Genomic DNA, 195,641 nt, shown 5'->3' on the forward strand with positions numbered 1-195,641 from the left:
TTGTCGCTACTAAGTCATAGGGAATGACTTTTTCAGTCTTCAAGTTTCAAACCCCTTTCTGTCCTTTTTATTATATAGTTGCACTGGAGGAAAGAAATGTAAAGAGATTTGTATGAAAATTACAAATAAATTGATTATAAGCGTGAAACTTGAAAAAACGAAAAAATACCCTCCTCAATTAAGAGAAGGGTAGGGGTTTTATCTCGGTGAATCATAATCCATTGCTTGTTCACTATCAGAAATACCTTGAGTTGTTGGGTCAACAATGATACCCATTGCAGTTAAAAAAGTTAGAAGTGCATTAAATTTCTCTGTCAAATTGTCACCTAATACCGTCAAGTCATATCCAAAAGCAGAGGCAATTGCTTGTACAAATAAAAGTGTCGCTGAGAAAATTGCAACAAGGAATGTTTTCTTTTTCAGTCTTACTTTCCAGTTAATTTTAGTCATTTAATCGTCTCCTGTTCATTTTTATTTAAGGCCAAAATGTATGAGTAACCATGCACCGATAATAGTTGCAATTACACTTGGCAGCACCTTGAATACAAGGTCTTTTGTAAATTGTGAGGGATCAATTTTACGAGTAGAATCAGAGCGTTCCAATATTTCAACTCGATTGTCTAGTTTTTCATATGATTTGCTTAGATTTTTTAAACTGTTACTCATTTCGTTAAGAGTACTGAACTGTACTCTTGATTGTGCTTGAGAGTCTTTATTAATTTCGACTTGTTGCTCAACAAGCGTAGCTATACGACCGATAACATTTGTTCTTTCTTCAAGAGAGTCAATCTTGTTATTGGTGTGTTTTGCTTTTTCTTCTAGTGCACTTAATCTTGAAATGGTGCTTTGCTCAAAGTTATCCATTTGTCACCAACCTTTAATGAATATAGGAAGGTGACTTTACATCACCTCCTAAATTAAGAGGATATTCGCTGATATGAATAGAGCAGCAAATATCCTCCGAGATTATTGAATATAATTAAATTTTTGAACCGAATTGCCCTGAGATGTATCCACGTTTACCGTTATAAATAACTTCCCAGTAACCTTTTGAATTGTTTTTACCTTTAACTGAACCAGAAATTGAAATAGTGCTTCCAAGCTTAACTGTGCCAATATTTTTAGAACTATTTCGATCAGGTTTGTCCATTACGATTGCTGCGCTTGATACACCGACAATTTTGATTTTTCCCACGGATTTAATAGATGAGGAGCTTGAAGAAGTTGATGTTGTTTTTGGGGTAGAGGAAGAAGTTTTAATTGTTCCTGTAACATCAACATATTTGTCAGAGGCAGTGATGTAATATGTAGCACCTTTAGAGTTCTTAACTTTATATTGATACGCAGATCCGACTTTAACTTTCTCAACAACTGTAGGAAATCCAATGCCTTTATTTACTGTGCCGACAACATCTTTATCTTCCCAAGATGGTTTTGAATAAAAGCGAAGACCGTCAACTTTTGATTTTAGTGAACCACTTGCTGCTGATGAAGAGGAAGGGGAGGAGGTTGTTGGTTTAGTTGGAGAAGCTTTTGAAACAGATTTGCCTGACATTTTTGCCTTTACTCGATTTTTAAAGTCTACAAATTTTTGGCTATTAGATACCCATGGTGCAGGGCAATTCTTATGGGTGATGTCATAATGACGAACAATATCATCAATAGGATCTAAACCAAACTTATTACACAATTCAACGAACACATCCTCAGTTCTTTCAACTGTTTCCGAATGGAATGAACCGTCTTTTTCAAGGCACATCTCAACCCCAATAGATAAGAAGTTAGCGTTAGGTTTCAGTGCAGCTACTCCTCGATAAGGATTTCCGGCACTATCTCTTTGCTGAATATCATTTGCATGGTAAGCTACTTCATTTAACGGAATAATACAAATTGCTTCGGTTTTATCAACGAAAATGTGAGCTGATGCATAAACTTGCGCATTGCTGAAGTATCTTCGGTGATTGTCTGCGCCGGCACCCGGATTGGCTGTATAGTGTAGGACGCATTTTTTCACACCATTTAACTTTAAACCAGGTCGAGTATACTTGTTTACTGGAATGTAATTGTTTGTATAAGCTGACAAATAACATCTCTCCTATAAATTAAATTTGAGCACAAAAAGAGAGAAGGGGACAAAACCCAATCTCTCTTTATCTCACGTATGCTCTTGTTATCTCTGTCTTTCAAGTATGTATTTTGAATAAAATCTATATTTTATCTAGAACATAACCACCTCCTAAAAGGTTGTATTATGAGTTCTTAAGCACTGCTATTTCTTCTGCTTGTTCTTCAACCTTAGCAGAAAGCTCTTGAACTGCTTTTATTAGAGGTGCAATAAATTCAGTGTAGCCAATTGACATTACATCTTCGCCACCATTAACTTCATGGTGTTGGAATCCTCCGAAATCCACTCCTGTTTCCTTAATAAGGCTTTCTACTTCTTGGGCTATTACACCATGATGATAACGATCTTTCTTTTTGGAACCATCTTTTTCAAGCTGGATAACATTATTGTCTTGATCAAAAGTTACATAATCGTCCCGAATATCCCATTTATAATCAACAGGTCTGAGTTTTTTAATAAAATCTAATCCCAATACAGTGTCTCTAATATCAGCTTTATCTCGCAAATCTGACCTGTTTTGAAGCGGATTGAATGAATAAGGAGTTGCGTCGCCATTACCTAGTTGAATTTGATTACTCCCTGATACTCTTGAATTAAATCCGATACCAGTTGAATTTGAAATGTCTTTTAATTCTGCGCCACCTGTCATAAACCTTAAAGCACCGTAGCCTAGAGCTGTATTGTTTGTACCTGTAACATTGCTCGCAAGTGCTAAGTAACCAACTGCAGTATTTCTATCGCCACCATTTTTAGAAAGTGAGAATCCGCCTAATCCTGTATTGAAGTTTCCGCGAGTTGCTTGATACATGCTTTTAATTCCGACTGCAGTATTATCGTAACTTTTAGATACAGATGTAGTTGTACTGTACTCTTTCATTAACAAGGTACCTGTTTCGGGAGTTGAGGCTTTAATATTTGTAGATACTGTGAAGGTGTCTGTGGTAGCGCCAGTTACTGTAAAATATATTGCTTCTCTATCGTTAACTGACAATAAAACTTTGTAACCAGACTTCAGACCATGTTTTGGCATATTTACTGAAATAGTTTGGTCACGCCATTCATAGGTTCCATATAACTCTGAAATAATTCTTTCATTTCCTTCAAAAGAAACACCTTTTTCAAACGACTCCATAGCATAAGCGCCTATAGCAGTATTGCGATCTCCTTTTTTGAGTTCTTTTGCAGCATTTGCGCCAATGGCGGTATTATCATTTCCGTTTGACATCGATAAAGTGTTTAACCCTACGCCAGTTGAACACACAAATGATTGAGGGGTGTTGTTAACAATAGAAGAACCGTCGAGGTCTAGAGGGGCATAGCCAGACATTGAACCAGCGCCTAAAGCTACATTCCATTTACTATGTTCATTTGTCTGTAGGGCATTTCTACCCATGGCAATATTTAAATAACCGTCTTTGTTAAACATTAATGTGTGATCACCAATGGAAACATTTCTTGTGCCAGGAAACTTTTGTCCTTGAACACCATTGGAGGAAGATTGACTTTTCTGTCCTATTGCAATGTTATAAAAACCGTATTCATTAGAACTTAAAGCGTTTAAACCAACTGCAATCGAGTTTTTAGAATTTTGGCTGGCAGCAAGCATTGCATTATCACCGATAGCAATTAAATTATGCCCGGCTACTCCAGTGTATTGATCACCAGGCTGGAAGTTTTTTGCTGCATTGCGCCCAATAATAACATTTGAATTACCTGATTGTATGATAGAAACGTAACCGGAGTAGAATGTTTGGGGGCCTATCTTGAAATAACCATTAACATATTTATTTTTTCTTGGAAAGGAAGAAACAACATAGGTTTTGCCAGCTAAATCAAAAGTTTTATCCTGATAATTTGACTCAATCTCAGAAAAGACAGTTGAATCATCAGTAGCACCGTCACCTTTCGCACCTAACCAGGTAATATTTATCCCTCTGTAGTTAAATTCATTTATAATTTTTTCAGATAAAGAGCTTCCTTCTGCTTTAATACTATCAACATTACCAATCTTATTGTCTGTTGTAATGAACTTTTGATTAATATCATCAGCTGTGTATCTATTATTATTTGATTTTAAGCCAACAGCATCTACAGGTATCCATTGTTCTTTCTCTTCATCGTAATACCCCATTGTATTTACTGGAATTAAATTATTGCTCAATGTATGTGTCCTCCTTTATTCCTTACGAATCCAAATCATGCTACCATCAGGTGTATTCACCGATGTCTTTACTCGTTTTCTTACAGGAGCATTGTTCGTCCTAAGCCATATTGTTCTTATGTTATAGGGTTCAACATAACTGGAAACTACATCGTAACCATCATATTGATCTGAAATACTAATATTAATCCAGTCAAAACCGTCCCAACGATATTCAATACCGGTTTCTCTAACAGTAACAACCCATCCAATTTGAGGATTTGGATAAGTGTCCATTAAATCTTGATATGTATAAACCATCGGCAAATATATTTTTCTAGTGTTCTCAACTACATACTCATAATCAGAAGTTGCTTGTCTACACCAGTTTGTTATTTCGATACATCGTTTTGTTACTCGTTCACACTCGGCGATTCTCTCATTCATCCGTATTATTGCATCTTCAGCATCATCAATAAGTCCTTGCAGAGTCTCTACAACCATGTTACCTTGACGTTTAATCCAAATTCGAGTGGCGGGGAAGAAGGCAGCACCTTCACCACTATAATTAAAGGTGAGTGATTTTCCTTCATTTGAAGCATTAAAAAAGACAACTCCCATAAGGTAATCAACCTTAAAATAATTGTCTTCAAGTTCACCATCTTCAATTTCTCGCCATTCCTTCTCATCTCCAATAACTTCCACGCGAAACTCTCTGTTAGGAATCTCAGTTAGGAGTGCTCTTCCGTTGTATACAGTTAATGTCTCGCTATAAGTCAGATATGGGTCTTCAACAGAACCTACTCTCTTTTTACTTAAAATTGGGTCATTATATAGTTCAGCAAAATCAGCCAGTTAAATCACCTCCATTAATTTTGTTGGTATGCTTCCCAGATATATTTAACGTTTAATTTATTTCCTCTGCAGTTACTATCTGAGCCTGTGAAAAAAAGGTTGTTTCCCAAAGCACCATAACTTAAATCTCCTCCAATAAGGGAAAGTCCAGTTGAAGTAACTTGATAGGCATAGCCCCCCAATTGACTTTCAATTACTAGCTGACTGTCTTCAGGTGAAATCGGGGTTATTTTGACTAGATCTGGAGTAAAGGAGAGGGGGATTTGTTTACTTGGAGTACCGTCTCCTATATAAACACCCTTTGCGAACTTAGGAGGTAGGGGGATATTATCAGCTAATGCATAATCTGATGCTGCTCGTCCACCTAACAACTCTGCATTACCGTCTATTGAACCACTAATAATTCCTAATTCATTGCGCACTGGTATCGAATTTGGTGAGGTGGTTGTAGATGCTTTAAAACCATTCAAGGAGTCTGCTGAACCTGCAGATGAGACAATCCATTCTTCTCCGTTATACAGTTCTTGTTTATTGTTCTGGGGATTGATCCAAATTGTCCCTGTCTCTGGATCTTCTGGCTTAGTTTCTGTGGAGATTGTATAGAGACCATTAACTTTTCCATTAAGACTTCCTTTAACCTCAACCGAATTAGAAGGGAGGTAGGGGTTCTCTGAGGGGAATTGGGGTTGAATAATGTCGGAAAGTATACGTCCGCTGCTATCAATAGACGCTTCAACAGTCCGGTAGGCCTGAATTCCAAACGTATAATATTTATTTGAAACCTGTCCTGTAAGGGTTGCAATTCTCTTATCATAGCTAACTGATAGATATTGTTCAGATGACATCTTTGATCCAAATATATAGGTGTCTGAAGATGTATCTGAGTAACAGTGGACAAGGAATCCGTCAATATTGTACTTTTCCTCTTTAGAATTTGGGAACTGCCATTCAATGGAGATATCAACCGATCCATTATCGTTGACAACATGAGTTATTGCGGTTCCGTTATTAAGAATAGTTGGATTTGCCACAGGAGATGAGATACGATCATTACGTGCATTGTAATTAACAAGAAGTGTATCATAATCAATTTTTTTCTTATTAAATTCAGTGGATGCTTTCTTAGCTGTGTACAAAGTATTAGCAAATTCCTGTTCCAATGATCTGGCTCTTTTCCCGTTTGAAAGTGTAACCTGTATACTCTGTTGATCAAAATCGAAAGTCATCCCTGAAAGGGTTGCTTTGACATCGGTTCTGAAATTCTTATTAACTACCCTGATTATATCTCCGAGATAAATTCTATCCCAAAATGCCTTTTCGCTATTAACATTAAATAGGTTTACGATGTTCGTTCTGATATCGACAGGGGGAGCGTTTCTATTGCTCAGTTCCTCTAACCCTTTTTCATAAAGCTCTGTCTCATCAAAGATACTGTCATTAGCCCAATCATCTTCAAAAATAAAATAAGACAGTTGCCTCTTAAGTTCCTCACCAAGAAACTTGTCCATCGATAAACGGTCTTTTAGTTTTTCTATTTCCTGAGATATGTTTGTGATTTGAGAATTTATTCTAGATATTTCAGCTTTTTTGGCGGTAACCTCTAATAGTTTTGCATCTCTTTGTTTAATAAGATCTTTTGTGTCGTCACCGGCTTTTTTCGCTACGGTTATCTTATCTAAAATTTGCTGTAGCTCAATGTTTTCAAGAGTGAAGAGTTTATTTTCTTGAGTCGTTTTTTGGGTTTCTAAATCCCTTTTTTGGTTTAAAAGGAGGCGGAAAGAAGAGCCTTCTTTATTGACAAGTTCATTATAATCCAAAATCGCATGACATAAATCATCATCCATGTAATCACTGTGTTTTATTACATTTCTGTTTTCATCACGTTTAAAAGGATATAGAAAATAAGAAAAATCGTCCAAGTAACTCTGTCCAGTAGGGTTTACCGAATTAATCACAATTCCGTCTTTACCTGTGATGTTTAAACGTGTTACGACTTCATCAATATCAATGGTATCTTCCATATCAATCATAAATCGTTCAGGGGAGAATTGGACACCTTTGTACTTGGATACTGTTTCTTTCTTATAAAAAGAGACAGTGTTCTTTACAGTGTCGAAGACTGGGACTGCCTCAAAAGTTTCCCATATTGTTTTTAAAAACTCATATCTTGTTGAAGTGACATCAAATGATCGTCTTTTTTCATTAAATGAAGGATCAATATAACCGATATTGAGCCTTGTGCCTTTAAGACAATCAGTGGCCACTTCCTGTAGATTCTTTGAAACTCCTTGATAAGACCTTATTTTGTTTTTATGAAGGATGTATGGTAGTCCTTGACATCTAACTTGTATTGTTTGCTCCTCATTCTCTGATTTTGTTAAACCGGTTATCACAAACCATTCAACTCTGTTTAAGAATTCTGCCTTGATAAGATACCACTCACGCATTAGTTTTGCCACATGGTTGGGCTTCATCAAAAAATTGTACCTGGCTTTGAGTGGAATATTAAAAGATAGATCATTTAAATCAGCAAAGCTTAGATTAAGAGATACATTTGAGAAATCCGAAATATTAGCGATTTTCTTTTTATTTGGTTTTGCTAAAGAAAGGAGGATTTCGCCTGGTTTAAACTTATTTAACAAAATACATCCTCCTATAAATATTTGTATCGGTATTTTAATCGAATATAGCACTCACCATTTATTTTAATTCTGTTTTTACCTCTTGTTAAAATCACATACTCTTCATTTACTTGGTCATAACATTCATAACCCGAAACACTTGAAGTGATCAATTTTTTATTGGAATCAACATGGATAACTTCATGATGTTTTATTCCCGTAAACTTCAGAGGTGTTCTATATAAAGTTAAGTTCTCAACAGTTATGTCACCGTTGCCTATCTTCTTAAATTCAAGCGATAACGGAATGTCGATATCCCCTATGTTTTCAATTTCAATATTTTTAACACCTGAGGTGACATCAAACCAATGAGTTATTGTTTCTTGCCCATATTTATAGGGGAATACCTTCATTGTGAGCTTCACATATCCATCGTTAGAACAGTTATGAACTAAATCTGTAGCGTTTATTGGTAAGGCAAAATAAATTATGTCTAAATTTCTACTAAAAGAAAGTGGTTTATAATCATCTACATTTAACCAACGAGCAACTCTTCGAACATTTTTTTCATCTAGATGGTTTTCTATGTAAAAATTCAAAGGGATCTCATACGGCTCAAGTTTGACATTGTCTACATATGGTTCTGAAGATAGCCTAGTGTATGTTTCATTTACTGTTCTATTTGCAATAAACGACTCCTCTAAAAGTCCTCCTTCTGTATTTACATTTACGGCTCCTAATTCATAAGAAGGGATATTATTGAACATAAAGTATTGACTTTCTCTAATCATGAGTTTCCACCTCAAGTTAAGTTAAATAAAGAGTCTGCAAAAGCAGACTCTTACATGCTACCATTTAGTTTTACAACTTCGTTTTTAATGCTTTCAAACATAGATCTCGCTCCCGATTCTCCTCCCATTAGCTTATCAATGTGGAAAGTATTTGTTAGATTAATTGTTTTATCTCCAGAAGAAGCAATTGTTTTTGAGGGGATATCAATCTTCTTTAAATTCGGAATTAAACTGTTTGATAACATTGATTGATTAACGTTAGGAACTAATGAAGGAATAGAAGTAATTCCTTTTTTAATAAGGTCTGCTAATTTTACTCCTTGACCCCATTTTGGAGAATTGTCCACAGCGGTTTCACGAACAGCTTTTACCGTATCAAGGATGTTGGCTGTGTCAGTTTTATTTAAGATCAGTTCTTTGTCATGTAGGAATGCAAGCTTACCAGCACCTAATCCTGTTCCAGTGTATCCTCCAGAAGCGAAAGAGGATACTTTTTTACCTGTCGTGTTGCCTTTGACAGCAGTATTCAGTGCATTAGATGCTTCTTTGAGCTTATCAATCAGGTTGTTTGAGATACTCTTTCCAATGGACTCCATATTACTATTAATAAACTTAGAGAACTCATTGAGCTGCTTTGCGATATCGGTGATTTTCCCGTTCATAAGCTTATCCTCAAGATTCTTAAAGGCTCGTTCATCATTTACAAGATCATCGTATTTATTGTTGATTGACTCCTCATCTTTTTCGAGCTGATCTTGGAGTGCTTCTTTCCGTTTGTTGCTTTCGCGATCCTTTAGAAAATCATCAAGGTCTAACTGTTCTTTTTGAAGCTGTTCAGTTAGTTCTTTGACTTTTGACTTTCCGAATTCAGAATCATCAAGAGAGTATTGATTAATTTGGTCAGTCAACTTTTGAATACTGTCTTGTCTTTCTTTTAATTCTTTTTGAAATTTAGCCTCGTCATCAGTCTTGTCTATCTCATCAATCAAGTCTTGAGTCGCTTTCTGATGCGCTTCTAACTCAATATCCCGCATTTTTTCGTACATCTCTTTGTAGATGGATACAACTTCATCAGCCAATGATTTATAGATATCCTTGATCGATTTCTTGGTGTTATAAAGCTCAAGGTTAAAATCTTTCTGTTTATCTTTCCAGTTTTCGATTTCTTCAGTGATCTGTTCCTGGATGTCAGGGAAACCTTTCGCAGCTTTCTTTTGCTCTTCAAGCTGTTTGATATATTTTTTGGCTTCCTTTTGTTGTTGCTGAATAAGCTTTATCTGTTTGCTATAGTACTTAACCTTGTCTTCATCTTCTTCAGTCATTGATATTTTATTATCAACATCTTTAATTTTCCCTTGGGTTTTAGAAGATGACTTTTCAATTGACTTGAGTGTCTCATCAACTTTAGATTGGACAAGTTGTTTCTGTAACTCACGAACCTGGTCTTGAACAGAAATTAAATCTAGCTTGGCTTGTTTAAGCTCTTCTTGAAGCTGTGCACGTTGAGCAGAGTTCAATGCTTTATTTGTTTTTATTTCTTTTTGAATCCAATTAACTTTTTGTTGTTGGATTTTAGCTTGCTCTGCCACAGCTTTTTTCTGATCAGAGGTGTATTTTCGGAACTCCTTGCTGTCAGAAGTGTATCGGTTAGCCATTGATTCATCTTTAGCTATCCGAACATCAAAATCCCCAATTCTTTTATCAAACTCATCGAGTTTGGATTGAACTAGTTCATACTGAAGTTCTTGAATCTGATCATTGACTGAATCGATATCTCCTTGAAGGGAGAGAAGATCAGATTTAGCCTGGGCTATCCCTTGTTGCCGTTCTGCCTCAGCTTGTGACGCATCTGAAATAGAAGTTCCAATACCTTGCATGTACTTTTCAGGGTCAATAGTTTTTCCGTTTTGCTCAATTTGTAGATGAAGATGGTTCCCAGTTGAGTTCCCTGTGCTACCAACTTTACCAATAGTTTGACCGGCTTTAACTGATTGACCTGTTTTAACAGAAGGAGTGTTAAGCATGTGCATGTACTTGGCAACTGTTCCATCATCCTGTTTAATAACAACCCAGTTACCTGCAGTTTTACTGTAGCCAGCAATTTGGACTTTACCACTTTGAAGAGATTTAATTGCTGTACCTGCTTTTGCAGCAAAATCAGTTCCTTTATGTGGGGAGGAGCGGAGACCGGATTCCTGTTGTCCATATTTGGAGCTTACCCTAAAAGCGCTATTATTTGTATAATAGCTGGCGATTGAAGAAGTGGCAGAGGAGAGGGATTTGCTGTAGTTGGTCATGATCTTTTTGACGTAATTCTGTGTTTCTTTAAAAGGAGGGATGCCACCATATTTAATTACGTTACCAGGCCCAGCATTATATGCAGCCAATGCTTTTTCAACATTACCGCCAAACTTTTCAAGCTGTTGGGCGAGGTACTTTGTTCCACCCATAACATTTTGATAAGGATCGTAAGCGTTATTTACTCCTAAGCTTTTCGCTGTTGCTGGCATCAGTTGCATTAATCCCATGGCACCTACACCAGATCGTGCTTTAGCATTAAACCCTGATTCTTGCTGAATTACAGCTGCAATAAGGGCAGGGTCAACATTGTATTTACTAGCTGCTGAATTTATGTAGCTTGAATACTTGCCTGAATATGAGCCACCAGTTGAAGTAGAGGTTCCCCCAGATGAAGATGTAGTGGTTACAATACCGTATTGAGCAATGTTACCGGATTTAATTTGATCTTTAAGTAGCTTAGCTTGTTCCTGCATAAGCTTTTTCTTTTGCTGGAGTGCTTTAATTTCTTTCTTAATTGCATCTCGATATTTCTGAGAGTATTTCGGATAATCATTGACCTGCTTGTTGTACTTGTCAATCTCAGCATTAACTTTTTCTAATGCTTCCTTGTATTTATCAACAACATACATCGAAGTCTTGGTTTCTTCATTGGCTTTTTCTTGTTGATCTGTCCAATTCTCTAACGATGTTCCAGCTTCAACAAGTGCCTGCTTATTCATTTCTTGTGTACTGGTGGCTTCTTCAGATGCAGAAATATAAGATTCTAAAGCTGATTTAACGCTTTGCATTGCTTCAATTTGACTATTGGAGTATCCACCAGGTTGAAGCATTTTCTCTTCAAGCTTCTTAAGTTCTTTTTTTGCATCTGCAACATTATTAATTGACTTAACTTCTAGGTCAGAAAGTTCAGCCTCAGAGATATCAAGCTTTCGTTCTTTTCGTAGCTTTTTCAGGCTGTCAATCCGTAAGGTATCAGCGTTTAAAGTTTTGATAGCGTTGTTAACTTCTGTTTTCATCAATTTGTTGCTATAGGTAACCATGTCGTTATAAGCATCAAGTTTAACTTTTCTTTGTTTGATGACTTCATCACGGTTAATTTTCACAACGCCGTTTTCGATGCTAATAGCCTTGGCAAGTTCCTTATCTTTTTGAATAAGGGTATTAGCTTCGTTTGCAGAAATACTTTTACCTTCAGCCATTTTTTCCAGAAGATCATTGAGAGGAGCCACTTGATCTTTGGTGTTATTGAAAATATCCCCATTTAAGGCATCTTGAACGGAATCAAACTGCATAGCATCTGACATTTCTTTAATAGCTGCCTTAATATCATCGACACTATTTGCATCCAGAGCTTCTTTTAGCTTCTTACCAAACTCTTCTGCCTCGTTACCTGCTTCTGCCAGCGTCTCACCCAAATCACCAACTTCAGATTTGACGGAAGATAAGCTCTTATCTCCATCTTTTATGTTCTTCTGTGCTTTGTCGAAGCTCATTTTAAAAACATCAATAGAAGAATCGGATTTGGAGTATGTTTCTAAGAGACTTTGAAGATCTTTTTTTGCATTATCGAAAGCTTTTTCATCACCTGAATCTAAAGCTTTTTGCATTTTTTCTTGAAGCTTTCCTAAAGAAGAGGAGAATTTTTCTAATTCTTCAGGATCTAAATCGTCTTTTAAGTTCAGTTTGTTGACAACATCACTAATACTCGTCTTTAAAGTATTACTGATATCAATTGAACTATAAGCATTTGCAATTGAAAGGACGCTATCTTTAACTTTAGCATTTCCACTCTCAATGTCAGATTGAGCTTTGAGCATACTTTGTTTAGCTTTATCAGCTGCAACCTTATAGTCATCGTCATCTGCAATGAGATCCCATTTAGGTCTACCTTTATCGTTGTATTCAGCTATTTGTTTATACTGCTTTAATTCATCCTTAGACTTTTTAATTTCCTTAGAAGCGTCTTCGAATGTTTTCTTTGCGCTGTCTCTTGTTTCTTGTTTCTTTAAAGCCAAATACTCTTTAGTATTCTCAATTGCTTTTTCAAGTTCTTTATTTGTCTTAAGAATTGCATTTCCTTGAGAATCATAGCCTTTAACTAATGCAGGGAAAGTTTGTGCTAATTGCTGAGTGACTTGAAGGTATTCTTGCTCTTCATCTGAAGTTAAAGATCTTGACTCTTTAACTTTTTGAAGCTCTTTATATTGCTGTATTAGTTTATCAGTAGAGTCTTTATTGGTCGTAATTGCTTCGACATTGGTTTGCTGGCTCTGCTCAAAATCATCTTTAGCTTTTTTAGCTTCTGCAAAAGAAGAAATTAATGATTCTAGCGCCCATCCTAAAGCAGCAAACGCACCGCCAACTAATGTTGAAACAAGCAACCCTCGAAGAGCAGTTTTTAGAACTCTTGAGGCGACTGCTGCACGAGTCATACCAGCTTCTAGCCCAGCAGTTGCTAAAGTTTCTTGCCCCATTGCACGTGTTCCCAAAATTAGGGTGGTGGCTAATGTGCGGGTATTTTTACTGAGCAAAAGGGTTGCAGTGCTTACTGCAGCTAAAAGGGGAGGTAGGAACCCAACTGATTTGATTACTCCTGTTGAAGCGTTAAGCAAAGAACCTGCTGCTTGAGTAAATTCAATTAATCCATCGCTAATAAAAGCATCTGAAGCTGCAATAGCAAATTCAGTAAAGTTATTTTGAAGCTTATTTACCCTAGCTTGTAGACTATCTGCATACTTTTGCTGCTCACTCCAAGCACTTCCTGTTGAATTAGCCGCAGTTTTAGCCGCATTCTGAGCAATAGAGAAGTTGTTCATCATTGCATTAAAACGGGATAATTGATAAATACCAGCTACTCCAATTGAAGTATTTTGTTTCTGAGCATCAGAAAGTGTATCCCACTTACCGGCAACTTCAGTTATTAAATCACTTGCTGATTTAGCTTCTCCACTAGCTGTTTTGACAGAAATACCGATTTCATCTAACGCTTTAATTGAGCTTTGATTATTCCCAATTCGTGCGAAAATTGTCTTTAGAGAGTTGCCGACGATATTCCCTGATTCACGTGTTGTACTAGCGATTGCGGTTGTGTAACCAATAAGATCATTTAACTCGACCCCGAATGTAGAAGCAGTTGAACCTGCTTTACGGATAGAATTCGCTAGATCGAGGGTTGTAACAGCATAGTTATTATCAACCTCATTTAATTTATCTGCAATTGATATTGAATCATTGGCTGCAATATTAAAGTTGAGCATTGCTGCCGTAAGAGTATTAACTGTATCATCGGGAGTTAAATCGGAGACATTTTGAAGAACTTGAGCAGTTTTCGTTAACGTGGAGAGTTCACTTTCATCGAAGCCCATTCTCCCAAAATCGCCTGTCATTTGGAGAATATCTGTTATTTTATTTGAAAGTGTATCACCTAAGTCAATAGATTCTTGGAGAAGTTCATTATATTTATAGTCAGGCTCATTCATAACACGGCGAATATTTGTCATGAGAGTATCAATTTCAACAGCCTGGGATACCATTTCTTTAAGGCCGGAGATAGCTCCATAGAATAAAGAACCGGAGATTAAATAGGTGGACATGCTTTTGAAGGTTTGGGTTAGTTCTGCTCCAAAAGAAGAAGCTTGATTAGCAGCTGCTTGAGCGCTGGAGGCTAATTCTCTAAATTGCATATTCAAGCTTTGAATTTGTGATCTGATATTATTGCTTCCAGTGCTTACATTAAGACTATTTACTGCATTCAAATAATCTTGAACAGCTTGTCTATTATTAGACCCCATTGAACTACCATACCGTGTATTGAGGTTTTGGACATTCACTTGTGCCTGTCGCTGATATAATTCAATGGTTTTCTTTAATTCGTTGTTCTTTGCAACTGCCGCAGATTTATCGTCTAGCATCCTTATCTTATTTTGCAGTGCTTCAATTTGTTGAGCGGATTGAGCTGTGTTTATTTTTCGGCCAAGAGATGAGATGGTCGTATCAGTAACAATCCCTTGCTGTCTAAGCTTCTCTAGATCTTGCTTAAGTTGCTCAATTGCTCTCCTTTGTTGGTCATAATTAGTTGTAGTTTTTGAAGAGGTCGAATTAGTTTTAGGATCAGTTGTATAAACTATATCATCGAATCCGTGGCGATTTTTCTGCACAACCTTTGTTGGTTGTCCTTGCAGATTTCTCTGCTCGGTCTTTTTTTGAACCTGACCTAGTTTCTCAGTGGCCTGTGTAAGCTTGTTAACCTCTTGAGTTTCTTGCTTTAGAGCAGTATTGCGATTATTGATTATTTTTGTTTCACGTTGAAGTATCTCACCATTTTTCTTATACTGCTGGGTGAGCTTTTCAACTGATCCGTCAGCATTCTTAATTACTGTTGAGGTTTCTTTAACTGTTTGATTATAGGATTTTAGGTTTTTTTGATATGTATCGACAGCAGAGGAGAATTCTTGAAGAGCTTTTAAGGTTGTAGAATCAATATTAGTATTGAGCTTGAGGGAATTGAGTTTCTTTTCCAGAGATTTAATTTGCTGATTTAACTGTTCGACAGTTTTGGATGAGGTATCAGCTTGTGGGGTTAGTATAATTTTGAGGTTTTGACTCAAGTAAGAATCACTTCCTTTCAGTAGGGGAGAGGACAAAGAAAAAAGCCACTCAGTTATTGAGCGACTTTGTTTGCTTTCTTAATAATTACATCCATAACACCATGCCAATATTCTGCATTCTTAAGTGCTTGTTGAATGATATTGCTATCTTTCTTATACCCCTGAGTATTATACCCTTCAACTTCTTGTGTGGGGAGAAAATCGATGTAATGGATAGGTTTACTTAGGTCTTCAACAGTAATCTTTAGAGTGACGGATTTGACCATTTCATTTTGTATTGAAGAGGCAGACAACCCTCCAAGTGCAGCCCCAATGCCTCCAGCTAACAGGCCTCCAGCTACGATTCCCGATTTTGATACTTTAGAAATTATTTGATTGTCCAAAGCAATTTCGGATTCAATAATATTAGAAAAAGGGATTGTGTATTCTTCAATATGTTCATCTTTATTAAGATGATATATTTTCACAAGGAATTCTGATTCCTTAAAAGCAATTTTAGTTTGATAAGTATTAAAGAAATTGTCTGGATTAAAACCACCGTCGAAGTGCTTAAGTTTTTGCGCATTTTCTTTTAGTTTATCTATATTTTTTTGGGCTTTAATTTTATAGGGTTCAAGTGCTAATAGGGCTAATCCTGCAATTATTAAGCAAATTCCCATGCCTCTCCAGCTATCCATTAGCAAAAAGAAAAGACAGAATAAAAAATAGCCACCATAAGCCATTAACTTATATCCCATTCAACCACCGCCGGTATCATTTTCCTACATTATATCACTGTTTCCAGTCATGGAGAACTATATAAATGGAAAGTGAAATCATTGGTTCTTTTCTGATTTTATCTGAATGAGCAGTTCTTTAAGATAATCTGCAGTTGTAGCATTTTCTTTATCTTTTAAAATATTACGAAGTGTCCATAAGCAAATTATGATTGTGATTAATACGTAAATTAATGCATTCAATCGGTTTCCCTCAGTAATTTTTGATAGATTCACACCAAATAATACTTGAAATCCTATAAACGATGTTCCCAAAATCAAACTTCCAATTCCCCAAGTTTTAGATGGATCATATTGCGATTTTATTCCTTCCATCCTTGCAATGGCAGATGATAATTCAGACGGGCTTAAAGCTTTTATTATTTGGACTTTCCTTGCATGTGTATGATAATCTTGTCCATTAATAGGGAATTCGTGCTTGATAAACTTTATTAATTCTTTGGGATTCATCTCAACCAGATTGTGTTTTAGTACTTTTTATTTAACATTTTCATCACCTCTCCATATTATCGACGAATATGTAAAGGATTTTAATGGAAATTAGATTTCCAAGGGTACGTTTCTCTAATTCTCGATGCAAAAGTAGATTTGCCTAATAGCTAATTTTAAAATCACTTTGTCTTTATAGGGGGAAAAAGTGATTCTTTGTTTTATACATAAGCAAAATCCCTCAAACGAGGAATCTTGATTCTGAATAAAAGAGGGATTTTAACTAAACAAATATTTGATTCTTTTCTTCTTCAAAATCCCGTAAATCATAGTGCTTGATTGTTGTTGAGACATCTTCATGATGAGCTACATATTTGCTTATCAATTCAATTTTGATTTTCTTAACTTCTAGGAGATAAGTGATGCACGAAGCTTTAAAGAGGTGGGGGTTTATACGTCGACCAAGGATATCTGATAACACATCAGAGCAAAAATAATCAGCCCAAGACTCTGACATCTGTTTAGGCTCTCCGCCATACTGAGTAGTGAAGAGGTATTCATGATCATAGCCACGTTTTTCATGCCATAAACGCAGGTACTCCAGTGCTTCTGTGTTAATCATGTACTCAAGAGGTTTTCCTTCACCTTTACCTTTTCCAAATACCTTATGACTCATCACGTATGACTGACCCTCTGGAATAGGGTAATCTAATATTTCTGTTTTTAACTGTATGAGTTCTGCCCTTCGCCCGCCAACATTAAAGGCAGTAGCAAGCCATGCCATCCCCAAATAATTTTCGTCCTCTTTTAGGGCGTCCATCATCAGTTTATAGTCATCATATGTAACTTTAACTTTTTCATATGTAGTGGTTTTTGGAATAGCTGGCAGCCCACGAGTGAAGTTTCTGAATTTCTCATAATTATGATCATCTTCTGCAACAACATTTTCGATATAATTATTTAACGAGGATACACCGGCTTTTTTTAAAGCAATCCCACTTGAAGACATCCCACGATTCTTTAAGAAACTTTGATACCTAATGAAATCACGCTTTGAGATCTTATAAAGTTTTTTCCCGTTAAGAGAGGTATGTACCCACCAAAAGAATTGGCGAAGGGAGGAGTAATACTGCTTTCGTGTTTTATTTCTAAATGAATGAGCATCTAAAAACTCTTGAGCCAAGCTTCTGTGCTCTTCGTCTACTTGCTCCCACATTGATTCCGTGACCTCGGGGAGTTTTATTGCTCGAGATCTGAGCATATTCTTTTCAATTGATTTGGCCATTAATTCACCGCCATTAGTCTGTTTTAATTCCATCTGCTTTTAAATCTTTTTTTAGCGCTGCAGTTAATCGTCCATCTTTTAGTGTCTCAGAGGTATTCTTCATAAAAGGACGAGGTTTACCGTAGCCATATCCATATGAATCAGGGTATGAATAACCTTGACCGGTTTCAATGACTGTAGCAATGTCTTTTCCATCATCATTTCTAATATTGTCCAATGACACCCCGTTACTTTCGTTGGTGGTTATAAAGGCATCTTTAACTTGTCCTGTGCGTTCATAAAGTAGGGGATCATATGCACCGTAAACATCTTCATCAATGTGCTCTTGTCCTGTTTTCACCATAATTTGTTTCACATTAGAGGAAGACTTATGAATTGATTGAATTGCAGCTTGTTCAACCATAGCTTTGATATCTTTAATTGTTTTCGCCACTAACTTCACCAGAACCAGTCTCTATTTCTTCTACCTTTTCTAGAATAAGTTTGTTGATTTCCTCTTTGCTCATAGTTAACAAGTCATCAGTGATTTTTTCTAAAGCTTTTGTTGCATCTTTAAGCTTCTTCATACTTTCTTTTGGATAACTGTTAATAATCATAGGGAAGAATTCGGAATCCACAAGCTTAAGGTACCATTTAACTTTATTTTTGATGTCATTTGGAATCCCCAAATCTGAAAATTCTTTTACAATTGAAAAGAATACCCATTGAACAGTGTTGATTTTACTAAAATCAATACCTTTATCTTCGGCTTTTTGTTGATCAGAGATCATTTCAGTTAGCATTTTTGTTAACCGAGAAGGGGAAAAGTATGGGTAGATGAATACATGTACATCATCGGTTAACTGGACTTTTTCTTTCTTGTCATACTTATTGACACTTTCCTCAATTAAACTTAAATTCAATTTTTTTGATGCCATTTAATATCCTCCTTTTATATCCTCTATAAAGCACAAGACACCTGCCAGATAAATTCTTATCAAATTACTGTTCTATTGGACTCGAATCAGTAGGAGCGTAGGGCTCTCCAACTATTTCTTCATATTCCTCAACAGTAATAATATTATTTGTTACACCTTCTTGTAGCTCGTCTTTAGATACATCATTATATTCATAGGCTTCTTTTACTTGAGAAACTGTTGCCCAATCTTTACTTAAAGCAATAACCCAAAAATTACTCAAGTTGCTACCCCGCCTTTCAGCGTTTCTATATCAGACTGCATCGTAGTTATAGTTCTAGCTTGTTTTAAAATAGTGATTCTTGCCTCTGTTAGGGATTGACCTAAGATATCAATATCTGAGGGCTTGATATCTGAATTTTTTAGGCTGTCGATGTAATCTTTGTTTGCAGATTCAACCCATGACTGATCCTCAATACTGTATTTAGCTAGATATAGACCAGGTGGAGGGGGCACTTTTGTGCAATTTATTGGCAGTTTATCAGATTCTTCGTATTCGACAGGTTCAAGATATAGGTGCGTTTTTGGATCATATTTATAGCAAACAACTGTTGTCAAGGTGAAATGTCACATCCTAAATGTAGTAGTGTATATTTTCTAGATTTACAATGCCGTTAGCTGTATTCTCACCTGAGTATAGAATTGAAACATAGCCTGAAGTTTGAGAATACGCTTTTGCTACCCCAGCTTCATTCATTAGTCCAGTAGCGAAAACTATATTTGATAAAGAGCGAGAACCTGTAGGCATTGTGAAAGCGGGGATAAAGTTATTAGCAGAAGTGCCAATTGTACCTCCTTGAATAGCGCCTCTAAATACTACATGACTTCCTATAATTGCATATTGAGGAGTTCGATCACTGTATACAGTCCACCCGTTTTGAAGCGTAAGGTTCTTCCATGTTGGAGCCAGTTGATCTTTTGTAATTATTTCTTTCCAACCTGACCAAGTGTTGGCTCCGTTCATCGTTTGTGTAAATTTTTTATTATCAAACCATCTCGTAGCTTCTTGCACTATAACAGTATCTGACATAGCTATTACTACAATTGTATGAAAACTTGCTTCACTTGGAGTGTTTACAAACTCTTTGCCATAATAAATTCCTGTCTTTGTAAGAGTTCTAGTATCTACTCCTGAACCGAGATTTGTTCCATAGCCGGAATCTGTTGTAAGCTTCACTAATTGAGCACCATTCCACTTGTTTCTTTCTGAAGATGAAATATGAACAGTTGAGTTTCCGATGTGAATATCAAATTCAGATTTAGTTGCTTGCTTATCATTTGTAAGGTTTCCTAGACCAACTTGTGCAGCAGTAACAGCATGAGGATTAGCTTTATCAGCAGTATGAATATCTACGTATGATTTTGCATCACTTAATGCTTTATCAGCCTTTATTTGTGCTCCTGAAGTAGTTTCTTTGGAATTCCATGCTTCTCTTTCAGCAGTTGATACATGAAGACTTGTATCTTTGACATGTGAGTCAAACTCTAACTTGGTTGCCTGTTTATCGTCGGTAACATTAGATAACCCAACTTGGTTTTTAGTAACCTGATGCGGATTATCAAAGTCTTCTGTGTGTTTTTTTAGCTCGAAGTTTTGATATTCCATAAAATCATTGACGGTATCAGTAAGCTTTTCCTCGTGATCGACCATGTGTTTTTCAGTTTTTGCAGTGGCTGCTTTTAAATTATTAATTTGAAAGTTGTTTTGTTTCAATTGTCCAGCAAATTTACTGTTGCTCATTTAGCTCACCGCAATTCCTTTAACAGATACATCACCGTTTACTGCTATAACCTCAAACAATACTTTAAATACTCCGCCAATATCGAAGTCCCAGTATTCATTTGTATTTAAAGTACTGGTTGCTAGCTGTAAGTCTGTTTTGTTAGTTCCACTTAAGGGTGTTTTTTCGCCATTTTCATCAACTGCATAAAATTTTATTTCACGTGAAGTTGAGGAACCAGAGATCTTAACAGTAAGTTCCCGAAAATGATCCACTGCAAATTCTTCACCTTCAGACGGGGCAGTTGTTGCTTCATGAAAAGTAAATGAAGTTTTGTCTGGAATTGTGGTTACGACATTTTCAGTCGTTTCTGTCAACAACTCCACCTCCTTAATTTGTATAAAAACTGTCTTTTATCTAGAAAAATAAGAGGGGAGGACTTATTCAAAAAGCCCATCCTCTTGTAGCTTATTCCATATACCTTCCCAAGCTGGGGTAGAAGAAGGGGATGACTGAAGCGAACTTAAAGGTTCGTACTCATTGAAGTCGCCTTCAAAGCGTTGCTTGAAATCATCAACACTGATATAGGAACCATCTGATAGCAATAGGAATTTTTGTTCCAAACCATCAAATTGTTTGAACAGACCACATACTTCATCAAATGTCATTATTCCATCCCCCAAACAACGATTTTTAACCCAGTTAGATCAACTGTACCGGCTGCTTTAACTGTCAGATGTATTTTTGGAGCAGTGAAAGTTAATTGTTTTTGCAAAGGGTAATTCTGAACAAAAGCAATGCTGTTGAATAGAACAGAATTATCGTTACCTGATGTAGTTGCAGAATAAAATGGGATGTTTTTCGGTACGGAATAAATACTTGCTAAAACTTTGCTGTTTGAGCTGTCTGTTTGAGTTGTGTACATAGCAATACCGTAAGTTCTGAAAACACCAAGTGAATCGATTAGATCAACTGTATAAGACTTAGTTGCACCTGTAGCTACAGTATCAGCATCAGTAACAACAAATTCAGAATAGGATTTTTGAACTTGGGTTTTAATTGCTGCAGTGTTTTTAACCAAAACAGGGACAGAAGCCGTATTAGCTATATTTACATCAAGTGATGTATTGGCCACATTAACATTAAGAGGCTGGTCATTATTAAGACCAACCTCCAAAGGGACAGTGGAACGTTCAATTGATACAGCAGTTATGGGATTACCTGTCCCATCATCTTTTGCAGAGGTGTATTTATCACCGTCCTGGTTTAAAAAAGCAATAATAAACGCCTCCTTAATTATTCAGTTGTTCCGCCAAGATCTGAGCTTTGAGTTGAACCTGTTGTATCCTCAACCGGAGCTGCAGTATTTTCATCTCTACTTGCTTCGATTACTACAGCCATTTCGTCTGTATCTGTATCTGCTAATGCTTCAAACTTAATTTCTGGTGCTAGAGCATTTCCATTTTCTAATGACATTTCAAATTCCCCTGAAGGAGAAACGTTAGGGAACTGGATATAGATGTCACTGTAAACTTCTTCTGTATCAGGATTATAGGCAATAGTGCGATATTCAACTTCATATCGTTCTGAGAACTTGCTGGCTTTAATGGCTAAACGTCTACCGACTTTTTCAATTTGATACACAGCTGTTAGTTTGTCTTTAGCAGCTGCAAATGCTGTTGGAATTGTATATGTACCATCAGTTGAAATAGCAATCTTATATGTTAAACCTTTTTTGTTATAGAAAGTTACATCACTTACAGGTTTTCCTTTTAGAGTAACTTTGTTTGTATCATCTACAATCAGTCCATGTTCTCTATCGAAAACCTTTACTTTTGTTTCTTCCTGAATTGTTTCACCCTGTGTCATTGCAAGCCATTCTAAATCAAAGAAAGCATTTTTGACAGTTAGGTTAATTTCCTTCTCAGATTTAAGAATGTAAAGTGGTTTATTTCCGATTCCACCTCTGAGTTTTTCTTCAGAGATTGCTTGGGAGAATGATGCTGTTTGTGCCTCGGCTGTGAATACAAGCTTACCGTCAGATTTTCGTTTGAAATAAACGTCAGCTGTATCTTGAATAACTGTTTTCATCTAATTGTTGCCTCCTTAAATAATAAAAAAGACAGCTATGCGCTGCCTTTACCAAAACCTTTAGTTTGTTTCATGAAACTTTCTCTACTTATGTAATGCTTTTCTTCTTCAAATAAGTCAATATGTTTTCCCCAGCTTTCCATGTGTTTGGCTGCATCAGGTGAAACGGTCGCAAACAGGGTGGAGGTATCGTACTGTTTGAATTGACCTACTCTGTAGTAAGTCATGTATAACTGAAACAGAGTCATTTCATTTATATCTTTGTACAAATATCCGGTGTGAGTAGCAACACTACTTATGATGTCTGCCATATCAACCATATCTGATTCCTGACTTTTCACTCTTTTGCTGCGCTCGTTAGCTCGCTGTATCTCTGGGTTAGAGCTGATTTTTTCCTCTTTTAGACAAGACATTCTCAAGACCAATTCTCTTAGGGCTTCGAAGTTTTCCGGTGTAAGTTTTTCTAAAATTTCAACGCCATTAAAAACTGTGCTAAATATTACTTCATACGCTTCTTTAAAATTCGGAAGGATACTTGTAATTTCAAATAAAGACAGTTTTTTAAGTTCGGCAATAAGACCATCTAATTGGCCAAATTGATTATTTTCCTTTTTGCTGTAAGTATAAATAATCTCTTTCTTAGACATCTTAAACCAGCTGAGGTACGGAGTTAAAAGTGCATATTCCTTAACTTTTATAAATCGACAATCGCCAAATTCAGTAGGGATTGGCTCACCGGTTATAAAGAATTCACTATCAATCATTTCATCGCCCCAAAGGTATAAATTAATTTATATCCGAGGTAACCATCAGGAGGATTAGTGATTAGCATTCTTTTATAAGAGTTTGTCTTACCAATGCCAGCAAAATTCTGATTGAACAAGAGCTTATTAATTCTGTCATTAATCTTAAGATTTCTAAATTCGGTTTCTTCAAAGGTGTTAATATGGGTGAAAACATCAATCATCAAGTCTTGATCAAGAAGCATCGCACTTTGGTTGGATGGTTTTGGTAATGCGTTCCCTAAATAAACACACATTCTACATAATGGTGAATCCGATAGATCATCTGTTTTAGGTGCTCGCTTGAATATGGTATTGATTATAGCGGGAGAGTCATTTGTGGAGTCATAATAATTTTCGAGTGATTGAACATCTGGATGAGAAGGGGAGAGAGGATCAGTTTTGTAATACAAGAGCCGATTCAGTTCAACATCATCCATAACTAATCTGAAGACTTTTGTCATCTGTTCAACAGTCATGCTCATGTCTTTTCACCAACTTTCTTTTTGGCAACCAATTTTATTGTTCCGTGGTCTCCATAAACTTTAGAATAGTCTATATCATCGACTTGATAATCTTCGCCAAAGAAGGAGAGGGTAAGTCCGATTTTTAATTTTTCATGAACAAGATAAGGAATTGTAATGTTTGCTTGACCATCTGGAAGATTTACCGCCAATTCAGTGCCTTTTATTGAAGTTGTCCTTTCGAATATGCAGGGGACTTCAGTTTTTTCACCAGGTACTTTTTCATAAATTGGCTTACCAGTGATTTCGTTAATTTTGCCAGTATCTATTAGCTTGTCTTCTGAAGTAAGAAAAAATGATGTTCCACATATTTTTATCTCAGCCTTTTTGTAAATCTTATTACTGAGAGGGTGGGAGGTGATGAGCCATGTTTCATCATTAAACTTAACAACTCCGCCACGATAAATGTCAGCAATTTCACCTAATATATATCTTGCAGAACCATCGCCACTAGAGTACTTAGAGGTGATCATTACTGTTTTTTCGATTCCATCTATTGTGACTTTTTCAGATTCAAGCCCCTTAAGGCCTTGTTGGAAAATAAGCTTACCATCATGAAGAAGTTTATTATTAATGTTAATCTTGTGGTAATTACTGTAGTCCTTCATTCGAATCACCGTCTGTTACTAAGTTATCCCTAAGTCTGCTTAATTCACCACTTACTGTTAAAATGGTGTCCCTGATTTCTGTGAGTTGAGGATCGCTTAGCAGCTTTTTATTAAGGTATTTCTCCAATTTGAAGAGGACTGAATTGTTTCTCTTACACAGTTTATTGCAAACAATATCTAAGTCCTCAAGCTTTATTTGTCCATCTTTATGTGCCGATTTAACTTTAATTGCACTCATAGATAATCCACCGCAGCGTTCAATATCAAACGTTCAATTTCGTTTTTCTGATCTATTACACTTTGTTTAAGGGAATTGAGTTGTGTACCAAAGTTCTTGATTCCCACGTCATTCGTGAAGGGCTGCCACGTATTCTCAAACAAGGTCTTTTTATTTAACAAAAAGATGTATCTCAAGAAGTGTGCAATAATAAGCAGATCGTCCTCAGATAAATCTCTATTTACAGTTTCTGTTGAATCATCAGCCTTTAAATTGTCTCTGAGCCTGTTATTGAAATGAAGTATTGCATTTCGAATTGATTGATAAATTTGTTCTTCTGTTTGAGGAACATCAAAATCAGATGTCTCGCAGTTGTTTAAAAAGGTTTCCCATATTTGATCATAAGATGTCATAAAAAATCCCCCCTCTTAGTCAAAGAGAAGGGAAGGATCAGCGACTCCCATCCAATCAGCCAAAACTTTCAATTTGCCTGCAGCAATGTCATCGCTAAATTCTGAAGCAACGTCAATAATAAATTGCTTCTCAGAATCCACTGTGATTTTATCGAGCTTATTTTTTAGTTGAGCAATATTTCCCGATTTAATCATCTTTTCAATTTCTTCTTTGGTATGGATGTTATTTTTATAAGCCTCCGACTCAACAATAGAATCTTTAATTTCTTTGGTTGTCTCATTATCTTCAACAATAACTAATTCACCTTTATCGAAACAAACGCTGTTCATTGTGAGCCATTCAACAACTTCTTTTGGAACTTCTTTAATATCAGCCTTCCCATTTTTACTTCCAGCCCAAGTGTATTGTTTATGTCCACCATCGCTGATATACCCAACAAAATAAGATGTACTTCTGTATCGTGCTAACTTAATTTTTTCAGTCAAATTTATATCCTCCTAAAAAATCCTCATATTTTGATTTAGATAGATACTGCAGCTTGTTCTTCAATAATTCCGATTGCTTCTCCAAAAAGAAGGTTAACAGACGCATCTTGAACAATTTTCATTTTGATTCTTTCATCTTCAATGTCTTGTTCTGTCAATTGACGCAGTCCACCATACTCAACAACAGAAAATGGTTTTTGAGAAACGCCGCCGGCAAACATATAGCCTTTGTTGACAGGAAGTTCGACTTTACTATTTGTATCATCTGTAAATGGGTTAGTGAGGTTAACAGCAGTTGTTCTGCCGATTGTAGCTGGATTTAGGGCAGTAAGGAGCTCTCCTTTTACTTCTTCAGTTAAGAAGTTCTTAAACGTGGAGTCTGTTCCTTGTTGGAATGCGAAGTAGTCGATAAGAAGGGTATCAGCTACGAAGATAGGTTTTCCACCATAACGTTGAAGCACAGAAGCTACTTTGTTGTATTGTTGAAGAGTAAGGTTTGAGCCTGTTTGAACATTTTTTGCAGGGATTTTACCAGCTGTAATTGCGCTTGCAGTTAATTGATGGATTTTATCGAGGTACAAACGGACTTTAGCATCTGCTATATCATTCACCAATTTATTGAAGTAAACAATTGAATCTGTTACGAGATCTAGGGGTTCATAATAGAAACCTGTTGACATAGTTTTCGGAACAGCAGGAACTGTTTCTTGTCCTTCAACACGAACTAAATCAACACCAGAGCCTGTAGCAGACCAAATGACTTTTGCCTTATTCTTTTTCGGAATTTTAATTTCTTTAATATTGCCTCGTTTTTCTTGTTGGACATTGGCCAAAAGGGAGAGAAGCTGTGTTACTTTTGGTTTCGCAATTTCATCTGCTTGTTCAACGACAAGGTTATTAAATTGATGGAGCATGGAAGGGTCAGGTGTAGTACCGCCATCACCAAACACTTTCTTAATGTAAGTTTGGATATCAGCTTGGTCTGTACCGTCCATTTTGTTATTTAATACACGGCTAAACAAGCCTTTGATTTTCACAGTATCTAATTTCATTTAAAATACTCCTTTTATTGAAATTTATTTGTTATGTACTAGGCCTCGATTACTTCAAGGCGAACAAGTTTTTGTCCCATTGTGTAAACAAGGTCATCTTCATTATTTACAACGAGGAACTTAGCAGAAGAATCAGCATAATCCTCATGAGGTGAAGCAGGATCACTGAGAATATACTTTTGAGTAGCAATATCAAAGTGAGCTACTTGACCTTGTTTAACCTCAGTCACTGCTGTATTAAATGAAAATGCAGAAACATCAAAACGAGTATAAGCTGGCTCAAGGATAACAATTCGAGCATGTTCTCCTACACCGTTATAGAAGTCTCTCATTGATTCACCAAGATAGCGTGCTTCAGGAGATGCAATTAAATATGCTTTTTTTGTTTTATCTGATAGTTTCGAAGCTGTTCGGTTCCCCTCAGCATCAAAACCAAGTTCAACAAGCATAAAGTTATCAATGTCTGAACCAGTCACTTTTGCACCGTGAGCAACTGTTTTGATTTTTAAAGAATTCAAGTTTCCAGTAGTATGATTACCTACTTCAGTAAGGGCTTTTTGTAATCTTGTAGCCATATTTTATTCCTCCAAGTTTAAAATTTATTGTGAAAAGCGTGATTCAAAAGAGTCATCGTTAGGGATTAAATTTTCCCGTTTACTTGAAAATTCTCTAATGGTTGTATTTGTTTCAGTAGGAACACTAACTAAATCAACTAACATTGTGTTAAGTTGTAATACAGCTTTTTCTCCTTCTTCATCTTGTTTAACCGAAGCATGGATAAGGTTTTGTACTTCTTCTGTACTGAATTTTTCCTCAGCATTTAAAGCTTCAAATTTCGCTTTATAGAATTCATTTTTCTCATTTAGTTTTTGCTCTAATAAAGTTTTCTCGTGTTTTTCTTTATAAGGCTTCAATTGTTCCACTTCAGAATTTAATTGCACAAGCTTTTCACTAGCAGTGTTGAATTGCTGTTCAATATCTGCCTTATTCTTATTGATTTGATTTACTTGTTTCGTTAAATCTTTAATCTGTTCATCTTTTTGGTTAAGTTGTGTTTGAATAGGTTCAGGAACAACTTCCTCCCAGTTACGTGTCATGAACACCTCGGTTTTACTGTCAAAATCAATTGAAACAGTATCGCCTGTTCTTGTGTAATTGAACTTAAAGTATTTGTCGTAGCTATTTTCATCTGACCAGCTATACACGTTTACGATGAAATATGCATCATATACATCTGCAATATAAGATGCTGACTCCTTGTCAAGGGTTGGATCTAATTGGTTATAAAGAAGTGTTCGAACATCAGAATGAGACAATTCAAACACTTTTCTAAACTTATTCATTTTTTCACCTTCCTCATTATTTTGTCTTGTAGCTGCTTGAGCAACTAATCTTTCAAATTGTTGAATTTCATTAAAGCTAAGAAGTTTGGAAGAATCATAAGCGGGGAGGACAATGTCATGCTCTCCTCGTTTCTCTGAATTTAAAATAGCATGACCTTCGAAATAGATAGGGGACTGTAGGTGTTCAATGCCATCTTGCATAGTGTAATTTGAATAAAGGATCTCACAACTTGTATTAATGTTAATACCCCGACCATACCATTCAAGTAAGAGTTCACATGCATCTTTAAATCGGGAGTTCCAAAGTATTGCATCTGCTGCCAATACTTCTTTTTTACCTTCTGGAGTTTCAATTTCAGTTATGTATCCCTCAGATGTAAAGACACCAATTGGAGCAGTATCTCTTTTTACTTCAAGTTCTCCGTGCTTGTCTGTGTCTAGATAAGCTTCATGAGTTCCCATTGCATCTGTAGAAGTATTTAATTCATCAACCTCGTAATATTTTGCAACAATCGGTTTATTAATTATTGTTGAAGCAGCTTCAAGAGCAACATCCTTAGAAATTACTGCGTTATTGTGAGAGACATCGAAATCAAAAATGACAAAGCAACATGACAACTTTGTTGGGTCATCTGATGTTTTAATCTCATTCAATTGAAGTTGGCATAGTTTTTTCTTTTGCTTCTTTGTCAAATAATTTCACCTCCCTTCAAAAGTGAAGTTTTAAATAGGATTGTCATTACCGTTGGATGTGGCGGACTTCACTGTGTTGTCGTTGTTTTTATTTCCTTCATTTGGGCGACCTGATTTATTCCCAGTGAAGGTATATGAAGTTTGATAAGGTCTAATTTTTTCTTGGAGTTTCAGTTCTTCGGTTTCATATAGAGTTTGTTCAAGGTAACTTTCCCAAGACACTCCTGCCAAATTATCAACTACGTGCTTAATAGACCAACCTTTATCGTTTAGTTTAATTAAGATGTCCATTTTTTCTTTAAGAGTGAGCGGCTTGTCTTTATCGTAATTCATATAGTAATTGTCTTTTTGGGCAGCAGGCAAAACAAGGTTGAATAACTTTTGATAAACCTCTTGTTCAATATCCTCCATTAAAACGCCAATACGCTTATAAAATGTATCCAAGTTTAACGACGAAGTTGCATAGTTACCCCCATCACCATTTAAAAGGGAGCCGGATAAGCCGTAAGCAGATTGAATGTCGCTATTGATATGGTCAAACTTTGCTCCATCTAATCCATCTGCTTTAACATCTGGAAAGTTGATGTCAGCAAAGTCAGGGATTGATACTACAGTTACTCCATCTTTTTGGTTCTTCTCTAAAGCTGCTTTAACTCCACCATGAATTTTTTGTTTAACTGCTTTAGGCAGCTTCATGTTTGTGTATTCGCCATTACCTTTATCTGTACCAATGGTTAGAACTGCAACAGCGTTAATAATTTTATTTGCAATCGATCTTTCAACATCTTTAAGTTTCTTTTTATGGAGAACGTCATATAGACCTGGGGTAACCCAAGATGTTCCCAATCCTTGATTTCTTTTTAGCGTCCCTGTGCGTAGTGGAAAAGTTCTTTCTTGTGGCAATTCCTTAAATCGGTATTTCTCTCGATCTTTCATGAAGTTTTCATAATCGCTTTGTTTAATATAAGGGGAGAGGCTTTTTAACAATTCATTTCTGTGATCATCTTTATATTTAGTGAACAGCTCCATGTCAACTACACATACCCAGTCCCCATTTCTCCTAAAAGAGGGGAACACATATTTAATCTCATCAAAGATAAACGGATAAGGACTCTTAGCATCCCCAAGCCATAAACCAACAAGAGTACCAGCTGTAGCTACTTGTTTTAACAGATCCCTAGTAAGTCTTTTATGTTTGACCTTATGTAAGGATTTATTCAGAAGAGAAATGTGCTTATCTGAAGACTTAACTTTATTAAAGGAGTCAATTTTATAGTTGAGGGTAGGAAGGGCTTCTATCAATTCAAACAATTGGTGAATCTCTGCAGTCGAGATATAAAAATACTCAGCAAGATCTTCAATTTCCTCTTGAAATTGATCGGGGTTAGAAAAATAATTCTTTAATTGTTCGGCCTCAATTTCCGTAACAATCCCATTGGAAAACATATTTGAGATAAAGCCGGAAGCAAATGTAGAAGTATAAGTTGAATAGTCATTCAGCATTTGCTTATACTCTTCTGATTCAATATCAACTTTGTTTAAGGTTACCATGTTTCACCTCATTTCTTTAAAAATAGACAAGTTCATCATCTATGTCGTACTCTGACTTTTGAAGGTTTTCACCTTCTAAAACCTTTGCGAGATAGTTGCCATAAGCTAAGGAAGAATACCTATCCTTTCTTTTCCCTGACTTTTCTTTAATTCTGATATAACCGCCCACAATATCATGTTCAAGGTTAACTAATTCGTTAACCAGTAACGTAGTTTGGATGTATGGTGTTTTCATTCGGACTTTATCTTCAATGCTTGCATTTTGATACCCTGATTTATCCGACAAAAAGTCACTGCCTTCAATTTCACTAATGAGTAATTCAATATTAGAACTTTGAAGGTTTACACGTAGAGTTGAAGCGATTTCGTGGTTCAATTTACCGTTGGCCTTAATTGAGAATACAACAGGAAGTGGATTAGGAGTTTTGGCTCTTTGTCTCATTTCCTCATCGTTAAATGAACACCATGCATCATATTCAACATCTCGTTCTTCATCGTAGTTAACTTTAGCCAAGGCATCATAAATCGACATACCGTTGCCATGAGTATCAAGTGCCACATAGCTAGCTTGAAAATCCTCAAATAACTGTTTAATTCTAATTGCTTGATCGTCTGTATGATTACCTTCGATTGTCTCTATGTATGGAACTTTACGTTGATACTTGTCTCCATTGGGTAGGAGTCTAATGCAAGTAATTACGGTATTATCGTTTGCTTCTCCCCCCATAAGCGCAACGTCAACGCTTAAGATTCGCACTTCGCCGTCTTTTAGCTTTTCTTTGCGCTTGTTTTTATGAATAGAGTAATCAATATTCTTTATAGGATAGAAGGGTTTTTTTAGTGTTCTGTTTTTAGTAATATCGTTCAACTTAAATAGGGCGTTGGAGTTTTGCCCATACATTAGGTTTTCATATTCCATCATAAAAGAGACTTCATCAAAATCAGAGCTTTCACGTTCTTTGTTGATCCGTTCTTTAGAAAGAAGACCGTGATAAATAGAGGTTAGATAGTCCAATGAAAATATCATTGTATCTCTACCTTTTAGCATTGCATCCCTTGCTGCTTTCATTGACTTCCACATCCAATGAGACGTGTACCAAGCAGAAGAAATGTATACTTCAATATTCTCTTCGGTTAGATGACGGTATTGTTCTTTCTTTAGGTAAGGAGGTTGTCTGTAAACGTTTAGGAAGGGTTTTAAAACAGTCTTTAAGATGTTTTCATCGATCATGCGGAATTCTTCGAGGATTAGGATATTGCCGCGATAGCCACGTGAATTTTCACTTGAAGTAACAGCTTCAATTGTTGATCCGTTATGAAAAACAACCATTGCTTCATTTGAGGAAGACCTTATTTGTTTAATTTCACGGGCAAAATTAGGATACTGCATTAGTTCTTTCTCAATTTTCTCAGTGATTATCAATTTTGCCTGTTTCTTCACTCCAGATGCAATAACTACTTTGGTGTTTGGATATAAAACACATCTTGCACAAGCAAAAATGGCAATCATAAAAGATTTAGATAAACCCCGAGCAGCGACTAGCATAAAAAATGTATTCAGGTTCATGAAGAAAATAAGAATCTTTTGAAAGAAGAAAAGGTCAATTTCAAAATAATGCTCTACAAAGCGATGCATATTTAATCTATAAAAGGTTGTCCATTTTTTCATCTGATTTCTCAAGCGATCATTTGAGCTTTGCTTTTCTTTAACTTTTGATACATTCGTGGTTTGTTCTAGGTGGTTTTGCCCCTTAGAGGCTTTATTTCTTTTGATTTGAAAGTGTCCCATTAATCATTCACATCGAAATCTTTAGAGATATTAAAGATATTTTTAAAAGGTCGAACAAACCATCTTTGAATATATGTGTTGAACTTATCATAATCCTCGTATTCTTTTTTATGCTCGAATGCTTCACATGGTTCAGTTTGCTCAATGGTCTTAATCCATAATCCATAAGAAGACAAGCCTTTGTCATCATTTGCTCCTGTGGATTGTATCGGCTTAATGTTTCCGTCATTGTGCAACTTAGATGACAACTCTAAAAGATCTTTGTACTGCTTTATACTGCCGTTAGCCAATTCCTTATCTGCCTGCAAATGAACTTTTGCTATATTTCTATAAAGGTTAACTTGCACTGGAGTGTCAGTTGCATAGTTTTCGCTGTAAGAGCGATAAAAATTGTTTAGATAGTCTAAATCTTGTTTAGAGAATCCCTTGCCCCAAATTTTATCTTCATTGACGTTTTTAGGTTCTGATGTATCAACCTCCTGATTCGGATCATTAAATTCGCTATCTGCCCAAGTTTTCGATTTGTAATCTTTCATTCCGATATTTTTCATATAAGTTCCTAACACATTACCAGATGATTTTTTCTTAGACTCTGATTCGTTAACAGCGGAAACCCACAAGTCATAAACAAATGGACGGTCAATCATTCTCAAGATGTTTTGCACATTCTTTAAGTTATCTTTGTCTTTTTGGAATTCATTTTGGAGACAGTTCTTACATACTGACAGCTTGCCGGTTGCAGAATTGAAAGGAGATTCCGAGATATAATATTGATTGGCGTTTTGTTCTTTGCCGCAGCATGAGCATTTTATTTTTTCAGCAGACATATTTCACCTCCATAAAGTTAGTTGATGTAAACACGTTTTATAAAACGCCCAGCAATAGCGCGGAAGGGGAGAACCGCAATCATCACTGGGCGTTCTAAAAAGGTGCTTAAACTAAAGAAGAGAGGATTTCATCGTGATGAAATCCTCCTTTGATCTCAATTCCTAATTTTTTAATTGTTTTGAGTTGATCTTTAGTAACAGTACAATCGATATAAACACCATTCGGAAAATGATTACCTTCTAAATAGTCGGCTGAGAAAATAGTACAACTAATGCCTTTTTCTTTAGCCAAGTCTTTATAAATCTCTTTATGTGCACCTACAAGTAAAGGGATATTATTCTCTTGTGATAACCTAAGAAGAAGAGTTGTTTTGCCTTTACCTCTCTGAGAATCATTTACCAGCAGCATTTTGGGTGCATTTTTATGAAACTTTTCTTGTAGTGATTTATCAACGTCATTAAATACAACTGAGAAATTAACCCAATGACCACTTAATTCGTTAAAAAAATTTTTGTCTTCATTTGATTTTACTCCTTCTTATTAATTCAATATGTAATCGTACTGAATAGTCCGACCTTTACCAGATTCATAAATTGATAAGTTTGCTCCAGCTTTGGCACCTGTCATTAAGCTGTCACTGTATTCATCGGAACCCATTACAGAAGGGAGTTGTATAACTTGGATATTATGAGTGGCTGCTTCACCTACAGTGAGCATGTTTCCGTGGTGGAAGTGGGAGATGTACATGTAATCGTAGAATTTTCGTTTCATCTGTGAGATGTCACGAATGGCATTCTTTTTGTTTTTAATCTGGTGTCCGTGACAAGCAACAATTTCAAATTCAAGTAATTTAAAATCCACAATTCCTTCGTCGTATAAAGGAACTTCAATTCGCTCATTGTCTTTGAGTACGTCATGGATATAAGTAGCGATAATACGCTCTACATCTTCTTTAGGCATTTCCGAGCGATTTGTATTATGTAATCTTAGTTCAGTATGATTTGCAGAAGGGATATGTATGTACTTAATTTTGACGTGCTTAGAAAGCTCTAAAAGCCATTCAGCTTTGTACCTAGAGTATTTAATCACTTGGTCAATAAACCCGTACTGAAGGGCAGTTAATTGCGATACGCGCAATGCCATACCTTCAACACTGTCAGCACCATTTAACACGACCAGCTCATCTAAATTTTCTTTTTGAATGTACTCAACAGTTTCAGAAAGAATCTGATTCATACGCTGCAAATAAATCTGTTCGTTGTATTCATTGTTGTTGCTTTTAAATTGCTTCCCGAAGTGTTCATCTCCAAACCCTAGAACAGCAGCTCTTTTTCTTTCGCTCTTATTTAATGGATAGAAGGAAGGGGGAGGGAGAGTGCCTACTTTCTCAATTGCTTCAGTTACATTTTCATATAGCAGCTCTGTTCGACCTTTGACACGTGTGTTTTTATGTATTTCATGCTTTACAGCTTGAAGCTTTTTTCTCTCTTCCATGATTTCAACCTTTTTCAGTTCCAATTCAATGAGAGAATTATTTGATTCAGCTGACTTTGCTTTTTGGTATTCAACTCCTTCAATGAAGTTGTTGAACCATTTTCTATAAGCTGATTCGCCTTTAGATTCGCCGGTTTCTTTGTTGATTAACTCTTTGATTTCTTCCCAGTTAAGATTATAAATGTCTTTATTAGAGCAGATTCTTATTTTCCATTCTTTAAGGTTTTCATCTGAGTGACGCTTCGTTTGAATAGGATCAATCATTCAGTCACCGCCTTACTCAGCATCTTTCACTGGTAATTCATTTTCTTCTTTTATTGTGATTGAAACATTTTTTCCATTAAACTCGGAAAGAATTTCTTTAAAATCATATGTATATTCATCATCTTTTGTTTGTTCGATAACTTCCATTACGTCCATATCGAAAAAGCCTTTAACATTAATTTGATGTACTTTTTTGCTTGCCATTTAAATTCCTCCAATAATTTTCTATTTACGTACAATAAGCTCCTTCGGAAGCCCGATGATCCGAAGCATCGGTAACCTCCGAGAAGGGGATATAAAGGAGATGAAAGATAAGTCGGATAGGCGTTGGGGAAACGCCCGAAGGAGATTATTGATAACTTTCGTACATATGTATTACAGACCCATTCCAGTTATCAAGAAGCACTTTGTGTGGAAAAATAATCCACAATAGGTATAATGAAGTGTAGATGAAATTTGAAAAAGAGGTGTTTTTTTGTTAGACAAAGTTTTGAATGCCTTTATTATAATAGGTGTTTTGTTGATAGTTGGAGCGGTTACTGTTTTTAAAGATTTTGAATATCATCAATATCTTCGTTTTGGTGGGGCAGCATTGATAGCTTTTGGCTATATGTTTGGTTATGATAAAGTAAAAGCTACAACAAAAAAGAGTAAATGACTTTTAAATACTATTGTTCTAGTTATTTTCTTACCCCCCCCATCTTACCTACAACAGTAACTCGCGTAGGAACGTAAGCCTTCGGATCAACAGGGAAATCTGAAAATAACAAAAGACGTCATTATGACGTCTTCAGGAACTCCTTGTACAGCTTGGCACATGAGTTAAATTATTGGAACAACAGAGAACAGAGTATATTTTTGATTAAAATATCACTAATAAAGGTTTGCGTCCGTAAAATCGTAAATCTCGTAATTCGTAAGCTGTAAAATAATCCGTTTCCAACCTAGGAAATAAATGAGTTTTGGTACTACAGTTTAGATACGCTCTAAACTAAAGCGGCTTTCTACTTCTCTGTTGTCCAAGCTGGGCAGTTTTACACCCAGCTATCAAGATAAAAGTGATTTTACCCTCATAGCTAAGTTAAAACCTTAGCTTTTATAGATACTTATCTGCAGCTTCAAACTCAATTTCATAATTATGATTAGCTTTTTCAATAGAGTTTGAAAGACGATTAGCCATTCTTTCTAACTTTAATCCTTTAGTTTGCATCTTGTCAGGATCAAACAAGGCTTCACGATAACTAATAACATCAGAATAAGAATTTACTCGTTCAGTTTTCTGAGAACGACCGTAACTTTTGAGTTTATTCGCTTCACCTCTAAGTTGCTGTGCTAATTCAAGCGCTTCTGTGATCGATAATTCCTTTTCATCCCACAAAACTTTTGCATCCAGGTTGGCTTTAGCGATTAGTACTACCAATTCACGATAATCTTTTTTAGTCGATTCCAGCTCAGCTGTGATTTGGTCTACAGTTTTTGTTGGTTTTGTATATTTTTCATCTTTATCATGTTCAACATATGCAACACTATCTCGTTCCTGTAACAGTTCCTGAATACGTTTTGAGATTGCATTTCTTAAAGGTAAAGCTTCGAATAAAGCGATTTTTGACATTTATTATCTTCTCCTTTAGACATACATCTTTTATATTCTAATAGATTCTTAAATAAATTGCCAATAAAACAATTTTTATCCTTAGTTTTAATCAAAAGTACGAAAAGGTAAGACCCCTATAACCCTTTTCAGAGACATTCCTGTCTTTTCTTGTCAGGTCACACACCTTATCTACATACAATGCGTGTAGATCGCCAGTCTCTTATTTTGCACAGTTTTCTCTGACCTGTGTAAGGAGGTATGTGCGTGGGAAAATAATGCATAGTCCAAAAAGGGTATCAGGTTAGTTCATTGCTTGGTCAATGTTATTTAAAGTGAATTTGCTTATAAATCCCAAGTTTTTATGTTGCCTGCCAACGCTCAGCGCCCGAAGTCTGAGAATGAATATAATCCTTTTCTGTGAAATGGGAGTGGTGATCAAGCGCTCAAAAACCATTCCACTTATTTTACGAGTATAGAAGACCCGCTCACCCGGAAAAATTTTGTTGACCGCATAATAAGCATCAAAGCTTACAAGGGCATTATTTAAAGGGAAGGGAGACGCATCTACCTTCCCTAAGTGTAAGCCGAAGCAGTACACCGCAATTAATATTCAGGCTACATGTCACCCATAGTAAGACTGTGATGGGATTCACCCTACATAAAAATTTGAGTAGCAAAGGTCTTACCGACATGTTTAGCCCGATAATAGCCATTTACTTGTCTCCTTAAGATACAAACATCCGAGTTAACCTCGCACCCTCATAAATGACTATTATCCGACTAGCTGCAATGACCAGCCGCAGTTTTGTGTCAGAATGATACATAAAATAGGGGAGTAGATATTGTTTAATCGAGAAAAGCTAGTCCACACAGGAGAGGAATCTCCACTAATGTTCATTCAAATTAGTCTGTATCTTCATAAATGAACATTAGTCGAGAACTGATATCCCAAACATCAGTAATCAACTAATTATTGACGGCACCTCCATGCCACCAATAAACAACTCTAATTAATTAACCCGGAGATGAAGATAAGCGAAAAGAGGGGAGGTCGACAATTTCCTCCATAACTTCTAACTCTGCCACTTTTAGGAGCATAAGCTCTTTGTGACAAAGCGTGCAGGTAGCCTTTCCTGTCGTCCTCATTAACTGATTATTTAGCTTTGACTGCGTCTTTAAGTGCTTTTGCCGGCTTAAATGCAGGTGCTTTTGTAGCCGGAATATCAATTTCCTCTCCTGTCTGGGGATTTCTCCCTTTACGAGCTGCACGTTCACGAACTTCAAATGTTCCGAAACCAGGAATACTTACTTTTTCTCCACTTTTTAATGCCTCTGAAATAGTGTCAAAGACTTTTTCGACACTGGGAGCTCCTTCTTTTTTAGATACCCCTTGTTTTTCTGCCACTTTAGCGATTAGTTCTGTTTTATTCATAACCAATTTCCTCCTAAGTAAATTTAAATTTATTCTAAATGAACAATAAAGATTGTCTTTTATATAGACGGGGGGAAACGTACTAGCCCTTTTATGTGGAAATTAGCTTTCTGTCTCCCTTATGACGATTATCTCCAAAAGTGCTCTCAACCCAGCAGCACCAAGGGATAAAGGCACTTTTTTGTTGAAGTTTTTTCGGTAAAATCGCTGTACACCTTGGGGGAGTAAGGCTCAAGGCACTTTCTAACGGTGGTTATTTCTCTTTTTGTTATATTTTTTGTATTTGTCACGTTCTTTTTTCTTTCCACAAGACTGACAGTACTTCGCTTTGTTAGATGTTGGCTTAAAAGCTTTTCCACAAATACAGCATCCTTTAAAGGTCTTTAAATTATGCTTAATATTCTCCAGTACAATATCGCCAAAGCACTCCCATAGTGTCGACTTAAATTTACTTTTTTTCTTATATAGATGTTTTACCAATACATCTGTAATAAATCTGTCATCATTATGTATTTCCAATAGTTTTTGTTTGATAATCTTATAGACATAAAGTTTTTGTCCTGGTTTAATGTCTTCATCATTCATCAGCCATTTCTTGTTCTGGTCTAATCGTTTGTATTCACTAATAATTGCATCGTCCACTTTAATCTCCTTGTTCTTAAGCAGGAAACGATAATCGAACTTTCCTGCAACAGCTGCGAAATTAATTCGGTCGGATGGGATCATTGAGTCTAACTTATTTACTGTACTTTCATTAATGGATTCTACGCTATGTTCTTCTTTATCCTTTGCATTGATGAAGAAGTGGGGCACTTTATTTTTTATGTAATCTTTGATTTTCTCATCAACGTGATCAGGGCGGGTGGGCATGAATAAGGTTTTTGCAAAATCGATAGTAAAGTTATTCTCCATGCATAACCATTTGATAACGTCCAGGTTTATATTGTCACTGTTCCATATCTTAGTGATATTATTACTGTACTCCCCGATATTGATCCCATAAGCAAGAGTTAGTGCTTCATAGATGTTTCTACTATTAATCTCTTGTTTCTGGGCTACTGACATTTCATAATACAAAGGAACGATGTTCTCCATATTACGCTTGGCAATATTGACGATTAGCTCATCAGAAATAATTAAGGCCTTATCCCCGTCGTTATCAAACTGCAGCAGTTTCGATATCGGATCATGAATGCTGGTATAAACACCTGGCGTAATGAACCACTTTTCATATTCCTCATCTTTTTTGTTCCACCTAACACCATGCTCTCTGAATAGATGAGGGGAGCGGAGGATATCAATGTGTCCTTCATCATATAAAGAACAATAAACATTGCTGCCGGTAAGAAGTCCTTTTGGATTCTCAATTCCAAGAAACAGTCTTTCACAAAAAGCATATAGATCTGGGCACAAATACGTATAACGAGCGTCACTGACAAGTAATTTTCCTGATTTGGCGTCCTTAATCATACTCTTCTTCTTATTCTTAATGATTTCTTTGGTATGATCATCATTTAACAGCTCTGGGTATATTAGTAGAGCTTCTTGAAGGCTTGTCTTATGTTTATTTTTCTCGGTAGCACCCAAAACTTTCATCATGGTTTCTTTATCAGTGCCTAATTGAGTAATCTCTCTAACAGTCTTTGAGCTGATTTGTTTCAATTCCTCATCTGTGATATCAGTGAGTGTTTGTAGCATCTGGTAAGTTAGTTTTCCCTCAACAGAAGGATCTTCTTCATTTAACTTAGCTCCGAGACATCCATACTTTTTAAATTTATAGCGATAGTCATCCCATGAATCATAGTACTTCCACATCTTAAACTGGCTTTTCGTAAAAATAATTTGGATATCATCTTTAATAATGTCCCATTCTTTACCGTAGACGTCCTTAACTGTAAACGAACTGTGTTTTTCAGCAAACTTTCTAAAATCAAATGGAACTAGTAGACCCTTAACCCAAGGCAATCTGACCATAAAGCTTTTCTGGCTCAAACTAGGAAGCATCATTCCACAACCATCTGTATGTTCTATAGGAATATCCATAATCTTGCGAGTGATTTCATATGTATCACGGTCAATATAATCAACCAGGCTGGAAACGTTTGTTTCTAAGTCATTTACGACAATTGCTTTATCAATATCAATTTCCCATGGACTACTTGCGCTATTAGATAAGGCCATGTAGCTATTCCATTTGTTTATGCTGCTTCCACCTTGAGCATTGATTTGCTCCACACTAAGGCCACAAGTTAAAGCATTTTGATACTTATCTAAGGTGCTTTGTTTGATAAAACAAGATTTTTTGGTTCGTATTTGACCGGCACTGCTAGTGAAATAAACGTATTTCTCATTGTTATGTATGAATCCTTTATCAATAATGTCCCTTAAAATTTGAAAGTGATAAGTTTGGACAACCATGATCTCTTCAGAGAGAGAGTTTTCTTTGATTCCCAACGTTCGAGTTAAGACTGAATCAAATAATGAAATCACATTATTATCTTTCAGGGAATCTGTTCTAAGTGTCCTTATTTGATTATGATTGTTAAAAGCGTTATAAAGATTTTCTTTTAAAGAAATAATCCTTTGCGTTATGTACTTCTTATGTTTTTTATCAACATGTTCAAGTTTTTTGAGATGATCTCTGTACCTATATGATTTTAAAATCTTGTTATGTAATTTGTTTTCTTGATCATTATAAAAAGCAGAAGTATCAATACTGTAAATATGTACTTGCTTATTTAGACCGTCTTTTTTTCCTTTCAATAAATTCTCCCCTTATTACTTTTATGCATATTTTTTATTTTAATAGTCGCTTTTTAGATACTTATGTACAAGATTTTTGTATGTATAGCTCTGTTTATCGATTGTTCCGAAAAGTTTATAGTCCTCATAAAGAATGTTTTCTTCTTGTAAAGCAGTTCCTTCAATAATAGTAGTCTCTAAAAATCCAATTAAATTACTAAACATGTACGTTACTTTCTTTGAATCCTTTTGCATTATCTCACCTCCTCTTATGAATTTATTATATACATATTATTTGTCTTTGTCCATTATTTTTTCGCTAGTGTGTTAACGGCTCTGGAGATGGAGTGAATATCGTAATCTAAAAACATGCCTATCGTAAAAAATATTATAGAGTTCAAAAAGCCAGTAAACGTAAGGGTATTTGCTGTATCGAAGGGTGATTAGGGGATAAACGATCGTAAAACATAAGTGAGAGTAGGGGGAAGTGGTTGTATTATCTAAATATTGAAGAAATCGAGTAAATTTAAAGAGGGAAAAACGTTGATACAAAAGGTTTTTACGATAGCGATTACGATGTGAAAAAGGGTGATTTTGAGGGGGAATTAGGAAAATGAAAATTTGGATAGGGTGTGGAAATGGAAGTGCTATGGGTACATTTGTTCCCTTTATTTTGCCATTAGATGTAAATATACCCCCATATATTGGTATTGTAATACGTGTATAAGGTACATTATACGTGCATTTCATGACTTGGGTAGGTCTGCAACAGCGCTAACATAATTCCAGGCTAAAAACAAGAATAAATTTTAAAATAATAAATTGATTGGCAATTTAAAAATGAATTTCCATTCATTAAAAATAATCGTATTTATAACGAATCCGAGGGAATCGAAGACATAATTTATTCTTATCCACTTACATTACTATATCATATCTTCATATATAACCCTTGTATTTACTGACCATCTCAGCTTTGAAAGGTAGTCAGCAACTTGTCTTTAACTAAGGTTCTCTTTTTCAAATCAACATCTCCTTTTGTTAACAGTTTGTTTCTACACTGTTAACAATTAAAGAAACCTTTAGTTTCTTCCGATATATTTTATGAAACCTTTTGCTTCTTTTTGTTTACGAAACTATTTGTTTATATAATAATTGTCAAAGTGAGGAACCTACTATGTTTGGAGAACGTTTAAAAAAATGCCGTACCTCCAAAGGATATAGCCAGCAACGGATGGCAGATTTCTTAGGAGTTACGAGACAGGGATATGGAAAATATGAAATTGGTAAGGCTGAACCTGATTTAAAAACCCTTACTAAATTAAGCAATATATTAGGAGTATCTACTGACTTTCTTCTAAAAGGCACACATGCACAATTTGACCTCGATGAGATCTTAAATGATCCAGAGACTTTAATTGCTGGATGTAATGGAATGATCTCGGAAGAGCAAGCTAAAGAGCTACTGTATTATCTTTTAAAAAAAGAGTTCGACGAACATTAGTAGCTATTCTTAATTCTTTAATTCTTCTGGTAAAACATTTGTTAAACATTTATTAAACAAGTGTTTAACAAAGTGTAAAAGTTAAAGTTTTGCATCCCCCAAAAAAATAAATATATCAAGGGTTCATACGGGGTTTATACTATAAAACAAATTGTTTAACATACATTAAGTTAAACGAAAGATAAAGAAAAAATAACTGAGTAAAAAGGGGAGCTAAAATTGTTTAAAAAATTGGGGACTTTACTATTAATCACTTCACTGATATTGCTCGCAGCATGCAAAAATAGTGAAGAGTCTTCTACATCATCAGAAGACACAAACAATGCAACTGATACCAACACATCAGAAAGCCAAGACATCTCTACTAATGGACCTGAAAAAGTTGGGGATGTATATGAAATTGAGAGCGGTACAGCCAAAGTAATGGCCATCAGCAATAAAGAAGCCACTGCGAAAACTGGCCCGATGCAAGTAACTGTAAAAAAAGTAATTGCCGCTGTGGCCAACGAACAAACACCTTATATTGAGGTTCAACTTGAAGCGGAAAATACATCAGATAAAGTAGTTTATTTCGGCCTAGATGATGCAAAATTAGCAACAAGTACTGGGGTACAAATCAATGAGGCATCTACTGTCGAAAATGAAGATTTTCTTGGAGAGTATGTGGGGAAAGTAAACGATAGTGGATCTGTATTTTATATTTTTGAAAACGAAGAGGATATAAAAGATTTAGATTCAATTCGGCTGAGATTCAATCTTCCGGTTGATGAGGACGCACATGCTTTAGATGACGATCTTGATTTAAAAATTAACTTAGAGCATTAAAAAGAAGCCCTATTTTGGGGCTTTTCTTTAGAAATCAAAATCGAACATAGGTTTGCATTTCGTTAGTAGGAGGCTTCACCTTGTATCATTTATCACTTCTTGAAGAAAGAATACGGACAATTTACACCGGTATCGGTATTAGCGATCCGGGCTCATGGGACATAGAACTAATTGCAGATAGGTTAAAAATAATAGTTCATTATAAAAATCAAACTTCAGTAGCAGTAAACCTGCTGGGAATGGCTTGCATTATTCTTGATTCACGAATATCCAAAAAAGCATCTCTTGTTAAATATTCCTAATCCAGTCATCCAGTCATCCAACCTAATCACACTCTCTCAAAATCAATCTAACGCCTCTCTAAGCCTTAATAATCAATTCCCAATCCAATTGCATTACTGTTCACTCAAACAGCACACAAGGCATCTTAATACCATCCATCAACACATAAATAACTTACCGCAAATATAAAAAATATGTATATAAAAATCATGAATTATGTTATAATAGAGTCATAGGAAAGGAGGTGTACATAGTGCTTGAGAAAGTGGGTATCATAGTTGCTTTCCTCATATCTTTAACGGTTCTTACAATCAACAGTCTAACAATAGTTGAGAAGATAAGAAACCTAAAGAATGGGGCAAGCAAAAAGAAAAAGCGTATACACAAGCGGCTCCGACCAAAGAGACAACGCCAACGTATACGCCGATGAGAGCTAAGCTAAAGGGGAATGAACTTCTCCTTTAGTTCCTACCCATATTATAACATGATCAAGCACATTGCAAACATGAAACGATTCTCATTATGGTTTACCCATATCACTTTCATTGGCTTATTCTTAATGTTTCAACTCATTAAGGATTACTTCAGCAGCGAAGCACAAACACTAATCAATACAATCTTTGTAGTCACATGTATCATTGCCATACTGTTATGGATCATCTATTTTGTATTCCTTAAACTAAGAAACAAGTCACGCTAATCATATAGGCCTCATGGTATAATTAAATCATTGAGGTGAGATGATTGGAGAAAAAATTCCTGGATGCTATTCAGCAGTTCACTAAGGAATTGGAAATGCTCAAGAAAGATATTGACTCCATCAAGAAAACAACTGACAGAATTAATTCAGATCTTTTAGAGTACAGAGAAGAGATAAGCAAAGTAAAACAAGATGATTCAGTATTTATCATGCAGCAACATAAGGATAATTAAATATGCGTTATAAATAAGGGAGCGGTAAGGCAATTATCGTTCCTTATTTTTCGATACAAAACTAAAATATAAGGAGACTATATGGGAAAGGTTAAAGTAATTGATTCTATTATGGGTAGCGGTAAAACATCTGCAGCAATTGACATGATGAATAATTCAGGGACAGATGAAAATTTTATTTTCATTACACCGTATTTGGATGAAGTGGATCGTATTAAGAAGAGCATAAACAGTAAACAAATTTATGAGCCTAAAGTAAAGAAGAAAGGTGACAAAACACAATATAAGTTTGAGTCATTTCATGAACTTTTATCTCAGAACAAAAATATTGTTGCTACACATAATCTATTCAAAAATGCTAATGACGAAACAAAGGAGCTGATCCTTTCAGGCAACTATACATTGATATTAGATGAAGTTATGGAAGTAGTTGAACAGTTACGCGTTAAGAAGCATGATCTTACTACACTATTTGAATCAAAGTTAATATACGTTGAAGACGGATTTGTCAAATGGAACGAAGAAAAAAAGGACTATGAAACACGCTATGATGATATACGTGATATGGCTTTAAACAATAATCTGATGTACTTTAAAGACAATATATTGATTTGGAATTTTCCTGCAGATATATTCAAGTTGTTTAAAGAAGTTTACATACTCACTTACATGTTTGATGCTCAAATACAAAGATATTATTATGATATAAACAATATCAAGTATCAAAAATACGTTTCTGAATTTATAGATGGGCAATACAGGTTTACAAAACATAATACTGAATATGAGAGTATTCTAAAGGCTCAATTAAGAAATAAAATAAAAATATATGAAGGTAACTTGAATACAGTTGGCCAATTGGATTATTCATTATCATCTAATTGGTATAAAAATAAATCACCGTATACGATCAAGAAAGTAAAGAACAATGTATTCAATTACTTTAACAACATTGTTAAGTCATCAAGTGATGAAGCTATGTGGACGACTTACTCAGAACATAAAAACAAAATAAAGGGGAATGGATATACAAAAGGGTTTGTATCATGTAATGCTAGAGCTACCAATGATTTTAAGCACAAAAAACACTTGGTGTATACAATAAACAGATACGTTAACACTGTTCTATATAATTATTTTAAAGAGAAATATCAAATATCAATTGATCAAGATGCATTTGCATTATCCGAATTAGTACAATGGATTTGGAGATCTGCAATAAGAGATGGGGAAGAAATAACATTATACATACCCTCATTAAGGATGAGGGAGCTGCTAATTGGATGGTTAAATGGGTAGTTAAAGAGAATAAACCTCTTAAACTCTAAAAAAAACTCAATAATACCAAGGGTTTTCCCGTCTAAGTCTTTAAGAGAGACAAAAATAAATTAAATAATAAAATAAGAGAATGGGGGTGCTGCTAATTGTTCAAAACGGTTCGTTCCTCACCTGAACAATTTTTGCTCACACCACCCCCAAACCCCCTCATGAGCAATTAATATTAACACTATAACAAATACAAAAAATATGTATAAATGTATTGATTATTATAGGTTATCAAGATATAATATAATTAACAAATACAAATAATATGTATAAATATAATCAAAGAGTGGAGAGGTTGAAAATGAAAGCAGATTTTTATGCAGATATAGAGATTTTGGAATCTGGCTATATTTATTTAAATAGCATTAAAGATGAAGAGGATATTATAAACTCATATCAAAACCATGTAGGTTTTGTGAAAAAGATGGGAACGAGAACAGAATGCTTAGAAGGTTTTAAGAAAAAATACATTTATTTAAACGTTAAATTTGATGGAAGAAAAGGCGTTAAAAATGAAGATGTGATGGCGGAGCTTGTAAGAAAAGATCTTGCCTTAGATACAGGAGCCAAATCTATTTTTGGAAATTTTTATAAGCCTACAGAAAATCTGTTGAAACTTTTGGATGAACAGCTTAAGCAAAGAAAGCAATTGGCGGGAGTTGCTTAAGTTTATTCCAAGATAAAATGCATATTTTAAACAGAATGGAGAGGTTAAAATGAAAGACAAAATGAAAATTAACCACACAAAAGCACTAGAAGAATGGATGTTAAATATTAAAAAAGGTAAGGAATTTATTCATTTTTTACAATCCAATAATTTGAGCGAGGATGATGTTACAGTAAACACTGAAGGTGAAGTAGAGGATTCAAACGGCAACATCTTTAAAGATATAAAAGTTATCTCTTATGAAGATTTCCTTTTCCACTTTTGGAATTAGAGAACAAGTTTTTACATTTATTAAAGAATCAATAAAACAACAATCCATAAACAGAATGGAGAGATTGAAATGAAAGAACAAAACAAAAACACTTGGGGACTAGCTTTTTATAAGCTTAATCATGAAAAAAATGAAATTAATCAATTATTAGGATTGAACTTAGGTACAGAGCAGAAAGCAAAAGAAGTATTTGATCGGATAAAGAATGAATTTAAAAAGAATGAAGGTAAGCCAGACTCAATTATTGATTTGATTGATGAAAATTACAATATTATTGAAGATTATCCACTTACCGAAAATCAACTTGTCACTATTGCTTCATTGTTAGGGCATGAGATCAAGCTATAATCCTTGAATAGAATGGAGAGAAAAAGTTATGGAGATTAAGGTAGGACAATATTATGCTCTCGAAAGCACAGAAGAAGGAAGCACAGAAGTAAATATAATTAAAATCTTACCAAACAAACCTAATATGCTAGATGTCTTTGTATGTACGGAAACATTGTATATCAAAGATGGTCAAGTGTGTAATCTTTATACGAATGATTGGGTTAAAGATTTAATTCAGCGTGAAGCTACCGAAGATGAAATTCAACTGTTTAAAAAAACAAGAGAAAAAATGGGTAACCTAAGATCATGGTGGGAACTTGTAAGTTCTAAATAAAACAACAATTTTAATCAGATAGGAGAATATAAAATGACAGAAGAACAGCTTGATTTATTGGTTAATGATTTAAAAAACGATAAAGGCGAATTAAGAAATTATATAACTGAAGCTTTACCGGAAGAAACTGAAGAGCAAATCGAATTATTAGTTGAAGACTTGGACGGCAACCCTATGGAGATTAAGGAATTTATACTTAACACGTTAGAAGGTTAATTTACAAGGTGACAATTTCACCACAGAAAGGGATTTAAATAAAACAGCAGTTTTAATTAGATTTTCTTGAAACGACTCTTTATCATCGTAAATAAAAAATGTAAAATTTACCTATAGGCTTGAATTGTCAATGATATTTTGACATTCACTTGCTTGGGGGGAAGAGATTTGAAAAATAAACTTGAAAAATTGCTGCTTGAAAAAGGTGTATTGGAATCTCATATTAAGGAAATGAAGGAAACTGCAAATATAAGTGAGTATCCATATGAATTGTATTATGATGTAATTGAAGAGAGCGAAAAACTATATAGGGATGTTCCACTAAATAAAATTAAGAGTTTAGGGTTCAGGGGAACCAGTGGTGTATCTTGGTTTGATCACGCATGTTATAACGGTACAGATAATATCGACATCGGCCGGTGTGAAAAAGCTTTTGGATACTTGGAAAAACAAAGTCTAGAAGAATTTCACACCTATTATCAACACTCACCAGTGGAATTGATTCATTATGAAGATGATGACTTTTATGCTGTTTACGGTGATGGAACCCACCGTACAATTTGGGCCAAGATAACAGGATCTCCAACAATTTATGCTCTTGTAACTAGAGCAAGAAAGAATCCTTTCTTATATAAATCATTCTTAAGATTTAAAGAGTTAGAATCGCAGATTAATATCTATTTTGAGGAGAATGACCTTAGTTGGGGAGTTAAAAATAATCAATATTATTCAGAAATCCTTTACAAAGGGGTCACAGTAGCATTTTATTCTATATATCCGCCTTACTCATTTAAACGATCTTCCTACAGTCTCAACGATCAAAAGTTGGATACATGGAATAACCAATTAAATGAATTGAGGATTGAGTTTGAAAAAAGTTTTCGATATAGAAAAATTCTTCATAATATTATGAAGATGATACCCGGAAAATTAGAACACAAACTTTTTTCTTTTATTGAAAAGATAAGTGAAAGTTGGTCTGCAGCTGATGGACAGGTAAGGATTATAAAACAAGGATTCGATATGTATTGTATTGATAAAAAATTAATTTAAGTAAGTTGCTTTAAAATATGTACAATAGCATAAGAAATGGCGAAGGACTTAAGGAGAAGTCATGAAAAAGTTAATAATTATATGTTTAGGTATTATCGGGGTATTTCTTATAGTACAGTGTAGCCAATTTGACAACAATATAAAAGTTTATGTGGATACTCAATTAGAGGAAAATCATGAAGATGAAAATGAAGGAAAAAGTTATTATGACAATGATTCAAGTCAAGAAAGTGAAACACTTAATGACAATTATTTAAGTCAAGAAGAGAATGAGGAATATGACATTTACGCATATGATTTAACAACTAGAGAAATTAAATCACGTAATGGACAAGACGAATATGTTTATGGAGGTAACGTGATCTCCAGTAATCAAGCCGAAAGTTATGGTTATCACACAACACCAATAACTAAGGAGGGAGATAAAACATTTAAATTTTGGAGGAACGATGTGGATTTTATTCCGGAAAAGGGCGAGATAGTTCTGGTAAGATTTCCTAAGGGTAATCATAAAACATATATTGATATCGAGCTTATTTATAAGCCAACAGGAAAACCTAATGGAGAATGGAATTGGTGAATAATTGCATATAAGCATACGGGCTAAGACTTAGTTCCTTTTTATATTTAATTCAAAATCTTAAAACAAAAGTAACCAAATGTGAGGACTATTGATTAAATCAAATTTAAAGCCAATATTAGACGAAAGAAAGATCAGTATCCGAAAGCTATCCAGAGATATTGATCATGAGTATCCGACCGTCAGAAAGCTTTATAAATGACGAAATGGAGCGGTATCCTAGAGAGCTGTTGGATAAGGTATATACATACCTAAACATCGAGCTGCAGGAATTGCTGATATTCGAAAAAGGTCATAACCATATCGATCGCTCAGGATGAAATGGTATACTAAAGTTACAAGCATAGGAAGTAATTACAATTTTTCTAGGTCTAAATAAAATCGTACTTTTATTAGAATAGTGGGGTAATTCATTTTGTTTAATATGAATCTGTCATTTTTAAAGTTTGTTAAACAAAATGTTGATACAAATGAATATGAGATAACTTGTCTCATTAAGAAAATGGAAAAAGAAATTTTGAATTTGCAAAAAGGCATTGAGTATTCCAACAGTATGAATTATTCATCTTATAAGCTTCTGGAAGAACCATTTGTACAGGGTAGTATTGCAATGAAAACCACTGTGAACGGATTGTTCTCAAAGAATGATATAGACATTTCACTCGTTTTCGATAAAGATGAAATCGATAAAAGTCCTGTTAAAGCAAAGAAGGCATTACTTTCAATGCTAAGACCCTTTGTTAATCAATCAGAAACAAATATTGATTACCATACAAATTGTATCAGATGTGTTTATAGAGATGGCTCGCATGCAGATCTTGCTGTTTACAGAAGGTATAAACTGAATTCAGGTGATGCTGATTACATTTATGAACATGGTGGTAGTAAGTGGAGATTTTGGGAACCAAGAAAAATTGTAGAGTGGTTCCATTTAAAAAATGAGGAGTCAGGTGGTCAACTAAGGATTATTGTGAAGTTGCTCAAAATGTTCTGCAAATCCAGAAAGCACTGGAGAATGCCTGGTGGAATAATCTTAACCATTTTGGCAGTTGAAAACTATAGAGCAGTGGATCGAATTGATGAGGCATTTTATATAGTGATGCGAAACATCATAAAGCGTTTAAAGAGAAACAAAGAAATTTCAAATCCTTTAAATCAAGGTCAAAGCTTAATTCGTAAAAAAGAAGAGGAAGTTAAGGTGGAAAATTTGTACAAAAGGTTATTCGTCTATGTGACCAAATTGGACGACCTTTTTAAAGAAGATTGCACTTGCGAATTAGCCAATACCTTATGGGGTGAATTTTTCAACCATCCTTATTGGAATCAAACGCAACATAATAAAATGTTAGCTGCAAAATTTTAAATAAAGTCGTTCTTTTAACTAACGATATACCAAAAGACGGATAAATACCTTCACAAGAGGATTGCTAATAAAACTAATTATAGTAAGGAAAGGGGAATGCAGGATGTATGAAAAGGTAAAGAGACTTGAACCGACCACAGACACTAAAAGGAGGCTATATTTAACGTCTGGAAACCAATGCGCGTTTGAAGGTTGTAAAAAGATGATAATAAGCTCTGATGGAGAATTATTGGGAGAGATCTGCCATATAGAAGCAGCAATGCCGGGAGGCGAAAGATTCAATCCAAAACAAACCAATGAGGAAAGAAGAAATTTTGATAATTTAATGATGTTGTGTCTTGAACATCACAAAATAACTAACAATGTTGATAAATATCCAGTTGAAAAACTTCAAGAAATGAAAAAAAATCATGAGATAAAATTTGCAGATGCCGTATCAAAACTAGAAAGTTCTATAGAGGATCTTACAGAAAAGCAGACTATCAATTATTGTGAATCCCTAGAGGCGGCAAATAACATTTTAGAGTGGGGAAATAATGAAGAAGAATTAAGCGAAATGGTCATTATAGTTAATAACCAAGCAGACACATTAAAGAAATTGGTGCCAGACACACGCAGTGTCTTTTCTATAATGATAGAGAGGTCTGATAGCACCGGGTTTTCAGCCGTGTTTTCAGTCGAAGAAGTTCGACGTGTAGCTGGGCTGTCCCAAGATGAATTATTTCATCACTATAAAATGTTAACTAAATATAATTTAATTGATGAAGTTGAAGAGATGGATGGTGATTATATATCTTCTTTAGAAACAGTTGACGGATGGCCTTTGTGGACAGACATTAAGAATTTTTGTGATTCAGGAAGTAATTCAGTTACGGTTAACGCAATTATCAATGATTTGAATTTTAGTCTTTTAGACTAAAAAGCAATATAGATTGAAAGTGAGAACACTTTAAGCTGTTGATATTCCACAAGGGATCGTAATTAAATCTGTTGCTGAAGGTAAAATCGTTGGAAAGGATCACGATTTTTATTGGATGTTTTATTACTTTTGAAGCAAAGGGGAATAAGCATGACAATAACTATATATAGTCTTTTAGATGACAAACTTCCGTTAATTAAAAATGTTATTAGGATTTCAGAAGAAAGAGAAAAAAGCACCCAAGATTATAAAGAAAAAGAGGTTGAATTATATAGATTATTAGGGCGTATAGATTTTGAGGACTTAAAAACAATTCAAACTATAATGTATATTGGACGAGAACTTAATGGGGACGTTTATAATTCTACACTCGACAGTTTTATGTCAATGAGAAATTCATTAGGTGACAATCCGAATAACAAAGATAATGATGCATATTCTATAGCAACTAAACGTCCCTTACACAAGTATTTAAAAAATGGATTGTTAAGATTAGGATTTTTGGAATTCGAATAAAACTTCAAAAAAGATTAAAGGAGAGTTTATGTGAAGATAAGAAATAATATTAATCAAAAATTAAAGATTAGAATAAATAAATGTATTGATTTACTTGATACTGAATATAAAAATTTGAATTTCACTTTAGACCCGTATTTATCTGCTAACAGGCTAGAGTATGAAAGGAAAAACAAACCTGATTTATCAGAGGAAACCTACGAGCAGATATTAAATGGTAGGGAAGTGGTTAGCGGTATAACTTTAGGTGAAAAAAAGAGGATTAAAATATTCCTGTTCATTTATGAGAATCTCGAAACTGATGCTAATGAGGTGCTAGGGCTCATAGGCAATATATATCATGAAATTCGTCATGGATGGCAGATCGAACATGAGTTGTTTGATGATGAAATTGGTATTACTAAAATTGACGGTAACTTAGAAACTTATTTTGGACAGGTTGCAGAAAAAGATGCGTACACATTTCAATTAGAACAGATGCAAAAGAATGCAAATAAAATACTCGGAATATTCAATATTAATGACCGGGTACAGTACTATACCCTTAAAGAAGAAATAATGGATATTATAAATCAATAAAACTACGATTTTAAAGGGAAATGTGAAACAAACGGAGGTGTTGATTTGACCCTCAATCAAAAAGCGTTAGAAAGTTACGCTTATACATTGGCATTTTCAAGTTTGTCATATGGTCTAATCTTTGGTCTATATATATTTGTTTACTCTGGTTTTATGGCAATTGCGCTAGTTACTATTGGCATCATAGGGTTTTACGCTTTAATCACTTACTTGGTGTTTGCTGTCCCTTTGCAAGTGTGGATAAGAAGAAGGCCCAGAAAATTCAGTTTGAACAATTTTTTAATTTATATTGCAGTAGCCTTTTTAGCTGTGTTTTTGTTCTGGTTTGTTGATTATCCGCCAAATGCTCTTACTGTATTCAGAAGCTTAAATTATTACATTATGAGTATTGTTGCAGCTTTCATTTATTGGTTTTGGGATTCCATCTTCCTCCATTAAATTAAATCATGAATTTAACACCGTTGACAACAAGTAAGAAGACTGCTGTTCCAAACAATAAATATCCAGACAGTTTTTGTTTGCTTAATAGCGCTTCAACACCGACTAATGATAAAAGGGCTGCAACAAATAATTGCGCAACAATCAACAATAATTCATTTTGATTGAACAATGAGTATATGCACAAGACTAATGCAATGCAAGAAACCGAAATTTTTGCAACTTTTAGCAAGGTATCACTCCTTATGCAGTCATGAATTAACCTTAACACGATTACGTGTCTTAATCCGAGAGCATAAAGAATCAAGATAAAAGAAGTGTTTTATTCCAAAAATCATTCCTTTAACGATACAGATAGGGAGAAATTATGATGGAGAAATTAGAAAATAAGATAAACAGGTTGTTGAGTTTAGGGTATGAAGGAGAATACTGGGATTTTAAAGAAAAATGGCATACTGATAATGGGAAATTGGTACATGATATTCTATGTTTTGCAAATACAGTTCACGACAAAGATTGTTTTATAATAGTTGGAGTTTCCGATTCGGGTGAACTTAAAGGTTTGGATGAGCATGAGAGAAAACAACAAGCCAACATTATAGATATGCTTAGAAATTTAAATTTTTCCGGTGATAGACCTAACGTATTTTTAAGATCGTTAAAGTTAAGAGGGAAAACAATTGACGTTTTAATAATACCTAATTCAATTAAAGTGCCTTATTTTTTAAAAAAGGATTACAAAAAAGTAAAATCGGGTTTTATTTACACAAGAACTGGTGACAGTAATACTCCAATTGACCAAAACTCTACAATTTCTGTAATAGAAACTTTATGGAGAAAGAGATTTGGTTTGAATAAAACAGGGTTAGAACGGTTTAATCAACTCTTGAAAGACAAACTTTCTTGGGAATACAATGATTATGGATACTACTATACTTATAGTCCTGAGTATGAATTAAGGTATAAATACACCGATTCTCCAAGAGAGACAATAACAGAGTTCTATTCTTATGCTGTGTATAATGAACATACTACAACTCAACAAGCTGAACTTATAGTGAATGGTACAGTTCTTAAGGAAATACAGTTAGTTACGTTAGATGGGGGCAAATATATGACTCCTTCACCTGAGTGGGAATATATTAAGTTTGGGTTCGATGATATATATGATTTTAAATATTTTATTATAGGAGACCTTTTATACAATTTACATAATTTCTTTATAGATGAACAAAGTGAAGATGGAATGATTGCTTGCAGAAATTTTTTAGAAGTAGTTTTAATATTTAAAAATGAAGAAGAAAAGGAAAAGTTCTTAGAATTTGTGCAGGATAAACAAGATGATTTCAAAAGTAAGTTAAAGCATGCAAATAATAACAATCATAAAATCGATAACAAAGTTCATCAAAGACGCTTTGCCACTGCTAAAGTATTAAAACAAATGTTTAAGGAGTTTAGAGCAAAAGGAAATGAAAGGTTGATTAATGTATGAGAGAAAAAATTGAAGAGTTGTTGAATGAATTTAAAGAGAACGGAAGTGTGCTAGTTAATACATCTGTGCAAAACTTAGAAGATTCTTTTGAAAAAGCCCTGATTTCAATTACCGAACATTATGATAAAGATTACAAAAATGGATACGTGCGTTTCTTTAAATCAAACAGAAGCTTTTTCTTATGATTATAATTTAAACAAAAAGAGCATTAAACTAAATGCTCTTTTTCATACCGCATCGCCGGCATTCCCGCAAGAATATTCCACTCTTCACAGAGCTTTTGAACAAAGTGTAATCACAATTGTCGCAGCGGCCGTATTTTACATCAGGATATTCTTTATAATCAAAAACGATTGAAGTATCATACCCGTTTGTTTCGTATTTCTCTTCCACAAGATCACCTACATAATTTATTCAACATACTCAAGAATACCAAATTACGTTCGATATAGGGAGGGAACAAATGATTGGATTAGCTTATTTTTTAATTATCTGGCTTGGAGTTGGATTATTGACTGGCATTAAGTTTATTTTTGTTGATCAGGTCTATGACGAAGAGTTTAAAGAACTCATGGATAAAGAAACAACAGCGGGCATGGAAAGGAATTTGGCCAGCCTGTTTTTCAAAAATAAACTTAACGTTATTGCTTTTTTCATGTTAATTGGTTTGCTGCCATTAGCAATGAGGATTACAAAATTATTTAAAAGAGGTTGATTTATGTCCTTGCTTGATTATTTTTATGTACTGCAGTTTGAAAACAAGGAATACTTTAAAGCATTTAAATTAGATGAGAGCGGTTATTTGACATCTAGCAACCTCCATGAAGCTTCTAAAATGCATAATATGTTAGAAGTCATTGAAGTAGCAAGTGAGCTTAAAACGAAGTGTAATGTGCAATGTGAGGTAAGGGAAATTCAAGTTGTGACTCGGTAAGGAGTGTTCATGTGTATTGGATAGAGTGGATTGAAGGTGGGGAAAAGAAGAGCATTGTTGCTGAAGGTTGGATTGAATGGGCTGCTATACTTGAAGACTTGTATCAGAAGCGGTTTGAGTGTGTTGAATGGAAGAGGCTTAAATGAAGAAGAATTGCTTCAATAGAAGAATTGCTTGAAACCTTACTAATTTGTTAAACGTATACTGATAAACACGCAAATAACAAAAAAATGAAGTTTATAGGGGGGGGGAACTACAGTGGAAAAAGCTGAAATTCAGGAACTTAAATTGCGTATATTAAAAGACATTGAGATGTTTCAGTATTATTTAAAAGAAGTTCTAGATAATGAATTGATTGAAGATTCAGCTGCGTTAGGGATTGCGAGGCAAATACTTAAGCAAGGGGCTGAGAATCTAACAGAAAAACAATGGTATGTTTTTTTAAAACATGGAGTTGGGGAGGTGAATTACGTTTCACAATGTCGTAGAGACTACGAAAAAATCCCATGGGAAGAGATGCTTGGTGCAGTATATATTTATGAAGATGGTTTATGTTCTTATTGTAGACACAAAGAAGAAAAAGGCGAATAGATTTTTGAAAAAACGGGGGTAATTAAATTGACAAGAGTACAAGAATTAGTAAATGAATTGAATGACAAAGGCCTAAATGATATTGGATTGGCAATCATTTTAATGGAAAAAGCGTTAACTGACCTGGAGCAGGGGAATTATTCAGATGAGGTCAACATTGCAGACTCAAAACGCCTTATGTTAAAAGAAATGATGAAAATGCAAAAAAATCCTCGTTAATTGGTGTAGACTCTTCGGATCACATCCATAATAGCTTAAGTATTTACTACGAGAAATTTGCTAATCGAATTGGAAAGCTATCTGAAAAGAGAGGGGAATAAATTGTGAGCTATATTGTAAATGGGGCTGGAGCTAAAATTTTTAGCGATATTAATAAAAATAAAAAATTAGATATACCAAATTTAAAGAACGATTCTGAAACCGGAAGGGTATATACTGTGTTGTCTGTCGGTTTTATTGGCACACATCCATTGGCTACTATTGAGGATGAAGCAGGTGATCCAACAGCAAGGTTATTACCAGAAGATTTGACTTCTTGGGTGTTATCCACTATAGATTTTAAAAAACGCGGTGTGAATCTTCTTCCTGAAAAAGTTGAATTTGGGAAGATAGATGGGGTTAGCTATGCAGAGATGCTGTAGTCAACAATGCCTTCTCAACTGAGAAGGCAGTTTCAATAAAATAGGAATTTTAAAGAGAATACAAATACAAAAAATATGTACAAAGTAATTGACTCGTAATGTGATCTATAGTATTATTAAGTTAACCAATAAAGACAACAAAAAGAAATGAGGGGAAATAATGGAGTTAATAAGGATAGCTATGAAGAAAGACTTGGAAAATGACAACTCTTTAATGAATAAATGGGCAACAGTAGCTGGCCTTAAAAACCCCAATCCTCTTTATGACTTCTTAAACCATGATGGGAAAACTTTTAATGAATTTTCTTCAATAGTCAACATTGTTAAAAGTCAGTATCCAGACCGTGAATATGAATTAATGAAAGATTACTGTTTAAACCTAGATGTTAAGACAAAGGCAGCAAGAAGTGCATTGGAGTACGCTGATGCAAATATGTTTTTTGAAATAGAAGATGTTTTAATAGATTCAATGATTTCTTGCAGTAATATGAAAAGTAAAGAATATGGAAAAGTGTATAAAATACATAGAGAACTGTCTAACTGTGATATTACTGAATTTGAGGCAGTGAAAAGACTCGGTAAATTAAATATTAAGACACCTGAAATGAATTCTTTCTCAAGACTCTTGCTGCTTTATCATTATTTAAGCACTGGTAACTTTTCTCCGATGGCCCAACTAATAAAACAAATTGACCTAAGTGAGATTTCTGAAAACATGTACATTAGAAATACATATCAAACAAGAGTTCATGTTCTAATGTCTAATATAAAGCTAAATGAAAATTCATTAGAGGAGTGCAGAGAGTACTCTGAAATGGCATTAGAAAGTACAAATATCCAGAGATTTCAGGTTTTCAGCTACTTAACAATTGGTAACTCTCTTTTATTTTCGAATTATGAATTGGCTCAAGAAAACTTTTTAAAAGGGCTAGGCGTTTCTGTTCAAAATGAAAATTACAACATGATTTTCCAGCAGGCTTTGTGCTTCTTAAATAATGTATGGCGCAAAGAAAATAAGTGGATTAATTTTGAATCTGAGTCAATTATAGATTTGCAGGAGCAAGCTCATTGTTTTATCAACTTTAATGAAAATTCCAAAGCAAAAGAAGTTTTGGATAAACTAGATCGTTTACGTCATAACGATAATGAGCTTGCAATGCATCATTATTTGAAAGGGAGGCTCGAACAAAATAAAGCAAGTTTCTATTCTTCAATCGAGTATTTTAAAAAGTCTAATGACAAATTCCTTATTAGGCTGCCGTTGTTAGAACTGCAAAAGATGGGTGAAAATCAAAAACTTTTAGAACTACTTTTACTTTAAAGGAGGTGAGACAATGAAAAAACTTATTATGGCTTTAGTTATCTTGGGCGCACTAGGCACTTCTTACATAAGTGCAGATTCTTCAATCCAACAAGCTTCAGGTGATTATGAGGTTGCTGGAATGCCACGTGGAGCATAAAATCCATTGACACATAAAGTTATTAGTATTATCATTTACTTAATTAAATTAATCAGAGAAAAGGAAGACGTTTGGCTCTTTTGAGCTAAGCGTCTTTTGTAGTTTTAAGGCCATCACTTAAATATTAAGTTTTTATAACATCTAGTGATCAACTTCAAGTACATACACCCTAATTCAAAATGTAATGCATTACAAAGCAGCACATTCGCAAAAAAAATTGCGTAGAATGTGCTATTTGTCGTTAAAAAAATCTTTACTTCCCTTTTGTAATGCATTACAATTGCTATAGATGTAAAAGATAAAAAATATGTATATAGGAGGTTGGTGGTATGTCCGCAATTAGTTACTTGAAAAACAGTATGACAATGCATAAAACCATTTACCAAAAGAAAGTTGAAAGCTTAGTTAAAAATGATTTGTTTTTTCATGAAAAAAGCATTGAAAAGTCAAAAATAATGAAGAATGAAAATGTTCGAAAACAACTAACTAAAGGATACATGAAATTGTTAAGTGAGTACAAGGAGGATTAATAATGCATGTTGTAGAACTTAGGTCTACAAATCATAAAGATATTGATGCCGAATTTGTTTTAAATGCGAAACAAACTTACATAGAGAGTGTACTAAACATAAGGAATATGATTGTTCATGCAAAAACTGAAGATGATCTACATGGTGCAAAAATAGAGATAGCAGCATTATTAAAAGATCTAAATAGAGTATTATTAGGTGGAGATGGATTAAAAAGAAGCATTGAAAATAATCCACATTTTAGATCCCTAATACAATTTGTTAAGAATTTAAAACGACACATTGCAATTGAATTTGAAGAGTTTATTTATCAACCATAACATATACGCACTGCAGTCTATAGTATACATAAAAAATAGGAGGTTGACATGTCAGAGCGAATAAAACAGCTAATGGTCAAACGTGGCATCACAATAGAGGAATTGTCGAGGGAAACAATGATTGATATTCAGACATTAAACAAAATCATTGAAATGTCAGATGAATCAGATGTTACAACCATAAAGCTTATCGCTCTGGTATTGAATTTCTCTATTGATGAGTTATTGGATGAGAAAGGAGGAGAAGATAATGCAAAATAAAGTTAAACAATTAAAAAATTATGCTGTTTACGATGATATCGAAGGCTTTTTAATCAATAAAGATATAAGAAGTAGCTCAGGGAATTCTAACTATATGATGCCTTCATCAACTACAAGAGTGTCTAACACAAGAAAGAATTATGAAGGGGATATTAAGCAGTTCTTTAGTGTGATTAAAGGGAAAGATGTCAAAAGTTTAGTTCCCCATGATTTAGTTGTAACTAAAAGTGAATTAAGCAACTATGTTAAGTATCTTCAGGAAAAGGGATTAGTTAATAATAGTATTAACAGAAAAATGACCTCCCTTAAGATGCTCTATACATATTTGGAGCATGATTATAAGGACTATATTGATTTGTCGGTGTTTAATACTGTCGAAAGGCTTAAAACAGTAACTAAAAACTGGGATAAAACAACCCAGACAGAAGCGGAAAGAATTGCCCAGGATATGTATATAAATGAAAGGCAAAAGCCTTTAATGAAAAAGCTGTTTGTTAAATTCGCCATAAGAACTTCTTTTCGTGTAAGTGCGATTTTGCGCGTAAGATGGAGCGACATACAGCATGATGAAAGTACAGGCCATTATATAGTAACAGTTATTGATAAAGGATCTCAGGTTGTGTCTACAGGCATTAACCAGGTATTTTATGAGGAATTGTTGCAGCTGAAGGAAGAGGATGACAGTGAAACTGAATTGGTTTTTAAGGGGCTTTCGGAACAATCTTTACGACACTCATTGAAAAGGTCGAAAAAAAGGATGGGTATACCTCCTGAAAGAGAATTAGTCTTACACTCATTTAAGGGTGTAGGAATTGACTATGTCTATGAGAATTCTGGTCACGATTTACTTGCAGCAAAAGAACAAGGAAATCATAAAAACACATTAACAACAGAGAGATATATGAGCAGAAAGATTAACATAGCGAACTCTGCTGGTGTAACAATGGATGAAAAAATTGATTTAAATCCACTATATGAAGCAACTAAAGAGGATTTTATTAGTTTTTTTGAAAACACTGATCTTTTTACATTAAAAAAGTTTATAAAGCATGTAAATGAGCGATAATCATTTTTTCGGCATATTACTCAGTTCAAATGATAATTCTTCTTGATTAACCAGATTGCCTTTGGTAACTTTAAATTTAGCAACATGACATGAGGTGAAAGGCTATATGACAGTGATCTTTGATCAGTCTGCAAATGAGAAACTGCTTTCAGAAATGAAAGATGCTATCTCGAAAAATAAACACATAAGATCATTTATTAACGATATTCAATTAGAGATGGCTAAAAATAAAATTGCTCCAGGGACAACACAAAAATTAATTTACGATATAGAAAATCCAGAAGTCGAAATTTCTAAAGAATATATGTACTTTTTAGCCAAGTCACTATACTCAGTTCTTGAAAGTGAAAGGTTTAATCCACGAAATTACTTCACAGAAACGGATATGAGAGAAATTGAAACTTTATGGGAAGGATCTGTGGAGGAAGATATAAAATTTCCGTATACATTCAAACAAGTTGTAAAGTACTCGGATGATAATTATTTCTTCCCAATCACTGCTAAAGAGTTGTTTATGCTATTTGAAAATAAGTTATTGCACTATAATCCTAATGCTCAAAGAACAAACAAAACGAAAAAACTAGAGGGATCAGATATTGAGATACCTGTACCGCAGCTCAATAAACAATCGGTTGAAGAAATAAAGGAACTGTTCTTAGAGGGGAAATTAATTAAATCAGTTTTTACGTTTAATGCACGTGTTGGAAGCGCAAGTGGTGGCGAAGAATTAATATATGATGACGATACTATGTCGCTTACAGTGACTGAAGACACCATTCTAGACGTTTTAGACGGGTATCACCGGCTAATAGGTATTACTATGGCTATAAGACAGCACCCTGAGTTAGATCATTTGTTTGAAGAAACCTTTAAAGTAGACATCTATAACTACACTCAAAAAAGGGCGAGAGAGCATTTTGGGCAACAAAACACAATAAACCCAGTCAAAAAATCTAAAGTTGCCGAGATGAGCCAAAATGTTTATTCAAACAAAATTGTTAAGTTTATTCAGGATAATAGCATAATTGGTGATTATATAAAGACAAATGGAGACTGGATAAATCAAAATCAGAACTTGCTTATAACTTTTTCTGACTTCAAAAAGGCAATTGAAAGAAGCTATTCTAAAAAAGATTTTTCTACTCAGGCAGACATATTAAAAACTGCAAGATACCTTACATCTTTCTTTGATGCTTTAGCTACACAATTTGTAGATGAGTTCTTAGGTGATATAGCAAAAGAACGGAAGAGGAGTTTTGTAAACAACTATTTGTTCTTTAATGGATATGTGGGATTAGCTAAGAAATTGCAATTAGATGGGGTAAGTCTGGAGGATTTGGAAAGTAAGATTACTGATGTTTTAGGCTCTATAGACTTTAGTAAGAAAAATAAGTTGTGGGATGAACTAGGTGTAGTAGACAAGAATGGGAACGCTAAGTCACCACAAAAGATATGGAATTTCTTTAACAATTTAAAAATAGACGAGTAATTACTTAGGAGTTGTTTGCTGCAATGTTCAATAGTGAGATTAAGGAAAAATATATAGATACCTTATCTGAGGGTATGGTTTTGCAGATGAGGCCTATTTTTGCTAAAGCAGAGATTACTGAGACTTTATATAATAAAGACATTTATGATTTCACATCAATGCAAATTTTAGAGCTAATACGATCATTCGATCAAACCACTATCGGTAGTGTTCGGAGAACCTTAGCATTATTGTCATTGTATATTGATTGGGCAATTTCATATAAGTTAAGTAAAGGATTAACCAATTTAGCAAGAACTATTTCAGAAGAAGAGCTTTATGAGTGTCTTGGGGATAAAAAATTATATATTACTTATAGTGAATTAGAAGAAATGGAAAGTCAATTAGTTAATTATCAATCAAAGGCTGTATTAAGGCTGTTGTTTGAAGGGGTTTCAGGTTTAGCTCATTCTGAATTGCTAAGTTTAACGAAAAAGCAAGTTGAGGATGCGATGCTAAACGGTAACGTTTTAACCCTGCATGATTCAAAACACGGTGAACGAAAACTAAAAGTAAGTAGTGAATGTCTTGTTATTGCCTTAAATGCAGCTCAGGAAACTAAATATAAATTAAAGAATGGGAAGGCAAAAGGCCAAACAAAAGAAGTCTTTTTAGTTGAAAATGATTATGTAGTTAAAACAAAAAGAACGTCCAACAAAGGAGACGGCCAAGCAAGCAAATTTGTCATAACTAATCTAATTACTGATATATCTGAGTTCTTTAAAATTAACTTTTTAACACCAAACACTATTGTTAGATCTGGTCATTTGTATAGAGCATATCAGCTTTATAAAGAAAAAGGGGTTATTGATAACTCTGTAAGGTATCAGATTTTAGATGACTTTAATTTAAGAGTGAAATCCAAATATCGAGCAGTTTATTCAATGCAAGATTATATTAATGAGGAAGAAGTTAATAAATATTACGCAGAAGAACTAGGTCTAAAAGAGACGACCATTTAAATAAGAAATCCATTTGACTATTTTGGTTAAATGGATTTTTCTTTTATCTCAAAAATTGTGAAAAAATTCGCATTTCGACAAAAATAGACAAAATAATCACTTTAAATACATGTTTAAATGTAGTAAGATGGTCATGTAAACCATATGGTTTACTAAGGAGGAGACCAAGACCAAAGTCTTAGTCGTTTCAATGCCTTTCAACCTTGAATTCATAGAGGTCTTCGACATTACAATCTAAAGCAGCAGCAATTCTTTTTGCAGTTCTAATAGACATGTCTACTTTAACCAACCGATTATAGTCGCTCAGCTGCTGTTTCTTGATCCCAGTTATCTCTGAAAGTTCATTGATTGTAATGTCTTTCTTTCTACATAGTTCAGGTATCAAGCATTGCCCGATCTCAACTTTAATCATAATCGGACATCCTCCTGCGTTCTGTTATGGAAAGACATAATACATATCATACCATACGAAGCCGATAAATAACCACTAGCATAACACCTACTTTCTATGTATAATGATTATACAAAACAGAACGCACGTTCCCTTGGCGTCTTAAGGGTTTATCACAGAAAATTGAACATAGGAGAATGAGGATGGCAGGTTATTTAAACAATATTGCACTGAGTCTGGAAATTGTACTCAAAAACAAAGCAGATAGTCCAGAAGTCTCTGAAACATTGGTAGCCAGGATTTGTGAAAATTTACTTTTGTCTAAAGAAGTCTCGTTTTTAAAAGCTGACGGATCAGTTGAGAATTTTAAATTAAATGATATGGAATATGAAATAACAAATACAGAAGAATTGCCTGAGTAAAAATAAAAAAAGAAAGACTCCATTAAACATAATGTAATCAGCAGCAAGAGGAGAATGAAGGTATTGTTTTGAATATATTTGTTGATCAAGATAATTACAAAGAGGTTAGTCTAAGACTCACAAAAAAATTGCTGACTTCAGAACATTATCAATTCCTACTTGGCTTCAAGGGAGAGAAATTAGATATTACAATTTCAATTACGCCACAAAGCCTCGTTAAGCTGAGGGATGACATCAATGAATTGATCTTTATGTTCTCAGATTAAAATTAGATTCGGTCACATAAATTGGCCGAATCTAATTGACAGATATTAAATGATGGGTTATAGTTTATTCAAATACAAATAATATGTATATAGGAGATGATAAAGAGAGCTATGTTGCTTGATGAAAAACTCGATAAATTAACAAAAGCGGTTTTGCGATTACAAGCATACAAAGAAGAGAAAAATTTACGAAGGGTTATCGGAGAATTTCACTCAATAATCGATTATGCTTACGAGGGGATGTATATAGCTGAAGATATGTTAAGAGAAGAAGTGAGTAAGAGTAAAGAAGTAGGTACATATTGAACGTTGTAATTGTTCACTCAGATCACAAAATTAAAATTAGTGTATAAAATGTAAGTTTTATTCAGACTTATATTTTAGGAGGGAATAGCTTGAATCTACAAAAAATGTTCGAAATGCAAAAGGCGCTTGATGAACGGATTATCAAAGAGAAGGGGCTGGAAGGTCAGGACTTGCTGCCAAATCTTATTCTCGCTTTACAGGTGGAGCTGGCCGAGTGTGCAAATGAATGGCGCGGCTTTAAGCATTGGAGCAATGACAGAGAACCTAGAATTTGTGTAATAGATAAAAAGGGACAGACTGCAAAAGAATATTATAAAAATCCACTGCTTGAGGAATACGTGGACTGCCTGCATTTTATCTTGAGCATTGGGAACCGAATTGGATATGCACACGAAAATTTAGGGAAGTGGACTGACTTCACTATTGTAAACCAGTTTAACCACTTGTTTGGATATGCTTCGGACTTATATAAAGCAATACATGAAGATTGGTTTGAAGAAAAGTTATTTGATACTTACGATGAGTTTTTTGCGGGTTTTATCGGTCTAGGTAAAATGTTTGGATTAACCCATGAACAAATTGAAGCTGCGTACATGGAGAAAAACGCTGTCAATCATCAGCGGCAGCAGGAGGGGTATTGAAATGAGAAAACCAAAAACAGCAAGACTCAAGAAGAAAAAAGGGTTCAATCGGGAAATCACATTGCAAGAAGCTTTCGATGTTATTGCGGAAGAATTGTGTAGACGAGGACAAGAACATTGCGCTTTTATCGCACTAGAACAATGGACAGGGAAACTCATTCCCGAAAGAAAAATCGAATTAAGTCTGGTTGGCGATGAAGCGGGGGAACACATTTCCGTTGTGAAATCAAGTAAGGCTCCGTCAGAAATAAAGAAAGGTTTGAAATAAGGAGGATGCACAATGAACGAAATTAACCCGATGAAGAAGTGATTTAGGATTTAACTAATGAAGAAGAAATGGTGCTGATCATTGACGAGAGCTTGTTGTGAAAATATAAAAGAGGGAAGATTCCCTCTTTAAAAGTCAGCACTCATACAGGTGTTGAGTACCAACAACGTTCAAATGCACCATACCAAATACCTGAGTAAGTTTTCGCACCTTTTAAGTACCAATTATAGGTACCGTCGTTATAAATAGCCGGTATTGCATTTCTAGAAGAGTATGGGCCAAATATTTCTGAAGTACAATGCTTCCATGTTTCATTAGGGCTAGCAGCTTCTGCTTGAGCAGTAAAAAAAGCAGATGAAGAAACTAGCAAAGCGAGTGATAGAACTGAACTTGCAATTACTTTTTTAATTTGCATGATTGATGCTCCTTTTCGTTAGGGATAATAGTCTTACAAGTTTAATAATACTATATATTCAAATATAATCCATGTAAAAATTTATTTAACTTATATGGGAATTAGTAGCGGAAGAAGATAAGGAGGGCGCGGAGTGAAGGAAAATATTCTTTGACCCATCTGCAGCGAAGGCCAATTGGAACTATGGCATATGGATATTTACGAGTGTGGGACGATGCTACCGAATGAAGTATTGAAGTAAAATAACGATGGACTTTGAGTAATTGAGGTTTCAGTCTAGATAAAAGATGCATTTTATTTAAAAAAGGATGGTGATTGAATGGGAATGTTTGATAGCTTTATTGGTCAAATTAAATGTCCTAATTGTAAAAATCAACAGAAAACAGAAATTCAGTTTAAATGGGGTGAATGCTTACTATTAGATTATGAGTTGGGGGATGTTGTTTCAGGAGCGCCAGAAGGTTTATATGTCGAAGATGATTGGTTTAACGAGCGGTGCTCAAACTGTAAAACAGAATATATGCCGAATGTGGTTTTGAAAAACGGGAAGGTTATTTCATTTATTAGCAAAGAGGAGCTTCAAAAAACAGACCTTGCTCAATTAAAAGATATCCCATTAAAACATGCTAAGACTCAAAGGTATGAAAGAGATAAAATCGTTGCTAAGGGTTTTACTAAAGAATCAGCCGATTTCAATAAGCAACCATTTAAGGAGAACCAGATTATAATGGCCTTTGAGCGTGAATGGAAAGTTTCTAAAGGATGGAGAAAGGACTTTAACTCAGAAAAAGTTAGTGAATTTTTTAAACTTTCCGGATGTGCAACTAGGAAGTCTGATTACTGGTTTGTTTATATAGTTGTAGATGCTACAGGATTGAAACGCTTCGTGGAAGTTTCCGACAGAATTAAACATTGGTCAGACAATGATGATAGGTACGGCAATATGCTATTCAGTGAAACCTATGGATTTAAAGATGAGCACTTTTTATTTAGTGAAATTTTTTGATAGGGAGGAAATGAGGGAATTAGATTAGTAAAGGAGTGGAAAGATGGAAATGTTACAACCAAATCAATATTTTGACATGATTAAATCAAAGAAAAATAAGGTTACAGACAAAGAGCTTCAAAGGTATTACGACAATTGCTTGGTATTACTCAATAAATATAAGCAAACCAATCAAATTAAAGCTGCAAAGAAACTGATATTCCACTTAGAGTCAATTGAAAAAGAAAGGGAGATTGTAAAGCTTGGTATTGATACGTTTGTTTATCGAGATGATATTGAAGAATACATAGATAACATTGCAAAAGATACAGTCAAAATTATTGAGCTTGAAAATTACGAACGTGAAATCCCTGATGATGTCATCATCAAATACAGCAAAGTGAAAGACAAATTGGATCGTTTTTACGTGGTGTTTACAGATTATACGGGGAAGGTTGAAAGGCAAGTCGAAAAAGAACGAAGAGATAAAGATCCAATTCTATTTGGCACTTTTCAAGATGAATCGAGTGGTACTTTGATTGAACGTTTTTATTTCATAGGTGACTGGGAAGATGAATATTGCGATCTCACTTTAGATAAGATGATTTCCGAAGTACAGGAAGCAAAAGAATCCAATATTGCAATGACCATCAATACACCCCAAGATATCGAGCAATTGAAGATACAGTTAAACAACATGGACAAGATAGCAAATGGGTTTAGGATGAATAACCCCGGATTTGCAGTGGTTAACGAAAAGAAAAGTTGGTTTAAAAAGCTGTTCAAAAGGACGAAGTGATGAAAAGAACAGTTGACCTTACTGAAAATAGAGAATTCATGAAGATCGGAAGTAACCAAAGCAAGTCATTATTGCAAAGGTACTTAAAGAAGCGAATATACCCATGGAGTGTACAAGCAGAAGTAAGACAGAACTACCTTTATAGTAACGGCTTATTGTTAACTGGCACCGGCTTTGAAAGGGAAAAACAACAGGAGACAGCAGCCTTTGATAAGACGTGTCATTGTTGTGGTAAGTGGGACTCATTCCATATGACGATAACTAAATCAACTCTGTGTAAAAGTTGCGAAGAAATGCTTGATCACAGTGTTGTGGGCAATGTCCCTTGGAGAAAGCAGTTTGGATAAAAGTAAAATTTTAATGAAAAGAGGAGCTATATGAGAAAGTATCAAACAAGGACACAAGTTGCATTAAATTTCCTGCTTTCGGAGGCCAGAGAAGAGCTTAGATTATGTGAGGACAGAATAGAATATCTTACAAAACATAGGGATTATGTTCACATGAAGATAGAGAAACAAGTAAAAGCAAATTTAAACGAGAAAATTGAAAAAATATCTTCATTAATTGACATGGAAAATGAGTCTTCTTCATATTTACCTTCACTTTTGCAAATTCAAATACTAGATACAAAGGGAGAAACAATAATTCAGGAAGAGCATTTATCTGAAGTGATTGAATAAAATTGAAGTTTTAAAGAAAAAGGAGCTGTTTTAAAGTGAAAGATATCCGTGTGATATATGACAGAAACAAAACTTTGGAAGCGGTCGTTGTCCAGTTTGGAGATTATATGTGTGAGCTAACAGATTCACAAGTAATTGATGAAGAAAATAAAGAATTTGATGTACTTAATGATGAATATCAAGGAGCTTGGAAATATGAAAATGGAGAACACTGCGAAGTTGAAATTTATGATGGTGTAGACAAGTGGGTCTGTCAAGCATTCTTACACTGAATAAAAAGACTGTTTTAACGGAAATGAGAGGTGAAAGTTAATGAAATTAAGGATAATGAAATGTTCAGACGCAAGCTACTGGTACAGGGATAAGATAGGTATGTATTACGATGTATTAAATAAAGGCGGGATAGCTCATAGTGTACAACATGATTCAAACACTCCTTTATCAAAAGCTGCAGTTCTTAAAGAAGATGCCATTATTTTTGAAGATGAAAAGCTTGATAAGGTTCAGCAGTTGTTTAGAAAACTAGATGATCAGCTACAAAAGATTTGTTTATAGGATGGTGAAAATGCATCATGGCGATTGATTTTGCGAAACTGAGGGATCCAGAATGGAAAAAGCAATGGCTTGAAGAGGAAAAAGAACGTGAAAGAATACAAGAAGAACAAGAAACACTGAGAAAGAAGACAGTTTGCTTTACCGGTCACAGACCAAATAAATTGGGTGGCTATGATATGAAAAATCCCACAATGCTCAAACTCAAAGATAAGCTGCTTGAAGTGATTGAGGAGTTAATCATAAAAGAAGAGAAGTCTAGGTTTATAACTGGAGGAGCGTTAGGAACTGATCAGGCTGCTTGCTGGTGTGTACATATTCTAAAGAAGAAATACCCACATATCAAAAACATAATTGCTACACCATTCAAAGAACAAGATAGAGTGTGGTCTGCAGAACAAAAGATGTGGTACAAACGTATGCTTGATGTGTCAGATGAGATTATCAATGTTGAAGAATTAGATAAATATAAAGTTAGTGAAGCTGTACCAGGTGAGTTTTCGCCAGCTAAGATGCAGAAACGAAATGAATACATGATTGATCATAGTGAAGCAATAGTAGCTGTTTATGACGGAAGTAAAAGTGGGACAAGGAACTGTCTGAATTACGCTAGGAAAACATACTTAGGACATCAAATTTGGAGGCTGCATCCAAAATGTGATTTTGAATTAGATGTATCATATACACCTCAATAACCCAGCGGGAGGTAATAAAGCATTGAATTTTTTTAACTACAGATCTGAACAGAGAGGATATGAGCAAGAATACTATGGGGGTTATTGTAATCAAGTGAGAAATCTTGGTTTAAAACCTATCCCATTTCACAGGTTTCAGGACTTTTTAAGGGAAAGCTACAATTCAACAAGAACAAAGAAGGAAAGGATGAGATTTCTAATTAAGATCACAGAATCACAATAAAAGGATTGCTTTATGCAGAATGGAGGACAAAGGGATAGGGTACATCAGATACATAATCGAAACAGCCTGGTTTAACTTAGTTTGGTATAAATGTCACCTTGGAGCGGACATAAGCATATTTGACAGCTGCGAATGGAATACATATAAACGTATAAAGAATAAAAATAAAATAAGTGGAGGTTATTTGAATGATAAAGACGAATCTGCATAGCAACCACGTTGATGAAATTATAGGTGAGTATTACGCTGCTAAAGGATATTCAGTCCAGAGCATTGATCGTCAGGAAAATGGCCAACTAATTGTTGTTGCGCAACGAGAAACAGGGGAAATGAAACCGAAGAAAGTTGATTTAGCATTTGATTTCATACATAAAAGACCGCATAGAAAGAAATATCTTGCTTAAAAGGGGATGAGAAAATGGACAGAATGAAGGAGCTTATTAGGAAGAATCTATGTCTGAAGAAGATGTTAGAAGCCAACGAAAGAGAGATACTTGAGGAGAAACGCAAAATAAGAACTCAAAAATTTTCTCGAAAGTTGATCGAAAGACAGAAAGAAAAAGCATTAGTCTAAAATGAAGTCGACAATGAGTTAGTTATGAAATTGATGAAAGAAAGGAATTAAAGAAAGAAAGGAATTAAAGAAAGAAAGGATTTAAATAATGATTAAAACAAGGCTATTCCAAGATGAATATTGCAACGGAGAATGGGTTGAAATTGATAGATTAATAAATGGCTTCATAAGATCAGAGTCAATTGAGGTAGTTGATATAAAATACAATTCCTTTAATACTGGTCGAACTCATAATACAGCGCTGCTCATCTATAGAGAAGAGATTTAAGGTTATCAGATAGTGATGTTGAAATCGTTAAAGACTGCACAGAAAGAAACGTTTAGCATAAAAAAGGCAAAGAGGAATTAACACTCTTTACCGTTAGATTTCTTTTTTAGACGATCACAGATAAATTTCATTATACTGATAGCTATTGCAACAGATCCAATTATTAATGTAATTTGAAGGATGAATATTACTCCGAAATTTATATTCACATTGTCAAATAGGTCACTGGAAAAGGAAAGAAGCTTATGAATACCCAAGGCAAGTATGAAAAAGGAAAGGCATATTACGACAAGGGATGCTTTAGAATAATCTTTAGCATGGTCAAAATTATAAATTGCTATTGATAAAAATAATAAACCCGTAGCGATCTTGTGGGATAGCGAATCATTCGCCGAAAATGATTGCACTACTATGCTGATGAAAAATCCAGTAATACCGATTGTTTTACTCAAGGGATCACCCACTCTTATGTAAGTTAGGTATGAGTTTACCAATTAAAGGGGATTTCCTCAAGATGGTACACATTAAAGTTAAATTAAAATCGTGATTTTAATTAGATTAGGGGGAAACCAATGAATCAAGATATTCAGTTTTTAAAAGAGTTGCAGAATGAGTTGAGAACTCAAGACATCGACAGTCAAGCTGCGCCGCGGTTTTGGACAGTCGGTGATTATGAATGGGTTGAAGCTCGGGAAGAAAACGCAGAACGCTATTCTGTATACCTGCCATATATTGCAGAATCATATGTTTTTAGATGATTATCTAGAAGAAATAAAAGAAGATAGTACGCTGTCTAAGGAAGCTTTAACAGAGTTGAAAAAGGAAGACTTTGACGATCCTATTGAGTGGATTCAAAAATACATTGATGAAGAAGCAGAATTAATTCCAGAAAGAAAGGTTCACATTGTACGACCGGATACAATGTTTTTGACCAAAGAAGAAGCGAAGAGACACATCAAATTGAATAAGCATCATTACACTTCTGAAGCACATACTTACGCAATGACAGCTTGGAGAGCACCGAAAGTTGAGCGGTTGCTTAACATACTTGAATCGTTTGATTGGAAATCAATAGAGACTTTAAATAAAAGATAGTTTTTAACTAAACATATAAGGATGGATCGTTATCGAAATTATAAACAAATCCGATAACGATCGCAGAAGGGGATGTTAATCTCTATAGCGGCGTCTTTCCTCAAAGTCATCGGGATACTCATTCTGCTTTGACTTGGACTTGAATACATACCATATTACAGCAGCTAGTGAATAATCCATGACTTTATCAAAAGTCCAATTTGTGAAAAGATCCATAAGAAATTTCAATACCTTTCACCTCCGAGACAAAAATGCCCTTTCTCTTTTAGATGGCATGCGTAAGACACGCCTCTATTAATAAAAGAGTGAAAAGTAATATGAAAATCAAAAAAGAATTGAAAAAATATAAAAAATTGAGGTGGAATAAATGATTAAACAAGAACGAGAAGATTATTTAAACAGGCTTGCTGAATACGGATTGACAGAAGAAGAGGATGAGGCAATGACAAGTATTATGGACGATTTAGGGCTGGATTGGTGATCAAATTAAAATCAAAATAAAATATTTATTTTATAGGAAGGAGGCAACCAAAGTGCCAAATCAAGAGCAAATAAAACGCATGAATGATATTAATGACTTGATAAAGCTTATTGCAAGCATTGATCATCGGACATTCTACCGCAAGTCAAAGGATCGTATAGCGTATTTCAGGTTTAAGAAAAAACTGTTCTTCGTTGATGATTACACGGGTGATGACGTTTATCCGTATGAAATGGGATACGGGAGTCCAAACGGCTTTTCCCATGGGGGCAACATGTGGCAACTGGTCAACAGTTTTAGAAAGTTCATTATAACAGGGAAATGCGGCGAACTGAGGGATTATAAAGAAATATGGGCTTACAGCTATGAAGGATGTATGAAAATCCGTCAGAAGGCAAAAGAAATAGGGTTTATAGAGAGTGTTGATTATCCTTATAGCTTCGATGATTGGATGATAACTTATTGATCAATGTACTAAATTTTCACTCGGATTTTAAAAGCTAGGCTCTAAGGAGCTATGTAACGGAGAGATTACACTCTCCAGGATTCGAAGGAAGGAATGCGGAGTTTACCGTGCTTAGTCTTAAATCTGTGCTTAACCTTACATAATATAGGCTCAATAAATACATATTCTTCAGATTCAGACTGTACTTGTTTCATAGAATGAAATTTGCCGCGTTCTGCATGGGGCATGAATTCCATAAACCCAGCTGCAGTGCCGTCAGGATAAGACAGAAGGAATTTTATATCCTTCTTGGTGTAGCCGGTTATGAGAACCTCAGTGTAATCGTAATTGATCACTTTCAACCAATTATGCGAACGTTTATTGATCTCATAAGAGGAGTCAGCTTTCTTGAGTACGATGCCCTCTAAGTTCTTTTCTTTGGCCAGGTTAAAGTAAGCTAGTCCGTTACCTTGAATTCCTTCGATTACAAAGACATTAGGATGATTTAGCTCAAGGGAGTTCAGAACTGTCTTACGCTCTGTGAGCGGCTTAGCTGCAATCGGCTGACCGTCTTTGTAGATAACATCAAAGATACAGTAAACGATCTTATGGGCTGATTTTTTGGACATGAAACGTTCCATTACAGCCTCAAAGTCAGGAGCGCCACCTGGGGCAGCTACAATGACTTCACCATCAAGTACTGTTCCATCTGGGATATCTAAATCCAAGAGTTCAGGAAACTTGCTTGTTACTTCGTTGTTGTGACGAGTGTATAACTTAATCTGGTTATCAAATTTAGAAAGAATGAGTCTGATTCCATCAAATTTGAGCTCAGTGATATAGTCCTCGTCCTCAAATGGTTCTTTTATCGAATGCAATAACATTGGCGATACAAACAAAATATCACCTCCTACTTAGAACATATTAGCTAAGCGAAGGTGATATATAAAGCAAAATAGCACTGGTACTTAATGGGATTCGATTTTGCTGTCATTCTAAAGAGAATAGTTATCTTCAGGCTTGATACACGAAAATCAAAAAGGAGGAATGTGATGCAGCAAACAGTAGAGGCTAAAGAAGTTGAAGTGTTGATCAGGGGAATTTGGAGAAAGAAAAAGTTCACTGATATTCAAAAGGGGCAAACCTTTAAGATTGAGGAGAACGGAAGAGTAAAGAAATACATAGCAAGAACAGATCCTTATTGGGATGACATGTATGAGACTTACATAATTGATTTGTTAGATAAAAACAAAATTAGAAGAAGTAAGTGAACAGAAATCTTGATAAAACAGAGATTTTATAAAGATAAAAATAAAATTAAATGGAGGCTGTACAATGAGGGAAATTAAGTTTCGAGGAATGGGTATCAACGGTGAATGGTATTACGATAATCTATCAATCATTAAACAAAAAATAAAAAGCATGGGCATTGATCCTGGTTCTTATATCTCTAATAAAGCTGGTGTTCCATTTGCCTACAAAGTGAGACCGGAAACAGTCGGGCAATACACCGGATTAAAGGACAAGAACGGTAGGAAGATTTATGAGGGGGATATTCTCCGTGTGTGGGAAGAGAATGAACATGTCCCTAATCGTGATAGCGGTGGAGGCATTATTGACTTTGACATTATCGAAGGATTTTCACAGTTTGGAGTAGTTGACTTTAAGAGTGCTTGGTTTACTTATGAAACTAAAAAGCATCAAAAAGGACGAGAAGAAGATATTTTTGCACCATTAGATTTTACTAATAACTTTGAAGTCGCTGGGAACATCTATGAAGATTCAGAGCTTATAGAATCTAAATAAAAACGATATTTCAACCAGAGTCCAGGGAGGTAATGAAATGAACTTATATGAAATTATGCTAGAGCACTTTGCACCCAAGGGAAGTGAGCGGGGCATCTTTACATATGTGCTTGCTCAATCTGATGAAGAAGTATATGAATGGTTGAAAACTGATCCAAGCCTGTCTGACGGCAGGGCAGTCTATACCCCATATCAAGACAACGAAGCAGATGGTAAAACATATGCAATTTATAATCAGAGCTTTGATATTGTTGGTCATGAAAAATATAAAGATCGAATGATTCGATTAAAAGGTGAGTTGAATGATGAAGTTGAATTAACCGATCTTTATTACGGAATGACCTTAGTCGGGTGGAGTATGGTGAAAGCGGATATTCCAAGTGAACAAATTGAATTGTTAAAAGATACTGGCATCAGTATTGAGTCTGCATAAAAGTAATTTTTTATTCGGAGAAGGGGGTGGTACTAATGTGATTGCTTATAAGATGAAAGTAAAAAATAAAAATAAACCTATTTAAGGAGAGTTGTTGATTGTTAAAGTTTAAAAACAGAATAGTAGAAAAAAGAGTTAAGGGGGCAGAGAAGGCAAGCTTTGGCGGGCCAGTCCTTCTCTACCGCACACTCCGCGGATTCGCGAAGCTATATAAGTATATCACAGACAAGAAGTCTTTTCCAATCCTAGCTACTTCATTGTTTGCGTTATGTAATCCCAGTTCAGTTCTAGCTGCAGATAAGTATAGTAATTTTAAAGAGTTGAAAGAAAATGAGTCACCTTTGAGCTATAACATTCTAACTACCGATGTTGACAGGAGAGTGCTTATTCTGGCTCCCCATGGTGGAGGTATTGAAGGAGGGACTAGTGAGCTTGCAAGAGAATTAAGTAAGTCTTACTCTGCCTATCTATTTGAAGGTTTAAGGATACCAGGAGCTTCTGAGTTGCATATTACAAGTACGAATTTTGATGAACCTCAAGCTTTAGATTTATTGAGTAAGCATGATTTAACAATCTCAATTCATGGGTATGCATCAAGTAAGAAACACACTTTAGTTGGTGGGACAGACAGAGAAAAAGCGGAAAAGATCACATCATTACTTACCGATGCAGGCTTTTCTGCAGAATTGCTGCCTGAAGGGTCCCGTTTAGCCGGTACAAATGAACAGAACATTGCTAATAAAAATAGTACTGGTATGAGTATTCAACTTGAAATAAGCACTGAACAACGAAGAGAAATGTTTAATACTTTTACACTAGCTGGACGGAATGGAACGCAGAATCAAGTTTTTTATGACTATATTGCTGTTCTAACTAAATTCATTAATGAAAATGTGTATTGTATGGCTGGTGTAGCACCATGACATTGTTGAATAAATCCATACGATACTATGTTGACTTTGATCAGTGGGGAATAAATGCATTTAACTCGAATCCAATTGAAACAACTAAAGGATTTAATGAAGCTCTTATATATGCATCAGAGAACAACTTTCCTATTGTTGAAATTCCAAAAGGGAATTTTATTATTGATTCAGTAAATACATTAAATCAACGCAATCCTGAAGTAGGCGGGGGAATTAAAATCCCATCAAATATGGAGCTCCTTTTAGATCCAGAAGCAGTATTTCAAGTAAATCCTAATGGGTATCAAGGCTATTCTTGTTTTTATATTGGGCTTGCAGAGAACGTAATAATTAGAGGAGGTCGTATTATAGGTGATCGATATCAACATGATTATTCTCTAATTGATACCGATAGAAAAACACATGAATGGGGATTCGGAATACATGTTCATGGGAGCAAAAACGTTTTGATTGAAAATGTAAAAATCTCAGATTGTATAGGAGACAACATTTGGATTGCAGCACACGGAATGATGAATTATCCAGGGATGGCTTATACACCTTCCAAAAGTGTGACCGTAAGAAAATGTGAACTGAAAAGAGGGAGACGGAACAATTTAGCTACTAACGGTTGTGAAGGGTTATTGGTTGAAGACTGTGATATAGAGGAAGCTGGAGGAGATACAATTGGCCCTCAACTAGGTATTGATTTAGAGGGCTACGGAGAAAACGGAAGAAAGTATGATCATCCTTATGAGTTAACGATATCGGATTGCAGGTTTAGAAAAAATGGTCGTGGTTCGGTTACTGCTCATACAAGCGGTAAAGTTTCCATCAAAGATAACTACTGTGACAATGTTATTTCATATGGCTACAGTACAGATGTGAGTATTAAGGGTAACAAGGTAATAAATGAAGGGGAGTCTAAAGAGTATGGAATAGACTCTGTAGGCGTTTCGAGCACTGAGACTGGCAACAGAATTCAAATTACTGATAACAATATTCAAGGGTTTAAAATAGGCATGATGATTAGAGGGAAAGGGGTATCGATTGATAATAATACCGTAAAGAACGCTTCAAATTGTGCAATAGCAACACATATGGCCGAAGATGTTACCATTTCAAACAACAGAATACAGGACAGCGATTGTATTCAGATCCAGGTGAGGAATTCATCAGATATTAAAGTAAGCAATAATAAAGGGAAAGGGACAACCTCAGCATATGCGATTAAAGTGATGGATTCTAATGATGTCACCTTTATAAACAATAAGTTCTCCAATCTATATGGAGGTCTATATTGTGAAAGGTCACAGTCCATCAGAATTAAGCAAAATGATTTCTTATTAAGTGGAAAAGGTTACGGAATATATTGGGATAAAGATTCAGAAGTCTTCCTGACAAGAAACGAGATATTTGAACCAAGAAATGTTGCAATTATGGGGGCAGCTGATATGTACAATATCAGAATAAGTGATAACCAGATATATAATTGCAAAGCAATCATTGCAATCCACTTAATAGGTGGTTCTGATCATATGTTAAGAGGAAATGAAATCATGTTTAACAGAGAGTCAGATCAAGGCTATGGAATATATTTGAACGGAACAAATAAGGTACGTTTAATTAGGAATGATGTTCAAGGCATTGGTACAAAAGTACTTTCGCATCCATATGCAACGTTTAATGCTTCCAGTACAACTTTAATACATAATACATACGACAGCGGCACACCTAGATTAGCATTAGATGATACAGTAATCGATTATAAATAAAAAAGCACACATAAGAACACTTGTTCCCTTTTGTGATTTGGTATATAATTTAGCAGTACCAAAAATTACAAAACAGGGGATGAGAGTATGAGTGAACAGAAGCTTAGAATCGGAGAAATACGGTATGAGGTTTTTGATGATTATGATCCATTTACAGAGGAGTATTTAGGAAAAACTCTAGCAAATGCATATTTTATTGCTGAAATTAAAAAGGAAAATGTAGCTCAAGTAGGGAATAGGAAAATTAATTACTCAAGCGATGTTAAAGTTGGTTTTGATGCTTTCGGGGAAGAAACAAAAAAGAAAATCAAAGAGCATCTTCTGGCTGCATATAGTTTAATAGCAGAAGGGGCTAAGAATGATGGTCTGGTGGAATTTTAACTAGAGTCAAGCTGGGCTAGTCTAAGATTAGCCCAGTTATCATACGGACAAAGGGGTTAACTGAATGTCAAACATCATTTCTAAAGAGCAAGATGAAGCAATTAAATACTTTAGAAACAAATTAAATTTATCTGAGAAAGACTTATACATACCGTTGATTAATTTTGAACTACTTAGGGACAAGAACGAACAATATGCTAACATTCTTTACGAATTATATAAAAATGACCCTTATTTGTTTATCAGAGCATTAAAAGAGGGATACGTGGTTAATCAACCAATTGCATTTGATGAGGCCATTGTACGTTTCTTTAATGGAGAAAAACTGGCTATTGTACATAAAACAACCGGCAGAAGATACAATGTAAATGTGAAAATGAAGCAGCTACCCGACGGATTTACAATGCAAACAATGGATGTATGGTTATGGAGTGAAATTGTTTAAATATTATAAATCCATGATATAATTCTCTTTAATCCTAAGGGAGAGTATTAAATAAAATGGTTTTTTGGGGGTTAAAAAAGTGATTAATATTATTGGAGGATGAGCTACTATAGAAGTTAGAGGCGGAGGCTGACCAGCATCAGCTCTAGGAGCTGCCATTAGGTGGCTCTATGACCTTATAACCCAATAAAATGATAATTTTATTCGAATTAGAATGATTGCGAATGAAACACAAAAATAAAAAATATAAAAAGTTTATAAAACACGTAGACAAATATAAAAAATATGTATATAATAAACTCAAGTTAAAGGGAAGGAGGCGAATTACTTGGAGGTACTTGGGATAACAGAGAAAGCATTTAACTATTACAGAGAAAACGTTAAAGACAACAAGACCATTACCCCTGATCAGGCACTGTTAAAGATGATAAGGAATGTCTTACTTGTCAAAGAAACTCATCCTGAGCGAGTTAAAAAACGTTTATTCTACACAGAGTATGCTTACGGAAACATGCTAATCAAAGTTAACAGAAAAAAGCAGGTATTTGAAATTGTAAATAAGTCAGGATGCTTTTCTGACCAAAATGATTGGAAGTTCCCAAAAAGAAGGTACATAGAACTTAGTAAAGAACTTGGAATCAAAGACTGCAAGTTTAGTAAAATTACATATTCAAAGAAAAATCAAAATAGACAAAAATAAAAATAGAGGATGATAATTGTATATGGCATATAAGAAAAAAGATGATATTAAAATTAATAAAAAACACGGGGGGAAAGAATTCACAAACAATTTTAGGTTTGTTGGTTTAGTTAAACCTGTTAGAAAAAAAGATCCAGAAACAGACAGTTGGTATGATGCTGAAATTTTCGAAACAACTGTTACACAAACAAAGAAAAACAGAAGGGTGCTTCAGTTTAATATCGAAACTGCACCTTATAATGAATTAAAAGTAGAGCTTTCTGGCATGGAACGAGATTTAGTTTATGCTTATAGTTCTGTACATAAAAAAACAGTTCCACTTCCATGGGCTGACCGAAACGATAAGACTAAATTACCTGATGAAACATATCATGTCATTACGCCAGAATGGGATGCAACTGAACAATTAGCTAAAATCGTGAAGCCAGGTATGTGGGTAGAAGTTCAAGGCCAGTACGAATTTGATTCTTTTGAAAACAACAACGGAGAAGAAATCAAATTAGTGAAACGAATTATTAAAAGAGTTTATCCATTGAAAAATGGAGAAGTTGAAATTAAAGGTGTGAAAGATGGGGATCAATTTAAAGTGTACGACTCAGAGGAAGATGGAATCTGGCTCGGTAGTGGAAAAGCAAAAGAAGGTGTTGCAAAAGTTAAGGTGGGTTGGTTAAACCCGGATGGTGGAGATTTATTCATCACCAAAATTACTGACGATGGTGAGGGGAAACGTTTTAAAGTAAGTTACACTGATGATGTTGTTGAAACGGATAAGATTAAGGTGTCGAATAACATTCAAAGTGAAGTTAGAGTAGTAGAAGCAGATGGCAAATACAATTATGTACCTTATGTAAGAGACTTTGCTTCTGAAGATTTTAAAGAACATAACAAATTTGAAATGCAGCTAGGGATTAAGAGTACATACCAAGACGAAGAAACAAAGGATACAAAGGTAAATGGTGTTTATCTTGATCATGGAAAAGAAAAAAGTGTTCCAAAAGATGTTGAGCTTATTGTTTATTATAAAGAACCAGAAGAAGGCAAAAAACCTTTTGCAGATGCATTTGTTGGTTTAAAGAGAGGCGATTTTCTGGTTGTTGAAGGGATAGACAATAATAGAGCACAATTTACACAAGTCGAAGTTGCAGAATCAGAGGAAGAGAATCCTTTTGAAGATGTAGGGGAAAAAGTTGCTTCTTTTGAGACAGTCTCAACTGGAACTCGAAAGGGTCTAGAAGTATTGAGATACATTGTCGGTACATGGAAGAGCGAATTCTTATCGGAGGAAGAGATTTCTAATGAGAAAAAACCTATTGAAGATCCTTTCGCTGAAGTAACTGTAGACGACGATGACCTGCCTTTCTAAGATAAGTTGCGACTTAATAATAATTAAATTATAAGGAGAGATTGAATGAGTTTCCGTAAGAAAATTAAAAATAACACGCCAAAGGTTGAACTACAATCGATCATGACACTAGTAGCAGGAGGATATAAGACAGGTAAGACACGTCTTTGGAAAGAGGTAACTGAATTACACTATTCAAACCCCGAAGAAGCTTTATTATTGTCTTTTGAGGACGGGTACGAGACATGGCAGCTAGACAACATCGTTCCTCTCCATGATGAAGGAACAGATAAAAACCTTTGGAAAGTGTGGGATTACTTTAAAAAAACAGTTGTCCCGGAATTAGTTCAAGAGGCAAAGACAGGGAGAATCGTTAAGCTTATTGGAGTAGATACAGCAGATAGAGCGATCGATGCTTGTACAGCTTGGATTCTGTACGATAGAAATAAACGCTATGGGAAAACTTTTGAGTCACTTCAAGATATTTCTGAGTCAACTAACGGCAAAGAAAACGGATGGACAGCTCTTTATGAAGAACTAAAAAAGCCTTTTGACACATTAAAAAATGCAGGCTACGGACTGATGTTTCTGGCCTGGACAAAAGAAAAAGAAACCACCCTATATGATGGAATGAAATATAATTCCGTTCAATTAATGATGCCCAACTCTGGAAGAAAAGTTTTTGAATCACAGGCAAGTCTAATCTGCTGCTTACATAATGAAGTTTCTGTATTAGATAAACAAGGCAATGAACTAGAAGATAACATTAAAGATAAAAAAGGACGTGATAAGGCAAGTAACTTCCATGACACAAAAGTTATGATGTACTTTAGACCATCTGAGTATGTTGAAATTGCAGGCGGACGTTATACTGAACTACCTGAAAAAGTTGAATATAGTGCAGAAAACTTTTTAAAGACATTCGAGAATGCGGTGCTTGGTCAAATCAAAAAGACTAATCGAACTGTACATGAGATAAAAAAAGAGGAAGAACAACTCAGAGAGGAAAAAGTCCAAGAAGCAGCTGAAAAAGCTGCAAATGATCCTCAGACGTATTTAGACGAGATCACGTCTTTAGTGTCTGACCAACCACCTGCAGTGAAACGCCAGCTAGCTGATGCCTATGCAACAAAGTTTGATGGGCAAAAGAATTATAAACAACTTAATTCGGTAGAAGATCTTAAAGAAGCTTTAATAATCACTAAATCTGTACTTAATGCAGTTTAATAAAGGGGAGTTTTTCTCCCCTTAGTTTATAAAAGGAGAGCGGATATGAGGGAAGTTAAATGCCAGTGGTGCGGGTCTAAAGGTGTAAAAAAAGGAATGCTCTGTGAAGCAAAACCAACTGGGAAATACAATAAAAACGGCACTGAAAAGTACATAAGGAAATATTTTCACGATAAGTGTTATGTTCAATATGAGAAGGATAAAGCGTTTAAAGAAAAAGAAGCAAATGAATTTGATGAACTCTACCTATACCTTAAAGATCTACATAGACTAGAGGGATTAAGTAAGAGAATGATTGAAAGGTTACAGGATCTAAGAAATGGAACGGTTAAATATCAAAGTCAAAAAGTTAAAAGATATAAAAAAGGAGTTCCGTTTAGAGACATTTTAGACACCTATAAGTATTCAGAACAGCAATTACATAAAGCAAGGGATTACAAACAGTTCGAATCATCTTGGCACGAATTTGCGTATTTCTTGAGTATTATAGTTAGTAACATAAGTGAAGTAAAAGAAAGGAACAGACGCTTAGCACAGCAAGACTCAATTCGTACAAGCGTTATAAAAAAACAAATTCAACTTCAGGATGAAATTGATCTTGAGGTTAAAAGGAATAAAAGCAAGAAGGATGAATTAGATATTTCAAGTTTATTATAGGGAGTAAGCAATGACAAAACAAAAATATATAGAAGAATTTGTTGAGCCCTCACATATTCATGAAGCTCTATTTGTAGGTTATTTATGGTCAAATCCAATGCTTTATCAAAGATACAGAACCCATAAAGTCTCAAGTGAGACGTTCACAGAGTCCATTTGGTACTTCTATTACACAGTAGGGTCTCAAATGTTTGAAAATGGTATTAGAGACTTTGATGATAAAACAGTATATTCATTTCTAGTATCTAGACCCAAAGAAAAAAATAAAAAAAGTTATATCGACGCTTATAATGACTTTGGTGGTTTTGAATCAATAGAAGAGTTAATGAACGAATGCAAAAAAGACAGCCATAATGAGGAATACCATTTTAATGAAATTCAAAAGTATGAGAGTTTAAGAAAACTGCAGCAGGCCTCACTAATTGATATTACGAACTGCGAGTTAATCTATAAACTGACTACAATGACTTTAAAACAATTACAACTGTATATGCAGTATAAACATAAAGAAACCTTTGCTCACATTAATTCTGGTGATGTAATTGAACATGACCTTGTGGATGGGCTAGATGAAACAATTGAGGATTTAGATTCGGGGGAGTCTATGGGATCACCATTGCATGATTCACCTCGATTAAATAGGAAAATTAAAGGTTGGAAAGACGGTTCTCTTTATTATTTAGTCCTATCCTCCGGTGTTGGGAAAAGTTCAATTGCAATGGAAAAGTTCATTTTAAGTCTTTTTGAAAACCAGGAGAAGGCGATTTTAGCTATAAACGAAGAAAGTGTAAAGAAATGGCGTTCGCTACTACTTGCGACAATTTCATCTAAGGTATTAAAGAAACCAATTAACAGAGAAAAATTATACGAAGGTAATTTTAAACAAGAGATGTTAAATAAATTAAATGCAGCAAAAGACTGGGCATGGGAACGAGGACAAGGATTAATTAAAACACTGGAGTTAAAGAAGTATCGTGTAGAGGATATCCTCAGTCGTGTAGAGTTATATAGACCCAAAGGATACAACAAGCTTATAATCGATACTTTTAAACCTGATAGATCACAAAAAGATATGGCTCGGTGGGAAGCCTTTTCAAATTCAGCACAAGAATTGCACGATTTAATAAAAGAAGATAATCAAAATGTTGGAACGTTAGCTACTGTGCAGCTGAAGTTAGGTAAGGAAACAAGGTTTTTGGATCTGGACTCAACAGGTAAGAGTATGGAAATCAACGAGGTAGCTGCCGTTGTAATGATGGGCAGATTGCTTTTTGCAGATGAATACACTGGTTCTAAAAGTAAATACGAGTTAAAACCGTACAACTATAAAAAAGATGGATTAGGAAACTGGTATGAAGAAGAGTATAAGTTAGATCCTAAGAAAACATACTTAGTTCTTTTTCTAGCAAAGAACCGTTTCGGAAGTGAAGAAGAGCAGATTATATATGAAGTGAATTACAGTATTAACTCGTTCGAAGAAGTTGCATATGTGAAGGTTCCAAGAATAGGAGGATCATTCTAAGAAGGTGGCGATTAATGTCCGATCTACAAACCATTAGGGAAAGAATTTATAAGGAAGAAAAAATACAAGATGTTTTAGAAGCTCTTGGATGTTGGGGAATTAGCACCGAACAAGGAGGTAAGTTGTTTGTTGCTGGACTTCCTGACGGTGATAATGAACGAAGTGTTCAAGTCAAAAACACACCCTCTTTAACTTCAAATATCAGAAGCAAGGGAATATCAGGATCAATATTTGATGTCATATCCTACATACTTTATGAAGCTAAATCTGAAGATGATAAAAAAGCATGCCTTTCAAAGAGCAAATTTTGGTTATGCAATAAACTAAATTATTTAGAGTACATAGATGGATTTTATAAATTAACAAAAGAAAAAGAAAAACCACAACCGAATAGATGGCTGCACAAGCTTCAGAAAAATCGTAATAAGGAAGATGGAATAACCGATGAGAACGAAATATTGCCCGAAAGTGTTTTGGATCAGTACGGAAATATTCCGTATTTAGGATGGTATAATGAAGGATTGTCACTTAGGACACAAAAGCTTTTTGGTGTAGGAATTGATGTAAGATCTGAACGCGTAACTTTTCCGGTACATAATAAGAGTGGTCAATTAATTGGTGTTAAAGGGCGATATATTGGAAATGACCCAGTGGTTAATGATAAATATAAGTATCTCTATATACAGCCCTGTAATAAGTCAATTGAATTTTATAATTTACATAGAGCTCTCCCTCACATTAAGAGACTGAAAGAAGCAATAGTGGTCGAAGGTGGCAAAACCACCTGGTATTTAACTCAATGGGGGGTTAAAAACTGTATTTCGATTGAAGGAGACAGTATGTCTGATGAGCAAATAAGGATACTTAAAAATTTAGGAATTGGGATTAAATTTGTATTTGCATATGACAAAGACAAAGATGCCAAATTCATTGTTAATGAGGTATCCAGGCTTACAGGCAGATTACGTTACGGAATTTATGACAAGGACAACCTTTTATCTGATAAAGATTCGCCTACAGATAAAGGATACGATGTTTGGACTTCCTTATACGAAAACAAATTTAAAATAAATAGATAGGATGGATGCTGTTGATTTATAAACTTATAGGGGAGAATCATTATAAAAATCCTATTTATACAATAATAAAGAATAGAGATATTAATGCTGATACGTTCTTTAATTTAAATTCATCAGTTATAAATCATTATTCCCTATTAAATAATATGGATAAGGGCATTAATTGTTTATTGAAACATATTGAATTAAAGAACAATATATTTATCCAAGTTGATTCTGATTGTGATGGGTATCTATCAAGCGCAATCCTAATTAATTACCTAAATCAAGCCTTTCCTGGTACTAAAGTAAAATGGAGGCTTCATGATAAAAAAGATCATGGGGCCTCATTGGAAACAATACCAGAAGATACGCATTTGTTGATTATTCCAGATGCAGGAAGTAACCAATATGAGTTACACCGAGAGCTAAAAGAGCGGGGAATAGATACGTTAGTACTTGATCACCATGAATGTGAAAAAGAATCAAATGCTGCAATCATTATAAATAATCAGCTCTCAAATGAGTATCAGAACAAAAGACTTTCGGGTGTGGGTATTGTTTATAAATTTTGTAAAGCTTTAGATGACAAACTTGGTTTAGACTTGGCTGACAGCTTCTTAGATTTAGTTGCAATTGGGAATATTGGCGATGTAATTGACTTACGGGAACCAGAAACACGCTATTATGTAAAGAAGGGCTTAAAGCAAATTAAAAACCCGCTGATAAAAGAAATCGTGGGTAGACAATCATTTTTCTTAGAAGGAAATATAAATATACATTTTACGGCATTCTCTATTGTTCCATTCATAAATGCAGCTATACGCTACGCAACAATGGAGGAAAAGACAGATATGATGAAGGCATTATTAGGCAGTCAAGAATCTGTTTATTATCCGAGGAAGAAAATATACGAGCCCATAGTAAAGTCAGTTGCCAGAAGAATTGCAAATACGAAGAATAGGCAGAAAAAATCACTTGAAAAACCAGTTAATGCATTAATTGAGCAGCTTATCAAAGAAAATAAAACGAATGATAAAGTAATAGTTTTAGATGTTTCCGATGAATTAAAATCCTCATTTACAGGGCTTGTAGCTACCCAATTAGCTAAGAAGTTTAAGAGACCAGTATTGTTAGGCAGGAAAACAAAGGAAGGGAAATTTGGAGGGTCTGCAAGGGGATATGAAAAAAGTGGAATTAAAGACTTTAAACAATTACTTACTGAAACAGGCCTTTTTAACTTTTGCGAAGGGCATGCAAATGCATTTGGTTTTGAAATAGAAGCTGAATACTTTGAAAACTTGAGTACTCAATTAAACAGCATTATTGAAGCAGATGTTTTATTAGAAGATGTTTATGAAGTAGACTTCATTATCCCCGCTGCAGACATGGATGCTACTTTAATTAAATCTATACATAAATATAGGGACGACTGGGGATCAACAGTTGAAGAACCCCTAATAGCAATTGAAGGTATACAAATAAATAATACTGATGTAAGAGTATACAAAAACAGAACATCAACGTTTGTTATTAATGTTGGAGAATACAAATTGACTAAACCGTACTATAAAGGCGATTTTGATGAATTGTTTGATAATGGAGACGAAACATTTTATTTAGACGTTGTTGGTAAATGTAAGGTTAATAAATATGAAAATAAATCAGCTCCTGCAGTAGAGATAGTGGATATCGAAGTAACAGATAGCTTCTTATTTTAACGGGATGAGGTGATGCCGTGATTATAAAACCAAAGTTAGAAACGGATATAACAAAACTATACGTAAAACATTGGGTAAATGACTTTGATGAGATAAATACACTATTTCATAAAGATGAGCCGAAACTCTGTGTTCTTGACTCAGAGACTACAGGTTTACATATCATTAAAGACAAACCGTTTATGTGGGTTTTTGGATGGATGCTCCCAAAAGAAAAAAGAACAGATGAAATTAAAGGAAGGGTATTTGCTTTTGACTCTAAAGCCGAAATTCTTTTACAAGTAATTGCCCTAACAAAAAAGTGTGTAATGACTGTTGGTCACAATGTGAAATACGATTTGCACATGTTAATAAACGGCGGTATTTCTGAAAAAGTTGTTTACGGGTTGAAAAATATTACAGATACAATGGGCCTTTGTAGGTTTTCCTTTGACGCTGTATCTGCACGAGATGGTGGAGATGTTTTAGGGCTTAAAAAAGTATCAGAAAAGTATATTGATCCTAAGGCTGGCGAGTTTGAGAAGGAAGTAAAGAAAGAACTACGAAAAATAAATGATGCTAAGCGAAATATATTAAAAGAATTATTAAAGCCCTATAAAGGATGGGGACTTGGAAAAATTAAAGAAGCGTACAAAGTAAAAAAGCGAAACGAAATGGACTACTTTACAAAAGAAAAAAAGCAACGGTGGCTGAAGGTGCCTGAAGAAATTGAAAATGTTTATTTTAAATGGATGGAAGAAAATCCTTTTGCAGATTACTCTGAAGTAGACCGAGATATAATGATGGAATATGTCCATAGTGATGGTATCTATACATTAGAGTTAGTTGAATTTACTTACCCTACAGTATTAAAAAGAAAACAAAAAGCCATTCTTGAACAAGAAAATAAACTGATAATCGAATTATTAAAAATGGAACGTGTTGGTATGAAAGTAGATATGCCTTATCTGCACAGCTGCTTTAAAAAATGTGAGGACGAAATTCAAAAACTGTATGAAGAACTATGGGGAAGTGTTGGAGAATATTTCACCGTTTCTCAAGGGACAGTAATTGCTGATTACTTTGAGAAAAAGCTTGGAGAGAGACCAGAAACAACTGATAAATCTTTTCTTAAAAAACACAAAGATGATCGTGTATCCCAATTAATTACAAGACTTAGACGACTTGAAAAGTGGCAATCGACTTATATCTCAAGGATTATTGAAGTGGCGCAATATGATAATCATTTTTATACTCAGTATGGGCAGTTTAACACTGTGTCTGGAAGGCTGGGATCAGATGCGCAGCAATTCCCTAAAGAAAGAATTCTAACAGAGGAAGGAGAGCTCTTCGAGAAAGAAAATGGAGAAGGTAAGGCACCGATTGAATATGAAATTTTCTCTCCGAGGCGAGCATTTATAGTTGAAGGAGGAAATTACAACAAAATTGCATACTTTGATTTATCACAAATAGAGTTAAGAGCACAGGCAAACTATACAGTTCTGTTGAAGAAGCCTGATTTAAACCTATGCCGAGCATATATGCCTTTTAAATGTACTCATTACATAACTGGTGAAGAGTTTCGTTTTGATACGAAAGAAGAAAGAGCAAGGTGGTATGAAAAGAAAGAAGACGGAACTTCAGTTTGGCTTCTTGAAAACGGAGAGAGCTGGACTCCCACTGATGTCCATAGCGAAACATCACATAATACATTAATGGCATTGGCATTTAAATGTGTAGACAAGTATAAGCAATACGAACATGAAAAAGAATCTTCAGTTGATGAAAAATCTTTTAAAAAGTTCTGGAGATACATAGGAAAGATGTTTAACTTCATGCGAAACTATGGAGGCGGTGCTAAAAAAGCATCGGAAGCACTTGAAGTCTCAATGGAAATTGCTAATGCCCTTGTCTCAGGTTGGTCAAATACCTTTCCAGAGGTATCTTATTATCAGAAACAAGTTGCAGCTAAAGTACAAAAGAATAGCTATGCAACAAATATGTATGGGAGAGTTTATTTCCTTTCAAATACTGATAAAGCATACAAAGTAGGGAACTATCTTGTACAAGGCTCATGCGCAGATATGTTAAAAGGATATGTTATTAGGATTGGGGAATTTTTAAGAGAAAACAATTGTAAAACTCTTCCCTTAGCTAATATTCATGATGAATTGCAGTTTTTAGTGTACAAGGGTGAGGAATGGATTTTTCCTCATATTAAACGAATTATGGAAGACGTTGAGTGGATGCAAGTGCCTGTAGTAGTGGATTTAGAGATTACAGAAACTACATGGGCTGATAAAAAAGAAGTCCAAATTAAAGCAGCGTAAATTGAAATAGCTAGGAGAGATGAAAATTTTCAAAAAACTTATAGACAAACATAAAAAATATGTATATCATAGAATTAATGAAATGACACTTTTTGCTACAATTGGTTTGTTAGGAGTAGGGCTCGTATATAGCGCTAAAAACTTGTATACACATCAAGACAATCAAGTCTCAATAAAAGAGTCATTTTATCTAAATAAAAAAGAGGTGAGGAAAAAACTTATTCATGAAATTGACGTTTCAAGAATCCTTCCCAGGCTAAAGAGTGAGGAAGAAAAGCAGGCTGAAAGTAGAAAAAAGTATCTTAATGCGACGATTACATATCTAACAGAAGAAAATAAAAAAGCAGCAAAACATACAAAAACAAAAAAAGTGCAAAAAACCAATAAAAAGAGAAGTGAAGATAAATCAGCTTCAAAGGCAATGAAGAGTCATGAAGTTGTTGCCACTGCTTACACAGCGTTTTGTTCTACAGGGTGCATAGGGAAAACAAGAACCGGCTATGATGTATCAAACACATCCTATTACAATGGAAAAAGAATAATCGCTGTTGATCCAGAAATAATTCCTTTGTATTCATTAGTTCAAGTTTCATATGAAGGGAATAGCTTTCAAGCATATGCAATAGATACAGGAGGAGATATTAAAAATAATCGTATAGATATTCTGATGGACAGTGAGCAAGAAGCAAATGCATTTGGTCGTAAAAATGTAAGAGTAAGCTGGTAAATCGTTCCAAATGACAGAAAGGTATAAACATTTCAACAATTCGTTCGATGCAATACATAACATGAAATATATCCCAAGGAAAACTATTACATAGAGAGAGTGAAGAGGATGTTCATTTTAGATAAAGAGGCTAGGGTCAAATCAACTGGGGAGTGCGGGGTTATTGAAGCCATCTACCCTGAAACAAAGACAGTGGAACTTTGTTATTATGATGGAACTTATGATGAAAGGAGTTTTGATGATGTTGTTATGGCAACAAGCAGTTAAAATTTCAAGACAAAATTAAAAAATAGGGTGAGATAATTGAAGTGTATTCAAATTGAAATGTCATTCACAGACGAATATGGACAGGTAACCAAATTAAATAAGACTTATAAACCGTCGATTATTGAAGAACATAAAGGGGAAATCCCTGGATTGTTGTTAGATGATTTTAAGAGGTTCTTGTCGTCCCTTGGGTTTAATGAAAAACAGGTTTCTAGAATAGTAACAGAAGATTAAGAGGTTTTTTATTGAGGGGAGGTGGTATTAAATTGCCTAAATACTGGAGTTATCCTGTTGGGCTAGCTGTAGAAATTAACAATAATGCACGATATGGATGCCCACATCATGTGGGGAGAAAAGGAAAGATTATCGAGCATTTACATTCAGCTACATATGACTATGCAGTTAGCGATGAAACAGGTGACATTACTTACTTTAAAGAACATGAATTAACACCACTAAAGGGAGGTTTAACTTATGTTTAAAAAAGGTCAAAAGGTAATTGTTGATTTTACAGATGAGATTGGAGCTGTTGCGAAAATTGATTATCGATACAACCAGATAGAAGTAAAGTATCCAGATGGCACTTACCAGGTTGTTGGATTTCATAAAATAAGAAAGGTGGAGGATTAATGACATTGATTATATTGGAGGGGCCTGATTGCTGCTTTAAATCAACAGTTGCAGCAAAGCTAAGCAAAGAACTGAAGTACCCAATTATCAAAGGTTCAAGCTTTGAGTTGGCCACAAGCGGGAATGAGAAATTATTTGAGCACTTCAACAAATTAGCTGACGAAGACAACGTGATTATTGACAGGTTTGTTTATTCTAACTTGGTATATGCAAAGAAATTCAAAGACTACTCTATCCTTACAGAGCGACAGCTTAGATTTATTGAGGATAAAATTAAAGCAAAAGCGAAGGTTGTATACTTACACGCTGATCCAAGCGTTATTAAGAAAAGGTTGAGTGTACGTGGAGATGAGTATATAGAGGGAAATGATATCAATTCAATTTTAGACTTGTACAGAGAAGTTATGATCAATGCTGGATTACATACATATTCATGGGATACAGGACAATGGAGCAGCGATGAGATCGTAGAGGATTTGATTCAATTATTTGAGTGAACAAAAAGGAAGGAGTGAACTAACACTCCTCAGTAAACTAACGTGCTTCTACTGTAATTTTATAAATAACATAATTGTCGTTTATGTCATAAGCGTAAACCACCGCTGTACCTAATGTTGAATGAGAAGAAACAACACCACTGGAACTAATGCTAATGAGGTTGCTTCCAGATACTATTTCCCATCGGGTGTAACCTTTTAACAGGGAGACATTAGAATTCCTTAGCATATGGTAGTCAACTGTAGCTATAGGATCTCCTTGTTGTACAACTTGGTTAGATTTAATAGGTTCAAGAGCAGAAGCTTGTGATGTGAATGCAGGGAGAGCTAGTGTTGTAAGGGATAAAGCAGAAACAATCAATCCTTTGTAAAGCTTTTTCATAAGAATTACCTCCCAGGTTTTGATTGTGATACAACTATAGTCTAGCATGTTAAATATTTGAAATGTGTGAAGTGTTTGTGAAACTGAGTTAAATAACCTTGGATTAAATCTTATGGATAACAATTACGTATTCATTTTCTAATAGCTCATTCAAGTTTTCTCTTACTTTACTAGGGAACGGATGTACTTCAAGTAGATCAGAGTACTCAATGTAAGAGTTAGATTCGCAAAAGTCTGCCCGGAATAGCAAAAGACTTAAAGCGCTTGTACTAAAGTTTGTTTTGAGCTTATTAACATCATGACAAAAAGTCGCTTCATCATTGTATTCTTTATTGAAAATGGAAGATGGTTCAAGTTTCATTGCCTCACCTTGTTGATTTAAATACCAAATAGCTAGAAGTAGTACAATTTATATGACGATTTATAATTTCACATAAAAAAACGCCTATAAAGGCGCTTTATTACAAACTTACAAACCAACTGCCTTAATACCAACACTTCTGTTAGAAGAATCGTTAGTATATAGTTCAACAATGTAATCACTACTATTAAACAATGGCTTTTTAAGGTTGAAAGTTACCGAATCATTACCAGCAATAGTACCCGATTTCATATCTGTTGAGCCTTTGGTAATCTTATAGTTTACTGATTTAGAGCTGTAATTAGTAAGAAGAAATTTAGTTTCATCATAAACACCATCAATTTTTGCGGAGGCAGAACCTTGGTACCAGCTAGGAACGCTATTATAAATTGTCGTTCTCTTAATACTAAATGGTGCATCTTCACTTACTTTGTTTTCATTTAAAGTTGCTGCACTTGCACCAGTAAATGATGCACTTACCATAGTTATTGCTAAAAGACTAGTGGCTAAAATTTTTGTTTTCATAATTACCGTCTCCCTTGTAAAAATATGTATTACAAATTCAGTATAGAACTGAAGGATAAAAATGTAAATGAGTAGAAATATCTGTAAAATATGCTTTGGAACTATATAAAAGATCAATTTTATTCAGAATAAAAATAAAATATATGGAGTGATTTAGTGAGAGTACTAAGTTTATTTGACGGAATGAGCTGCGGACAAATTGCGCTAAATAAAATTGGCATTACTGATTATAGATATTATGCCAGTGAAATCGAAAAATCGAGCATCACTGTAACACAAAGGAACTATCCTTCCACAGTTCAACTAGGCGATATTTTAGAATTAGACGAACATAAATTAAAAAGATTAAATAAAATTGATCTTTTGTTAGGCGGGAGTCCATGTCAGAACCTCTCTATAACTGTAGCGGATCGTGAAGAGCATTTTACAGGATTGGCAGGGGATAAATCAAAATTGTTCTTTGAGTATGTGAGGGTATTAAAAACAGTTAAGCCTAAGTATTTTCTATATGAAAATGTTGAGAGTATGAAAGAGAAGGACAAAGAAACGATTACTAAAAACTTAGGCGTTGAACCAATAATGATTGACAGTGGACTACTTTCTGCACAGGAAAGAAGAAGATATTACTGGACTAACATTCCAAACGTTAAACAACCTAATGAAAGGCACCAGGTCTTAGCAGATATTCTTGAGGAAAATGTTGATGAAAAATATTATTACAATCTTAATTATGATTTTTATGGGCTACATAAGCGAATAGCTGCAAGGCTTGATTTATACAACTATGATATTTTACAAAGGGTATACAGTCCTCATTTTAAAGCTCCGACCTTAACAGCATGTAGAGGAGGTCATAAGCAAAAGAAAGTTATACATAATGATAGAGTTAGAAAGCTTACTCCTCTTGAATATGAGAGACTGCAAACTGTACCTGAAGGTTATACAGGAGGTGTTGCAGACGGTCATAGATACAACATGCTTGGGGACGGATGGACAGTTGATGTAATAGCTCATATTTTAAGCTATGCTGATTTTACAGAAATAATGGGTGTACATACAGAAGCAGCAATTTAAATAAAATTTGTCTTTTATACAAATGTAAAATAAGAGGAGTGTATCGATTGGAAAGTTACCCAGAGTCCTTAAAAAGAGAGGCAGAGGAGATTAAAGAGCGTGTTAGGAATGGGAATATCAAAGAAGACAGGATTAAAGAAATTGCAGAAACGACAGTTGAGTTTTTGAAATCAGAGGAGAAAAGACATAAATACTTTTCTGAAGTTGCTGCAGCTATGGCTGATAACTTAAGTGAGTTTTTCAAGTCGTATTTAAAAGGAGAGTGAAATATGCTAACTGATCAAGAAAAAATTGACTTGGTAAACGCTCTTGATTTTGTAGTTATTGAACCACATACACAAAGCATTTACGTACATAATGATGAAAAGACCAGTGGAGTATTAGCTAAGGTTTTGCACAATATTTCAGTAGATGAGTATATTGAGAGCTTTAATAAAGGGAGTCTAATTGATATCTTTCCAGCAGCTATGCAAGAAGCCGGTGCGGAAGGATTTAAAGATGGCCAGTTTGTGATTATGCCAAAAAAATTTTATGTTGATCAATGTTATGCGATGAGTAAGGAAATCGAGCGGTTAACTAACCTAATCGATCTACACAATATTAAACCAAATACATATCGAGGCTTGATTCATTAAATTGTTTCAAGAAAAAACGAAAGGATAAAGGGATGTTTATTGAAAAAGTATTATGTAAGGTGTAAAGACAGCAAAGGTGAAAATGCGTCTCTAGTTATTGAGGCGCTATCACCTGAACAAGCAAAAGAACAAGCATACAAAGTACATGAGGTAAGGGATATTTATAATGTAAGTCTGGGAGAAGGAACAGCAAGGAATTATCTAGAGCGAAAATATTCTCCATACATAAAAAATGACAATGGAAAAGCCATAACCATATTTTCATAGGGAGAGGGTATCATTAAGGATATTGTTAGAGATCTTGTAATTGATGATATAGATGCTGCTGAAGGAGTATTGGATAAGCTTTATATTTACTTAGAAAACACTTTAAGGCCTGAAGAAAAGCGTGTTTGGGAGCGGTGTGATAAAGATATAATGTCTGTTTTTGCAAAGCTGAAAAATATTAAAGAAATTATTTAAAAACCGATAGACAAATACAAATAATATGTATATAATTAATTTACATTAAAGGCGAAGGAGAGTGTTAATGAATCATATATGTGACATCTGTAAAGAGTACATAAACGGAAAAACAATTTGTCTTAGAATCAGCGATGATAAAACTTATGTAGACTTCAATTGTTGTGAAGGTTGTGCAAAGGGTTATTCCGAGAAAGTGAAGAAGGAATGCAGCAATTTAAGCGTTAAAAAGACATTAGAATATTTAAGGCTAAACAACAAATACAAAATAAGTGAATAAAATATTCCTTTTATCGAGAATGGAGAGATGATGAGTGAACATGTTCGTAATTGCTGCAAAAAGTGAAGGGAAATATCTTTACGGATATCACCCACATATTTACTCAAACCGTAAACAAGCAGAAAACGCACTGCAGACAATGAGAAAGAACGGAAAGTTAACTGATAGAGACAAGGTATATGGGTTAGACGGGCTGTTGTTAGTGGATCTATAAATAAGGAAATAAACCTGAAAGAATCGGGGTGAATGAAATTTCATTTTTAATACTGGGTCTAATCTTATTCGGTTCAACGTTTTTAGGCAATGGCCTTGCATGTTTAGTTGAGAATAAGAACTTTAAAGAAGGCATGCCATTTTACATCACTGTTTTCCTGATTGGAGCCTGTTCGCTCCTTCTCGGAGTTATTCTTACAGTGATATGAACAAGATGAAGGGAAATAGTCAGAAGGAAATGTTCATAATTTCCCGGGCAAGCGCAGTATACGACAAATCAAAACAAATAATGAGGAGTTGCTAACAGTAAAGTCTAAATAAAATTCAATTTTTATCGTGAAAGGAGTAACTGAAATGAAGGATAAATTAACATCAGCAGTTCACTTTATTGAGGTCAATCGAGATGAAATGGGTGACAAGGAATCACTGAACATGCTTCTAAAAGCATTAAAGAAAATCATCAATGAGGGAAGATAATGAAGTTTCATATTCTTGAAGATAAACAAATGAGGGATATTGGTTTTACGGATCACGTGAAATCAAAGTGGTACTTCATAAAATCAATTCAACCTAACATCACTTTTAATTTAACAATACATAAAAAGAGTCTCAAGGGTGAAATTGACGTATTAGATGAAAGATACTTACAGCCATATGATTATCAATACTATATGAAAGCTTGCACAAAAGAGGAACTTGAATTCGCATACGTTACTAATGATAAAGTGCAAGAAATTATGGCTAATTTTATTGAACAAGGAATCATAACAGAATATGAAATGGGGAGCTACATTTAAGGAGGTGAATAAGTGGGGAGACATCAAGCTAAGTTTGAAGGCAAGATAATCAATAAATCATATGGATTGGACGCACTCGGTCGTTTTTCTGAATATGAGAAAATCGAACTCAACTGTTTCTTCGAAGGAATAATTGACTTAGATCCAATTGAAGTTGGGGGCAAAGTATACATCCCTGGTTTTAATGAATATGTAGTTGTTACTGATAGGCAGCGGAACACCAATAATGAATGGACGTATCAGACTGATAAGATCATTAAAACTATTGAAGACAAAGAGAGTTTTGAAAAGGCGATTCAAGAGCAAGCAAAACTTGAAGAAGAATGGCAACAGCGTGTCAAACTAGAGAATCAATTTGTTAAAGAACAAAGTGACAATCTCAAAACTTCCTGGTGGAAGAGACTAATCACTAAAAATTAAGGGAGAGACTTTTATTGAATAAGGATACAAAAGATATTTGGAACGGTTTCTTTATTGGATCAGGTTCGTTAATTGTAGTTGGATTACTTATTTTTGTTGAAGCGTTGACTATGTCACTAATTGTTTATTACGGATTAAATTACGTGTTAAACCCTTTGCTAATTGATACATACAACATTCAAATTGTCCATGTCACCTTACCTCATGCATTTGTTATCGGTGTTTTACTCAATGTATTTGTCAAAGGTGTGAAACGGTCAGATCAGGAAAAAGATGAGGACATTTTCAAGAAAGCCGGTAAGTCTTTACTTCATTCAGCTTTTGCATTGATTGTTCTGTATGTTAGCACATTGTTTATCTAAGGAGGTACTGAAGATGAGTGATGATAATGCTGCAAAGATTATTTTTAAAAAGAAATCGACTGGTGAAATAGTCGGCGAAATGAAAGTTACAACTTTACCTGCTGACACCATTTTGCAAACCGACAATAAGTCTATATAAAAGTTTTATTTTATAGAAAGAAATAAGGGGTAAGAGAATGCCAATAAATTTAAAGATTAGAAAGAACGAAGCAGATAAGCCGAAGGTGAAAGAGATAGAGGACGGCTATTTTATTAGAATGCATGAGGATGATGTGTATATAGTTAAGGCGCTAGAAAGGGAATATCAAGCTAATACCGATACACAAGAAGTCATGCTTATTAGTCTGAGTACCTTTGGAATAGGACTGTATAAGAACATGCAGGAGCTAAAAAGTCGACTATATGACAGGGGTAGCACGGTTGAAGTTATCAGACCTAAACAAGCAAACGTTAATATCGGTTTTGAGTGGAGAGAAGCCAAATGAAAGAGCTTTTGGAAACTGAATAAAAGGATGATTTTATTGAGAAAGGAGGAAGAAGGAATGGCTTACGATGAGAGCAATGGTAAATTAATTAATCCTAAAATTAGCGATGTTATTGAGGTACTACAAGAACAGCTTGAATTTTATGGGGACACTCCTTTTAAGTGTTGTGTTAATGGAGAAGATACAGAGAATGAAATTCAGGTAGATTTTTATAAGAATGTTTTATTGTTTCATTTAGAGGAAGCTTAAAAGGGGGTGAAGTAAATAGATACATACAATGTAATCGGTTGTCGGTTTAAACATTATAAAGGCGGTCTATATAAGGTTATTGGAGAGGTAATTCATACTGAGACAGAAGAGAAGCTTGTTACATATGAAGACATGGATGGCATTCTGTGGGCAAGGCCTAAAGACATGTTCTTTGGAACAGTTGTTGTTGATGGAAAAGAGGTAATTAGGTTTACAAAAATCAATTAGGAGATGATGTAATAAGATGAAATTCTTTGAGGTGCGTGACCCATATTACGCATTAATAAAAGCAAATACAAAAGAAAAGGCAATAAAGCTATATACAGAAGAAATTGCGGATGATGACGGGAACTTAAGAGATGAGATCAAAGAAGTTGGTATGTTGTACGCAGCTGTAAAACACAGTCGAACAGTAACCGAGGATCAAGAGCTGTCCCCAATATCTGATGTTCTCGAAGAGCTTCAAAGTAATGAAGAAAGAGTTTTGATTATGGACGGAAGTTTACTTTAAAGAATAAAAATAAATTAAGAGGAGTGATGAAATGAAAAGTTGGATTAAAAGCAAATTAATATCTTTCTTAGGTATAGATTCTCTTGAGCAGAAATTACTAGAAGAGAATAAACGGCTAAAGTTTAAGCTGAAAAATTTAGAATCTCTAAACCAAAAAATCATTGAAGAGAATAATTCTATCATGAAACAATTTAATATTTCAGCAGATATAAACCATTATGAACATCATAGTTGGGCAGTAATATCAATTCAAGGTAAACCAGAATATGTGAAATTTGTTAACCTATCGAATCAAGATATGCGAAGCGTACATAGTTTCTTAAAGCAATTTGAAAGAACAAATAGGACAATTGATAGTCCTTTAAAGTTTTTTAAATTTTGATAAAACTTCTATCTTATTCAAACTGAAAAAACAAATAATAAGGAGATGTAAAATGGGAGCAGCTAGACAGTTATACGTAAAGCGTAATGATCTGGTGACTATGGAAGAAGCAAAAGAAAATAAGAAGATACATATGCAAAATGGTGAGTCATTTACAGTATTTAAGGGAGAACTTATTGCAACTGACTTAGAAGGACATCAAATGGTTATCCCGCAAAGCCAAAAGGATAACTATATCCCTGTTGAATTGGAGGAATTATCTCCATATGAGATTCAAATGGCCAAAGGATATGCTGAGATGGGAGCTATTAATAGTGAAATAGCTGAAGCATATTACCATGTTGAAAATGAAGCTGAATGTGCAACTACAAGATTAATTACAGGGGCATATAACGATTAGTGATCATTACATATGAGAGTAAAACTGGCAATGTAAGAAGGTTTGTAAAAGCGTTGCAACAAGAGTTAGACATTGAGGCAATTGAAATAACTGATGATATTATCATCACTCAAGAGTTCATACATATTACATATACGATAGGCTTTGGGGAAGTACCTGAAAGGACTTTGAATTTTATCAAAAAGAATAAAAATAAAATAAGAGGAGTTGCAGTTAGTGGTAACAAGGTTTGGGGTGATAACTATGGTTTAGCTGGAGACAAGATTTCAGCTAAGTTCCACATTCCATTGTTATTAAAGTTTGAACTTAGTGGAACGAAACAAGACTTACAGAAGATCATTCAGGAGGTACAACTTATTGACAAACACAATACCAAAGTGGATCAAGCTCAATAATGAGATCATGATTCAGAAAGATGGGAAGTATCAATTCGAAAAGGATAAGGAGGCCGTACATAGTTACTTTGTTGATTACATTAATCAAAACACAGTCTTTTTCCATGATCTAAAAGAGAAACTTGATTATTTGATTAAAAATGATTATTACGAAGAAGAATTCTTAAGCAAATATACATTTGAACAGATAAAATCAATTTATAAGATTGCTTACAGTTACAAATTCAGATTCCCATCTTTTATGAGTGCGTTTAAGTTCTACAATGACTACGCATTGAAGACAAACGATAAAACAAAGATCCTGGAAAGGTATGAGGATCGTGTCTCAATTGTAGCTCTATATTGTGCTGATGGTGATTACGAGAAAGCAGTTGAGGAAGTACATACTATGATGAAACAAGAGTATCAGCCGGCAACACCTACTTTCCTTAATGCTGGACGTAAGAGAAGAGGCGAAATGGTGAGCTGCTTCTTACTTGAAGTGGATGACAGTTTGAATGCTATCTCTAGAGCCATTGATATCTCCATGCAGCTTTCTAAGCTAGGTGGAGGAGTAGCATTGAATCTAAACAAACTAAGAGCCAAAGGTGAAGCAATTAAAGACGTAGAGAATGCGACTAAAGGTGTCGTAGGTGTTATGAAGCTATTGGATAATGCTTTTAGATATGCAGATCAGATGGGACAAAGACAAGGATCAGGAGCAGTTTATCTAAGTGTATTCCATCCAGACATAACAGACTTCCTGGATGCCAAAAAAATAAGTGCTGATGAAGATGTCAGAGTTAAAACACTGTCTATTGGTGTAGTTGTTCCTGATAAATTTATTGAACTTGCAAGGGAAGACAAGGATTATTACATGTTCTATCCGCATTCAGTATACAAGGAATATGGGCAGTATCTTGATGAGATGGATATTAATGAAATGTATGATGAGCTTGTTGAAAACCCTAGGGTTAGAAAAGCTAAAGGGAATACTCGAAAGCTGTTAGAGCAATTGGCCATTCTAAGAAGCGAATCTGGTTATCCATATATCATGTTTGCTGACAATGTAAATAAAGTGCATCCAAATGAGCATATTTCAAAAGTGAAATTTTCTAATTTGTGTTCTGAAGTCCTCCAATCATCACAAGTATCAGTTTATACGGATTACGATAAAGAGGATGAAATTGGTTTAGATATCTCCTGCAATCTTGGCTCAATGAACATTGTAAATGTAATGAGTAATCAATCAATTGCTTCAACAGTCAGAATAGCAATTGACGCACTGACAACTGTCACAAGGAAAACAAACATTTTAAATGCTCCAGCAGTTGCGAGAGCAAATACTCTAATGAGATCAATTGGTCTAGGGCAGATGAACCTCCATGGATTTCTAGCTCAAAATAATATTGCTTATGAAAGTGAAGAAGCTAAGGATTTTGTTAATACATACTTTATGATGGTTAACTTCTACTCTCTGCAGCGTTCAATGGAAATTGCACGAGAAACAGGAGAGACATACTACAAGTTTGATGGTTCGACTTATAAATCAGGTGAGTATTTCGAAAAGTACGTAACAAATGATTATAGCCCTCAGTATGAAAAGGTTAAAAAGCTATTTGGAGATCAACATATTCCTAATATTGAAGATTGGACGAAGCTTAAAGAGGATGTAATGAAATATGGTCTGTATCATTCGTATAGACTGGCTATTGCACCTACCGGAAGCATTTCTTATGTCCAATCATCTACAGCCGGTGTTATGCCGATTATGGAGCGCATCGAAGAGCGTACGTACGGCAATTCGAAGACGTATTATCCTATGCCGGGGCTATCGCCGCAGAATTGGTTCTTCTACAAAGAAGCGTACGACATGGATATGTTTAAAGTCGTCGATATGATCGCAACGATTCAGCAGCACGTCGACCAAGGCATTTCTTTTACGCTGTTCTTGAAAGATACGATGACGACGCGTGATCTGAACCGGATTGACTTATACGCGCATCACAAAGGCGTCAAGACGTTGTATTATGCGCGAACAAAAGACACAACGCAGGAGGGGTGCTTATCATGCGTTGTTTAAGCGATATGGTATGTAAAACGTGCGGTCGGGATTTAGATTATAACCCGACGTGCGTAATCATTAGCGAAAAAGGAACGTACTGCGATATTGCATGCGAAAATATAGACGATATGGAGGACGAATAATTGACGAACGCAAACGCAATCCACACGGCGGCCGATTGGTCGCGCCACGAAGACGATTTTACGCAAATGTTCTACGCGCAGAACGTTAAGCAATTCTGGCTTCCGGAAGAGATTTCGCTAAACGGCGATCTTCTCACATGGAAGTATCTCGGAAAAAACGAGCAGGACACTTATATGAAGGTACTGGCCGGATTGACTCTTCTTGATACAGAGCAGGGGAATACAGGAATGCCGATCGTGGCTGAACACGTAGACGGCCATCAGCGGAAAGCGGTGCTGAACTTTATGGCAATGATGGAGAACGCTGTCCATGCAAAGTCGTACAGCAACATCTTTCTAACTTTGGCTCCAACCGAGAAGATCAATGAAGTATTCGAATGGGTGAAAAACAATAGATTTCTTCAAAAGAAGGCTAGAACAATTGTTTCAATTTATAAAGCAGTTGAGAATAACGATGAAATTTCCTTATTCAAAGCAATGGTTGCATCTGTATTTCTGGAGAGTTTTCTTTTTTACTCAGGGTTTTATTATCCACTTTACTTTTATGGACAAGGTAAGCTCATGCAGAGTGGGGAGATCATCAACCTGATTATTTAATAGTCCCTTTTGTCGGCAACGGCAAATGTGAACCTCTCTAATTGCTGGAAAATCCTTTTTAGGACAATCAGCAGCGAAGCTATGCGAACCCAAAGGAGGTGAAAGTGATAAGAAAGGAAGTCGAAGAAGCACCATGGTGGATAACCGAAACGGGAATTATCATATCAAAAAAATTAAAGAAACCAAGAAAGACATTTATTACTCCACATGGCTATGAAATGATAGGATACACGCATCCGAAAAAAGGAACACAGAACTTTTTAGTACATAGGTTAGTCGCAAAATATTTTATTCATGAAATACCAAAAGGAATGTTTGTAAACCACATAGATGGAAATAAACTAAACAACCACGTTCGGAACTTAGAAATAGTTACACCTAAAGAAAACACTCTACATGCAATGAAAATTGGATTAATGTCAGGACAACCTGGAGAAAGTAATTCAATGTCAAAGCTCACAAATATGGAGGCAACAAATTTAATCTACGATTTGATTGCTGGAATGAACAATGTTGAAGCTGGTGAAAAATACAGCCTTCATCCTCGTTACGTTAGTCTAATTCGACATAAAAGAAGATGGAAGACTTTATGGGATCGCATAGAACGTTCAACGACTATCGCATAGGCGGCGAAATTCCGCAAAACGAGTAGGGCGCAAGCTATTGGCGTGGGTGAGAACCCCTTAAATCGAAACGGGAGGCATCCTACAGGGATGATGATATAGTCTGCTCCTTACGGTAACGTAAGGCGGTTGCGACAGGGCAACGAACCGATAGTAGCGAACTCGGTTGAACTAAGGGTATTAGAGACGAAGCGATTCACGGAACGTATATTGGATTGTTAGCTCAGGAGATTTATAAGAAGCAAACACCAGAAAAGCAAAAAGAACTGTATGCATGGGCTCTAAGCTTACTGCAGGAGCTTTATGAAAATGAATTAGAGTATACAGAAGATGTCTATGATCAGGTTGGTTTAGCTCCAGATGTAAAGAAATTCATCAGATACAACGCAAATAAAGCTTTAAACAACCTGGGATTCGACCATCTGTTCGAGGAGGAATATGTTAACCCAATTGTTATCAATGGGTTAAGCACTAAGACTAAATCCCATGACTTCTTTTCAACTAAAGGGAATGGGTACAAAAAAGCAACGGTTGAACCATTAAGGGATTCAGATTTCATTTTTACCGAGAAAGGATGTATTCAATGAGATTGATTAAATTAGAGCAGCCTAATTGCAATCCATGTAAAATGGTGTCCAATTACTTAGAACAAGCAGATATTCAATTTGAGACAGTGGACGTTACACAGGAACCAGAAGTAGCAGCTAGATTTGGTGTTATGGGAGTTCCGGCAACCATTCTGCTGAATGATCAAGGAGAAGAAGTAAACCGAAGTGTTGGTTTTAAGCCTAATGAACTTGATGAGTTATTAAAGGAATTACGATAAAAGGGTAATTTTAAACAAACTTAAATTAAAAGGAGCTAATAAATGTATTTCATTGAAACTCAGGAAGGATTAATTGGAAAAGAAGTTGCTTATGTTTGGGCAAATCAGTTTTGTGAGCAAACAACAATTATTACTAAAGATGGAGGCGTGTTTATGGCTTGTCAACAAGCTGGTTGGGATGATGACTATGAGACAAGAATTTTATACGCACATGAAGCAAAGAAGATCTTACACCCTCTGAAAAGAGAATTACATGAAAAAGGTGTGATCGATGAAACAGAGTGGGAAGAGTATGAGAATGAGCTAAAAAAGAAGCAAGATGCTGAAAGAGAAAAGTATCTCAAAGTGAAAGAAGAAAGTGATCGTAAACTATATGAAGAGTTGAGGGCAAAGTTCGAACAATAATGAGCCTGTTTACTAAAGAAGACAGTACAAAATCATACATACATTAAAAACAAAAGGAGAATGATTAAATGGGGAAAATGGATGAAGTAATTGTTGTAGCACCTAGAGATAAAGTATTTGATAATGAAAAACTGGTCTTTCAAGGAATTGAATCTGATCTCGATAAGGTTGATCAAATAATCGAAAATCTCGCTGAAAGCATGGCCGATATGAGGAGAGGAAACGCTGAGGAGAATCAGAACTATAAACAGCCAATACCTTATGCCGTTTTACAAAAAGGAGACCAAGTATTTGCGTACAAGCGCTTAAAAAAAAGCGGAGAAATGAGACTTCACGATCAATTGTCAATTGGTGTTGGAGGACACATGAACGCAATTGAAGGCACAAATTTTTGGGAAGCAGTCGCTGAAAATTTAAGAAGAGAGCTTACAGAAGAATTATTTATCTCTACATCTAATTTGAATTTGGAAATTGTGGGATTGATTAATGACGACCTAAATGAAGTAGGAAAAGTTCACTTAGGCGTATTGCTTGTAGTCAAATTGCCTGAGACTGCAGAGGTATCAGTAAGAGAAACAGATCAATTAGAGGGCTTTTGGCTACATAAGAATGATTTTGATAATCCTGAAGTACTTAACCGACTGGAATCTTGGTCTAAGTATGTTGCTGATATAATTTCTTAGTTGAAACCTTGGCTGTATTCATGCTGTGTGATCTGAACAATGGAGGTTTCAGCCAAGGTAGATATAAATATTATGTTTAAAATGAATATTTTAATACGAAGGATTTAATTAATTTTAAAAAGGGAAGTTTTGAAAAAGTGAAATAGTAATAACTAAAGTCGATAAAGAACCTAAAGATGTCAAAGAAACAATTTTTCTTGTGCTTTGCTTTTTTGAAGGTTTACTTAGTTCATGGATAACTGCACCCCATAAAAGCATGGATGCTAAAATTATAATACTCAAATACATATCAATCCTTCCTTTCTTTGTTTTTACAGTTTTAATAATTGACGTCGATTTTACCACATTTAGGATATAGGTGTCGATGGATTAATCATTTAAATAAAAGAATGCTTTTATCCGAATTTATTAAGGAGGTAAGTGATCATTAATAACCAAGAAGGAGATTTACAAGCAAAATATGACGACATGCTTTATAGGAACGGTCTTTGCTTTGTGTTTCTTCAGTTACGAGGACTTGAAGATGAATTTATTGAGCACATGAGACGAGTTGCTGAGTATGAAAAAGATCTGAGATACAAAAAGGCAGCGTCTAATTTCTTGAAGATGATCGACCATAATTAAAATAGGTGGGTGATTAATTGTTAAAGTATAAAAATAAAATATTAAAGAGTATTGAAAAGATCAACAAACTTGAAGAAGGGTTGTCACTATTTGAAGAAGGTGACGAAGAATATTTAAGTGTATTAGTGAAAATTCAGGGGCTATATGATGAAATCTCAGATACTGCTTTAGAGTGTTTTAAAGAGATGACTGCAAAAATCAGGAAAACTGGTCAGAAACGGATTGTAAAAGGGATTGATCAGTTACCACATGCAATTAAAGAAAGTATTACTGATCAAGTGAATGGTTTAAAAGGGGAGCTATTTGAATAAAAGCAAATATGAATGGTGTTGAATTTGAGGGTGAGTAATAGCTAATCAAACACAAATATAAAATTAGGAGATGTTTATTATAACATATGTAACTTTATTTCTAGCAGCTTATCTAATTGCATTAAACATTAATGAGGTCAGATTGATTGTTCGAGGAGAAGGTAATGCGTATAGAAAAGTAAAGAATGTGGTCGATAATTCATCATTAGAAAATATGAAACGAAATAAGAATTTGATTTACCTGTTTACTTTGCTCAAGGGGATATCTTTCATTGTCCCTTTGGCTTATATCGGATTAATTATGCATGATAACATTCTAATGCTTGCTTGGACAGCAGTTTCACTTATTTATGTTGTCCTTAGTATGTTTAAAGTTTTAGATGTATTAGACGGTGAAAGAATCAAGCAAAACACATATTTTTACTTGTTATTTGTTTGTGGGAATTTTCTTTTTGTTGTATTTTATTTGGCAGATATATTCGTATAAAATATTTAATTAATGCTTTACTTTTTCAAATACTATTTCCAAAAGGACTGAGAATCATGACTCAATTCGATAAACAATACAATTCAATTATAAAGGATATCATCAATAATGGAATCTCAGACGAAGAGTTTGATGTAAGAACCAAGTGGGAATCAGATGGAACACCTGCTCATACACTAAGCGTGATTAGTAAGCAAATGAGATTCGACAACTCAGAGGTTCCGATTTTAACGACAAAAAAAGTTGCCTGGAAAACAGCGATTAAAGAGTTGCTCTGGATTTGGCAGCTGAAATCGAACGATGTTAATGATTTAAACAAGATGGGCGTACATATTTGGGATCAATGGAAACAAGAAGATGGCACCATTGGACATGCATACGGATTCCAGCTGGCCAAGAAAAACAGAAACCTAAATGGAGAAAAAGTGGATCAGGTTGATTATCTTCTACATCAATTGAAGAACAATCCATCTTCACGCAGACACATTACAATGCTGTGGAATCCTGATGAATTAGACTCAATGGCCTTAACACCATGTGTATACGAGACACAATGGTACGTTAAACAAGGGAAACTCCATCTGGAGGTAAGAGCACGGAGCAATGATATGGCGTTGGGAAATCCATTCAATGTATTTCAGTATAATGTGTTGCAGCGCATGATTGCTCAAGTCACAGGTTATGAGCTTGGTGAATATATCTTTAACATTGGGGATTGCCATGTGTACACACGTCATATAGACAATTTGAAAATTCAAATGGAAAGAGGACAGTTTGAAGCACCTGAACTATGGATCAATCCTACCGTTAAAGATTTTTATGATTTTACAATTGATGATTTCAAGTTGCTCAACTATAAGCATGGGGAAAAGCTTTCATTTGAGGTAGCGGTTTAATGCTATCTCTTATTGCTTACTGTGATAGAACTCTGGCCATTGGATATCAAAACAAATTACTGTATCATTTGCCTGCTGACATGAAACACTTCAAAGAAAAAACTGAGGGGAAAATATGTATTCAAGGAAGATCGACATACGAATCAATTATAGGTATGACAGGTAAGCCTCTACAGAATAGAAGGAATATTATACTCACCAGAGATAAGAATTTTAAGCCGGATTATTCGTCCTTTGTTTATCATTCAATTGAGGAGATTTTAAAACTCATTCAAGGGCAAGTTAACCCTGATGAGGAAGTAATGGTGATAGGGGGAAGTATGATTTACAAAGCATTCTTGCCCTACGCTGATAAAGTATATTTGACAATTGTTGACTCAGTCTCAAAAGAAGCAGATTCATATTTTCCTATGTTAAATGACCATTGGAAAGTGACTAATAGACAGCATAATAAAGCCGATGAAAAGAACAAATACAATTATTCTTTTCTAACTTTTGAAAATAATTATAGACAAAAGCAAAAAATATGTATAATATGATAACAGAAGGATAATGAAATAAAAGTTTTTTATTTAAAATACAAAAACAAAAAATATGCATTTTAATAAAACTAATATTTTATTGAAACTTTAAGGAGGTGATTCATTGGGGGCAGGAGACAAAATACATAACGCAAATGAAAAGATAGCAGCCTTGAAGAAAAAGAAATACAAATTTGAAACAATGAAACTTGAAACACAGAGGAAATTGTTAAGACTTGAAACACAGCAGAACAAAGAGAAACTAGAAATTCTATTCGAACTCGGTGAAATTCTAAACCAGTTAGTAAATGAAGAATGGGTAAGCTCGACTATTGCTACTAAAATTATTAAAAGGAATAGAGGAGCATATCGGAATCTATTTGTGTTTAGGGAAAATAAAGCATACATAAATAAGGGAAAATTCAAAGAGCTACATGATCAATTTATTCAGCTGACACAAAAATTAAATGATATCTAAGGAGTTGGCGAATTGGAAAATAAATTGCTTATCGATAATGCGAATACGGTATTTGAAAAGAAAGATGATAAATATTTCGGTTATAAATCTCGTTTTGGAGATATCGTTATTGGTGGAGTATATTCTTATAGATTTGTAGTTCACTACGCAAAAACGAATCAAGACGTTGTTATTATACCTGGCGATGCGAATACGGTAACGACTCCGGTCTGTACAACGCTAGAGGAACGTTTATGGCAGCCGGAGAAAAGCGCACAAATACGCCGTGATGAGATCGTTGAGCAGGCAAAGGAGGACGAATAAATGAAACCAGAAAATTTACGGATTATTAAGGGGCATGGATGGTACAAAAATTTTGTAGGCCATGTTTATGAAATAGTAGAAGAGGATTTTATACAAGAAGCATATTTGGTTAAAACTTGGTACACAACTGAAGACGACATAAGAATGAAATTGTGTGTAGTTTTTAAGGAAGACTGTGAAATTGAAATAAGTGAAAAAGTTGTTCAGTAAAGTGATTATTAAATAAAATCTGTATTTTAAAGAGAAAGGTGATTATATGAAAGAAACTAGTTATATTCCAAACTGTCCGGCTTTGAATTTTAATTCACCTCATCAACTGGGACTAATGTATATGGGAGGAGGATTAGATTATTTTTCTAATTTTTATGAATGCAAACACTGTGGAGCAGAAATCGAAAAAAGAACAACTGGAAATCGATCGACTTATGCTGTAAAAGAGAAAAAGGAGTAGCAGAAGCCACTCCCATACACATTAATGAAATTGACCGCCCATGTTCTGTTGAGCTAAGCGAACTAAACGTTTAGTGATTTCTCCACCAACTGAACCGTTTGCACGAGAAGTAGTCTCAGCGCCTAATTGAACACCAAACTCAGAAGCTATTTCAAGTTTCATTTGTTCAATAGCTGAAGCTGCTTGAGGAACTAATAACTCATTATTGTTGTTTGATCTTGATCTGCTTTGTTGAGCCATCTTATTCATCTCCTAAAGTGTAATGAAAACAAGCTTGTTTGAATCATATTATGGAGAGATTATTTTAATTTATACACGCAAACAAATAAATTTTGTAATGAAGATAGGTGGGGATAAAATGAAAATCGATTATGTATCAGATCTCCATATAAATCATTGGATTCCTTGGAATGTAAATCAGATTAAGTGGGAGAAGCGAACAAGAGAAATCGTTAATAGGTTAATCTCAAACGGTAATGGAGAGGTATTAGTCATTGCCGGTGATTTTACCGAATGGAATCAACAAACATTATGGGTTCTAGATGAGGTAGCAAAGCAATACGAGAAGGTTTACTTTACATATGGAAATCATGATCTTTATTTACTTAGCAAGAGCCAAAAAAGAAAATACTCAGACTCAATAGGCAGGTTGAATGATTTAATCAAAAAGGCTGCTGACATAAAAAATGTAACACCATTAATTAAGACAACTGATACATACAAAGGTAAAGTCTTTGCAGGAGATGTAATGTGGTACCTTCCAAAAGGAATCGAAGGATGGGACTTTTTTAAAGGAGTATCTAATGACTCTAATTACATTTGTATTAATGGTTACAACAAAGTAGATGGGGTAAGAGCGATGTGGAAAGAATCAATGGATTGGTATGAAACGCTTGAAAGTGCACATGTTGATGTATTTGTCTCACATGTTCCACCTGTTCACAATCCTTATTCTCCGTTTGAGCCAAACAGCTGCTATATGGTTGATGTGCCATTCATTAACGCAAAACATTGGATTTGTGGCCATGATCATTTACAAGCTGAGTTTGATAAAGAGGGAACAAATTTTCACATGAACTGTATTGGATATCCGTATGACTATGATAAATATCCGAGTGTCAATGTGATACCTGGTGAAGAAGTAGATTCATATAAAACGTTTGAACTTAAAACATTCGAGATTTAGATTCAATTAAAATTCTAATTTTATTCAAAAAAGAGGTGCAATGGATGAGTTGGGGAATATCTCCAGATGCTACAAATAAAGAGAAATTGAAGGCTGAAATGGCTGATTACTTAAACGGTTTAAACTCAACAGGAGAAATAAGTTGTGCAGTATACAGTGAAGTATTTGATGTCTCTATGAATTTACTTGACCAAATGTATGACTTAGGAAAGTTTGAAAAATAACTTGATAAAATGTTGATTTTATTTAGAGTGTTTGCCTTTATATCATTTTTAGTTGGATGAATATGTACGAAAATAAGAAGGGATTACAAGCTGACTGGCTTAAATTCTATTAAACATTCTGCTAGTATTATTATGTGAATATTGAAAAACAAATGGGAGTTTTAAAACCATGTTTTTAAGCAGATCACTTTAGAGTGGAATGATTATAAAATTTTTTGGAGTGAATTCTAATGAGTAAGACTGAAGAATTTAATTTAGCAGCTTATATAAAGCAGATAAGAATCAATCGGAATATAACACAGAGCAAACTTGCTGAGCTAGCGGATTTAACAGTATCATATATTTCTCAATTAGAAAGTGGCAAGAGGAAAAATCCCTCTCAAAAGACTTTAAAAAAAATAGCCGTGGCACTTTCAATACCAACTATAGATGTTGTGAAGGTATCAAATTTTATTTCGGATGCTAATTCTGATAACAACTTGAAAGTATTCGATGTTAGCGGATTAGAAAGTCAGGATATTCAACACATTGAGTCTCAAATTGAGCTGTTGAAAATAAAGAACAAATATAAAGAAATATGTACAGACGAACGGCAAGATATTTGAGTGAAAAAGATAATTGTTATGAGTTTTAAAGATCACTGGGTGTATTGAAATCTCAGGTATTCAAGACGCCCTCTTAAACTTTTAGAATAAAAATAAAATTAGTGGAGGATGAGCGGTATGGCCGAGGCTTATCATTCAATTCAAACATTATATAACAAGATGGATAGACAAATGAAAACAGTAAAGGAGGCAATTGAAGAAAAAGATTTGCAAAGAGCGCATCGTAACTTAATTAACTTAGCTGACAATAATGAAGAATTAATGCAGGAAATTAGGTGGATCAAATAGGGAACCACCATGTAATTTATTTGATTAAATGTCTGCGCTCTTTAAAGTTCCATACATATAGCTCTTCTATAGAGCAGCCTATGGCATCAGCAATTGTCATTGCTGTTCCAATATTCATGTTTGATTTAAAACCACCTACATAATCATTAATACGTTGTTTTGATAATCCAGTACGTTCAACAAGATCTTCAATTGAAACGCTATATTCATGCATGAGCTCATTGAGTCTTGAATCAACTGGTTTCCATTGTTTTTTCACTATGTACACCTCTTTCAGGAACGATTTTAGCACATACATATTTTACCTTCAATATAGATTAGGAGAGTGATTGATTGGGAGCAAACAATCAAGGAAAAGTTTTTGAAGCGAACATTGAAAAATCTGCAGCAGATCAAAAGTTGTTCTTCTACCGGATTAAAGACGTTAACCCAATGTTTTTGAAAAGGGGAGCAGTGGTATCAAAAAACAAATATGATTGCTTTCTGTTTTTTAAGGGGTATTTGTTCCCCTTTGAGCTTAAGTCGACAAAAAGTAAGTCCATTTCCTTCAGCGAGAAAATCATAAAGCCGCAGCAGATTAAATATTTAAAGGAAGCAACACAGTACCCAAACATAATCCCTGGTTTTCTGTTTCAATTTAGAGAGCCTGTGAACAAGGTTTATTTCGTACATATTGATGATTTCCTTACATATAAGAACATAGCTGAAAAACAGTTGGAACATACATATAAGAATAAAGTAAACAAGTCCAGTATCCCGATTGCGATTTGTGAAGAGATTGGGACTGAAGTGCGCTCGATGAAAAAGAAAGTGAATTATACATATTATTTAAACAAGCTTTGCGGGGAACTAATTAAAAAAGAACAGTCAAGAGACAAACCCTTACATACATATAATACTCCTGTGAAAACGGGGGGGTAGATAAATGCCTTATGAAGAATATGAAGAACTGAAGAAGAAAACAATTAAGGTTATTCAAAGAAAAAACTACTCAATAAGAATTATTGACCAAAAATTTGAGGATGATAACTTAGATCAGTTTTATAAAGAAGTTGCAAGATTACTATTTGAAAGGGCTCTGAAAAGTTCAGAATAGCCCTTTCTTTTTTATCAATTTGTAGTCAGTATCTTTAAAAACAGCTTTATCTGTACTGATATTGATGACATGCTGTACTCCATTGATTAGGGCGGCCTCCACCACATTCTGTCCGCCGATGAGATTGGTCTGGATCGCTTCAAACGGATTGTCTTCGCATGTCGGTACCTGTTTCAGCGCTGCTGCGTGAAAGACGATATCGACACCTGTCATCACCTGATTCACTCTCCGGTGGTCGCGCACATCTCCAAGTACAAATGAAAGCCGCTGATCCTCCGCATACTTTTGACTCATAACATACTGTTTACTGTCGTCTTTGCTGAATACAATGACCTTTTTTGGTGTAAGCAGCAAAAGGCGTTTGACAATTTGACTTCCGATTGAACCCGTTCCGCCAGTGACTAAAACTGTTTTGTTATGGAAAAATGGTTTTAGTTCTGCTGTTTGCTGTTTAGGCATGGCTTATCCTCCAACTCTCGTTTCTCTACCATGCATCATATGTTCAACATTTTAATCGAGTTAATGAAAGCAACCAATAAAACGAAATTTAGGGGAATGATGATGTCACAAAGTGTTCTTTTTTAATAGAAAATGAAGAGATTGGCTTAATCTAACTAAATAAACAGTGTACTAAATTTTCATATTATCTTTTTTCGCTCCATATAAACAGGTCCCATATGATCTTATCACGTCCATATAAAAAGCTCTCTTTTGAATTAGAAACACTACGAAAAAAAAGGTTCGATTGTCTCACTGTTCATTAACTTCATATATTTTACAATAAGAAATGAAGGTTAAAATAAGGAGGCTGTAAAATGAAGTATCCAAAAACTATTCTGTTTAGTGCCGCTGCGGGTTTATTGCTTAGCCTATCTGCAAACTCGGTATCGGCTCATCAGGCTGATGAAGCGAATCATTTCAAAGTGACGGCAAAGGGAGAGACTGACCCGGTTGCTTCAGGAGATGACGCAGCGGATGATCCGTCCATTTGGGTTGATGCAAAGCATCCGGAAAAAAGCAAATTGATAACGACAAACAAGAAGTCCGGGTTAGTCGTGTATGATTTGGACGGCAAACAGATCAATTCTTACGAGTTTGGCAAGCTGAATAATGTCGATCTGCGTTATGATTTTCCGTTCAACGGCAAACAGATTGACATTGCCGCTGCTTCAAACCGGACAGAAGGAAAAAATTCGATCGAAGTTTACGCCATTGATGGGGAAAAAGGTGAATTGAAAAGCATCACAGACCCAAAACATCCTATTTCCACTGATATTTCTGAAGTTTACGGTTTCAGCCTGTATCACAGCCAAAAAACAGGGGCATTTTATGCGTTGGTAACAGGAAAGCAAGGAGAGTTCGAGCAATATGAAATTGCCGACAATGGGAAGGGATATGTAACAGGGAAAAAAGTGCGGCAATTCAAATTACATTCACAAACTGAAGGTCTCGTCGCAGATGACGAGTACGGGAATCTCTATATAGCGGAGGAAGACACAGCGATTTGGAAATTTAATGCTGAACCATCTGGAGGATCGCAGGGCAAAGTCATTGATCATGCTTCTGGAAAGCATTTGACAGCTGATATTGAGGGCTTGACCATTTATTATGCGCCGGACGGAAAAGGTTATCTTATCGCCTCAAGCCAAGGCAATAACAGCTATGCGTTGTATGAAAGACAGGGAGGCAATCGGTATATTGCCAATTTTGAAATTACGGATGGCGAGAAAATAGACGGGACGAGTGATACTGACGGTATTGATGTTCTTGGTTTCGGGCTGGGGCCAAAATATCCGTACGGCATTTTTGTAGCGCAGGACGGAGAAAATATAGAAAATGGACAAGCTGTCAATCAAAATTTCAAAATTGTATCATGGGAACAGATTTCTCAGCATCTAGGCGGAAAACCTGACCTGAATAAACAGGTGAATCCAAGGAAGCTGAAGGACAGATCTGATGAATAAAGAAGCAGCCTATTTTCGGCTGCTTTTTTATGTGCACGAAAAAATCGTTCATATGAAATGAACGATTTTTCAAGAAAGCGCCAGATGAATGGCTTTCAGTTTTGCGGGAAGCTCATCAAATGTATGAGCAGGAACGGTCTCTTTATAATTTAACGCCGCAGCTTTGTTTCGTTCCTCAGGATGATTGATATAGAAAGCGGCTTTTTCCTTAAAGTCGTTGATGCTGTGATAAGAAATAAAGGATGAAAAAGGATGTGCCGCGGGGAGATCCACTAGTTGAAATGCTTCGCATGCAGCGATATCAAAGGTGCGGTTATTAAAGCTTGTATTTTTAATGCGGCTTTTATTTTTGTTGAACATAAAATGATACGGCCGATGCGGATTGATCACGATGTCTGCCCCGTTATAATAATGAACGGCCTGTTCAGGCGGAACCCATGTGCTGACTACATCTATATGCGGCTGTTTGAGTACTTTTTTAGGCAGGTATTTTCTCCATTCCTTTCCGATGACCCGAACGGTGTACGGGAGATATGCCGCTTCTTTCACAAGCTGAACCCGATTAGGGTAAGGATAGCCGATGATAAGCAATTGTGAATGAAAGGAATGTGCGGTGTCCATTTTTTTAAACAGCCGATGATTAACAGGAATCGGAACATAATAGATATGCTGATAACCAAGATCCTGATAATAGAGAGCAGCATTTTGGTCAATTGTTAAAACTGCGTCAGCGTGCTTTATCACCTGAAGACTGATATCAATATAAAATGGGTCTTCTGTCAGCCAAACATATACGGGAATACCCTTACCCTTTAACCAGGTCAGCCAGTCGTGAGGAACGTGAACTCCAACCATCATGAGTGCGAAATCCGGCTGAAACGTTTCAATGCGTGACAGCGATTCGGTGTCTGGTGTATCTGCAGCCATGTATTCTGTCTGAGCGTGCCGAAAGCATTCTTCAGCCCAGCGGTCAAAATAACTGTATATTCCTCCATATCCCGACTGGATATACAAAATTTTCATTAGAGGTTATGAAAAGAATGTAACGCTTTCTACTTTATCTACATCAATCAATGTTGTCGCTTGACCTGGCGGAGTTACAGAGCTTTCCTGTGTGACAAATACGATGCCGTGAACTTGATCAAAAGCAACAAAGACAACCGGACCGATCATGTCACCGGAATCTGTCACAATGCTGATGGTAGTGCCAGGTGTAATTCTGGCAAAAATCCATCTTGCAGGAAGGGAAGGATCTAAAACAGATTCAGCAGTAACCGTTTCGCTTTCGTCAACTTTTTTATCAACAGCAGCTTCAAGTAATTCTTTAAGGTTATTATTCACGTTTTCTCCTCCTTCTGTTGCATTTGTAAATAAAGGGCTTAAAAGGCTTTTAATAATATCCTTTTTTAACTGCGCATTTTCACTGCTCAACACATACACCTCCTATTAATTATTGAACTCACGTTTAATCATATTCTCCTGATTGGCAATTGGTATGAGTCGAACGCCGTACCTGAGCTATTTTTCATATATTTAAGGAAAATGCTGATTTTCTTCTATGGATGGACATTGCCTATACCGCAATTGACAGCATGTTCATATTGTGAAACAGAGGGTAAGGGAGAGAGGGAAGTTTGGATTTAGAAAACAAAGTGAACCAAGAAGAAAATGACGACGAATTGCATTTTATTCTGTTTTTATTCATTCTGCTTATACGTCAAACAGCTTCAGACGGAAATCAATCTGGTCTCAAACGCCAGCTCGTAGTTGCCAAGAGCTTGGTGTCCGATTTCAAGAGTCAATCTGATCAATGGAGATACGCTTCAAAATGTTATCGTAAAAATCCCTGGCTGATTTGGTTATTTTTCAGAACCCGCTAAATCAAACGGGATCAAATGTTGCTATTGTAAGTTGAGGTGCTTTTTACATGTTGACAGAGGCTCTGCTTGCTGCGGAGCCGTTTTCATGTGTGACAATAGGAGGCTTGCAGAGATGGGGGACAAAGTTTCCATTATTTTAACGAGTTATAACAAACCTGATTATCTGCAAATGGCGATTGAGAGTGTCATCAATCAAACTCATAGCAATTGGGAGCTTTTTGTTATGGATGACCATTCAAATGAGAAAACGATTGCGGTGATTCACAAGTACCTTCATGACCAGCGCATTCGTTATAAAAACAGCTTCGTCCATCCTCAAAATCGATTAAAAACAACCCGTTATGCCACATTAATTAATAACGCTCTTCCATTTGCCGCAGGCGACTACATTTCTTATCTCACCGATGATACAGTTTATCATCCTGATCGGCTGAGCCATATGGTGCAGACATTTTTGTGTCATCCTGAAGCACAGGCAGTCTATTCAAAACAAAAAGTTGTTCATGTAAACGAAAGAGGAGAGGAAATTTCCCACTTTTACAGAGATGCCAATGCGGTGCTTGATCAAGCCGCTTTTCAAGTCGATCATTGCTCTGTTATGCATCGCCGTTCGTTGCTTGATCGGATCAAAGATAAATATGGAAGCTATTGGGACGATGATATGATGCATTGGAATCACGGCGACTCAATTTTTTGGATTAGAGTAAACACATTTGCCCCGTTCCTGCCGATAAATGAAGTATTAGATACAACGTATAAGACCCCGAATTCCTTTCAAAACGCTTATCAGTTTCTGCCCGCCGATTTGATTGACGGCACGTTTGTAAAAGGATCTGATCAACATGTGTATTTTCTTGATCAAGGTGTGCGGCATCCTGTGGGGGAGAGATGGAGTTCAGTGTATCTGGATCGGACTGTTGTTATCCCCGATCCGTATTTATTTCAATATCATACGGGGAAATGTTTAAACATTCCGAATTATGTTTTGGTAAAAGAAGCTGACCAGCCTGCAGTATTTTACATTGACGCCGGTAAAAAAAGACGGATAGAAAGTCAGCATGCTTTTCAATTTTATCAATTTAAAAGAAAAGATATTTTGACGATTGAAAAAGAAGTGCTCGAGGATCTGCAGGAAGGGCCGCCTATCACGCGGGACAGATCTGGGGTGATCGCAAATCCGCCTGGACGAAGGCTGTTTTTTATAGAACGCGAGCGGTTTCTATTTCTAAACGGTGTTTTTCATCCAATCAGCGAGCAAGTGGCGAGAAAATTCTTTTTGCAGCAGAAACCAATACCCGCTTCTTTCCGGAATATTCAGCAATTTCCAATTGGAAAGCCGTTTTATCCGGTGTACGATGAGATTATAAAGAAATTAAATATTGCAATCGAGTAAATGTATAGGTCATAAAAAGGAGACATTCATGACAGGACATTATTCAAAAACGGAGCATCAATACCTATCGTTAACGTCTGAATCGAAGTTGTTTGGTCATTACAGTGTATATAAAGATTCCAAGCTGCCGCAAATTTTTTCTCATAATTTTGTGCAGCTTCATGATACATTTCCATTGGAGCGTATACCTGATTTTTTGCCGTCCGTACCGAAGCTGCTTGATGCGAATTATATCCATTTAAAAGCGTCTCCTCAGCATGTTTTTCCGCTCGTTTTGAAGCAGTCGCTTGTGAAAAGCGGTTTTGTGGTTGAAGATGAGCTGTTATACTGCATGAAGCTTGAAGACTGGAAGGGACAGACGGGACATCCTTTCACGGCATGGGGGACGGCAAAGAGTCTTAGTGACGGATCTTCTATCATGAAAATTTATGACTCGCTTTATATAGGAGAGGCAACCGCAGAACAAAAATTAGTGAGAAAATATCCTTTTTACAAAGCGGGTACGATTTTGCTTGTCGTTTGTTACAGCGATTCATCACAGAACATTCCGATTGGCTGCGGAGAACTTTTTATTGATTCGCAAGAGAAAACGGCGAAAATTGAAGAAGTGGCGATTTTGGATCAGTTTCAAAGAAGGGGCTACGGCAGTATTCTTGTGGGTGAGATGCTGTCCATTGCCAAATCTTTAGGAATGGACGATGCTTATTTAGTGGCCTCAAATTCTGATGGCGTTACTCATTTTTATGAAAAGCTCAAATTTAAAAAATTTGAGCGGGTGCACACTGTTTTTCATTATTTCCTTACATAGATGGGCATTTGCACAAACCGTTTGGGACTTGGCCCGCATACAATGCCGTATATCGTGATAAGAAAGGATGAAAAACAATATGCATGGATATTATCATGGATACGGTTACGGAGGATTTGGCTGCGGGACAAATACATTTGTATTGATTGTTGTCTTGTTCATTTTATTAATTATCGTCGGAGCCGCTTTTATTTGCTAGATGAAATAACACAAGAGCCTTTCGAAGTTCGGAAGGGCTCTTTTTTTGTGCGAAAAAAGATTTTATAGGGAACGTCATGCCGCTATTTGGACACTCATACAATGTAGAAAAGGTGTTTTTGAGGTGGAAGCATGAGCAGTTATTTAATTAAGCCAGAACTTAATGCGGAATATCCGATTGTCAGTCATGCAAAGGGCACATATGTGTATGATCAGAACGGAAAAAAATATCTTGATGGCTCATCTGGTGCGGTGACATGCAATATCGGCCATGGGGTTGATGAAGTAACCGAGCAGCTGAAAGAACAGCTTGATAAGGTGTCTTTTGCTTACCGCTCGCAGTTTACGAGTGAGCCGGCCGAGCAATTAGCTGCTTTACTGGCTGAGCAGCTGCCGGGAGACTTGAATTGGTCTTTTTTTGTCAATAGCGGATCAGAGGCCATAGAAACGGCAATGAAAATCGCCATTCAATATTGGCAGGAAAAAAAGCAGACAGAAAAATCCATCTTTCTCTCACGATGGAGCAGTTACCACGGAATAACTTTGGGAGCGCTTTCATTGTCGGGATTTTATGAACGCAGGTACCGGTTCACCCATTTGCTAGAGCGTTATCCCGCTCTCTCAGCCCCGCATATATATCGGCTGAATCAAGAGGCAAAAAAAGATTTTGTTCAAAAGGCTGCGGAGGAGCTGGAAACCGCTATAAAAAGAATCGGAAGTCAGTTTATTGCTGGATTTGTGGCAGAACCTATTATTGGAGCCGCGGGAGCAGCAATCACTCCTCCTTCTGGATATTATGAGAGATTGCAAGCGGTGTGCCGCTCACATGGTGTGCTGTTTATTGCGGATGAAGTGATGACCGGGCTTGGGAGAACTGGGAGGATGCTTGCGACAGAGCATTGGCATACCGTTCCTGATATCGCTGTGCTTGGAAAGGGGCTCGGTGCAGGCTACGCGCCTATTGCAGCTGCAGTTGTGTCTGATACGGTTCTCCAAACGATAAAACAAGGATCAGGTATTATTATGAGCGGTCACACATACAGTGCTCATCCCTTTTCAGCCAAAGCCGCTCTCGAGGTTTTGCGTTATGTTATCAGACACGGCTTGATCAAACAGGCTGAAGAAAAGGGCTTCAAGCTGAAAAAGAAACTTGAAGAGATGATGCACCGAAGCGGCATCATTGGGGATGTCCGCGGCAAAGGACTGCTGTTAGGCGTTGAATTTGTGGCTGATAAAAAGACAAAGCGAGTGTTTCCGCAAGATCGGTCGATGACCCAGCGTATCATCAGCGAAGCAAAAAAACGCGGGCTCATTGTCTATCCTGCCAAGGCTGGAATCGACAGCGGGGAAGGAGATGCCGTAATCATCGCTCCTCCATTCACAATCTCAGACGGAGAGATGGAAGAGCTTATATCAACTTTTTCGGAAACAGTTGCAGAAGTTGAAAAAAACTGAAAAGGGACTGAAATCAATATGGCACCATTTCAAAAAACGATCAGCATTGAATTGGCAATTGCAGATGTGCGTGATGGGTCGGTCCTTATGTTTGGCGGCTTCGGAGGAGTCGGCTCTCCTCCTTCTTTGATTGAAGCCATATTGGACAGCGGTGTGAAAGAATTAACTGTCATTTGCAATGATGCCGGATTCCCGGAGATTGGGATTGGACCGCTTATTGTCAATAAAAGAGTCAAGACACTGATTGCATCGCATATCGGTTCAAATCCCGTAGCCGGAAAACAGATGACAGACGGCACATTAGAGGTTCGATTTTCGCCTCAGGGCACGCTCGCAGAACGGATTCGCGCCGGCGGATCCGGCCTTGGCGGCATTTTGACCGATATCGGCATTGATAATCAAATGGTTTGTGAGAAAAAAGAGATTGTGTCTGTAGCGGGGAAACAATACTTGGTTGAAGAAGCGCTGACGGCTGATTTTGCCTTCATCAATGCCTGCATTGCAGATGAATTCGGCAATTTAACGTATGACAAAACAGCGCGCAACATGAATCCACTTATGGCAATGGCCGCCAAAAGAACCTTTGCCGAGGCTGAGACGATTGTGCCGATGGGTGATATTGCAGAAGAAATGATTGTAACGCCTGGGGTTTTTGTTGAGGGGGTTGTGAGAAGCGAAGGGGTGAGGTGGAAATGGGCTTGGGAGTAACAGAAAGAGAGCAGATCGCCAGACGGGCTGCTTCTGAAATCAAACCAGGCATGATGGTGAATCTCGGTATCGGCATCCCTTCCTTGGTGCCGAACTTTTTGCCGCCTGACATGCAGGTTATGCTGCAGGCGGAAAACGGCGTACTCGGGATTGGCGAAAGTCCTGAAAAAGGGAATGAGGATGAAAATTTATGCAACGCCGCGGGATTCCCTGTCCGTGCTGTAAAGGGGGCATCTTATTTTGATACAACGATGTCTTTTGCCATGATCAGAAGAGGCATGATTGATATTACGATTTTAGGCGCTTTGCAGGTAAGCCAGTCGGGAGACCTTGCGAATTGGCTTGTACCCGGAAAAAAGGTGCCAGGCATGGGCGGTGCGATGGAGCTCGCCCAAAAAGCGAAAAAAGTGGTTGTCGTCATGAGCCATACCGATCAAAAAGGGAGGCCTAAATTAACAGAAGCCTGCACCCTTCCGTTAACAGCAGCAGGCTGTGTAGATATGATCATTACTGAAAAAGCAGTTCTTGCAGTTGGCCGGCATCATTTTATTTTAAAAGAACTGATGAATGGCTCAACAATTGACGAGGTGATCGGGCTGACCGACGCTGAAATAATGGTAGATATGCCTTTTTCTTAAAAGGGGGAGTGATGATGCAGGACATTGAAAGAAAAGTAATCGAATGGCTTGATCAGCATTCAGCCAAAGCCATTCGTCTTTTGAAAAGGCTGGTTGGAGAAAAAAGCACACTTGGCAAGGAATTTAACGCCCAGGCAGTAGTTCTTGAAAAGCTTAGGCAATTTCATATGGACATTGATGTGTGGGAGCCGAGCCTAAAACAATTAAAACAGCATCCCTATTTTATATCAGACCGTTCGGATTTTCATGAGAGCCCGAACATTGTCGCTAAAAAAACGGGAGAGGGCGGAGGACGATCTCTGATTTTAAACGGGCATATCGATGTTGTGCCAGAAGGAAATTTGAAAGAATGGAAGTATGAACCGTTTCAAGCTGCCGAAGTAAATGGTAAAATTTACGGCCGCGGCTCCACTGATATGAAGGGAGGCAATACAGCCCTTCTATTTGCATTAGAAGCTCTGCACGCCTGCGATGTCAAACTGAAAGGTGATGTATTGTTTCAAAGTGTTATAGATGAAGAGTGCGGCGGCGCCGGAACACTTTCTGCCATTATGAGAGGCTATCGTGCGGACGGGGCGCTAATTCCGGAGCCGACGAATATGAAGCTTTTTATTAAACAGCAGGGCTCGATGTGGTTTCGGATCACGGTTAAAGGATTAGCGGCACACGGAGGCACACGGTATGAAGGTGTCAGCGCCATTGAAAAAAGCATGCATGTCATTACAGCCATTCAAGAGCTTGAAAAAGTCCGCAATGCAAGAATTTCTGACCCGCTTTATAATCATATCCCAATCCCGGTTCCAATTAATATTGGCACCATCTCAGGCGGAACATGGCCGTCCTCGGTAGCAGACCGCGTCGTCATAGAAGGAAGGTGCGGAATTGCTCCTCATGAAAAGCCTGAAGCAGTGAAAATGGAATTGGAAAATTGGCTGAAAGATTTACAATACCATGATGAATGGTTTAAACGCCATCCAATTCAAGTGGAATGGTTCGGGGCTCAATGGCTGCCGAATGATTTGCCTGATGGCCATCCTTTACTATCAGTTTTGCAATCAGCCTATCAAAAAATAAAACAAACAGAGCCGATCATCGAAGCGTCGCCTTGGGGGACAGACGGCGGCCTTTTGTATCATGCGGGAGATACTCCTGTTATCGTTTTTGGACCGGGAGAGACGAAAACGGCACATCAGGCAAACGAGTATATTGAGGTTGAAGCCATGTTAGAATCAGCTAAAATTATTGCTCTTTTTGTGATGGATTGGTGCGGGCTTCATACAGACGGGGAGGATGCTGATGATCAAAACGGTAAAGAATAGCGGTGTTACGGCTGTCATAGACAATGACCGCTTTAATAAACGAATTAGAGTCATTCGTTATGAAGGCGCTATTCAGGAAGCCTTGTCTGATATTATGACAGCGGCTGAAGAGGAGGGTGCCGAAAAAATTATTGTGTACACTAAACAGCATGACGAGGCAGAGCTGGCTAAACAATTGTTTACGCCGGAGGGCTTTCTCGAAGGCTACTATCTCGGCCATCGCGCTGCCGTTATGGTCCGTTATCTCACAGAAAAACGAAGACAAACAGATACCTATTTATCCGAGCAGGAAATGATAGAGCTATTATATAAATTGAAGCCTCAGCCACAAATCGAAGACAGGTCTCCTTTTACAATGAGAAAAGCAGAAACAAACGACATGTATCAGTTATCTATGCTGTATAAAAAAGTATTCCGCACGTATCCGACTCCTGTGTTTGATCCCGCCTATATTGAAAAGACGATGAATGAGCATACGCTTTATTATGTCATGCTTGAAGATGACCGTCTGATTAGCGCGGCAAGCGCAGATATCAATCCTGAGCTGGGGCATGCCGAAATGACGGACTGTGCCGTGCTTCCCGATTATCGGGGCCGTTCGCTGACAAGTATTTTAATAGATGCATTAGAAAAAGAAATGAGAGAGCAAGATATCTTTCAAGTATTTTCACTCGCCCGCGCTGCATCTTTTGGCATGAATGCTGTCCTGTATCATTCCGGGTATCAGTATGGCGGAAGGCTGATCAATAATTGTTATATAGGAGAAGGGCTCGAAAATATGAATATCTGGTGCAAGCGCCTGTAAGTCAAAAAGAAATGCACGAGGAGGAATTTCATTTGACAAACAAATGGTATAAACCGAAACGGCATTGGAAGGAGATAGAGTTATGGAAGGATGTTCCGGAAGAAAAATGGAATGATTGGCTGTGGCAGCTGACCCATACTGTAAGAACATTAGATGACTTGAAAAAAGTGATTAACCTGACCGAAGAAGAAGAGGAAGGCGTCAGAATTTCTACTAAAACGATCCCCTTAAATATCACACCCTATTATGCTTCCTTAATGGATCCCGACAACCCCAGATGTCCGATACGGATGCAGTCTGTGCCGCTCTCTGAAGAGATGCACAAAACAAAATACGACCTGGAAGACCCGCTTCATGAGGATGAAGACTCTCCGGTACCCGGTCTGACACACCGTTATCCCGACCGAGTCCTGTTCCTTGTCACGAACCAATGCTCCATGTACTGCCGCTACTGCACAAGGAGGCGTTTTTCTGGTCAAATCGGAATGGGTGTCCCTAAAAAGCAGCTTGATGCCGCGATCGCCTACATTCGGGAGACACCCGAGATCCGGGACTGCCTGATTTCAGGCGGGGACGGGTTACTGATCAATGATCAAATTTTAGAATACATTTTAAAAGAGCTGCGCAGTATACCCCATCTGGAAATTATCAGAATCGGCACAAGAGCGCCTGTCGTTTTCCCTCAGAGAATCACCGATCAACTGTGCGATATTTTAAAGAAATATCATCCGGTCTGGCTGAACACCCATTTCAACACAAGCATCGAAATGACGGAGGAATCCGTTGAGGCTTGCGAAAAGCTGGTGAACGCAGGTGTGCCGGTCGGAAATCAGGCCGTCGTGCTAGCAGGCATTAATGATTCGGTAACAATTATGAAAAAGCTTATGCATGACTTGGTGAAAATCAGAGTCCGTCCCTATTATATATACCAATGTGATCTCTCAGAAGGCATCGGACATTTCAGAGCTCCGGTTTCAAAAGGGCTGGAGATTATTGAAGGGCTGCGAGGCCATACTTCAGGCTACGTGGTACCAACTTTTGTCGTTGACGCACCAGGCGGCGGCGGGAAAATCGCACTGCAGCCAAATTATGTTTTATCGCAAAGTCCTGACAAAATCATCTTGAGAAATTTTGAAGGAGTCATTACCTCTTATCCGGAACCTGAACATTATATCCCTAACCAGGCTGACGCCTATTTTGAGTCTGTTTTTCCTGAAGCTGTCGACAAAAAAGAGCCAATTGGACTGAGTGCCATCCTTGCCGACAAAGAGATTTCTTTCACACCGGAAAACGTGGCCAGAATCAAAAGGAGAGAAGCATATACAGCGAAGCCGGGGCATGAAACCTTAAAGGACCGGCGGGAGAAAAGAGACCAGCTAAAGGAAAAGAAATTTTTAGCCCAGCAGAAAAAAGAAAAAGAGGCAGAAAGCGGGGGGAATTCTTCATGAAAACATGCGAATGGTGCGGTGTGCCTGAGGCGCAGCCTGGCACGAACACGGTTTATTGGGAGCTTCCTGACGGCACACGAGCCATAGAGCTGACAAACACCCCCGCGATGATTTGCTCTTCTTGCGGAATGGCCTACCAAGAGGATTCGACGATAAAGGATATTGAGGATCAGCTGTTTTTAATCAACACAAGAAAACTCCCTGAAAGTCTGACGTATCAACAGCTCATGGAAACGGAAAGGATATTAAAACGCAACTATTTTGATTTTTCCTGAATGATGTTTCGTTATTCTTTTGTTGTAATTTTACACTTGCACTGTATAATAGAACAACAAAAGACAGACACCAGGAGGGGAAACCCATGAAATCCTTTTATCACTATTTATTGAAATACAGACATCCTAAGCCGCAGGACAGCATCAGTGAGTTTGCCAATCAGGCGTATGAGGATCACAGCTTTCCAAAAACATCAACCGATTATCACGAAATCAGTTCATATTTGGAGCTGAATGTTGATTATCTGGACACGATGGCTACGTTTGATGAAGCTTGGGAAAAATACGAGGCCGAGGTGCACGGCAAATAACCGCATGTTTAAATCCGCAGATCCGCTGCGGATTTTTTTGTGCGCATACACATACCATAATTGGATACTTCCAATGGTTTTCATGCCCATGCGAATTGGTGTAACCCAGCATACGATAGCGTATGAGAAATGTTGCGGCGAGGGGGAGACACCGTGAAGCAAAATAAACCGAAATTCCAAGTAGGGGATATCGTAGTCGTCATTATGTATGGGACAGTCGGCACAATCACAAAAGTGCACCAAATCGATAAGCACTATCTTTATGAAGTAAACCACAATGAAGTCTTATATTTTGAATCGTCCATTCAATTATATAAAGATTATGAAGGCGTCATTGTCGATATGGAAAAACTTGATATTGAATATGAATTCCTCATTGGAGATGTCGTTTATGTAAAAGATTATGGAAAAGAACTCTTTCGCATTATCGGCCACAGAACAGAAATTTGGAGATATTTAGAAGATGGCTGGGAAGATATTATTTATGAGCTGACTCGTTTAAAGGATGGAGAGTGGCTTGAAACGGAGGAAGAGGATCTCACGCTGGTACTCAGAAAGTATGAAATGGACCAGTTTGTGCATCAGCTTTTGTTTGTCCACTATGTCGGAGAAACTGCCCATGAGATCGGCGAAGATATTGTACCGTCTGCTCTTCTTCAGTTTGAAGGCGAAGATGAAGATCAAGATACCCTGCGCATCCTGGCTGTATCAATTGTTGATGAGCTTTTGGATATTTACAACGATTACAAAATTCTGTACGAAATGTTTAAAGATGAAGAATATAAAGATATGATGATGTTTGTGCTGGAAAGTTTAAAAGAACACTTCAGTTAGTTTGTGAACAAGCGGATGATCACATATAAAAAGTAAGGCAGACAGCCCCAAATCATGACATGCGTCATACCTTTGAGCGTTTTTTCCATCACCATATCGAATCTTTCTCCGTCCAGTGCTTCCATCATTTTAGCGATCATTTGTCAGCCTCCTATGGCTTGTTTTTTTATTCAATGTATATGAATGAAAGAATTGTTTAGAACACCGGGTATAATTCATCCCGTTTTTTCATAAAACATAAAAAAGGAGGCGGTACGGTTATGAAAGAAATAGATCTTGTGATTGACACGGAAGAAATCGCTGAATTTTTTTACAGAGAGCTTGCAAGACGGGGCTACATACCGAGTGAAGATGAGCTGTTTGAAATCGCCGATATTACCTTTGATTATCTGATAGAAAAATGTATGATAGATGAAGAGCTGGATGAAGATTGTTAAGGCTTGAAACCGGAGCGGCCAGCTCCGGTTTTTTATTCGGCTGATATGAATTTTTGAGAAATAAAGGAGGGAAAATCTTGTACAAGCCAGTCAGTCTGTTTCTTCTCTTTCTTTTTTTAGCCGCGGTTATTCATACAGCTGCTGTTCAATCAGCAGATGAAATGATCAGTAAGGCAGCCGCAGCTATCCGTCAGCCTTGGCTGATCGATGTGGTGATTTGGGTGACACATCTTGGTGCTACTTCCTTTTTACTGCCACTTATCGTAGTCATTTGGGCAGGGCTGTTTTTTTACAAGAGAACCTTGGACGGTCTTTTGATGCTCTTCATATTCGGTGCGGATCGTCTGTTAAACAAAATATTAAAAGAGTGGATCGAACGGGCAAGGCCGGATTTTGAACCGCTCGTTCATGAGTCGTCCTTCAGCTTTCCGAGCGGCCACTCCATGAACGCTGCTTGTGTTTATCCAGTAATCGCCTACTTTTTAGTGAAACACATCCCGTTTTTGTCAAAGCATAAAAAAGCGGTATACATAATCGCCGGTACTGTCGTTATTTTGGTTGGTGCCAGCAGAGTCTACCTCGGCGTGCATTTTTTAACTGACGTTTTAGGAGGCTTCAGTCTCGGCCTGCTGCTGTTTTTCCTCGTGAAAGGTTTTGACGAAAAGTTTCATTCGTTTCGACAAAAGTAGAGAGAGGAAAAAGAGGGCGAAACGCCAATATGTTATAGAAATAAAAGGGAGGGATCTTGATGATGTTATCCGTGTTTAAAAAGAAGTCTTGTTTTTACGATGTGACAATATTTCAAACACCCCGGTTTGGTGAAAAAAAAGGCTACAGAGCCGTCTATCGAACTGAACTGAACGGGAGCAATCATCAAGACGTGCTAAAAAGAGCATTCTCTTTGTTTAATGTATTCGATACTGTTCCAAGTGATTATGATGCGAGATTTATGGCCACAGGGGATGTGATTTTGATTGATGAAGGCAGAAAAGGGAAAACATATTATAAACTGCTTCCCGCCGGATGGAGGAAAATCAATCGTCTGATTGTGCAAACAACATAACGAAAGAAAACTGCGGATATCCGCAGTTTTCTGTTTTTTAAGGTTTTCGTTTGGCCGCGGAATGCTCTTTTTCGTGCGCCTCTTCAGCTGCGATAACGTCTTTAGCAGGTATGTGGTTGTTCTTTTTTTGTCCGGTTATTCGGTTACGCTGTTTTTTACCCATGTTTCATCCCTCCTTTTGCCGTTAGGTTCTCATATAAGCAGCTCAATTATCCCGATTTTCTCTAATGGCGCCTAAAAATACCCCGGATCATTTTCTTTTTTCGGAACATTCCTTTATAATCAATGCTGAAGTTTGTCTCATCATGACATCCGTTGTAAAATGAACGGACTGATCGTTAATTTTGGTTGAGGAGGATATGAGATGAGTGTACATATCGGTGCGGAAAAAGGACAAATTGCGGATACGGTACTATTGCCGGGGGACCCTTTAAGAGCAAAATTTATCGCTGAAACGTATCTTGAAAATGTGGAATGCTATAATGAAGTCAGAGGCATGTATGGATTTACAGGTACATATAAAGGCAAAAAAATCTCTGTGCAGGGCACGGGCATGGGCGTTCCGTCCATTTCAATTTACGTCAATGAATTAATTCAAAGCTATGATGTGCAAAACTTAATAAGAGTAGGCTCTTGCGGCGCCATCCGTAAAGATGTCAAAGTGCGCGACGTCATTTTGGCCATGACTTCTTCTACTGACTCACAAATGAACAGAGTCGCTTTTGGAAGTATCGATTTCGCGCCTAACGCAGATTTCGAGCTTTTGAAAAATGCCTATGACGCCGCTAAGGATAAAGGCGTACCGGTGACGGTAGGCAGTGTATTTACTGCTGACCAGTTCTACAATGACGATTCTCAAATTGAGAAGCTTGCCCAATACGGTGTGCTCGGGGTAGAGATGGAAACAACCGCTTTGTATACATTGGCAGCGAAGCACGGTAGAAAAGCGCTGTCCATCCTGACCGTGAGCGATCACGTATTAACAGGAGAAGAAACAACAGCAGAAGAGCGTCAAACCACTTTTCATGATATGATAGAAGTGGCTTTACATTCTGTATCAAAATAAAATAAATGAAGAGGCGTGCTGGGTGCCGGCAGCCTCTTCTTTATGGATACGGAAACGATTGATAAAAGGAAGGTAATGTGATTATGAAAAAGTCCGGTAAATGGTTCTCGCTGGCCGCCGCTCTGAGTGTGACGGCAATTGTCGGAGCCGGCTGCAGCATGTCAAATGGGGATGCTCAAAAGGATACGAAAACCACTGCAGAATCAAAACAGACAGAAGAAAAAACAGCTGACAGCAAAAAAACAAATACGCAGGACAGTGAGTTCTTATTGGAAAGCAAGTTTTTCAATAACATTAAAAAAGTGGATGGCCTGGAAACCATTCAAAATCCGAAAAATATCCTCGCCCTTGTCAATAAGCAATACGCACTGCCAGGAGACTATGAACCTAGCGATCTAGTTATCCCTGATGTCGAGTTTTCTTTTAAAGAGAAAATACAAAAGCGATACATCAGAAAAGAAGCAGCAGACGCATTAAAAACGATGTTTGATGCTGCGAAAAAGGATGGCTATGAGCTGGCAGCCGTGTCAGGATACCGCTCGTATGACAGACAGCAGGTTATCTTTAAAAATGAAGTAAGCTTAAAAGGGGAAAAGAAAGCAAGAGAAGCTGTCGCATATCCGGGTGAAAGCGAACATCAAACAGGTTTAGCAATGGATATTTCCAGCCGAAGCAACGGTTTTGAGCTAAATGAGGCGTTCGGCAGCACCGAAGACGGAAAATGGGTGCAGAACAATGCATATAAATACGGTTTTATCATTCGCTACCCTAAAAACAAAGAAGACATCACGAAGTACGAATACGAACCATGGCATTTGCGTTATGTAGGCAAAAAGGCTGCAAAGGTTATTCATGAGAATGACTTAACATTAGAAGAATACTTTGAAAAAGTGAAGAAGATATAAAATAAAAACCCGCTTACCATTGGTTAAGCGGGTTTTTCCATTAAAAAAAGAATAAACCGGCGAGCGCCACACCTGTAATCAGCCCAAGGCCAATACCGTATGCGGCTCCATATCCATATCCGTAGCCGCCCCAATATCCATAGCCAAATCCGCCTCTTGGGCCCCCTGAAGTAACTGGAGCAATAAAGACCTTGCTGTTGGTTACCCGTGTAATTCTGCCCACATGGACTCTGCCGTTTCTTTCTGTAATTCTAGCAACTTTTCCTTGGTGCTGGCGGCAGATATGATAGTATTTTTCCAATATAAATCCCTCCTAATCCGTCTTTCTATCAGCTTATGATAGATAAACAAAAAAGGTTGGACGAAAAGAGGGGGTGAAGCGCCGTTTTACTTGTATGCGATAAAGATACAATGACCCATATACTCGCTGTATGCCTGCATGAGGTCATAATGGGACTGAAGCGTTTCATAGTAGATAGGAGCGATTGCTTGCGATACATCCATTTCTGTCGTCGGTTCAAATTCCATATCTTCCGGCAAAAGGGTGATCGTTTCTGTTTTCTGAAATCCATGGGAACGAATCGAGTCTATCCACTCCGATTCGTCATAAAGCTTTGTAAAACCGTAAAAGTCCATCATTTGCTTCTTTTCGCGCGGAGGCATCGGCTGTTTAAGCGCCGCTTCAATACCGATCAGCATTCCACCCGGCTTCAATACTCTATTAATTTCTTGAAGGGAGGATGTCAGATGGGAAAAACTGAGGACGGATTCGGACAGGACGCAGGAAAAGGACGCCGAAGAAAACGGAAGATGTTCCAGCTCTCCAAGATATGCAGGGATGGCCAGCCCTTCATTTGCAAATCTTTTTTTCGCCTTCTCAAGCATGACAGGGTCTTTATCAACGACTGTGACAGGATAAAGCAAATGTCCTAAATAAGCCGCAGTTTGCCCCGTCCCGCATCCGGCATCAAGAATCGGCTGATCAGGCGGAGGTGCCGCTTTTTGCAATACGGCTTTTGAAAAAGCAAGCCCGCCTGGATGTGCACCTGAGACACCGAATAAGGACAGCATTTCTAAATATCGGCTCAAAATGGTATCCTCCTTTTTCGTTATTATATGTCGTGAAAAGACATAGGTTTATGAAACGATAAAGAAGGGCGGATCTCTATATTTTCTGCTCCGAGTTGACGAATAGGAAATCGTCCATGATAATAATGTAAGAAGAAAAGGTGGTGTTTAATTGAAACGGCAATTGAAACTGTTTTTTGTTGTGCTGATCACTGCGGTTGTCGCTTCGGCGCTGACTTTATTTATTACGGGCAATTCAAGCATTCTGGGCCAGAAATCAACAAGCACAGGAGACAGTAAGTTCGATAAATTAAATAAAGCGTATGAGCAAATCAAAAGTGATTATTACAAGGAAACAAACGATGACAAATTAGTAGACGGAGCAATTAAAGGAATGATTGAGTCTCTGGACGATCCTTACTCTACCTATATGGATCAAGAGGAAGGAAAATCATTCGAAGAAAGCATTTCTGCATCCTTTGAAGGAATAGGAGCGCAAGTAGAGGAAAAAGACGGTGAAATCCTTATTGTTGCGCCAATCAAAGGTTCACCTGCTGAAAAAGCCGGAATCAAACCGAAGGATCAAATCCTGAAAGTAAACGGGAAAAGCGTAAAAGGCATGAATGTAAATGAAGCCGTCGCTTTAATCCGCGGCAAAAAGGGCACTAAAGTGAAGCTTGAGCTGAACAGAGCGGGAGTGGGAGAGATTGATCTTTCCATTAAGCGCGATACGATTCCTGTTGAGACCGTCTATTCTGAGGTGAAAGACAATAATATCGGTGAGATCCAAATCACTTCTTTCTCTGAAACAACTGCTAAAGAGCTGACAAATGCGATCGACAGTTTAGAGAAAAAAGGTGCCAAAGGCTATATTTTAGACTTGAGGGGCAATCCGGGCGGCTTAATGGACCAGGCGATTACAATGAGCAATCTGTTTATTGATAAAGGTAAAAATATTATGCAGGTTGAGTACAAAAACGGCTCAAAAGAAGTCATGAAAGCGGAAAAAGAACGAAAAGTCACAAAGCCGACTGTCGTTTTAGTAAATGACGGAACAGCGAGCGCTGCAGAAATCATGGCCGCTGCCCTTCATGAATCGTCAGGCATTCCGTTAATTGGAGAAACCACATTCGGAAAAGGCACAGTGCAAACCGCAAAAGAGTATGAGGATGGCTCAACAGTCAAACTGACAATGGCCAAATGGCTGACTGCTGACGGTGAATGGATTCATAAAAAAGGCATCAAGCCGCAAGTGAAAGCAGAACTTCCTGATTACGCGAAGCTCCCATATTTGGACGCTGATAAAACGTACAAATCAGGTAATACAGGCACTGAAGTCAAAGTCGCTCAGCAAATGCTGAAAGCACTTGGCTATCAGGTGAAGGTAAACAGTACGTATGATCAGGATTTTGTATCAGTCGTCAAACAGTTCCAGAAAAAAGAGAATCTGAAACAAACAGGCGTGCTGACTGGCGATACTACAACAAAACTAATGACAGAACTTCAACAAAAGCTGTCAAATAATGATACGCAAATGAAAAAAGCAATTGAAACGCTGAAAAAAGAAATGTAAAAAAGCCATACGCGGCTACCGCGTATGGCTTTTTTTTAAGCACCCTTCTGATTCGGATTCGGTTCAGTTTTTTTACCAAATAAACTTTCTTTGACTGGATTTGAACCTGCTCTTTTTACAAACAGCGGATTGAGAATGATTACAGCGATGATATTGGCGGACAATCCCCAGAAACCTTCATAAATGCCGTGTGCAGATTGAGTGATATACACAATAAACGTAACCGCAAGGCCGGCTAATAATCCGATCACTGTCGCCTCTCTCGTTTGGTTCTTCCAGAATAAGCTGACGGCAATCGCGGGGAAGATCTGCACCATACCGGAAACGCCTAAAAGCTGAAGTGTTACTAAGGCAGTCGGGAACAGCATTCCAAATAGTAGAGCAAGACCGATCACGACAAACACCATGGAACGTGTAATAAGGGTCAGTTTGCTTTGTGACACATTTGGATGGATCAAGTCACGGTATAAGTTATTGGCAAATAAATTCGATGCTCCGATAGCCATGATCGAACAAGGGATCAATGAAGCTAGGGCGATAGTGGCATATGCAAAACCTTGTGCCACGCCGCCGTAAGACGTCTGAATCAGATGCAGCAGCGCCAGTCTTGGATTTGTATCTTCCGGCAGCACAAGAAAAGCGATAAAACCAAGGAAAATAACTAAGATTAAAACGATGTTATAAAGCGGCAAAAACATGCTGTTTTTTCTAACTGCATCGGCACTTTTCGCCGTAAATACACCTGTAGCGGCATGCGCCCACATAAAAAGTGCCAAGGCGGATACAATAGATGCTGTAATAAACCAAGGGATGCCTTTTGGGCCCTCTGTCGGTATCGTCAGCATTTGCGGCGCTTCCTTCACCAATGTATCAATCATCGGCGTCCAGCCGTTGAAATGAATAAGAGGGAGGGAAACGACCATAAACAGCATAATCACCCATACTAAAATATCTTTAATAATGGCTGTAAAAGTAGGCCCTTTAATCCCGCTGAAAAACGTGTAAAGAGCAACTAGAATAAATGAGATGATGACAACAAACTTTACGTTGATATAGCCGGTTCCCGCCACCTGAAGCGTATCTTGAATTCCGCTAAGCTGAAGACAGATATATGGGATAAGCATCAGGACACCGACAATTGCAACGAGACTTGCCAACAGCTTGCTGTCAAAACGTTCCCGCGCATAATCAGCGAGAGTTGTTAATTTGTGAATTTTCGCAACTTTCCAAAGTTTCGGCAGGAAGAAATAGGCGATAAAATAAGCCAATACGGAGTAAGGAATTGCAAAAAACGCAACACTTCCGCCTGTGTAAGCCGTACTGGTCAGGCCTAAGAAAGTATATGCCGTGTAAAGGTCAGCGCCAACTAAAAACCAAACGAGAAGGCCTCCAAAACGTCTGCCGCCGACAGACCATTCTTCCACCGAGGTTCGCGATGATTTGTCTCTCCCGGCGAGAAATCCGATACAGACAACAGTTAATACGATAATAGCCGTAATCATAAGTGCAGTGAGATTTCCTTGCATCATTCAATTCCTCCATCTTTTTTTTGCACCAGGTAAATGCCAAACGAACATACCGGCGTAATGATAATCCACAGCAGCAGCCAAAAATGGAAAAAAGGAAGGCCGAAAATAATCGGTTCGATTCGATTCACAAACGGCAAAAGTGCAAGCTGAATGAATGGTAAAATGATGAGTATAACAATAAGTGCTTTTTTAACCATTTACTTTCCTCCTGAAAGATGATAATGCTCACTATAATAGCAGTTGTAAGATAAGATCACAAGATAATTATTAGAAAAAAATGATTTTTTCAATTATTTAATTAAGTCACATGGTTTGCATCCTGCACATTATAGGTTTAAAATAATAAATATCTCGAAATCAAGATAATTTAGGAGTGAAAAGATGAAAACAGAAGGATTGCATCATGTCACAGCATTTGCCAGAGATCCGCAAGAAAATTTGCGATTTTATACAGAAGTGCTCGGGCTTCGGCTTGTCAAAAAAACAGTGAATTTCGATGACCCGGGAACATATCATTTTTACTTTGGGAATCAAAATGGAGATCCAGGGACCATTATTACCTTTTTCCCGTTCCAAGGAAGCGGGCAGGGAACGGTAGGGAAAGGCCAAGCCGGCCGAATTTACTTTTCAGTCCCTAAAGGCTCTCTGGCTTTCTGGAAGGAACGCCTTCAAAATAATGGACTGAATGCAGAGGAGAAAATGCTATGCGGGGAACACGCTCTGATCTTTGATGATACAGAAGACCTTCCGTTAGCAATCATGGAAGCCGGCGAAAGCGGAAAAAGCGAGTGGACACCTGACGGTATTTCAGAACATGAAGCCATCACCGGAATGAGAGGCGTGCTGCTGTACTCCTATGATCCGCAAGCAACGATTCAATTGTTAGAGGAAAGCTTCGGATACAGCAAAGTAGCGGAAGAAGATCAGATCGTTAGACTGAAATCCGCAGCGGCTGTCGGAAACGTGATTGACGTTCATTTGCAGCCGGAAAAAAGAGGCGTCGGAGGTTATGGAACAGTTCATCATATAGCGTTTCGGACAACGAGTGAGGAGCAGGCTAAATGGCAGCCGCTTATTGCTGAAAAACATCTCCCTTCATCAGAAATTCTGGACAGGGAGTATTTCACATCAATTTATTTCAGGGAAAAAGGCGGCATTTTATTTGAAATTGCCACAGATGAACCAGGCTTTATGACAGATGAAACGTTTGATGAGCTGGGGACATCCTTAAAGCTGCCTGAATGGCTGGAGCAACACCGCAAACAAATTACAGATATTTTGCCTGAATTGTAGGAGGGGACATGATGAAGCATATTTTTGAAAAAGGGACATCTGATAACGTCTTACTGCTGTTACATGGAACCGGAGGAAATGAGCATGATCTCCTTTCATTGGGCCGTTTTATAGATCCGGATGCTCATTTGCTCGGCGTCAGGGGATCAGTGCTCGAAAATGGAATGCCGCGCTTTTTCAAACGCCTCAGCGAAGGTGTATTTGATGAAAAGGATCTCGTTGAGCGGACAAAAGAATTGAAAGATTTTATCGACGAGGCGGCACAAACGCATCAGTTTGACCGGAGCCGAGTGATTGCAGTCGGCTACTCAAACGGCGCAAATATCGCAGCGAGCCTGCTTTTTCATTATGTGGATGTTTTAAAGGGGGCTATTCTGCATCATCCTATGGTGCCGATACGGGGGCTTGAGCTTCCCAATATGACAGGGCTTCCTGTTTTCATTGGGGCGGGAAAATATGATCCGCTTTGCACAAAGGAAGAATCGGAAGAGCTTCACCGCTGTTTGCTTGACAGCGGGGCATCTGCTTCAGTTTTTTGGCAGGATGGGGGCCATCAGCTCACACAGCATGAAGCTGAACAGGCTCGCCAATGGTACAAAGATACGTTTCAATAAAAAAACCTTAGTCCGTGTTTATCCGGACTAAGGTTTTTCTTAGATTTACAGCCAAGTTGATACTTTTGATAGAGGCAAGCGGTTGCTTTGGTGTGCAGGTTTCACTGCTTTCCCGATAGAAATAAGCATAACCGGAACATAGCGCTCGCTGATATCAAATTCCTTTTGGAACTGCTCCTTATTAAATCCTCCGATTGCGCAGGTGTCATAACCTTTCGCTTTTGCGGCAATCATAAGCTGCATAGCAGCCAATGAAGCATTTAAGAAAGCGGAATCGCGTGCGAACTGTTCACTTTGGTAAGCACCGTTAATTTGGCCAAGAAGCGTTTGTTTGATTTCATCCGTGATGAAACCTTGGTTTGCCAGTTCAGCGTAAACGTCTTCACCGTTTTCATTCGCTTTTAGATCGCCTAAAATGGCAACGACAGCAGAAGATTCAACAATTTGTTTTTGATTATATGCTACAGGCAGAAGAGCCGCTTTTGATTCATCGCTGTGGAAAACTGTAAAATGCCAGTGCTGCAGATTCCATGCAGAAGGCGCTTTAGTGGCGAGCTCCAAAAGATCAGTCAGTTCCTCTTTAGAGATCGGGGCATTCGTATCATATTCCTTAACAGATGCCCGTGCTTGCAAAATGTCCAGAGTATCAGTCATAATGTTTCCTCCTTCGGGTAAACGTGGTATGATAATAGAAAAGTTAGAAGCTTACTAAATGTAACTTGAAAGATAATTTTAATGGATCAGTGAATACTTGTCAAACAATAGATGAAGGGATGAAGACTAGTGGGAAATACAATGTGCCCTAAAATGGAGTCAGCTTTCTCATTGCTGGGAAAACGATGGAACGGTCTGATCATCCATGTACTAATGGATGGGCCGAAACGATTTAAAGAGATAACGGAAACCATACCGATGATCAGCCAAAAAATGCTGGCAGAGCGCCTTAAAGAGCTAGAGCAAAACGAAATTGTTGAACGCCGGGTTCTTCCCGAGACACCGGTAAAAGTGATCTATACGCTGACTGAAAAAGGAACCGCGCTGCAAGCCGTATTTCAAGAAATGCAAGCGTGGGCCGATCAATTTTGTGAGCCTGGTGTTACAGTGTGCGAAGAAGAGAAATAATGGAAAGAAACAGAGCATCCGCAGAAAGGGTTTGTTTCAGTGAGAAAGTCATGTAAGTGGGTCATACCGTTTACATGACTTTTTATTTTAGGAGCCATGTTATGAATCAGCTTTTATTTTACATATATAAAAAGAGATGTTAGGATGATGTCAACATACAAAAATAGGAAAGGGTCCTTCCGTGAAAAAGTTACTAACAGCTATCCTGTTGTTAATGGGAATCATCATTTATCTTGTTGTTCAAATCAGCAAACCGGAACTCTATCTGCCTGAATTTTATATATACGATCAAAACCCTGTCAGCTTTCATTGGAATTACATAGGCATCGAAACTGGTTATAAAAAGGGAGACCCTGATTCTATCCACCAAATCTGGATCACACCGTTATATTTCGTTTTGCTGGCTGTTTTCATTCTGGTTATTTCTGCTTTTTTGAAAAAGAAATAAAAAAGAGAGGTCTTGAATAAGGATCTCTCTTTTATTATTTCATTGACTGGCCATTTGCTAAGTGTAAAGCAGATGAAGAAGTTTCACCATCTTATAACTTACCATTCAAAAATTGTGCCTCGCCGAGCCCGAAACTCCAATCAGCATCACCGTTTTCCGTAATGGAAACCATTAGGTCTTCCGGGGAAATACCGCATTCTGCTTCTAGTTTTTCAGCCAGCAAGGCATATAATTTCTCTTTTTGGCTCTTTGTTCTTGTTTTACTTGTAATGCTGATCACGATCAAATCCTTGCTTCTATGAAATCCTAATCCGGTATCGTGAATCACGAGCTCATTCGCGGGATGCTGGTGCACAATTTGATATCGGTCACTCTCCGGCACGCCAAACGCTTCTACCATTGCTTGATGAGCAGTGTCTAATAGCGATTGTAATGCTTTTTGATCACGGCCTTCTATCAGATCGAAACGTAATAATGGCATTTGAATTCCTCCTTTTGTGACACTGATTTTATCAGCATGTTATCACATTGTTTTGTTATCTGAAGCCAATTGATAGATAAAAACATAACATATAACCAATAATTGATCAATATATAACTACATTGTTATCTGACAGCCTATGAAATCATAAATATTACTGGCAGTAATTGATTAGGAGGTTAGTATGAAAATAATAGTTGATCAAAAGATGACAATTATATCACCACGAAGATCCTATTTCGTTTAAATGAAAGCGTTTTCTAATAACATCCGGAGATATTGTCAAAAACAACATGAAAAAATAGAGGTTAGCCATGCCGATTTTTATCACTGTTGCCGGGGTTTTTATTTTGTTATTTCTGACGGCGTGAGCATGAAGGAAACGTTTCAAACATGGACGCTGCTCACAACGGTCCTCTCGGTACAGGACTGGGCTGTGTTTTATTGGCCGGATTATTTTTGTAATAATGCTTTATCAGTAAAAATCCAATTTAACAATAGCCCAATCGTTTTTCTTCCTGGATGAATATCTTATATATAGGCAGACATAAAGGAGGAAATAATCATGTACCCTCAACACTCATATTATCGCGGGAACCCAGGTCCGGCCGGATACCCGGAACGAAACCCTTTTTTGTTTGGCGCTCCTTTAGTCGGCGGTTTATTAGGCGGTTTTCTTGGGAGTGCTCTTTTTAATTATCCGCGTCCCTATGCGTATCCGCCTGTTCCTTACGGTTACGGAGGTGCGCCATACGGCCCCGGGGGACCGTATGGCGGAGGTTATCCCGGTTTCTATTAGCAAAAACGGCCTGCACAGAAGCAGGCCGTTTTTTATCGCATAATTTCTACCTCGGACATATTGTAGTCCTGCTGTTTATGAAACATGACTTCCAGATGGCCGTCTTTATATACGGCTTTCGTTCCTTTCCGTTTGACAAGACAGGGAAGATTTACTTTTTTAGGATGAGTCAAACCCGGGAAATGTTCAATCAGTAATGTATGTGATGTATGTTTAATTTTGAGCTGTTCCAGCTGGCTTTCGCTTACTGAAACCTTTACAAACACATGGTCTGCTGTTTCGAATATATCTATATCAGGTTCGGTGCGCTTTGTTTTTTCTTTAGTCGGGAGAGGATCGCGAAATGGAAATTGAGCCGCGTAATCACTTCCGAACACACTTTCCATTACACTGTTTACATAATGCTCAACCTCTTTTGGATCGGCCTTTTTTAATGCTTCCTTGGAAAATTGATTTTGGAAAGGAAAGTACTTGTTCCACTCAAACATCTTCGTCACACCTTTCTTCACGGACAAAATAGTATATGCCTGCTCGATCTTTCACGTGATATAATATAAGATGCTCTAAAGAAAGGCAGGGACAAAATATGCATCATTCAGAAACAAAAAAAGGTGTTCTTTACACAGCCGTTTCCTTTACGATGTGGGGGCTGTTTCCGCTCTATTGGAAGCTTCTTGAACAGCTCCCGGCACTTGATATTTTAGCTCACCGTATCATTTGGTCTTTTGTTTTTATGTGTATCGTGCTTTTTTTCTTGCGTCAATGGAAAACGGGGTGGCATGAGCTGCGGTCTTTAAAAAAGAACGGAGGCATACTATCTTTATTTCTCGCTTCAATTCTCATTTCGGTTAACTGGTTTGTATACATATGGGCTGTCAATCATGGATTTCTGCTAGAAGCAAGTCTTGGCTACTACATCAATCCGCTTGTGTCAGTTCTTCTCGGCATTTTGTTTTTAAAGGAAAAGCTGAATCGCCTTCAATTGGTTGCAGTTTCTATTGCGGCAGCCGGCGTTATTATTTCTGCGTTTCAATACGGCTCCATTCCGTACATCGCGCTGCTGCTTGCATTCAGCTTTGGCTTATACGGATTTACCAAAAAAAGAACAAGTCTTTCAAGCGCTATCGGTTTAACGCTGGAGACATTCATGATTATGCCGATTGCATTGGGGTATTTGCTGCTTAGCGGCCATATTCAGCCTGCGGGTGCAGAAAGCGGCGGGGCATGGGTGCTTCTCTTTTTTGCCGGTGTGTTTACCGCGCTGCCGCTCTTATTGTTTGCTGAAGGGGCGAAGCGGCTGCCGCTGTATCAAGTCGGTATATTACAATATATTGCACCGACCATCACCTTGCTGATCGGGCTGTTCATTTACCATGAGCCATTTTCAAGCTCGAAGGCATTTACCTTTGCCTGTATATGGGCTGCATTAGTCTTGTTTACGTTTTCACAAGTGAAATGGAAACGGGCATCAAAAAGCCATTGAGCCTTTGGCTTTTCAGTTTGAGTATATATTATGTATAATCATTTCATGTATGTAAGACATAAAGGAGCAGGACGATGGACAATGATATAGAAATAGTAAAAGCATACGTCTCGCTATGGAACAGCCGCTCTTTCTCAAACGAAGATGCAGAAGCGGTTACAGAGGCAATTGATCTTGAGCTCTTGGATAAGAGAACACATCCGAGACTCCGTAAACCTATGCTGGAAAAATATTATGCCGCTATACAGCGCATTGTGAATTCTCAGCTGGAACCGGCTGTCAAATATCAACTGGTCAAATTACATACAGAACGCGTACAGTATTTAAAAGAAGAAAGAGGGGAGCAATTATGAAAGCAATCATAAAAGAAGATGTGCAAGCATCTTTAGAACGATATGCGGACCGCCCTGTATATATCCATTTAGAAACCACAACCGGTTCTTACTCGGCACATTTAAATGAAAAAAACATGACGGTTGTTGCTTATATACGCAATGCGAAGGTAACCTATCATCAAGCTAAAATCAAAGGGAGCGGGCCTTACCGGGTCGGCTTAAAAACAGAAGAGGGCTGGATTTATGCTGAAGGCCTGACTGAGTACACAGTGGATGAAGAAAACCGCTTATTAATGGCAGGACACTTGCCGGGCGGGAAACTGGCTATTTCACTTCAAATCAGTGAAAAACCGTTCACAGTTTAAAGAAAAGGGTGAAAAAATAATGAAAGAACACGTGCTTGTAATCCTGCCTCACCCTGATGACGAATCATACGGTGTGGCGGGTCTGATTGCTTTAAACAGAAAAAAAGATGTGCCCGTTACATATGCTTGCGCTACGTTAGGCGAAATGGGCAGAAATATGGGAGATCCATTTTTTGCCAATCGGGAAACCTTGCCATTATTAAGAAAACAAGAGCTTATCAACGCCTGCAAAGAAATGGATATCAATGATCTGCGAATGCTCGGACTTCGTGATAAAACGCTTGAGTTTGAAGACGATGAATATTTAGCTGATATCATGGAAGAAATCATAGATGATGTAAAACCAAGCTTAATTGTCACATTTTATCCGGGACATGGCGTGCACCCTGACCATGATGCATGCGGGGAAGCGGTCATCCGGGCATTGTACCGCAAAAAGAAAGAAGACCGTCCGCGCACACTATGCATGGCTATTACACGCAATAGGGAAGAGGTGCTTGGCGAAGCAGACGTCGTACTTGATATCAAAGAAGTGGCAGATATTAAAATGAACGCGTTAAGAGCTCATCGCACCCAGACGGAAGGTATGCTCCGAGAGCTTGAGGAAAAACTGAAAAACAATGAACCTGTTATGGCAACATGGTTTGAAGAAGAAGTGTATTGGACATATCAATGGAATGATTAAAAAAAGGTATAAGGCCCTTGAGGGGACCTTATACCTTTTTTAATTTCAAGTCAGATGCAATCGCTGATGCAAGAGTAGATCTCAGTGAGATGTCCTCAAAAGACAAACCGAGCTGAACCGCGGTTTGCGCAATTTCCGGGCGGATCCCCGACAATGTGGATGAAACGCCGATCAAACGCAGCGCCTCAATCAGACTGAACAGCTGGTGGGCAACCATGGTATCAATTACCGCTACTCCGGACAAGTCAATGTAAAGCTGCGTCACCTTTTTTTTCGCACATTGATTCAATGTATTTTCCATGATCAATTTAGCGCGGACGGTATCAATATCACCGATTAACGGAAGCAGTCCCACACTGTGGAACAGCACGATTACCGGGGCGCTCAATTCAGTGATCATATCCTTTTGGGCTTGAAGCTGAAGGCTTGTGTTTTTGTACATTTCTTCTATAAAAATATGAATCACAAGATCAAACGCCTTAATAAGGGTGTGATACAAATCCTCGGCTTCTTCGCTTTTCACGGTATCCTGATTGATATGAACAAAGTCCTTCACATAGGAAATATACAAGTCTCTCACTCTGACAAACTCACGGATAATATAGTGGATAGGCGTTTTTAAATGCTCTTGATCCTGGGTGACTTCAAATGCCCAGGCTTTTAGAATGGGCAAGTAAACCTCTTCTTCATCTATAAAGATACGGCTGATCTTATAATTGAAAGCAAGATTCTGGCTCTTTAAATTTTTAATGACGGCCGGGTCTGTTGATGCATAGATTGAATTCGGATCAGTTTCCTCGATTGTTTCATACCATGTAGAACTTATTTCTTCTGCATGCTGAGACAGATACTCATATAATTTCTGATTTTGTGCCATGTCATATCACCTCTTTTAAAATTCCTGCTTCAATAAATAACGCTTCTGCAGTTTAACCAGCCTGAAAAACAGCCCGACTGCTCCTGCCGCTAGCCCTGCAATTAACCCGATCCAATAACCGAACGCGCCAAGTTCTGTAAACGTGCCGACCGCATAACCGACAGGAAGGCCGATAACCCAATAAGAAATAAAAGCGGCTGCAAGTGTATAATTGACATCTTTATATCCTCTGAGGGCGCCCTGAATAGGTGCTGCCACAGCATCGGAAAGCTGAAAAAACAGCGCGTAAATTAAAAAGTGCTGCGTTAGCCGGAGGACATCCTGATCAGAGGTGTACATACCTGCGATTTGCTCTCTGAATAAAAGGATACAGGCAGCTGTTAACAAAGAAAAGCCTACTGCCATCATGATGCCGATAAAGCTGTAAGAGCGAGCGTCTTTAAAACGAGCTGCTCCGGCCTCAAACCCGACAACTATCGTTAAAGCCATGGACACGCTGAGCGGCAGCATATATAAAAGTGACGCAAAGTTCATGGCGGCCTGATGGGACGCGATGGTTACTGTATTGAAATGGCTCATCAGCAAAGTGACAGCCGCGAAGATGCTCGTTTCAAAAAACACGGCAAACCCGATGGGCAGTCCGATTTTCAGCATATTTTTGCACGCTTCCCAAGAGAACTTATACATGGTAAGGAAAATGCCATATTCAGAAAACGGCGCTGCTTTGTGAATGATGATAAAACTGATGATACAGATGCACCAATATGTAAGCGCTGATGCAATTCCGGCGCCGACTCCGCCAAGGGCAGGCATGCCGAATTTTCCGAAAATAAATACGTAGTTTAACACAAAATTAATCGGCAGTGAACATAGTGTAATCATCATGGTCACTCGTGTTTTTCCTAATGAGTCAATGAACGATCTCAAAACGGTGTAAACAAATAAAGGAAAAATCCCCAAAGATAAAAACCCTAAAAAGTGCTTAGCAATGTCATATACGTGAGCCTCAAGGTTCAATCGGGACAGAACAGGATCAACTATTCCATATCCAACCGCTAAAACGGCGATGCTTAGAAGCGCGGCCACATATACAGCCTGTAAGACAGTAAAGGGAATTTGTTTGGTTTTATCAGCACCTAATAGCTGTGCGACAATCGGGGTGACAGCCATTAATATACCTGCCAGTCCAGTATAGACAGGCGTCCAAAGACTTGATCCAATGGCCACACCGGCTAAATCGGCGGCGCTGACTTTCCCTGACATCACCGTATCTAAAAAGGTCATGAGAGAAAGCCCCGCCTGAGTGATTAAAATCGGAATTAAAATGTGCAAAAGCTGTTTTATCTTTTGTCCGGCGTTTTTGGTTTCTTTCATACATTGATCCCCGTTTCTTTATCATAACGAGAGAAATTATAACATTTTATGTATAAAAAGCAATGAACGCCTGGCCTATTCTTTTTTTGACGGTTTCGTTTTTCTAAACATTTGGGCATAAATAAAAGAAAGCGAAATAACGCCTAAAAAGGTGCAGATATATTGAATGATTCTTTCCATTTCCATTCTTTACATACCTCCTTTACCAATAGAATGTACATCAATAAGATAAGCATGCGTGCAAAGTTGAAAATATGAAAAGGAGATGAAGGCCCATGCATTACGAACAGATGACAGAAAGTGTATTCACGGCAAAGATACAATCGCATTTAGAACAGATATTAGGGGATGCTTCTCTTATTTTGAAAACGTTACACGAAAAAGATCAATGCCTCCTTTGTGAATTGGATGACTTGGGACGTATTTTTGAGAATATGCACGGCATTGCCTCATCCTTTTATTTGCAATCATACATTGAACAATTTACACCGTCATTTGTGGAACTGGCCAAGGCGATTAAAAATTTATCGGAAAATAAGCATGGCGCGTTAATTGTCATTGAAAGGGCAGACCCGGTTGACGAATTTATTCAAAAAGGAACATCGCTGCATGCAGAAATCAGTGCTTCATTAATTGAAAGCATCTTTTTCCCGGGAAACCCTCTTCATGACGGCGCTTTATTAGTGAGGGATCATACACTCGTCTCAGCCGGAAACGTTCTCCCGCTGACGACACAAGAAGTGGATATTCATCTGGGAACCAGGCACCGGGCGGCTTTGGGGATGTCTGGATATACAGATGCGCTTGTGCTGGTTGTTTCTGAGGAAACAGGCAAGATGTCGTTTGCGAAGGACGGTGTGTTATATCCGCTCATCTCACCGAGAACATAAAAATAAACAAAAGGACCCGAACAGCTTTCGTCTCATGAGACAAAATGACTGGAATAGAACTCTTTTTTAAAAGCATTCATGTCATACTGAATGCTTTTTTTCTTGAAAATAGAAAGTCGGGAAATGTAACCTAGTATAAAAGTTATATTGGATTAATATTAATAAAGTTAAATACTTTACCTGATTTTGTATTTATAGTACTGTATAAAATATTACATAAATTTTAATGGAAGGGTGTGCCGCATGACTAATGTATTAATGGTCGGTTTTCCGGGAGAGGGCCATATTAATCCGTCTATCGGTGTAATGAAGGAGCTGAAATCACGAGGAGAAAACATTACTTACTATGCAGTAAAGGAATATGAAGAAAAAATCACTGCGCTTGATATTGAATTTCGTGAATATAACGATTTTAGAGAAGAATATTTCGGAAAAAACGCAACTGGTAATGAGGAAAGAGATTTTGCCGAAATGATATGCGCCTTTTTGAAAGGGTGTAAGGACATCGCCACCCATATTTATAATGAAGTGAAAAACGAATCATATGATTATGTCATATATGATCACCATTTCCTGGCCGGTAAAATCATTGCCAATCTGCTGAAGCTGCCTAGATTTTCATTATGTACGACCTTTGCGATGAATGAGGATTTTTTAAAGGGAATGATGGACACCTTCAATAGCAGACCATTTGAAGACTCACCTTATTACGAATCCTATCAGCAGCTCGCAGAAACCTTAAATGCCGAGTTTCAAGCGGGAATTACCAAGCCGTTTGACGTTTTTTCGTCCGATGGAGATTTGACGATTGTCTTTACGTCAAGAGAATTTCAGCCAATGGCTGAGCAATTCGGAGAAAATTATGTGTTTGTTGGTCCTTCAATTGCAAAAAGAGCCAAAAGCAATGACTTTCCATTCGATCAGATTGACAATGAAAACGTGCTGTTTATTTCTATGGGAACCATTTTTAATAATCAAAAAGAGTTTTTCAATCAATGTCTCGAGGTGTGCAAAGACTTTGACGGAAAAGTTGTGCTGTCCATTGGGAAACATGTTAAACAAAGTGAGTTAAACAATATTCCTCACAATTTTATTGTCCGCCCGTATGTGCCGCAGCTTGAAATCCTGAAAAGAGCCAGTTTGTTTGTCACCCACGGCGGAATGAACAGCACAAGCGAAGGGTTATATTTTGAAACACCGCTCATTGTCATTCCGATGGGAGCCGATCAATTCGCTGTCGGAAAACAGGTGGAGCAAGTAGGTGCGGGGAAAGTGCTGAAAAAAGAACAGCTGTCTGAAAACCTTCTGAAAGAAACCATTCAAGAAGTGATCAGCAATCCTGTTTATGCTGAGAAAGCAAAAGCAATTGGCCAGTCACTGAAAGCAGCAGGCGGTGCTGAAAAAGCTGCCGACAGCATTCTTGAATATGTTAAACACAATACTCAATCAGCTAACGCATAGTAATACAGCCTGTTCATTTGAAATGGACAGGCTTTTAACTGTTTCGGAAAGCTGGGCAGAGTTGCAGTCAGAAGAAGGGATTTGACACTTTGATAGAGAATTGAAAGAAAAACAGACAGGAAAGGAGGAAAATCTGCTTCTTTCATCAGCATAAACCAATCATTTTACCCCCGCTTAAATAGTTCCTTAGACTTTCGATAAACCTATACAAATTATGTAAAGTATTAGGTGTTTATCTAGAGTTTTAAGGTCGAACGAAGCTGAATTTGCTGCCGGATCTATAAAAATTTGTTTATAACGCTAAAAAAGTGACGATAAAACGTATGTGTGCCATTTTTGGAAACAGAATACTAATTATTTCTGTTTGTCTCATAAAAAGTTTAGGAGGTTAAATGAATGAAAAAGAAGATCGTAGCCGGCTTGGCTGTTTCCGCAGTTGTTGGGTCATCGATGGCAGCAGCACCCGCGGACGCAAAAACGATAAAGGTGAAAAGCGGTGACTCTCTTTGGAAACTTTCGCGCCAGTATCATACGAGTATTTCAGCACTGAAATCCGAAAACAAATTGAAATCGTCAATGCTTTATGTCGGCCAAAGCCTTAAAGTTCCTGAAAGCAGCAAAAAAAGCAAAACATCCTCATCAAACTCAAGCAAAACGTCAACATACACCGTAGCATATGGTGATTCCTTATGGATGATTGCCAAAAATCATAAAATGAGTGTTTCAGAGCTTAAAAGCTTAAACAGCCTGAGCAGTGATTTGATTCGTCCCGGCCAAAAACTGAAAATTAAAGGGACAAGCAGTTCAAATGGTTCGAATGATTCGAATGGGCAGAAAAAAAGCAACGGTTCAAATTCTGCAGGCTCATCAAAAAGTACATATACTGTAAAGCTTGGTGATTCTCTGTGGAAAATCGCAAACAGTCTAAATATGACGGTGGCAGAATTGAAAACCTTAAACGGCTTAACATCAGATACGCTTTACCCTAAGCAAGTATTAAAAATAAAAAAAAGCAGCTCATCCAATAGCGGTAGCGGCGGTTCAAAAAAACCGTCAAACTCAAATTCTTCAAAAACAACTACATACAAAGTGAAATCGGGTGATTCGTTATGGAAGATTGCGAATCAGCTGGGCGTCACTGTGCAAAGTATCCGTGATAAGAACAATTTGTCTAGTGATGTTCTGCGAATCGGACAGGTTCTCACCATTTCAGGAACGACTAAATCAAATAATTCCAATAAGACAGTCCCGAAAGACAAACCAGGATCAAACGTTCAAATAGGAACAAAGATTGACAGAATGATAACGGAGGCAAAAAAATATGTCGGTGTTCCGTATCGCTGGGGCGGAAATACGCCTTCCGGTTTCGATTGCAGCGGCTATATTTATTACCTCATTAATAAAGTATCATCTATTTCAAGGCTGAGCACGGCAGGGTACTGGAATGTGATGCAAAAAGTCAGCCAGCCGTCAGTCGGAGACTTTGTTTTCTTTACGACGTATAAATCCGGACCGTCTCACATGGGGGTTTACTTGGGCGGCGGCAATTTTATTCATGCAAGCTCCGACGGTGTGGGCATTTCCAATCTCAGCAATTCGTATTGGAAACAGCGCTACCTGGGCGCACGAAGCTATTTTTAAACTTTGAGCATCGACATTAGACAGACGGGGCGTTTGGGCAGGACGTCCTGCTGCCCTAATGTAAAAGCCTTTTAAAAGGCTTTTTTTAGTTTATATCGGAATATGATTGACCAGACTGTTAGAAAAAACAAGGGGGGAGACAGCATGAATCGTTTCTTGCTCCTTATCGTGCTGGCGGCACTGGGTCTTGCGGGATGCAGTCAGGAAATACCTCCCGATCATCCGCGGCGGGTACCGGAAAAAAAGGTAATAGAAACCTCAACGTTTCGCCATCAGATTCAGCTGGTCAATAGAGAAGGCAAAAAAGTCGGGTTTATTGAAATAAAAGAGTCAGAAGACGAAGGGCTCGATTTTCACATCTCAGCACACAGCCTGACACCTGGGGCTTCACTCGGTTTTCATATTTATGAAAAAGGATCATGTGTCAGGCCGGATTTTGAATCCGCGGGCGGACCCTTTAATCCGCTGAACAAAGAACACGGCTTCAATAATCCGATGGGACATCATGCCGGAGATCTTCCGAATCTTGAGGTCGGCGCAGACGGGAAAGTAGATGTTATTATGAATGCGCCTGAAACCTCTTTACAAAAAGGAAGCAAATTGAATATTCTCGACCAGGATGGCAGCGCGTTTATTATTCATGAACAGGCTGACGACTATTTGACGAATCCGAGCGGAAATTCAGGAGCGCGAATTGTCTGCGGAGCGCTTTCTGGCAATAACGAGAAACAGTAATATAGCGGGAGCCCTTTTGTATTGAGCATACAGGGGCTTTTTTAGTATACTCGTTAATGGAATACGAATAGGAAAGGAAACCTGTCTATGACATCTCAATTGCAGCACTTAACATTGCCGGAAGATATACAAAATAAGCTTTTATCATATAAAAGCCAGCCGATTTCTCCAGAATTTCAATCGCTTATCGGGACATCAGGCTATGAGGCGGAGGATGAAGCCATTTTATTCGATGCCATTATCGCATTAGCGATGGGGAAAAATATCCTGTTAAAAGGACCTACAGGCTCAGGTAAAACTAAGCTGGCAGAAACATTGTCCAGCTATTTTCATAAACCAATGCACAGTGTCAACTGCTCAGTTGATTTGGATGCTGAAGCGCTGGTCGGCTATAAAACCATTGAAAATCAATCTGGCCAGGCGACGATCGAGTTTGTCTCGGGACCTGTGACAACGGCCATGAATGAAGGCCACTTTCTTTATATAGATGAAATTAATATGGCAAAACCGGAAACCCTGCCAATCTTAAACGGTGTATTGGACTACAGAAAAATGATGACAAATCCGTTTACAGGAGAAGTCGTTAGGGCAAAAGAAGGGTTTGGAGTCATTGCTGCCATCAATGAAGGCTACGTCGGAACCGTTCCGCTGAATGAAGCGCTTAAAAACCGTTTTGTCATCATTGATGTGCCTTATATTAAAGGTGAGCTGCTGAAACAAGTACTCATGTCTCAGTCTGCCCTTCATGATGAGAAATTGATAGACCGGTTTATCACGCTGTCTTCTGATCTGATCGTTCAGGCCAATAACGGGCAGGTGTCTGAAGAAGCGGCATCCATCAGAGCTTTAATTGATACGTGTGATTTAGCCGCTTATATTCCGCCGCTACGCGCCATCGAACGCGGAATTGTAGAGAAGCTTGACGATGACCGTGAAAAGGCGGCGGTCCGAAATATCGCAGAAACTCTGTTTGAATGAGGGATGTGCGATGAAATTTATCAAATTTAATGACAGCACAATTGACTCGTTTTTATTTATGATGCTGACCGATTTGGCCAAAACGCTCACCAAAAGTGAGGCAGTGGAAGTGGAGTATGGCGTTCAGTCCTACTACAACCCATTTGAAAAAAAAATCTACATGAGCCACTTTTGGAAGGACAGAGCAGCTGAAGATATGGAAGCAGGTCTCAAAAGCGATGTCTACCTTCGATCAGTCGGAACAAAATACAGCTCGCTGCAAGAGTTTGCGAGCCTTTTGGATTATATCCAGCACAATCTTACGTACAAAAGCTTTGCCAAACAGCTGTTTATGCTGCTTGAGGACATCAGAATTGAAGAATGTATCAAACACGAGCGTCCTGGTACAAAGCATGTATTTGCAAAACGAAAAGACATGTACAGAAAACATTTCTCCACGCAGCTGACTTTAAATTTAGAACGAAGCATTTTTACGGATGCGCTCTTTTGCGCCATGTATGTCAAGCTGACGGCGGAATCGCCACTGGAAGCCATCCCGTCTATGCGTGATGATATTGATCTGATGCGTCCGTTTATCGAACAGCAGCTCTTGCGTGTGTATGAAGCTGATTCTACACTTCACGTTCTGAAAATTGTCGAAGATATCATGGACGGACTTGAAGAGGTGCTTGATAAAGACATGCTAAATACCTACTTCTTCTTGCCTGAGTTAGATTATGCAAAAGCTGCCGAGCAGCCGTTATTTGAAGAAGAGAAAAAAGCGCCGAAGCTGAGTGATGACATAACGCTTCCGAAAAAGTCAGACGGCGATGAAGATATTCACGATGAAGAAATGCCGACTTGGCACCGTGAAACAGAAGCGCCGTCTAAAAGCTTCCTTCAATTTGATATTGAACACGGCGCAAAATCCGATTTAGGAAAAGATGCTTCTCGTGAAGGGGACGATGGAGACCAGGCCCTCGGCTCTGTTCAAGGTTCAGCCAGACAGACAAAACGAAAAGACTATTCCAAACTGGAAGCGCTGGAGTCCAAAAAAGACCAGCCGAACGGTGCGGGTCTTGCCGACGGAAAGGAAAATAAATTCGCGTTTGCGATTTATAAAGAACCGCAGCCTGCAACACAAGATGAAGAGCTTTCTTATAAACAGCAGGCAAAATCGATCGAATCGTATCAGAAGCGTTTGAAACAGATGATTCAAAAAACGCTTGAACACAAAAAAACGCTGCCAAGGACTGACCTTCACGCGGGCCGTCTGAACAACAAGCTTCTCCGTTATTTTACGGAGCGGAATCCGCGTCTTTTTTACAAAAAACAAGAGCCTTCTTCAGAAATTGATGCTGTTTTTACATTGCTGGTCGACTGTTCAGCAAGCATGTTCGACAAAATGGATGAAACGAAGAGGGGAATCGTATTGTTTCACGAAGCCCTGAAGTCGGTAGCAGTCCCGCATCAAATTGTCGGTTTCTGGGAGGATACAAACGATGCGACCGAAACGAGTCAGCCGAACTATTTTAATACGGTAATTCCATTTCAGTCATCCTTAAGACAGGCGGCGGGACCGGCGATAATGCAGCTTGAACCTGAGGAAGACAACCGTGACGGCTATGCGATCAGGCAAATGACGAAAAAAATGCTGCAGCGGAGCGAGGCGCAAAAATTCTTAATCGTGTTCTCTGACGGAGAGCCGGCCGCATTTGGTTATGAGCAAAATGGAATTGTCGATACAAGTGAAGCGGTTATCGAAGCTCGAAAAAGAGGAATAGAAGTCATAAATGTTTTTCTCTCCAACTCGGAAATTGAAGAATCACAAATGAAAACGATACAGGATATGTACGGGAAGTTCAGTATATTTGTCCCGGATGTCGATCAGCTTCCGGATGTACTGTATCCGCTTCTTAAAAAACTGCTCCATAAAAGCATAGGATAACCCTTTATTCTATGCTTTTTGGCGTTTCTTTTTTTAAATGATTAAATTTTTTGTTTTTTATAAAGGTTTTTTACTATTTTGTGAACAATCAAGGTAGAATCAAATTGCAAACAGTGGTAAAATATCGTTGGAAGCGTTTTTATTACATAATTTTGGACACAGCGTTCGAAAGTTATTTTAAGATAGTGAATAAATCACTTGATTATCTAGGTTGGGGGTAATATTCAAATGTTTCAAAATAATATGAAACAACGAATGAATTGGGAAGATTTTTACGGTCCGAACCTCGGCTATGCGCTGGAGCTTTACGATCAGTACACCCAGGATCCGAACAGCATTGATCCGGATCTGAAGGAAATGTTCGACGAACTCGGAGCTCCTCCAAGCGATATAAAAGAGGCATCGGGAACAAAAGAAAAGGGACGTGTTACAGCCGATCTGATACAAAAGATCGCATCAGCAATCAGACTTGCAGAAGATATACGAACCTATGGCCATTTGAACGCTTCCGTCAATCCGCTCAGAAAGGATGGGAAAAAGAGCGAGCTCTTTCCATTATCCGATTACGGGCTAACAGAAGAGGAAATAAAAGAAATACCTGCGTCGGTCATTTGTAAAGACGCTCCTACAAACATTACGAACGGTTTAGAAGCCATTCAATATTTGCGAAATACGTATAAAAGAACCATCTCATTTGAATTTGATCATGTACACGATTTTAAAGAGCGCGAGTGGCTGACTCAAAAGATTGAATCCGGTGAATTGTTCCAAAAGAACTCAGCCGAAAAGCTGTCAGCTGTGCTGGAGAGACTGATGGAAGTAGAGGGATTCGAGCAATTTTTACACCGGACCTTCGTCGGGCAGAAGCGTTTTTCAATTGAGGGTCTGGACGCTCTCGTTCCAGTGCTTGATGACATAATTGCACAATCTGTCAAATCAGGTACAACGAGCGTCAACATCGGCATGGCGCACAGGGGCCGCCTGAATGTGCTGGCACATGTGCTGGGCAAACCGTATGAAATCATATTCTCAGAATTCCAGCATGCGCCTAACAAAGATCTTGTGCCGTCTGAAGGATCAATCGGCATCAGCTACGGATGGACGGGGGATGTCAAATATCATCTGGGAGCGAACCGTGAGCTTCATGACGCTGAAACGAAGTCAGCGCGCATTACGCTGGCGAATAACCCGAGCCACTTGGAATTTATCAATCCGATTGTTGAAGGCAGCACAAGAGCGGCGCAGGAAACAAGAACACATAGCGGATATCCGGTTCAGGATGAAACAAAATCACTTGCGATTTTAATTCATGGAGACGCTGCGTTCCCGGGGGAAGGAATTGTAGCTGAAACATTGAATTTAAGCTCTTTAAAAGGGTATCAAGTCGGCGGTGCGATTCATATTATCGCCAATAACATGATCGGATTCACAACAGAAAGCGCTGAATCAAGATCAACAAACTATGCCAGTGACCTGGCGAAGGGCTATGAAATTCCGATTGTTCACGTAAATGCGGACGATCCTGAAGCCTGTCTTTCAGCTGTTAAGTTTGCGGTAGAATACCGAAAAACATTCAACAAGGACTTTCTGATTGACTTGATCGGGTACAGACGCTACGGACACAACGAAATGGATGAGCCGTCAACTACTCAGCCGATGCTGTATGACGCTGTAAGAAAGCATCCGACTGTCAAACATATTTTCGCGGAAAAGCTCGTTAAAGAAGGGGTGCTTACCGAGGAAGTTGTTCAAAACATTGAAAAGTCGGTAACGAAACGCATAGAAGACGCTTATCAAAAAGTGCCGGCTAAAAAGGAACATATCGCCAGTGAAATAGAACTTCCGGAACCTGTTTCAAATGGCTTTCCGGATGTAGATACATCTATTGATTTTGATGTGCTCCGCAAGCTGAATGGCGAACTGGTCAATTGGCCGGAGTCGTTTAATGTATTCGGTAAGCTAAAACGCATTTTGGAAAGACGGGCCAAGGCGTTTGATGATGACAGAAAAGTGGAATGGTCATTGGCTGAATCTCTCGCGTTTGCTTCCATTCTGAAAGACGGAACACCGATTCGATTAACAGGACAGGATTCTGAGCGCGGAACGTTTGCTCAAAGAAACCTTGTGCTTCACGACAGTGAGACAGGCAAGGAATTTGTGCCGCTGCACCATTTGTCAGATTGTGACACATCATTTGCGGTTCATAACAGCCCGCTGTCTGAAGGATCTGTACTCGGTTTTGAATACGGCTATAACGTGTATTCACCTGAAACACTTGTCCTTTGGGAAGCGCAGTATGGGGATTTTGCCAATGCTGCTCAAGTGTACTTTGACCAATTTATTTCTGCCGGACGAGCAAAATGGGGCCAAAAATCTGGATTAGTGATGCTGCTGCCGCACGGTTATGAGGGACAGGGCCCTGAGCATTCAAGCGGTAGAATCGAGCGGTTCCTGCAGCTAGCTGCTGAGAATAACTGGACGGTTGCCAACCTGACAAGCGCCGCTCAATATTTTCATATATTAAGAAGACAGGCTAAAATGCTGCTGCGTGAGGAAATTCGTCCGCTCGTCATCATGACGCCGAAGAGCCTTCTGCGCAATCCGAATACCGTTTCTGAAGTGCAGGAGCTCAGTGAAAGCCGCTTCCAGCCTGTTTACGAACAGTCAGGACTTTCTCATGAGTATGAAAAAGTAACGCGGCTCGTATTATCCAGCGGTAAAGTATCTATAGACATCAGCGATCATTTCAACAAGTTAGAAGACGGGAAAGAGTGGCTTCACATTGCGAGAATTGAACAGCTGTATCCATTCCCTGCAAAAGGAGTCAAAGAATTATTTGCAAAGCTTCCGAACCTAAAAGAAATCGTTTGGGTTCAGGAAGAGCCGCAGAACATGGGGGCTTGGAGCTACATCAGCCCTTATTTGACAGAACTTGCACCAGAAGGAGTAAGCGTTCAATATATTGGACGAAGAAGACGATCCAGTCCTGCAGAGGGAGATCCGACAGTTCATAAAAAAGAACAGGAACGTATTGTATCTGATAGCTTGACTCGCAAAAACTAAGGGGGAAATGAAAAAATGGCGGAAATTAAGGTACCTGAATTAGCAGAATCAATCTCAGAAGGAACAATAGCCCAATGGTTAAAGCAGCCCGGTGATTATGTAGAACAGGGTGAATATCTGCTTGAACTTGAAACGGATAAAGTAAATGTTGAATTGACAGCAGAAGAATCGGGTGTTCTTCAAGAGGTATTGAAAGATTCGGGTGATACCGTCCAAGTTGGAGAAATTATCGGTACCATTACAGAAGGCGCGGGTGAAAGTTCTGCCCCTGCTCCTTCAGAGAAGGCTGAAAGCAAAGAAAGTGAAAAAGAAGAAAAGCAAGCTGAACCAGCGGCGCAAGAAGTGAGCCAGGAAGCGCAAACTGAAGCAAAATCAAGAACAATCGCATCTCCTTCTGCACGTAAGCTGGCGAGAGAGAAAGGGATTGACCTGTCTCAGGTTCCGACTGGCGACCCGCTTGGAAGAGTGCGCAAACAGGATGTTGAGGCGTATGAAAAACCGGCTGCGAAACCAGCTCCTCAGCAAAAACAGCAGCCGCAGGCTCAAAAAACACAGCAAAGCTTTGAAAAGCCTGTTGAAGTGCAAAAAATGTCACGCCGCAGACAGACAATCGCAAAACGTCTAGTCGAAGTACAGCAAACATCTGCGATGCTGACTACATTTAATGAAGTTGACATGACGGCTGTTATGAATCTTAGAAAACGCCGCAAAGACCAATTCTTTGAGCAAAATGAAGTGAAGCTCGGCTTTATGTCTTTCTTTACAAAAGCTGTTGTAGCGGCTTTGAAAAAATATCCGCTCTTGAATGCAGAAATTCAAGGCGATGAGCTGATTGTTAAAAAATTCTATGATATCGGAATCGCTGTCGCAGCTGAGGAAGGACTTGTCGTTCCAGTTGTACGTGATGCAGACCGCCTGACATTTGCAGGCATTGAAAAAGAAATCGGCGAGCTTGCGAAAAAAGCGAGAAGCAATAAATTGACCCTTGGTGAGCTGCAAGGAGGCTCATTTACAATTACAAACGGAGGGACTTTCGGTTCACTCATGTCGACACCGATTTTAAACAGCCCTCAAGTTGGTATCCTGGGTATGCATAAGATTCAGCTGCGCCCTGTCGCAATTGATGAAGAACGTTTCGAAAACCGTCCGATGATGTACATTGCATTATCTTATGATCACCGGATCGTAGATGGTAAAGAAGCAGTTGGATTCCTTGTCACAATTAAAAACTTACTAGAAGATCCTGAACAGCTTTTGTTAGAGGGATAAAACAAAAAAGGTACATCACGGATAAACGTGATGTACCTTTTTATATACAATAGAATGTTAAAGAGTCAGTTCTGTGCTGTTTGAATCTTCTTTTGGATTCTTACCTTTTTTAGACCAATATGTAGCGAGCAGGGAGCCCGAAAGGTTGTGCCATACACTGAAAATCGCGCTCGGAACGGCAGATAGCGGTGAAAAATGTGCCGTGGCAAGTGCTGCGCCAAGCCCTGAGTTTTGCATGCCGACTTCAATTGCAATTGCTTTTTGAGACGCATAATCCATTTTTAACAGCTTTGCACATAGAAATCCCAGTAAATATCCAAACCCGTTGTGCAGGATAACTACTGAAAAAATAAGCAAACCTGATTGAAGCAGGTTTTCCCGGTTGCCGCTTACAACAGCTGACACAATGGCAACGATACCGATGACTGAAACAAGCGGCAGGGCATGAACGGCTTTTGCGACCTGTTTTTTGAAAAATATTTTGACGACTAGGCCTGCAATGATTGGAATCAATACAGCCTGCAAAATCGAAATAAATAACGAGCCAGGTGAGACAGGCAGCCATTCCTTGGCAAACAGCATAATCAAAACCGGCGTCAAAACCGGTGCCAACAAGGTGGAAATCGTTGTGACAGCAACAGACAGGGCCGTATTGCCTTTTGCTAAAAATGTCATAACATTAGAGGCAGTTCCACCGGGACAGCAGCCAACGAGAATAACGCCTACCGCGATTTCCGAGGGGAGATGCAGGCCATATGCTAAGCCGAAAGCAACAAGCGGCATAATCGTATATTGGGCAATCACTCCGATAATGACGTACAAAGGTTTTCTGATCAGCTCTTTAAAATCATCGGTTTGCAGTGTTAGCCCCATTCCAAACATAATAATGCCAAGAAAAATCGTAATATAAGAACTGATCCAAGAAAATAATGACGGGAAAGAAAATCCGAGCACGGCAAAAACAATGACCCAGATTCCGAAGGTTTGTCCCGCGAAATGACTTATCTTTCTGATGTTTTCCATAAAAACACTCCTCATACACTGATCAAGAACTCCAGCAGAAATCCTTACAGATTTTTTGGTATTCCCCTATTATAATTAATTTTCTGAATAATTCAATATTGATAGATTGACTGTGATCTGATATATTCATGGAGATAGATGATAAATATATTATGTAAACTAATCAAAATATTCTTGACTATATAGGTAGATATTCTTACAATGAACCTTTAAACTGTTTTGGAAAATAGGAGTGATAGGGTGAAGGAAGCTAATCAATGGTCTTCGAAGCTGGGCTTTATTTTAGCTGCGGCTGGATCGGCTATCGGTCTCGGTGCAATATGGAAATTCCCATATGTAGCAGGCACCAGCGGAGGAGGCGCGTTTTTATTTATTTTTATTTTATTTACAATTTTAATCGGACTGCCATTATTGCTTGGTGAATTCATCATAGGCAGAAAAACACAGCAAGATGCCGTCCAATCCTATAAATCTCTTGCTCCAGGGTCTAAGTGGCATTGGATAGGCTATTTGGGCATGGCGACGTGCTTTATTCTGTTATCATTCTACAGCGTAGTCGGCGGATGGATTTTAAATTACATTTTTAAAGGCTTTACCGGCGGTTTATCGCATACGTCAGGATTTGATACGCTGTTTGCGAATACTATTTCAAATCCTTATTTGGCTGTAGGAGGCCAGCTGCTGTTTATGCTGGTCACAATTTTGGTTGTCGCAAAAGGTGTAAGCAGCGGAATTGAAAAAGCAAGCCAAATTTTAATGCCGGCGCTTTTTATATTATTTATCATTTTAATGGTGCGTTCAGTTACACTTCATGGAGCGATAGAAGGTATTAAGTTTTTCCTGACACCTGATATCTCTGCGATTGACGCCAATACGATATTATATGCGATGGGCCAGTCCTTCTTCTTATTAAGTGTCGGTGTATCTGTAATGGTAACGTATAGTGCTTATCTAGAGAAACAAGAAAATCTGGTGCAGTCTGCTGTATCTGTTACGGTTTTGAATGTCCTTGTCGCCATTATGGCGGGCATCGCGATCTTTCCAGCTGTTTTTTCATTCGGTCTCAAACCGGATCAAGGTCCTGTTCTGTTATTTAATGTGCTGCCGACTGTGTTTAATCAAATGCCGTTCGGAATTGTCTTTTTATTAGCATTTTTAATTCTATTTTTATTTGCGGCACTGACCTCTGCGTTTTCAATGCTTGAAATTTTGGTCGCTGTGCTTTCTAAAGGCGATGTTAGTAAAAGAAAACGATTTGCCTGGATCGGCGGGATTGCTATCTTTCTGGTCGGCGTACCGTCTGCGTTATCATACGGGGTTTTAAGTGATGTTACCATTTTTCACATGTCTATTTTTGACGCAGCTGATTTTCTGGTCAGCAATATTTTAATGCCGTTAGGAGCGTTATTGATTTCTATCTTTGTACCGTTAAAAATACCGAAAGAGGATTTGTTTAACGAGCTGAAAAGCGGCTCAAATCTCAAGCGAAAGTGGTTTGCGGTTTGGCTTCTGCTGATACGTTATCTTTCACCTGTTGCAATCATTATTGTATTTTTACATGTATTAGGTGTTTTTTAAAAAATGAAGCCCCCTGGAAAAGGGGGCTTTTTTAATAGAGTTTCCATACAACTTCTTTTGCCTGTTCAAAACGTTTTTCGGCTTCACGCCAATCGACTACGTTCCACCAATGATCAACATAGCTCCCGCGGTCATTTTTATATTGCAAATAGTAAGCATGTTCCCATACATCAAGCGGCAAAAGAGGGATAACATCCCACTGGCTGAAGTGCTGGTGCTTCTCTGCGGCTAAAATCTCAAGCCGTCCGGAACGAGGGGACCAGACAAGAATGGCCCACCCGACACCCTCCACTTTTTTTGCAGCTTGGGTAAAATGCTCCTTAAAGGCCGAATAGCTTCCAAATGAAAGATCGATCATTTGAAACAATGCTCCAGTAGGACGTCTTTTTCCGTTTGGATGCATAGAAAACCAAAAAATACTGTGCAAATAATGGCCAGCTCCATGAAATGCCAGCTCTCTTTCCCAATGAGTGATCAAGTCATAGTTCTTTGAAGCTCTGGCATTCTTAAGCTCCAATTCTGCTTTATTCAGTCCGTCAACATAGCTTTGATGATGCTTTGTATGATGAAGCACCATAATATCACGCGAAATATAAGGTTCTAAAGCGGAGTACTTGTACGGAAGCTTTGGGAGAACATGTTTTCCTATAGGAACGAAGGCACGTCTTTCACCTGTTTCTTCTGATTGTGTAATATCACGATAGAGTGTGGCGGCCTGCTGATACCACTCTTCTTCTGTCGTCTGGTCATCCTCCAGCGCTTCAATCATCTTTTCGATTTGATCCTCAAATTGATCAAGCTGTCCTCGTTTTTGAATCTGATCTTTTAAGGCTTCACACCAATTGAACATCTCGGTTTGATAAGATTCACGTTTCATTTGCTGTCTCCTTTTCAATAGAATTCAAATACTTGCTGACAGCCAGCAAAGGGAACACATAAGGATAACTATGGTACCGAATATAAAATTGCTTTGGCAGCCCGATTCCCACTGGATAAGTCAAGCTTCTACCGTCATGAGAACTGCTGTCCATGAGGTAGTTCATTCCTTTTACAATTGCTGGATGACTGGGTTTTTCATATTGCAATAAAGCATCTAAAGCCCAGGCAGTTTGTATAATGGTTCCTTCTTTAAGCGGCACATAGGTTTTGACCTCAGCGCTTTTGCAGGATTCACCCCAGCTGCCGTCATCATTTTGTACGGTTTTGAGCCACCGGATTGCCTTTTGTATCGAAGGATGTGTTCGAACAACTCCGCAGGCGTGCATACCGGTCAAGGCAGCCCATGTGCCATAAATGTAGCAAACACCCCATCGTCCGTACCAAGATCCATTACGTTCCTGGTTTTCAAAAAGCCAGTTCACAGCACGCTGAATGTGGTGATGTTTAACTGAAAAGCCAGCTTTTTCACCTAAAAAGTGCAGCACACGCCCGGTAAGGTCGGCGGTTGAGGGATCAACAGCCGCATCCTCGGCGGATTCAAGCGGGAGGTGGCGGATAAGAGGGTGGTTCACATTTTTTTCAAAGGCGGAAAACCCTCCATCATTGTTCTGCATCGATAAAAGCCAAGCCACACCTCGCTCCCAAGAAGAAGGAGAGAAGTTGCGGGGAATTGCTTTTAAGACGGCTGCGGTGTCGTCACAATCAGGATTATTCGTGTTAATATTTGAAAATCCCCAGCCGCCTGGAGATACATTTGGATTTTTGACAGACCAATCTGCTATCTTCGTATGCTGCCGCTTTTGTAAAAAAGAAGCGGCTTTTGTAATTGGACCGTCTGTTTCGGCAACGCCGTTTTGCTGGAGCGCATAGGTGATTAATGCAGTATCCCAAACAGTGGATGTGGAATTTTCTAAGTAAGGAATGCCGCCGCATTCAGTCACCAATGCTTTGATGCCATTTATTGCCCTTCGGATGACCGGTGAATGGCGTGACACACCAAGTGACAGAAGGCTGTATACCATAAATATTGTGGCGCTTGCATAACTGTACAGTGTGCCGTCTTCTTCAATCCGGTCAAGCATATACGTTTTAGCTGTGTGTAAGCCCAGCTCCTGAAGAGCAAAGGGTGCACGAAAAATGCGCTTCCAATGAGTCAGAACAGAAGAGAGGTCTCGCTCCTCGAAAGCATCGGAACGGAGCCAAGTCAAAGGATTTTTTGTCATGTGCGGGTCGAGGTGGCGGAGAGATTGAATTTTGCGGTTTTTTAGTGTGAATCGCTGATTGAGTGTTACGGCCATTGGAGCAAAGTGTATACGGGCATATGTGCTGAACTGATAAAAATGAACCGGGAATGTTGGGGGAATTGCTAAAAGCGACAATGGCAAATATAAAGCGGGCCAAGGGTAAAGGCCATTTGCTGCAAGCATCCATTTTGTCATAAAATGAATATTTCTCAAGCCGCCATGTGATGCAATGAATTGTTCAGCTTTTTTCATGTGCGGATCAGTTCGATGGCAGCATCCTGAAGCCAGCATTCCGACATATCCTTGGACGGTAGCTATTATATTGCCGTCTGTTTCGTCAGGAAAATTGTTAAACGTTCCGTCTGGCTGCTGATTTTCGCGAATGCCGGCTGCAAGCGCCGAAATGAGTTCTTTTTCATTTTCACCTTCATCAAGTGAGGTGAGGAGCTGAATAAAAAAAGAATTCGTCATGATTGGCCCTTCAAAGCAAAATGTCCAAGAACCGTCATCATTTTGCCTATCTTTCAGCTCTGAAATGGTGTTTTGCTGATAGCGCCTCACCTTCTCCTGAAGTGTGCTCATCCCGCTCAACTCCTTCAGAAGATATATATTCACCTGCTTTTGCCGCCATTACTGAAAGAAAAAAACTGCTGGCTGGCAGCAGTTTTTTTGAAAAACCGTTTAGTCCTCAAGATTAATCCATACACTCTTGACTTCTGTGTAGTTATCTAGAGCATAGGAGCCCATTTCTCTTCCGAGTCCGGATTGTTTATAACCGCCGAATGGGGAAGCTGCGTCAAACACATTATAGCAGTTTACCCAGATAGTCCCGGCTTGAAGACGATCTGCGATATAATGGGCTTGTTTTACATTCTCGGTCCATAGTCCGGCAGCAAGTCCGTATTCAGAATGGTTAGCTCGTTCAATGACTTCGTCCACTGTTTCATATGGTATGGCCGTCAGGACTGGTCCGAAAATTTCTTCTTTAGCGATGGTCATATCGTCTTCCACATTCGCAAACACAGTCGGCGCGACAAAGTATCCTTCTTCATAAGGGCAGCTTCCGCCAGTGACAGCTTTAGCTCCTTCATCTTTCCCTTTTTGAATATAAGAAAGAACGCGTTCATGCTGCTCCTTGCTCACGAGCGGGCCGATTTGGGTATCTTTATGAAGTCCGGCTCCTTGGCGGAGTGATTCAGCATAAGACACCATCTCATTGACAACTTCATCATACTGGTCTTTATGAATAAAGACGCGTGAGCCCGCACAGCAGACTTGGCCTTGGTTAAACATGACACCGTTTAAAGCGCCTGGAATGGCTTTTTTCAAATTCGCATCCGGGAGCAGGATATTAGGTGATTTTCCGCCCAGTTCCAGGGTGACCCGCTTAATGCTTTTTGCCGCTGTGCCCATGATTTTCTTTCCGATTTCTGTTGATCCGGTAAAGGCAATTTTATCAACCGCTTCATGGTTGGTAAGTGCTTCTCCCGCATCCTCACCGAATCCCGGAATGATATTGATGACACCGTCGGGGAAACCTGCTTTATCAATTAACTCAGCCAAATAAAGAGCTGAAAGCGAGGTTTGCTCAGCAGGCTTAAGCACAATGGTACAGCCGGTTGCAAGAGCCGCACCCATTTTCCACATCGCCATAAGAAGCGGGAAATTCCATGGGATGATTTGCCCGACGACGCCGACAGGCTCATGGCGTGTGTAATTAAAATAGGAGCCGGAAACAGGGATTGTCTGCCCTGTTATTTTTGTACACCAGCCTGCGTAATAGCGCATATGCTCAATAGCCAGCGGAATATCTCCATTTGTTGTTTCGTTTATTGGTTTTCCGTTATCAAGGGTTTCAAGCTGGGCAAGCTCAGTTTTATGCTCTTCCATTAAATCTGCCAGCTTATACATCAGTCTGCTTCTCGATGCTGGAGACATTGTTCTCCACTCGCCTTGATCAAAGGCTTTGCGGGCAGCTTTAACGGCTTTGTCCACATCCTCTGCCTGGGCTTCATACAGCGTCATTAAGGTTTCGCCTGTCGCCGGGTTGGGCGTGTCAAAGGTTGCCCCTGAGGCACTCGGAACAAACTTTCCATCAATATAAAGCTTCTTTGTTCCCTGTAAAAATGTCTCCAGCCTTTTACTCACTTGCATCGTTAAAGAACTCATTCGTAACAAACCTCCAGTCATTTTTATGGTCTGTTCTGAGATTCTTGGTGATAGTATGGATATTGCTTCATTGAAGAGCAGGAATTAGCTGCGATCGTTACTGTGGAAGTAAGCGTATACAAACATTCTATACTAGAAAACAAGGCAAAATCAATGAATAACCGATATTGCAATTTACAAAAGAAAAAAGCTACAATAGGCTTATAGACAAGTAAAGGAGATTTCATCATGATACATAAAAATTGGCTTGAAAAAGAAACCATTAAAAAAGTAAAGTGTGTTCAGACAAACGCAAAAAAATACATTGTAAATCGCGTATTAACTCCAGGGAAAGAATATGAAGTGAAGAATGAAACAGAGGAATTTCTGTTTGTCGTCGATAATACAAATAAAATCGGCGGTTACTATAAAGAATATTTTGAAGAGGTATAATCACCGATCGAATTCCTGAGGGAGAAGAAACAGAAGATGTCACAATTGAAGATACGGATGGTTATGCAAAGGACCGCAGCTAAGCTGCGGTTCTTCTTTGATTCAAAAAGGGAAAATAAAACAGATACACAAAAGAAACATTAAAAAACTCATTTTTCAAAAAATATTTACGGAAAATGAAACTTTTTTCTCTTTTGGTGCGTACTACATGATGACAACAATTCAAAAGACAAGAAACAAATCAAAAATTTGAAAAATGTAATCTGTTCGTAATGGTTTAAATGTCTTCTATGTCGTATTCTTATATAGGGATAAAGGACTTATTTTATTTAATGTAATCTCGTCATAAGAAAAATAGATAAATGCAGAAAGAGGGGTTCTTCATTGGGTATTTTTTCTGTTAGCAGATCAACTGACGCAAAGAAGCTTGAAGCTTTGCTCGTTGAAGGGGAAAGAATAGAATCGATTTATAAGCTCCGGGTTGACCAAATTTGCTTTACAAACAAACGTATCATTTTCTTTGATAATAAGGTGTTTTCTAAAAAGAAGGTTCGTGTATTTCTTCCATATAAAACGATTGAAAGCTTTGCCATTCAAGAAGCGGGAATGTTTGATCCCGATACTGGACTTTTATTAATGACAAGAAGCAAAACCTTTGAATTAGAATTTGCGAAAGATACCGATTTAAGCGAAGTGCAAGCGGTGCTGACAAAGTATTTATGCAGCTGAATAAAACTGACTGAGGCCAGCCGTCCCAAAGAATGGTTTGGCTTTTTTTGTGCCATAAAAACGCTTTTTTGGTTTGTCAGTATTCAAAACTGGGAACAGAGAAAAAAAAGGAGAGGATACACATGGCACTGACTAAAGAACAAACTCAGCATCTCTACCATAAATTGCTTGATATGCAAAAAGAATTGTCTGGCGAAAAAAAGAAAACACAATCAATGACTGAAGAAGTAGGAGAGCTGTCTAATGGGGTCGATAACCATATGGCTGACCACGGAACGCTTGTAACAGACCGCATGACAGACCAAACGGTAAAAGAAATAGACCGGGAACTTTTGGAGGAGGTTAATCAGGCTTTACAAAAGATAAAAGACGGAACGTACGGCATTTGTGAAAAAACAGGTCAAGACATTCCGTACGAAAGATTGGAAGCTGTTCCGTACGCAAAAATGACAGTGGAAGCCCAAGCTGATGTAGAGGACGATTTGGAAACGGATGCTCCGTCATTCGAAAGGGAGTTTCATGAACAGGTCAAAGATCTATCTAATAAAGAAACAATTGATCAAAAAAGCTCTCAAACGTATGAGATTTTAGACCGTGAGCAGGATTCAAACTGAAAATGGCAAGCAAGTACACCGATATGAAGTGTACTTGCTTTTTTTTATGAAAAAAATCTCATATTCGAAATAAAGTGATTGACTTTGCATAAAAAAGAAAGTAACATACTATTTGTAAGTTAATATAAAAAGTTTACCGGGAGGAATACAAATGTCTACAGTTTTATTTGTAAAATCAAGTGACCGTACAGCTGAAGAAGGTGTTTCAGTTAAACTATACGAAGCATTTCTAACTGCATATAAAGAAAACAACCCTAATGATGAAGTGATTGAATTAGATCTTCATAAAGAAAACCTTCCTTACCTTGGAAGAGATATGATTAATGGAACATTTAAAGCAGGTCAAGGTATGGAAATGACTGAGGAAGAGAAAAAACAAGCTGCAACAGCTGACAAATATCTGAACCAATTTGTAAAAGCTGATAAAGTGGTGTTCGCATTCCCGCTTTGGAACTTCACAGTGCCAGCAGTGCTTCATACTTATGTGGATTACCTGTCTCGCGCAGGCGTTACATTCAAATACACACAAGAAGGACCAGTTGGTTTAATGGGCGGCAAAAAAGTTGCACTTCTTAACGCGCGCGGCGGCGTTTATTCAGAAGGGCCAATGGCTTCACTAGAAATGTCATTAAACTTCATGAAAACAGTTCTTGGTTTCTGGGGTGTTCAAGACTTGCACACAGTTATCATCGAGGGACATAACGCAGCTCCTGATAAAGCACAAGAAATTGTTGAAAAAGGTTTACAAGAAGCGAAAGAGCTTGCTGTTAAATTTTAATGAATGAAGACTCCTATCCGTGAGATAGGAGTTTTTTTGCGTGTACATATTATATAGAAGAAAGTGATGACTTCTTGCCGCCAAAAAACGCCGTTTTTTTATCGTAATATATTTTTTGTTTGTCGAGTTATTAGATATACTAGCGAAAAAAACAGTTTTATGGACGCAAAAAAGTTTTTCTGAACAATTGATCTACCCCTTGATTAAATATGTCCGATGGTGTACTATATAAAAGAAGCTACTTTGTACGTATTGTTAATTAAGTTTTAACCTTTAAGCTGTAATAGGGAGTTTTATATCGAAGCCGGAATGTCATGCCTCCATTGTAGAGGACGACAGGAACGTTTCTGCAAACACCCACTTTGAGGAGTGGTGGTTTAAAACTTTCTTACTTGCATACGGCAAGATGTAGCGAAAGTCATTTCCTTTATGGAAATGGCTTTTTATTTTATCTGAAAAAGGATTTTTATATCGAAAATTCAATTTCCATCCGAGAAGAAATGCAGGGTTATTTTTTGTGATATGATGGGAGAAATTGAAGGAAAAGCGAGGGTTACACGTTATGTTACATAAAGCCCAATCTCTTTTGTCGCATTATTTCGGCTATGAAAAGCTGCGCAGAGGGCAGGAGGAAGCCATCCGTTCGGTGACAGAAGCGAGACAAAACACGGCCTGCATCATGCCGACGGGCGGGGGGAAATCAATTTGCTATCAAATTCCGGCTTTGATATTTGAAGGAACAACTATTGTCATTTCACCGTTAATTTCCTTAATGAAGGATCAGGTTGATGCTCTTGAAGAAGCGGGAATCAAAGCCGCTTACATCAACAGTTCGCAAACCAATCAAGAAATATATGAAAGGCTGAACGGCCTGAAAGAAGGGGCCTATAAGCTTTTTTATATTACACCAGAGCGGTTAACCTCAACAGAATTTATTCGTATTTTGCAAAGCATTGTCGTTCCTTTAGTAGCAATAGATGAAGCGCACTGTATTTCTCAATGGGGCCATGATTTCAGGCCAAGCTACAGAAACATTGAAATTCTGTTTCGTGAGTTAAATGACAAACCCGTCATCATGGCATTAACGGCAACAGCAACACCTGAGGTGCATGATGATATATGCAGCCAGCTGCATATTCAAAAAGAAAACACGGTGTATACCGGTTTCTTCCGTGATAATCTGACTTTAAAAGTTGCAAAAGGGGAAAACAAAGATCGTTTTATTGAAGAGTATGTAAAAAGAAACAAACATGAAGCAGGCATTATCTATACCGCGACAAGAAAAGAAGCAGATCGGATATATGAGCGATTAAAACGAAATCAGGTCAGCGCAGGGCGGTATCACGGGGGCTTACAGGACGAAGTCAGAAAAGAACAGCAGGAAAGGTTTCTGAACGATGAGCTGCAGGTCATGGTTGCCACATCTGCTTTCGGCATGGGCATCGATAAATCAAATATCAGGTTTGTTCTTCATGCACAAATCCCGAAAGATATGGAAAGCTACTATCAGGAGGCAGGACGAGCTGGCCGGGATGGCCTCGACAGTGAATGTGTGCTTTTATTTTCTCCGCAGGATATTATGGTACAGCGCTTTTTAATCGAGCAATCGGAAAATGAAGAGAAGCAAAAGCAGGACTTGAAAAAACTGCGGCAAATGGTTGACTACTGCCATACGGAAGATTGTCTGCAGCGATTTATTCTGATGTATTTCGGAGAAACGCAGCCTGAAGCCTGCGGACAGTGCGGAAACTGCACAGATACAAGAACAGTCCATGACGTGACGAGAGAAGCGCAGATGGTCTTATCGTGTATCATTCGCATGAATGAACGTTTTGGGAAGACGATGGTTGCGCAGGTGCTCGCTGGATCAAAAAATAAAAAAGTACTCGAAAACGGCTTTAGCAGCCTTTCAACATACGGAATATTAAAGCACCGATCAGTCGGTGAAATCAGCGACTTCATTGAATTTCTGATCGCTGACGACTTTATTAGGATGTCAGATGGAACATTTCCGACTCTTTTTGTAAGCGGCAAAGGGAGAAATGTGCTGAGAGGCGAATTATCGGTAGCGAGAAAAGAAGCATTAAAAGCAGAAGCCATTACGGAAAATGACGAGCTATTTGAACGGCTGCGCACCTTACGCAAGCAAATTGCGGCGGAGCAGGGTGTTCCACCTTTTGTCGTTTTTTCTGATCAGACGCTGAAAGATATGTCAGGAAAACAGCCTGTAAATGATGAGGAACTTTTGTCTATAAAAGGAGTCGGAGAACAAAAAAGAGCAAAATATGGCCGGCTTTTTTTAGAAGAAATACAAGCTTATGTACAGGTGACAGACTCAAAAAAAGCATAAATCAACCTTTTTTCTTTGAAAAACACATTTTCTTTTCTTTTTTTTGACCCAAACTTAAAAGACTTGAAAAGCCTATTATATCAAGGGTTCAGTAAGACTTTCCAACGGAGAGAAATCCTTCATGTAAAGGAACTGTAATCTAAATCATATCTTTTTGTTATTGATTTGACATTTACATGTGTTACGATATCACCTGTTAGCCGCCAATAAAAAGCTAACAAGGGAGGATTTACTTATGAAGAAGACGATTATGTCCTTTGTAGCAGTTGCAGCACTTTCAACAACTGCATTCGGAGCTCACGCTTCTGCAAAAGAAATCACGGTGCAAAAGGGTGATACGCTCTGGGGGATCTCTCAGAAAAACGGAGTGAACCTAAAGGACCTAAAAGAATGGAACAAGTTAACTTCTGATACAATCATTGCGGGAGAAAAACTGACCATTTCTTCAGAAGAAACAACCACTTCTGGGCAATATACAATTAAAGCGGGAGATACGCTTTCTAAGATTGCTCAAAAATTCGGTACGACAGTTAACAACCTGAAAGTTTGGAATAACTTAAGCTCTGACATGATCTATGCTGGATCTGCACTTTCAGTAAAAGGTCAGGCAACAGCAACAAACACAGTGACTGAGAATGCGCAAACAAGCGCACCTCAAACTGAAACAAAACAAGAGGCTGTGCAAAAAGAGCAACCAAAACAAGAAGCTGTTCAACAGCAACCAAAACAAGAAACAAAGGCTGCAGCAGAAACTTCTGTTAAAACAGAAGAAAAGGCTGTTGAATCTAATACAAATCAACAAGAAGCGGCAAAAGAACTAACTGTTACTGCTACTGCTTACTCTGCTAACGACGGCGGCATTTCCGGCGTTACAGCAACAGGCATCGACTTAAACAAGAACCCGAATGCTAAAGTTATTGCGGTTGATCCAAACGTGATTCCGCTTGGTTCTAAAGTCTATGTTGAAGGTTATGGAGAAGCAACAGCAGCAGACACTGGCGGCGCAATAAAAGGAAATAAAATTGACGTATTTGTACCAAACAAAAGTGATGCACATAATTGGGGCGTCAGAACAGTAAGTGTAAAAGTGTTAAATTAATAGAATAGATGAAGATAAAGGACATGTAGCTCTAAGCTCGTGTCCTTTTTTTGTTTTTTAGAGACGTAAAACATAATACGCTGATAAAAGAAAAATTGTGCTCCTTCTGATTTCGATGAATAGAAGGTAAACGCTCCTGTCATCTACTGTCTTTGCAGAAGGTGTGCTGGCTTTTACTTTGATTAATGGACAAAGCTACGCGGGCTCTATGACAGCATGTCTTGGGAAGCAAGTGCGCCGCCCGCGTTACTTAAAAACAGGAGTCATGGCGATACCTGATTTTTTGGAGCAGCGATCATAGGTTATGCTGTTTCATTCCAGCAACAGTGCTGTATTCAAGGCTCTTGTCTTCCGCATTACGGAGACGTTTGGCATCAGCACGTTCATGGCGGTTTAGCTGATTTCCTTCATTATTGCGTAACGACTGCTACATTTTTTTGGCGGGCTGATAGCAGCTGCTTTTAGCAGATGTGATATACGGAATTGGTTTAATTTTAGGCGATTTTTTTATTGTGGTTCTCGGTGTTCTTGCAGTCGAAGATGGCAGCTTTGGGAGCAGAATTGCAAGACTGACTGCATTACATAATTGAAAAACCCAATCAATCGATATTCGTAATTCGGCAGATGTATCCCGGCCGACGATTTGAACAGGTTTATTAGTGAATCACCTGTATTATGAACCATGCAATTTGTTCAGCGTGCGTTAGACGCTAAACATTCAGATGAAGGCCAGAAGGGGGCTTTTAAACTGATCGGAGTGTATTATATAGTAGTTCCGGGAGTGACTGCCTTTTCATTTGTATGGCTTCGGAATAGAAATGCTGACAGTGTATACCCTCGATTGATCATCGACTTATCGCCAGCGTCACTTACTGGTGTTTTTGCCGCTATTTTATTCAGGGCGATTTTAAGCTCTTTCAGTGGGGCTTTAAACAGTACAGTTACCTTGTTTACATTAAATATATACAAGCCAATGTTCAAGCCAGATGATGGTAAAGGTGAAATTGTCAAATCAGGGCGCATTTTTGTTGCAGCCTCGGGATTGTATCCATGTCATAGCACCATTTGTTTTATACGCGCCATAGAGCTATACAGCTATCATCAAGAGGTGGACGGTATGTCAATGAACAATGAATGGCGAAAATGACGCCTTGGTTTATCAAAGAAAACACCAGACTATGAAGAAGTGAAGAGGCAAGAAACTAATTAGAGGAGTAGATCATGTGTTTACTCCTCTTTTCTTCTGTCTATAAAAGTTCCGTGTGTTATGCCTTCCAGTATAGAATCTTCAAGAGATGATCAGGTTCTTTAATGTCCCCGTGGCTTCTTTACGAAAAAAGTACCGGCATTTGCTGCGGTTTCAAAATTGAATACAAGCCTGATTATGACCCGCAGGTTGATATTACACCATGGAAGCACGTCAAGCTGGCGTCATGTGATGTGTTATTTTCATTCTTGGAGCGGCAACATATCTCCTGTTTCAGCGTGGGGAGTAGCAGATGAACAAAAGAGGATTTTGGACATATGCCAAGATCCTCTTTTACTTAAACCAGCCTTTTTCCTTTGAGCGCGTAATGGCTTCTATACGGTTTTTCACTTCAAGCTTTTCCAGAATCATAGAGATATAATTTCGCACCGTCCCGCTTTTAATGCTGAGTTCTTGGGCGATTTCTTTTGTGTTTTTTCCGTCAGCCACAAGTTCGAGCACTTCTTTTTCTCTATCTGTGAGAGGGTTGGCCTCGCTATACATATCCTCCATCAGCTCAGGTGCGTAGATACGCTTTCCGTTCATGACGCTTCGGATGGCGCTCGCGAGCTCTTCACTCGGACTGTCCTTCAACAAATAGCCTTTAACACCGGCTTTAATGGCTCTCTGAAAGTAGCCGGGGCGGGCAAAAGTGGTTAAGATAATAATTTTGCAGCCTGTATCCTTTAACTCCTCAGCAGCTTCAAGGCCTGTCTTTCCGGGCATTTCAATGTCCATAATGCATACATCGGGCTGATGTTTTTTTGCGAATTCGACAGCATCCTGTCCGGTTGTTCCTTTGCCGACAACTTTCATATCGTCTTCTAAGTTCAATAGTGATCCTAAAGCGCCCAGCAGCATCTGCTGATCTTCCGCAATAAATATACTAATCATGTAAGCCATCCTTTTTGTTTATTTTGAGTTATTAGGAATCGTCATGGTAAGCTTGGTTCCGTTTTTGGTGTCGATGTGAAGGCTCCCGTTTGCAAATTCAAGACGCTCTCTCATACCGAGTAAGCCATGTCCTTTTGAAAAGCACGTGTCTCTTCCTTGAAATGTTCCATCGTCAGACACTGTAATAACAACTTCCTTCCAGAGCTCCTGAATATCAACTCGGCATGTTTTAGCCTGACTGTGTTTCACAACATTTGTGACAGCTTCCTTTAAGCACATGCTCAAAATATTTTCATTAAGCAATGAGATATTTTCGGGCAATTTCTCAACTTCGTAGATAAATGTAATGTCAGCAGCTTCGAGAATTTGTTTGATATTTATGATTTCATCCTTGAGCCGGATGCCTTTCATAGAGGATACGATTTTTCTTACTTCATTTAAAGAAGTTCTCGCTGTTTGCTGAACGCTTTTCAGCTCACGCGCTGCTTGTTCGGGATCTTTGTATATTAATTTTCTCGCCAAATCGCTTTTTAAACCGATAAGAGAAAGCTTTTGACCAAGCGTATCGTGGAGATCGCGGGCAATCCGCTGCCTTTCTTCTAATTTTACCAAATCGGCAATCCGTTCATTTGCAAATTCAAGTTTTTCTTCCAGCCGTTCGCGCTCCTTGCGGCTTCTGACACTGAACGGCAATAAAATTGCACTGATGAGGGTAATGACTACAAAAGGAATTTGTGTCAGAAAGAATTCTTTTTTTAACACAAGACTGAAATTCGCTGCGACAGCTGCGCTTATTAAATGTACGTAATATAAAATGTGGAAAGGGACACGTTCTTTTATGTTTCCAATAAAATACGCAATAAAAAAAGCAAAATAAATATAACTGAACAGCGTAATGGAGGCGGTTGAAATGCCGATTAGCAGAAACGCCCACAAATAAATGGCCCAGCCTTTTGAGACAAAAGCAAATCGATAAACCGAAAAAAATAAAAGCGTCAAAATAATTCCGACGATAATAACAAATGTAGAAGATGATTTAAATATAAAGTAGAAGGGCAGGATGAAAAATATCGTCCATATATAAGGCGTGATCCCGCTTAGTTTTTGAAATGTAAAATGCTTTTTGATCATGATATAACCTCATTTTCAGCTTTTCATCTTAAATGTAACTTTACCATTGTAAAAGCCAGATTGCACCACCGAACAATAAAAAGGAAGTCTTCTTGTTGTATAAGAAGACCTCCTAATTGTCAGGCGTTCTCCCGCAGCTTTTGTTTTTCTGTTGAATCAGGCGGAAGGCGGAAAGATATTTGTTTGATATCCCGAAATGACACAAATTGTTTTTTGTCTTCATCCCAAAGACGGAATGCGAGTGATTGCAGGCTTGTTTTTAAGGTGATTGTCGGTACGTTTTTTAATGGTTCGTGATGTTCATGAGCAACTTCAAGCTTATAGTTCGGCACCTTTGGGCTCAAATGGTGAACATGGTGGTAACCGATATTGCCTGTCAGCCATTGAAGGAGTTTCGGGAGTTTATAAAATGAACTGCCTTCCACAGCGGCTTGAACGTAGCTCCAGTTTTCATCTGCTTCAAAATAAGAGTCTTCAAATGTATGCTGTACATAAAACAGCCACACGCCGATTGAACCTGAGATCAGAAAGATAGGGCCTTGCACCAGCAAAAACGATTGCCAGCCAAAGATCAGGCAGCAAACAGCAGCCAATGACACAATTGCCAGGTTTGTAAGGTACGTGTTCATACGCTCCTTACGTCTTGCACCTTTTTTGTTAAAACGGTTGGTGATCAGAAAAACATAAATTGGTCCGAGAATAAACATGATAAACGGATTTCTATAAAGTCTGTATGCAAGTTTTGTGCGTCTAGATGCGGCTTTATATTCGTTTACCGTTAACAGCCAGATGTCACCTGTTCCGCGTTTATCCAGATTGCTGCTGGTCGCGTGATGAATCGAATGGCTGTGCTGCCATTGAAGGTAAGGGAATAAAGTCAGAACACCTGTCAGAAAACCGAGAATATGGTTATAGCGCTTTTGTTTGAAAAATGATTGATGGCAGCAGTCATGAAAGATAATGAAAATTCTTGTCAAAAACCCTGAGGCAACCACTGTTAATGCTAAAGTAAGAAGATAGGAGACATTGAGGCTGAAATAAGCAAGAAACCACAGTCCGAAGAAAGGGATAAACGTGTTTAAAAGCTGAATCAGACTGTTTTTTGTTTCGGGCTGAGCAAAAGCAGCGACTTGCTTTGTCAGCAGTTTTTGTTTGTGTTTAAGGGTTGGTTCAGTCATAGTAAAGGATCCTCTCATTGTGTGTCTCGCTTAAGTATACGAAAGAGAAGGATGTCTTTGTAGTAGCACACATCATACATCATATATGACATTTGTCATGTGGACTGAGATGACGTGCAGATGTGAAAACAGCTTGTAAAAAGATTTTACAAGCTGTTTAATGTTTGTCGATCCATATTCGTGATGTACCCGAAACAGCTTCAAGCCTGCATGTTCCCCCAATAGGGAACGTGGCAATTGGAGAGGTATGCCCGGCATTTATGTTTGCGATGACGGGGAGGCCGGATAATTCTTTTTTTGTACCAACTATCGCTTTTACGTGATCTATTGATACGTTTGATGCTTTTTGGAACCTGCCGATCAATATCCCCTTTACATTTGAAAAAGAAGGGAGGTGGATGAGCGATTGTAAATCGCGGTCAAACATGTTTGCGTCCGACATATAATCATCCTCAATCAGTAAAATTGTATTTTCTGTTTCCGGAAAATACTCCGTTCCCTGCAGCAAATTAAGTGTACACAGGTTGCCGCCAATCAATGTGCCTTCAGCATAGCCATCCTGGATCACAATAGGACCGGAATGGTGATAAAAGTGCCTGTTTTCTTGATCTGAAAACCATTGGTCATCACTCCACTCTTGTGATGGCAGGATTTCAAAGGCTTCATCCGAAGCGCAGCAAGCCAGAAAATAATCTTTTATATAGTCCAATCCTTTTTTCATTGCAAACGTAGAAAAGTGGGGGCCTGAATATGTAACGAGACCGGTTTTTTGATAAATGGCATTGGCGAGAGCCGTAATATCGGAATAGCCGCAAAGAATTTTTGGATTCTGTTTGATTTTCTCGTAATCAAGATAACGCAGCAGCTGATTGCTGTTGAATCCGCCGAGTGTTGTTAAAATAGCTTTGACTTCGGGATCAAAAAAGGCGCTGTGCAGATCACTTACTCTTGATTCGATAGAGGATGACTGGAATTCGTTTAACTCCTCTGCGTATTCAGCAATGGTCACCCGAAAACCCAATCGTTCTAATGTCGTTTTTGCGTGCAACTTTGCTTCATTTGTTAATACGGACATGCTGGTGGCGGGAGACACGATTCGAATTTCGTCTCCCGGTTTCAGTTTGGGTGCAAACACTTCAGGTCCTCCTAAACAGTTTTACACCATTACAGCATATCTCGGCATATTCTTCCAGACTTTTTTAGAAATCCGTCCATTTAATGCTTCCTGATTGTGTATCGTAGTCAATGGATACTTCAAATTGATGCTTTTCATAAAAATGAATGAGTCTGTCCACATGATTCCAATCCCGTTTGGCTATGTCGCCGGTAACTTTCGGGATATTGCAGTCTCTGGCAATATCTTTTAAATATTTCATACAAATAGAACCGAAGCCGTAATTCGGAGGCCCTTTAATATCCCCAATATGAATGGCATCGTCCTGATAGGATGCTACAAGTGAAAAGCAGCTTTTCCCTCTATAAGCTGTTTCACAATCTGTGAGCATAATTTTGCATGTTTGGCCATCATCAATCGAGGAAACAATCATCCAATCTTCATCTTTCGATTGATCAATACCAAGCACTCTGGCATCTTTCGATAGATCCTTTATATTTTCCTGCATGCGATAAATTTGAAATTCTAAATGATTCAGCTCTTCTTCAAGCTCTTGGCGGTTTTTTTCCTTAGTGGTAATCAAAATCAAACCCCTTTCAAAAAATAGTTAGAAACACAGTAACCAATTGTAGTAGATAGAAGAGGCGTTTGTAAATGATAAATCCATAATTGCTAGAATTTAGTGCAAGGAAGGTTTGATTGGTTTTAAGAGAGGAAAAAGAAAAGTAACCCGTTGCAAAAGGAGGAATATGAATGCCGATTGATTCATTGATTAAGAAATTGCGTTATGTCCAATTGGAATCCCCGGACAAAATTCTCTCATTATATCTCAACACAGATATGAGGGATCCAGAGCAGCAAGGGGGAGAATGGAAAATTGCCCTTAAGTCAGGGTTCGGCAGATTAAAAGAATATCTGGCAGCAAGTGACCCTGAGGAAGAAAAGTGTCTGAATGCAATCACGGACAAAATCTATCAGCACCTTAACGGAATAGGAAAAAACATGCCGCGCAGCCTCGTGTTTTTTGTTTCGAATAGCGGTATATGGGAAGCGATCAAGCTTCAAATTCCTGTTGAAACAAAATTTTACTGGGAAGAGACAGCTGTACTTGATCAGCTGGAGAATTTGCGCAAAACGTATCCAAGCACGGCTTTTATTTTAACGCAGCAAAATGAAGTGAAAATTATAGAAACCGTTTTAGGCAAAATTGAAGCGGTGGAACATTATGAATATGACGTAATCAATGAATCATGGGAGAGCAGCCAGTCTTCTAAAACCACATCGGCTTCATTAGAAGAGGAACAGCTGAAGAATCATGTAACGGAGAATCAAACGAGACTGTACAAGCGGCTGGCGGCCAACCTCGACCAAAAGGCCGCGGCAAAAAAATGGGAGCGGATGATCATTGCCGGTGATAAAGAAACGGCTGACATCCTCGATCAGCATATGAACAAACCCGTTCATTCGAAAATCCAAAAGAATTTGCTGAATGAAAATGAACATAAGGTTGTTGACCATTTAATGCAAGAGGCATAAACCAAAAGGCTGGTGCTATTAAAGCGCCGGCCTTCTGAAGTGTGTCTAATTTCTGACGAAGCCATCGAAAACGTTGACATCTCCGTTGAATTTGCATACGATTTGGATAGCCAGTACAAATTAGGAGAGGTCACCAAATGAATCAAACAGAAAATAAACCGAAAAATTATACTGGAATTGTCCTAACACTGACAGTTCTGATTAACGGTTTAATCGCAGTGCTGTTTTTTATGCCCAAATTAGATCAGTTCAGCCATGCGAATATTCACATTTTGCCAATGCTGAATGCGATATTCAACAGCTTTACGTTTATCTTCTTGTTGGCGGCACTGATTATGATTAAACAAAAAAACATTAAGGCGCATAAACGCTTTATTTTAGCTGCTTTTACGACAACTTTATTGTTTTTGATTTGCTATGTCACATACCATTCGATTGCGGAGAATACGCTGTATGGCGGAGAAGGTATTATGCGTCCGATTTACTTCTTTATTTTAATTACGCATATCTGCCTTTCTGCAATTATCGTGCCGCTTGCGCTGTTTACGCTGATCAGAGGCTTCAGCATGCAGGTTGAGCGCCATAAAAAAATTGCCAGATGGACAATGCCGCTGTGGCTGTATGTCAGCCTTACAGGCGTTATTGTATATTTGATGATATCACCGTATTATTAAAAGCCATACTTTGTATGGCTTTTTTGAGGTTGGTAAACATAACAAAAGCCCAAATATCGTTTTGGGCTTTGTCAGTAAATTGACAGGCTCCTTTAATGAGCCGTTGATTCCATGGTTTCAAGTGTTGCAACTTGTAAAGATTTTTCAACAGTTTTCGTTTTTTCTTTTACTTTTTCCGCGTACGTGTAATCACCGTAGCAATACGGATAACGGAAATTGTTTTCATTTCCTCCGCAAGTATAAAGCCCGGGATTTTTTTCGACTTGCTGCTCGGAGTATTGTTTTGCCAATTCCTCAGTATGCGTTCCTCCATGTTCAGCTACAAAATCAATATAACCTGCCCCCATGTTGTAGCTTTGAATAATCGTATCCAAATCCACACCTTTTTCTTTACCGGTTTTGTACATGAGGGTAAATTGCTTGATGCCTTGTTTAATACTGAGTTGAGGGTCTGTTATCTCATTACGCTTTAACCCTAGAGATTCAGAGGACTGCATCGGATCATTGCCTTTTCCTTTTGACTCCTGATACATCATGCCGAGTATCAGCGATGTGTAATTGGAGAGTCCCCGATTTTCAAGCTCGTCCTCAACCAGCGGTTTATAATCAGTTAAACGTTCGAGGACAATTGTTTTCGTGTCAATCGGAAGTTTTTTGATTAAATCGCGGTTGAACAAAAGCAGGACCAATAAAAAAGAGGCCATGACAAAGACAGAAATCATCATAAAACCCGCAGCAGCGAAACAGCCTTTTCTCTTTTTCTTCACTGTGTTTCACCCTCAATGTTTGCAGCAGTATGACTTTTTCATTATGACACAGAACGTATACCAGACCAAGTGAAAACCTGATTTGAAACATAAATTTAAACTATGAGATTAAATTGGAACAAGAAGAGACAGGTTTGCATGAAAGGTCATTTGTTATAAGATAAAACTATGAAATAAGAAAGGTGAGACACATGACTGAATTTCGAGAAACGGACCGTGCGAATGAAACGGTGACCGATTTGGACGAAGAAACTTTATTTCTAGTCGCACAAACCTTCAAAGCGCTTTCTGATCCTACGAGAATCAGAATTCTCCATTTGCTTTCTCAGGGTGAACATGCTGTGAACGGGATCGCTGAGAAACTGAATTTACTGCAATCAACAGTATCCCATCAGCTCAGGTTTTTAAAAAATCTACGGCTCGTGAAATCGCGCAGAGAAGGAACATCAATCTACTATTCTCCCGAGGATGAGCATGTTTTAGATGTGCTTCAGCAAATGATCCATCATACAAGACACGATTAAAAAAGACATCCTTGCTGCCGCATGTCGCGATTAAGCAAGGATGTCTTTTTCTTTACTGTGCCCATTTTGTTCCAGCCCGTTTCTGCTGATTTTGATGACAATAGAGGAAAAACCGATATAATAGACGGCGATCAGAAAACAGACGCCAATCGTGAAAGGATCAGTACCGATAGATTGGCTGTAAGATCCCAGGCTGTGTAAATCAGGCGCGGCAAGGTACAGCTCTGTTACACGATAAAGAAATCTAGATAGAAATAGGGTTAGCAGAATAAGCTCTACCCAAATATGAGTCCGAAAATAAATTTTTCCTCTGCGTTTTTCAAAGGAGAGATTTTTCCTGGCGAAAAAAACCAGCAGACATCCGCCGAGAATGCCGATAATGAAATATCCGTATAAAAAAGGATGAATGAGACTGAAGATGGTGAGACCGAATGCAAACATTGAAAAAAGAATCATACGAGTAAAAAGCCAGCGAGGCTTCAGCGGCTGATATCCGATGGATCGCTTGATTTTTTTATACAGAAAAAAGACGATAATCACGACAGGATAAACGCTTTGAAGTGTAAGATGCATGATGTGATATCCCCTCCGTTGAGAAGTGTATGCTTATCCGTTTTGAAATAGTAGTCTAAATAAACAATGCCCATAAAAAAAGAAGGGGAGGCCCCTGTTTTCATAACATATGCACGATGCCTTTAGGCTGCATAATAGATATGCCCAAGCCTCATAAAATGGTATGATAATATTGGAAAATAAAAGCAGGAGACAAGGTGCGAAAAATGAAACTGGAACGTATGTTAGCGATGGTGATGTTATTAATCAGCAAAAAACAAGTGCAGGCTGCTGAGCTAGCTGATTTGTTTGAAGTATCAGTCAGAACGGTTTACCGAGATATTGATACGATCAGCAGAGCGGGCATTCCGATTGTAACCTCACAAGGCGCCGGGGGCGGGATCAGTGTGATGGAAACGTATCGGCTTGAAAGAGAGTGGCTGAAAGAAGAGGAGCTATTTGCTATTGCTTCCGCTTTGCAGAGTGTCTCATCGATGTATGAACCCGCTTCTCACAGCGCGGCTTATCAAAAAATAAAACATCTCATACCTGACCAGGCCGCAGAGGCATTTAAGCGAGAAACGGAAAAATGGTTTATTGACATGACGGCATGGGGACAAACAGAGGACCAAAAAGCGCTTCGAGAAAACATCAGTGATGCAATCGATCGGTCGTCAACCATATCATTTACATATACAAATGCAAACGGGGAAACACTTCTCCGTGAAACAGAGCCTTACACGTTGGTGTGCAAGACAGGCCGCTGGTATTTATACGCCTACTGTCTGGTTAGAAACGATTTCCGTTTTTTTAAATTAAGCCGGATGAAAGATCTGACTGTTTTACATCAATCATTTAAGAGAAAAGACATACAGCTGGAGACTCTGCCTTGGGATGCGAATTGGTATCGAAAGGACCGTTTAACTGAACTGGTCATTCTTGTCCAGCCCGGTGCGCATCAGCGTATAAGTGAATGGTTTGGAAATGATGTCCTTCTATTTAATGATAATGAAGCCTGCCGAGCGGTGATATCTCTGCCTGAGGATCAATGGCTGATCGGTTTCTTGCTGCAATTTGGCAAGGATATTGAGGTCCTGGAACCCCTTCATATCCGGGAAAAGGTAAAAGAAACGATTTTTCATATGCAAAAAATATATGAAACCTGACACAATGCTGTCAGGTTTCTTCTTTTATAATCTAGGTAAAAGGAGGTATCATATGAGCTATTCACATATGACACATTTAGAACAAAAGCGCTTTTCAGGGCTGTCACAAAGAACAAGCAATGCATTGGAAATGACGGAAAAAAGACAAATCCCGCTCTTATGGAATCGATTTTGGCAGCAGGATACGAGCGTGTTACTTCCGCCTAATAAAAAAGATCAGAGCATTATCGCTTTATACTCTCATTACGAACAGCAGGAGAATGGGTTGTACACATTTTCTGTCGGCGCTTTTACCGAGCATAGCGACATGCTTTCGGAACCTTATGAGGATATATATTTACCGGCTTCCGCTTATGCTGTTTTCACTTCAAGAATCGGTCCTATTGAAGACATTGTACTCGACACATGGAAGGAAATCTGGTCTTGGGATAAGCGCCATTTGCGTACGTTTTCAGGAGACTTTGAGCAGTATGATCAAAGTGCGCTTTCACCGCAGCGGGCGCAGGTTAAAATATTTGTCGCCATAAACTTGGTATAACACTCTTGAAAAACTAATGGTATTAGTTAATAATAAAACTAACACCATTAGTTTTTTATTCAGGAGGAGTTATCATATGAGAATGATTCAGAATCAAACTGTGCGGCAGCTGACGTTTTATCCGACATTATTTCCGGTCAATTGTTATCTTGTAGAGGAAGAAAATGAAGTAACCTTAATTGATACTGGTCTTCCGAACAGCTATAAAGGGATTATCCAAGCAGTGAATCAGCTGGGAAAACCGTTACAACACATTTTATTGACTCATGCGCACGGTGATCATGTCGGTTCGCTGGATGCACTGTCCCAAGCCTTTCCTCATGCAAAGGTTGTCATATCCGAGCGTGATTCATTCTTGTTAAAAGGTGATGTTTCTTTGCGGAAAGATGAACCGCAGACGCCTATAAAAGGAGGAATTCCAAAAAATATCAAAACAAAGCCTGACGTTTTGCTGGCGGGTGGCGAAACAATCGGTTCTCTCCTTGCGATTTCAACCCCAGGTCATACCCCGGGAAGCATGTCGTTTCTGGACACAAGAAACGGAATTGTAATAGCTGGGGATGCATTTCAACTACGCGGGGGAATAGCCGTCTCCGGCCAGATGAGATGGACATTTCCTTTTCCTGCCTTCGCCACTTGGAATAAGGAGGCTGCTGTAAGAAGCGCGGAATGGCTTGTTGACAAGGCGCCGAGCTGTCTCGCGGTCGGACATGGGAATTTCCTTGCTTCACCAGAACAGTCGATGAAATTAGCAATTCAAAAAGCAAAGAAGGGGGTCTGACCATGTCACCGAGAGCAGGATTACATCAAAAGATGATTATAGAAGCGGCGGCAGAGATTGCTGATCAGGAAGGAATAAACGGCGTAACACTAGCCGCACTCTCTAAAAAAATGAATGTACGGCCCCCGTCTCTGTATAATCACATAAGCGGGCTGCAGGGAATCAGAACAGAGCTTGCCGTTAGCGGTTTGACAAGGCTTTTTGATACGATGGCTGATTCCGTCAAAGAACAGAAGGGGGAGTCCGCCTTGCTATCTTTAGGCGATGCATATGTTGGGTTTGCAGTTGAAAATCCGGGTTATTATGAAGCGACTTTACTTAAAATTCAAGATGAAAGAGCTGAAAGCCTGTCAAACCAGATTGTCCGTCTTGTCACGAAACTGCTAATTGACAGCGGTTATGCAAACGAACAGACTGTGATCCATGCAACAAGAGGGCTGCGAAGCTTGCTGCACGGATTCGCGACTTTAATCGGAAAAGAAGCGTTTGAATTAAAGGAAGACATTTCAGAAAGCTTAGCATTTTCAATTCGATTATTTCTATCGGGTCTGTCAATAAACAATAAAAGTATTATGTAAACTAAATAATGTATGTCTTATATTTCTGAATATTGTATAATATATCATGCAGTATATATAAGGGAGAGCAAGAGGCGATGCATGATATTTACAAAATTGAGCAATTAGCGGCAGCATCATGGCCGTCTTATATTCAAAAAAGAATGGGGAAATGGCTTCTCAGAGCGAACTTTGGCGTAACCAAACGGGCGAACAGCGTATGGACATCGGCGGACATGCCAGAAGGAGATTACCAAAAAGAGATCGAGCATTTCTATAAAAGTTTAGGTCTGCCCGTTTGTATTCAAATCAGTGACGCATCTCCGGAAGGACTGGATGATGCATTGGCAGACAGCGGATATGAAAAGATTGATGAATGTTTTCAGATGACAGCATCATGCTGCGATATTTTAGATCGTACTTTTGACAACAGCCGATTTACATATAAGTGGGAGCAACAGCCATCGTCTTCATGGATTGATGATTTTATCCGATTAGAAGAATTTTCACCAGAACGGCATTGCGGCTATACAAGCATTTTCAAACGAATACAGCCGTGTAAAACCTTTTTCACTATGTATGACCAAGGCAGCCTGACAGCAGTGGGCACGGCTTCCGTTATCGATGGCTATGGCGGACTCAGCAACGTTGTAGTAGCAAAGGAACATAGAGGAAAAGGGGCAGGGACTCAAGTCATCAGGGCTCTGACTGAATGGTCAATGAACCATGGAGCTAAGTATATGTACTTGCAAGTGATGAAAGAAAACTCAGCCGCCGTTTCTTTGTATGAAAAAATTGGGTTCTTGCCTATATCGGAACACCATTACCGGATCAAAAAGGAGGATGGCTGATGAATTCGCTTCAAGAGATTATCTGTGAAAAACGGACATATACACGCCTTTATTCCTCACATAAGCACACGTACAGCCAATTTCTTTTTCCCCTTGAAGGGAATATCGATCTTGAAACAGAGGATCGGCAGGTCAAATTAAAGCCGGATCAATTTTTATATATTCCGCCAGAGTGCGAGCACCGGTTCCGCTCTATTGGCAGAAATGAATGTCTTGTGCTGGATGTGCCGCTTCAGGCGATGAAAATTGAGGAGCATCATGCAGCCGCAGGGATTGAAGCTGCAATCGATCCTTTTTGGTCTTCGATCAGGCACTTATTAATAGAGGAAGCAAACACACGCTCAGCGCACACGCTCCACCTGCTTGTTCAATACATAAAAGAAAAACTGCAAACCCATACTCATGCGTCAATCGCATACATCCATAGCCATTTGTCTGAGCCGCTGACAATACAAAAGCTGGCGGAAATTGAACATTATCACCCAGCTTACTATTCAAGCTGGTTTAAGAAACAGACCGGTAAGTCCCCTAAAGCCTATATAGCTGACCTCCGTCTTGAGGAAGCGAAACGGATGCTGATTGAGAAAAATGTTACGCTGACTGTCGTGAGTCAAGCGCTCGGCTTTCAAAACCTTTCTTCTTTTACAAGATGGTTTGTAAAAAGTACAGGTGTATCACCCCGAATATACCGGAACACCTTTCATTCGGATAAAAAAATATGAGCTTTTGGTTAAACATTTAGCAGGTGTCTCTTTTAAAATAGTAAGAAAAAGGAGATATAATGATGGCTGTAATTGAAGATTTTGAAAAACTGGATATCAGAACTGGCACCATTATCAAAGCGGAAGAATTCCCTGAAGCAAGAAATCCGTCAATTAAACTGTTCATTGATTTTGGAGAAGATATCGGCATTAAACAATCAAGCGCGCAAATCACAAAGCGCTATTGCCCGGAAGAACTGACCAACACACAAATTATCGCTGTCGTGAACTTCCCGCCGCGCCGAATCGCAGGTTTTAAATCCGAAGTCTTAGTCCTCGGCGGCATTCCCGGCCAAGGTGATGTCGTCCTGCTTCAGCCTGAACAACCATTATCAAACGGAACAAAAATCGGATAACACAAAAAAGACGTTTGCCTAAGAGGCAAACGTCTTTGCGTATTGAGGCGATGCACCACACGCCACATTCGTGTGTGCCGCAAAGGGCATGTACATCGGCTTACACAATTCAGCTCATCGCTATATGAATATAGCATGACGGTTGAGGAAATGCAAGGAGTACTTTGTTATTGTAATTGAAAACGTAATAAAACTTGTCTTATTTTGTATGATGTTGTCGAAAGTAAGCGAAAACACAAAATTCAATCGTAATATTGTTAAATTGTATGACGATATTAAGCTGGTGTTTTATTGTCCAAACTCAGAAAATTGACTTAACTGTGACCCGTACTGTGACCTGATTATGACCTGAAACACCGTTTTGTGGATGTGAATAAATGCTGTTAAATCAATAAAAACGTACTAAATAATAAGGTGAATACAGGGGAGTAATGTGACCTGGATTTTTAATTCAGGTCTTTTTTATGCACAAAAAAATGCCTATTATCTCTAGATAGGCATTAAATATTATTATCAATATCTTCATTTATTTTTTGGCTAAGTTTCTGAACCTTCTTTTTAACATTTGAAACAGCTCTTTTTTGAATTTCATCAAAGTTCTCCTGAATATAGTCCATGATACTTCTTATTAAAACTTCACTTTCATAATTGAATATCTCATTTATTTCTGACTGTTCTTCATCTGTCAGGTGATGGTATTGAAGTTGTTTAGCATTTACTTCAGCAGCTACATCAATCCTCACTTTAGTTGTTCTGGTTGTACAATTTCATATTCACCTTCTGCATACTCTTGCTCCGCATAATGGCCTCCCCATTGACAGAGCTCCTGCAAGATAGGTTTAAGAGATTCTCCAAGTTCAGTGGATGAATATTCAACCTTCGGGGGTACTTGATTATACATCTTTCTGCTCACAAGTCCACTGGCTTCAAGCTCTCTAAGTGTTTGAATCAGCATTTTCTGAGTTATATTTGGGATAATGCGCTTTAATTCACTCGTTCTCTTTGGTCCATTCATTAAAAAGTATAATACAAGGCCTTTCCATTTTCCGCCAATAACTTCCTTTGTCACTTCAAACCCACAGCTAAATTTTTTCATGTCTAAAGCTCTCCATTCCACATTTATTACTTTTTAGTTACTATATCACAAAAAAGTGGGTACTTCCGATAATGTGCTTACTGAAGGATACTATATCTTGTAAGTTGTTCTTCAAGTACTTAAAGGTACTAGACATAAAATAAAATTAATTCTAAAGGAGTGTTAAGTATGGGTAAATTTGAAGGTGAAATAGCGCTTGTAACGGGTGGAACAAGTGGGATTGGTCTTGCTACAGCACAAAAATTTGTAAACGAAGGTGCATATGTTTATATCACGGGACGTAGACAAAACGAACTTGATAAAGCTGTTAACCAAATTGGCAAGAACGTAACCGGTGTTCAAGGTGATATTTCTAAGCTTGAAGACTTAGACAAACTATATGACATTATAAAGCAGGAAAAAGGTAAGTTGGACATTCTTTTTGCTAATGCAGGCACCGGAAACTTCCTTCCATTAGGTGAAATTACTGAAGAGCAGGTTGATAGAACGTTCGACATTAACGTTAAAGGAACCATCTTTACTGTTCAAAAAGCGTTATCACTATTCCCGGACAAAGTAGGTTCTATTATTGTAACGGGCTCTACTGCTGGATCAATTGGCAACCCAGCGTTTAGTGTATATGGAGCATCTAAAGCAGCATTAAGAGCACTAGTTCGCAACTGGATTCTTGACCTAAAAGGTACTGAAATCCGTGTAAATGTGGTTAGTCCAGGAGTTATTCTTACACCTGCATACGATGAGCTTTTTGGTGATGCACTTGAAGGAGCAATGGAAAATACCAGAAATACTGTTCCAACTGGAAAAGTTGGGACACCTGAAGAAGTAGCAAACGCTGTATCTTTCCTTGCTTCAGACGAAAGCAGTTACTTGACGGGTATTGAATTGTTCGTAGATGGCGGGCTAGCACAGGTATAATTTCACTGCGCAGAGAAGGGGTACTTTGGATACTTCTATAATTCACAGGAGGGCTATAAATGACTAATCAATTAGAAGAAAAGGTTGAACTTCTTGAACAAGAAATTGAAGAGCTTAAATGGCAAATCTTAAAGCTTAGTAATGCAAAACTGAATGATCCAAGATACCCTTATTCCAATTGGTTAATTCAACATAATATTTATAGTGAGAAAAGAAGAGAATTGGAATATATCTTATCAGTCTTAAATGATCGTGTTCTAAATAGTCCTCAGCCACCAGAACAGTATCGAAAAGAGGTTGAAGGCATTTCAAGTCAGGAGTTACATAATGAGAAAGTCCCTGACTTTGCAGAAGTGCGTGATATCTTATCTAAAGTTCTTGGAATTAAAGAAAAGAAAGTGATAGCGCTTCTTAATGCTCTAAAAGATGAAGGTAAATTTAAGGATTTAAGCGAGAAACTTTTAGATGAAGTTTATTAAAAACTAGACTCCCTTTAGCTGGGGGTCTTTTTTATGCAGTGTGTTAAAATATGGATGGGTATTCTTGTTATCACAAGGGAAGAGAGGGGCGTTAAAGGGTCGGAACATTCTTCCGAACCTAGTGTGCTGCTGTCCACTCTATATATTGTGTGACTTCTTATAAGCATGTCATTATAATTGTCTTTAGTACGTTTTCCCTTGTGTTCACTTAAAAAGGTGAGCAGAATGACAAAAGTTAAAAAAGATGAAAAATCAGGAACATACTATTTTGTTTATTCAGGTGGAACGCATCCAATAACAAAAAGAGAATTCAGCGTAAAAGAAAAGGGATTAAGACTTATAAAGAAGCTCAAGAGGTACTTAGACAGGTAATTCTTGAGGTTGAAGAAGAAAAGAACTACTTACCTGAGATACCTGAATCATTTGGAACGTATGCTGAATCCTGGTTAGAATCAAAAAGAGTGAAGCTTAGACCAAGTACATTTAACAACTATAGAGAGATACTTCAATACAATGTTCTTTCTTATTTATCGGTATACAAATTCGATGAGATCACAGAGGATGTATTGCAGCAACACATAAATACACTCCACTTTGAACGAAAAGTATCTGCTGACACAGTAAGAAGAGCAGTACAGGTAACCAGGAGCATATTCAAAAAGGCATCACGAAGAAGAAAAATTGATATGGCCATCTTTGATGAATTGAACTTACCAAGAGAAAAGAGCATAGTGGAGACTTGGACTCCTGAAGAAATTAAACGTTTCCTGGATACTTCAAAACTTAAACGCCCATCAAGACATTACATTGCTTATGAAATATCCATTAAGACTGGTTTGAGAATGGGTGAGGTTCTGGGGTTAGAATGGAAGAGTATTAACTGGGAAAAACGGTATATCACAATACGCCAAACACTATGTAGGATAGATGATAAAGGTAACTATGGGTTAGAGCCAGAAGTTAAAACAGTTAACTCATACAGAAATGTTAATATACCTGAGTCACTATGTGAAAGCTTACGGAAACATAAAAGGTTGGTTGAAAGGGACAAGATAGAAGCAGGAGTAAAATACAATGATCTAGATTTAGTGGTATGTACGAAAATGGGGGATTGGTTGCCGCCTTGTAATTGGAGAAGGGGATTTCACTCAATACGCAAACAGCTAAGATTACCAAAGATTAAACCTCATGCACTGAGACACACACATGCTACGTATCTAATCAGTATTGGAGTAAGTCCAAAAATAGTACAAGAGAGGTTAGGTCATTCTGATATTAAACAAAGATTAGGAACATACAGTCACGCTCTTCCATCAATGCAACTAGAAGCAGCAGATAAGATGGATTTATTATTAAAATCGTGACCTCACCTGTGACCTGACAGAATTAAAAAAGCGATGAGCTACGCTGTGTAAGGCTTTGTAGTACCTCTTTGAACACGCCACATTCGTGTGTGCTGCAAAGGGCATGTACATCGGCTTACACAATTCAGCTCATCGCTATATGAATATAGCATGACGGGTGAGGAAATGCAAGGAGTACTTTGTTATTGTATGTTTGAATTTGTTGTGAAAATATGAAATGAAGAGAAATAGGGGAGATTACTGTACAATGATTAGTTTGTATTGGATGATTTGAAACCGGTAAAAGTCATGTTATGACCTGAGTGTGACCCCAACTGTGACCCGAAGTATACATTTAAGAGTTGTCATAAACGTAGTTAAATCAACGAAAACGTACTAAATATCAAAGCGAATAGAAGGAACCAGTATGACCTAGACTTTTTGATCTGGGTCTTTCTTTGTTGCACAAAAAAATGCCTAGGAACTCTCAATAGGCATTAAATGTTAGTATCGATATCTTCATTTTTTTTTGACTTAGTTTCTGAATCTTCTTTTTAACATAAAAGGCCAGGGTGCTACCAACACCCCGGCTCTGTACAAAAAGCTGCCCATCATAGGGCTTGCTCGATATGGTTTCTTGGTAGACCTATCCCTTTAGGTTCTGAGGCTCAAGGGAGGTCTATTTTTTATTTATATACGTCAACAGGGCGATTATAAACGACTCGAATGAAAGACATTAGCATTAATGCCTGGAATATTGACATAGCATCACCCCCTTTCATTAGGGGATGATCAAGACTCCCTTGAGTGAGCAAACTTTATAGGAAATATTTATACATAAATGTCCTTGTCGTTAAACATTCACAATATATTGACAACGTGAAAGGAGCTTGCAAAATGCAGGTTCTTTTTTGTATTCGGTTATAAAACCTTTGATATATTGTCTATAAAAATTCAATTTGAATATGGAAACAATACAAGAATAAAAGTTGGATGTTGCTTTGTTTATTGGTCATTTTTTCTTGTAAATACTTTTCATGTTCTTTCTATAGAATAAAGTTCCGACTTTTTTGTGACTAATGATAGCGGGAAATTAAAAAAGAACCTGTTGAAATAGCCCAGGTTCTTTTTATATTGCACAAAAATAGACACGGTGATATAATCAGACTACGTGTGCTTTCTGTGTAAAAAGTTATAGATATCCATCTTATATTTTTATTATATCATGCTGGAAAGCTCTTTGTCAATTATTATTTTTGAAGGGGAGATGTAGAATGAGTTCTTTGGTTCTTGGTTTTCACGAAATTGAAAAAACACAGCATTTGCTTGTTGGAGGAAAAGGGTTAAATTTAGGGGAATTATCAAAAATTCAAGGTCTGCAAGTACCAGAAGGATTTTGTGTCACAACTATAGGATATCAAAAAGCCGTCGAACAAAACGAAACGTTACAAGTGTTGTTGGATCAATTGGCCATGCTAAAAGTTGAGGATCGAGATCAAATTGGTAAAATCAGCAGAAAGATTCGACAAATCATTATGGAAATAGAAATTCCTTCCGATGTTGTGAAAGCAGTTGCTCACTATCTCTCCCAGTTTGGTGAGGAACATGCCTATGCCGTACGTTCGAGTGCGACTGCTGAAGATTTACCACATGCTTCTTTTGCCGGTCAGCTAGATACCTATTTAAATATTATCGGCAAAGAAGCGATCTTGCTGCATATCAGCAAATGCTGGGCTTCCCTATTTACGGATCGCGCGGTAATCTACCGCATGCAAAATGGATTCGACCATACCCAAGTTTATTTATCCGTTATCATTCAAAGGATGGTTTTCCCACAGACTTCGGGGATTTTATTTACCGCTGATCCAATCACTTCCAACAGAAAGGTGTTATCCATCGATGCCGGTTTTGGACTTGGTGAAGCACTGGTCTCTGGCTTGGTATCTGCCGATTGTTATAAAGTACAGGATGAGCAAATCGTCGATAAGATGATAGCAACCAAAAAATTGGCTAACTATGGACGAAAAGAAGGAGGAACAGAAACACAGCAGATCGAGCCTACTCAGCAAAAGACTCAAACACTGACTGATGAACAAATTTTACAACTGGCACTCATCGGGAGACAGATCGAAGTTCATTTTGGTTGCCCGCAAGATATCGAATGGTGTTTGGTTGACGATACTTTTTATATTGTCCAGAGTCGTCCAATCACAACTTTATACCCTATCCCTGAAGCGAGTGATCAAGAAAATCACGTCTATATCTCTGTTGGTCATCAACAAATGATGACGGATCCCATAAAACCACTGGGATTGTCTTTTTTTCTGTTGACGACTTCTGCACCCATGCATAAAGCTGGTGGAAGGTTATTTGTTGATGTCACACATAATCTGGCATCACCTGACAGCAGAGAATTTTTATTAAATGGCATGGGACAACACGATCCGCTCTTAAAAGACGCACTTATGACAACAATTGAGCGACGGGATTTCATTAAGTCGATACCAAATGATAAAACAGCAACGATTCCCAACCGAAGTAACAATACAGATATGCTGGCACAATTCGAGAACGATCCAACAATCGTTTCTGATTTGATTAAGCGTAGTCAAACATCGATAGAAGAGTTAAAACAAAACATCCAAACGAAATCGGGATCGGATTTGTTTGATTTTATTCTCGAAGATATCCAGCAATTAAAGAAGATCTTATTTGACCCACAAAGTTCGGCTGTGTTTATGGCTGCTATAAATGCTACATCATGGATTAACGAAAAAATGAACGAGTGGTTAGGCGAAAAAAACGCAGCAGATACGCTTTCTCAATCTGTACCTCATAATATTACTTCAGAAATGGGTCTTGCGCTATTGGACGTCGCAGACGTGATACGTCCTTATCCAGAAGTAATTGCTTATTTACAGCATGTAAAAAATGATCACTTTTTGGATGAGCTGGTTGAGTTTGAAAATGGACAGAAAATCCAAGACGCTATCTATGCTTATCTCAACAAATACGGAATGCGGTGTGCCGGAGAAATTGATATTACAAGAACTCGGTGGAGCGAAAAACCAACTACACTTGTCCCAATGATTCTTAATAATATCAAAAACTTTGAGTCTAATGCCAGCCATCGGAAATTTGAACAAGGGCGACAGGAGGCTTTGAAGAAAGAACAAGAGTTATTAGATCGATTGAAGCAATTACCGGATGGTGAACAAAAAGCCAAAGAAACCAAACGAATGATCGACATAATCCGGAATTTCATCGGTTATCGGGAATATCCAAAATACGGCATGGTTAATCGCTACTTCGTTTATAAGCAGGCTTTACTGAAAGAAGCCGAACAACTCGTAAAAGTGGGCGTTATTCATGAAAAAGAAGATATATACTATCTCACTTTTGAAGAACTTCACGAAGTCGTACGCACAAATAAACTGGATTACCAAATCATAAGCAAACGAAAAGACGAGTATAATTTATATGAAAAACTATCTCCACCACGTGTTATCACGTCTGATGGTGAAATCATTACAGGCGAGTACAAACGAGAAAATCTCCCAGCCGGAGCGATTGTAGGTCTACCTGTTTCCTCCGGAGTTATAGAGGGGCGAGCACGTGTCATCTTAAACATGGAAGATGCTGATCTAGAAGCTGGAGATATATTAGTCACTTCCTTTACTGATCCTAGCTGGACACCATTGTTTGTATCCATAAAAGGCCTAGTCACCGAAGTTGGTGGACTGATGACCCATGGAGCAGTTATAGCGCGTGAATATGGCTTACCTGCAGTTGTTGGAGTTGAAAATGCTACCAGACTAATCAAAGACGGGCAACGAATTCGTGTGAATGGAACAGAAGGGTACATTGAAATATTGTAATGGCTTATCAATTAAGATCTTATCATAATGGACGCCTTAAATGGATAAAAGAACGGTTATACTGTTCATTCTTTTATCTTCTTGAGCAGAGATAAGGACACTTAGTGAATGTTGAATATTTGATGGCTTGCTACACACATTGAGGCCTTAGCTATTCTTCGACAAGATTAGAGAATCGATGAAATATAAAAAAATGAAAAAATAATACTCTAACAATAAGTAAAGTCGGATCCCCATAGAGTGGGGATCCGGCTTTTTTATGTAATAATTGCTTAGCGTGGGAAATCTGCATTGCAGAAAAAGAAGATCCTGAAGAAATGGTCAAAGCAATTCAAAGTAGCATGTGGAGAGAATTTGGCCAATGTGCACAGTAGGCATTGGAGATAACATGTTACTCAGTAAGCTTGCGCTTGACCTGGAGAGTAAGAAAACAAAGAGTGGTATTGCACGTTGGAGATATGAAGATGTACCAAATAAACTCTGGAAGGTTCACCCGCTGTCTAAAATGTGGGGAATAGGAGGGAGGATGGAAAGAAATCTGAATCGGATGGGAATATCAACTGTAGGTCAGTTGGCTAAATTTCCTTTAGAGCTGCTTGAAAAGAAGTTTGGAATAATGGGAAACCAGTTGTACTACCTCTCACGGAATTGATTTATCAGAAATAGGTGCTCCGTTGATGCAAGGTCAGATTAGTTTTGGTAAGAGTCAAATTTTAATGAGGGATTACACAAGAAAAGAAGAGATTAAGGCTGTTCTTCTGGAGATTTGTGAGGAAGTCGCAAGAAGGGCACGTGCACATAATAAAGTTGGTCGAACAATTAGCCTAGGAATTGGTTACAGTAAAGATGAGCTTGGCGGTGGTTTTCATCGATCCAAAACAATTGATCTACCCACAAATATCACAATGGACATTTATGAATGTTGCTTGATGCGCTTTTATAAGTTTTACTCGGGTAAAACAGTGAGTAATATCTCAGTCACACTATCAAATATTGAGGGTGATGTTAATCAGCAGGTTAGTTTATTTGAAGTGGATAATAAAAAGAGAAGAAAGCTTGGATTCGTTATGGATGGAATTAGAAGCAAATACGGATCGAAAGCGATTCTGAGAGCAGTTTCTTATACACCTGCAGGGACAGCACTTCACAGAGCTAGGCTAACAGGTGGACATAAGAGTTAAAACCCTTCTCAATGAGAAGGGCTAAACATTAAACAAAAAACTTGGTTGGTTGAATAGAAGTAATGTTCCTTTTAGCTTCATGGAATTCTTGGTCATTCGAGGATGAAAAGCCACTAAACACTGCTAATCCAACGACAACTGACAAGGTGGCTAATGCAAGTTTAAATTTCATATAAACACTCTCCTCTTTGTATTTGGATTCGGGCATCCACCATGACGTCAAAAAAGGTGGTTGAGTTTTCAAATTGCCCTATCTCCTTACAATAATTAGCCGTGTCGAGTGCTAATTCCTCTAAATCTGGATACATAACATTATCTTTAAGTACAGAAAAAGTTCGGAAAACTGTGCGTTTATCTATAGAGTCGATATATAAAGCCTTTAAGTAATTAAACTCAGCAATTAAGACATCGTCATTTATTGCTTTTGCTTTCTCGTTTCCTTTTTTGTAAAGAACCAAGGCTTTTTCAATATCCTTCATTTTAAAGTGAATTTGTGTCAGCGTAAATAACGTGTGAGGGAGGAGATCGCTTTTATCTCTTTCATACAATGAAACTGCTTGTTCAATATATTCAGCAGCTTTGTCATACTCTTTCATCTTATAATAACAGTTTCCCAAATTATATAATGATGCACCAATTAGTTTGTGTTTGTTTATGGCTTTTGAGTCTTTTAGGGCTCTCTGAAGATGGGGAACTGCTTTTTCATGACTTTCCAGATCATCAAAGTTGCCTGCTACAACAAATGCACATTGTATTCGGCGAACAGTATAAGTTTTTTGGTCTTTATAAATGTTAAGGGCTGCTTCAGCATAGTGCATTGATACATGGGTTTGTTTCATGTGATAATACACTTCAGCCATTTTGAAATAAAACTCAGCTCGTTCAATTTCATCTGTTACTAAAGCGAGCTTTTTCTCAGCAATTTTATATGACCTTATTGCATTTATATAATCCTTCTTATCAAATTCATACATTCCTCTAAAGAAATTGCAGTAGTATTCCAGGACACCTTTAAGCTTTGTTTGGCTGCTTTCGATCTTTTCTAATAAGTCTGAAATTTTAGGACGTGCTTCATTCAATGACTTAGGTTCAAGGTAATCCAGCATTAGCTGATGACGAAAACACATTAGAGAATAATACAGCAATAAGTCTTGATCTTCCTTCATATGTTTTATTTCTTCTTCAACCTCTGCTTTTAATATCTCAGCATCTGGAACGGCGAACATCCGTATGTATTTATACCACTCATTGATTTTAACTCCAACCGTGGATGACGGAATTAATTGCTCCATTGAAATCCCTCCCTCTATGTATCCAATAGACTAAATATGTAATATTTTATCATATTTAAGTGTTTAAGGAAGATTAACGTTTTCTTAAAAAGCGAAAAAAATACCCTCCTCGATTAAGAGAAGGGTAGGGGTTTTATCTCGGTGAATCATAATCCATTGCTTGTTCACTATCAGAAATACCTTGAGAGTTGTCGGGTCAACAATGATTCCCATTGCAGTTAAAAAAGTTAGAAGTGCATTAAATTTCTCTGTCAAATTGTCACCTAATACCGTCAAGTCGTATATCGTACACGATCCTAGTACTTATATTACATCTAAGGGTTAATCAGTCGAGATCATTGAGGAATCAAAATATAGCCAAGTGATTGTTATTACTCAGCGCAACAGAAAAGAAGGAACCAGCAAAAGTAGATATTACGGTTGATTTCATACATAAAAGATCACATAGGAAGAAACACCTTGCTTAAAACAAGAAAAAGGAGCTAAAAAGCCCCTTATAAGTTTAAATAACTTTTGTATAAATAGCCTTATAAAACCCTATTGAGTAATCAAAATAATAATTTGTAAGAGTATAAGTATAACCATTGTATTCAAGAGAAGGCTTGAAGTTTGGTATGGGACTAAGCTGATATATGGTATCGTACTCATATTCATCATTTTTCACAACAACTTCAGATGAAACATTCGTTGCCAAGGCAGGAACAGCGGATATTAGCATGCCGAATGTTAAAGCAGAACTCAATAAAATTTTTCGAGGGTTCAATTATATCAACTCCATTTACATATTATGCATTTATTATGCAATATCTGGAGTTTATTTGGAAGTGAATGAAGGATCATAAAAGCCTATTTATTTTCAAAATCGTGGTTTTAAACAAATTAGGGGGAAACGAATGAATCAAGATATTCAGCTTTTGAAAGACCTCCAAACTGAATTGAAAACGCAGGATCATGGCTCTCAAGCTGCACCGCGGTTTGTTTATAGGAGATTATAAATGAATTAGGACTTCAGATGATGATGATGCGGAACGCTGTTCTGTTTACATCCCTGAAGATGGCGAATCTTATGACCTGGAAAGTTATCTAAAGGACATCAAGGAGAATGATGAATTGTCTTCAGAAGCGGTGGAAGATATAGAGTGTGAGGCTTCCGCATTAGATTGGATATATGAATATGTAGACAGTGGCGCTGATCTGATACCAGAAACAGAGGTTCATTACATTTATCAAAATACAATGTTTCTAACTAAAGCAGAGGCAAAAGAGAAAGAAAATGATTCAGAAGTAATCGCAGTTCACCAATCCTTATTCAAAGACAGCCTTCCTTTTGGAGATTTTTATTAGTATCAATTCTGTATAAAACATGTATTTTATTCTAAACAAAGAGAGATGTGAACAATAGTAAATATCTTAACTAATATATTGAAAAGTGACAGATTGGATGAATATCCATTATTTAAAAAGTTCTGCTCTCTCAAAGAAAAAGGGTTACGTAAGGAATCCTTTAAACCATTATCTTCCTTTATTGATGAGGCAAAGACATGGGATCATAATGCACAACAGAATTTTGCTTGTTGGCTATTTGCTTTATTTGAAACATCAGATGATATTCATCATACACTCGTTCATCCTTTGGAAAAGGAACTTTTAAAGCCTTTACTTGAGGTATGGATGAAGAGTAACCCCGAAGATCCAAGACCACATAGGTGGTATGGCGTGTTTTTAAATGCTAAACGTGTCGATTACTTATACAATGCACTTAGACTTGGTGGCAGCAATGAACAATTATCCTTATTAACGCTAATCGATATTAATTTGAACGCCCTTTGGTATTCATTTCATTATATATCCAAGATTTGTATCTTGGCGATATTAAAGAAGATACAGCACTTATTACTAAGTCACGGCAGTTAAACAACAAGGTAGAATGTCAACAAACAAGAAATAACAATAACGAAGCACTTAACTATTATCAAGATCTGTTGAATGACTGGGTGTTGTTTACAGAAAAACAATCAAAGGGATTTATTGAATGGTGTGAAAATAAGGGTAGAAATTATCATTGGGTCAAATCCTATTATTACGAAAAATAACAATAGAGGCAGTTTTTATTTGTTTATTGCTTGTTTTAAATTTACATAAAAACACCATTTGATATAGACATTTTAATCGTGAATTGATCACTTTTGCGATTGTCAGAAAGCTATACAGGTATGAAATGGAGCGGTACCCAAGAGAGCTGTTAGATAACTCTTCACATACCTAAACATTGAGCTGCATGAGTTGTTGCTATTTCAAAAAGATCATAACCATATCGATCACTCAGGATAATAATGGTAAACTAAAGTTATAAGGTTGGGAAAGAATTACAAGTTTTCTAGGACAGTGAGCAAATGTAAATATAACGGCGAATGGGTTACTGATAGTCAAGGTGGAAAAATGATATTGATTTAATGGAGGATGTATGAAAAGGAACATTTAAGTACAACAAACCAGGTGAAAACAGATCCGAACAGAATTTATTATCAAGAGTTCACATAAAGAGACAAAGCTTAAGAGACGTTTGGATAAAGAATTTATGGTTTGAGTTTAATGATATGAATTATTTCGTAACGCGGTGGTTATTTTCAGAGGTTGAATAATGCTCAATCTTTTATACTCTGGATTTATGGCAATCGCATTAGTCACTATTGGCATCATAGGATTTTACGCTTTAATCACTTATTTGGTGTTTGCTGTCCCTTTGCAATTTGCAAGTGCTGCTGAGAAAAAGAGGAAAAAAGTTTAAATTAATCTTTTTATCTACACAGCTATAGCTTTTGTAGCTGCGTTATCGTTCTTTGTTGTGACTAATCCAACAAGTGCTCTTGCTTGCTGTGCTAAAAAGCTTAAATTATTTCATTATGAGCATTGTTGCAGCTTTCATTTATTGGTTCTGGGACTCTATATTCTTACGGAATTAAAATAAGTTTAAATCATGAATTTCACACCGTTTACAACAAGTAAGAAGGCTGCTGTTCCAAACAATAAATATCCAGACAGTTTTTGTTTGCTTAATATCGCTTCAATTCCGACTACTGATAAAAGTGCTGCAACAAACAATTGAACAACCAGCAACAATAATTCATTTTGATTAAACAGTGAGTATACGCACAAGACTAATGCAATGCAAGAAACCGAAATTTTTGCAACTTTTAGCAAGGTATCACTCCTTATGCAGTCATGAATTAACCTTAACACGATTACGTGTCTTAATCCGAGAGCATAAAGAATCAAGATAAAAGAAGTGTTTTATT

The 195,641-nt window shown here is 37.6% G+C and carries 256 protein-coding genes, 1 other RNA gene and 13 pseudogenes (1 of these 270 running past the window's edge); 185 read left to right on the forward strand and 85 right to left on the reverse strand.

The window, feature by feature from the left end; genetic code table 11:
* From KXD37_RS04725 to KXD37_RS04900, 36 genes and pseudogenes are all read right to left on the reverse strand, one after another.
* On the reverse strand, window positions 1-43 hold the beginning of the coding sequence (locus tag KXD37_RS04725) for a tetratricopeptide repeat protein (RefSeq protein ID WP_263463270.1). It extends 1,118 nt beyond the left edge of the window; 43 of the gene's 1,161 nt are visible here — the first part of the coding sequence; it begins with the start codon at window positions 41-43; the stop codon falls past the left edge of the window.
* Window positions 44-198: 155 nt separating this feature from the next.
* Entirely contained in the window at window positions 199-450 is a 252-nt protein-coding gene (locus KXD37_RS04730; protein WP_263463271.1) for a phage holin, read from the reverse strand.
* Between the two features lie 21 nt (window positions 451-471).
* The gene (locus tag KXD37_RS04735) at window positions 472-864 is read right to left on the reverse strand and encodes a hypothetical protein (protein WP_263463272.1); all 393 of its coding nucleotides are present in this window, start codon (window positions 862-864) and stop codon (window positions 472-474) included.
* A 115-nt stretch (window positions 865-979) separates the two neighbouring features.
* The gene (gene blyA / locus KXD37_RS04740; RefSeq protein ID WP_263463273.1) at window positions 980-2,083 is read right to left on the reverse strand and encodes an N-acetylmuramoyl-L-alanine amidase BlyA; all 1,104 of its coding nucleotides are present in this window, start codon (window positions 2,081-2,083) and stop codon (window positions 980-982) included.
* A 166-nt stretch (window positions 2,084-2,249) separates the two neighbouring features.
* Window positions 2,250-4,286: a tail fiber domain-containing protein gene (locus KXD37_RS04745; protein ID WP_263463274.1), complete on the reverse strand. Its 2,037-nt coding sequence runs from the start codon at window positions 4,284-4,286 to the stop codon at window positions 2,250-2,252.
* Between the two features lie 15 nt (window positions 4,287-4,301).
* Window positions 4,302-5,120, reverse strand: coding sequence for a hypothetical protein (locus tag KXD37_RS04750; protein ID WP_263463399.1), 819 nt, complete (start codon window positions 5,118-5,120; stop codon window positions 4,302-4,304).
* 14 nt (window positions 5,121-5,134) lie between these two features.
* Complete coding sequence (locus KXD37_RS04755) at window positions 5,135-7,762, reverse strand: phage tail protein (protein ID WP_263463275.1); 2,628 nt, start codon at window positions 7,760-7,762, stop codon at window positions 5,135-5,137.
* 11 nt (window positions 7,763-7,773) lie between these two features.
* On the reverse strand, window positions 7,774-8,532 hold the full coding sequence (locus tag KXD37_RS04760; protein WP_263463276.1) for a phage tail domain-containing protein: 759 nt from the start codon (window positions 8,530-8,532) through the stop codon (window positions 7,774-7,776).
* 50 nt (window positions 8,533-8,582) lie between these two features.
* A complete protein-coding gene (gene cwlP / locus KXD37_RS04765) occupies window positions 8,583-15,440 on the reverse strand; it encodes a transglycosylase CwlP (RefSeq protein ID WP_263463277.1) in 6,858 nt (2,285 codons plus the stop codon).
* A gap of 53 nt (window positions 15,441-15,493) precedes the next feature.
* Entirely contained in the window at window positions 15,494-16,177 is a 684-nt protein-coding gene (locus KXD37_RS04770) for an immunity protein (protein ID WP_263463278.1), read from the reverse strand.
* Between the two features lie 78 nt (window positions 16,178-16,255).
* Window positions 16,256-16,666, reverse strand: coding sequence for a hypothetical protein (locus tag KXD37_RS04775; RefSeq protein ID WP_263463279.1), 411 nt, complete (start codon window positions 16,664-16,666; stop codon window positions 16,256-16,258).
* Between the two features lie 262 nt (window positions 16,667-16,928).
* On the reverse strand, window positions 16,929-17,930 hold the full coding sequence (locus KXD37_RS04780) for a tyrosine-type recombinase/integrase (RefSeq protein WP_263463400.1): 1,002 nt from the start codon (window positions 17,928-17,930) through the stop codon (window positions 16,929-16,931).
* 13 nt (window positions 17,931-17,943) lie between these two features.
* A complete protein-coding gene (locus KXD37_RS04785; protein ID WP_263463280.1) occupies window positions 17,944-18,363 on the reverse strand; it encodes a hypothetical protein in 420 nt (139 codons plus the stop codon).
* Entirely contained in the window at window positions 18,347-18,847 is a 501-nt protein-coding gene (locus tag KXD37_RS04790) for a hypothetical protein (RefSeq protein ID WP_263463281.1), read from the reverse strand. Before KXD37_RS04790 ends, KXD37_RS04785 begins: the two co-directional genes overlap by 17 nt.
* A 64-nt stretch (window positions 18,848-18,911) precedes the next feature.
* Window positions 18,912-19,109 (reverse strand): XkdX family protein, encoded by a 198-nt coding sequence (locus KXD37_RS04795; protein ID WP_263463282.1) that lies wholly within the window; start codon window positions 19,107-19,109, stop codon window positions 18,912-18,914.
* Window positions 19,106-19,444 (reverse strand): hypothetical protein, encoded by a 339-nt coding sequence (locus KXD37_RS04800; protein ID WP_263463283.1) that lies wholly within the window; start codon window positions 19,442-19,444, stop codon window positions 19,106-19,108. Before KXD37_RS04800 ends, KXD37_RS04795 begins: the two co-directional genes overlap by 4 nt.
* Before the next feature lie 16 nt (window positions 19,445-19,460).
* Window positions 19,461-20,627 carry a pyocin knob domain-containing protein gene (locus KXD37_RS04805; RefSeq protein WP_263463284.1) on the reverse strand — a complete coding sequence of 389 codons (1,167 nt, stop codon included), beginning with the start codon at window positions 20,625-20,627 and terminating at the stop codon, window positions 19,461-19,463.
* Window positions 20,628-20,984, reverse strand: a complete 357-nt coding sequence (locus KXD37_RS04810; RefSeq protein ID WP_263463285.1) for a hypothetical protein — start codon at window positions 20,982-20,984, stop codon at window positions 20,628-20,630.
* Between the two features lie 63 nt (window positions 20,985-21,047).
* A complete protein-coding gene (locus KXD37_RS04815; RefSeq protein ID WP_009967521.1) occupies window positions 21,048-21,275 on the reverse strand; it encodes a hypothetical protein in 228 nt (75 codons plus the stop codon).
* Window positions 21,275-21,886, reverse strand: a complete 612-nt coding sequence (locus KXD37_RS04820; protein WP_263463401.1) for a hypothetical protein — start codon at window positions 21,884-21,886, stop codon at window positions 21,275-21,277. Before KXD37_RS04820 ends, KXD37_RS04815 begins: the two co-directional genes overlap by 1 nt.
* A 17-nt stretch (window positions 21,887-21,903) precedes the next feature.
* Window positions 21,904-22,698: a hypothetical protein gene (locus KXD37_RS04825; protein ID WP_071579298.1), complete on the reverse strand. Its 795-nt coding sequence runs from the start codon at window positions 22,696-22,698 to the stop codon at window positions 21,904-21,906.
* A gap of 35 nt (window positions 22,699-22,733) precedes the next feature.
* On the reverse strand, window positions 22,734-23,462 hold the full coding sequence (locus tag KXD37_RS04830; RefSeq protein WP_263463286.1) for a hypothetical protein: 729 nt from the start codon (window positions 23,460-23,462) through the stop codon (window positions 22,734-22,736).
* Window positions 23,459-23,965 carry a hypothetical protein gene (locus KXD37_RS04835; protein WP_263463287.1) on the reverse strand — a complete coding sequence of 169 codons (507 nt, stop codon included), beginning with the start codon at window positions 23,963-23,965 and terminating at the stop codon, window positions 23,459-23,461. Before KXD37_RS04835 ends, KXD37_RS04830 begins: the two co-directional genes overlap by 4 nt.
* Complete coding sequence (locus tag KXD37_RS04840; RefSeq protein ID WP_263463288.1) at window positions 23,962-24,612, reverse strand: hypothetical protein; 651 nt, start codon at window positions 24,610-24,612, stop codon at window positions 23,962-23,964. The genes KXD37_RS04835 and KXD37_RS04840 overlap by 4 nt, the downstream gene beginning before the upstream one ends.
* A complete protein-coding gene (locus KXD37_RS04845) occupies window positions 24,596-24,850 on the reverse strand; it encodes a hypothetical protein (RefSeq protein WP_263463289.1) in 255 nt (84 codons plus the stop codon). The genes KXD37_RS04840 and KXD37_RS04845 overlap by 17 nt, the downstream gene beginning before the upstream one ends.
* Entirely contained in the window at window positions 24,847-25,242 is a 396-nt protein-coding gene (locus KXD37_RS04850) for a hypothetical protein (RefSeq protein ID WP_231833906.1), read from the reverse strand. Before KXD37_RS04850 ends, KXD37_RS04845 begins: the two co-directional genes overlap by 4 nt.
* Window positions 25,243-25,257: 15 nt before the next feature.
* Window positions 25,258-25,728, reverse strand: coding sequence for a hypothetical protein (locus tag KXD37_RS04855; protein WP_263463290.1), 471 nt, complete (start codon window positions 25,726-25,728; stop codon window positions 25,258-25,260).
* A gap of 35 nt (window positions 25,729-25,763) precedes the next feature.
* Window positions 25,764-26,780 (reverse strand): hypothetical protein, encoded by a 1,017-nt coding sequence (locus tag KXD37_RS04860; protein WP_071579305.1) that lies wholly within the window; start codon window positions 26,778-26,780, stop codon window positions 25,764-25,766.
* 38 nt (window positions 26,781-26,818) lie between these two features.
* Window positions 26,819-27,355, reverse strand: a complete 537-nt coding sequence (locus tag KXD37_RS04865; protein WP_263463291.1) for a hypothetical protein — start codon at window positions 27,353-27,355, stop codon at window positions 26,819-26,821.
* Window positions 27,356-27,379: 24 nt separating this feature from the next.
* On the reverse strand, window positions 27,380-28,816 hold the full coding sequence (locus tag KXD37_RS04870) for a hypothetical protein (RefSeq protein WP_263463292.1): 1,437 nt from the start codon (window positions 28,814-28,816) through the stop codon (window positions 27,380-27,382).
* A gap of 30 nt (window positions 28,817-28,846) precedes the next feature.
* Complete coding sequence (locus KXD37_RS04875; protein WP_263463293.1) at window positions 28,847-30,367, reverse strand: hypothetical protein; 1,521 nt, start codon at window positions 30,365-30,367, stop codon at window positions 28,847-28,849.
* A 16-nt stretch (window positions 30,368-30,383) separates the two neighbouring features.
* Window positions 30,384-32,156, reverse strand: a complete 1,773-nt coding sequence (locus tag KXD37_RS04880) for a terminase large subunit domain-containing protein (RefSeq protein ID WP_101860440.1) — start codon at window positions 32,154-32,156, stop codon at window positions 30,384-30,386.
* Between the two features lie 491 nt (window positions 32,157-32,647).
* Window positions 32,648-32,983, reverse strand: a pseudogene (locus tag KXD37_RS24070) (hypothetical protein); the annotation flags it as partial.
* Between the two features lie 106 nt (window positions 32,984-33,089).
* Window positions 33,090-33,392, reverse strand: coding sequence for a hypothetical protein (locus KXD37_RS04890; RefSeq protein ID WP_263463295.1), 303 nt, complete (start codon window positions 33,390-33,392; stop codon window positions 33,090-33,092).
* Between the two features lie 132 nt (window positions 33,393-33,524).
* Complete coding sequence (locus KXD37_RS04895) at window positions 33,525-34,742, reverse strand: hypothetical protein (RefSeq protein ID WP_263463296.1); 1,218 nt, start codon at window positions 34,740-34,742, stop codon at window positions 33,525-33,527.
* 12 nt (window positions 34,743-34,754) lie between these two features.
* The gene (locus KXD37_RS04900) at window positions 34,755-34,946 is read right to left on the reverse strand and encodes a YonK family protein (protein WP_101860445.1); all 192 of its coding nucleotides are present in this window, start codon (window positions 34,944-34,946) and stop codon (window positions 34,755-34,757) included.
* A gap of 271 nt (window positions 34,947-35,217) precedes the next feature.
* Between KXD37_RS04900 and KXD37_RS04905 the strand changes: the two genes are divergently transcribed.
* Complete coding sequence (locus tag KXD37_RS04905; RefSeq protein WP_229042853.1) at window positions 35,218-35,400, forward strand: hypothetical protein; 183 nt, start codon at window positions 35,218-35,220, stop codon at window positions 35,398-35,400.
* A gap of 438 nt (window positions 35,401-35,838) precedes the next feature.
* On the opposite strand, the gene KXD37_RS04910 is transcribed toward KXD37_RS04905, so the two are convergent.
* The 5 genes and pseudogenes from KXD37_RS04910 to KXD37_RS04930 form a co-directional block, all read right to left on the reverse strand.
* A complete protein-coding gene (locus KXD37_RS04910) occupies window positions 35,839-36,354 on the reverse strand; it encodes a hypothetical protein (protein ID WP_061187729.1) in 516 nt (171 codons plus the stop codon).
* Window positions 36,355-36,784: 430 nt separating this feature from the next.
* Window positions 36,785-36,934, reverse strand: a pseudogene (locus KXD37_RS04915) (hypothetical protein); the annotation flags it as partial.
* Between the two features lie 555 nt (window positions 36,935-37,489).
* Entirely contained in the window at window positions 37,490-37,768 is a 279-nt protein-coding gene (gene hupN, locus KXD37_RS04920) for an HU-related DNA-binding protein HupN (RefSeq protein ID WP_004399274.1), read from the reverse strand.
* A 243-nt stretch (window positions 37,769-38,011) separates the two neighbouring features.
* Window positions 38,012-40,531, reverse strand: a complete 2,520-nt coding sequence (gene yonO, locus KXD37_RS04925) for a DNA-directed RNA polymerase YonO (RefSeq protein WP_263463297.1) — start codon at window positions 40,529-40,531, stop codon at window positions 38,012-38,014.
* 39 nt (window positions 40,532-40,570) lie between these two features.
* Window positions 40,571-40,765 (reverse strand): hypothetical protein, encoded by a 195-nt coding sequence (locus tag KXD37_RS04930; protein WP_263463298.1) that lies wholly within the window; start codon window positions 40,763-40,765, stop codon window positions 40,571-40,573.
* A gap of 922 nt (window positions 40,766-41,687) precedes the next feature.
* Here KXD37_RS04930 and KXD37_RS04935 point away from each other — a divergent pair.
* The 20 genes and pseudogenes from KXD37_RS04935 (at window position 41,688) to KXD37_RS05030 (ending at window position 52,646) form a co-directional block, all read left to right on the forward strand.
* Complete coding sequence (locus KXD37_RS04935; protein ID WP_106019961.1) at window positions 41,688-42,014, forward strand: helix-turn-helix domain-containing protein; 327 nt, start codon at window positions 41,688-41,690, stop codon at window positions 42,012-42,014.
* Between the two features lie 219 nt (window positions 42,015-42,233).
* On the forward strand, window positions 42,234-42,839 hold the full coding sequence (locus tag KXD37_RS04940; protein ID WP_106019960.1) for a hypothetical protein: 606 nt from the start codon (window positions 42,234-42,236) through the stop codon (window positions 42,837-42,839).
* 80 nt (window positions 42,840-42,919) lie between these two features.
* The gene (locus KXD37_RS04945; RefSeq protein ID WP_106019959.1) at window positions 42,920-43,141 is read left to right on the forward strand and encodes a hypothetical protein; all 222 of its coding nucleotides are present in this window, start codon (window positions 42,920-42,922) and stop codon (window positions 43,139-43,141) included.
* A 233-nt stretch (window positions 43,142-43,374) separates the two neighbouring features.
* Window positions 43,375-43,551, forward strand: a complete 177-nt coding sequence (yonT, locus tag KXD37_RS04950; RefSeq protein ID WP_263463299.1) for a type I TA system toxin YonT — start codon at window positions 43,375-43,377, stop codon at window positions 43,549-43,551.
* Between the two features lie 18 nt (window positions 43,552-43,569).
* On the forward strand, window positions 43,570-43,821 hold the full coding sequence (locus KXD37_RS04955) for a hypothetical protein (RefSeq protein ID WP_263463300.1): 252 nt from the start codon (window positions 43,570-43,572) through the stop codon (window positions 43,819-43,821).
* Window positions 43,822-43,865: 44 nt separating this feature from the next.
* Window positions 43,866-44,054, forward strand: a complete 189-nt coding sequence (locus KXD37_RS04960) for a hypothetical protein (RefSeq protein WP_263463301.1) — start codon at window positions 43,866-43,868, stop codon at window positions 44,052-44,054.
* An 81-nt stretch (window positions 44,055-44,135) separates the two neighbouring features.
* Window positions 44,136-45,353 carry a hypothetical protein gene (locus tag KXD37_RS04965; RefSeq protein ID WP_263463302.1) on the forward strand — a complete coding sequence of 406 codons (1,218 nt, stop codon included), beginning with the start codon at window positions 44,136-44,138 and terminating at the stop codon, window positions 45,351-45,353.
* A gap of 328 nt (window positions 45,354-45,681) precedes the next feature.
* On the forward strand, window positions 45,682-46,047 hold the full coding sequence (locus tag KXD37_RS04970; RefSeq protein ID WP_263463303.1) for a hypothetical protein: 366 nt from the start codon (window positions 45,682-45,684) through the stop codon (window positions 46,045-46,047).
* 49 nt (window positions 46,048-46,096) lie between these two features.
* Window positions 46,097-46,318 (forward strand): hypothetical protein, encoded by a 222-nt coding sequence (locus tag KXD37_RS04975; RefSeq protein ID WP_263463304.1) that lies wholly within the window; start codon window positions 46,097-46,099, stop codon window positions 46,316-46,318.
* 69 nt (window positions 46,319-46,387) lie between these two features.
* A complete protein-coding gene (locus KXD37_RS04980; RefSeq protein WP_263463305.1) occupies window positions 46,388-46,666 on the forward strand; it encodes a hypothetical protein in 279 nt (92 codons plus the stop codon).
* 28 nt (window positions 46,667-46,694) lie between these two features.
* Window positions 46,695-46,982 carry a hypothetical protein gene (locus KXD37_RS04985; protein WP_263463306.1) on the forward strand — a complete coding sequence of 96 codons (288 nt, stop codon included), beginning with the start codon at window positions 46,695-46,697 and terminating at the stop codon, window positions 46,980-46,982.
* A 33-nt stretch (window positions 46,983-47,015) separates the two neighbouring features.
* The gene (locus KXD37_RS04990; RefSeq protein WP_263463307.1) at window positions 47,016-47,198 is read left to right on the forward strand and encodes a hypothetical protein; all 183 of its coding nucleotides are present in this window, start codon (window positions 47,016-47,018) and stop codon (window positions 47,196-47,198) included.
* A 168-nt stretch (window positions 47,199-47,366) separates the two neighbouring features.
* Window positions 47,367-48,251 (forward strand): hypothetical protein, encoded by an 885-nt coding sequence (locus tag KXD37_RS04995; RefSeq protein ID WP_263463308.1) that lies wholly within the window; start codon window positions 47,367-47,369, stop codon window positions 48,249-48,251.
* 61 nt (window positions 48,252-48,312) lie between these two features.
* Entirely contained in the window at window positions 48,313-48,831 is a 519-nt protein-coding gene (locus KXD37_RS05000; protein ID WP_263463309.1) for a hypothetical protein, read from the forward strand.
* 91 nt (window positions 48,832-48,922) lie between these two features.
* A pseudogene (locus tag KXD37_RS05005) lies at window positions 48,923-49,151 on the forward strand (helix-turn-helix domain-containing protein).
* A gap of 104 nt (window positions 49,152-49,255) precedes the next feature.
* Complete coding sequence (locus KXD37_RS05010; RefSeq protein WP_411910715.1) at window positions 49,256-50,194, forward strand: cyclic GMP-AMP synthase DncV-like nucleotidyltransferase; 939 nt, start codon at window positions 49,256-49,258, stop codon at window positions 50,192-50,194.
* Window positions 50,195-50,297: 103 nt separating this feature from the next.
* Window positions 50,298-51,113, forward strand: a complete 816-nt coding sequence (locus KXD37_RS05015; RefSeq protein WP_263463311.1) for a hypothetical protein — start codon at window positions 50,298-50,300, stop codon at window positions 51,111-51,113.
* 150 nt (window positions 51,114-51,263) lie between these two features.
* Window positions 51,264-51,629, forward strand: coding sequence for a DUF3775 domain-containing protein (locus KXD37_RS05020; protein WP_263463312.1), 366 nt, complete (start codon window positions 51,264-51,266; stop codon window positions 51,627-51,629).
* Between the two features lie 30 nt (window positions 51,630-51,659).
* Window positions 51,660-52,208 (forward strand): hypothetical protein, encoded by a 549-nt coding sequence (locus tag KXD37_RS05025; protein ID WP_263463313.1) that lies wholly within the window; start codon window positions 51,660-51,662, stop codon window positions 52,206-52,208.
* 45 nt (window positions 52,209-52,253) lie between these two features.
* A complete protein-coding gene (locus KXD37_RS05030; protein ID WP_263463314.1) occupies window positions 52,254-52,646 on the forward strand; it encodes a UPF0715 family protein in 393 nt (130 codons plus the stop codon).
* Between the two features lies 1 nt (window position 52,647).
* Here KXD37_RS05030 and KXD37_RS05035 read toward each other — a convergent pair whose 3' ends face one another.
* The gene (locus tag KXD37_RS05035; RefSeq protein WP_032725929.1) at window positions 52,648-52,878 is read right to left on the reverse strand and encodes a membrane protein; all 231 of its coding nucleotides are present in this window, start codon (window positions 52,876-52,878) and stop codon (window positions 52,648-52,650) included.
* A 138-nt stretch (window positions 52,879-53,016) separates the two neighbouring features.
* Between KXD37_RS05035 and KXD37_RS05040 the strand changes: the two genes are divergently transcribed.
* Together KXD37_RS05040 and KXD37_RS05045 are read left to right on the forward strand one after the other, a co-directional pair.
* Window positions 53,017-54,138 (forward strand): helix-turn-helix domain-containing protein, encoded by a 1,122-nt coding sequence (locus tag KXD37_RS05040; protein WP_263463315.1) that lies wholly within the window; start codon window positions 53,017-53,019, stop codon window positions 54,136-54,138.
* Window positions 54,135-54,323: a hypothetical protein gene (locus KXD37_RS05045; RefSeq protein WP_075747637.1), complete on the forward strand. Its 189-nt coding sequence runs from the start codon at window positions 54,135-54,137 to the stop codon at window positions 54,321-54,323. The genes KXD37_RS05040 and KXD37_RS05045 overlap by 4 nt, the downstream gene beginning before the upstream one ends.
* Window positions 54,324-54,351: 28 nt before the next feature.
* Here KXD37_RS05045 and KXD37_RS05050 read toward each other — a convergent pair whose 3' ends face one another.
* Window positions 54,352-54,531 carry a hypothetical protein gene (locus tag KXD37_RS05050; protein ID WP_263463316.1) on the reverse strand — a complete coding sequence of 60 codons (180 nt, stop codon included), beginning with the start codon at window positions 54,529-54,531 and terminating at the stop codon, window positions 54,352-54,354.
* Window positions 54,532-54,601: 70 nt separating this feature from the next.
* On the opposite strand from KXD37_RS05050, the gene KXD37_RS05055 reads away from it, so the two are divergent.
* The 14 genes from KXD37_RS05055 to KXD37_RS05120 all read left to right on the forward strand — a co-directional run bounded on the left by KXD37_RS05055 (window position 54,602) and on the right by KXD37_RS05120 (window position 62,431).
* Window positions 54,602-54,853: a hypothetical protein gene (locus KXD37_RS05055; protein ID WP_263463317.1), complete on the forward strand. Its 252-nt coding sequence runs from the start codon at window positions 54,602-54,604 to the stop codon at window positions 54,851-54,853.
* Between the two features lie 3 nt (window positions 54,854-54,856).
* Window positions 54,857-55,072 (forward strand): hypothetical protein, encoded by a 216-nt coding sequence (locus tag KXD37_RS05060; RefSeq protein ID WP_263463318.1) that lies wholly within the window; start codon window positions 54,857-54,859, stop codon window positions 55,070-55,072.
* A gap of 11 nt (window positions 55,073-55,083) precedes the next feature.
* A complete protein-coding gene (locus KXD37_RS05065; RefSeq protein WP_263463319.1) occupies window positions 55,084-55,218 on the forward strand; it encodes a hypothetical protein in 135 nt (44 codons plus the stop codon).
* A 112-nt stretch (window positions 55,219-55,330) separates the two neighbouring features.
* Entirely contained in the window at window positions 55,331-55,663 is a 333-nt protein-coding gene (locus tag KXD37_RS05070; protein ID WP_263463320.1) for a hypothetical protein, read from the forward strand.
* Between the two features lie 27 nt (window positions 55,664-55,690).
* Entirely contained in the window at window positions 55,691-55,882 is a 192-nt protein-coding gene (locus tag KXD37_RS05075) for a hypothetical protein (protein ID WP_263463321.1), read from the forward strand.
* A 104-nt stretch (window positions 55,883-55,986) separates the two neighbouring features.
* The gene (locus KXD37_RS05080; RefSeq protein ID WP_263463322.1) at window positions 55,987-56,304 is read left to right on the forward strand and encodes a hypothetical protein; all 318 of its coding nucleotides are present in this window, start codon (window positions 55,987-55,989) and stop codon (window positions 56,302-56,304) included.
* 160 nt (window positions 56,305-56,464) lie between these two features.
* Entirely contained in the window at window positions 56,465-57,625 is a 1,161-nt protein-coding gene (locus KXD37_RS05085) for an AimR family lysis-lysogeny pheromone receptor (RefSeq protein ID WP_263463323.1), read from the forward strand.
* Window positions 57,626-57,638: 13 nt separating this feature from the next.
* Window positions 57,639-57,764: a lysogeny pheromone peptide AimP gene (aimP, locus tag KXD37_RS05090; protein WP_009967508.1), complete on the forward strand. Its 126-nt coding sequence runs from the start codon at window positions 57,639-57,641 to the stop codon at window positions 57,762-57,764.
* A gap of 329 nt (window positions 57,765-58,093) precedes the next feature.
* Window positions 58,094-58,294 carry a hypothetical protein gene (locus KXD37_RS05095; protein ID WP_004399418.1) on the forward strand — a complete coding sequence of 67 codons (201 nt, stop codon included), beginning with the start codon at window positions 58,094-58,096 and terminating at the stop codon, window positions 58,292-58,294.
* Between the two features lie 2 nt (window positions 58,295-58,296).
* Window positions 58,297-58,614 (forward strand): hypothetical protein, encoded by a 318-nt coding sequence (locus KXD37_RS05100; protein ID WP_263463324.1) that lies wholly within the window; start codon window positions 58,297-58,299, stop codon window positions 58,612-58,614.
* Between the two features lie 48 nt (window positions 58,615-58,662).
* Window positions 58,663-58,875: a helix-turn-helix domain-containing protein gene (locus tag KXD37_RS05105; protein WP_263463325.1), complete on the forward strand. Its 213-nt coding sequence runs from the start codon at window positions 58,663-58,665 to the stop codon at window positions 58,873-58,875.
* Window positions 58,865-59,941, forward strand: a complete 1,077-nt coding sequence (locus KXD37_RS05110; protein WP_263463326.1) for a tyrosine-type recombinase/integrase — start codon at window positions 58,865-58,867, stop codon at window positions 59,939-59,941. The genes KXD37_RS05105 and KXD37_RS05110 overlap by 11 nt, the downstream gene beginning before the upstream one ends.
* Before the next feature lie 106 nt (window positions 59,942-60,047).
* On the forward strand, window positions 60,048-61,430 hold the full coding sequence (locus tag KXD37_RS05115) for a DNA sulfur modification protein DndB (protein WP_254517580.1): 1,383 nt from the start codon (window positions 60,048-60,050) through the stop codon (window positions 61,428-61,430).
* Between the two features lie 23 nt (window positions 61,431-61,453).
* Window positions 61,454-62,431, forward strand: a complete 978-nt coding sequence (locus tag KXD37_RS05120) for a hypothetical protein (RefSeq protein ID WP_263463327.1) — start codon at window positions 61,454-61,456, stop codon at window positions 62,429-62,431.
* Window positions 62,432-62,618: 187 nt separating this feature from the next.
* Here the strand turns inward: KXD37_RS05120 and KXD37_RS05125 are convergent, their stop codons facing one another.
* Window positions 62,619-62,843, reverse strand: coding sequence for a helix-turn-helix domain-containing protein (locus KXD37_RS05125; RefSeq protein ID WP_004399410.1), 225 nt, complete (start codon window positions 62,841-62,843; stop codon window positions 62,619-62,621).
* A 182-nt stretch (window positions 62,844-63,025) separates the two neighbouring features.
* Between KXD37_RS05125 and KXD37_RS05130 the strand changes: the two genes are divergently transcribed.
* The 5 genes from KXD37_RS05130 to KXD37_RS05150 all read left to right on the forward strand — a co-directional run bounded on the left by KXD37_RS05130 (window position 63,026) and on the right by KXD37_RS05150 (window position 64,725).
* Complete coding sequence (locus tag KXD37_RS05130; RefSeq protein ID WP_071578959.1) at window positions 63,026-63,244, forward strand: YopT family protein; 219 nt, start codon at window positions 63,026-63,028, stop codon at window positions 63,242-63,244.
* Between the two features lie 68 nt (window positions 63,245-63,312).
* Window positions 63,313-63,510 (forward strand): hypothetical protein, encoded by a 198-nt coding sequence (locus KXD37_RS05135; protein ID WP_119996859.1) that lies wholly within the window; start codon window positions 63,313-63,315, stop codon window positions 63,508-63,510.
* Between the two features lie 111 nt (window positions 63,511-63,621).
* Complete coding sequence (locus tag KXD37_RS05140) at window positions 63,622-63,816, forward strand: hypothetical protein (RefSeq protein WP_119996858.1); 195 nt, start codon at window positions 63,622-63,624, stop codon at window positions 63,814-63,816.
* Window positions 63,817-63,905: 89 nt separating this feature from the next.
* Entirely contained in the window at window positions 63,906-64,457 is a 552-nt protein-coding gene (locus tag KXD37_RS05145) for a dUTP diphosphatase (RefSeq protein WP_263463328.1), read from the forward strand.
* A gap of 1 nt (window position 64,458) precedes the next feature.
* Window positions 64,459-64,725: a hypothetical protein gene (locus KXD37_RS05150; protein ID WP_263463329.1), complete on the forward strand. Its 267-nt coding sequence runs from the start codon at window positions 64,459-64,461 to the stop codon at window positions 64,723-64,725.
* Window positions 64,726-64,867: 142 nt separating this feature from the next.
* Here KXD37_RS05150 and KXD37_RS05155 read toward each other — a convergent pair whose 3' ends face one another.
* Window positions 64,868-65,140, reverse strand: a complete 273-nt coding sequence (locus tag KXD37_RS05155) for a hypothetical protein (RefSeq protein WP_213419261.1) — start codon at window positions 65,138-65,140, stop codon at window positions 64,868-64,870.
* A gap of 319 nt (window positions 65,141-65,459) precedes the next feature.
* On the opposite strand from KXD37_RS05155, the gene KXD37_RS05160 reads away from it, so the two are divergent.
* The 9 genes from KXD37_RS05160 to KXD37_RS05200 all read left to right on the forward strand — a co-directional run bounded on the left by KXD37_RS05160 (window position 65,460) and on the right by KXD37_RS05200 (window position 69,648).
* Complete coding sequence (locus tag KXD37_RS05160; protein ID WP_263463330.1) at window positions 65,460-66,146, forward strand: hypothetical protein; 687 nt, start codon at window positions 65,460-65,462, stop codon at window positions 66,144-66,146.
* Window positions 66,147-66,189: 43 nt separating this feature from the next.
* Window positions 66,190-66,924, forward strand: coding sequence for a hypothetical protein (locus KXD37_RS05165; RefSeq protein ID WP_263463331.1), 735 nt, complete (start codon window positions 66,190-66,192; stop codon window positions 66,922-66,924).
* Window positions 66,924-67,271 (forward strand): hypothetical protein, encoded by a 348-nt coding sequence (locus KXD37_RS05170; RefSeq protein ID WP_263463332.1) that lies wholly within the window; start codon window positions 66,924-66,926, stop codon window positions 67,269-67,271. Before KXD37_RS05165 ends, KXD37_RS05170 begins: the two co-directional genes overlap by 1 nt.
* Before the next feature lie 30 nt (window positions 67,272-67,301).
* Window positions 67,302-67,604 carry a hypothetical protein gene (locus tag KXD37_RS05175; protein WP_263463333.1) on the forward strand — a complete coding sequence of 101 codons (303 nt, stop codon included), beginning with the start codon at window positions 67,302-67,304 and terminating at the stop codon, window positions 67,602-67,604.
* 35 nt (window positions 67,605-67,639) lie between these two features.
* Entirely contained in the window at window positions 67,640-67,876 is a 237-nt protein-coding gene (locus KXD37_RS05180; protein ID WP_213420327.1) for a hypothetical protein, read from the forward strand.
* 40 nt (window positions 67,877-67,916) lie between these two features.
* Window positions 67,917-68,159, forward strand: coding sequence for a hypothetical protein (locus tag KXD37_RS05185; protein WP_263463334.1), 243 nt, complete (start codon window positions 67,917-67,919; stop codon window positions 68,157-68,159).
* 17 nt (window positions 68,160-68,176) lie between these two features.
* A complete protein-coding gene (locus KXD37_RS05190; protein ID WP_263463335.1) occupies window positions 68,177-68,851 on the forward strand; it encodes an SLOG family protein in 675 nt (224 codons plus the stop codon).
* Between the two features lie 411 nt (window positions 68,852-69,262).
* The gene (locus KXD37_RS05195) at window positions 69,263-69,478 is read left to right on the forward strand and encodes a hypothetical protein (protein ID WP_263463336.1); all 216 of its coding nucleotides are present in this window, start codon (window positions 69,263-69,265) and stop codon (window positions 69,476-69,478) included.
* A gap of 14 nt (window positions 69,479-69,492) precedes the next feature.
* Window positions 69,493-69,648, forward strand: coding sequence for a hypothetical protein (locus KXD37_RS05200; protein WP_263463337.1), 156 nt, complete (start codon window positions 69,493-69,495; stop codon window positions 69,646-69,648).
* 345 nt (window positions 69,649-69,993) lie between these two features.
* On the opposite strand, the gene KXD37_RS05205 is transcribed toward KXD37_RS05200, so the two are convergent.
* Window positions 69,994-70,368, reverse strand: a complete 375-nt coding sequence (locus tag KXD37_RS05205; protein WP_263463338.1) for a YoqO family protein — start codon at window positions 70,366-70,368, stop codon at window positions 69,994-69,996.
* Between the two features lie 120 nt (window positions 70,369-70,488).
* On the opposite strand from KXD37_RS05205, the pseudogene KXD37_RS05215 reads away from it, so the two are divergent.
* A pseudogene (locus KXD37_RS05215) lies at window positions 70,489-71,011 on the forward strand (hypothetical protein).
* A 3-nt stretch (window positions 71,012-71,014) separates the two neighbouring features.
* On the opposite strand, the pseudogene KXD37_RS05220 reads toward KXD37_RS05215, so the two are convergent.
* A pseudogene (locus KXD37_RS05220) lies at window positions 71,015-71,239 on the reverse strand (hypothetical protein).
* Window positions 71,240-71,544: 305 nt separating this feature from the next.
* Between KXD37_RS05220 and KXD37_RS05225 the strand changes: the two are divergent.
* Complete coding sequence (locus KXD37_RS05225; RefSeq protein WP_263463341.1) at window positions 71,545-71,958, forward strand: hypothetical protein; 414 nt, start codon at window positions 71,545-71,547, stop codon at window positions 71,956-71,958.
* 65 nt (window positions 71,959-72,023) lie between these two features.
* On the opposite strand, the gene KXD37_RS05230 is transcribed toward KXD37_RS05225, so the two are convergent.
* The gene (locus KXD37_RS05230) at window positions 72,024-72,836 is read right to left on the reverse strand and encodes an ATP-dependent DNA ligase (protein ID WP_263463342.1); all 813 of its coding nucleotides are present in this window, start codon (window positions 72,834-72,836) and stop codon (window positions 72,024-72,026) included.
* Between the two features lie 150 nt (window positions 72,837-72,986).
* Between KXD37_RS05230 and KXD37_RS05235 the strand changes: the two genes are divergently transcribed.
* The 21 genes from KXD37_RS05235 (at window position 72,987) to KXD37_RS05335 (ending at window position 90,339) form a co-directional block, all read left to right on the forward strand.
* Window positions 72,987-73,208, forward strand: coding sequence for a hypothetical protein (locus tag KXD37_RS05235; RefSeq protein WP_263463343.1), 222 nt, complete (start codon window positions 72,987-72,989; stop codon window positions 73,206-73,208).
* Between the two features lie 64 nt (window positions 73,209-73,272).
* Window positions 73,273-73,743: a YopX family protein gene (locus KXD37_RS05240; RefSeq protein ID WP_263463344.1), complete on the forward strand. Its 471-nt coding sequence runs from the start codon at window positions 73,273-73,275 to the stop codon at window positions 73,741-73,743.
* Window positions 73,744-73,780: 37 nt separating this feature from the next.
* The gene (locus KXD37_RS05245; protein WP_263463345.1) at window positions 73,781-74,176 is read left to right on the forward strand and encodes a hypothetical protein; all 396 of its coding nucleotides are present in this window, start codon (window positions 73,781-73,783) and stop codon (window positions 74,174-74,176) included.
* A 98-nt stretch (window positions 74,177-74,274) separates the two neighbouring features.
* Window positions 74,275-75,099 carry a gamma-polyglutamate hydrolase PghZ gene (pghZ, locus tag KXD37_RS05250; RefSeq protein ID WP_263463346.1) on the forward strand — a complete coding sequence of 275 codons (825 nt, stop codon included), beginning with the start codon at window positions 74,275-74,277 and terminating at the stop codon, window positions 75,097-75,099.
* Window positions 75,096-76,856, forward strand: coding sequence for a right-handed parallel beta-helix repeat-containing protein (locus tag KXD37_RS05255; protein WP_263463347.1), 1,761 nt, complete (start codon window positions 75,096-75,098; stop codon window positions 76,854-76,856). Before pghZ ends, KXD37_RS05255 begins: the two co-directional genes overlap by 4 nt.
* An 87-nt stretch (window positions 76,857-76,943) precedes the next feature.
* Window positions 76,944-77,237, forward strand: a complete 294-nt coding sequence (locus KXD37_RS05260) for a hypothetical protein (protein WP_263463348.1) — start codon at window positions 76,944-76,946, stop codon at window positions 77,235-77,237.
* A gap of 64 nt (window positions 77,238-77,301) precedes the next feature.
* Complete coding sequence (locus KXD37_RS05265; RefSeq protein WP_263463349.1) at window positions 77,302-77,682, forward strand: hypothetical protein; 381 nt, start codon at window positions 77,302-77,304, stop codon at window positions 77,680-77,682.
* Window positions 77,683-78,010: 328 nt separating this feature from the next.
* On the forward strand, window positions 78,011-78,382 hold the full coding sequence (locus tag KXD37_RS05270; RefSeq protein WP_263463350.1) for a hypothetical protein: 372 nt from the start codon (window positions 78,011-78,013) through the stop codon (window positions 78,380-78,382).
* A gap of 22 nt (window positions 78,383-78,404) precedes the next feature.
* A complete protein-coding gene (locus KXD37_RS05275; RefSeq protein ID WP_263463351.1) occupies window positions 78,405-79,745 on the forward strand; it encodes a hypothetical protein in 1,341 nt (446 codons plus the stop codon).
* A 45-nt stretch (window positions 79,746-79,790) separates the two neighbouring features.
* Window positions 79,791-80,951 (forward strand): AAA family ATPase, encoded by a 1,161-nt coding sequence (locus KXD37_RS05280; protein WP_087960913.1) that lies wholly within the window; start codon window positions 79,791-79,793, stop codon window positions 80,949-80,951.
* A gap of 45 nt (window positions 80,952-80,996) precedes the next feature.
* Window positions 80,997-81,608 (forward strand): hypothetical protein, encoded by a 612-nt coding sequence (locus tag KXD37_RS05285; protein WP_263463352.1) that lies wholly within the window; start codon window positions 80,997-80,999, stop codon window positions 81,606-81,608.
* Between the two features lie 10 nt (window positions 81,609-81,618).
* Window positions 81,619-83,130 carry a DnaB-like helicase C-terminal domain-containing protein gene (locus KXD37_RS05290; RefSeq protein ID WP_263463353.1) on the forward strand — a complete coding sequence of 504 codons (1,512 nt, stop codon included), beginning with the start codon at window positions 81,619-81,621 and terminating at the stop codon, window positions 83,128-83,130.
* A 14-nt stretch (window positions 83,131-83,144) separates the two neighbouring features.
* The gene (locus KXD37_RS05295) at window positions 83,145-84,209 is read left to right on the forward strand and encodes a DNA primase (RefSeq protein WP_263463354.1); all 1,065 of its coding nucleotides are present in this window, start codon (window positions 83,145-83,147) and stop codon (window positions 84,207-84,209) included.
* Window positions 84,210-84,214: 5 nt separating this feature from the next.
* On the forward strand, window positions 84,215-85,909 hold the full coding sequence (locus KXD37_RS05300) for a DHH family phosphoesterase (RefSeq protein ID WP_263463355.1): 1,695 nt from the start codon (window positions 84,215-84,217) through the stop codon (window positions 85,907-85,909).
* 17 nt (window positions 85,910-85,926) lie between these two features.
* Window positions 85,927-88,218, forward strand: a complete 2,292-nt coding sequence (locus KXD37_RS05305; RefSeq protein WP_263463356.1) for a DNA polymerase — start codon at window positions 85,927-85,929, stop codon at window positions 88,216-88,218.
* A 25-nt stretch (window positions 88,219-88,243) separates the two neighbouring features.
* The gene (locus KXD37_RS05310) at window positions 88,244-88,945 is read left to right on the forward strand and encodes a 3D domain-containing protein (RefSeq protein WP_263463402.1); all 702 of its coding nucleotides are present in this window, start codon (window positions 88,244-88,246) and stop codon (window positions 88,943-88,945) included.
* A gap of 108 nt (window positions 88,946-89,053) precedes the next feature.
* Window positions 89,054-89,212, forward strand: coding sequence for a hypothetical protein (locus KXD37_RS05315; protein ID WP_033885423.1), 159 nt, complete (start codon window positions 89,054-89,056; stop codon window positions 89,210-89,212).
* A 36-nt stretch (window positions 89,213-89,248) separates the two neighbouring features.
* Window positions 89,249-89,446 carry a hypothetical protein gene (locus KXD37_RS05320; protein ID WP_041336515.1) on the forward strand — a complete coding sequence of 66 codons (198 nt, stop codon included), beginning with the start codon at window positions 89,249-89,251 and terminating at the stop codon, window positions 89,444-89,446.
* 32 nt (window positions 89,447-89,478) lie between these two features.
* Entirely contained in the window at window positions 89,479-89,694 is a 216-nt protein-coding gene (locus KXD37_RS05325; protein ID WP_019712328.1) for a YorP family protein, read from the forward strand.
* Complete coding sequence (locus KXD37_RS05330; protein WP_263463357.1) at window positions 89,687-89,842, forward strand: hypothetical protein; 156 nt, start codon at window positions 89,687-89,689, stop codon at window positions 89,840-89,842. Before KXD37_RS05325 ends, KXD37_RS05330 begins: the two co-directional genes overlap by 8 nt.
* Window positions 89,842-90,339 (forward strand): deoxynucleoside kinase, encoded by a 498-nt coding sequence (locus KXD37_RS05335; RefSeq protein WP_263463358.1) that lies wholly within the window; start codon window positions 89,842-89,844, stop codon window positions 90,337-90,339. The genes KXD37_RS05330 and KXD37_RS05335 overlap by 1 nt, the downstream gene beginning before the upstream one ends.
* Window positions 90,340-90,376: 37 nt before the next feature.
* Here KXD37_RS05335 and KXD37_RS05340 read toward each other — a convergent pair whose 3' ends face one another.
* A complete protein-coding gene (locus tag KXD37_RS05340; protein WP_263463359.1) occupies window positions 90,377-90,721 on the reverse strand; it encodes a hypothetical protein in 345 nt (114 codons plus the stop codon).
* 469 nt (window positions 90,722-91,190) lie between these two features.
* Window positions 91,191-91,607, reverse strand: a complete 417-nt coding sequence (locus tag KXD37_RS05345) for a hypothetical protein (RefSeq protein ID WP_263463360.1) — start codon at window positions 91,605-91,607, stop codon at window positions 91,191-91,193.
* A gap of 156 nt (window positions 91,608-91,763) precedes the next feature.
* Between KXD37_RS05345 and KXD37_RS05350 the strand changes: the two genes are divergently transcribed.
* The 36 genes and pseudogenes from KXD37_RS05350 (at window position 91,764) to KXD37_RS05525 (ending at window position 107,664) form a co-directional block, all read left to right on the forward strand.
* Window positions 91,764-92,681: a DNA cytosine methyltransferase gene (locus KXD37_RS05350; protein WP_263463361.1), complete on the forward strand. Its 918-nt coding sequence runs from the start codon at window positions 91,764-91,766 to the stop codon at window positions 92,679-92,681.
* Window positions 92,682-92,728: 47 nt separating this feature from the next.
* Window positions 92,729-92,947, forward strand: a complete 219-nt coding sequence (locus KXD37_RS05355; RefSeq protein ID WP_106021394.1) for a hypothetical protein — start codon at window positions 92,729-92,731, stop codon at window positions 92,945-92,947.
* Window positions 92,948-92,950: 3 nt separating this feature from the next.
* Entirely contained in the window at window positions 92,951-93,316 is a 366-nt protein-coding gene (locus KXD37_RS05360) for a hypothetical protein (protein ID WP_160245161.1), read from the forward strand.
* Between the two features lie 39 nt (window positions 93,317-93,355).
* Entirely contained in the window at window positions 93,356-93,583 is a 228-nt protein-coding gene (locus KXD37_RS05365; RefSeq protein ID WP_263463363.1) for a hypothetical protein, read from the forward strand.
* A gap of 12 nt (window positions 93,584-93,595) precedes the next feature.
* A complete protein-coding gene (locus KXD37_RS05370; RefSeq protein WP_106021389.1) occupies window positions 93,596-93,778 on the forward strand; it encodes a hypothetical protein in 183 nt (60 codons plus the stop codon).
* 67 nt (window positions 93,779-93,845) lie between these two features.
* On the forward strand, window positions 93,846-94,058 hold the full coding sequence (locus tag KXD37_RS05375; RefSeq protein WP_263463364.1) for a hypothetical protein: 213 nt from the start codon (window positions 93,846-93,848) through the stop codon (window positions 94,056-94,058).
* A gap of 34 nt (window positions 94,059-94,092) precedes the next feature.
* Window positions 94,093-94,272: a hypothetical protein gene (locus KXD37_RS05380; protein ID WP_010331050.1), complete on the forward strand. Its 180-nt coding sequence runs from the start codon at window positions 94,093-94,095 to the stop codon at window positions 94,270-94,272.
* Window positions 94,273-94,625: 353 nt separating this feature from the next.
* On the forward strand, window positions 94,626-94,748 hold the full coding sequence (locus KXD37_RS05385) for a hypothetical protein (protein WP_263463365.1): 123 nt from the start codon (window positions 94,626-94,628) through the stop codon (window positions 94,746-94,748).
* A complete protein-coding gene (locus tag KXD37_RS05390) occupies window positions 94,748-95,068 on the forward strand; it encodes a hypothetical protein (RefSeq protein ID WP_263463366.1) in 321 nt (106 codons plus the stop codon). Before KXD37_RS05385 ends, KXD37_RS05390 begins: the two co-directional genes overlap by 1 nt.
* 66 nt (window positions 95,069-95,134) lie before the next feature.
* Window positions 95,135-95,488 (forward strand): hypothetical protein, encoded by a 354-nt coding sequence (locus KXD37_RS05395; protein WP_411910716.1) that lies wholly within the window; start codon window positions 95,135-95,137, stop codon window positions 95,486-95,488.
* Window positions 95,489-95,502: 14 nt separating this feature from the next.
* Window positions 95,503-95,850 carry a hypothetical protein gene (locus KXD37_RS05400; protein WP_263463368.1) on the forward strand — a complete coding sequence of 116 codons (348 nt, stop codon included), beginning with the start codon at window positions 95,503-95,505 and terminating at the stop codon, window positions 95,848-95,850.
* Window positions 95,851-95,863: 13 nt separating this feature from the next.
* Window positions 95,864-95,989, forward strand: coding sequence for a hypothetical protein (locus KXD37_RS05405; protein WP_263463369.1), 126 nt, complete (start codon window positions 95,864-95,866; stop codon window positions 95,987-95,989).
* A gap of 37 nt (window positions 95,990-96,026) precedes the next feature.
* Entirely contained in the window at window positions 96,027-96,335 is a 309-nt protein-coding gene (locus KXD37_RS05410; protein ID WP_263463370.1) for a hypothetical protein, read from the forward strand.
* Window positions 96,336-96,392: 57 nt separating this feature from the next.
* Complete coding sequence (locus KXD37_RS05415) at window positions 96,393-96,584, forward strand: hypothetical protein (protein ID WP_041056314.1); 192 nt, start codon at window positions 96,393-96,395, stop codon at window positions 96,582-96,584.
* A 33-nt stretch (window positions 96,585-96,617) separates the two neighbouring features.
* Window positions 96,618-96,812 (forward strand): DUF1653 domain-containing protein, encoded by a 195-nt coding sequence (locus KXD37_RS05420; protein ID WP_263463403.1) that lies wholly within the window; start codon window positions 96,618-96,620, stop codon window positions 96,810-96,812.
* A gap of 16 nt (window positions 96,813-96,828) precedes the next feature.
* Complete coding sequence (locus KXD37_RS05425; protein ID WP_128740416.1) at window positions 96,829-97,095, forward strand: hypothetical protein; 267 nt, start codon at window positions 96,829-96,831, stop codon at window positions 97,093-97,095.
* Between the two features lie 31 nt (window positions 97,096-97,126).
* A complete protein-coding gene (locus KXD37_RS05430; RefSeq protein ID WP_263463371.1) occupies window positions 97,127-97,477 on the forward strand; it encodes a hypothetical protein in 351 nt (116 codons plus the stop codon).
* Between the two features lie 52 nt (window positions 97,478-97,529).
* Entirely contained in the window at window positions 97,530-97,877 is a 348-nt protein-coding gene (locus KXD37_RS05435) for a hypothetical protein (protein ID WP_263463372.1), read from the forward strand.
* Window positions 97,877-98,272: a class Ib ribonucleoside-diphosphate reductase assembly flavoprotein NrdI gene (gene nrdI / locus KXD37_RS05440; protein ID WP_263463373.1), complete on the forward strand. Its 396-nt coding sequence runs from the start codon at window positions 97,877-97,879 to the stop codon at window positions 98,270-98,272. The genes KXD37_RS05435 and nrdI overlap by 1 nt, the downstream gene beginning before the upstream one ends.
* Window positions 98,235-100,334 (forward strand): class 1b ribonucleoside-diphosphate reductase subunit alpha, encoded by a 2,100-nt coding sequence (gene nrdE / locus KXD37_RS05445; RefSeq protein WP_263463374.1) that lies wholly within the window; start codon window positions 98,235-98,237, stop codon window positions 100,332-100,334. Before nrdI ends, nrdE begins: the two co-directional genes overlap by 38 nt.
* Entirely contained in the window at window positions 100,322-100,459 is a 138-nt protein-coding gene (locus KXD37_RS05450; RefSeq protein ID WP_157883195.1) for a hypothetical protein, read from the forward strand. The genes nrdE and KXD37_RS05450 overlap by 13 nt, the downstream gene beginning before the upstream one ends.
* Window positions 100,460-100,477: 18 nt before the next feature.
* A pseudogene (locus KXD37_RS05455) lies at window positions 100,478-101,053 on the forward strand (ribonucleotide-diphosphate reductase subunit beta); the annotation flags it as partial.
* 107 nt (window positions 101,054-101,160) lie between these two features.
* On the forward strand, window positions 101,161-101,682 hold the full coding sequence (locus tag KXD37_RS05460; protein ID WP_010331065.1) for an HNH endonuclease signature motif containing protein: 522 nt from the start codon (window positions 101,161-101,163) through the stop codon (window positions 101,680-101,682).
* Window positions 101,683-101,858: 176 nt separating this feature from the next.
* Window positions 101,859-102,266: pseudogene (locus KXD37_RS05465) on the forward strand (ribonucleotide-diphosphate reductase subunit beta); the annotation flags it as partial.
* Window positions 102,263-102,505 carry a thioredoxin family protein gene (locus KXD37_RS05470; RefSeq protein WP_263463375.1) on the forward strand — a complete coding sequence of 81 codons (243 nt, stop codon included), beginning with the start codon at window positions 102,263-102,265 and terminating at the stop codon, window positions 102,503-102,505. The pseudogene KXD37_RS05465 and the gene KXD37_RS05470, both read left to right, overlap by 4 nt.
* Before the next feature lie 42 nt (window positions 102,506-102,547).
* Window positions 102,548-102,910, forward strand: coding sequence for a hypothetical protein (locus KXD37_RS05475; RefSeq protein WP_263463376.1), 363 nt, complete (start codon window positions 102,548-102,550; stop codon window positions 102,908-102,910).
* Window positions 102,911-102,978: 68 nt separating this feature from the next.
* Window positions 102,979-103,593 (forward strand): hypothetical protein, encoded by a 615-nt coding sequence (locus KXD37_RS05480; protein ID WP_263463377.1) that lies wholly within the window; start codon window positions 102,979-102,981, stop codon window positions 103,591-103,593.
* Window positions 103,594-104,061: 468 nt separating this feature from the next.
* A complete protein-coding gene (locus tag KXD37_RS05485; protein ID WP_263463404.1) occupies window positions 104,062-104,217 on the forward strand; it encodes a hypothetical protein in 156 nt (51 codons plus the stop codon).
* A gap of 17 nt (window positions 104,218-104,234) precedes the next feature.
* The gene (locus KXD37_RS05490; protein ID WP_106021355.1) at window positions 104,235-104,528 is read left to right on the forward strand and encodes a hypothetical protein; all 294 of its coding nucleotides are present in this window, start codon (window positions 104,235-104,237) and stop codon (window positions 104,526-104,528) included.
* A 142-nt stretch (window positions 104,529-104,670) separates the two neighbouring features.
* A complete protein-coding gene (locus tag KXD37_RS05495; RefSeq protein ID WP_042976089.1) occupies window positions 104,671-105,015 on the forward strand; it encodes a hypothetical protein in 345 nt (114 codons plus the stop codon).
* Window positions 105,016-105,071: 56 nt separating this feature from the next.
* Window positions 105,072-105,911, forward strand: coding sequence for a thymidylate synthase (locus KXD37_RS05500; RefSeq protein ID WP_263463378.1), 840 nt, complete (start codon window positions 105,072-105,074; stop codon window positions 105,909-105,911).
* On the forward strand, window positions 105,911-106,450 hold the full coding sequence (locus KXD37_RS05505) for a dihydrofolate reductase (RefSeq protein ID WP_263463379.1): 540 nt from the start codon (window positions 105,911-105,913) through the stop codon (window positions 106,448-106,450). Before KXD37_RS05500 ends, KXD37_RS05505 begins: the two co-directional genes overlap by 1 nt.
* A gap of 106 nt (window positions 106,451-106,556) precedes the next feature.
* Window positions 106,557-106,910 carry a hypothetical protein gene (locus KXD37_RS05510; RefSeq protein WP_263463380.1) on the forward strand — a complete coding sequence of 118 codons (354 nt, stop codon included), beginning with the start codon at window positions 106,557-106,559 and terminating at the stop codon, window positions 106,908-106,910.
* 12 nt (window positions 106,911-106,922) lie between these two features.
* The gene (locus tag KXD37_RS05515; protein ID WP_263463381.1) at window positions 106,923-107,213 is read left to right on the forward strand and encodes a hypothetical protein; all 291 of its coding nucleotides are present in this window, start codon (window positions 106,923-106,925) and stop codon (window positions 107,211-107,213) included.
* Window positions 107,214-107,423 (forward strand): hypothetical protein, encoded by a 210-nt coding sequence (locus KXD37_RS05520; protein WP_059293304.1) that lies wholly within the window; start codon window positions 107,214-107,216, stop codon window positions 107,421-107,423.
* 46 nt (window positions 107,424-107,469) lie between these two features.
* Entirely contained in the window at window positions 107,470-107,664 is a 195-nt protein-coding gene (locus KXD37_RS05525) for a hypothetical protein (protein ID WP_263463382.1), read from the forward strand.
* 21 nt (window positions 107,665-107,685) lie between these two features.
* Here KXD37_RS05525 and sspC read toward each other — a convergent pair whose 3' ends face one another.
* Window positions 107,686-107,904 carry an acid-soluble spore protein SspC gene (sspC, locus tag KXD37_RS05530; RefSeq protein ID WP_041336474.1) on the reverse strand — a complete coding sequence of 73 codons (219 nt, stop codon included), beginning with the start codon at window positions 107,902-107,904 and terminating at the stop codon, window positions 107,686-107,688.
* Between the two features lie 118 nt (window positions 107,905-108,022).
* Here sspC and KXD37_RS05535 point away from each other — a divergent pair, with 118 nt between their 5' ends.
* The 4 genes from KXD37_RS05535 (at window position 108,023) to KXD37_RS05550 (ending at window position 109,967) form a co-directional block, all read left to right on the forward strand.
* Window positions 108,023-108,850 carry a metallophosphoesterase gene (locus KXD37_RS05535; RefSeq protein WP_263463383.1) on the forward strand — a complete coding sequence of 276 codons (828 nt, stop codon included), beginning with the start codon at window positions 108,023-108,025 and terminating at the stop codon, window positions 108,848-108,850.
* Between the two features lie 44 nt (window positions 108,851-108,894).
* A complete protein-coding gene (locus KXD37_RS05540; protein ID WP_263463384.1) occupies window positions 108,895-109,074 on the forward strand; it encodes a hypothetical protein in 180 nt (59 codons plus the stop codon).
* Window positions 109,075-109,304: 230 nt separating this feature from the next.
* Entirely contained in the window at window positions 109,305-109,679 is a 375-nt protein-coding gene (locus KXD37_RS05545) for a helix-turn-helix domain-containing protein (protein WP_263463385.1), read from the forward strand.
* A 117-nt stretch (window positions 109,680-109,796) separates the two neighbouring features.
* Entirely contained in the window at window positions 109,797-109,967 is a 171-nt protein-coding gene (locus KXD37_RS05550) for a hypothetical protein (protein ID WP_263463386.1), read from the forward strand.
* A 16-nt stretch (window positions 109,968-109,983) separates the two neighbouring features.
* Here the strand turns inward: KXD37_RS05550 and KXD37_RS05555 are convergent, their stop codons facing one another.
* Window positions 109,984-110,226 (reverse strand): helix-turn-helix domain-containing protein, encoded by a 243-nt coding sequence (locus KXD37_RS05555; RefSeq protein WP_263463387.1) that lies wholly within the window; start codon window positions 110,224-110,226, stop codon window positions 109,984-109,986.
* Between the two features lie 74 nt (window positions 110,227-110,300).
* On the opposite strand from KXD37_RS05555, the gene KXD37_RS05560 reads away from it, so the two are divergent.
* Both KXD37_RS05560 and KXD37_RS05565 read left to right on the forward strand, forming a co-directional pair.
* Window positions 110,301-110,888 carry a hypothetical protein gene (locus tag KXD37_RS05560; protein ID WP_263463388.1) on the forward strand — a complete coding sequence of 196 codons (588 nt, stop codon included), beginning with the start codon at window positions 110,301-110,303 and terminating at the stop codon, window positions 110,886-110,888.
* Between the two features lie 4 nt (window positions 110,889-110,892).
* Window positions 110,893-111,063: a hypothetical protein gene (locus KXD37_RS05565; RefSeq protein WP_164914266.1), complete on the forward strand. Its 171-nt coding sequence runs from the start codon at window positions 110,893-110,895 to the stop codon at window positions 111,061-111,063.
* On the opposite strand, the gene KXD37_RS05570 is transcribed toward KXD37_RS05565, so the two are convergent.
* The gene (locus KXD37_RS05570) at window positions 111,055-111,522 is read right to left on the reverse strand and encodes an SDR family NAD(P)-dependent oxidoreductase (protein WP_213417550.1); all 468 of its coding nucleotides are present in this window, start codon (window positions 111,520-111,522) and stop codon (window positions 111,055-111,057) included. The two genes, KXD37_RS05565 and KXD37_RS05570, sit on opposite strands and share 9 nt — an antisense overlap.
* Window positions 111,523-111,878: 356 nt before the next feature.
* On the opposite strand from KXD37_RS05570, the gene KXD37_RS05575 reads away from it, so the two are divergent.
* Entirely contained in the window at window positions 111,879-113,027 is a 1,149-nt protein-coding gene (locus tag KXD37_RS05575) for a phytase (RefSeq protein ID WP_263463389.1), read from the forward strand.
* A gap of 69 nt (window positions 113,028-113,096) precedes the next feature.
* Here KXD37_RS05575 and KXD37_RS05580 read toward each other — a convergent pair whose 3' ends face one another.
* Together KXD37_RS05580 and cgeA are read right to left on the reverse strand one after the other, a co-directional pair.
* The gene (locus KXD37_RS05580) at window positions 113,097-114,050 is read right to left on the reverse strand and encodes a DUF3880 domain-containing protein (protein WP_188323065.1); all 954 of its coding nucleotides are present in this window, start codon (window positions 114,048-114,050) and stop codon (window positions 113,097-113,099) included.
* 6 nt (window positions 114,051-114,056) lie between these two features.
* Window positions 114,057-114,458 (reverse strand): spore crust protein CgeA, encoded by a 402-nt coding sequence (gene cgeA, locus KXD37_RS05585; protein ID WP_024121772.1) that lies wholly within the window; start codon window positions 114,456-114,458, stop codon window positions 114,057-114,059.
* A gap of 203 nt (window positions 114,459-114,661) precedes the next feature.
* Here cgeA and cgeC point away from each other — a divergent pair.
* From cgeC to KXD37_RS05650, 13 genes and pseudogenes are all read left to right on the forward strand, one after another.
* Window positions 114,662-114,942: pseudogene (cgeC, locus tag KXD37_RS05590) on the forward strand (spore maturation protein CgeC).
* 77 nt (window positions 114,943-115,019) lie between these two features.
* Entirely contained in the window at window positions 115,020-116,300 is a 1,281-nt protein-coding gene (locus tag KXD37_RS05595; RefSeq protein WP_188323064.1) for a glycosyltransferase family A protein, read from the forward strand.
* 28 nt (window positions 116,301-116,328) lie between these two features.
* Window positions 116,329-117,108 (forward strand): GNAT family N-acetyltransferase, encoded by a 780-nt coding sequence (locus KXD37_RS05600; protein ID WP_188323063.1) that lies wholly within the window; start codon window positions 116,329-116,331, stop codon window positions 117,106-117,108.
* Between the two features lie 67 nt (window positions 117,109-117,175).
* The gene (locus tag KXD37_RS05605) at window positions 117,176-117,307 is read left to right on the forward strand and encodes a YjcZ family sporulation protein (protein WP_373271166.1); all 132 of its coding nucleotides are present in this window, start codon (window positions 117,176-117,178) and stop codon (window positions 117,305-117,307) included.
* A 131-nt stretch (window positions 117,308-117,438) separates the two neighbouring features.
* Window positions 117,439-118,761, forward strand: a complete 1,323-nt coding sequence (locus KXD37_RS05610) for an aspartate aminotransferase family protein (RefSeq protein WP_127696852.1) — start codon at window positions 117,439-117,441, stop codon at window positions 118,759-118,761.
* Between the two features lie 18 nt (window positions 118,762-118,779).
* Window positions 118,780-119,469, forward strand: a complete 690-nt coding sequence (locus tag KXD37_RS05615) for a CoA transferase subunit A (protein ID WP_106021307.1) — start codon at window positions 118,780-118,782, stop codon at window positions 119,467-119,469.
* The gene (locus KXD37_RS05620) at window positions 119,454-120,107 is read left to right on the forward strand and encodes a 3-oxoacid CoA-transferase subunit B (protein WP_024121766.1); all 654 of its coding nucleotides are present in this window, start codon (window positions 119,454-119,456) and stop codon (window positions 120,105-120,107) included. The genes KXD37_RS05615 and KXD37_RS05620 overlap by 16 nt, the downstream gene beginning before the upstream one ends.
* 8 nt (window positions 120,108-120,115) lie before the next feature.
* Window positions 120,116-121,426: a peptidase gene (locus KXD37_RS05625; RefSeq protein ID WP_095713126.1), complete on the forward strand. Its 1,311-nt coding sequence runs from the start codon at window positions 120,116-120,118 to the stop codon at window positions 121,424-121,426.
* On the forward strand, window positions 121,404-122,231 hold the full coding sequence (ablB, locus tag KXD37_RS05630; RefSeq protein ID WP_106021303.1) for a putative beta-lysine N-acetyltransferase: 828 nt from the start codon (window positions 121,404-121,406) through the stop codon (window positions 122,229-122,231). The genes KXD37_RS05625 and ablB overlap by 23 nt, the downstream gene beginning before the upstream one ends.
* Window positions 122,232-122,263: 32 nt before the next feature.
* Complete coding sequence (ablA, locus tag KXD37_RS05635) at window positions 122,264-123,679, forward strand: lysine 2,3-aminomutase (RefSeq protein ID WP_263463390.1); 1,416 nt, start codon at window positions 122,264-122,266, stop codon at window positions 123,677-123,679.
* On the forward strand, window positions 123,676-123,954 hold the full coding sequence (locus KXD37_RS05640) for a YokU family protein (protein WP_188323062.1): 279 nt from the start codon (window positions 123,676-123,678) through the stop codon (window positions 123,952-123,954). The genes ablA and KXD37_RS05640 overlap by 4 nt, the downstream gene beginning before the upstream one ends.
* 86 nt (window positions 123,955-124,040) lie before the next feature.
* Window positions 124,041-124,265: a YozE family protein gene (locus KXD37_RS05645; protein WP_010334616.1), complete on the forward strand. Its 225-nt coding sequence runs from the start codon at window positions 124,041-124,043 to the stop codon at window positions 124,263-124,265.
* Between the two features lie 153 nt (window positions 124,266-124,418).
* Window positions 124,419-125,099, forward strand: coding sequence for a hypothetical protein (locus KXD37_RS05650; protein WP_010334614.1), 681 nt, complete (start codon window positions 124,419-124,421; stop codon window positions 125,097-125,099).
* Here the strand turns inward: KXD37_RS05650 and KXD37_RS05655 are convergent.
* A complete protein-coding gene (locus KXD37_RS05655; RefSeq protein ID WP_103671803.1) occupies window positions 125,096-125,239 on the reverse strand; it encodes a hypothetical protein in 144 nt (47 codons plus the stop codon). The two genes, KXD37_RS05650 and KXD37_RS05655, sit on opposite strands and share 4 nt — an antisense overlap.
* Before the next feature lie 120 nt (window positions 125,240-125,359).
* Here KXD37_RS05655 and KXD37_RS05660 point away from each other — a divergent pair, with 120 nt between their 5' ends.
* The 3 genes from KXD37_RS05660 (at window position 125,360) to yodL (ending at window position 126,599) form a co-directional block, all read left to right on the forward strand.
* Window positions 125,360-125,536: a YozD family protein gene (locus KXD37_RS05660; protein WP_010334612.1), complete on the forward strand. Its 177-nt coding sequence runs from the start codon at window positions 125,360-125,362 to the stop codon at window positions 125,534-125,536.
* 77 nt (window positions 125,537-125,613) lie between these two features.
* A complete protein-coding gene (locus KXD37_RS05665; RefSeq protein WP_188323061.1) occupies window positions 125,614-126,225 on the forward strand; it encodes a phosphatase PAP2 family protein in 612 nt (203 codons plus the stop codon).
* A gap of 59 nt (window positions 126,226-126,284) precedes the next feature.
* The gene (gene yodL, locus KXD37_RS05670) at window positions 126,285-126,599 is read left to right on the forward strand and encodes a shape determination protein YodL (RefSeq protein WP_038954208.1); all 315 of its coding nucleotides are present in this window, start codon (window positions 126,285-126,287) and stop codon (window positions 126,597-126,599) included.
* 37 nt (window positions 126,600-126,636) lie between these two features.
* Here yodL and KXD37_RS05675 read toward each other — a convergent pair whose 3' ends face one another.
* Window positions 126,637-126,762 carry a hypothetical protein gene (locus KXD37_RS05675; RefSeq protein WP_024121758.1) on the reverse strand — a complete coding sequence of 42 codons (126 nt, stop codon included), beginning with the start codon at window positions 126,760-126,762 and terminating at the stop codon, window positions 126,637-126,639.
* A 201-nt stretch (window positions 126,763-126,963) separates the two neighbouring features.
* On the opposite strand from KXD37_RS05675, the gene deoD reads away from it, so the two are divergent.
* Both deoD and KXD37_RS05685 read left to right on the forward strand, forming a co-directional pair.
* Window positions 126,964-127,665 (forward strand): purine-nucleoside phosphorylase, encoded by a 702-nt coding sequence (gene deoD, locus KXD37_RS05680; protein WP_024121757.1) that lies wholly within the window; start codon window positions 126,964-126,966, stop codon window positions 127,663-127,665.
* 83 nt (window positions 127,666-127,748) lie between these two features.
* Window positions 127,749-128,570 carry a D-alanyl-D-alanine carboxypeptidase family protein gene (locus KXD37_RS05685; protein ID WP_095713120.1) on the forward strand — a complete coding sequence of 274 codons (822 nt, stop codon included), beginning with the start codon at window positions 127,749-127,751 and terminating at the stop codon, window positions 128,568-128,570.
* A gap of 40 nt (window positions 128,571-128,610) precedes the next feature.
* Here the strand turns inward: KXD37_RS05685 and KXD37_RS05690 are convergent, their stop codons facing one another.
* A complete protein-coding gene (locus KXD37_RS05690; protein WP_024121755.1) occupies window positions 128,611-128,871 on the reverse strand; it encodes a hypothetical protein in 261 nt (86 codons plus the stop codon).
* 86 nt (window positions 128,872-128,957) lie between these two features.
* Window positions 128,958-129,659 carry a class I SAM-dependent methyltransferase gene (locus tag KXD37_RS05695; protein ID WP_024121754.1) on the reverse strand — a complete coding sequence of 234 codons (702 nt, stop codon included), beginning with the start codon at window positions 129,657-129,659 and terminating at the stop codon, window positions 128,958-128,960.
* A gap of 151 nt (window positions 129,660-129,810) precedes the next feature.
* Between KXD37_RS05695 and KXD37_RS05700 the strand changes: the two genes are divergently transcribed.
* On the forward strand, window positions 129,811-131,211 hold the full coding sequence (locus KXD37_RS05700; protein WP_188323059.1) for a S41 family peptidase: 1,401 nt from the start codon (window positions 129,811-129,813) through the stop codon (window positions 131,209-131,211).
* Window positions 131,212-131,246: 35 nt separating this feature from the next.
* Here the strand turns inward: KXD37_RS05700 and KXD37_RS05705 are convergent, their stop codons facing one another.
* Both KXD37_RS05705 and KXD37_RS05710 read right to left on the reverse strand, forming a co-directional pair.
* The gene (locus tag KXD37_RS05705) at window positions 131,247-132,737 is read right to left on the reverse strand and encodes a sodium:solute symporter (RefSeq protein WP_263463405.1); all 1,491 of its coding nucleotides are present in this window, start codon (window positions 132,735-132,737) and stop codon (window positions 131,247-131,249) included.
* Complete coding sequence (locus KXD37_RS05710) at window positions 132,737-132,937, reverse strand: DUF3311 domain-containing protein (protein ID WP_044155515.1); 201 nt, start codon at window positions 132,935-132,937, stop codon at window positions 132,737-132,739. Before KXD37_RS05710 ends, KXD37_RS05705 begins: the two co-directional genes overlap by 1 nt.
* Window positions 132,938-133,121: 184 nt before the next feature.
* On the opposite strand from KXD37_RS05710, the gene KXD37_RS05715 reads away from it, so the two are divergent.
* Window positions 133,122-134,033 (forward strand): ring-cleaving dioxygenase, encoded by a 912-nt coding sequence (locus tag KXD37_RS05715; protein WP_188323058.1) that lies wholly within the window; start codon window positions 133,122-133,124, stop codon window positions 134,031-134,033.
* 11 nt (window positions 134,034-134,044) lie between these two features.
* A complete protein-coding gene (locus KXD37_RS05720) occupies window positions 134,045-134,647 on the forward strand; it encodes an alpha/beta hydrolase (protein WP_188323809.1) in 603 nt (200 codons plus the stop codon).
* A 45-nt stretch (window positions 134,648-134,692) separates the two neighbouring features.
* On the opposite strand, the gene KXD37_RS05725 is transcribed toward KXD37_RS05720, so the two are convergent.
* Window positions 134,693-135,301: a nitroreductase family protein gene (locus tag KXD37_RS05725; protein WP_024121749.1), complete on the reverse strand. Its 609-nt coding sequence runs from the start codon at window positions 135,299-135,301 to the stop codon at window positions 134,693-134,695.
* Window positions 135,302-135,430: 129 nt separating this feature from the next.
* Here KXD37_RS05725 and yodB point away from each other — a divergent pair, with 129 nt between their 5' ends.
* On the forward strand, window positions 135,431-135,769 hold the full coding sequence (gene yodB, locus KXD37_RS05730; RefSeq protein WP_024121748.1) for a transcriptional regulator YodB: 339 nt from the start codon (window positions 135,431-135,433) through the stop codon (window positions 135,767-135,769).
* A 181-nt stretch (window positions 135,770-135,950) separates the two neighbouring features.
* Entirely contained in the window at window positions 135,951-136,217 is a 267-nt protein-coding gene (locus KXD37_RS05735; protein WP_024121747.1) for a hypothetical protein, read from the forward strand.
* 91 nt (window positions 136,218-136,308) lie between these two features.
* Here KXD37_RS05735 and KXD37_RS05740 read toward each other — a convergent pair whose 3' ends face one another.
* Window positions 136,309-136,698: a tautomerase family protein gene (locus tag KXD37_RS05740; RefSeq protein WP_024121746.1), complete on the reverse strand. Its 390-nt coding sequence runs from the start codon at window positions 136,696-136,698 to the stop codon at window positions 136,309-136,311.
* Between the two features lie 364 nt (window positions 136,699-137,062).
* Between KXD37_RS05740 and KXD37_RS05745 the strand changes: the two are divergent.
* A pseudogene (locus tag KXD37_RS05745) lies at window positions 137,063-137,163 on the forward strand (transporter); the annotation flags it as partial.
* Window positions 137,164-137,263: 100 nt separating this feature from the next.
* The gene (locus KXD37_RS05750) at window positions 137,264-137,497 is read left to right on the forward strand and encodes a hypothetical protein (RefSeq protein WP_044155524.1); all 234 of its coding nucleotides are present in this window, start codon (window positions 137,264-137,266) and stop codon (window positions 137,495-137,497) included.
* A gap of 32 nt (window positions 137,498-137,529) precedes the next feature.
* Here KXD37_RS05750 and KXD37_RS05755 read toward each other — a convergent pair whose 3' ends face one another.
* Window positions 137,530-137,985, reverse strand: coding sequence for an Hsp20/alpha crystallin family protein (locus KXD37_RS05755; protein ID WP_024121742.1), 456 nt, complete (start codon window positions 137,983-137,985; stop codon window positions 137,530-137,532).
* A 98-nt stretch (window positions 137,986-138,083) separates the two neighbouring features.
* Here KXD37_RS05755 and rarD point away from each other — a divergent pair, with 98 nt between their 5' ends.
* From rarD to bshB2, 4 genes are all read left to right on the forward strand, one after another.
* Entirely contained in the window at window positions 138,084-138,980 is an 897-nt protein-coding gene (gene rarD / locus KXD37_RS05760; RefSeq protein WP_024121741.1) for an EamA family transporter RarD, read from the forward strand.
* 74 nt (window positions 138,981-139,054) lie between these two features.
* A complete protein-coding gene (locus tag KXD37_RS05765) occupies window positions 139,055-139,333 on the forward strand; it encodes a hypothetical protein (RefSeq protein ID WP_106021292.1) in 279 nt (92 codons plus the stop codon).
* A complete protein-coding gene (locus tag KXD37_RS05770; protein WP_010334594.1) occupies window positions 139,330-139,680 on the forward strand; it encodes a YojF family protein in 351 nt (116 codons plus the stop codon). The genes KXD37_RS05765 and KXD37_RS05770 overlap by 4 nt, the downstream gene beginning before the upstream one ends.
* Window positions 139,681-139,699: 19 nt before the next feature.
* Window positions 139,700-140,365: a bacillithiol biosynthesis deacetylase BshB2 gene (gene bshB2, locus KXD37_RS05775; protein WP_024121739.1), complete on the forward strand. Its 666-nt coding sequence runs from the start codon at window positions 139,700-139,702 to the stop codon at window positions 140,363-140,365.
* A gap of 28 nt (window positions 140,366-140,393) precedes the next feature.
* Here the strand turns inward: bshB2 and KXD37_RS05780 are convergent, their stop codons facing one another.
* Window positions 140,394-141,242 carry an STAS domain-containing protein gene (locus KXD37_RS05780; RefSeq protein ID WP_095713111.1) on the reverse strand — a complete coding sequence of 283 codons (849 nt, stop codon included), beginning with the start codon at window positions 141,240-141,242 and terminating at the stop codon, window positions 140,394-140,396.
* Window positions 141,243-141,257: 15 nt separating this feature from the next.
* Window positions 141,258-142,616, reverse strand: a complete 1,359-nt coding sequence (locus KXD37_RS05785; protein ID WP_095713110.1) for an MATE family efflux transporter — start codon at window positions 142,614-142,616, stop codon at window positions 141,258-141,260.
* 275 nt (window positions 142,617-142,891) lie between these two features.
* Here KXD37_RS05785 and cdaS point away from each other — a divergent pair, with 275 nt between their 5' ends.
* The 8 genes from cdaS to odhB all read left to right on the forward strand — a co-directional run bounded on the left by cdaS (window position 142,892) and on the right by odhB (window position 154,580).
* Window positions 142,892-143,506 (forward strand): sporulation-specific diadenylate cyclase CdaS, encoded by a 615-nt coding sequence (gene cdaS / locus KXD37_RS05790; protein WP_103671810.1) that lies wholly within the window; start codon window positions 142,892-142,894, stop codon window positions 143,504-143,506.
* Window positions 143,507-143,749: 243 nt separating this feature from the next.
* A complete protein-coding gene (locus tag KXD37_RS05795; protein WP_188323056.1) occupies window positions 143,750-144,967 on the forward strand; it encodes a macrolide family glycosyltransferase in 1,218 nt (405 codons plus the stop codon).
* Between the two features lie 396 nt (window positions 144,968-145,363).
* Window positions 145,364-146,608, forward strand: coding sequence for a LysM peptidoglycan-binding domain-containing protein (locus KXD37_RS05800; protein WP_254517532.1), 1,245 nt, complete (start codon window positions 145,364-145,366; stop codon window positions 146,606-146,608).
* A gap of 144 nt (window positions 146,609-146,752) precedes the next feature.
* Window positions 146,753-147,343, forward strand: a complete 591-nt coding sequence (locus KXD37_RS05805) for a superoxide dismutase family protein (protein ID WP_151175088.1) — start codon at window positions 146,753-146,755, stop codon at window positions 147,341-147,343.
* 87 nt (window positions 147,344-147,430) lie between these two features.
* Window positions 147,431-148,321 carry an AAA family ATPase gene (locus tag KXD37_RS05810; RefSeq protein ID WP_010334584.1) on the forward strand — a complete coding sequence of 297 codons (891 nt, stop codon included), beginning with the start codon at window positions 147,431-147,433 and terminating at the stop codon, window positions 148,319-148,321.
* A 10-nt stretch (window positions 148,322-148,331) separates the two neighbouring features.
* Window positions 148,332-150,248: a vWA domain-containing protein gene (locus KXD37_RS05815; RefSeq protein WP_106021284.1), complete on the forward strand. Its 1,917-nt coding sequence runs from the start codon at window positions 148,332-148,334 to the stop codon at window positions 150,246-150,248.
* 228 nt (window positions 150,249-150,476) lie between these two features.
* Window positions 150,477-153,311, forward strand: a complete 2,835-nt coding sequence (sucA, locus tag KXD37_RS05820; protein WP_106021282.1) for a 2-oxoglutarate dehydrogenase E1 component — start codon at window positions 150,477-150,479, stop codon at window positions 153,309-153,311.
* 15 nt (window positions 153,312-153,326) lie between these two features.
* Window positions 153,327-154,580 (forward strand): 2-oxoglutarate dehydrogenase complex dihydrolipoyllysine-residue succinyltransferase, encoded by a 1,254-nt coding sequence (odhB, locus tag KXD37_RS05825; RefSeq protein ID WP_059293272.1) that lies wholly within the window; start codon window positions 153,327-153,329, stop codon window positions 154,578-154,580.
* 57 nt (window positions 154,581-154,637) lie between these two features.
* On the opposite strand, the gene KXD37_RS05830 is transcribed toward odhB, so the two are convergent.
* Complete coding sequence (locus KXD37_RS05830; RefSeq protein ID WP_101860559.1) at window positions 154,638-155,603, reverse strand: bile acid:sodium symporter family transporter; 966 nt, start codon at window positions 155,601-155,603, stop codon at window positions 154,638-154,640.
* A gap of 240 nt (window positions 155,604-155,843) precedes the next feature.
* Between KXD37_RS05830 and KXD37_RS05835 the strand changes: the two genes are divergently transcribed.
* A complete protein-coding gene (locus tag KXD37_RS05835; protein WP_095713102.1) occupies window positions 155,844-157,181 on the forward strand; it encodes a sodium-dependent transporter in 1,338 nt (445 codons plus the stop codon).
* Window positions 157,182-157,212: 31 nt separating this feature from the next.
* On the opposite strand, the gene KXD37_RS05840 is transcribed toward KXD37_RS05835, so the two are convergent.
* From KXD37_RS05840 to dhaS, 3 genes are all read right to left on the reverse strand, one after another.
* Entirely contained in the window at window positions 157,213-158,058 is an 846-nt protein-coding gene (locus tag KXD37_RS05840; protein WP_105955027.1) for a superoxide dismutase, read from the reverse strand.
* Window positions 158,048-159,946, reverse strand: a complete 1,899-nt coding sequence (locus KXD37_RS05845; RefSeq protein WP_255002756.1) for a prenyltransferase/squalene oxidase repeat-containing protein — start codon at window positions 159,944-159,946, stop codon at window positions 158,048-158,050. The genes KXD37_RS05840 and KXD37_RS05845 overlap by 11 nt, the downstream gene beginning before the upstream one ends.
* 99 nt (window positions 159,947-160,045) lie before the next feature.
* Complete coding sequence (dhaS, locus tag KXD37_RS05850) at window positions 160,046-161,533, reverse strand: aldehyde dehydrogenase DhaS (RefSeq protein ID WP_255002755.1); 1,488 nt, start codon at window positions 161,531-161,533, stop codon at window positions 160,046-160,048.
* A gap of 228 nt (window positions 161,534-161,761) precedes the next feature.
* Between dhaS and KXD37_RS05855 the strand changes: the two genes are divergently transcribed.
* The 9 genes and pseudogenes from KXD37_RS05855 to KXD37_RS24075 all read left to right on the forward strand — a co-directional run.
* Window positions 161,762-161,965 (forward strand): DUF6501 family protein, encoded by a 204-nt coding sequence (locus tag KXD37_RS05855; protein WP_024121722.1) that lies wholly within the window; start codon window positions 161,762-161,764, stop codon window positions 161,963-161,965.
* 384 nt (window positions 161,966-162,349) lie between these two features.
* The gene (locus KXD37_RS05860) at window positions 162,350-162,694 is read left to right on the forward strand and encodes a PH domain-containing protein (RefSeq protein WP_024121720.1); all 345 of its coding nucleotides are present in this window, start codon (window positions 162,350-162,352) and stop codon (window positions 162,692-162,694) included.
* Window positions 162,695-162,816: 122 nt separating this feature from the next.
* Window positions 162,817-163,308, forward strand: a complete 492-nt coding sequence (locus KXD37_RS05865) for a TraR/DksA family transcriptional regulator (RefSeq protein WP_255002754.1) — start codon at window positions 162,817-162,819, stop codon at window positions 163,306-163,308.
* A 151-nt stretch (window positions 163,309-163,459) separates the two neighbouring features.
* Window positions 163,460-164,086, forward strand: a complete 627-nt coding sequence (azoJ, locus tag KXD37_RS05870) for an FMN-dependent NADH-azoreductase AzoJ (protein WP_255002752.1) — start codon at window positions 163,460-163,462, stop codon at window positions 164,084-164,086.
* 232 nt (window positions 164,087-164,318) lie between these two features.
* Window positions 164,319-164,505, forward strand: a non-coding RNA gene (gene ssrS / locus KXD37_RS05875) — 6S RNA.
* A gap of 143 nt (window positions 164,506-164,648) precedes the next feature.
* Window positions 164,649-166,436 (forward strand): DNA helicase RecQ, encoded by a 1,788-nt coding sequence (recQ, locus tag KXD37_RS05880; protein WP_263463391.1) that lies wholly within the window; start codon window positions 164,649-164,651, stop codon window positions 166,434-166,436.
* Window positions 166,437-166,671: 235 nt separating this feature from the next.
* Window positions 166,672-167,535 (forward strand): LysM peptidoglycan-binding and 3D domain-containing protein, encoded by an 864-nt coding sequence (locus tag KXD37_RS05885; RefSeq protein ID WP_095713095.1) that lies wholly within the window; start codon window positions 166,672-166,674, stop codon window positions 167,533-167,535.
* 682 nt (window positions 167,536-168,217) lie between these two features.
* A complete protein-coding gene (locus KXD37_RS05890) occupies window positions 168,218-168,682 on the forward strand; it encodes a sodium:solute symporter family transporter (RefSeq protein WP_255002748.1) in 465 nt (154 codons plus the stop codon).
* Window positions 168,669-168,745, forward strand: a pseudogene (locus tag KXD37_RS24075) (lipoprotein); the annotation flags it as partial. The gene KXD37_RS05890 and the pseudogene KXD37_RS24075, both read left to right, overlap by 14 nt.
* A gap of 330 nt (window positions 168,746-169,075) precedes the next feature.
* Here the strand turns inward: KXD37_RS24075 and desR are convergent.
* The 5 genes from desR to KXD37_RS05915 all read right to left on the reverse strand — a co-directional run bounded on the left by desR (window position 169,076) and on the right by KXD37_RS05915 (window position 173,681).
* Complete coding sequence (gene desR / locus KXD37_RS05895) at window positions 169,076-169,675, reverse strand: two-component system response regulator DesR (RefSeq protein ID WP_010334571.1); 600 nt, start codon at window positions 169,673-169,675, stop codon at window positions 169,076-169,078.
* An 18-nt stretch (window positions 169,676-169,693) separates the two neighbouring features.
* Window positions 169,694-170,806 carry a two-component sensor histidine kinase DesK gene (desK, locus tag KXD37_RS05900; RefSeq protein ID WP_024121713.1) on the reverse strand — a complete coding sequence of 371 codons (1,113 nt, stop codon included), beginning with the start codon at window positions 170,804-170,806 and terminating at the stop codon, window positions 169,694-169,696.
* 119 nt (window positions 170,807-170,925) lie between these two features.
* On the reverse strand, window positions 170,926-171,984 hold the full coding sequence (gene desE / locus KXD37_RS05905; RefSeq protein WP_106021272.1) for a fatty acid desaturase DesE: 1,059 nt from the start codon (window positions 171,982-171,984) through the stop codon (window positions 170,926-170,928).
* Window positions 171,985-172,141: 157 nt separating this feature from the next.
* Window positions 172,142-173,119, reverse strand: coding sequence for a S66 peptidase family protein (locus tag KXD37_RS05910; protein ID WP_263463392.1), 978 nt, complete (start codon window positions 173,117-173,119; stop codon window positions 172,142-172,144).
* Window positions 173,120-173,183: 64 nt separating this feature from the next.
* Complete coding sequence (locus tag KXD37_RS05915; protein ID WP_024121710.1) at window positions 173,184-173,681, reverse strand: hypothetical protein; 498 nt, start codon at window positions 173,679-173,681, stop codon at window positions 173,184-173,186.
* Window positions 173,682-173,851: 170 nt separating this feature from the next.
* On the opposite strand from KXD37_RS05915, the gene KXD37_RS05920 reads away from it, so the two are divergent.
* A complete protein-coding gene (locus KXD37_RS05920; RefSeq protein WP_024121709.1) occupies window positions 173,852-174,634 on the forward strand; it encodes a VLRF1 family aeRF1-type release factor in 783 nt (260 codons plus the stop codon).
* A gap of 137 nt (window positions 174,635-174,771) precedes the next feature.
* On the forward strand, window positions 174,772-175,308 hold the full coding sequence (locus KXD37_RS05925; RefSeq protein WP_003231280.1) for a DUF420 domain-containing protein: 537 nt from the start codon (window positions 174,772-174,774) through the stop codon (window positions 175,306-175,308).
* Between the two features lie 92 nt (window positions 175,309-175,400).
* On the opposite strand, the gene KXD37_RS05930 is transcribed toward KXD37_RS05925, so the two are convergent.
* A complete protein-coding gene (locus tag KXD37_RS05930) occupies window positions 175,401-176,075 on the reverse strand; it encodes a lysozyme family protein (protein ID WP_024121708.1) in 675 nt (224 codons plus the stop codon).
* Between the two features lie 191 nt (window positions 176,076-176,266).
* Here KXD37_RS05930 and czrA point away from each other — a divergent pair, with 191 nt between their 5' ends.
* On the forward strand, window positions 176,267-176,599 hold the full coding sequence (czrA, locus tag KXD37_RS05935) for a Zn(II)-responsive metalloregulatory transcriptional repressor CzrA (protein ID WP_024121707.1): 333 nt from the start codon (window positions 176,267-176,269) through the stop codon (window positions 176,597-176,599).
* 30 nt (window positions 176,600-176,629) lie between these two features.
* On the opposite strand, the gene csk22 is transcribed toward czrA, so the two are convergent.
* Window positions 176,630-177,172 (reverse strand): mother cell-specific sporulation protein Csk22, encoded by a 543-nt coding sequence (gene csk22 / locus KXD37_RS05940; protein WP_095713089.1) that lies wholly within the window; start codon window positions 177,170-177,172, stop codon window positions 176,630-176,632.
* 206 nt (window positions 177,173-177,378) lie between these two features.
* On the opposite strand from csk22, the gene KXD37_RS05945 reads away from it, so the two are divergent.
* The 7 genes from KXD37_RS05945 (at window position 177,379) to csaA (ending at window position 182,161) form a co-directional block, all read left to right on the forward strand.
* A complete protein-coding gene (locus KXD37_RS05945) occupies window positions 177,379-178,317 on the forward strand; it encodes a helix-turn-helix transcriptional regulator (protein ID WP_106022150.1) in 939 nt (312 codons plus the stop codon).
* Window positions 178,318-178,369: 52 nt separating this feature from the next.
* Entirely contained in the window at window positions 178,370-178,855 is a 486-nt protein-coding gene (locus tag KXD37_RS05950) for a GyrI-like domain-containing protein (RefSeq protein WP_188323051.1), read from the forward strand.
* Between the two features lie 76 nt (window positions 178,856-178,931).
* Window positions 178,932-179,636, forward strand: a complete 705-nt coding sequence (locus tag KXD37_RS05955) for an MBL fold metallo-hydrolase (RefSeq protein ID WP_106021266.1) — start codon at window positions 178,932-178,934, stop codon at window positions 179,634-179,636.
* A 2-nt stretch (window positions 179,637-179,638) separates the two neighbouring features.
* A complete protein-coding gene (locus KXD37_RS05960) occupies window positions 179,639-180,214 on the forward strand; it encodes a TetR/AcrR family transcriptional regulator (RefSeq protein ID WP_263463393.1) in 576 nt (191 codons plus the stop codon).
* Between the two features lie 77 nt (window positions 180,215-180,291).
* Window positions 180,292-181,044, forward strand: coding sequence for a GNAT family N-acetyltransferase (locus KXD37_RS05965; protein WP_106021262.1), 753 nt, complete (start codon window positions 180,292-180,294; stop codon window positions 181,042-181,044).
* Entirely contained in the window at window positions 181,044-181,766 is a 723-nt protein-coding gene (locus KXD37_RS05970) for a helix-turn-helix domain-containing protein (protein WP_263463394.1), read from the forward strand. Before KXD37_RS05965 ends, KXD37_RS05970 begins: the two co-directional genes overlap by 1 nt.
* Window positions 181,767-181,828: 62 nt before the next feature.
* On the forward strand, window positions 181,829-182,161 hold the full coding sequence (gene csaA, locus KXD37_RS05975; RefSeq protein ID WP_188323048.1) for a chaperone CsaA: 333 nt from the start codon (window positions 181,829-181,831) through the stop codon (window positions 182,159-182,161).
* Window positions 182,162-182,661: 500 nt separating this feature from the next.
* On the opposite strand, the gene KXD37_RS05980 is transcribed toward csaA, so the two are convergent.
* Both KXD37_RS05980 and KXD37_RS05985 read right to left on the reverse strand, forming a co-directional pair.
* Window positions 182,662-182,904, reverse strand: coding sequence for a hypothetical protein (locus KXD37_RS05980; RefSeq protein ID WP_049809936.1), 243 nt, complete (start codon window positions 182,902-182,904; stop codon window positions 182,662-182,664).
* Entirely contained in the window at window positions 182,901-183,257 is a 357-nt protein-coding gene (locus KXD37_RS05985; RefSeq protein WP_024121697.1) for a winged helix-turn-helix transcriptional regulator, read from the reverse strand. The genes KXD37_RS05980 and KXD37_RS05985 overlap by 4 nt, the downstream gene beginning before the upstream one ends.
* A 168-nt stretch (window positions 183,258-183,425) precedes the next feature.
* On the opposite strand from KXD37_RS05985, the gene KXD37_RS05990 reads away from it, so the two are divergent.
* The 4 genes from KXD37_RS05990 (at window position 183,426) to KXD37_RS06005 (ending at window position 186,015) form a co-directional block, all read left to right on the forward strand.
* Complete coding sequence (locus KXD37_RS05990; RefSeq protein WP_188323047.1) at window positions 183,426-184,172, forward strand: SDR family NAD(P)-dependent oxidoreductase; 747 nt, start codon at window positions 183,426-183,428, stop codon at window positions 184,170-184,172.
* Between the two features lie 59 nt (window positions 184,173-184,231).
* A complete protein-coding gene (locus KXD37_RS05995) occupies window positions 184,232-184,651 on the forward strand; it encodes a hypothetical protein (protein ID WP_024121695.1) in 420 nt (139 codons plus the stop codon).
* Window positions 184,652-184,876: 225 nt separating this feature from the next.
* Window positions 184,877-185,023 carry a hypothetical protein gene (locus KXD37_RS06000; RefSeq protein WP_223203879.1) on the forward strand — a complete coding sequence of 49 codons (147 nt, stop codon included), beginning with the start codon at window positions 184,877-184,879 and terminating at the stop codon, window positions 185,021-185,023.
* An 89-nt stretch (window positions 185,024-185,112) separates the two neighbouring features.
* Window positions 185,113-186,015: a tyrosine-type recombinase/integrase gene (locus tag KXD37_RS06005; protein ID WP_240671131.1), complete on the forward strand. Its 903-nt coding sequence runs from the start codon at window positions 185,113-185,115 to the stop codon at window positions 186,013-186,015.
* Window positions 186,016-186,673: 658 nt separating this feature from the next.
* Here KXD37_RS06005 and KXD37_RS06010 read toward each other — a convergent pair.
* Window positions 186,674-186,758 (reverse strand): annotated as a pseudogene (locus KXD37_RS06010) (putative holin-like toxin).
* A gap of 510 nt (window positions 186,759-187,268) precedes the next feature.
* On the opposite strand from KXD37_RS06010, the gene ppsA reads away from it, so the two are divergent.
* Together ppsA and KXD37_RS06020 are read left to right on the forward strand one after the other, a co-directional pair.
* Window positions 187,269-189,872, forward strand: coding sequence for a phosphoenolpyruvate synthase (ppsA, locus tag KXD37_RS06015; protein ID WP_188323046.1), 2,604 nt, complete (start codon window positions 187,269-187,271; stop codon window positions 189,870-189,872).
* 293 nt (window positions 189,873-190,165) lie between these two features.
* Window positions 190,166-191,053: pseudogene (locus tag KXD37_RS06020) on the forward strand (DNA polymerase thumb domain-containing protein); the annotation flags it as partial.
* Window positions 191,054-191,081: 28 nt separating this feature from the next.
* Here the strand turns inward: KXD37_RS06020 and KXD37_RS06025 are convergent.
* The 4 genes from KXD37_RS06025 to KXD37_RS06040 all read right to left on the reverse strand — a co-directional run bounded on the left by KXD37_RS06025 (window position 191,082) and on the right by KXD37_RS06040 (window position 193,108).
* The gene (locus KXD37_RS06025; RefSeq protein WP_024121692.1) at window positions 191,082-191,225 is read right to left on the reverse strand and encodes a hypothetical protein; all 144 of its coding nucleotides are present in this window, start codon (window positions 191,223-191,225) and stop codon (window positions 191,082-191,084) included.
* The gene (locus tag KXD37_RS06030) at window positions 191,215-192,345 is read right to left on the reverse strand and encodes a tetratricopeptide repeat protein (protein WP_188323045.1); all 1,131 of its coding nucleotides are present in this window, start codon (window positions 192,343-192,345) and stop codon (window positions 191,215-191,217) included. The genes KXD37_RS06025 and KXD37_RS06030 overlap by 11 nt, the downstream gene beginning before the upstream one ends.
* A gap of 133 nt (window positions 192,346-192,478) precedes the next feature.
* Window positions 192,479-192,523, reverse strand: coding sequence for a hypothetical protein (locus tag KXD37_RS24080; RefSeq protein ID WP_372588338.1), 45 nt, complete (start codon window positions 192,521-192,523; stop codon window positions 192,479-192,481).
* Between the two features lie 324 nt (window positions 192,524-192,847).
* The gene (locus tag KXD37_RS06040; protein ID WP_081638323.1) at window positions 192,848-193,108 is read right to left on the reverse strand and encodes a hypothetical protein; all 261 of its coding nucleotides are present in this window, start codon (window positions 193,106-193,108) and stop codon (window positions 192,848-192,850) included.
* Between the two features lie 347 nt (window positions 193,109-193,455).
* On the opposite strand from KXD37_RS06040, the gene KXD37_RS06045 reads away from it, so the two are divergent.
* The 5 genes and pseudogenes from KXD37_RS06045 to KXD37_RS06065 all read left to right on the forward strand — a co-directional run bounded on the left by KXD37_RS06045 (window position 193,456) and on the right by KXD37_RS06065 (window position 195,308).
* Window positions 193,456-193,689 (forward strand): hypothetical protein, encoded by a 234-nt coding sequence (locus KXD37_RS06045; RefSeq protein WP_106021718.1) that lies wholly within the window; start codon window positions 193,456-193,458, stop codon window positions 193,687-193,689.
* Window positions 193,690-193,782: 93 nt separating this feature from the next.
* Window positions 193,783-194,259, forward strand: coding sequence for a hypothetical protein (locus KXD37_RS06050; protein WP_223257246.1), 477 nt, complete (start codon window positions 193,783-193,785; stop codon window positions 194,257-194,259).
* Between the two features lie 271 nt (window positions 194,260-194,530).
* A pseudogene (locus KXD37_RS06055) lies at window positions 194,531-194,676 on the forward strand (XRE family transcriptional regulator); the annotation flags it as partial.
* Window positions 194,677-195,013: 337 nt separating this feature from the next.
* Window positions 195,014-195,133 carry a UPF0715 family protein gene (locus KXD37_RS06060; protein WP_254518301.1) on the forward strand — a complete coding sequence of 40 codons (120 nt, stop codon included), beginning with the start codon at window positions 195,014-195,016 and terminating at the stop codon, window positions 195,131-195,133.
* Between the two features lie 115 nt (window positions 195,134-195,248).
* Entirely contained in the window at window positions 195,249-195,308 is a 60-nt protein-coding gene (locus KXD37_RS06065) for a hypothetical protein (RefSeq protein WP_255004945.1), read from the forward strand.
* A gap of 7 nt (window positions 195,309-195,315) precedes the next feature.
* Here the strand turns inward: KXD37_RS06065 and KXD37_RS06070 are convergent, their stop codons facing one another.
* Window positions 195,316-195,546: a hypothetical protein gene (locus KXD37_RS06070; protein WP_127696872.1), complete on the reverse strand. Its 231-nt coding sequence runs from the start codon at window positions 195,544-195,546 to the stop codon at window positions 195,316-195,318.
* Between the last annotated feature and the right edge of the window lie 95 nt (window positions 195,547-195,641).

Origin of the sequence: Bacillus sp. XT-2 (genome assembly GCF_025696525.1) — a bacterium.
Lineage (GTDB): Bacteria > Bacillota > Bacilli > Bacillales > Bacillaceae > Bacillus > Bacillus halotolerans.

Coding starts and splice junctions, on each gene's coding strand:
- KXD37_RS04980 (WP_263463305.1), top strand. CDS start 46,388: ATGAAAGAACAAAACAAAAACACTTGGGGACTAGCTTTTTATAAGCTT.
- KXD37_RS05785 (WP_095713110.1), bottom strand. CDS start 142,616: ATGAAAGAAACCAAAAACGCCGGACAAAAGATAAAACAGCTTTTGCAC.
- KXD37_RS05405 (WP_263463369.1), top strand. CDS start 95,864: ATGAGTGATGATAATGCTGCAAAGATTATTTTTAAAAAGAAATCGACT.
- KXD37_RS05765 (WP_106021292.1), top strand. CDS start 139,055: ATGGACAATGATATAGAAATAGTAAAAGCATACGTCTCGCTATGGAAC.
- KXD37_RS05615 (WP_106021307.1), top strand. CDS start 118,780: ATGGCACCATTTCAAAAAACGATCAGCATTGAATTGGCAATTGCAGAT.
- KXD37_RS05500 (WP_263463378.1), top strand. CDS start 105,072: ATGACTCAATTCGATAAACAATACAATTCAATTATAAAGGATATCATC.
- KXD37_RS05125 (WP_004399410.1), bottom strand. CDS start 62,843: ATGATTAAAGTTGAGATCGGGCAATGCTTGATACCTGAACTATGTAGA.
- KXD37_RS05605 (WP_373271166.1), top strand. CDS start 117,176: ATGAAAAACAATATGCATGGATATTATCATGGATACGGTTACGGAGGA.
- KXD37_RS05740 (WP_024121746.1), bottom strand. CDS start 136,698: ATGCCATTATTACGTTTCGATCTGATAGAAGGCCGTGATCAAAAAGCA.
- KXD37_RS04735 (WP_263463272.1), bottom strand. CDS start 864: ATGGATAACTTTGAGCAAAGCACCATTTCAAGATTAAGTGCACTAGAA.
- azoJ (WP_255002752.1), top strand. CDS start 163,460: ATGTCTACAGTTTTATTTGTAAAATCAAGTGACCGTACAGCTGAAGAA.
- KXD37_RS05295 (WP_263463354.1), top strand. CDS start 83,145: ATGTCCGATCTACAAACCATTAGGGAAAGAATTTATAAGGAAGAAAAA.
- KXD37_RS05470 (WP_263463375.1), top strand. CDS start 102,263: ATGAGATTGATTAAATTAGAGCAGCCTAATTGCAATCCATGTAAAATG.
- yodL (WP_038954208.1), top strand. CDS start 126,285: ATGATGTTATCCGTGTTTAAAAAGAAGTCTTGTTTTTACGATGTGACA.
- KXD37_RS04890 (WP_263463295.1), bottom strand. CDS start 33,392: ATGCTGCTGGTAAATGATTCTCAGAGAGGTAAAGGCAAAACAACTCTT.
- KXD37_RS04780 (WP_263463400.1), bottom strand. CDS start 17,930: ATGGCCAAATCAATTGAAAAGAATATGCTCAGATCTCGAGCAATAAAA.
- KXD37_RS05995 (WP_024121695.1), top strand. CDS start 184,232: ATGACTAATCAATTAGAAGAAAAGGTTGAACTTCTTGAACAAGAAATT.
- KXD37_RS04880 (WP_101860440.1), bottom strand. CDS start 32,156: ATGGGACACTTTCAAATCAAAAGAAATAAAGCCTCTAAGGGGCAAAAC.
- KXD37_RS05810 (WP_010334584.1), top strand. CDS start 147,431: ATGACATCTCAATTGCAGCACTTAACATTGCCGGAAGATATACAAAAT.
- KXD37_RS04815 (WP_009967521.1), bottom strand. CDS start 21,275: ATGACATTTGATGAAGTATGTGGTCTGTTCAAACAATTTGATGGTTTG.
- KXD37_RS05965 (WP_106021262.1), top strand. CDS start 180,292: ATGCATGATATTTACAAAATTGAGCAATTAGCGGCAGCATCATGGCCG.
- czrA (WP_024121707.1), top strand. CDS start 176,267: ATGACTGAATTTCGAGAAACGGACCGTGCGAATGAAACGGTGACCGAT.
- KXD37_RS05620 (WP_024121766.1), top strand. CDS start 119,454: ATGGGCTTGGGAGTAACAGAAAGAGAGCAGATCGCCAGACGGGCTGCT.
- KXD37_RS05140 (WP_119996858.1), top strand. CDS start 63,622: ATGTTGCTTGATGAAAAACTCGATAAATTAACAAAAGCGGTTTTGCGA.
- KXD37_RS05485 (WP_263463404.1), top strand. CDS start 104,062: ATGCTTTATAGGAACGGTCTTTGCTTTGTGTTTCTTCAGTTACGAGGA.
- KXD37_RS05200 (WP_263463337.1), top strand. CDS start 69,493: ATGGACAGAATGAAGGAGCTTATTAGGAAGAATCTATGTCTGAAGAAG.
- desE (WP_106021272.1), bottom strand. CDS start 171,984: ATGACTGAACCAACCCTTAAACACAAACAAAAACTGCTGACAAAGCAA.
- KXD37_RS05130 (WP_071578959.1), top strand. CDS start 63,026: ATGGCAGGTTATTTAAACAATATTGCACTGAGTCTGGAAATTGTACTC.
- KXD37_RS04835 (WP_263463287.1), bottom strand. CDS start 23,965: ATGAGCATGACTGTTGAACAGATGACAAAAGTCTTCAGATTAGTTATG.
- KXD37_RS05045 (WP_075747637.1), top strand. CDS start 54,135: ATGAGAGAAAAAATTGAAGAGTTGTTGAATGAATTTAAAGAGAACGGA.
- desR (WP_010334571.1), bottom strand. CDS start 169,675: ATGATTAGTATATTTATTGCGGAAGATCAGCAGATGCTGCTGGGCGCT.
- KXD37_RS05345 (WP_263463360.1), bottom strand. CDS start 91,607: ATGAAAACAAAAATTTTAGCCACTAGTCTTTTAGCAATAACTATGGTA.
- KXD37_RS05865 (WP_255002754.1), top strand. CDS start 162,817: ATGGCACTGACTAAAGAACAAACTCAGCATCTCTACCATAAATTGCTT.
- KXD37_RS04805 (WP_263463284.1), bottom strand. CDS start 20,627: ATGAGCAACAGTAAATTTGCTGGACAATTGAAACAAAACAACTTTCAA.
- KXD37_RS05575 (WP_263463389.1), top strand. CDS start 111,879: ATGAAGTATCCAAAAACTATTCTGTTTAGTGCCGCTGCGGGTTTATTG.
- KXD37_RS04770 (WP_263463278.1), bottom strand. CDS start 16,177: ATGGGATATAAGTTAATGGCTTATGGTGGCTATTTTTTATTCTGTCTT.
- KXD37_RS05945 (WP_106022150.1), top strand. CDS start 177,379: ATGAAACTGGAACGTATGTTAGCGATGGTGATGTTATTAATCAGCAAA.
- KXD37_RS05415 (WP_041056314.1), top strand. CDS start 96,393: ATGGCTTACGATGAGAGCAATGGTAAATTAATTAATCCTAAAATTAGC.
- KXD37_RS05655 (WP_103671803.1), bottom strand. CDS start 125,239: ATGATCGCTAAAATGATGGAAGCACTGGACGGAGAAAGATTCGATATG.
- KXD37_RS05095 (WP_004399418.1), top strand. CDS start 58,094: ATGTCCGCAATTAGTTACTTGAAAAACAGTATGACAATGCATAAAACC.
- KXD37_RS05190 (WP_263463335.1), top strand. CDS start 68,177: ATGGCGATTGATTTTGCGAAACTGAGGGATCCAGAATGGAAAAAGCAA.
- sspC (WP_041336474.1), bottom strand. CDS start 107,904: ATGGCTCAACAAAGCAGATCAAGATCAAACAACAATAATGAGTTATTA.
- KXD37_RS05000 (WP_263463309.1), top strand. CDS start 48,313: ATGAAAAAGTTAATAATTATATGTTTAGGTATTATCGGGGTATTTCTT.
- KXD37_RS05060 (WP_263463318.1), top strand. CDS start 54,857: ATGTCCTTGCTTGATTATTTTTATGTACTGCAGTTTGAAAACAAGGAA.
- KXD37_RS05435 (WP_263463372.1), top strand. CDS start 97,530: ATGGGAGCAGCTAGACAGTTATACGTAAAGCGTAATGATCTGGTGACT.
- KXD37_RS05265 (WP_263463349.1), top strand. CDS start 77,302: ATGTCAAACATCATTTCTAAAGAGCAAGATGAAGCAATTAAATACTTT.
- KXD37_RS05525 (WP_263463382.1), top strand. CDS start 107,470: ATGAAAGAAACTAGTTATATTCCAAACTGTCCGGCTTTGAATTTTAAT.
- KXD37_RS05990 (WP_188323047.1), top strand. CDS start 183,426: ATGGGTAAATTTGAAGGTGAAATAGCGCTTGTAACGGGTGGAACAAGT.
- KXD37_RS05815 (WP_106021284.1), top strand. CDS start 148,332: ATGAAATTTATCAAATTTAATGACAGCACAATTGACTCGTTTTTATTT.
- KXD37_RS05040 (WP_263463315.1), top strand. CDS start 53,017: ATGGAGAAATTAGAAAATAAGATAAACAGGTTGTTGAGTTTAGGGTAT.
- KXD37_RS05595 (WP_188323064.1), top strand. CDS start 115,020: ATGGGGGACAAAGTTTCCATTATTTTAACGAGTTATAACAAACCTGAT.
- csaA (WP_188323048.1), top strand. CDS start 181,829: ATGGCTGTAATTGAAGATTTTGAAAAACTGGATATCAGAACTGGCACC.
- KXD37_RS05330 (WP_263463357.1), top strand. CDS start 89,687: ATGTTTAAAAAAGGTCAAAAGGTAATTGTTGATTTTACAGATGAGATT.
- cdaS (WP_103671810.1), top strand. CDS start 142,892: ATGCATTACGAACAGATGACAGAAAGTGTATTCACGGCAAAGATACAA.
- bshB2 (WP_024121739.1), top strand. CDS start 139,700: ATGAAAGAACACGTGCTTGTAATCCTGCCTCACCCTGATGACGAATCA.
- KXD37_RS05710 (WP_044155515.1), bottom strand. CDS start 132,937: ATGGTTAAAAAAGCACTTATTGTTATACTCATCATTTTACCATTCATT.
- KXD37_RS05520 (WP_059293304.1), top strand. CDS start 107,214: ATGAAACCAGAAAATTTACGGATTATTAAGGGGCATGGATGGTACAAA.
- KXD37_RS05085 (WP_263463323.1), top strand. CDS start 56,465: ATGGAGTTAATAAGGATAGCTATGAAGAAAGACTTGGAAAATGACAAC.
- KXD37_RS04930 (WP_263463298.1), bottom strand. CDS start 40,765: ATGCAAAAGGATTCAAAGAAAGTAACGTACATGTTTAGTAATTTAATT.
- KXD37_RS05280 (WP_087960913.1), top strand. CDS start 79,791: ATGAGTTTCCGTAAGAAAATTAAAAATAACACGCCAAAGGTTGAACTA.
- deoD (WP_024121757.1), top strand. CDS start 126,964: ATGAGTGTACATATCGGTGCGGAAAAAGGACAAATTGCGGATACGGTA.
- KXD37_RS05100 (WP_263463324.1), top strand. CDS start 58,297: ATGCATGTTGTAGAACTTAGGTCTACAAATCATAAAGATATTGATGCC.
- KXD37_RS05725 (WP_024121749.1), bottom strand. CDS start 135,301: ATGACTGATACTCTGGACATTTTGCAAGCACGGGCATCTGTTAAGGAA.
- KXD37_RS05960 (WP_263463393.1), top strand. CDS start 179,639: ATGTCACCGAGAGCAGGATTACATCAAAAGATGATTATAGAAGCGGCG.
- KXD37_RS05055 (WP_263463317.1), top strand. CDS start 54,602: ATGATTGGATTAGCTTATTTTTTAATTATCTGGCTTGGAGTTGGATTA.
- KXD37_RS05195 (WP_263463336.1), top strand. CDS start 69,263: ATGATAAAGACGAATCTGCATAGCAACCACGTTGATGAAATTATAGGT.
- KXD37_RS05240 (WP_263463344.1), top strand. CDS start 73,273: ATGAGGGAAATTAAGTTTCGAGGAATGGGTATCAACGGTGAATGGTAT.
- KXD37_RS05315 (WP_033885423.1), top strand. CDS start 89,054: ATGTTCATTTTAGATAAAGAGGCTAGGGTCAAATCAACTGGGGAGTGC.
- aimP (WP_009967508.1), top strand. CDS start 57,639: ATGAAAAAACTTATTATGGCTTTAGTTATCTTGGGCGCACTAGGCACT.
- KXD37_RS05260 (WP_263463348.1), top strand. CDS start 76,944: ATGAGTGAACAGAAGCTTAGAATCGGAGAAATACGGTATGAGGTTTTT.
- KXD37_RS05550 (WP_263463386.1), top strand. CDS start 109,797: ATGGCCGAGGCTTATCATTCAATTCAAACATTATATAACAAGATGGAT.
- KXD37_RS05715 (WP_188323058.1), top strand. CDS start 133,122: ATGAAAACAGAAGGATTGCATCATGTCACAGCATTTGCCAGAGATCCG.
- KXD37_RS04990 (WP_263463307.1), top strand. CDS start 47,016: ATGACAGAAGAACAGCTTGATTTATTGGTTAATGATTTAAAAAACGAT.
- KXD37_RS05505 (WP_263463379.1), top strand. CDS start 105,911: ATGCTATCTCTTATTGCTTACTGTGATAGAACTCTGGCCATTGGATAT.
- KXD37_RS05805 (WP_151175088.1), top strand. CDS start 146,753: ATGAATCGTTTCTTGCTCCTTATCGTGCTGGCGGCACTGGGTCTTGCG.
- KXD37_RS05275 (WP_263463351.1), top strand. CDS start 78,405: ATGGCATATAAGAAAAAAGATGATATTAAAATTAATAAAAAACACGGG.
- KXD37_RS04965 (WP_263463302.1), top strand. CDS start 44,136: ATGGGAAAGGTTAAAGTAATTGATTCTATTATGGGTAGCGGTAAAACA.
- KXD37_RS05950 (WP_188323051.1), top strand. CDS start 178,370: ATGAGCTATTCACATATGACACATTTAGAACAAAAGCGCTTTTCAGGG.
- KXD37_RS05565 (WP_164914266.1), top strand. CDS start 110,893: ATGCCTTATGAAGAATATGAAGAACTGAAGAAGAAAACAATTAAGGTT.
- KXD37_RS05685 (WP_095713120.1), top strand. CDS start 127,749: ATGAAAAAGTCCGGTAAATGGTTCTCGCTGGCCGCCGCTCTGAGTGTG.
- KXD37_RS05360 (WP_160245161.1), top strand. CDS start 92,951: ATGCTAACTGATCAAGAAAAAATTGACTTGGTAAACGCTCTTGATTTT.
- KXD37_RS04955 (WP_263463300.1), top strand. CDS start 43,570: ATGAACTTCTCCTTTAGTTCCTACCCATATTATAACATGATCAAGCAC.
- ppsA (WP_188323046.1), top strand. CDS start 187,269: ATGAGTTCTTTGGTTCTTGGTTTTCACGAAATTGAAAAAACACAGCAT.
- KXD37_RS05925 (WP_003231280.1), top strand. CDS start 174,772: ATGAATCAAACAGAAAATAAACCGAAAAATTATACTGGAATTGTCCTA.
- KXD37_RS05600 (WP_188323063.1), top strand. CDS start 116,329: ATGACAGGACATTATTCAAAAACGGAGCATCAATACCTATCGTTAACG.
- KXD37_RS05610 (WP_127696852.1), top strand. CDS start 117,439: ATGAGCAGTTATTTAATTAAGCCAGAACTTAATGCGGAATATCCGATT.
- KXD37_RS05115 (WP_254517580.1), top strand. CDS start 60,048: ATGACAGTGATCTTTGATCAGTCTGCAAATGAGAAACTGCTTTCAGAA.
- KXD37_RS05890 (WP_255002748.1), top strand. CDS start 168,218: ATGCAATTTGTTCAGCGTGCGTTAGACGCTAAACATTCAGATGAAGGC.
- KXD37_RS05010 (WP_411910715.1), top strand. CDS start 49,256: ATGAATCTGTCATTTTTAAAGTTTGTTAAACAAAATGTTGATACAAAT.
- KXD37_RS04730 (WP_263463271.1), bottom strand. CDS start 450: ATGACTAAAATTAACTGGAAAGTAAGACTGAAAAAGAAAACATTCCTT.
- KXD37_RS05800 (WP_254517532.1), top strand. CDS start 145,364: ATGAAAAAGAAGATCGTAGCCGGCTTGGCTGTTTCCGCAGTTGTTGGG.
- KXD37_RS05750 (WP_044155524.1), top strand. CDS start 137,264: ATGTACCCTCAACACTCATATTATCGCGGGAACCCAGGTCCGGCCGGA.
- KXD37_RS04860 (WP_071579305.1), bottom strand. CDS start 26,780: ATGAAATTAGATACTGTGAAAATCAAAGGCTTGTTTAGCCGTGTATTA.
- KXD37_RS05535 (WP_263463383.1), top strand. CDS start 108,023: ATGAAAATCGATTATGTATCAGATCTCCATATAAATCATTGGATTCCT.
- KXD37_RS05185 (WP_263463334.1), top strand. CDS start 67,917: ATGAAATTAAGGATAATGAAATGTTCAGACGCAAGCTACTGGTACAGG.
- ablB (WP_106021303.1), top strand. CDS start 121,404: ATGATCAAAACGGTAAAGAATAGCGGTGTTACGGCTGTCATAGACAAT.
- KXD37_RS05780 (WP_095713111.1), bottom strand. CDS start 141,242: ATGGCACAAAATCAGAAATTATATGAGTATCTGTCTCAGCATGCAGAA.
- KXD37_RS05105 (WP_263463325.1), top strand. CDS start 58,663: ATGTCAGAGCGAATAAAACAGCTAATGGTCAAACGTGGCATCACAATA.
- recQ (WP_263463391.1), top strand. CDS start 164,649: ATGTTACATAAAGCCCAATCTCTTTTGTCGCATTATTTCGGCTATGAA.
- KXD37_RS05340 (WP_263463359.1), bottom strand. CDS start 90,721: ATGAAAAAGCTTTACAAAGGATTGATTGTTTCTGCTTTATCCCTTACA.
- KXD37_RS05645 (WP_010334616.1), top strand. CDS start 124,041: ATGAAATCCTTTTATCACTATTTATTGAAATACAGACATCCTAAGCCG.
- KXD37_RS04790 (WP_263463281.1), bottom strand. CDS start 18,847: ATGGCATCAAAAAAATTGAATTTAAGTTTAATTGAGGAAAGTGTCAAT.
- KXD37_RS05290 (WP_263463353.1), top strand. CDS start 81,619: ATGACAAAACAAAAATATATAGAAGAATTTGTTGAGCCCTCACATATT.
- KXD37_RS05425 (WP_128740416.1), top strand. CDS start 96,829: ATGAAATTCTTTGAGGTGCGTGACCCATATTACGCATTAATAAAAGCA.
- KXD37_RS05545 (WP_263463385.1), top strand. CDS start 109,305: ATGAGTAAGACTGAAGAATTTAATTTAGCAGCTTATATAAAGCAGATA.
- KXD37_RS04760 (WP_263463276.1), bottom strand. CDS start 8,532: ATGATTAGAGAAAGTCAATACTTTATGTTCAATAATATCCCTTCTTAT.
- KXD37_RS06060 (WP_254518301.1), top strand. CDS start 195,014: ATGGCAATCGCATTAGTCACTATTGGCATCATAGGATTTTACGCTTTA.
- KXD37_RS04825 (WP_071579298.1), bottom strand. CDS start 22,698: ATGAAAACAGTTATTCAAGATACAGCTGACGTTTATTTCAAACGAAAA.
- KXD37_RS05955 (WP_106021266.1), top strand. CDS start 178,932: ATGAGAATGATTCAGAATCAAACTGTGCGGCAGCTGACGTTTTATCCG.
- odhB (WP_059293272.1), top strand. CDS start 153,327: ATGGCGGAAATTAAGGTACCTGAATTAGCAGAATCAATCTCAGAAGGA.
- KXD37_RS05985 (WP_024121697.1), bottom strand. CDS start 183,257: ATGAAAAAATTTAGCTGTGGGTTTGAAGTGACAAAGGAAGTTATTGGC.
- KXD37_RS04830 (WP_263463286.1), bottom strand. CDS start 23,462: ATGATTGATAGTGAATTCTTTATAACCGGTGAGCCAATCCCTACTGAA.
- KXD37_RS04850 (WP_231833906.1), bottom strand. CDS start 25,242: ATGACATCTTATGATCAAATATGGGAAACCTTTTTAAACAACTGCGAG.
- KXD37_RS05920 (WP_024121709.1), top strand. CDS start 173,852: ATGCCGATTGATTCATTGATTAAGAAATTGCGTTATGTCCAATTGGAA.
- KXD37_RS05430 (WP_263463371.1), top strand. CDS start 97,127: ATGAAAAGTTGGATTAAAAGCAAATTAATATCTTTCTTAGGTATAGAT.
- sucA (WP_106021282.1), top strand. CDS start 150,477: ATGTTTCAAAATAATATGAAACAACGAATGAATTGGGAAGATTTTTAC.
- KXD37_RS05885 (WP_095713095.1), top strand. CDS start 166,672: ATGAAGAAGACGATTATGTCCTTTGTAGCAGTTGCAGCACTTTCAACA.
- KXD37_RS04975 (WP_263463304.1), top strand. CDS start 46,097: ATGAAAGACAAAATGAAAATTAACCACACAAAAGCACTAGAAGAATGG.
- KXD37_RS05570 (WP_213417550.1), bottom strand. CDS start 111,522: ATGCCTAAACAGCAAACAGCAGAACTAAAACCATTTTTCCATAACAAA.
- KXD37_RS05175 (WP_263463333.1), top strand. CDS start 67,302: ATGAGAAAGTATCAAACAAGGACACAAGTTGCATTAAATTTCCTGCTT.
- KXD37_RS05110 (WP_263463326.1), top strand. CDS start 58,865: ATGCAAAATAAAGTTAAACAATTAAAAAATTATGCTGTTTACGATGAT.
- KXD37_RS05285 (WP_263463352.1), top strand. CDS start 80,997: ATGAGGGAAGTTAAATGCCAGTGGTGCGGGTCTAAAGGTGTAAAAAAA.
- KXD37_RS05255 (WP_263463347.1), top strand. CDS start 75,096: ATGACATTGTTGAATAAATCCATACGATACTATGTTGACTTTGATCAG.
- KXD37_RS04775 (WP_263463279.1), bottom strand. CDS start 16,666: ATGAATCCCAAAGAATTAATAAAGTTTATCAAGCACGAATTCCCTATT.
- dhaS (WP_255002755.1), bottom strand. CDS start 161,533: ATGAGTTCTTTAACGATGCAAGTGAGTAAAAGGCTGGAGACATTTTTA.
- KXD37_RS05160 (WP_263463330.1), top strand. CDS start 65,460: ATGGGAATGTTTGATAGCTTTATTGGTCAAATTAAATGTCCTAATTGT.
- KXD37_RS04865 (WP_263463291.1), bottom strand. CDS start 27,355: ATGGCTACAAGATTACAAAAAGCCCTTACTGAAGTAGGTAATCATACT.
- KXD37_RS06025 (WP_024121692.1), bottom strand. CDS start 191,225: ATGAAATTTAAACTTGCATTAGCCACCTTGTCAGTTGTCGTTGGATTA.
- KXD37_RS05390 (WP_263463366.1), top strand. CDS start 94,748: ATGAAGTTTCATATTCTTGAAGATAAACAAATGAGGGATATTGGTTTT.
- csk22 (WP_095713089.1), bottom strand. CDS start 177,172: ATGCATCTTACACTTCAAAGCGTTTATCCTGTCGTGATTATCGTCTTT.
- KXD37_RS05660 (WP_010334612.1), top strand. CDS start 125,360: ATGAAAGAAATAGATCTTGTGATTGACACGGAAGAAATCGCTGAATTT.
- KXD37_RS05015 (WP_263463311.1), top strand. CDS start 50,298: ATGTATGAAAAGGTAAAGAGACTTGAACCGACCACAGACACTAAAAGG.
- KXD37_RS04935 (WP_106019961.1), top strand. CDS start 41,688: ATGTTTGGAGAACGTTTAAAAAAATGCCGTACCTCCAAAGGATATAGC.
- KXD37_RS05720 (WP_188323809.1), top strand. CDS start 134,045: ATGAAGCATATTTTTGAAAAAGGGACATCTGATAACGTCTTACTGCTG.
- KXD37_RS05475 (WP_263463376.1), top strand. CDS start 102,548: ATGTATTTCATTGAAACTCAGGAAGGATTAATTGGAAAAGAAGTTGCT.
- hupN (WP_004399274.1), bottom strand. CDS start 37,768: ATGAATAAAACAGAACTAATCGCTAAAGTGGCAGAAAAACAAGGGGTA.
- KXD37_RS05840 (WP_105955027.1), bottom strand. CDS start 158,058: ATGAAACGTGAATCTTATCAAACCGAGATGTTCAATTGGTGTGAAGCC.
- KXD37_RS04985 (WP_263463306.1), top strand. CDS start 46,695: ATGGAGATTAAGGTAGGACAATATTATGCTCTCGAAAGCACAGAAGAA.
- KXD37_RS05120 (WP_263463327.1), top strand. CDS start 61,454: ATGTTCAATAGTGAGATTAAGGAAAAATATATAGATACCTTATCTGAG.
- KXD37_RS06030 (WP_188323045.1), bottom strand. CDS start 192,345: ATGGAGCAATTAATTCCGTCATCCACGGTTGGAGTTAAAATCAATGAG.
- KXD37_RS05165 (WP_263463331.1), top strand. CDS start 66,190: ATGGAAATGTTACAACCAAATCAATATTTTGACATGATTAAATCAAAG.
- KXD37_RS05150 (WP_263463329.1), top strand. CDS start 64,459: ATGAGAAAACCAAAAACAGCAAGACTCAAGAAGAAAAAAGGGTTCAAT.
- KXD37_RS05795 (WP_188323056.1), top strand. CDS start 143,750: ATGACTAATGTATTAATGGTCGGTTTTCCGGGAGAGGGCCATATTAAT.
- KXD37_RS04840 (WP_263463288.1), bottom strand. CDS start 24,612: ATGAAGGACTACAGTAATTACCACAAGATTAACATTAATAATAAACTT.
- KXD37_RS05845 (WP_255002756.1), bottom strand. CDS start 159,946: ATGAGCACACTTCAGGAGAAGGTGAGGCGCTATCAGCAAAACACCATT.
- KXD37_RS05245 (WP_263463345.1), top strand. CDS start 73,781: ATGAACTTATATGAAATTATGCTAGAGCACTTTGCACCCAAGGGAAGT.
- KXD37_RS05705 (WP_263463405.1), bottom strand. CDS start 132,737: ATGCAAGGAAATCTCACTGCACTTATGATTACGGCTATTATCGTATTA.
- KXD37_RS04900 (WP_101860445.1), bottom strand. CDS start 34,946: ATGGCAAGCAAAAAAGTACATCAAATTAATGTTAAAGGCTTTTTCGAT.
- rarD (WP_024121741.1), top strand. CDS start 138,084: ATGCATCATTCAGAAACAAAAAAAGGTGTTCTTTACACAGCCGTTTCC.
- KXD37_RS05155 (WP_213419261.1), bottom strand. CDS start 65,140: ATGCAAATTAAAAAAGTAATTGCAAGTTCAGTTCTATCACTCGCTTTG.
- KXD37_RS05770 (WP_010334594.1), top strand. CDS start 139,330: ATGAAAGCAATCATAAAAGAAGATGTGCAAGCATCTTTAGAACGATAT.
- KXD37_RS05580 (WP_188323065.1), bottom strand. CDS start 114,050: ATGAAAATTTTGTATATCCAGTCGGGATATGGAGGAATATACAGTTAT.
- KXD37_RS05970 (WP_263463394.1), top strand. CDS start 181,044: ATGAATTCGCTTCAAGAGATTATCTGTGAAAAACGGACATATACACGC.
- KXD37_RS05675 (WP_024121758.1), bottom strand. CDS start 126,762: ATGGGTAAAAAACAGCGTAACCGAATAACCGGACAAAAAAAGAACAAC.
- KXD37_RS04845 (WP_263463289.1), bottom strand. CDS start 24,850: ATGAGTGCAATTAAAGTTAAATCGGCACATAAAGATGGACAAATAAAG.
- KXD37_RS05385 (WP_263463365.1), top strand. CDS start 94,626: ATGAAGGATAAATTAACATCAGCAGTTCACTTTATTGAGGTCAATCGA.
- KXD37_RS05855 (WP_024121722.1), top strand. CDS start 161,762: ATGATACATAAAAATTGGCTTGAAAAAGAAACCATTAAAAAAGTAAAG.
- KXD37_RS05335 (WP_263463358.1), top strand. CDS start 89,842: ATGACATTGATTATATTGGAGGGGCCTGATTGCTGCTTTAAATCAACA.
- KXD37_RS05170 (WP_263463332.1), top strand. CDS start 66,924: ATGAAAAGAACAGTTGACCTTACTGAAAATAGAGAATTCATGAAGATC.
- KXD37_RS05755 (WP_024121742.1), bottom strand. CDS start 137,985: ATGTTTGAGTGGAACAAGTACTTTCCTTTCCAAAATCAATTTTCCAAG.
- KXD37_RS04910 (WP_061187729.1), bottom strand. CDS start 36,354: ATGTCAAAAATCGCTTTATTCGAAGCTTTACCTTTAAGAAATGCAATC.
- KXD37_RS04875 (WP_263463293.1), bottom strand. CDS start 30,367: ATGGTAACCTTAAACAAAGTTGATATTGAATCAGAAGAGTATAAGCAA.
- KXD37_RS05020 (WP_263463312.1), top strand. CDS start 51,264: ATGACAATAACTATATATAGTCTTTTAGATGACAAACTTCCGTTAATT.
- KXD37_RS05410 (WP_263463370.1), top strand. CDS start 96,027: ATGCCAATAAATTTAAAGATTAGAAAGAACGAAGCAGATAAGCCGAAG.
- desK (WP_024121713.1), bottom strand. CDS start 170,806: ATGATCAAAAAGCATTTTACATTTCAAAAACTAAGCGGGATCACGCCT.
- KXD37_RS05375 (WP_263463364.1), top strand. CDS start 93,846: ATGAATCATATATGTGACATCTGTAAAGAGTACATAAACGGAAAAACA.
- KXD37_RS04970 (WP_263463303.1), top strand. CDS start 45,682: ATGAAAGCAGATTTTTATGCAGATATAGAGATTTTGGAATCTGGCTAT.
- KXD37_RS06000 (WP_223203879.1), top strand. CDS start 184,877: ATGACAAAAGTTAAAAAAGATGAAAAATCAGGAACATACTATTTTGTT.
- KXD37_RS04895 (WP_263463296.1), bottom strand. CDS start 34,742: ATGATTGATCCTATTCAAACGAAGCGTCACTCAGATGAAAACCTTAAA.
- KXD37_RS05830 (WP_101860559.1), bottom strand. CDS start 155,603: ATGGAAAACATCAGAAAGATAAGTCATTTCGCGGGACAAACCTTCGGA.
- KXD37_RS05480 (WP_263463377.1), top strand. CDS start 102,979: ATGGGGAAAATGGATGAAGTAATTGTTGTAGCACCTAGAGATAAAGTA.
- KXD37_RS05540 (WP_263463384.1), top strand. CDS start 108,895: ATGAGTTGGGGAATATCTCCAGATGCTACAAATAAAGAGAAATTGAAG.
- KXD37_RS05640 (WP_188323062.1), top strand. CDS start 123,676: ATGAAAACATGCGAATGGTGCGGTGTGCCTGAGGCGCAGCCTGGCACG.
- KXD37_RS05450 (WP_157883195.1), top strand. CDS start 100,322: ATGCGTTGTTTAAGCGATATGGTATGTAAAACGTGCGGTCGGGATTTA.
- KXD37_RS05300 (WP_263463355.1), top strand. CDS start 84,215: ATGCTGTTGATTTATAAACTTATAGGGGAGAATCATTATAAAAATCCT.